The organism is Sorangium sp. So ce375, assembly GCF_051473855.1.
Classification (GTDB): Bacteria; Myxococcota_A; Polyangia; order Polyangiales; family Polyangiaceae; genus Sorangium.
This window is the reverse complement of record NZ_CP150335.1, coordinates 807403-1038088: the sequence shown is the minus strand read 5'-3', so window position 1 is coordinate 1038088 and position 230686 is coordinate 807403. Positions and strand designations below refer to the sequence as shown.

The following is a 230686-nucleotide window of genomic DNA, read 5'->3' as shown; positions in this document are numbered from 1 at the left end:
GCGGCGACAGCGACGCGGTGGAGAGCGGTCTCTACGATCTCGCGTTCTTCGGCGCTCCCGAGGGCGTCCTGTACGCGCCTCCAGGCTCCCGGTACGTCGACCGCGCGACCGGCGCCTCGTACCGCAAAGCCCACGGCTGGAAGAAGAGCAACTGGATCGCCTCGCTGACCCACCAGCAGCGCACGGAGGACGCGACGACGACGCTGGTCAACCTCTACATCGTGCCCGACAATTCGGTCGTGCACGCCAGCATCGTGGCGGTGGCGCGCTGCAATAACGGCGAAAGCGCCGTATACCGCCGCGCCCTGGGCGCGAAGAGGCATAACCCCAACGAGGCGGCGGCCGTCGGCACGGTGCAGACGATCGGCTCGGACGGCGAGGACGACGCCGACTGGAGCTTCAACGTCGTCGTGGCCTACAACACCATCAGGGCCGTGATCGTCGGCGAGGCCGGAAAGACCATCGACTGGCTCATTCGCACCGAGGTCGACGTCTACACGCCGTAACGTGCGCCGACCGCGTTCCCGCTGAGGCTTGCGAGCAGCCCCGGGTCCAGCCTGGCCGGTCCGGGTCCAGGGGCGGACGGCCCCTGGCCGGGTCTGGAGCGACGCCCCAGCGATGCGCTCACCCCGCGGGCCGTGCCTCCGGCACCGGCACGCGGCCTATCGCGTAAGGCAGGATTCGTGCGATGTTGCGCGCGTCGTCGATCCCGCGGTGGTGTGTCCCGTGGAGTGGGAGTCCGAGCCGCTCGAGCGCGCTCGCCATGCCGTAGCGCTGGGTCACCCCGAGCGTCGCGGAGAAGCGCTTCTTGATGTTCATGTGCCCCTGCAGCGGCAGGGGCACGCCCCAGCGGGCCGCGTCGATCTCGAACTGCTTGCGGTCGTAATCGCCCCACGAGCAGAAGAGCGCCTCCCGCTGGCCGACGAAGCGCCCGAGCGCCGCGATGGCTTCGGGGAACGCGGGCGCGGCGTCGACGTCTGCTTGCGTGATCGTGGTGAGCCTCGTGCAGAACTCCGTGAGCTTCGGCCGGATGACCGGGCGCACGAAGGTGGCGAGCTCGCTCACGGGCTCGAGCGTCGCGCCGTCCACGAGGACCGCGCCGATCTCGATGATCTCCATGATGCGCTCGGCGATGCGGCCCCCCTCGTCGCACGTCGCCTCCAGATCGATCACCAGGAAAAATGCGGGATCCTTTTTCATGTCCGTCCTCCTTTCTGCTGAACCTTGATACGATCCGCGCGACGAACATGCCCGGACACGAAACCGGACAGGCCGCTCCCGCAGGCTTTTCCTGGGAGGATTACGTCGCCTGGCTCGTCGCGCAGCACGGCTCCTTGACGGCGGTCGCCGAGCGGCTCTCCTCGCTGCGTGGCTACGAGGACGACCTCTACTCGATCGAGCGCGCCCTGCGCCGGCTGCGGACGCGTGGCCAGCGGGACGGCGGGACCTGGGGGGCGCGCGCGCTCGCGGCCTTCGGCTTGCCGGACGCGCTCACCGAGCGCGCCCGCTGGATGGGCGCCTATCACTCGCGGTTCACCGACCTGCCCCTGCCCCTCGCCCAGGACCTCTTGCGCCTCTGGGATCGACCGCCGGTGAGCGAGGATCCGACCTCCCACGTCTTCCTCGCCCTCGCCCACGCCACCTGCGCGCTGCGCGGCGACGACCGCGAGGCCGGAAAGACGCACCTCGCCCGCATCCGGCCGCTGCTCGGAAAGGCCCCGCCCGAGGCCCGGGTGGAGGCTCTGCTCACGGAGGCCTTCCTGGCGAGCCGTGATGACGTCGCGCGCGTGGCCGGCCTGCTCGACGAGATCGAGCCGCTCTTCGAGCTGCCGATGCCCGCCCACGACCGAGCCTGCCTGTTCGCCCGCTGGATCGATCAACGCGCCTTCGAGCGGAACCGCTCCTGGGGCGGCAAGCAGCCGGATCCCGCGGCCGCGGAGGCGCTTTACCGGCGCATCCCGGAGGACGGTCCGGCCTTCGCGCGGTCGCGGCGGGCGAACGGGCTGGCGTACGCGCGATGGAAGCAGGGTTTCCCGGAGGAAGGCGCGGCGCTCGCGCGCGAGGCGTGCCGGCACGCCGGGGACGGCGGGCACATGCGGATGCGCGCGATGGCGCTGAACATGCTGGCGCGAATCGTGGGCGGCGAGGCGGGCGCGGAGGCGAGGCGGCGGGCGATGGCGATCGCGAACGAGCTCGAGGACGAGGTGCTCAGGCTGCGGTTCGAGCGGCGAGCGGGAAACAAGGGCTGAGGCGGATCAAGCCGCCTGCTCGACGTTCTCCTTTCCTTCTCGGCCACCGGCCGCACCCCGGCGAGGGCAGCGTCGGAATCGTGCGAGATGGTGCGCGACGCCCGGACGGCACGATCGTGCTCTCTGAAGAGCCTTTACGCAGGGCGCGACTTCGCCGATCCTGGTGGGATGAAATTACGTCTTGTCTCAGCTTTGGCTTTTGCTGTCGCGCTTCATGCATCCGGGTGTTCGGACGCCGGCACAGATCCTGGCGATTCCGGCGCCGGTGCCGGCACCGGTAGCGGGGGCGCGGGCGGGGGTGACGACAACGGTCTCGGTGAGATCGCCGGCGTCGGCGGTGGGACCGGGATCTCGACCGCGGTGAGCGTGATCATCACGGCCGACAATGCGTACGGCTTCGGCTATGGAACCGGCGACGGGCTTTTGAACTATTTCGGGGGCATCGAGAACACCCTCGCCGGGAAGATCTTCTCCTGCCCCATCGGCAACGGGCCCGAGTCGTACACCGTGCCTGCGGCGTCCGCGAACGCCGGGAACTATCTTTACATCGTCACGTACGCCGACAAGTCCACGACACAGGGCGTGATCGGCCAGTTCTTCCGCGAGGGGGCGGATCCCGTCTTCACGGGCAACGGCGCGTGGGAGGTCTGCGCGACGGGCGAGGACTACGACCTCGGCTCGAACGGGCCGACGCTGGAGACCATCAACCAGTATATCGAGCGCTGCAACAGCGGTGATCTCGACCCGCAGACGACCAGCGCCGGCTGGGTGACCACCGAGCCGTCCGCGCACGGCCATGTCGCGTTCGGAGAACGGAACGACACCGAACGCTCTGTCCCGGAGGTCGGCAATGAGTTCTCCGTCGTCTGCGACATCGACGAGGAGGCTCGATGGATGTGGTACGAGTGGGACCCGGACCGCAGCGGCGGCAGCCCCTTCCTGTGGCCCGGCAATAGCAGCGGCAACGTCACAAAGGACTTCCTGATCTTCCGCCTGGGCGCCGAGTTCATCCCCGAGGTCCCGCGCTAGGCGCTGGGCCGCTGGACCTACGAGGACCTCCGACATCGGGGCGTCCTCGACAGGCCATCATCAACGGGACCGTCGCTGGCGCGCGCGTGAAGGGGTGATGGGGGACGACGGCGCGCGAAGGAGCTCGACGAAGCGCGCGAGCGGAAAGCGCTCGGCCGCGTCGCGCCTGTAGACGGCCGCCCACTGCTCCGGGAGGCCGTCGCGGGTGAGGCGGCGCGCGGCGACCTCGCCGCGCGCGATGTTCGGCGCGACGGCCCAGCGGGAGACGAGCCCGACGCCGAGGCCGGCCTTGACCAGCTCCACGAGCGCGTCGGTGAGCGGCACGCGCGCGGCGAGCGGCATCGGCGCGCGCTCGCTGGCGATGAGCTCGCGAAGGCGCTCGACGTCGCTCCGCGGGGCGTCGTGGGTGAGGAGCTTCTCGTGACCGAGCTCGATCGCGGTGACGTACGGACGCGCGGCGAGCGGGTGCGACGGTGAGACGATGACCGTCCACTCGTCGTCGAAGAGCGGCTCGACGACGAGCGCGCGATCGCGCACCGGCGAGCTCACGATGGCGAGCTCGATCTCGCCCCGGAGGAGCGCGGCGACAGGCTCGCGCCGCGCCTCGAGCACGATGCGCACGTCGATATGCGGATGGTCCTTCGCGAGCGCCGAGAGGACCGGCGGGAGCCAGTGGTACGTGGTGAAGCACTCGACGGTGACGCGGAAGACCTCGTGCCTGCGCGATCCGGCGTACTGCAGGTCCCGCTCGATACGCGCCAGATCGACGAGCACCGTGCGCGCGGCGTCGAGCAGCCGCGCGCCGGCCGGGGTGAGCTTGAGCTGGCGCCGGACGCGCGTGAACAGGGCGACCCCGAGGCGGCCTTCGAGCTCGGCGAGCTGATGGCTCACCGCGGACTGCGTCAGGTGAAGACGCGCCGCGGCTCGCGTGGGCCCGCCCTCCTCGGCGATGGCGCGGACGAGGCGGAGGTGACGGATCTCGAGCATCTGGGACATGAGCCGCTCTCATGAATCCATGCGAAACATGAGTTTCTCACATGCGCAGGCGACGAGCATAGTGGATTCATGAACACGACGACCTTCCGCCCCCAGCAAGATCAGCCCTTCGAGACCGTCGCGCCCGGCGTCCAGTTCAGCTTCCTGCGCCGCCACGACGGCGGCAACGGGCTGACGGTGCTCGTTCGCATGGAGAAGGGGGCGCACGCGCGGCGCCACGACCACCCCGGCGGCGAAGAGACGTACCTGGTCTCTGGGAGGCTTCGGATCGGCGAGCGGGTGCTCTCGCCAGGCGACTACCTCTGGACCGCGCCGGGCGAGTGCCACGACGGATACGCCGAGGAGGAGAGCGTCTTCTTCGTCGTCCTCCCGGGCGGCCTCGACGTCCTCGACGCGCGGTGAGCTCGCGCGCGTCAGCACCTCGAGACGGTCACGCCGGATACGCGGGGAGCACGAGGTCGCTGGCAGCGCTCGTGACCATCTTCTCGAACCAGCGGGAGAGCGGACGTGAGGTGAGCGCCCGGTACATCGCGTTGCGCAGCGCGAGCTGCACGCGGGTCGGCGGTGCGTAGAACGAGCCGACGTGTCTCGCCCCCTGCTGGCAGCGCCGGGCATATCGACGGATCCGCGCTTCGTAGCGCTGGAACGCGGCGCGATGGTCACCCTTCGCGACGGCGAGCTCACCCGCGAGCACGTACGCGCAGACCACGGCGAGGCCGGTCCCCTGGCCGCCGATGGTGCCGCCGTAGCCGGCATCGCCCAGGAGCACGACGCGACCGCGCGAATAACAATCCAAGTCGATCCGCCCCACGGCGTCGAAATACAGACTCGGACTCTGCCTCATCGCCTCGACCAGACGCGGCACCTCCCACCCCATCCCCGCAAAACGCTCGGCGAGGATCGCCTTGTGTTGCGCCACGTCGCGCGGATCGTGATCGAGCGGCTTGGAGGCGAACATCAAAAGCGCCGTTGCCTCCTCGGGGCGGCGGGCGCTCGCGATGCTGGCGGCCCGCCCCGGCTCGCTGAAGATGAGGCCCTGGTGATCGAGGCCGAGGTGGTTCGGCGCGGCGAACGTCGCCACGTAATAGCCGTGGAAGCGCAAGAACCTCGACTCGTCGCCGAACGCGAGCGCGCGCACGCGGGAGTGCAGCCCGTCGGCGCCCACGATCAGGTCGAAGCTCCGCGGCCGGCCGCGTTCGAACGTGACGTCGACGCCGCCGGGCGTCTCGGTGAGCGAGGTGATGCTGTCGTCGAACACGAACTCTGCCGCGTCCTTCGCGGCCTCGTGGAGGATGCGGCTGAGATCGCCGCGCTCGATCTCCACGTCGCCGCTCGCGAACGCCGCGGGGAGCGTGACGAGGCGCCGGCCGGCCTCGTCCACCATCGCGAGATCCCGCATGTGGGTCTGATGCTGTCGAATCGCGTCGAGCACCCCCATCTCGCCGAGGACGCGCAGGTGCGTCGGCCCGCGGAAGTCCACGGCGTTGCCTCCGGCCCGCAAGGAGGGGGCGCGCTCGACCACGGTGGGGGTGAACCCGCGACGCGAGAGCCAGTAGGCGAGCGCGGGGCCTGCGATGCCTGCGCCGGAGACGAGAACGGTGCCGTTCGACATGGGGACCTCGGGGGAAAGGTTGCGTACGACGTACGCAGACGATTGCGTACGACGTACGCACGAGCATGGCGACGACGGCGGCGTCCGGCACCCCACGAACGGCGCCTAAGCCGAAGATTCTAGGCTAGAACAGCTTTGGTCGCGCGCTGTGTCCCGGCAGCACCGCGCGTCCTCTCAACCGGCCGTCTGTGCTAGTACAGTGACCATGCCTCCGGTGAAGCGCGGCGCCTCGACGAACCCTCGCAAGTCGGGCGACGGACCGCCCTACGTGCAGATCGTGAACGACCTGCGCGCGCGCATCGCGTCCGGGCGCCTCCGTGCCGGCGATCGCGTCCCTTCGACGCGCCAGATCGTTCGCTCCTTCGGCGTCGCGCTCGCCACCGCCACAAAGGCGCTGTCGACCCTGCGCCACGAGGGGCTCATCCGATCGGTCCCGCGCTCGGGCCACGTGGTGGCCGAGGGCGATCTCGCGGCGCGTGAGCCGTCCGAGCGAGGCGGCGCCCTGACGCGCGAGCGGATCGTGCAGGTCGCCGTCCGGCTCGCCGACGAGGAGGGGCTCGACGGCCTCTCCATGCGCGGCGTCGCCGCGAAGCTCGGCGTGCCGACGATGTCGCTCTACCGGTACGTGGAGGGGAAAGACGCGCTCGTGCTCCTCATGATCGACGCGGTGTTCGGCGAGCACCCGCTGCCGAGGTCGCCTCCTCGCGATCTGCGCGAGGCCCTGATCCGCGCGGCCCGCGCGCAGTGGGCGCTGTACCGGCGGCACGGATGGCTCGCGCACGTGATGCCGCTCACGCGGCCGGTCGCGCTGCGCAACGTGATCGCACACGCCGAGTGGATCCTGCGTGCCATGGAAGCCCCCGGGCTCGACGCGGTGACCCGGCTGGAAGCGCACATGACGCTCTACAGCTACGTTCGCGGCATCGCCGTGAACCTCGAGTCGGAGCGCGAGGCCGAGGCCACCACGGGGATGACCGAAGCGCAGTGGACCGAATCGCAGGGGGCCGCGTTCCTGGCGATCGCGACGTCGGGGCCGTATCCGAGCTTCGCCAGGCTGCTGAACGAGCTCTCGGGCGGGTACGATTTCAACCTCGATCGCGTGTTCGAGTTCGGCCTCCAGCCGATGATCGACGGCCTCGTGAAGACGTTGCGACCGCGCGAGTGAACGGGCCCGCCGCGCAAAGCCGAGCTCACGCGCGCGTCAGCACCTCGAGGATGTGCCCGTCGAGATCGCGGAAGTAGAAGCCGCGGCCGCCCCTCCGGTGGTTGATCCGGCCCACCTCCTTTGCGTGCGGATCGGCGCTGAAGGGGATGCCGGCGCTCTGGATGCGCTCGAAGATCCGGTCGAACTCCGCGTCGTCCACGAAGAACGCGTAGTGGTGCGGCTCGAACGTCTCCCGATCGGCGAAGTCGAGCGTGAGCGCGTCGTTGATGCGCACGGGGGAGAACGGCCCGAACGGCGCGTCCACCGTGAGTCCGAACATGCGCGCGAAGAACCGCGCGGCAGCCTCCTTGTCGTGCGCGGGGACGATGGTGTGGTTGAGCTCGATCGACATCGGTGGTCCCTCCCCTTTTGCCATTCGATCCGGAGCGCGGATCGTCAAGCGGCGCGCGCGTCCTCTTCCATGGTCGCCTCGGAGGTCGGCTTCGCCTACCTGCCAAAAGCCGAGGGCGAGCGCATTGCGGAGCTCGTCGCGGCCGGGAGGAGATCGCGATCTTCGAGGACTTCTTCCCCAAAGGGCGCCAGACCGTCGGCGAGAACTGAGCAGAGCTGAGCAAGCGAGGCTGCACGCCTCAGCGATCCAATCATCATGGTCACGCCCGACAGCCCGCGCGCGATCTCGACGAAGGCTCGTCCCTCCGGTCACGACCCGACGCCTCGCGCGTTGGGGCGAATGGACAGGAGGTACCGATGGACGAGCCCTGTGGACGAGATCTGGCGAACAACGCGGTGGTTCCCGAGCGGCTGGCGGAGCTGTTCCTGCACGTGGCCGACAACCTGGAGGCCCACGCGCGCTGGGTGGGCAGCGCGACGCCCGAGGCCCGCCTCGAACACGACGCGATGCGCCGGGTGGCCGCCGGCTACCGCGGGATCGGCGAGGCGGCGGGCCGCGCAGCGGAGATGATGCGGGCTGCAGGCGATTTGCCCGCCGCCCCCCACGACCTCGCGCGCTTCGACCGCGGCGCCTTCGAGGCGTGGATGCGCCGCAAGATCGAGCTTCAGCGCGGTTTTGCGGCGCTGCTGCTCGAGCACGCCGAAGCCTCGGAGCGCGTCCTGCGCTCCATGGCGGCCGACGATCGCGGGTGACGGCCGGGCGCACCAGCGCACCGTTCGGGGCCGCGTCCGCGCGCAACGGCGGTGGTGCTCGCGCGCGCCCGGGCGGTCGGGGCGTTCGGGCTCGCGCGCTCGGCGCGGCGGCGGGCGAGGGCTTCCTCTCACTTCGCCCGCCGCTTCACGGCATATCCGTACGGGACCGGCCAGGTCGGCTCCGCCTCGAGCTCCTGCTGGACCTTGATCGCCCAGTAGGGCTCGCGCAGCAGCTCCCGGCCGACGAACACCAGGTCGGCGTCGCCGCCCGTGATGATCTCGGAGGCCTGCCGGGGCTCGGTGATCAGCCCGACCGCGCCGGTGCGGATCCTCGCCTCCTCCCGGATCCTCTGCGCGAAGCCGACCTGATATCCCTTGCCCACCGGGATACGGGCTCTCGGGACCAGGCCTCCGGAGGAGGCGTCGATAAGGTCGACCCCGAGGTCGCGGAGGCGGCGCGCGAGCTCCACCGAAGCATCGATGTCCCAGCCGCCCTCGGCCCAGTCGGTCGCGGAGATGCGGACGAAGAGCGGGAGATCCGCCGGCATGCGCCGGCGCACGCGATCGGCGACGCGCAGGACGAGGCGCATCCGGTTCTCGAGGCTGCCGCCGTAGGCGTCCGTCCTGTGATTGCTGAGGGGCGAGAGGAACTCGTGCAAGAGGTAGCCGTGCGCCGCGTGGATCTCGAGCACGCGGAAGCCCGCGCCGAGCGCCCGGCGCGCCGCCGCCTCGAACGCGTCGATAACGGCGTCGATGCCCGCCTCGTCGAGCGCCCGCGGGGCCGGATCCCCCTCGGCGAACGGCAGGGCGCTCGGGGCCACCACCGCCCAGCCGCCCTGCTCTGGCGTCTTGAGCCGCGCGCCGCCCCGCCAGGGCACATCGCAGCTCGCCTTCCGGCCGGCGTGCGCGAGCTGGATGCCGGCGATCGCGCCCTGGGCCTCGACGAAGCGCGCGATGCGGGCGAGCGGCTCGGCGTGCGCGTCGCTCCAGATGCCGAGATCGGCCGGCGTGATGCGGCCGTCCGGCGTCACCGAGGTGGCCTCGACCATCGCGAGCGCCACGCCGCCGACCGCGCGGCTGCCGAGGTGGACCAGGTGCCAGTCGTTGGCGAGCCCTCCGCGAGCCCAGTACTGGCACATCGGGGACATCACGAGGCGGCTCCGGAAGCGGACGCCGCGGATCGTGAGCGGGCTCAGGAGGTCAATCTCGGGGACGTCGCGGTCGTGCTCGGCGTCCGCCAGGCAGCCGTGGAGCAGGCCGCCGACGTCCTCGGTGACGGCGTTCGTCGCATGGGTGATGTGCATTCCGGTCCTCCGGTGGAGGGCCCGAGAGGGGCCGTGGGGGTCGCCCGCGCCCGCGTTGCAACGATGCTGCCACGAGGGTGCTGCGCGCCACGCCCGAGATCGGCGGCTGCTATTTCCTTCCGCCGATTCGAATCCTGACAGTCTCGGTAGGTGAAGCCGCCCCGCTCGAGTGGCGGAGTGGCGGAGTGGGCGAGAAAAGCAACACGGGCCGAGAGCTCTCGCTCCCAGCCCGCTCGTTTCTAGTGCCGTTTCGTAGGCGCGATTGGGGTTGAACCAACGACCCCTACCGTGTCAAGGTAGTGCTCTGCCACTGAGCTACGCGCCTCCACGCCGTTGCCAGCGAGGAAGGCTGTTTGTACGGGAACCGGCGCCGCGTCAAGTACCTGTCGCGCTGGCCTCGAATCCCGCGGCTCCCGCGGCGTTCGTCCCGCCTTCGTCGCTGGCGCCACCCCGGATCGACCGCCTCACGGCGCCCTCATGGACGGCCCGGGAGCGCACGATGCGGGCGTGCGGGCCCAGGGCTGGGTCCGTGATGAAGTGCCACAGCACCCAGGTCCACGAGCGGTGCGAGACCAGCGTGTCGTAGTGGCGCTTGGCGATGCGGTGCAGCGCGGGCAGGCGCCAGCCGGGCACGTTCATGAAGTCGTGGTGCTCGACGTGGTAACCCACGTTGAAGGTCACGTGGTTGAGCGGCCCGTAGTAGCTGTAGGTCTCCTGCCCGGGCGCGTACACGTAGTGCTCGTGCACGAAGTGGCCGGCCACCGGGTGCAGGCTGTGGCCGATCAGGGTCGACAGCAGCAAGTAGGCGAAGCCGGGCGCGCCGAGCAGGCGCCACGAGAGCCACGCGGCGGGCAGCTGGATGGCCAGGTTGATCCACTCGTCGCGGCTCGGCAGCTTGGCGAAGCGCGCGGCGCGGCCCAGGTAGGCCACGACGTAGAAGAACAGCCACAGGAGCTTGCGCACGCGGCCGGCGCCGATCAGCCGCACCTCGATCGAACGCGGCAGATCTGTGTCCTCGCCGGCCACACCGAGCAGCGCGTGGTGCGCGAGGTGGTAGCGGCGGAAGCTCATCGCCGCCGGCAGCACCATCGGCAGGTTGGCGATCAGCGCCAGCAGCTTGTTCGAGCGCGCGCGGCGCGCGGCCAGATCGTGCGCCGCCTCGTGGATGGCCATCGCGCACCAGTGCGAGAGCACAGCGCCGAACGTCGCCGCCGCCAGCGTGACCACCCACCAGCGCGCGGCGAACGCGCCGAGCGACCAGGCGACGGCGAACTGCGCGAGCACCACCGCCAGCGTGACCGCGATGGTGCGCCGGTCGTAGCCGAACAGCGCGCGAATCTCGGGGTGCTCGCGCACGATACGGCGCCGGCGCTCGCGGTGCGGCTCGGCGCGCGTGACCCATTCGAAGGAACGCATGCGCCTCGATCTAGGCAGCGCGACCGGCGCCGCCCATTCGCATTCCCGGCGCCGCGCCCGCGCGCGCCGGCGGCCGTCAGTCGGGCCGCAAATAGCCGTACAAAAGCCGGGTGAGCTCGGCCTGCGCGGCCGGCGCGCGCAGCATGTCGCCCTCGCGGAAGGCCGCCATGCCCAAGGTGTTTCGCATTGCGTGGAACAGGAAGAAGCCGCCGAGCCGCGGATCCACCGCGCGGGTCTTGGGCCGGATGCGCACCAGGAGCTCGGCCAGCGCGGCCTCGGCCTCGCGATCGGCGTCGGCGATCAGATCGAAGTCGCCCACCCGCACGAACCACTTCATGAGCGCCTTCATCACGCGCGCGTGGGCCAGCTCGAGCTCGATCAGCCGGCCGGCCAGCCGGTGCAACGCCGCCTCCAGCGGGAGCGGCTCGACCTCGTCGAGCACCCGGCGGATCTCGGCGAACCGTTTTTGCACGAAGCGGCGCAAGAGCGCCGCGACCAGCGCCTCGCGGTTGGGGAAGTACTGATACAGCGAGCCCACGCTGACGCCGGCGCGCTCGGCGATGTGCGTGGTCGATACACGGTGCTGCTTCGCCTCCTCTTCGCGCTCGATCAGCTGGCCGGCGGCCTCGAGGATGGCGTCGACCGTGCTGCGCGAGCGCTCCTGGCGCGGATCCTTGCGCGGCTTCTGCGGCGACGTGGGCACGCCGCCCATCCTCGCACGGCCGCCGCCGGCCGATCACGCCGCGTTCGCCGCAGGAGCCGGCCAGGGACAGACGAAGGCGTGACATGACGTCCCTGGCGCGTCACCTCCTGTCCCTCGCGGCGATCTCCGTGTCCCTGACGCGTCGCCCCTGGTCCCTATCTGCGGCTTCCGTGTCCCTGGTGGCACCGCCGTCGTCGACCTCGGCCTCGCCCCATTGTCCCTGACGGTTCAGGCCGGGTCCCTGCCGCTCATTTCCGTGTCCCTGGCGACGACCGTGCGGTGCCGGCACGTTTCGCTGCAGGCGCCAACAGCCAGCCCCTGGGGAGCTCGCTCAGTCGGAGGTGGTCTTCCGCCGCTGGAACTGCGCGAACAGCGAGGCGCGGACCTCGTCGTGCAGCGGCTCGCCCGGGAGCCCCTGGAGCGCGTCGATCGTCAGCTCCATCTGCCGCAGGTAGGTGCGGCACCTGTCGCACCACGCGAGGTGCCGCGCACAGCCCTCCTCTTGCTCGGAGGACAGCTTCCCCTCGCTCCTGTCGGTGATCATCTCGGTCAGCTGACAGCACGTGACGATCATGCGCGCTCACCCCCTCGTCAGGTATCGCTCGAGCGCGGCCCTGAGCTTCGATCGGCCACGGTGCAAGAGCACCCTCTGGTTCGCCTCGCTGATACCCAGGATCTCGCAGACCTCGTCGGAGGGACACCCCTCCACGTCGCGCAAGAGGACCACCGTGCGCTGTCCAGGCACCAGCGCCTCGATCTCCCGCTGGAGCAAGGCGCCTATCTCCTTGCGCAGCAAGAGCACCTCCGGGCTCTGCTCCGTCCACGGAACAGGCGGAGACGCCCAGTCGCCCGTGTTGTCGAATCGGGCCGGATCGACCGCCGGCTCGCCGCCGAGATCCGCGTCCTCCAGACAGGAGAGCGGGACCGTGCGCTTCTCTCGGGTGCCCCACGTCCTGGCGCGGTTCGTCAGGATCCTGAACACCCATGTCTTCAGCGAGGAGCGCCCCTCGAAGCGCACGAGCCCGTCGAAGACCGCCGCCCAGGTCTCCTGCACGACCTCCTGCGCGCCCGCGGGGCCGGCGAGGGCGCGGGCGAGCCGGAGCATCGGTGTGTGGAGCTGGGTCACGAGCTGCTCGAAGGCCTGCTCGTCCCCCGCGAGCAGCCGGCGGACGAGCGCGATGTCGTCCGCCGGCGCCGCGCCTGGAGGTGAAGCCGCGCCACCCGGCGCATCCGGCGCGAGGAGCGGGCCTACCTCGGCCGATGCGCGCTGCGCCGGGGCGGCCTGTCTGCCGCCTTCACCGGCCGAGGGTTCGTGAGACACGCGGAGCACGGTATCACGCCGCCGAGCCCCGCATCAATCGACGCTGCGCCGGGGCGGCTCGCCCCGCGGAAGACGACGGTCGCCGCCCCCGTCACAGCGACGTCAGCGCGTCCACGAGCTCCTTCGGCTTGGTCAGGAAGGGGGCGTGTCCCGCGTCGAGCGAGAGGACCTTCTCGCAGGGCAAGGCCGTGTACTGCTGCTCCTGCTCGGCAGGGCTGATGGCGAGATCCTTGAGCGCCTCGATGTAGACCCGGGGGACCCTCCCCCACCGCTCCTCCGTGACATGGATGGGCTCGTCGAACGGCTTCGCGGGCTCCTCGCGCAGGTGGCTCTCGAGCCGCGCGACGTCCTCCGGAGAGCAATCCTGGCAGAAGGCGTTCGCGGCCCACCCCTCCTTGAAGCTCAGCGTCGTGCCGTCGCTCGACGGCTCCGCGTACGCCTTGATCGCGGCCCCTTCGTCGTCGGCCCACTCCTGGCTCAGCGACTGGCCGTCCTTGAGCAGGAACGCGGTCAGATAGACGAGCTTCTTGACCTTGTCGGGCCGCTGCTCGGCGGCCTGGCTCACCACGGTGCCGCCCATGCTGTGGCCGACGAGGATCACGGGGCGTGAGGCGCTGTCGATGGCTGCCACCACAGCGTCGGTGTAGACTTGCAGGCTGGCGTCCGCGAGGGGCGTCTGGTCGTCGCCATGAGCGGGGAGATCGAGGGCGATCACCTCGTTGCCGCCGGCCTCGAGGAGCGGCACCACCTTGTCCCATGCCCATGCGCCCACGAAGGCGCCGTGGACGAGGACATACGTGTTCTTGTCCGGGCCCTGGGAGCCGCCGCCCCCCGCGCCGTCCTCCGTGTCGCTGCCGCCGCAGCCGGGCAGCGCGGACGACATGAGCGCAGCGGCCGAGATCAGGGTGCCAAACCGCAGGACCTTGCGAAGCAGACCGTTCATGGATCTCTCCTCATCGTCGCAGGCTCTCCTCGAGCGCGACGTCATCGGTGTTTCGACGTGCGATGGATGCGCGCCCCTGCGCCCGGGCGTGTCCCCGGCGCCGCGACGGCTATCCCGCTACCTGCACAGTCTCGGAGGGGGCCCGAACGTTACAGCCTGTTCGACGAATCTTCAGGACGGGGCCGTGGTCACCTCCCCCGGCGGGACGGCGCCGGGCGCGGCGGCCGTCGGGCGCGCCCGGTGGCCCTGGTGGCCATGGGCGTTCTGGGCTAGACCCGTCGCCGTGCCCTGGCCACCGGTCGAGATCCAAGGAGGAGAGCGCCGTGCCTAGCGGAGACGATCTCGTCGCGCGCGACCGCCGCTGCGTGATGCACCCTTATGCCGCGCCCATCTCGAGCGCGCCGCTCTTCGCGGTCGAGCGCGCCGAGGGCGTTCGTCTCACCCTGACCGACGGCCGCGAGCTCATCGACGGCATGTCCTCCTGGTGGGCCGCCATCCACGGCTATGCGCACCCGGCGCTGACGGCGGCGATCAGCGCCCAGCTCGGGCGGATGAGCCACGTGATGTTCGGGGGCCTCACCCACGCGCCCGCGGTCGAGCTGTGCGAGGCGCTGGTGGCGCTCACGCCCGAGCCGCTGACGCGCGTCTTCCTCGCCGACTCCGGCTCCGTGTCGGTCGAGGTGGCCATCAAGCTCGCGCTCCAGTTCTTCATCGCGCGGGGACAGCCGGAGAAGCGCCGCCTGGTCAGCGTGCTCGGCGGCTATCACGGCGACACGTTCGGCGCGATGGCGGTCACCGATCCGGTGAACGGCATGCACCACCTCTTTCGCGGCGCGCTCGCGCAGCACCTGTTCGCCGCGGCGCCTGGTCCGGCGTTCGGCGCGCCGTGGTCGCCGCACGCGCTCGACAGCATGGCCGCGCTGCTCGAGCGGCACGCGCACGAGGTGGCGGCCGTCATCCTGGAGCCCGTCGTGCAGGGCGCCGGTGGGATGCGCTTTTACCACCCGCACTACCTGCGCGAGCTGCGCGCCCTCTGCGACCGGCACGACGTGCTGCTCATCCTCGACGAGATCGCGACCGGCTTCGGCCGCAGCGGGGAGATGTTCGGCTGCGAGCACGCGGGCGTCGCGCCGGACATCCTGTGCCTGGGCAAGGCCCTCACCGGCGGCACCATGACGCTGGCCGCGGCGCTCTTCACCGAGCGTGTGGCCGAGACCATCTCCGGGGGTGAGCCGCGCGTGTTCATGCACGGCCCCACGTTCATGGGCAATCCGCTCGCCTGCAGCGCCGCGCTGGCCAGCGTCCGGCTCCTGCTCGGCTCGCCCTGGCGCGCGCGCGTCTCGGCCATCGAGGCGCAGCTCCGCCGCGAGCTGGCCCCCTGCCGCGCGCTCGACGCGGTGGCCGACGTGCGCGTGCTCGGCGCCATCGGCGTGGTCGAGCTCAAGCAGCCCGTCGACATGGCGCGCGTGCAGCCGGCGTTCGTGGAGCGCGGTGTCTGGTTACGGCCTTTCGGGAAGCTGGTCTATACCATGCCGCCTTACATCATCGAGCCAGCAGACCTGTCGCGTATCAGCAAAGCGATCGTGGGCGTGCTGTCGGGGCTCTGAGCCGCTGGACGCGCGCCTTGGGTGAAGGGCGCCCTTCCATCGAACCCGGACGCGCGACAGGATACGCCGCCGTGCTAGCGTGCGCGCGAACGCCATCGCTCCTGCGCACACGGGGCACCCACGACCATGGGAGATACGAACATGACAAAGGGCGCGTGTCTTTGCGGGACGGTCCGCTTCGAGATCGACGGTCCGTTCCAGACCATGCTGAACTGTCACTGCTCGATGTGCCGCAAGTTCCACGGCACAGCGTTCGCAACGGCGGTTGTCGCGCCGCTGCCCGGCTTTCGCTGGCTCGCCGGCGAGGACGCCATCCGCTCGTCTTGCGCGAGCGACCGTCGCTCCTTCTGCGGCACCTGCGGCTCGGCCACGCCGATGCTCCGCCCCGAGAGGCAGCTCGCCGTGCTCCATGCCGGCAACCTGGAGGGAGATCTCGGGATCGAGCCGCAGTTCCACCAGTTCGTCGGCTCCAAGGCGCCCTGGTACACGATCACCGATTCCCTGCCGCAGTTCGAGGAGTGGCGGCCCGAGATGCAGGCTCCGGTCGTCTCGCGCCCCGCGGTCCAGCCCAGAGAGGGCGTCACCCAGGGGAGCTGCCTGTGCGGCAGCGTGGCCTTCGAGCTCGACGGCACGCCCCTCCGCATGGTGAGCTGCCACTGCAAGCGCTGTCGCCTCGGGCGCAGCGCCGCGCACGCGACAAACGTCTTCGTCGCCCTGGACAGCTTCCGCTGGATCCACGGTGACGCGCAGATCGCGAGCTACAAGGTGCCCGACGCGCGGTTCTTCACCGTCGCCTTCTGCACGCGCTGCGGCGGCGCGGCGCCGCGCCAGTCACCCGAGCGCGGCTTCGCCGTGGTGCCCGCGGGCACGCTCGACACCGATCCCGGCATCCGCCCCGCGGCCCACATCTTCGTCGACTCCAAGGCGAGCTGGTTCCCGATCACGGACGACCTGCCGCGGTTCGCCGAGTACCCGCCCCAGGCCTGACGAACGCGTCACGCGATCGGCCAGCCCCATCAGGCGAGCGGGCGCCGTCCGGCCCGGAGCGCGTCTCGCTGAGCGAGCAGCCAGGCGCGAGCCTCGCTTTCCGTGTCAAAGAAGTGCTGCGGGTAGGGGTGTCCCGTGAGCATCTGCACGCCCTTCCCAAGGAGCATCACGATCGCGCGCAGGGAAAAGCTGGCTCCGATGAGCGCGACCGCATCGACGCGCGACCTCCGCACCTCTTCCGTTATCACCTTGCGCGCCGGAGCCGGTATCGGGCCCATGTGACGCATGTCGGCGAGCACCAGGGCGTCGCGGCCGCTCTCCGCCACGCGCCGGACCGCGCCGAGGATGGCCCGCGCTCCGTCTTCCGTGAGCTCGCCCTGGACCTTCACCCACAGGATGCCGTCGGGCTCCTCGCGAACATCGAAGCTCACGTCCTTGCGGCCTGGATCGCTCATGCTCGGGATGTTAGCGCCGCTGCTGGAAAGAATTAAGCGCTTCACACCGACGAGGGCTGAGCGGGCGGCGGCAGCCGCGGAGCTCGGCGCACGGCTCATTCGCCAGCGGCCGCTCGGGCTCGCGTGGCCTCGCGGCCATCCGGGCCCGGCTGGATGTCCGAGGCGAGCCCCACCGCCGCGAGCGCGCGGATGAACAGGAACGCGAGGTCGTGCTGCCCCGGCGCGATCCCCTGGCGGGCGGCGCGCGGGAAGGCGTGGTGGTTGTTGTGCCACCCCTCGCCGAACGTCACGACCGCCACCCAGCCCACGTTGCGGCTCTCGTCTCGGGTATCGAACGCGCGGCTGCCGAAGCGGGGCGCGTGGCAGGCCGAGTTCACCAGGTAGGTCGCGTGCATCCAACACACGAGCGGCAGGAAGAACACGAAGGGCACCGCCGCCCAGCCCAGGGCGAGCCCCGCGAGCAGCACCGTCGCCGCCTGCGGCGCGAACCGCCATCGGAGCAGCCACCGATAGTAGGGATCGCCCACCAGATCGCGGCAGTATTTCTCCGGATCGCGGGGATCGGTCGAGCCATCGTCGATGATCCACCCGATATGGGCGTACCAGAGGCCGCGGCGCGGCGAGTGGACGTCGCCCTCGCGATCTGTGTGCGCGTGGTGGCGCCGGTGGGTCGCCGCCCACGCGATGGGGCTGCCCTGGCCGCTGATCATCGCCACCGACACCAGCGCGTACTCGACCCATTTCGGGCAGCGGAACGAGCGGTGAGAGAGCAGCCTGTGCAGGCCGACGACGGTGGAGAGCTGGAGCGACGCGTACAGCGCTGCGGCGAGGGCGATAAGGCTCGCCCGGATCGGCAGGAACAGCCCGAGGGCAGCCAGGGCGTGCACCAGGGCGAAGTAGGCGATCGCGACGAAGCGCGCGCGGCCCTTCATGGCAAAGCTCCCCCTCGCCTCACGCGACCGCGCTGGAGCGGCCGGACCGCCGGGGCCCGATCCGCGCGAGGCCGCGCGGATCCGCGCGGCAGGACGACGCGTCGATGCGCTGCGGCTCGAGGCCGAGCTCCTGCATCTTCGCCGCGTCCCATGCCTCGATCGGATCGCGCCCGGCGATGTAGCTGCGCGAGCGGTTGGCGAGCGGCGCGCGCAGGCTCATCACCTCGGGCGCCGACATCACGACACACGCCTTGTAACGGGGCAGATCGCTCGTCATCAGCCGGCTCCACACGTGGCGGCCCACGTTGCGGAGGCTCCCCAGCGCGCGGCTCAGGCGCTGGAAATGGTCGATCACCTCCGAGGGGTGCATCCGGGCCGGACGGTGGCAGAGGGTATACCCGTCGAGGTCGCGGCTGATCACCCCGGGCAGGAGCCGGCCCTCGGCCGCCACCTGGGCGAAGAAGGGCGTCTCCGGGTACGGGCAGACGATCCCCAGGAAGGTCGGGCAGTGATCGCCGAGGTCATGGAGATACTCGGGCACCCGCGCGAGGTATTCGTTGGTGTCCCCGTCCGCGCCCACGAGGAGGCCGAAGGAGAGGACGATCCCGCTCGCGAAGGCCCGCTGGACGACCTCCCGGACCTCGCTCAGCTTGTTCTGACCCTTGTTCATCGAGCTGATCGACTCGGGGTTCAGCGACTCCAGCCCGGTATAGACGTAGCGGCACCCTGCCCGGCCCATGAGGCGGACCAGCTCCGCGTCGCGCAGCACGTTGAACGTGAGCGCGCAGCCCCAGATCTTCTTGAGGGGCATCAGCGCCTCGCAGAGCTCCCTCAGGTAGCGGGGCGAGCCTCCCAGGTTGTTGTCGAGGAAGCTGAATCCATCGTTGGTCAACCCCGGGATGCGCTCGTTGAAGATCATCCGGTCGCGGATGTCCCGGATCACGTGATCGATGGGCCGATAGCGATATTGCTCGTGCCCGGTCAGCACGCAGAAGTTGCAGGAGAAGGGGCAGCCGCGCGACGCCTCGATGCCCGGCAGGCGGAGGAGGTTGGTCCGGTAATCGATCAGATCGTAGCGGTAGGTGGGGATCTGCGCCGGGGGCACCGGCGGGAGCGCGTAGACGGGCTTGAGCTCGCCCCGCTGGAAGTCCGCGATGAGGGCCGGGAGGTTGGCCTCCGGGTCGTCCGCGACCACAGCGTCGAAGTGCTGCAGCGCGTCCTCGCGGAAATGGCTCGCGTGCCGGCCGCCGGCGACGGTGGTCATGCCTTGCCGCCGGAACAGGGTGGAGAGGACCTTTGTGTGCTCGTAATAGGCGTGCAGGTACGAGAAGAACACCAGGTCCCAGTGGCGGTCGAGCGGGATGTCCGCTTCCTTCTCGTTGTAGAGCTCGATCTCGGCGTCGGGCGGACACAGGGCGGCGAGGAGCTCGGGGACAGCCGATTGCATGATCGAGCGCTCCTTGCGGAGCAGGCGGCTCGGGTGCGTATAGGTCGAGATGATCGCGATGCGCATCGAGGGCACTCCGCGTTCAGTTCAGGACGTGTCACCCTCTCGAGTCAAGGCGGCCGGAACAAGGGAGTGAGCAGGAGCACCACGAATGCGCCATGCGCTGGGCAGGGATCAGTCCAGGGAGTACTCCACGCGACACGAGAACACAGGAGGAACGTTGGCCGGGTCAGCGGGATAGCTTCCACGGTGTCCACGATGACACTCAGGTGGCGAGCTACAAGCATGGAACGCTGCACCTCGGCTATAGATGCGTTCTTCCTTCCCCGCGCACCCGTGGACGAGCAAGCACGATTCGGCGGACGCTGCGCTCGTTTCTGGCGGCTCGCGCCGGGCGACGCAGTTGCGTGGTTGAAGATCATCGGGTCGCGGATGTCCCGGATCTCATGTTCGATCAGACGAGAGCGAACCTGTTCGTGCCGTATCAGCACGCAGAAGCTGCAGGAGAAGGGGCAGCCACGCAAACCTCGATCCCGGGCAGGCGGACGGGATGAGTCCGGTAATCGACCAGGCCGGAGCGGCAGGTGGGGACCTGCACCGGCGCAACCGGCGGGAGCGCGTAGACGGGCCGGAGCGCGCCCCGCGGAGGGTGGATCGGGTCGCCGGCGCCCCCTCCGCCCCAACGGCGGCCGGGTCCCGGGCCCCGCCCCAATTTCGGAGCGATCGCCGAACGATCGCCATCACGCCCCCCCAACCAGGGTGGGTTGCGTCCCGCCTGCTTCGTCGGGTCGCGGCGACGAATCGCACGATCTACGTAATATATATTACAATATATGACGAGTTCATCCATGAATCGGAGCATTTGCTCGCGCAGCATCCCGGGGTCCGGGTGTCGGCCGGATTGGCCAGGCGTGACTCCATGGAAACGTGACATTCACAATGCACGAACTCGCATAATGTGAAAGTGGCCGCGGCTGTTTGCTTCGGCCATTTCTTCCCATCATATTCGAACGCCAACAGGTGTCATCGTGCGAAACCTATCCTTGTTCCCGCGGGTCCTCTCGCGCGCGGGGTATTCTCTTCTTCGGCATCACCACATTCGATGGACGGCGACCATGGCGCTCGCGACCGCCTGCGGCTGCGGCGGCTCGGCAGAGCCTGGCGAGCTCGGGACCGCCGAGCTCGGGACCGCCGAGCTGGCCGCCTCCCTCCCGAGCGGACGCGTGGTCATCAGCCAGGTGTACGGCGGTGGGGGCAATTCTGGGGCCGTGTACACGCACGACTTCGTCGAGCTGTTCAATCGGTCGAACAGCCCGGTGTCGCTCGCGGGGTGGTCCATCCAGTATGCGAGCGCCACGGGCACGGGCGCCCTCGGGGCCACGACGACGCAGCTCACGGAGCTGCCCGCGATCACCCTCCAGCCCGGACAGTACTTCCTCGTGCAGGAGGCGGGGGGCTCGGGGAGCGGCGCGCCGCTCCCCGCCGCCGACCTCGTCGATGCGACGCCCATCAACATGAGCGGCTCGGCCGGCAAGGTCGCCCTGGTCCGGCAGGCCACGGGCCTCGGCTGCAACGGCGGCACGGCGCCCTGCTCGGCGGCCCAGGAGGCGCTGATCGAGGATCTGGTCGGTTTCGGCGGGGCGAGCTACTTCGAGGGCGCCGCGCCGGCGCCGGCGACCGCCAACGCGACGGCGTCGCTCCGGCAGGGCGCTGGCTGCCAGGACACGGGCAGCAACGAGGACGACCTCTCGACCGGGACGCCCACGCCCCGCACCACATCGACCGCGGCGCTCGCCTGCGGCGGCGACACCCCGCCGGCGGTGACCGCGACGGCGCCCAGCGACGGCGCGACCGGCGTCGACCCGGCCGCGAGCCTGAGCGTGACGTTCAGCGAGGCGGTGGTCGTCGCGGATGCCTTCGAGCTCTCCTGCGCGGGCAGCGCGCGCTCGATCGCGGTCAGCGGCGGCCCCCTCGCCTTCGCGCTCACGCCGGCCGAGCCGCTGCCCTACGACGCCGCGTGCGTCCTCGTGGTCCGGGCGAACGGCGTGCAGGAGCAGGCCCCTGGGAGCAACGGGACGATCGACCCCTTGCCCACCGACGTGTCGGTCTCGTTCACCACGGGGCACGCGGCGCTGGCGGTCGCGATCCACGACATCCAGGGGCGCGCGCACCTCTCGCCGCGTTCGGGCGAGGTCGTGAAGACGACGGGCCTCGTGGCGACCCTGCGCAGCAACGGCTTCACCGTGGAGTCGCCGGCGCCGGACGGCGATCCGGCCACCTCCGAAGGGCTCCTCGTCTTCACGGGAGCCGCGCCGTCGGTGAGGGTCGGCGACCTGGTCGAGCTCACCGGGGAGATCACGGAGTACCGCGCCGGCTGCGCGGACCCGTGCACGCCCTCCCGCGGCAGCGCGTACCACAACCTGACCGTCACCGAGGTTGCCCGCCCGCAGATCACCGTCCTCTCGAGCGGCCATGCGCTGCCGCCCCCGGTCTCGATCGGCTTCGCGCCCGGCTCGCGCCGTCCTCCGACGCAGACGATCGAGGACGACGCCAGCGGAAGCGTCGAGGCCGCGAACAGCTTCGACCCCGAGGCCGACGGCATCGACTTCTGGGAGAGCCTCGAGGGCATGCGGGTGAGCGTGAACGCCCCGGCCGTCGTAGGCCCCACCCGCGAGTTCCCGAGCTCCGGAACCGCGGAGATCGCGCTGGTCCCGGGCGACCGCGGCGCAACCACGGACGACGCGGCCGGCCTGCGCAGCGCACGCGGGGCGGTCGTTATCAGCCCGGGCGATTTCAACCCGGAACGGATCCTGCTCCAGGTTCCCCTGCGCGCATCGGCGCCCGCGCTGGACGTGGGCGCGACGTTCGCCGGGCCCATCGTGGGCACGGTCGACTACAACTTCGCCAACTACAAGCTCCTGCCGGTCGACGAGGCGCTCCCCGCGGCGACCTCGACGCTCGCGCGCGAGGTCGCGTCGCTCGGAACGCGAAGCGCCGAGGACCTCGACGTGGCCGCGTTCAACGTCGAGAACCTCGATCCGGGCGATCCGCAGGAGAAGTTCGATCGCCTCGCCCGGATCCTCGTCGACAACCTCGGTGGCCCCGACCTCGTCGCGCTCGAAGAGGTCCAGGACAACAGCGGGCCGACCAACAATGGAGTGGTGGACGCCTCAACCACGTTCGCGCGGCTGATCGCAGCGATCGCGGCCGTTCCGGGCGGACCTGCCTACCAGTTCCGCAGCATCGATCCGACCGACGGCACGGATGGCGGGGAGCCCGGCGGCAACATCCGCGTGGGATTCCTGTTCCGGACCGACCGCGGGCTCGAGTTCGTCGATCGCCCTGGCGCCGGCGCCCTGACGCCGAACGAGGTTGTCGGCGGCGGCGCGGGCGGCGTGTCCCTGCGCTACAGCCCCGGCCGCGTCGACCCGGGCAACCCGGCCTTCGCCAACAGCCGCAAGCCGCTGTCATGCGAGCTCCGCTGGAACGGCCAGCCGCTGTTCGTGGTGGCCAACCACTGGAACTCCAAGGGCGGTGACGAGCCGCTCTACGGGCGCTTCCAGCCCCCGACCCTGACGAGCGAGACCCAGCGGCGGCAGCAGGCCACGGTGGTCGCCGGCTTCGTGCGGCAGATCCTCGACAGCGATCCGTCCGCGAATGTGGTCGTGCTGGGCGACTTGAACGACTTCCAGTTCTCGGCGCCGGTCGGGATTCTGAAGGAAGCCGGGCTGATCCCGCTCATCGAGACGCTCCCGCCGGAGGAGCGCTATACGTACGTGTTCGACGGCAATGGTCAGGCGCTCGACCACGTGCTGGTCAGCGCCAACCTGGTTGGGCCGAAGCTCGTGGGCTTCGACGTCGTCCATGTCAACGCGGAGTTCGCCGATCAGGCAAGCGATCATGACCCCGGCGTCGCGCGGTTCCGCATTGCGTCCGCCCCGGACGTGGACGGCGACGGCGTCCCCGACGCGAGCGACAACTGCCCGGTCGAGCCCAACGCCTCCCAGGTTGACTCGGACGGCGACGGCCTCGGCAACGCCTGCGACCTCGAGTGCGTCAGCGTGCGGCGCGGCGCGTTCGGCGGCGTGCAGGACTCCTTCGTCGAGGGTCCCACGACGGGCTGGGCGTACGGCGCGTATCCCTACCTCATCACCACCGCGAACGCAGTCCAGCCGGCCACGGCGGTCCTGGCCTACGATCTGTCGTTCATCCCGCCGGGCTCCAGCGTGACCTCTGCGACGATATCGCTGTCCTATGCCTGGAAGCCCGAAGGCAGCGTCGTGACCGTGCACCGCGTGGACGGCGCCTGGGAGGAGTCCACCCTCCATGGGGGCGGGTTCAGCGGATACAGCCCGGCCGTCGAGGCGTCCCTTACCACGCTGGCGCAAACCGATGCGTTCGTAACCGCCGACATGACGTCCGTCGTGCAGGGCTGGGTCAATGGCGCGCAGCCGAACCACGGTGTCGCGCTGGTCGACGCGAGCAACAGGACCGACTTCCGCGCGAGCGAGTATCCCGACGTCACGCGCAGGCCGAAGCTCGACGTCTGCTATCACGCTGCCGAGTAGCCAACCGCCTCGACAGCGCATGCCCGCCCGGCCCCTCTCGGTGACATCGCTCAGCCGCCACGCCGCCCGTGGCTCCCGCGCCTGCGCCGCAGGAAGTCGACCAGCGACCCCCGACCAGCGACCCGACTCAGGTTGACGCGACCCGCGCCGCGACCCGACCCAGGTTGACGACCCGCGACCCAGGTTGACGACTCGAGGTTGACGACTCGCGCGTGACCTCGCGCTCCGCGATCCGACCCAGGTTGACACCATGCAATCCGACCCAGGCTGACACCATGCATTAGCGCCCCCAACCCAGGTTGAGGCATCGCTATGCAACGGGTTGATTGCGTCGACCTGGGTTGACCCGAGGTGCTCCACTCGGGATGTGAGTCCGGATCCCGGAATCACCCACGCTCATTCATCTGGGCAGCGCTGCACAAACGGACTTCCGCCCGCTTCGCCTTATCAAAATGGCCGCTCCCTGCAACGAAGCATCAAAGCCATCGCTCGCCATTCACCACTTGGCTGAGCAGCGCCTACACCGTGAGCACGACATCGGTCACGCAAACGCCGTGAAACGTACGCATCCACCACGTCCCCGCCGGGAATACGGCGCTGCGTACGCCCGCACGCCATCGTTCGAGCGCTGCGCGGTACGACATGCGAAACGCACGCACAGCGGCCGCTGCGACTCGCCACGCGCCCCCCTGATGACGACCGACCGCGAAGACCGGATTGCGATCATGCAGCGCCTCGAAGCTCGTCGCTCGCTCGTAAGGGGAGATCTTGCTGGCTCGTTCGGCACCCAGGAAGCGGCGCCCTTGTCGCCGCACCTCCGCATGGGCCTGAGCCTCTTGTCGCTCGAGTTCGGCGGCGACCTCCCTTCGAAAGATCTCCCCGCTGTCCTGTTGGATGATGGGCGGCAGCGCGAGCGGGAGCGCGACTTCCTCCGGCCACTGCGGATTCTCCGGGTCGAGATACACCGTGGGCCGAGCCGCACGTAGGACGCCATGGCCGAGCTCGTCCACGTTCACCTTGGCGCCCGGCCAGTCACGCGCATGTCGGACAAGACCAGCAGCCACGGGGTTCGCGAGGACGTAGGCGATCTTTTCCACCACCGCCGCGCGCGTCAGCAGGCGCACAACACTCGTAGCCTCGTGGTCCCATACTGGCCCTTCCCAGGTGCGGAGTACCTTCGTGCCAAGTGCAACGATGCGATGAAAGAACTGCAGAAATCGTGGCAGAACGCCATTCACGTCGGTCACGACGACGTGCAGATGCGTGGACATTGCACAGAGCGCATGGACCTCGATGCCGAAGCGACGGGTCGAGAACGCAAGGGTGTAGACCAAGAGCTGGGTGATAGCCGCATCGGGGCGGAAGAGCAGATGCCGGCGCAGGACGCGACGGGTGATGAGGTAGGTGGCGCCGGCAGCGATCTCACGGGGCTGGCTCATGGCCGGCGGACATCAACAAACTCCGTGCCGGAGGTGAGGGTGAATAGTTTCAAGAACTTGCGTCGCTCCGTGGGTGGCGTGGGTGGCGGCCGCCAGGTGGTCCGCCACGCTGGACGGCTGCTACACACCATTTCGGGCTGGCTGCTACCCGCCTATGGTCGCTGCTGCTAACCCAGCCGCGGTCCGCCCCAACCTGGGTCGTCATCTCGTCGGTCCGCCCCAACCTGGGTCGTCATCTCGTCGCAGCCCCAACCTCGCAGCCCCAACCTGGGTCGGGCGGCCCCCGGTCACTCAACCTGGGTCGGGTCACCCGCCAGCCCCAACCTGGGTCAGACGGCCCCCGGTCACTCAACCTGGGTCGGGTCATCCCCCTGCTGCTAACCCAGCCGCGGTCCGCCCCAACCTGGGTCGTCATCTCGTCGCAGCCCCAACCTGCGCAGCCCCAACCTCGCAGCCCCAACCTGGGTCGGGCGGCCCCCGGTCACTCAACCTGGGTCGGGTCACCCAACCTGGGTCGGGTCACCCGAGGCCGCTCATCATCATGGAGGGCACGAGCGACGGCTGGAACTGCCCGAAGTGCGTCTATACGACGATGAAGTACACCCAGATGATCTATGAAGCGCTCGGCTCCAAGGACTACCTGGGCTTCCCCCACCCGAACCATGGCCACTGCGCGCAGGCGGGGACCTTCGCGGTGGATTACTGGAACAAGCTCGTTGACCGGTTCCTCAAGGGACAGTCCGTGAGCACGGCCGATCTGTTCACCGAGAGCTTCACGTTCGACGCGGCTAGGTGGCAGGACGGTAACATTCCCACGCTGGATTGAAACGGGCCCCGGGCCAGCGCGTCACTTCACGCCAGCGCGCCGCAGCACCTCGGCGCGCTCGGCGTCGGTCGGCTCGCGCTGGCAGTCCTTCCCGGCGCTCTGCAGGACGTCGAGCTGGCGGACGAGATCCGGGGGATCCACGCTCAGGCACCCTTCCTCGAACTCGGAGCACTCGGCGACCGAGAGCGCCGTCCCCGCGACATAGCGGCAATCGGGATCGCCGGGCGGGTATCTCAGGAACGTGGAGGCCTTCGTGAGGAGACATGCCGCGTCCGACGGCGTGTTCGCCTTCTTGCAGCGCGCGGCGGCGATGCGCGCCATTCGCTCCAGCTCGGCCCCTTGATACATGGGGACCCGAGGGCGGGCGGGCTCAGCGCTCGCGGCGCCGGCCGCCCGCGGGCCCGCGGCCGGCTGCGGCGTTCCGGAACACGCGCTCGCGAGGAGCGCGCACACGCCGGCGAGGACAAGCAAGGACCCCCCAGACATCATCCAGCGAGACGTACCACGCCCGGCTCATCGCCCGCAATCCAGCGCGCCTCCTCCGGCGCTCGCCGTCCGGACCTCGCGAGGGGCCGCAATGGCAAGCCGGCGCGCGCGTGCGCTTCAGTACGACAACTGAACTTCGGCGTTCGTTCCAAGCGCGACGATGCGGGGAGAGCGCTGCGGGCGGCGCGGTGATATGCGCTTTGAACGGTCACAGCGGCGTGCAGAGGAGATGAGATCGCACGAAGCGCATGGGGTGTGCTTGCTCGCCCAACCTGGATGGGGACGCAAGTCGCTCCCAACCTGGGTGGGTCGCAGGTCGGGGTCGGGTCGCGGCGCGCCCAACCTGGGTCGGGTCCGCAGGTCGGGGTCGGGTCGCGGCGCGCCCAACCTGGGTCGGGTCCGCAGGTCGGCCCAACCTGGGTCAGCTCGCCTCCACTGGGTGAGCTCGCCCAACCTGGGTCGGGTCCGCAGGTCGGCCCAACCTGGGTCGGGGCACGGCTCTGGTCGGGGCACGGCTCAACCTGGGTCAGCTCGCCCAACCTGGGTCAGCTCACCCAACCTGGGTCACCTCGCCGCCGGTTGCCGCTCTTGCGAGGGTGGCAAGCGAGGAGGCAAGCTCCTCCTCGATGCTCTCCCACAGCGTGATCGACGGCCGCTTCGAGGTGAATGCGCTCGCCGGCGCCGGAGGGATGGGGACGGTCTACCGGGCCCACGACCGGGCGAGCGGCGCGATTGTGGCCCTCAAGCTCCTGCGCGAGGCCGACCCGCATGCGGCGGCGCGCTTCGCCCACGAGGCGCGCGTGCTCTCGGGCCTCGAGCATCCCCACATCGTGCGCTACGTCACCCACGGGACGGCGCCGTCGGGGCAGCCGTACCTCGTGATGGAGTGGCTCGCGGGGGAGACGCTCTCGGAGCGCCTCCTGCGCGGCGCGCTGCGCCTCGAGGAGGCGCTCGCCGTCGTGCACGCGGCCGCCGAAGCGCTCGGGACCGCGCACGCGCGCGGCATCGTCCACCGCGACGTCAAGCCGAGCAACCTGTTCCTCGTGGATGGCTCGATCGAGCGCGTGAAGGTCCTCGATTTCGGGATCGCACGCCTGCATGGGACGGCGACGCGGTTGACGCAGACGGGCACCGTGCTCGGCACGCCCGGGTACATGGCCCCGGAGCAGGCGCGGGGGAGCTACGCGCTGCTCGACGCGCGCGCCGACGTCTTCTCGCTCGGCTGCGTGCTGTTCGAGTGCCTGACCGGGCTCCCGACCTTTTACGGGCAGCACGCGATGGCGCTGCTCGCCAAGCTGCTGATGGAGGAGCCGCCGCGCCTGCGGGAGCTGCGGCCCGAGATGCCCGCCGAGCTGGACGACCTGGTGGCGCGGATGCTGGCCAAGGAGCCGGCGGCGCGGCCGGCCGACGGCGCGGCGGTGGCGCAGCTCCTCGACTGGATCAGGGAGGCGAGGGGCCACGCGGCCTCGGCGGATCGGAGCGTCGCGCCGATCACCGGCGACGAGAAGCGCCTCATCTCGGTCGTGGCGGTCCAGCCGGCCCGCGAGCGCCCGAGCCCCACGCAGGAGACCGTGCCGCTCAACGCGGTGTCCCTCGACGCGCTCGCACAGGTGCGGCTCGTCGCGGCCCCGCTGGGCGCGCGGGTGGAGCAGCTCTGCGATGGAACGGTGGTGGCGACGGTGACCGGCGCGGGCAGCGCGACCGACGTGGCCTCGCTCGCGGCCCGCTGCGCGCTGCGGATCCGCGCGACCCTGCCGGCGAACGCATGGAGCGTCGCGCAGGTGACGGGCCGGGCCGAGGACACGGGGCGTGTGCCGATCGGCGAGGTGCTGGAGCGGGCGGCCTCGCTGCTCGAGGCGCGCACGCCGACCGGCCGCGAGGAGCGCTACGAGGGCGTCCAGATCGACGCGATCACGCTGGCATTGCTCGACGTGCGCTTCGATGTGCTGGAGCAAGGCGGCGCGCTCTGGCTGCTCGCCGAGCGCGAGGTCGGCGAGGAGGCGCGAAAGCTGCTCGGCAGGCCCAGCCCCTACGTGGGCCGCGACCGTGAGCTGCGCGGCCTCCTCCAGATCGTCGAGGGGAGCTTCGAGGATCGGCAGGCCGCGGCGGCGCTGGTGACGGCGGCGGCCGGGATGGGCAAATCGCGCCTGCGCCACGAGCTCTTGGAGCTGCTGAAGCGGCGCTACCCCGCGATGGACCTCGGCGTGGGCCGCGGCGATTCCATCGGCGCGGGCTCGGCGTTCGCCATGCTGGCCGGGGCGCTGCGCAACGCGCTCGGGATCGCCGCGGGCGAGGCCGCCCCGGTGCGCCGCGAGAAGCTCGAGCGCGCCGCGGGCCGCCTCCTCGCAGAGGCCGATCGCCCGCGGGTCGCGGCGTTCCTCGGGGAGCTGATCGGCGCGCCCTTCCCGGACGAGGACGGGCCGCTCCTGCGGGCAGCGCGGCAGGCTCCGGCGGTGATGGCGGAGCACATCGAGCAGGCGTACATCGATCATGCGCGCGCCGTGACGGACGCGCAGCCCATGCTGGTGGTGCTGGAGGATCTGCACTGGGGGGACGCGCCTTCAGTGCGGATCTTCGATCGGGCGCTGCGCGCGCTGAGCGATCGGCCGTACGTGGTCATCGCCTTCGCGCGGCCCGAGGTCCATGACCTCTTCCCCCGGCTCTGGACGGATCGGGGGCGCTCGGAGCTCCAGCTGCGCCCCCTGCCCGCCCGGGCCGCCGAGCTCCTCGTGCGGAGCGCGCTCGGCGAGGCGATCGACGCGCAGACCGTCGCCGCCATCGTGGCGCAGGCCGACGGCAACGCGTTCTACCTCGAGGAGCTGATCCGCGCGGTCGCCGAGGGGCGCGCCGGCGCGCTGCCGGAGACGGTGCTGGGGATGGTGGAGGCGCGGCTCGCGGCGCTGGGGTCAGAGGAGCGGCGGCTGCTCCGGGCCGCGAGCGTCTTCGGCGAGGTGTGCTGGGCGGAGGGCGTGCGCGCCCTCTCGGGCACCCCGGCGCCCGGCGCGCGGGAGAACGATGCCTGGGCCGCGCTCTTCGAGCGCGAGATCCTCGAGCGCCGTCCGGCGCCGCGCTTCGTGGGCCAGGACGAGCTCGCGTTCCGCCACGCGCTCTTGCGGGAGGGCGCCTATGCGATGCTCACCGACCGCGACAGGCGCCTCGGGCACAGGCTCGCTGCGGAATGGCTCCTCCAGGCGGGCGAGCAGGATCCGATGGTGCTGGCCGAGCATTTCGAGCGCGGCGGGGAGACGGCGCGGGCGGCGGAGTTCTACCTGCAGGCGGCCGAGAAGGCGCGGCGCGCGGCCGATGGGCCGGCGGTGCTCGCGCGCGCCCGGCGGGGTATCGCCTGCGAGCCCGCAGGGGAGGTGCTGGCCGAGCTCCATAACCTGCTGTCGGAGCAGCTCTTCCACCTGGACGACCTGGCGCAGTCCTCTACGCACGCGCTCGCGGCGCTGGAGAGCTCGTCGCCCGGCAGCGAGCAGCACGGAACAGCCATGACGTTCGGGCTCTTCGTCGCGACCCATGCGGAGGACCGGCAGGTCGCCCGCGACCTGGTCCAGCGCATGCCCCCCGCAGATCTCCCCCTCGATCCCCGGCAGGTGGCGGTGACCTTCAACCCCTTGGCCTTCTACGCCCTGCTCCGGGAGGGGATGCCCGACCTGGCCTGGCGATACCTGCAGAGGATCGAGCAGGACGTGGCGCCGATCGTGGGGGACGATCACACTGTCGGGGCCTCGGTCAGCCTGATGCGGGCGTGGTGGTGCGCCCACGCCGAGCGAGATGAGTGGGCAGCGCGCCAGCAGTACCGCGCCGCGAAGGATCACGTCGAGGCCCTCGGCGATCGCTTCGGCATGAAGATGATGCGAGTGTATGCGGCCCTGGACGAGCTGATGCTCGGTGCTTTCGAGCTCGCCGGGCAGAGTGTCGACGCGTTGTTCGCGGAGGAGCACGCGCCGGCCTACGTCGAGTTGACGGCGCTCTCGTTCCGGATCATGGGGATGCTGGAGCAGGGGCGGGTCACGGAGGCGCACGAGCAAGCCGAATCGCTGCTCCGGAGGGCCTCGGCCTCCAACGGTTTCGCGCACATGGCGCAGGCGCGCCTGCTCCTCTCGGAATGCCGCCTGAAGCGAGGGGATCTCGCCGGGACCGAGGAAGAGGTGCGCGCCGTCGGGGATGCCGCCAGGCTGGTGCCCTTCCTTCAGTCCGTGCGCCTCTCGCTGCTCGCCGAGATCCGGCTGCGGCAGGGGCGGGCGGCGGAGGCCGTCGAGCTGGCCCGCGAGGCGTTCGCCCTGGAGCGGTCGACCGCGTGTCTCTTCGCGCTCCGGCAGGAGGTGGTCCCCGTGCTGCTGGCCGAGGCGCTCCACGAGAACGGCGAGGTCGAGGCGGCCCGTGAGGCCCTCCGCGAGGCGCGCGCCGAGCTGCTCGCCCGCGCCGACAAGATCGCGGATCCCGCCTTCCGGACGAGCTTCCTGGAAAACATCAACGCCCACGCGCGCACGCTGGCGCTGGCGCGCGCGTGGCTCGAGACGTGAGCAGACGGGCGCGGCGCGACGAGGTAGAACCAGCCGCAGTGAGCAGGGAGGGAACCGTGGCTGCCGCGAAATCCACCCGGAACGATGTGCAGAGCGCCCTGGAGCTCGCGGTGTTCGCCGGGGGCCGCGTGACGCGGCACCCGCTGCCGGCCGAGGGCCGGGTGTCGCTCGGCCGGTCGACGGAGAACGACGTCCAGATCGGCGACAGCTCCGTCTCGCGCCGGCACGCGATCATCCACCTCGGCCCGCCCATCGCGATCGAGGACCTCGGGAGCGCGAACGGGACCCGCCTCCGCCGCGAGCGCAGCGCTGGGCCGACGACCAAGCTCCTCGAGCTCCAGCCCGAGCAGGGCAAGACGATGGAGCTCTCGGTCGGGGACGCGGTGAACCTCGGCTCGACGCTCATCGTGATCCTGCCGCGCGAGGGCGCCGCGGGCGCGGCGCCGGGCCAGGGCCAGCCCATCGTGCTCGACGCGGCCATGGAGCGGCTCTACGCGCTGGCCGAGCGCGTGGCCGGCGCGCCGATCACCGTGCTCTTGCTCGGCGAGACGGGCGCCGGCAAGGAGGTGCTGGCCGAGCACATCCACCGGCGCTCGCCGCGCGCGCAGGGCCCCTTCGTGCGGCTCAACTGCGCGGCGCTCTCCGAGTCGCTCCTCGAGAGCGAGCTGTTCGGCCACGAGCGGGGCGCGTTCACGAGCGCGGTCCACGCGAAGCCGGGCCTGCTGGAGACGGCCGAGAAGGGCACGGTGCTGCTCGACGAGGTGGGCGAGCTGCCGCCCGGCATCCAGGTGAAGCTCCTGCGCGTGCTCGAGGACCGCAAGGTGATGCGCGTCGGGGGGCTGAGCCCGCGGCCCATCGACGTGCGCTTCCTCTCGGCGACGAACCGCGATCTGGCCGCCGAGGTGAAGCGGGGCGCCTTCCGGGAGGATCTGTTCTTCCGGCTGAACGGCATCGCGCTGACGATCCCGCCGCTCCGGGCGCGCACCTCCGAGATCGCGCCGCTCGCGCGCGCGATCGCCGACCGGACTGCGAGCGCGCTCGGGCGCCCGGCGCCTGCGTTCGCCCCCGAGACGCTCGCCGCGCTGGAGGCGCACCGCTGGCCCGGCAACATCCGCGAGCTGCGCAACGTCATCGAGCGCGCGGTCGTGCTCTCCGGCGGGGACACGCTGCTCCCGGAGCACCTCCTGCTCGACGCCGCCGCTGCGCCGCCGCCCCTCGAGGCGCGCCCCGTGACGCCCCCCGTCGAGGCGCGCCCCGCGGCGGCGCCCGCCGAGGCCACGGCGCACGCCGGCGCGGTCCCCTCGGCCGAGGGCGCCGGCGGCTTACGGAGCGAGCTCGACGCCATCGAGCGGCGGCGGATCGTCGATGCGCTGGAGCAGTGCGCTGGGAACCAGACGCAGGCCGCGGCGCTGCTCGGCATGCCCCGCCGCACCTTCGTGGCCCGGCTGAGCGCCTACGGCATCCCGCGGCCGCGCAAGGGCAAGCCCACGCGCTGACGCGGCGGCTGTTCTCGGCCAGAGCGCTCCGACGTCCAGGCCGGTTGGGCGGCGACCACGCGAATTGAGCGAGCTTCGCTCAAGTGGCGCCAAGAGGGCCCGACTGGCCGCGGGTATCCCGCGAGATCGCCTGTGGTTCCGGTGGCACGCGCGCTGCTGTGTGGGCCGACGAGAGCCGGGCTCGATATCCCGGCATCAAGAACGAAAGGATGTTGCCATGAAGAACCTTCTTCTCGCGCTCACCGTCTCCCTCTTCGCGTCGTTTACCCCTGCATGCGTCGCGACATCGGCCGAGGATGCCGAGGTCGAGCCGGATCAGGAGACGACCGAGGAGAGCTCTCAAGAGCTCGTCGTGTGCCCCGGGAGCGGCACGTGCGACAGGGCCTACAGGTATTGTCAGGATCCCCGGAGCACCCCCAGCTGGTGCGAGATCCTGACGCGTTGCCTCGAGTGCGGCTACGACCCCTGATAGAGCGCGAGGCGGCGCGTCCCTAGCGCGCTGCCGGACGGCGCCTCACTTCGAGCCTGCGAGCTTCAGCAACTCTGTCCGCTCGTCGTCCGTCGGCTCGCGATGGCAATCCTTGCCGGCGGTCTGCAAGGCCTCGAGCTGGTGAACGAGATCCTTCGCGTCCACGCTCTGGCAGCCCTCCTCGAAATCGGAGCACTCGGCGACGGACAGCGCGGTCCCCGACACGTAACGGCAATCCGGATCCTCGGGACGGAATTTCAGGAACGGCGTCGCCTCGCTGAGGAGGCACGTCGAGTCCGAGGGCGCATTCGCCTTCTTGCAGCGCGCGGACGCGACGCGGGCCACCCTGCGCAGCTCCTCTGCGGGATAGCGGCGGCTCCGGGGACCGGCAGGGCTCGCCGCGGCGGCGCCGCCAGCCGGGGCCGCCGGCTCAGCGGCGGCCACCGCCGGGGCGCCATCCTTCAGGCTCCCCGGCGTGGAGGGCGAGAGCGGCGAAGAGGAAGCGCATCCACAGGCGAGAAGCGCGGCAACTGTGATGAGATGAGTTCCCCCGACCTTCATGGGCGACACATATCACACCTTGTCTCGCCCCCGCAATGCATACCTCACCTGCCGAGCGCCACTTCGGCACGTCGAGTATTCCAGTACATATAAAATTTTTCGTCGACAACACCCCGTCCAGGGACGAGCGGCGGTCGGCGCTCCGGGGCTGTCGCGAGCGCGCCCGCGCGCGGAGCGCGGCGTCGGGCGGCGCTCGCGCTCGCTCCGCTCGCGCAGGTCTTGCTCAAGTCGAGCGGGGGTGACTCGACCTGCGGCGCCGGCGCGCGAGGGCGCCTTGGATCTGGCCCGGATCCTCGTGTCCTCGCGGTGGCACGACGCCTGCTGAAAGGCCAATCGCCGCGCGCAGAGCCGCTATCTCGGCAGGAGAGCGCGCAGGCGACCCCGAAGGAGCTCTATCATGATGCGTGCATTGTTCGTTTCGCTGTCCGTCTCGTTGCTCGCTGGTTGCGTTGCGTCGCCCGCTGGAGAGTCGGCCGAGGAAGATCTCGTCCCGGAGAACGTGGTCGCGCAATCGGACCAGGCGACGCTGAGCGCGGCGCTGTTCGAATGTCCTCCGGGGAAATGCGACAAGGCCCTCCCCTCCGCGGAGCCCTGGTGGACCATCAAGCGCCGCCCCGTCCTGGACCATCATTATCTGGCGGCCCCCGGCGCCGGCGTCGACGCCGCGGGAGAAGCCGCGGACGGCGACGCGGTCACCTTCTCATCGGCGGAGACGTTTCGTTCGGAGACGCCGTTCTACACCCCGCCGCACGTCGGCGGCGACGCCGACTTCGGCGGGCACGGGCCGCGCGTCGAGCTGGAAGTGGAGCTCCACATCTTCAATGGCAACGAGGTCTGGGCCTCCGTCCAAATCGACGCCCTCGAGACGAAGAACGACTGGACGCACGCGGCGGGGACCGACTGGGTCCACCTCTACACCGCGTCCCGCGACATCGCCGAGATCCTCGGCCCCACGCACTTCGAGCACGAGTACATCGACTCGGACCACGCGCACGACCTCTACTCGTTCCCGCCCGGAAACCTGGTCTCCCTGCTCGACTATGTCGGCGATACGAGGGGCAACGAGGCGGGGTCCAGGACCGGCGTCCGCGTCGTCTTCCATCCGATCACGCTGGGTCTCCTGTGAGCCCCCGGCGCGCACGCAGGCACTTTCATCTCCGGATCTGGGCCGCGAGGACGAGCCGCCCGTCGTCGTAGCGAGCGCACACCTGGTAGTCAGGGTCGGCCCCCGGGCCTCGATCGAGCGCGTTCGCGATCACGCCGAGCAGGTTCGGCCATGTGCCGGCGGCCGCGATCGCATAGGCGGCCCAGCCTGCCTCCTTGAACGCGGTGACGGCCTTCTTCGGGTCGTCGAACCCCTTCCCCGGATCGCCGAACGCCGCGCGGAGCGCGGGCAAGAGCTCCTTGGCCGCCGCATCGCCGGCAGCGCATCGCTCGGCGGCGAACGCCCTCTCGACGCCGGCGCGCGAGGCGTCCGTGAGAGCCCATGACCCGACGAGGCGGCTCCGCTTGCCCTGCACGGTGACCCCGAGGGTGCCGTCGCTCGCGAGCCTGCGCGCCGGCGCCGCGAGCCAGAGGTTCTGCCGGGCCTCGGCGAGCCCCTGGACAGCGATCGCCGGCACCAGCTTCGGGTCGACGGAGCCCTGAGCGAGCGCGCCTGCGATCTGGCCGTAGCCGAACGTCACGCCCAGCTCGCCCAGCCGCTCGGCGTCGAGGCACACCGACACCACGGGGCTCGCGTCGAACCTGGAGCACCGGCCCTCCGGGCCTCCCTGCTCTTCGCCGAACGCGACGAGCTCCTTCAAGACGGCCGGATCGGCGCCGGGCAGGAAGAGCGGCATCACGACGTCGAGCCGGAGGTCCGTGCCGTCCGCGTAGGCCGCGACGGCGGCGAGCCTGCCTTGCGCCACGCCGAGCGGCGCACGGGCGCCGAAGCCGGCGCAGCGCGCGGCGCCCGGGCACGCGTCCAGCGGGGCGCCCGCGAGCACGTCGATCACGGGCGCCAGGGCGCGCCGAGGGTCCGCCCCGCCCGTGAGCGGAACCAGTATCCGCAGCCGCATCGCGTCCGGCGCGTGCGAGCGAACGATCTTCTCGAGCGCCTTGCCCGTGGTCCCCTTGGCCACGGCGTCGACGACCGCGCGCGCGCTCTTCTCGGGCGCGGGCACCAGGGCGCCCAGGATCGGCCTGCGCGGATCGACGCCGGCCTTCGCGAGCATCACGTCCGGTGGATCCTGGCTGCCGAGCGCGCGGTTCGCCTCGCCAAGGACCTCGACGAGCTCGGGCAGGTACTGGACGGCAACGTCGAGATCGCTGTTGCGAAGCGAGAAGTAGATCGCCGCGCCGGGCGGGAGGTCCGCGATCTGCTCGGCCGACGGTGGCAGCGGCTCGGGCGCAGCCGCCCCGGGCGCGGGGTCGCCCGCCGCCGCTTGCCCTGGCGCTGCTGCGGGGGCGCTCGCCGGCACGCTCAACCGCGCCGGCGCCGCGGCGGTGCTCGACGAGCTTGCATCGGTCGAGCCTGGTCGCGCGGCGCAGGCCGCGCTCCCGGCGCCGAACGCGATTCCTGCGCCGAGGAGGACGATGGGGAGGAGCTCTCGGAGGGGCATGACCGGCCTCCATGCCCGCGACGCCGCCGCGCCACAAGCCACGTGTCTCCCGCCCCGCGGGAACGTCCTGGCGTCTTGTCCTTGCGCTCTTGGGTGGGCCCTGGCTGGATGGAGGCGCCGGTGGCGTCGGCCGCAAGGCAGAAGGCTGAGGAGCTCCGCGTGTCGGTCAAAGACCATCTCTCCATCTCCCCCGAGGTCAGGAAAGCGCTCGCTGACGGCCGTCCGGTAGTGGCGCTGGAATCGACAATCATCACGCACGGCATGCCGTATCCGCAAAACCTCGAGATGGTGCAGCGCGTGGAGGCCGTAGTCCGCCGGAACGGGGCCGTGCCGGCGACGATCGCCATCATGGACGGCAAGCTCAAGGTGGGCGTGAAAACCGAAGATCTCGAGCGGCTGGCCAAGGCGGGCGGCGAGGCGGCCAAGGCCTCGCGGCGCGACGTGGCGGCGCTCCTGGTCTCGGGCGCGATGGCCGGAACGACGGTGGCGACAACGATGATGGCGGCGGCCTGGGCGGGTATCCGTGTCTTCGCCACGGGCGGCATCGGCGGCGTGCATCGCGGGGCGGAGACGACCTTCGACATCTCCGCCGACCTCGAGGAGCTGAGTCAGACGCAGGTGGCGGTGGTCTGCGCGGGGGCCAAGTCGATCCTCGACATCCCCAAGACGCTGGAGACGCTCGAGACAAATGGCGTGCCGGTCCTGGGCTACAAGACCGAGGATTTCCCGGCCTTCTGGGCGCGGCAGAGCGGGCAGAAGGTGGACCATCGGATCGAGAGCGCCGAGCACGCGGCCAAGGTCATCGCGCTGCAGTTCGAGCTCGGCCTGGGCGGGGTCCTTGTTGCCAACCCGATCCCCGAGAGCCATGCCTTGGACGCCAGGGCGATCGAGGCGCGGATCGAGGAGGCGATCCAGGGCGCCGAGGCAGCGGGCGTGAGCCGCAAAGACCTGACACCGTTCCTCCTGAAGCGCATCTTCGAGCTCACCGAGGGCAAGAGCCTCATCGCCAACATCGCGCTGGTCGAGAACAATGCGGCGGTGGCGGCGGAGATCGCTGCGGCGCTGAGCAAGCTCGGCGCCGAGCCCAAGGCAAAGCCGAAGGCCAAGGCATGAGCGCGGCCGGCCGCGTGCTCGTGGTGGGCGACGTGATGACGGACGTGATCGTCCGTCCCGAGGGGCCGCTCGTGCGCGGCTCGGATCGGCGCGCCACGATCCAGAGCCGGCCGGGAGGCTCAGCGGCGAACCAGGCGGTGTGGCTCGGCGCGATGGGAGCGAAGGTGTCGTTCGTCGCCCGGGTGGCGGCCGGCGACAAGCCTCGACTCGAAGCCTATTTCAAGGGCTTCCATGTCGATCCCATCCTCGCCGCCGACCCGCAGAGGCCGTCGGGCGTGCTTGTCGTCCTCGTCGACGCCGACGGGGAGCGGAGCTTTCTCACCGACCGTGGGGCGAACCTTGCGCTCGAGCCTTCGGACATACCGGTGCGGCTCCTGGACGAGACGCGGCTGGTGCTCGTCTCGGGTTATTCGCTCTTTGCCGAAGGGCCTCGGCGGGCCGTGTCGTGGCTCGCCGAAGAAGCGCGGCGGCGCGGCATCCCGATCACCATCGACGCCGCGTCGGTGAGCTTCCTGCGGGAGCTGGGGGTCGGGAGTTTCCTTGAGTGGACACGAGGGATGTCGACGCTGCTCGCCAACGCCGACGAGGCGGAGGCGCTCTCGGGCACCGGTGATCTCACCGAGCAGATGATCGCGCTGGGGGCCTATTTCGAGCGGGTGATCATCAAGCGCGGGGCTCGTGGCGCGGCGGTGGGCGGACGGCATGGCCTACGCCTCGACGCGCCGGCGCCTCCGGTGGAGGTGGTGGACACGACCGGGGCCGGCGACGCGTTCGCCGCCGGGTTCATCGCCGCGGAGCTCGAGGGCACGGATGAGGCAGAGTGCCTGCTGCGCGCGATCGAGGCGGGATCGAAGGCGGTGAAGCAGCTGGGCGCGCAGCCGGGGTAGACGACACGCTGGCCTGACGCGCCCCGCGGGCGTGGCGTCGCAAGGCGCGTGCGTCGCTGCGATTCCCCTCGGCCTCGGCGCGGCCTGCTGTCACATCCGCTTCAGCGCATACGCGATGCCGCTCCGCAGCGTCCCCGCCGTGATCAGGCCCCGCAGATCGACGTCCAGCTCGATGAGCGTCTGCGCGATCGCCGGCTGGATGCCCGTGAGCACCACCTGCGCACCGAGCAGCCCGACGGCGCGCGCGGACTGCACGAGCATCTCGGCGACCTGCACGTCCACCGCCTTGACGCCCGTGATATCGATGATCGCGATGCGGGCCGAGTGCCTCTCCACGCCCTCGAGCAGCGTCTCGACGATCCGGCTCGCCCGCGCGCTGTCGAAGAAGCCGATGAGCGGCATCACGAGCACCCCCTGGGCGATCGGCAAGAGCGGTGTCACCAGCTCCCGTATCGTGTCCTGCTGCGCCGCGATCAGCTCGTCCCGCGCCGCCTCCCGCTCGCGCTCCGCCGCCTTGACGCGCGTGATGTCGACGGATATCCCCGCGATCGCGCCTTCCGGAATACCCTTCCCCCAGACCGGGAACTTGATCGAGTAGAACGTCTTCTCGCCTTGGGCGTGAGGGACCGGATCCTCGGCCTCGAACGGGGCGCCGTTCCTGCGCACGAGGTTATCGACGTCATTGTAAATAGACGCAACTTCCGACGGAAAGAAGTCGCCATCGGTCTTTCCGAGCATGCTGCCCGGGGCCGCTCCGGCGAGCTCCTCCACCGAGCGGCTCACCAGGAGAAAGGCTCCTTCCCGGTCCTTCGCATACAAAAGGACGGGCGCGTGATCACAGAACATCGCGAGCAGCGCCTCGCTCCGGTGGAGGTGCTGCTCGCGGCGCTTTCGCTCCGTCACGTCCTCGGCCGACAGGAAGATCTCGCGCGCGGATCCATCCTCGCTTCGCGCGAAGACCTCCGCGCGCACCGCGAAGATGCGCTCGTCTCCCTCCCGGCTTCGCGCCCGGAGCTCGCCCTCGATCACCTCGCCGTCCCGCGCCCCCTTCAGCCGCTCCGCGCTTGCGGCGAGGCCGGCGATGTCCTCCGGATAGATCCGCTCCGAGAGCGCCTCCACGCCTCGTGTCGAGAGCTCTTCGTCCGTACAGCCGAGCGAGCGGGCGAGAGCGGCGTTGTGTGCGATGAGCCGCCGCTCGTCGAGGCCCACGACACACAGGATCGTCGGCGCCGCGTCGAGCATCCTCTGGGCTCGCGCGCTGAGCTCGTCCTGCTGCTCCCTGGCCCTTGTCTCCTTCATCGCGGCAGGCCTCTCTTCATGGCGGCTCCTTCCAGGCCCGGGCGGCGAACGCGCGGGCCAGAGCTAGACCCATGATACCCACTGCGCGCGCGCGGCGAAATCGAAGACGCGGCGTCACCTCCCTGTCGCGGCCGCCTGGCGCGGCCGCTGCAGCCCCCCCGCGCAGACGACGATCGCGGCGCACGTCACGCAACGTGGCCTGCCGCACCGAACAACGCCGGGCTCAGGGGAGCAAGCTGCACTTCGACAAGGGCGTCCGGTAGTCCATCGCCTGGGTATTTCGCTCGAACTCCTCCAGGTTGTTCGGACAGACGACGTACCAGCCAGCGTCGGTGAAGGGGCTCACTTGCCGCTTGGTGGTGGCCAGATCGTACGCGAGCATGACGGTATCGTAGCCCCAGCCGAACAGCTTCTGACCGAGGAGCACGTCCACGTACCCCGCGCGCATGCGATCCATGTACTCCGGCAGCGTATCGAACGCCACCGAGTGAATGGTCTTCTCCTTCGCCCTCGCGGTGAGCTGCGGCGCGTTCTTCTCGAGGTCGGGCTCGCCGAGGAGCTTGCTGTAGGAGAAGAAGAAACCCGTGATCTCCGGGTCCTCCACCAGGGCCTCCTCCGCGGTCTTCGCGCAGAAAGGGTTCGCGTAGTCGCAGCACACGCAAGGGAGGCTCACGGCGTTCGTCATGTTCGGGTACTTCGCCAGCGCCTCGTTGAACCCGGCGAGCCGGTCGATGAAGGTGCCCGCGGGGGTCGGGGTGTAGACTCCGTTACCGTCGTCATCCATCATCGTCTGAAGGGCGACCTTGCCGGTCTTCCCGTTGATTGTCGCGAGCGCATTCATGAGGAAGGCAGCAGCGGCCTTGTTGTCCATGCCGTAGTAGGTGTGGCGCTTGCTGGCCGGAGCGTCGCCGCCGTACGTGACGACCTTGATGCCGGCGTCCACCGCCTTGTTGATGAGGTCGGTCTCGCAGTCCCCGCTGAAGACATCGACGGAGATCGCATCGACCTTCATGTCGATGACCTCTTGCAGCACGTCCATCTGCGGCCGGGCAAGGTAGCAGGCGTCGTCGGGGTCCAGCGGCTTGCCGTCGTCCGTGAGCTCCGGACATTCAGGGTCCAGGATCATCACGTTGACCGGCCGCGCGCTCGTCGTCGACAGCTCGCTCTGCGCCTGTGCGGCGCCCGCGCGCCCCAGATCGTGGAACCGATTGCACTTGTTGTGCGTGATGTAAGCGATGGTCAGCGGCGCTTCCGTCGTGTCTTCGCTCGAGCTGCAGGCGAGCACGCAGGTCGCCAGAAGGATGCCCCCAGAGATGGCGCGATGGTACATGAATCCCCTCCTCTTCTCGATATCGTTCGATCCGTCTCACCGTCCCCTGACGGCTCAGCGCGGCTGAGCGCGCGCCGACCTCCGGGACCACCCTGCGACGGCGCGCGCTCCGCGCGCCTCGCCCTCATTCGCGGCGCAGGCTGCGCGGCTCCTGTCCGCCACCAGCTTGCACGACCGGATACGCATACGCGATGCCGCTCCGCAGCGTCCCCGCCGTGATCAGGCCCCGCAGATCCACGTCGAGCTCGATGAGCGTCTGCGCGATCGCCGGCTGGATGCCCGTGAGCACCACCTGCGCACCGAGCAGCCCGACGGCGCGCGCGGACTGCACGAGCATCTCGGCGACCTGGGTGTCCACCGCCTTGACGCCGGTGATGTCGATGATCGCGATGCGGGCCGAGTGCCGCTGCACACCCTCGAGCAGCGTCTCGATGATCCGGCTCGCCCGCGCGCTGTCGAAGAAGCCGATGAGCGGCATCACGAGCACCCCCTCGGCGATCGGCAACAGCGGCGTCACCAGCTCCCGTATCGTGTCCTGCTGCGCCGCGATCAGCTCGTCCCGCGCCGTCTCCCGCTCGCGCTCCGCCGCCTTGACGCGCGTGATGTCGACGGAGATCCCGGCGACCGCGCCCTCCGGGATGCCCTCGCCGCGGAAGGGGAATTTGATCGTGTACAAGGTCCGATCGCCCTGGGCCTGCGGGACGATCTCCTCGGCCTCGAACGGGGCGCCGTTCTTGCGCACAAGGTTATCGACGTCATTGTAAATAGACGCAACTTCCCACGGACAGAAGTCGCTATCGGTCTTTCCGATGATCGCGCCCGGGGTCGCCCCGACGAGCTCTTCGAATGCTCGGCTCGCCAGGAGGTAGGCGCCGTCACGGTCCTTCGCGTACATGAGGACAGGGCCGCGATCGCAGAGCGCCGCGAGCAGCGCACCTCTCCTGTCGCGGCCCTGCTCGCGGCGCCTTCGCGCTGTGGCGTCCTCGGCGAAGACGACGACCTCGCGTACGGCGCCGTCGTCCCCTCGGGTGAAGACCTGCGCGCGCACGGCGAAGATGCGCTCTTCTTGCCCTCGTTCGACGCTCCGCGCCCGCAGCTCGCCTTCGACGACCCCGCCGTCACGCGCCGCGGCGAGCTCGGCCGCGCGCGCGGCGAGGCCGGCGAGATCGTCGGGGTGAATGGCCGCCGAGAGCGCCTCGACACCCCGCGAGAGGAGCTCTTCTCCCGTGCAGCCGAGCGCCCGGACGAGCGCGGCGTTGTGCCCGGTGAGCCGCGGTCCCGTGAGATCCAGGACACACACGATCGCCGGCAACGCGTCGAGCATCCGCTGGGCTCGCGAGATCGTCGCGCCCTGCGCCGGGCTGGCCTCGGTCTCCTTCATCGCGGGCAACACGGGGACTTCCATCGAGCGCTTTCCGCCCGGTCAGGGCAAGAGGTCGCACGTCATCTGAGGCGTCCGGTAACCGTGAATGCCATCAGAGAGCTCTCGATAGCGCACGATCCCCTCTTCACGATGGCAATGCAGCGGTCTAGCTCAGCTTCATTATTACGACTAAGTGAAACAAAATCGGCTGTCAATGCCTTTTCCGTCCTCGCTCATGACGATGCTGACCGCGCCAGTTCCTGCAGGAGAGCATGCCAATCACCAGTAGGGTACCGTCGGACGTGACTCCACGGTGGACGATTCGGCCCCTCATGTGGCGGACAGGTTGATGCAATCGAGCGTGATGAGAGAGAGCGCACGCTCGGTCGCCCGCGATCACAGCCCGGCGCCGCCCGCGCCGCCCGCGCCGCCCGAGCCCGCGGAGCCGCCGTCGCCCCCTGCGCCGCCTCCGCCATCCGCGCTCGCGCCGGCGCCGCCTCCGGTGTCGGCGCTCACGCCGCCTCCGCCAGCCCCTCCGGTCGAGGTGGTTCCGCTCGCCTGAGAAGAGCTCGCGGCGACGCCGGTGTCGAAGCAGTTCGGGTTGTCGACCTCGACGAAGCAGCCCACCTCGCTGGGGTGGCCGACCTCGACGCAGCCCCCGGCCAGGAGGCCTGTCGTGGCCGACAGGCCGAGGAGGAGCGCGGGAAAACGTGTGCTCTTCACGGTGAAGCTCCGAGGCTCGCGCGCCCGACCGTCGCGGAGGAGGAGGGCTTGGCCGCCGCGGCCGGGCTGCCTGCGGCGCCGTCGTCGTCCAGGTGAAACTCGATCCCGGCGAAGAGCGTAAGGCGGTTCTTGAACGCGAAATCCGCGGAGGGGCCGCTCTCGACGAGGTAGCGCGGCTGCCCCTGGTTGGGCCCGACGACGTAGGGCTCCTTGCCCGAGAACGCGTATTGCCCGCCGAGCGTGTACCCGGCGCCCTTCAGCCCGGGGATCGCGCCCGTCACCACCGCGCGGAGCTCCAGCTGCGGCGGCACCTCGGGACGAGGGGAGATGTTCGATGGATCGCCGCCATAATACGCCTGGTCGGCGATCCGCCGGCCCATGTAAGCGGCCGCCAGGGACACGGTGCCAGTGCCGATCTCGTACGATACGCGGGCATTGCCGTAGACCTGCGGCGCGACCGTGATGGGGACATCGTCGCCGGTGCCGAACTGCGCGTTCCGGGCGATCTGCTGCTGGGACATGCGGCGTCGCGTCGCGGCGAACGTGGAGTTCACGCCGATGCGCAGCTTCCGCTCGAGGAAGCTCGTCTCGAAGCCGAGGTTCGCGCCGTAGTTCTCGATGCCTGGGACGTTGTTGTACCTCGAGACGCTGGGCGCCTTGGCCCTCAGCATCTGGAGCTCGATGACGTCCTGCCAGTCCGAGTAGAAGCCGCCGGCCGTGAAGGAGTACGCGCCGGTCCGGAACGACGAGACCGCCTCCAGGGAAGAGACCTGCTCCGGCTTGAGGCCGTCCGGGTTCGGCAGGAGCCTGCCGCTCACGGTGTAGAGCTCGACGAAGCTGGGCGCGCGGAATGCGCTCGAATAGATGAGCTTGAGCGATACGCGCTCGTCCGGCGTGAGGATCAGCGCGGCGCGCGGCGAGATCGCGTTCGGCACGTACTCGAGCGGGATACGCGAGTCGAGGTCGACCCGGATCCCCGCGTTGAGCGAGAGGGGCTTGAAGAGGCGGAGCGTCTGCTGCACATAGGCTCCGAGCGCCGCCTCGTCCTCGAGACGGTATCCGCCGCCGTGCCAGCGCGTGCGCGCCGGGTCGGAGCCATAGCTCTTCCCCGTGAGCTCGTCGAACGCGACGAACTCGAAGGCCGACGTGCGAAGGCGCCCATCGAGGCCCGCCGTGGTCACGAAGGCGCCGTCGCCTGCCCAGTCGTACCGCGCCTGGAGCTCCAGCCCGACCCAGCGGGAGAGGAACAGCGCGTCCTTCCGACAGGGCCCGGACGGGCCGCGCGGGCACTGCTCTGGATCGAGCACGTCGAGCGGAACGTGCGGCACGAGCGGCTCGTGACCGACCACGTAGCGCGAGCGCTCGATCCGGCTGTACCCGAAGTACCCGCGCGCCACGCCCTCGAGCCGCTCGCTCAGGCGGGCGCGATAGCTCACGCTGGTCAGGAAGAGCGACTCTGTGTTGTCGTTGCGCGCGTCGTCAAAGGACCCGACGCGGTTCTCATAAAGATCCATGAAGGGCGCGGCCCACACCGCGCGCGTCGCCTGCGCGACGGCGCTCAGGTCGCCGGCGTCGAGGCGCACGAAGGCGCCTGCCTTGCGGTGAAACCACTGCTCTTCCACCGTGCCGCCCCAGAAGCCGGGCTCGGCGTGCGAGCCGAGATCCATGACGGACACGCCGTCCAGCCCGACCGGGAGCCGTTGCTTCGGGAAGCTCACCTCGGGCCCATCGAAGCGGCTCATGTCGACCGCCGCCACCAGGCCCGCGGGCTGCCCGAGCAGCGTCAGGCGGCGCCCGAAGCCGAGCGCCACCGCGCCCTCGCCCCCGGCGGCGCTCGTGGTGGGTGCCCGGATGTCCCCGGATTCGTCGAGCGGCGGCGACGCCCCGAGCGTCATAGAGGCGCGGAGGCCCTGGTGATCGGCGGCCTTCTTCGTGACGACGTTGATGACCCCCAGCATGGCCTGCGCGCCGTAGAGCACGGAGCCAGGGCCGAGGACCACCTCGATATGATCGACGATCTCGATCGGGATATCGTGCAGGAACACGGCGCCGCCGCCCTGCTCGTTCACGACCATGCCGTCGAGCACGATCAACACGTGGCTGTTCGAGTCCCGGGTCAGGGCGACCCCGCGCGCGCCGACCTCCGGGACCGACATGCGATCGTGCGCGAAGACGCCGCTCGCGAGGAAGGTGAGCGCGTCGGCGAGGCGCCGTATGCCGAAGATCTTGAGCTGCGCGCCGGTGATCACAGACGACATGGCGGGCGCGTCGCTCTCGCGCTCCGCGGAGCGGGAGGCGCCCGACACGACATTCTCTTCAAGGATCTCGAGGAGCGAGCTCACGTCCTCGGCCCGCGCCTCGCGCGGGGCGGCGGTCGACCACGCGATCGACGCGGCGCAGATCAGTGCGAAACGGGTCGAGCTCACTCAGTAGATCCTTGCCAGTTTGAGGATGGGAGCGGGGAAGTCGATGAGCTGGGCCCGGGCCTGCGCGAGGTTGATGCTCATGCGCGGCTTGCCGTCCGCGACATCGACGCCGAGCACGGCCCCCTGCGAGACATAGGGCTCCACGGCCGCGAAGCTCAGGATACCGGTGTCCGTGAGCGCGCCGCGTATCGCGGCGACGTCCCTGGCGAGCCCCGAGGAGATGTACACGACGTTGATGTCGTGCGTGCGGCACATCGAGGCGAGCTCGGACGCGCTCGAGTAATCGGCGCTCTCCACGCGGATCGGTTTGTCACGCACCTTTCCGATGTCGTTCAGCGCCCTCCTCATCTGGAGCGCGGCGCTCGCCGAGTCCGCGTCGCCCGCGCGCGAGAGCAGCAGGAAAGAGACCTGTCCCTTCACCCGCTCCGCGAAGCCCCTGTCGTACGGCAGGATGCGCGTGACGATCTCCGCTTGCACGGCGAAGGGCGCCGTCGCCGGCTCCGCCATGACATGGAACGGGAAGAGCGCGGCCGCGGCGAAGAGGCCGAGGACGAGGGCGCGCCGCCGGGGCGTCACGTCCTGCGTTCCTTGCCGCGCGACAGGCCGGCGAGCTTGCGTATGCGGAGCGCCGCTTGCACCTGCGGGGTGAGGGCGAGGAGATCGCCTTTCCTGCTGAAGACGCCGTCGAAGCCGAGCTCCGCGTACCGCGAGCCGGCCTCCGCGTCGGTGGTGTAGAGGTAGAAGAGCGGCGGCTTTTCCCCCTCGGGCACCGCGGCCTTGAGCGATTGGAGGACGGCAGCGCCGTCGAGGCCCGGCATGAAGAAGTCGACGATGACGAGATCGCAGCCGCGCAGGTGGCGGGCCGTGCCCACGAGCTGCGTCGTCGTGACCACCTCGTAGCCCGCGCTCGCCAGCTCGACGCGGATTCGCATCAGCACGATCTCGCTGTCGTCGATGATCAGGATGCGTCCGCCTTGAGACATCGAGTCATTCTCCGTTGCTGAGAGGGGCAGCCTGGGTGCGGGGGCGGATCACGAACGCCGTGCCGGTGCGGCGCGACGTGTCCACCTCGATGAGCCAGCCGACCGAGAGGAGGTCGGCGCGGACCGCGGAGAGGCCGACGCCGCGGCCCGCGAGGTCGCTCACGTCGCCCTTCGTGCTCACGCCGGGGGTGAACAGGAGCTCGCGTGTCCGGTTCAGATCGCTCGGGTCGACGCCGGCGCTCGTCGCGAGGGCGCCGAAGTCGATGCCCTGGCCGTCGTCCTCGACGACGAGGGTGGGCAGCGGCCGATCCTCGCTGCAGACGGCGCGGATCACGCCGACCTCGGGCTTGCCCATCCGCGCGCGCGCGTCGGGGCTCTCGATCCCGTGGGCGATCGCGTTCCGCACGAGGTGGAGGAGCACGCCCGGGAGCAAGCGGGCGAGATCCGAAGGGATGGAGGCCTCGCGGCCTTCGATCTCGAGGCGGGCGCGCTTGCCCTCCTTCTCGGCCCAGCGGGGCACGCGCTCGACGAGCGGCGCGAGCACCTCGCCGAACGGCCGGGCCGCGAGGCGGCGGACGATCTCGGCGGCCTCGCCGCCCTGCGCGCCGACGAGCTCGCCGAGCCGGGTGACGTCCGTGCGACGGACCGTGATCTGGTCGAGGATCGCGCTGCCCACGGGCGACGCGTCGACGAACGTCTCCTGCGCGCGCGTGAGCTCGTCCGCGACGCGATCGAGCCGCGACCGCCACGACGCCGAGTGTGCCTCGGCCGAGGGCCTGTCCTCCGAGCGCGCGCGCGCCTGGACCATGGAGAGCTCGTCCTCGAGCGTCATGATCTCGTCCGCGAGGCGCTCCAGGTCGAACGACCTGGCCTCACCCTTCATTGTGTGCAGCTGCTGCAAGAGCTCGTCGATGTCCGAGGGGCAGAGTTGCTCGCCGAGCTTCAGGATCTCGTTGCACCGGGCCACGCGCTCGCGCGAGATCTCGATGAAGCGGACGAAGACCTGGCCGCCGCCGGCGATGAGGCGGCGCATGGCCGCGATCTGGCGCGCGTGCTCCTCGTCCTTTGTCTTGACGCTGTCCGCGAGGCGCCTGAGCTCGGTCTGGTCGGTCGCGAGCAGCATGACGCGCGCGAGCTTCTGACCGGAGACGATGGGGCAGAACTCGAGGCGCAGGAACCTGCGGTCGCCCGGCGCGCGCTCGAACCACACCTCGCGGGGCGCGAGCTCGGCGATCTCCGGGAAGAGGTCGACTTCCGCGTCGAACGCCGCGTCGACCCATTGCCGGAGCGCCTGGCTCTCGACGCAGAGCGGCCCGCCCCGGTAGAGGAGATCCGCGACGTGGTTGCCTGCCGCGGCGCGCTCGCCGAAGATCTGCGTGGCTTCTCTCGAGACCTCGCTGCCGAGCCGGCCGTCGGGGCCGAAAGCCACGATCGCCTCGCGCATGTTATCGAAGAGCTCGCGGAGGCTCTTCGTGGCCATCTCGAGCTTCCCCTCGCGCTCGAGGATGGCCGAGCTCATCGCATTGAACACGTCGGCGAGCCGGCCGAGCTCATCGTGCGTGCGGACGTTCACGCGGACGGTGCGGTCCCCCTGCCCGACGCGCCGCGCGGCATCGACGAGCCGCGAGAGCGGGTGCACGATCTGCCACCTTGCGAAGGCGAGGAGGAGGAAGGCCGTCATCGCGCCGACGATCCCCGCGAACGCGAGGATGTTGCGGCGCGCCGCGGCGAACGCGGCGTTCTCGGGCTCGAGGGAGAAGACGAGGACGAGCGTCCCGAGGCGTCGCCCGTCGTCGCGCACGACCGGGCGGGCGACGAGTATCTCGTTCTCGAGGACCTGGTTCTCGGCGCCGCGCGCGGTGAACGCCGACAGGCCGTCTCCCGGCTTACCGATCTTGGCGATGGGCTCGGCGTCGTTGCCCCACGCGACCGCGGCGATGAGCGCGCGGTTCGACCGGAGCTGGTCGAGGTCGCCCTGCGCCGTGTCCCGATCGCCGAAATCGAGCGGCGCGGTCAAGGCCCCCGAGAGCAGATCCGCCATCATCGACGCGGCGTTCGCCTTCGCCGACACGAGGTCATCACGTGTCTTCTGGATTACCTGATTGGCGACAAGCACGGTGACGCTGGTGAGGACCACCACGGTCGCCGCGGCGAGCTTGACGCCGATGCCGAGGTGAACGCCGGTGCGCCGCCGGTGAGCCGCTGGGGGCTGGGAAACAGGCGGGGAGAGCAGCATCAGGCGGTCGGCGCGGCGGGCCGTATCCGGGTCAGAGTACGGTCGAATCCCTGAGCGTGCGTCATCCGCGCCCCCCTCCACGACATGGGGCATCGCCAGGCGCACCATCGGCAGTACCCGAGGGGCGAGGACAGGCGCACGGCGATGCCCTTTCGACCTCGACGGTACGGAGTTCGTTTCATTTCTGCAACAGGATTTTCGTTGCCCACAGTGGGCCTGAATGTCCGCTTCGCGGGTCGGCGGAGCCATGCGCCGACGAGGCCATGCGTCGACGGCGCCGTGCGTGATGGGACCATGCGTCAACGGGGTCATGCGTCGACGGGGCCCTACGTCAACGGTCCACCGGGTTACCGGGTTACCAGCTACCCCGTGATGGGCCCGGCGGCCTGTCGCGGCCTTTGCCGCTCTGCGCCGTGTGCGTGAGGAGGCGCGGTTGACGGGCGAGCCGCCGGGGCACGACAGCGCTGAAGTCAGTGAGCGAGCCAACTCTTCCTGCGCGCCGGAGGCCGGTGCGCGAGCCGGCATGGAGGCCGGTGCGCGAGACGGCATGGACGAGCTCCCGCGGGCTGCGGCGTGACGGCCGCGCCCTCGGATTCCTGGCACCGCGGCGCACAGGTGCGCGGAGTGCAGCGCGTCGAGCGCCTCCCGGGTGGCGGCGAGCGGGCCGCGGTGACCGATGCGGGCGAGGTAGGCGTCGAGATCGAGCGCGTCAGGGGTGTCCACGGGGGCGCCAGTGGGAACTCACCATGTGACGCGGTAGGTACAGGAGTCGGCGCCGCGCTTCCGGGACGGGCGGGACTCGTCGAGCACGACGTCGACGCGCGGCCTGACCCCGCGCGACGCCGCTCGCCGCGCCGTGCCGAGCAGGATCCCGCGATCGAGCTCCGAGGGATAAGGCGAATCGCAGACCATGATGATCTGGTGCTTCTCCGGATAACAGCGGTAGTGGCCGATCCCCTCCCGCATGACGCCGGTCGCCGGATCGAACATCACCTCTCCGTCAAGCCTGTGATTCATGTGGTATGCCACGTCGACCATCTGGAGGGCCTCCACCATGGTCGGCGGCATGACCGGTTGCACGGCGTGATCCACGATCGCCTTCCCGATGGCGAGCAGCGTATGGTCCCCGCTCGCCCGGGCCACGCCCTTCAGCATGTCGAGGAGCGTCTGGAGAGGGTACCACTCGCCCGCGACCAGCTCAGACACGCCCAGCGTCGAGAGCATCTTCTTCCCGATGTCTCCGTGCGCCCGGAGAGCTGCGGCGACCGACGCGAAAGCGGTCCCGGAGCCCTCGAGCCCGGGATGAGGAGAAACGTATTGAGGCATAACCGATGGTGGTTGAGGCGCTCCTTCCGCCGACGACCGACGATATCGAACATCGCGCGACACCGCAAGATGGCCGGCTCCCGAGAGCGGGAGCCTGGCAGGTTCGCTGGCGAGCCAGGCGATGTACGGGAGCTTGTTGCTTGGCCTCGTCCGGCCGCCAGATCTTCAGGTCGTTCGCTCCTTCGCCCGCCCGCACGCCGGAGAGCAGCGCCTGATGCAGCCTGACGCGCGGCCGCTGTCTCGGAGTGCTCTCGCTGATGCGGACCGGGGCGATGATGAAGACCAAGCTAAAGGCCGACCGCATGTTTGAGAATGCGTGGGAGCGAGACGTTCGATTGACTCGCAGGCTGGAGCAAGCGCGCGTCGGTGAGGAGCCCGAACCCCGATGAAGCCAAAGCGATGAGGCGAAATCGCTCTTCAAGTTCTCGCACCCGTACGAGCTTGCTCGCGAACAGCAACGCCGTCCGGAGCGTATCGAAGGCGCGGCGCGGGGACTGGCCGGGCGGGCGGGTTGAGGCTCACCGCTTCTCCATGAGAACCTTCGCGCATGGCCCCACTCCTGGAGGTTGCGGCGCTCACTGCAGTGCCGGTTGAAGCCTCGTAACACGTGGAGCAGTTGGAACGATCACGAGCCGACGTACACCGTTGCTGACTTGGCGATGGAACCAGGGGATCATCCAGGAAAGTCCTAACGTCGCGCTTGAGGTATCTTGTGGAGCGCATCGACATCAAGGCGGATAAGGAGTATTACCCATTTGCGGCCCCGCAGGCTGTAGAGTGAACGCGGCCCTCGATGCATGGATAAGCTGCTGAAACAGCGTCACTTTTCCAGGGGGAGCGGGATGACGCATTTGGGCGGGTTTCAGCGGGTTTTTAGGAGGCCGAGGCCGGTGCCAACCTGCCGATCGCGGGCGCTAACCCCGCGTTCTCTGGTCGGCTGGACGATTCCGTGACGCTTCCGGCGGTGCCCTCGACGCCCATGCGTGACATGGCGCTGGCAACCGCTCCCCGACCCGCAGCGGCTCCTGAAGCCGCTCCGGCGAGCGACCTGCGCCAGGAGTTCGTCGCCACCCTCACGCAGACCATTGCCGCTGCCCACAGGGCGGGCGACCTTGCGACCGCGCAGATCGCCGCTCGCACCCTGTTGGAGCTCCTCAGCGCCCCGCAGGCGACGCCGCGGGCAGCGCCTGTCGTCGATCTCGCCAGCGCCCGGCGCGCGCGATCTTAAGCGCATTCTGAACGCCATCGCGGCCGCGCTGGCCACTGTCGCCGTCCACCAGGCCGAGAAATACCGCCAGAAGGTGTACCGCCGCCGGGAGGTCGCGGTCTCCGATCCGCGGGCCCACGTCGCCGGCCGGGTGCCATCCCCTCCGGGGAGGTCGAGGCGCGCGCCCTGCTGGAACCGTTCCGGGAGGAACATTAGCGGGAGCGCGAAGTGCTGATTCTCGTCGACAAGGGCGAGCAGGTGAGCGAGGTCGTCCGAAGCCTCGGGCTGCTTCTCAGGACCGCGCTCTCGCGGCGCCGCCGCGGCCGCAGCCGCCTCGTCACGTCGTTCGAGCAGCGCATCACTTGGGGCCCCGCAGCTTTCTCGTCTTTCGTGCGCCAGACTCAGCTACGTCACGCGGAATAGAAACCGTCAGCCCTTCCGCCTCAAGCGATGCGGCCATAGTGCGGATTCTATCACAAAAATCTCGATATCTCCACTCGCTTTTCGGAACAACCTGTTTCATCAGGCACCGCACATCGCCCTCAACCTGTAACATGGACGGCTTGTCGCCTGCGCCGTCGACAATTGCAGGATCACCTACCACCGCAAATACCGCAGCGAGCACACTCTTGTTCACGAGAACAGACGTAGGAATCACGATCGCGCATCGTCGACTCATGTCGTGACCCTCGAGCGGAATGCGCACACTAACATTCCCCGCAGTCCGATTAAGAAATCCAGACATAGTTGCCACCGTGTCTCGATAAGCAATAACGCTTGCAGGCACCACCATCGTCGATTCAGAGACACCAAAGTGCGTTACCAACAGTGCAAATTGGTGACAAACGTCGAGGTTCGCAAGAACCTCAGGGTCGATATCAAAAGGGACCTTCGCGGAACTGAATTTACTAATCTTACCGTCTTCGCGCTCAAACTCTATTCGCAGCCCAACCGTCTTAGACTCGTAGAGCAGGCGCAATATTTTGCTTAATGCAGCAATCTGCTCGATAGATATCTCGCGATACACGTCAAAGCTCGTCTTAAATTGCATCTGCTGCCGATACGCAACTATCGACATATACGGAGAGACGAGACGGAGCTTCCAATGGCTTATCGGGAGAAATGGGAATACCGAGTGTGCCAGGTACACGTTGCAGCTAATCGATGCAACGGACGTTCGATCTGGATCTGAGAATATAACTCGGATCAAACCCTCCGAGGGCCTATCTTGCAATCTTATGGTTCCTTCACCACCACTGAGGCGCTGAATCTCTCGCTGAATACCAAATCTGGATTCAATTTTTCGCAGTGCGGAAATCGGCAAATCTTCGACCAGGCCGACGGCAAAATCTGCCATGAGTTCATGCGCTGCCTCGCGCTGCATCGATGGCATTGTGAACGCTATTCGAATTGGATTCTCATCGAACCCGGATGTGTTCTGATGCTCCGTTTTGTGTTGAATGTATGCAAGTGTGTCGTTGCCGATATGGCTCTGGATGAATGATCTTAGTGCCGCGCCTTCGCGATGGTCGATGCGATCTCTATCAGTCCACGTGAGCGACATTGTTTGCTTGTGAAGCGGCTTGGGATCATTTTCCGTTTCGAGCTGACGCAGGCGCTTAAGTACGCGTTCGATGAGTTTGTCGCCCACGTGTATGATGTATGCCGCTTGCACGACACGATCATCGAACACATAAACAACAAAGAACCATGGCATAGGTTCCTTCGCCGCACGCTCCCAATTGTCGAGTTTGACGGATATCTTCCGCTTACCCGCAGTCGTTGCCTTTACCTGGACCTTACAGCTAAATTCTGGAGGCCTAACGTCGAGCGGTTCGTCGGCCCTTCCCTTCGCGTTGTCCTCGACATAGTAATCCCAGCCCTTGCGGTCACGACCGGGTTTCGTGGCCAGCAGCTCTGCCTTGGTGCACCAGGGCACAAACAGATCCTCCCCAAGGTCTCCAATGAACTCTGTAAGTTCTGCGTTCTTGCGCTGCTTTGTGATCAGGTTTGAGGTTCGCCCCTTCGGAGTTTTGGCCTTCGACGCCATAACCTGATGATACGGTTGTGCTCGCGGGAACGGAAGCCATTCAGAGACACGCATCTGCGGCCTCCGGTACTCCCGCCGGGGAGGGCGCCTGATCGCAGTGCTCCCGGCGAGAGGTTCCTATGTCGCATCACCGTGGGCGCATGTAGGCATCTAGCTCCCACCTGCGAGGCACGCCTGCCGCAAAGCAAGGCATCACGCCTTCCCGATCTCGACCACCCGCCACCAGGACCCGGCCCGCCAGGTTGCGGCGAACAGGCCGGAGCTGTCGTAGGCGAGCTCCAGCACGAGGCCAGGGACGACGGCCAGGTGTTGACGCTCACGCTGGCTGATGGTCGGCCGAGCAGGCCGCTGGATGGCCATCGCGGGCGTGCACGGCAGCGGTCAAGGACGACGAAGGCCATCGCTCGGGCACGCGGTGCAGGGCGGCTCGCAATGGCCATCGTCGTTCGTGGCCGTCGACGCCGGCGAGGCTCCTTCGCCGGCGCCGAGGGGGCGCCCGTCGTGTCGGTCAGCGTCAGCTGCCGTCCGTACCCAGATCGCCGACGATGCGCGCCATCACGTCACGCTCGACGAGTTTCTTCTTCCGTCGCGCCGCCTCGCGCAGCGCGGCGGTGGCCATGCGGTCGATCTCGCGCAGGCTCGAGCCGGCCGCCTCGTGGAGCAGCATCAGTGCGTCCGCGGTGAAGACGTCGCGGTCGGCGCCGGCGCGGCTCATCCGCAGCCGCACGTACTCGCCGGTATCGTCGGGGACCATCGCTCCGATCGACAGACGCCGCTCGATGCGCGAGTACAGCGAGCGGTTTTTGCGCAGCTCAAGCCGGTCCTGGAGGTCGGACAGCCCTACCAGGATCAGCGACAGCAGGGCGCGGCTGTCCCATTCGTAGTTGAGCAGGATGTGGAGATGATCGAGCGTGTCTTGGTGGAGCAGGTGCGCTTCGTCCAGCAGGAAGACCGGGTGGATGCGCTCGCGGCCGAGGGTCTCGATATGCGCGCTGACAGCGTAGAAGACGGCCGCCGCGGTCGCAGCAGGGTTGAGACCGAGGGCATGGCAGAGCTGGCGATAGAAGTCGCGGCGGCCGAGCGTGGCGTTGTGGCAGTAGGTCAGCCGGAAGCCTGCCTGCGGCAGCCGATGACGCACTGCCCGCAGCACACACGTCTTGCCGGCACCGGGCTCGCCGACCAGCAGCACTTGGGCGTGCTCGTGCACGGCCTCGCACACCTCCTCGACGAGCTGCTCCTTGGAGGGCGGCAGCCACAGGTCGCCGTCCTGGATCTCCTTGGAGAAGGGGGCGGCGGAGAGGGTGAAGAAGCGGACGTAGGACTCGCTCACGTCTCACCTCCGCGCTCGCTCGTGTCGGCACCAGTGCCCGTCGAGCGGCCAAGCGTCCGGGCAGGGTTGAAGTCCACCGGGCGTGTCGGCTTGTCCACCGCAGGCCCGCCACACGGCAGCCGCTTGCGCCGCGCGTTGCGCTGCGGGTCGACCGGATGCAGCACCAGGCGCTTGCCCTCGTGCTCGACCCACGGCGGCTCGTCGGGGGCGACGAAGCACCGGGCGACGGAGACGATCTGGCCAGCGAGGTAGCCTTGATCGAGCTGCCAGGCGACGCCGTCGACAGAGATGATGTTGTCGCCCGAGACGCGGCGCCGGGTGCGCTCGGTGAGCGCGACGCGCAGCGCCCTTTCGTCGACGCCGCTCTCGGCGGCGGGGCGCGCCGCATAGACCTTCGCCGGGGTCTGGCCGAGCAGGCCCGCGTGCGGCGCCGGGTGGTAACGCCTGTCGAGGAAGGCGCGGAGCGTCGTGTTGATGTCGACGAGCGACGCCACGGCGCCAAGGTAGGTAAGGCACCCTTCGCGCAGCGTGCGCCAGAAACGCTCCATCTTGCCACGCGCCTCTGGGTCGTACGGCTTTGCATGCAGGAGCGTGATGCCGAGCCGCGCGCAGGCGGTTTTGAGGACGTCGCCGCGGTAGGTGGAGCCGTTGTCGAGATAGAGCGCGTCGGGCTTGCCGTGGCGGCGCAGGGCGTCGACGGTCATGGCGAGCATGTCGACCTCCTTCTCGGTCGTGTGCGCCTCGAGCGCCACGACGTAACGAGAGGCGTCGTCGAGCAGCCCGTGGATGCGGAGCGGCACCGCTTTGCCGCCGACCGTGCAACCCGTCACGTGGCAGACGTCGCCGTGCCAGAGCGCGCCGGGGCGCTCGGCTTGCCAGCGCAGCCGCGTCTTCGGCTCTCCCTCGGCGCGCGCGGCGCGGCGGCGAAGGCCGTGCGCCGCGTACAGTCGCCGTACGGTGGGCTCGGAGACCTGGGTCGCTTCGAGCCTCCCCTCGTCGACCAGCGTCTTGAGGATGAGCGGCACCGAGGCGTGGGGATGCTCGCGCCGAATGTCGAGCAGAAGCGTGCGCAGCTCCTCCGACAGGTCCTGCGCGAAGCCGCGATCGCTGCGTGGCTGTGGGCGCAGGCCGTCGAGGCCAGCGGAGCGATACGCATACAGCCAGCGCTCGAGCGTGGGCACCGAGTAGGTGCGCGTGCTGTGCGCGCCCGGCGGTCGAAACCGCTGCTCGCTCAGCGCACGCAGCGCGGCAGCGAGCTGGCCGTGGGTGAGTACACGGTGCATGAGAGGGCCGATGACCGTGGCGCGATAGATCGCGACGGTCTCGGCGTGGTCGGCGGGGCCGAGGGCCATTCGGACAGATCCTTTCTGCGCCTTGCTGGCGCGCGGTCCTTCTCCGGGATCGGCCGCGTTTTCGGCAGGGATCCTCTCAGGTGGGCTGCAGGATCGGGGCTCCTTGGGGCGAAGGCCATCATGCCGCATGCGCGGCGCCGAAGAAGGCGCGCTGCTCGATCGGCAGCGCTCGAGTCGCCGGGTCCGCGCTTGCCGCGAGCGATGCCGCGACGGCGGCTGCGCTCTTTCGGAGCGAGGCGGCTGGGCCTGGGTCGGGGGCATCCGAAAACAGACGTCGCTGAGCGACGTCGCGCGCCCACCGGCGCAGCGTGGCCCAGCCGGCGACGGCGCTGTCGCCCAGGATCTTCGCCGGGCCCACGCGCCGACGGACCTCGGCCGCCGTCGCGAGCGCCAGCCCCCAGAGCGCGAGGGCGAAGCCGATCGCGGCGGCGCTGTACACGCGAAGGCCGAGCATTCCGCGAGGAACGACGAGCAGCACAGCGCGGCAACTGAGGCAGCGGTAGCGGCGGGCCGTCACCGAGAGCACCTCGGGGCGTTGGTCCGGGCTGGTGGGGCCCCAGACCTGCCGCTCGCGCCTGCCGTGGCCTTGGAGTGTTACCGAGCAGGCTGTTTGATGGCCGGAAGATCCGGCTCTGTGATGGCTATCATCGAGCTGGATCTCCGCTCACCGCGATTGCAGCGAGGCGATGCGTCGGGTGACTGCGGCGGTCGCAGAGCGCCGGCGCTCTCAGTCGATGCGGAGGGGGAGGCGGTCATCGCCGTCGAGGACGGCGTGATAGCGAGCGAGAGCGTCGTCGAGCCGATCGAGGTAGTGGAGCACGACGTCGACGGCGTAGAGGCGAGGGCAAAGCGGATCCGGGTCGCCCGGGTAGCGCGCGGTGAGCGCGTCGCGGGCGAGCGCGAGGGCCGCGACGAGGGCGGCGGCTGCGCTGCCCGCGGCGTCGCCGCGCCGCGTGTCCCCCTCGGCCAAGGGGACGGGGTTCATCCGGCCTCCTCTGCGTCCAGCTGCAGGATGCGGCTCAGGATGTCGCGCTCGACGAGCTTGCGCTTCTTGCGCGCAGCGGCGCGGAGCGCGGCGGTGGTGAGTCGATCGGTGTCGCGCAGGCTGCCAGCGGCCGCCTCGTGCAGCATCGCGATCGCGTCCGAGGTGAAGAGCTCTTTCGTGCAGCCGACTCGGCCGAGACGTACACGCAGATAGTCGGCCGTATCGTCCGGCGTGAGCGGGTCGATGGTCAATCGGTAATGGAGGCGTGAATACAGGGATCGATTGCGGCGCACGCGGAGCCGCTCGCCGAGCTCGGGCAAGCCAAGCAACACGAGCGAAAGCAATGCGCGGCTATCCCAGGCGTAATTAAGGAGTATGTGAAGATGATCGAGTGTGTCCTGATGAAGTAGATGGGCCTCATCGAGGACGAAAACCGGAAATACGCGCTCCTTCGCGAGTTCCTCGACGTGCGTGCTGACCGCGTAGAAGACGTCTCCAGCGGTGCTGCAGCGCGCGAGACCGAGGGCCAGACAGAGCTGGCGATAGAAGTCCCGGCGTCCAAGTGTCACGTTGGCGCAGTAGGTCAAGCGAAACGTCTGCGGCGAAAGGGCATGACGGAGCGCGCGGAGCAGACACGTCTTGCCGACGCCGGGGTCACCGGCGAGCAGCACGCTCTTTCTGGCGTGCACCGCCTCGATGAGCGTCTCGAGGAGCATCTGCTTGGACGGGGGGAGCCAAAGCTCGCCGTCTTCGACCTCCTTGGAAAATGGCTCTGCGGTGAAGCTGAAGTAGCTGCAGAAGTCCATGGTCATCCCTCCTCGTCACCGCGAGGCGTCCGTCCGAGAGCCTTGTCCAGGAGCGTTTTCGGCGGGTCGAAGGGGACGCGCGCCTCGTGAGCGACATCGAGGTTGCAGGCCGGTCGCGGCCGCTGGGCGTTCTTCACCGGATCTACCCGGTGCAGGGCGAAGCGTTTGCCCTCGTGTTCGATCCAGGGCGGCTCGTTCGGCGTGACGAGGCACCTCGACACTGTGACGAGGTGGCCGGCGAGGAAGCCGAGATCGGTCTCCCAGTCCTCCCCATCCATCGAGAGCGTGCTGTCACGCCGCACGCGCCGGCGGGCCTGGGTCGTGAGCGCGTCGCGCAGCTTCCGCTCGTCGAGGTCGTCGGTGACGTGGGGATACTTCTCGTAGACCTGCGCGGGGCACTTGCCGAAGAGCGCCGCGTGCGGTGTGCGGTGGTAGTGCTCGTCGATCCATGCGTAGAGCCGGACGTTGAGGTCGTGGAGCGACCCGAGCGCTCCGATGAAGTCCAGGCACCTCCCGCGCAACGTCCTCCAGAAGCGCTCCATCTTGCCGCGCGCGGGGGCGTCGTACGGGCGGGCGTGGATCAGGGTGGTGCCGAGTCGCTCGCACGCAAGGTGCAAGGTGTGCCCGCGGTAGGTCGAGCCGTTGTCCAGGTAGAGGGCGTCGGGAGCGCCGTGCTTGCGCAGCGCCCGGATGAAGAGCGCCAGCATGTCGACCTCCCGCTCGGCGCTCATCGCCTCGATCGCGAGGATGTACCGGGAGGCGTCGTCGAGCAGCGCGTGGATCCGCACCGGCGCCGGGCTGCCGTTAACGAGGATCGGCGATGCGTGACACACATCGCCGTGCCACAGGGCGCCGGGGTGCTCGGCCTGCCAGCGCAGCCGCACCTTGCCGCCCGTGCGATCGCGCAGCGCGATGCGATCGAGGCTGTGTTCGGCGTACAGCCGTCGCACCGTGGTGGCGGAGATGGCGTCTTTGTCGAGCCGGCCCGCCGCGATCAGGGTGTCGAGGATGAGCGAGACCGAGGCGCTCGGGTGCTCCTCTCGGATATCGAGCAGCATCCGTCGTTGCTCGGGGGTGAGCTCACGCGCCCGGCCTTTGTCCCTACGGGGCTTGGGGCGCAACCCTTCGAGGCCTTCCGCCTTGTACGCGTAATACCAGCGCTCGAGCGTGGGGACGGAGTATGTGCGCGGAGAATGGGCGCGCGGTGGGCGAAACCGCTGCTTGCTCAGGTCGGCGAGCGCTTCGGCGAGCTCTCCGCGGTCGAGCTCGCGGTGCATGAGCGAGCCGATGATCTCGCTGCGATAGAGCGCTACCGCTTCCGATTGGTCCTTCGGCTGGAGGGGGTCTTGCACGTCGTGTCCTTTCCGCGCCGGTGACACCGCACCGGCCGCACAGCCATCCAAGCGCAAGGCGCTCCGCCGACCGAGGATCCAACCGGGTGGGTCCGACATGAGCCCGGCGAGCGGGCCTGTTGCCATCACGCAGCCCGCGCGGCGCCCGCCATGACGGCGGCCTCGGGGACCTCGGCCGCAAAAGGCGCCATCGCGACGAGCGTCATCGCGGCCCGCTCGGCCCGCTGCCGCAGCGATGAAGCGAGGGGACTGGGGCGGACCGCCGCAAAGAGGTGCCCCTGGTCGATGGCGCGTAGCCAGCGCCGCACGGTCACCCAGCTGTCAGCATCGAAGCTGGCGGACCAAGGGCTGACGCGCCGCCGCACATCGATGAGCGCTGCACCGGCGACGCCGACGAGCAGCAGGGCCAGACCGATCGCCGTCGCGGCGAAGTGCCGTCGCGGCGCGACGCCCCGCGGAACGACCGTGATCGCGGCGCTGCAATGGCGGCATCGATAGCGGCGCGCCTCGATCGTGACGAGCCCGCCGCGCTCGCCGGCAGCCAGCGGCCCGCGCACCTGCCGCGACCGCGTTCCGTGACCCCACAGCCCCAACCCGCCCCCCAGCGGGCACCCCGCCGCGCCGCAACGGGGGCAGCGGGCTGGCCGCGCGCGCTCTACGGTGGGCGGGGAACCGAGCCAGCCTTTGACATCGAGGTCCAAATGGACGATCTGTTGAGGGCTCCGCTCTTTCAAGCGATTCGGAGCACGACGGGAGGGGGCACGCGGCCAAACGAGCTCCTCTCGTCGCCTATTTTGTGGCCGGCGCCGCGCCGATGCTCCGCTCCTGCCGCTGACCTACTCCGTTCGTTGCGCCGACGGACGAGGAGTCGTGCTGGTAATTTTCGAGAGGCGAACGGAATGTGCGCTCCCTCTTTTCCTGTGCTCCTGGATTCGACCAACGCGAGCATGCTCAGGAGTAGCTACGCTGAGAATTTTATCGGACTCGGCGCAATGCATGGCCGGGGAGCCCCCTGGCAGCTTGCTGCCCTCGGACACCCCCGTCATCGCACCTGATCCGCCTCGGTGATGGTGTTCTCCGGTGGGTCGAGCACCCTGCCATCAAAGAGCTGGATCGACAGGCGCACCATCGGCATCAACGACGGTGCTCAGTAACACCTTGGAGCCGGATGGCGCCGCCCAGCGGACAGCTCGCAGCGCCGCAGACGGGGCAGCGCGCAGGCCGCGCCTCGACGACCGAGGGCGGCTGCTGCTGCCAGCGCTTGATGTCGATGGCGCTCTGGATAACACTGCGACCGCTTCGATTCCTGGGCACAAGAACCGGAGCACGACGAGGAGGCTGTCCGCCAAGATCAGGTCTCCTCGTCGCCTATTTTGTGGCCGGCACCGCGCCGCTGCTCCGCTCCTGCGATCGGCCTACCCCGTCGTGAGGCGGATGTGGGAGCGACGAGGGGTGGTAATTTTCGAGCGGTAAACGGAAGGGGGCGCCCGCGTGAGAAGGGCTTCTGTGGGCCGACGCAACCGTGCTCAGAGGGAGCCGCGATGAGAATCTTGAGGCGCCGGATGTAATGCATGCATCGCGGCGCTCCGGAATCGTCCCCCCGGGATGCGTACGCGGAGCGAGCACTCTCCTTGATGGCCACCTCTTTGGTCGGACCCCCTCACCATCAAGCAGCATGCTCGGTGCGATGGGCTGCGGCATCAATGAGAGGGCGCGGTAATACCAGGGAGAAGGTCTCGGCCTCCTCGGTGAGGACAGCTTCAGCGATGGCGTCGAGCTCGTCAGGCTCGATCTTGCCCAAGGTGTCGACGGGGCGGGGGCGCCGGTTGGGGGCGGCGGTGCGCTGGCGTTGATCGAGCCGATGCGCTCGCATAGGGGCCGATCAGTGATCGGTTGCCGTCTCCACATTGGGGAGGGGAGGCGCACGCCATCCGTTGGTCCTCGTCCTTGCCAGCGCGGGTGGATGGAGGGACGTCGGTCACCGTTGGGCTGCCTTCGCCATGCTGATAGCTAACTTGATTTGAGTACACACGGGCCCCAGGGCAGCTTGCAGATTGCCGTCGGAATGTTTAGCGAAAGTCGCGGGTGTAACTCCCGCCAGATCGGTCGGAAGATCAAGTTTCTCGTCGCGACAGTATACGATAAACGTTTTCTCTCGTCCCAACGATCCCATAAAAAGACCCAGTTCGAATAGAACGTTGTCGCGCGGGCTATTTCTTGCGGTGTCCCGCTTGTGTACTAGATCGTCAGGGGTAAGAACCAAGACGGCGAACTCGAAATCCACTGCTGCCTTGAGTAAGCTGTCCAGCGTTCCGCTAGAAAGACCGAAAACACCTTGCGACCAAATGGTAGTCTCAGCATGATATTGCAGACCGAGCTGAATGTGCTCTGCGATGGTTATGCCCTCGACAGAAGATCCAACGAATATACGCGGCTTTTGCATTGCTTTTGCCTCTTGTGGGCGTGCTGTGCTTGATGTTTCGATGCTCTTGGTCGGTGGATCGTCCTTCGGCACTGGACCAACGCGCGGAGCATTCCAAATGCTTTCAGGAAGCGCTTGGTCGGGGAAATGTATCGATAACTCACACGATTTGCATTGGGCAACAATGGCGACAAAGTTTGTACTTGGCAATGATCGCGGGCGACGGGCTGGAGTTATGTTGGTTCCACATCGAGGGCACAGGATTGTCTGGGTGTCTCGATAGATAAGACGCGCGGCTTGCGCTTCAGAAAACGTGCAGGCGCGATTGTCGCCGCATGGAATCGCCCGTCCTGCGTTGTCAGCAAGCAGCCAAGCGAGTTCCATCATCGCCCACCCGACGTGCCAAGCGTCAACTGATCGCAGTCGGTACGGTTGGCTCTGCTGGTCGTAGCGGTTGTTTATGATCGCTGCTGACTTCGCGATAATTTCACAGAGAGGATTTCCCTGATCGTTTGCGAAATTCGTCACTGCTTCCGTAGCTGTTCGAAGCTCGGTGGCAAATGCAGGGCACTCGTCCCAGATCTGCTCCGGCAGTTCCTGCCTGCGTGCGTGTGCGGTCAGTGTCGATCCCCACGTGTCTAACCATGTTTGGATACCAATCGCTTTGCGCTCGTCATCGCTCAGCGTGTCGTCGCCTCGATCCCTGATGCGCCATTTTAATATTCTCAAATTGTCGAGCGCAAGCCTTACGCTAACGTGTGTCGGCGAAGCTTCGTTAATAAATGTATTCCATTGCTCCGATATGGCGACGGCGTCGAACTGCTCTAGTGCCTTCTTTCGCCACTCGTCCACGGCCGTTCGGAGTGTGTCTGGTGTCCAAAGGCGCCTGAGCCGGGCTTCCCTGTCCTGCTGTAGCGTCCCACGGCCGAGCGAGATTATACGCTCCACTGCTTTGATCTTCTGGTGTCGGCCGATCGTCGTATCCGAATCGATCATCGCTTTGCCTGTTATTTGTGGATGCACCGAAGCGACAAAGGGGGCAGTGCTCGGCGCCTGCGTTGCGCCGAGGTCACGCAATTAGCATTCGAGTATCTTGGAACAGATGGCGTTTCGGTCGGACGAACAAACGAACGAGGGCCATCCTCGTTGCCGCAATTCCAGCCGCTTCGGATGCGCGACGGTGTGGGCTCGCCACCGGCTAGTGCTAACGTCCGAAGGTGTCTCTCTTGTCCCCGTGCCTGTTCTAGCTATGCTCATAGCTACTCCAACGCTCCGATGCCAGCGGAGATACCGCTCCGTGTCAAGAGGAGGCGCCTCCGGCAAGGCTGCCTCCGGCAGGGCGGCAGGGCAGGCCGGGAGTGCAGGGACCCCACTGACGCCTACATTTGCGCCGTCGCGCTCGCTGACTCGGCTCGCTGGCGGGACCCGGCGTCACAGACTCGGACCCAGGATCCGCCCCGCCCCGGTTCTATGTCGGTCGTGGAACCCTGTGGAACGCCGTGCCCCCGCATTGTCCGCTGCGCCCGCGCCAGTCCGCGGCATTGCTGCGTGAAGCCCTTTCGCGGCTCAAGTCCGTCCAATATGTAACAACGCGTCGCCCCCGATCCGCAACGGATCCCAGCCCCCTCGATCTCGAGCGGCATGATCTAGGAGCGGCTCCCTTGGGTCCCTGCACCCGCATCGCGGCTGGGAGGGTAGCGCGGCGCTTCGCCCCGCCGCTCGGCTCGCCCTCGTGGCGCACCCCGATCGCCCGGTCGGGAGAAGCGTCGGTCGGCTGGACGCCTCGCAACTGTGAACCGTTCACAGTTGCGCGATCGCGGCAACCCCCTGGACCTCGGGTCTCCACCCTGCGACGTATCACAGCTCGCGCGACCTCGAGCACCACGATCTAAGGAAGGTACCGCCATCGGCCGCTGGCCGGCACTACGGTCGGGGGTGGTGCCTCGCCGCTCAGGTCGCCCTCGTGCCTCAGAGCGCGACCGGGAGCAGCATCGACCGGAGGGCGCCCGAGCGTGTGCACCTCGACCGGCGCCGACCCCAGGGCTCTGCACCACAAAGAATAACACCACCCTCGATCTCGAGCCCCATGAGTTAAGGAAGGGGCCACCTTCGGTCCCTGCCCGGCTTCACGGTTGGGGGTAGCTCGGCGCTCCTCCCAGCCGCTCGGCTCGGCCTCGCAGCGCGTACCCCAGCCTACGAGGCTGGCGCTGGGTCGACCGGCAGGGCGCCGGAGCGTAGGGGGCCTTGACTAACGCCGGAGCCTGACCGGCATCAGGCGCTGACGGCTCCCTAGCCGAGAGCACCCGGGTTGCCTTCCGACCTCGGCGTGCGCTTCGGGCGCCCTTCTCATCGTCCCGTCGTTCGTCTTCGGCCGCACGGCCGCGTCGGCTGTTGCCGTCGGCCAGGAGGCCCGTGTTTGGACTCGTCGTGAGGCTCGGGTCCTTGCGTCGGGCGCGCTGCAGGACCGTGCCGCGGCGCTCGTGTGGATCGTGCTGTTCCTTGGAGGTGCCATTGCGAAAGTCTGTGACCCAGGATGACCTGCTGAAAGCATTCGCGACGATCGCCCGCTACTTGGCCGACTCGATGCGAGAGGCGTCGAACGAGAACGCTGCCGGCGACACCAGCCCCGCCTACTACGACGCCCGGACCGCCCCGACGGGGCCGACAACCTTCCGACGCGCCGCCGCCGCGGGGGCCTTCCCGAGCTTCAAGATCGGCCGCAAGCTCATGGCGCGCAGGGCCGACGTGGACGCATGGATCGCGACCGCGTTCGGGCCGTGTGCGGGACCATCGAACAGCTCCCGCAAGTGTCCCTCGTACGCGTCGGCATCGATCAGGCGGACTATGATTTCATGAAATCCATCGTGCTCGTCGAGCGCGGCGGGAAACATGCTCAGTTCCGCATACCACCGGCTCTCCAGCACAGGTGGAAACGGCCGAATGACTACATCAAGCCGGCTTGTTTCGGAGTGCCAGCCCGATCCCGACCGCGGCCGCGCCGATCACGATAGGCAGGGCGCCCAGCGAGGCGCCGACCGTCACGCACCGATTGGCCTCCTCCGTGCCGACGCGCCAGATCATCTCGCGCTGCGTAGCGTCGATCTCGACGCCGGGATAGGAAAGCACCTCTTTCACGCGGGCGAGTCCTATTGCGCGGCCGAGCAGCCCCACCGAGATGGCGCTGAACCCCAGCATCACGGCGACGGCGCCCGGGATCCAGGCAAAGCCGCGCGCCTTCATCGACAGCATCGCCGCCCCGACAAGGCCGCTCCCGATGCCGACCGTCCCGGCCAGGAGGGCGAGCCACGCCGCCCACCCGCACCCCTTGAACGCTTCCAGCACGCCAAGCATGCTGCCTGCTAGCGCAGCGCCGGCGCAGAGGGAAGCGTCAGGTCGCCGCATGGGGCTCCCTGCTCGTGCTCACCGAGCGCAGGCCAAGGCCGGCTCCCTGAGCGTCGCACAACCACGGACGAGCTCAGGCGGCGCAGGTTCAGCTCGGCATCAGCAGGCTGCGCGCCTCGGTGCGCAGCACGATGGCCTGTCCCAGGCTCTGGATGGCCTCGGCCGGCACATCGAGGAACCCTGCCTGGAAGAGGCTGTGCTGGACGCCGAGCACGTCGGCCGCCTCGGAGCTGAGCTTGACCCGCACTCCGGCGAGCTTGAACGAGTCGCTGTCGAGGTAGAGCTGCTCCACCTGGCCGATCACGCGTCCCTCGGCGTCGACCACCGAGTGCCCCCGCACATCCTGCTCGTACGTCAATCGCATGGCGCTCTCTCCGCGCATCGTGGAAGCATCACTCAGGCCATCCGGCCGCCACCGCGTCGTATCCCCCGCGCCCACTGCGGCGAGCGCGCCGTGATCAACCCGGATGCCGCCCCAGGGCGGCGGGCGCCGCCTGCCTAGCCGCGCAGCGCAGCCGTCGCCTGGGGCCGCAGCGCCGGGCGCGGACGTTTCGCCATCTCGGCCTTCCTGGGCACGGACGGCCTGGCGTCGGCTCTCCAGGGCTGGAAGCGCTCGTCTTTCCACATCACGAGGCCGCCCAGCAGGGGCGCCTCGGGGCCCGCCTCGTCGTCAGACCGCAGCCAGACGAGCGGGCGCGCCTCGAAGACGGGCTTTGTGCACGCGATGTCCTCGAACGCCGCGGACCAGGAGCCGGTGTTCCCGAAGAACACCCCGGCTTCCCAGCTCCCCTCCGGGTTGTGGGTGTGCCCGAAGATCACGGCCTTCGCGCCGTGCGCCTTGGCCACGGACCGCGCCGCCTGGTTCACGCCCTTCCAGACCGCATCGAGCGTGGGCTTCGGGACCGCGCACTCGTAGGCGGCGAGGAGCGTCGGCGCGAGCAGCGCCGCCGCCGTGAACCCCTCCGGCATCCAGCACAGGCACGCGAGCGCGGCGAGGATCCCGACCAGCGCGAGCCCGAGGCGATCCAGCCAGAGCTCGCGGGCCACGCGGCCAAGACAGTCCTCGGCAGGCCGCGCGAACAGCCGCGCGTGCTTGACCACCGCGGGGAAAGGCGCGCCCGTCTCGCGGGCGGCTGCGACGAGGCCCGCGCGCCGGAGCGCCCGGCAGCTCGGGTCGCGCCGGCGCACGAGCTCGATCATCGTGCGCAGCGCCCCCACGCCGAACGCGAGCACGAGCGAGCGGCCAGAGAACAGGTAGTACCGCGTCCAGTGGGAGAGATAGCCGAAGCCCGAGAGCATGAACGACGAGTCGACGTGCGGGTTGAAGTACCCCATGCGCGACACGAGCAGGCGGCTCACGAGCGAGCCCATCGTCGGCTGGATCTCCCCCGGATTCCGGCCGAACGGCGCCATCGGGTGGCGATAAGAACAGTACGAGTCGTACTGATTGCCGTGCTCGACGATGACGCCATCGTGCGTGCGGTGGAACCAGGCGCGGAAGGCCACCCGCGCCCCGAGCGTCGCGCGGAGCTCCTCCTCGTTCGAGCTCCCCGGCGGGGCGCCGTCCCGGGCGGCGAGCTCGCGCATGGCCGCGTCGACGACGCTCCGCTGCACCGCCTCGCGCACCTCGGGCAGCGTGAGCTGGATGTCGTGGTTGCCCGCCACGAAGACCACGGTGTGCCCGTCCGCGACGATCCGGCCTACGGCCTCGACGAACACCGGGTGATCGCGAAGGATGGCCTCCATCGCCGGCACGGCGTGCTCGGCGGTGCGCGGCAGGTCGTGGACCACGCTCTCGTTGCCGATCACCCGCGGCGCATCCAGGTCGAAGATGTCGCCGTTCAGGACCAGCGTGAGCTCGTCGCGCTGCGCGCCGTGCCCCGCGGAGCCGCCCGTCCCCTTCCGGACCTCTCCCCGGAGCGCGTCGAGCATCGCCGCAATCTCCCCGTCCGGGGAGTACGGCGCCTGCCGATAGCGCATCCAGAGACCGTCGGTCGGCTCGAGCTCACAAAGATGGATGTCCGAGATAGCCACCGTGTGATGCATCGGCGGGAAAACTGACATGAGCACGTCTCCACGCCAGCCACAGGACCGTCAAGACTTGGTGTCACAGGACGTGGAGAGCGCCCTGCTGCAGTGCGCCCGGAGCGTGATCTGACGCGCAAACACGCTCAGCACACATATTCGCCACGGTGCATTCCCGTGAATGTCGCGCGCCTGCCACGGACGATATCGAAAGCACAGGCGCACGAGCAGCATTGAGATCTCGGCTCCGGAATTCTCACGGAGAGCAGCCGAGCGAGCAGACCCCATCTGGTTGGGGCTCAGTCGAACCGGAACACAGGATGTTGTGTGTCCCCCGTGGCGACGCGCAGGCCTGGCGAGCTCGACGAGCGGACCCAGCGTTGCGGGAGGCCGCGGGCGGGATGCTCCGCCGGGGGGCGTGCGAGCCCTGGCGGCGCCGTCCTCTGGTACGATCCACACTGGCAAGGCGAGGTGGACGCAAACGGTACTGGCTGGACGGACTGCTGAGCTCGTGGGGTGTCCCGGAGGGAGCTCCGCGAGGGCGTGAGGGAGAGGTGACCATGTCGACCCATTTCATCGGCGGCTGCTGGGTGACCGGCACGGGCGAGCCGTTCGCGAGCCGGAACCCCGTGACGCAGGCGATCGTCTTCGAGGGGCGCGCGGCGACCGAGGAGCAGGTCGACGCGGCCGTGACGGCGGCGCGCGGGGCGTTCGGGGCGTGGCGCGATCGCGGCGTGGAGGAGCGGACGGCGCTCGTGAAGCGGTTCGCCGGGCTCCTGGGCGAGCACAAGGCCCGGCTCGCGGACGTGATCGGGCTGGAGACGGGCAAGCCGCGCTGGGAGGCGCTCACCGAGGTCCAGACGATGATCGGCAAGATCGACGTGTCGCTCATGGCCTGGCGCGATCGGACGGGCGAGCGTCAGGCCGAGGCGGGCGACGCGACGGCCGTGGTGCGGCACCGGCCGCACGGCGTGGTCGCGGTGCTGGGACCCTACAACTTCCCGGGCCACCTGCCGAACGGCCACATCGTCCCGGCGCTGATCGCGGGCAACTGCGTTGTGTTCAAGCCCTCGGAGCTCACGCCGAAGGTCGCGGAGGAGACCGCGCGGCTCTGGCAGGAGGCGGGCGTCCCGGCCGGGGTGCTCAACCTGGTTCAGGGGGGGAAGCGCACCGGCGTCGCGCTCGCCGGTCACCCGGGCATCGACGGGCTCTTCTTCACGGGGAGCTCCGGCACGGGCAACGCCCTGCACCGGCAGCTGGCGGGTCGCCCGGAGAAGATCCTCGCCCTGGAGATGGGCGGCAACAACCCGCTCATCGTTCAGGACGTCGCGAACACCGAGGCGGCGATTCACCATATCCTGCAGTCGTCCTTCATCTCGGCGGGCCAGCGGTGTACGTGCGCGCGGCGGCTTCTCGTGCCGGCGACGCCGGAGGGCGACGCGCTCCTGGCGCGCCTCGTCGACGCGGCGTCCCGGCTCAAGGTGGGCAGGTACGACGACGCGGAGCAGCCGTTCATGGGCGCGGTGATCTCGCTCGAGGCCGCGGATCAGCTGCTCGCGGCGCAGGCGCGGCTGCTCTCGCTCGGCGGCGAGGCGCTGCTGGAGATGCGCCGGATCGAGGAGGGAACGGCGCTGCTGTCGCCGGGCGTCCTCGACGTGTCGGCGATCAAGGAGCTCCCGGACGAGGAGGTTTTCGGGCCGATGCTGCAGGTGCAACGCTACGAGAGCTTCGATGAGGCGCTGTCGCTGGCCAATCGCACGCGGTATGGGCTCGCCGCCGGGTTGATCTCGGATCGCAAGGACCTCTACGAGCGGTTCTGGCGGGAGTCCCGGGCGGGTATCGTCAACTGGAACAAGCCGCTGACGGGCGCGTCGAGCGCCGCGCCGTTCGGCGGTATCGGCAGCAGCGGGAACCACCGGCCTAGCGCGTATTACGCGGCGGACTACTGCGCGTATCCGGTCGCGGGGCTGGAGGCGGCAACGGTGGCGCTGCCAGGGCAGCTGGCGCCGGGGATGCGGCTCCACTAGGGGGCAACGGCCGCCGGGGAGAGGGGGGATACGACCGATGGGTCGATAGGGGGGTCAGGGAGCGGAGCTCTGGGAGCCTAGCTCTACCGGGATGGCGGTGAGGCCGCGCATGCCGGGGTTCATGCGCCAGGTCAGCGGCCCAGGGGCCAGCTCGGCGTCCGGGAAACGGCGCAGGAACGTGGAGATGGCAGCCTGAGCCTCCACCCGGGCCAGCGCGGAGCCGGCACAGTAATGCACGCCCAGGCCGAACGAGATGTGACGGATGTCCGTGCGGCGGAAATCGAGCCGATCGGGGTCGGGGAACTGCGCGGGATCGCGGTTCGCCGCGCCGAGCACCAGGAAAGCACGATCGCCCTTCGGGATCCGCACGCCGTCGAGCTCGATGTCGTCGAGCGCAATGCGGCTCATCCACTGCACCGGAGAGTCGTAACGGAGCAGCTCCTCCACCGCCGGGGCGATGAGCGACGGAGAGTCGCGCAGCGCCTCGCGCTCGGATCGGTGAAGGAGAAGCGCGAGCAGACCGTTGCCGATGAGGTTCTTCGTCGTCTCGTGACCGCCGAAGAGCAACATGCAGCACGTCGAGAGCAGCTCCTGCTCGCCGAGGATCATGCCCTGCTCCTCCGCCACCAAGAGCTGGCTGAGCAGGTCGTTGCCAGGGCTCTGCCGGCGGGACGCGATCACGCCCCGGAAATAGTCCTCGAGCTCGGTCACGGCGCTCAGCGCGCCCCCCGCGATCTCCAGCGTGGGGCGGCCCGCGCCAAGGAAGCCGCTGAGCGCGTTGGACCAGCCCTTCAGCCGGTGCCGATCCTCGACGGGCACGCCGAGCACCTCGCCGATCACGAGCAGCGGCAGGAGGTCGCCTAGATCGCGGAGGACATCCATCCGACCCGCCGGGGCGACCGCATCGAGCAGCTCGTTGACAAGCACCTCCACCCGCGAGCGCAGCCCCTCGACGAGCCGCGGCACGAACGCCTTGTTGATGAGCGAGCGGATGCGCGTGTGCTCCGGCGGATCGAGCAGCAAGGCCCACGACGCGAGGTTGCGGCGCAAGGGCTCGAGCCGCTGCCGCACCTCTTCAGGCAGCTTCGTCACGAAGGCGCTGGAGCGCTTCGCCGACAGGCGCGGGTCGCGAAAGCCCGCCGCGACCTGATCGTAGCGCGTGATGAGCCAGCCGTTGTAAGCCGCGCTGAAGTACACGGGCGCCTCCTGGCGCAGCCTCGCGTACACGGGGTACGGGTTCGTGAGGGTCTCCGGCGACTGGAGGCGAAAGGGATCGAGATCAGCGTCCGCCGCTGGATTGGCCGCGGGCGGTGCGTCGGGCTTCGGTGCGTCGGGCGAGTTCATCGAGCCAGGGTACGACGGTCACGCCCGCTTGGGAACCGGCGCGACCCACGCGCACGCAAGCCATCCGTAGGCCGGCGCGCTGTCCGCCGACGGGTTGGGCAAGGTGATGGCCGGGCAGGCGATGGCCGGGCGTGCGAGGAGGCCGGCCTCCCCGCGCGCGGCCCGGCCGCGCAGGCCTAGACCCAGAGCTTGATTCCGCCGAGCAGGCCAGCGACGTTGTCCACCACGGCGACGTTCTCGGGCAGCCGCGAGGCATCGAGCAGGCGCGCGTTGCCGCCGCCGAGGTAGAGCTTGCGGTAATTGAAGATCGGCTCGAGCTGCGCGATCATCTTGCGCACGCGCTTGTTCCAGCGCTTCGGGCCGATGCGCTTGCACTCGGCGTCGAACACGCGATCCTCGTACTTCAGGTCCCTCTTCCCGTAAGGGTGGTGCCCGAGCTCGAGGTTCGGCACGTAGCGGCCATCGATGTACAGGGCGCAGCCGAGCCCCGTGCCGAAGGTGAGCACCATCTCGAGCCCCTTGCCCTCGATGACGGCGAGCCCCTGGATGCCCGCGTCGTTGGCGACGCGAACAGGCTTGCCAAGGCGACGCTCGACGGCCTCGCCGAGCGGGTAGCCCTTCCACTTCTCGTTGTCGAGGTGCGGCGCCGTCTTGGTCACGTTCTCCATCACGACGCCGGGGAAGCCGATCGAAACCCGATCGAACTCCCCTTGCACGCGGGCGAGCTCGTCGATGACATCGAGGATGGGATCGGGCGAGGCCGGCTGGGGCGTCGGCACCCGCAGGCGATCCGACGTCGGATTCCCCTGCTCGTCGAGGACGATGGACTTGATCCCCGTTCCGCCGATATCGATACAAAACGTGCGCATGAATCCCTCTGTCTCCCCCCGCAGCTCTTCCGTCGGGGCCGCCGCGGGTGCACTCAGGCGCCCGCGTTTGCGGCGGACATAATCTAGAGCTCTGGCTGCGCGTCAACTGCCGCCGCAACGGCGCGCGTCCGCTCGGGCCACGGCGCTTCCTGCGGCCACCGCCCTGCGCCCCGCGCCAGCGCCCGCCAGCGCGCTGGCCGCACCCGCCGGCTCCCCGGCCGCTGCACCATCGGCCCCCCAGGGCGGCGCTCTGCTCTACGGAGAGCCGCAAGCGTCGCAGGCGACGTTGGGCGGCAGCGCACCGTTCACGAGCCCGTCGAGCCAGCGCACAAGGCGCGTCCCGCGCGACTCGATGGTGTAAAATTCCGGCCGCCAGAGGATGCAGTGCTCGCTGCCGGCAGCAAGGAACGACCTGAAGTTCGCCGTCGAGGCCTCGATATCGGCGACCGATGCCTTCATGGCATCCGACCACTCCTGGACGCCGCCGCCGCCCATCACGTGGAAGAAGAAGGCCTGGTTCTCATCGTAGACGGTGTTGAACTGCGACAGGCGCATGTCGGGGTAGTGGGCGCCTATCTTCTCGTAGAGCACAGGCAGCCGCACGAGCTCGGCCAGATCGAGGCCGGGTATCCACGTCGGATAAGCGCGCTCGGGCTTCCAGGACGGAAAACTGTCCCTGAAGAAGGTCTCGGTGATGATCCCTGCGCCGCTGTCGGCGAACTGAACGACGGACGCGCCCTTGTAGTGCTCCCGCAGGTGCGCGGACCAGAGGATCGCCCCATATGCGCCCGCGCTGCAGCCCGTCACGAAGATCTTCTCTGGCGCGGGGACGTTCTCGTAGATCCAGGTGAGCACCGCGCGGACGTTGACGGCGCCCTTGTGCTGGATGGTGACGGCCTGGCTCCCCTCTCCATACGTGACCACGTTGTCGCCCCAGTGGACGTCCCCGGTGCAGTAGGGGACATAGACATGGTGCCAGTCCCTGAAGGGGTTGTCCGGGTTCTCATGATCGTAGATGCCGGTCGTCAGGGAGTCCTCTCCGACCGTCTCCTGGAAGAGCGATCCCGCAGCCGAGCAGGTGGCGGCGTTCCAGCACGCGCCGCCGCCGCGGAACTCGACGATGAGGCGATCGACGGTGCCTGGACGGACGAAGTACTTGAAAGGATCGCCGCGAGCGCACGTCGTCTTCCCGCCCGGCACGATGGTGTTCCAGCCGGACGAAAGGCTCAGGATTCCGGCCTGCGGCGCGCTGCTCGGGCCCTCATGCTCGGCGGACGAGCCATCACAGCCGGCGGCGGCGAGCAGGCAGATCAGGAGTTGAGCCTGGAGGAGCGGGAAGAGTTTGAATCGCATCAGGGATGGAGAACTGCGCTCCAGGATTCGTGGGCTCCACCCGTCGGGGGCGGCCGCGGGGCGCGGCTCTCGCGTCATGGCAGAGGGGCGTGCTCTGCCCAGACCTGCGCCGCGGCGTCGCTGACCGCGCGGCGGATCGACCCCTCGTCGAGGCGGGCGCGGTCGCGCGGCGCGAGGGCGGCGCAGATGCCCAGCGCGACGAGGTAGAGGGCGCCGATGAGGCCAATCCAGCGCAGGCCGGACGCGCCCAGGCGTGAGATGATCTCGATGGGCACGATCTGCGCGCGGATCTGGACGGCGCCGATCACGAGCACAGCGCGATCTCCCTCCTGGAGCTCGATGTCGACCGGGCCCGTCAGCAGGCGCGCGAGCCCGTCGGCGCCGTGGAGGCGCGCCCGCGTTCGCCGCGGTACGTGCAGCACGTAGCGGGCGCCGATCACCTCCGCGATGACCGGGGCCGCTCTATCGAGCTCTCCCGACGGCACGCGCACGATGGACGCGGGCGTGTCGCCGATGTGCGCGCGCCCCTCGGCGAGCACGTGGCGGACGCCCAGCACGTCCTTGCCTCGGACGGCGACGAGCTCCAGCGCGCGCCGCGCGGAGGCGCTCGCCGCGGCCGACCGCGACCTCCGGTCGCTGACGGGTTCGGCCATCGATGCCTCATTAGGCCCTTTCGCCATACTCTCCAGCCCCCTTCGTCGGCCATGGGCAGGGCTCGACTCGACATGTCACCTGAAGACCTGCCCCCGGCGGCGCCGCCCCGCGCGCTTCCGCATCACTCCCCTTCCCTGGCTCCTCTGGCATGGAGCGTTCCGTGGCCGAGCGCGCAGGGACGTGGCGGCCCGACGGTCCGTGCCGGCCCGTGAGGTCGACGAAGGAGGCGCCCTGCGCCCGTGCGCCGCGGCTCGACAGGGGCCCCCTGTTCGGCGCGCCTCCGCCGCTCCGGGCGCGGCGCGCGCGACGCGGCGCGCTGTCTCGCCGGCGCGTCACCCTATTTCGTGGCGCCCTCCCCGCGCTGGTGTAGATCGCCGCCCGTGAGGAAGCGCCCCCTCGGCAAGACGACCCTTCAGGTCTCGGAGCTCGCCCTAGGCACCTGGGGACTCTCCGGCGACGGCTACGGTCCGGTGGCCGACGTCGAGGTCGATCGCGTCATCGACCGCGCGCTCGCGGTCGGCATCGATACCTTCGACACCGCCGACGTCTACGGCCGCGGCGAGATGGAGCGCCGCCTCGGCAAGCGGCTCCAGGGCGCCGGCACGACGTTCGTCGTCACAAAGATCGGCACCGTTCGTGACGGCGACCCCCCGACGAAGCAGTTCGACCCGGCCCACCTCCGCACCGCGTTCGAGCGCTCGCAGGAGCGGCTCGCCCGCGAGGTCGTCGACGTCGTCCTGCTCCACAACCCGACCGTGGCCGCGATGCAGGCGAAGGAGCCCCTCGCCTACCTGAAGGAGCTCAAGCAGGCCGGGAAGATCCGCGCCTTCGGCGTGAGCGCCGGCTCCGCGGACGTCGCCCGCTCCGCGCTCCGCGACGAGGTCGACGTCATCGAGCTCGCCTACAACGCCTTCCTCCCCGGCGACCTCCACGAGGTCGCGGGCGACGTCTCCGAGGCCGGCGCGGGCGTCCTCGCCCGATCGGTGCTCGCGCACGGGCTGCTCGCCGGCCAGTGGAGCGTCGATCGCGAGTTCTACCTCGACGATCACCGCTACCAGCGGTGGACCCGCGACGAGCTCAGGACCCGCATCCGCCAGCTCGACGCGCTCAGGCCGCTGGTCACGGGCCCCGTCGTCTCGCTCCGCTCGGCGGCCCTGCGCTTCGTCCTCGCGAACCGCCTCGTCTCGTCCGCCGTGCTCGGCCCCCGCTCGGTCGCCCAGCTCGACCAGCTCGTCCGCGAGGCGGGCATGCCCCCCTACCTCCGCGACACGGCGCTGACGGATCTCGCAGGTCGCCTCAGGCAAGCCGGGATCGAGGTGTGAGCAGGATGGACCGGAACGACAGGGAGCTCGACGAGATCGTCCGCATCGCGCGCGCCGCGGCGGCGATCGTGATGGACGTGTACGCGACGCCGTTCGCGGTCGAGATGAAGGGCCCGGGCGACCCGGTGACCCGCGCCGATCGCGAGGCGAACACGCTCATCTGCAGCGCGCTCGAGGCCGCGTTCCCCGGCGAGGCGATCCTCGCCGAGGAGAGCGTCCCGACCGGCGACGAGCTCGCCGCGCGCCTGCGGAAGGAGCGGGTGTTCTTCGTCGACCCGCTCGACGGTACGCGCGAGTTCGCGGACAGGAACGGCGAGTTCGCCGTGATGATCGGGCTCGCGGTCCGCGGCCGCGCGGCGCTGGGCGTCGTCGTGATGCCCACGACCGGCGACGCGCTGGCCGGCCGCGCCGGCGAGGGCGGCTTCGCCTTCCTCGAGGCGAGCGACGGCAGCCGCCGCCCGCTCCAGGTCTCCGCCGTGAGCTCTCCGGCCGACGCGACGCTCATCGTCTCGCGCTCGCACCGGCCGAAGGAGCTCGAGCCGCTCCTCGCGCGGCTCGGCATCTCCAAGGTCGTCCCCTGCGGCTCCGTCGGCGTGAAGATCGCCCGGATCGCGACGGGCCAGGCCGACCTCTACCTGCACGGCGGCGGCGGCGCCAAGCTCTGGGACAGCTGCGCGCCCGAGGCCGTGCTCCTCGGGGCGGGCGGGAGCTTCACCGATCTCTCGGGCGCGCCCATCGACTACAACGGCCCCGGGCTCAAGCTCGGGCGCGGCATCATCGCCTCGAACGGCGCCCTCCAGGCCGCCGTCGTCGCCGCGGCGAGGTCGGAGCTCGGCTGAGGCGCGATGCGGGGGCAAGCCGAAGTCGTCATCATCGGCGCGGGGATCATGGGCCTCGCGATCGCCTACAACCTCGCGCGGCACCACGGCATCACCGACATCGTCGTCGTCGAGCGGAGCTACCTCTGCGGAGGCGCCAGCGGGCGCAACGGCGGCGGGGTCCGGGCGCAGTTCTCGAGCGAGGGGAACATCCGGCTGATGCAGGAGAGCATCCGCATCTGCCGCGATTTCGCCCGCGAGATGAAGATCAACATCTGGTTCCGGCAGGGCGGCTACCTGTTCCTCGTGCGCAGCGAGGAGGGCCGCCGGACGCTCGAGAAGAGCGTCGCCGTGCAGAACGCGTGCGGCCTCGGGACGCGGATGCTCACCGCCAACGAGGCCCGCGCGATCGTGCCGGAGCTCTCGACAGACGGCGTCGTGGCCGCGAGCTACAACCCCGACGACGGCGTCGTGTTCCCCTGGCCGTTCGTCTGGGGCTACGCCGAGCGCGCGCAGAAGCTCGGCGTCGACATCGCCACCTTCACGAACGTCCTCGGCTTCCGCACGCAGGGCGCGCGGATCGACGCCGTTGTCACCGATCGCGGCGAGATCCGGACGCACCGGGTCGTCAACGCGGCCGGCGCGTGGAGCCCCGAGATCGCGCGCATGCTCGGCGTGGAGCTGCCCAACCACCCGCACCGCCACGAGATCTGCTCGACCGAGCCGCTGAAGCCCTGGCTCGGCCCGCTCGTCGCGGATCTCTCGAACGGCCTCTATTTTTCCCAGTCGATGCGCGGCGAGATCGTGGGCGGCATCTCCAACGAGGACGTCCCCGAGGGCCTCGACATGGGGTCGAGCCACAGGTTCCTCGCGCTGTACGCGCGGGCGCTCGTCTCCACGTGCCCCCTCCTCGGCAGCGTGAAGGTGCTGCGGCAGTGGGCCGGCTGTTACGATCTCACCCCGGACCAGAACCCCATCGTGGGCGGGATCGACGAGGTCGAGCACTTCTACCAGGCCTCCGGGTTCATGGGGCACGGCTTCATGATCGCGCCCGTCATGGGCAAGCTCCTCGCGCAGCACATCGCCGAGGGCACCACCCTCCCCCTGTTCGATCGCTGGAACCTGCGGCGCTTCAAGGAGGGCCGGCTCCTCAGCGAGGCGATGATCATCGGCTGAGCGCCCGCGCCCGCGGCGCGGAGGCTGACCTCGAGCGGCGCGCCCCGCGCTCCCCCGGCGCCTCGCGCTTCGCCTATACTCGCGCCCCTCGCTCATGGGTCACCTCGTCCTCGTCACCGGCTGCTCGAGCGGCATCGGCCTCGCGACCGCGGTCGCGTGCGCGGCCGCGGGCCACCGGGTCATCGCCACGATGCGCCGCCCCGAGAAGGCCGGCGCGCTCCTCGCCGCCGCCGGCGCGCGGGGCGTCTCGCTCGAGATCGAGCAGCTCGACGTCGCCGCGGAGGGCGCGCCCGACCGGGTCCGGGAGATCCTCCAGAAGCACGGCCCTGCCTACGCCCTCGTCAACAACGCCGGCATCGCGGTCGGCGGCGCGTTCGAGGAGCAGGCGGACGGCGACATCCGGGCGCAGTTCGAGACAAACGTCTTCGGGCTCATGGCCGTGACGCGCGCGGTGCTCCCGGCGATGCGCGCCGCGGGGCGAGGCCGCATCGTCAACGTCTCGAGCATCTCCGGGCTCGTCGGCCTCCCCGGCGTGAGCGCCTACGCGGCCACGAAGCACGCCGTCGAGGGCTTCAGCGAGGCGCTGCGCTGGGAGCTCGCCCCGTTCGGCGTCCACGTCTGCCTCGTCGAGCCCGGCACCTTCAAGACCGAAATTTTCTACGAGAACCAGCGGCGCGGCGCCCATGTCTCACCCGACGGCCCTTACAGCGCGATGACCAGGGCGATCGAGCGGCTCGTCCTCGAGGACGCCGCCAAGGCGCGGCCGCCCGCCCCGGTCGCGGCGGCGATCCTCCGCCTCATCGACGACGCCTCGCCGCCGTTCCGGACCCTCGTCGGCCGGGACGCACGGGCGCTCGTCGCGCTGCGCCGTGTCATCCCCGACCGGCTCTTCGCCACGGGGATCCGCCGGCTCGTCTTGGCGCCGCGCTCGCGTTGACACGTTCTCTGGCGGCGAATAGCGTCGGCTTCGCCGTTTCCATGACGGAGCGGCGCCACGTCGTGGCCGAAGGGGGGCCGCGCCCCCTGCCGCGCGCTGTTTTTGTCCACTTTCGTCCCCTCAGGCTAACGAAGGCTAGCCGCTGACCGCCTCCCCCGAAGCGCACCGTGCGACGGCGAGGTCAGGCCGGCAGCATCACCGAGGTCCCGGAGGAAACACCATGTCCCGCTCAGCACGCAGCATCCTGCCGCTCCTTCGCTCGCTCCTCCTGGGGGCCGCCACCGCGTCGTCGATGGCGCTCTCCGCAGGGCTCATCGTCGGGTGCGGCGACGAGAACGACCCCGAGACGCACGTCAAGCGGCTCGACGACCCGGCCACGCTCACCGCCTCCGTCAACAGGCTCGTCCAGTTCTTCGAAGACGCGATGACGCGCGACAACAAGGACCGGAACGGCCCGACCGTGAAGCCGCTCCTCGACAAGATCATCGAGCCGATGACGCAGAAGTGCGTGGCCGGCGATCTCGACGAGCGCACGAACTCGAAGCTCATCAAGTTCATCTCCGACACGAGGGACCCGCGCGGCGAGGCCTGCCTCATCAAGGCGCTCAAGGACTACAAGCCCGAGTCGACCGAGGAGGACGTCCGCTGGGCCGTGCGCGGCCTCGGGGCGATGAAGTCGGAGAAGGCCGCCGAGCCGCTCATGGCCGTCTTCACGAAGCTCCAGCACGGCAAGGCCAAGGGCTCCACGATCTCGCGCGACGTGCACGACGCGATGGTCGACATCAACAGCAAGTCCTGGGAAGACGGGCTCATCACGATGGTCGGGCGCCCGATCAACGACCCGAAGGACCCCGTCACGATGCGGAACGAGCTGTTCTGGCAGATCACCGCCGCGGAGCTGCTCGGGTGGCAGCGCAGCGAGAAGGCGGTCGTGCCGCTGCTCAAGGTGGTGCTGTCGCCGGTCAAGGCGGACGCGGCCACGACCGCCATCCTCGCGCTCACGAAGATCGGCAAGCCCGCGATCCAGCCGGCGATCGCGCTGCTCCAGGGCGACCAGAAGGAGCTCGTCGAGTACTCGAAGGTCGAGAACCTGAAGGGCGCCGGCGGCGACAAGGCGAGCGCGGAGCAGAAGAAGGCCGCGGAGACCGCCCACGTGGCGGCGGCCGCGCTCGTCCTGGCGACGATCGGCCGGCAGGAGTCGACGCAGCCGCTGCTCGCGGCGCTCGAGAAGGCCGAGGACGTGCCGCGCGTCATCATCGCGCGCGAGCTGACAAAGGTGCCGAAGACGCCGGAGACCCTCGCGGCCTTCCAGGCGGCGTACGACAAGACGCCCGCGGGGCTCGAGATGCCGCCGGCCGGCATCAACGGGCGGGTGATGCTCGCGGAGGCGGCGAGCAACTTCTTCGACGCGAGCCTCGTGCCGTGGCTCGTGAAGACCGGCCTCGAGGCGCGCGGCGAGGAGGACGACGTCGCGGCGATCCGCGAGGTCTCCCTGCAGACGGCGCTCAAGCTGATGAAGCCCGACCAGGTCGCCGACGTCGACCGGCTCGCGGGCACCCGCACGAGCGGCGGCGGCACGGTCGGCAAGTCCATGGAGAAGGAGGTCAAGATCGCGAAGGACCTGCTCGGGGCCTGCGGCACCAAGCTCGAGTGTTACGTCGGCAAGCTCGGCGACCCGGCGTCGCAGGCGAACGAGACGCAGTTCCAGGGGATCAAGTCCGCCTACATGACGGGCGTGCTCGGCACCCCCGAGGTCCGGCAGCAGATCATCGACGCCATGCCGAAGATCTCGAACGCGGCCGTCCGCTTCGTCGCGGTCTCGGTCATCGACGCCCTCTCGCCGAAGGGCGACGCCGAGGTCGCGACAAAGCTGCAGAAGATCGTCGATGAGGGCGAGGCCTCGAAGGACGCCCAGAAGATCGCCGGCAACGCGCCGTTCAAGACGGTCATCTACCGCCTCAGCGCCCGCGCACAGTGACCGACGCGGCGCCGCGCGCCCCAGCCCGCGGTCGGCCGCGGGCGGGGGCGCGTGAGGCGCGCGTGAGACGCGCGGCGACACGCCGTCCCTTCCAAATTTTCCCTTGATCGGCGCCTTTCGGGCGCGATGCTTGTGCGACGCTCGCGCAACGCTCGACCAGCGCGCCTGACGCCCGGTTTTTCCTGGCGTCGCCGCCATCTTGACGGTTTACTCCGGCCCCTTCTCAATGGGGTCTTCCTGGCTGAACGAACCATGATCGTGCTCGAGGTAACCCAGGGTCTCGCTGCCGGGCGCACCTTCGAGCTCCAGGGCGAGCTGATCACGCTCGGGCGCTCGTCGGACAACCGCGTCGTCCTCGACGATCGCCACGTCTCCGGGGCGCACGCGCGCATCGTGAGCGGCGCGGACGGGGTGATCCTCGAGGATCTGCGCTCGACGAACGGAACGAGCGTGACGCGGCGGGGCGAGCGGCTGGAGCTCGGCGCGGGGCGCAGCGCGATCGCCCTCCAGACGGGGGACGTCATCGAGCTCGGCTCGGGGGACGCGGTCACCCGGATGGTGGTGAAGATCCCGGAAGAGGCCGACGACGCGCGGGTGGTCTCGATCCGCCGCCTCGACGAGATCGAGCCTGCCGAGGCGAAGATCGAGCGCGATCCGAGCGCGCTGTCGGCGATGTACGCGGCGCAGAAGCGCATCGGCGCCGCGAACGACCTCGACGAGGTGCTCGCCGAGATCGCGGACGCGGTGCTCGCGCTGGTGCCGAGCTCGACGCACGTCACGGTGGTGCTGCGCGACGACGATCAGGAGCCGGGCGCGGCGCCGACGGCGTTCGTGCCGGTGCTGACGCGGGTCCGGTCCGCATCGGGCAGAGGGGGGCCGCCGGCGGGGCCGGTCCCGATCACGCGCAGCGTGTACCGGAAGGTGATCAAGGAGCGGGCGGCCGTGCTCGCCGCCGACGCGCCGATCGAGGTCGGGCAGAGCGAGTCGCTGATGGGCGCCTCGATCCGGAGCACCCTCGCCGTGCCGCTCTGGAAGGGCGAGGAGATCATCGGCGTGCTCCAGGCCGACAACCGGAGCGTGCCCGGGATGCTGAACGCGGGCGACCTGGAGACGCTGCTCGTGCTGGCGGCCAACGCGTCGCTCGCGGTGGCGAACGCCCGGCTCATCAAGCGGCTCGTGCTCGCGGAGGAGCGGCTCCAGAAGGAGAACAGCTTCCTCAAGGGGCGCGAGGAGCGGCGCCGGGGCGGGGGCGGCGGCGCGGTCGACATCATCGGCAACAGCGACGGGATGCGCAAGGTCATCGGCCAGCTCGACAAGGTGGTCGACACGCGCGTCACGGTGCTGATCGAGGGCGAGACGGGCACGGGCAAGGAGGTCATCGCCGCCGCCGTCCACTACCGCTCCCGCCGCCGCGACAAGCTGTTCGTGGCGCAGAACTGCGCTGCGCTGGCCGAGAGCCTCCTGGAGAGCGAGCTCTTCGGCCACAAGAAGGGGTCGTTCACGGGCGCCACCGAGGAGAAGAAGGGCCTGTTCGAGATCGCCGACGGGGGCACGCTCTTCCTCGACGAGATCACCGAGACCCCGCTGTCGCTGCAATCGAAGCTCCTCCGGGCGCTCCAGGAGGGCGAGATCCGCCCCGTCGGCGCGACGAGCCCGAAGCACGTCAACGTGCGCATCGTCGCCGCGACGAACCGGAACCTCGAGGACGAGGTGGCCAAGGGGCGGTTCCGCGAGGACCTCTACTATCGCCTCAAGGTCTTCCCGATCCGCCTGCCTCCGCTGCGAGAGCGGCGCGACGACATCCCGCTGCTCGCGGCGCACTTCCTGGAGCGCTACGCGGACGAGATCGGCAAGCCCTGCGGCGGGTTCAGCCAGCAGGCGATGGAGCTGATGGTCGCGTACGACTGGCCAGGCAACGTCCGCGAGCTCCAGAACGAGGTGCAGCGGCTCGTCATCCAGCTGGAGCCGGGGGCGTTCGCCACGCCGGAGCTGCTCTCGCCGAGGATCCGGCAGGTCGAGGGGCTCATCGCGCGGGCGGGGACGCCGAAGGGGTCGCTCAAGGAGATGATGGACGCGGTCGAGAAGTACTTCCTCCTGGAAGCGCTGCGCGGACACAACAACAACAAGACCAACGCGGCTAAGTCGCTCGGGATCACGCGCGAGGGGCTCCACAAGAAGCTCCGGCAATACGGGATCTGACGCGACGGAGAGGGCTCTCCTGGAAGCGGGGGAGCCCTCGGGAGGGGGTGTCGCGCGCGGGGCCGGCGGGGGGCCCTTCCCACGAACTCGCGCCTTGTGGTGGCTATTGCCGGCTGGACGGGTGGGGTGAACCAGGAGCTGGTCGCTTCGACGCGGGCCGGCGCTCGGGTTCGTGGGGCCCTTCCCCCGCCGGCCCCGCGCGCGACACCCCCTCCCGAGGGCTCTTTCTCATCACGAGGCGGGATCGCGCCGGGCGGAATGTCGATATCTGATCGGTGTCGATGGGGCGTATGTCGACGGCGCCAAGGAAATGTGCGTCGCGCGCAGACTTTGTTAAGAGCTTGGACATTGGGAGGAGCTCGGTGTTACAACCGAGATGCGCTCAGGGGACGGGATGAGCGCAGGGCTCGCGGGTGTGCTTCAGGGCCGACCGACGTGGGGGTCGCGCGGCGTCCGGACGGCGCGGTCTGCCTGGCGAGCTCGCGGGGAAGAGGGGGGAACATGACCGAGCTCGGAGACGAGCGTCTGAGAACGCGAACCGGGGAGCTCTCCTTCGACAGGGAGAGCAGGATCGTGCGCTTCGATATCGACGAGGGCGTGGTCCAGACGCTCGACGACGCGAAGGAGAACATCGCCGCGACAAAGCGGTTCAGCAAGGGCGCGCTGTACCCGCTCCTGTGCGATCTCACGCGGTGCAAGGGCACGGACCAGGACGCGCGCAACTACTACGCGTCGGACGATGCGACGCAGGCGTACAGCGCGATGGCGCTGCTCGGCGGGCGCCCGGTCGCGCGGATGATCGGCAATATCTTTCTCGCCGTCTATGGGAATCGCGCCAAGCCCATTCGGCTCTTCGGAGAGGAGAGAGAGGCAATCCAGTGGCTGACAGGTTTCGCTGACTGATGGACTCTGCCCCATTCGACGACCCACGCGTCGCAGAGCTCTGCGAGCTGGTCCTGCGCCTGCTCCCGACCGAGCGGCGCGGCGCCCTGCCGCCGGCCTTCGGGGCCGATCCGCTCGATCAGGCCCTCTCCGCGCTGAGGCCGCTCGCGGCCCCGCTCGCGGCGGCACGGCCGGACCCGGACGACCTGAACCAGCGACTGGAAGAGCTCATGGAGGTGATCGTCGCGCTCGTCGGGTTCGACTACGCCAAGAAGGCGCCCGTCAGCGACAGGAACGATCTCATCGACGGCATGGCGGCCGGCTTGAACATGCTCGGCGAGGAGCTCGCGAGCTCGACGGTCTCCAAGACCTACGTGACGAGCATCATCGAGTCGATGCTCGATCTCCTCGTGGTGGCCGATCGGGACAGCGGGATCCGGAGCGTCAACCAGGCCGCGTGCGAGCTGTCGGGCTACGCCCGGGAGGAGCTCGTCGGTAAGCCGCTCGACGTCGTGTTCCCCGGCCTCTCGGCCGGCGCGCTGATCGACGCGGGCGGCGCGCGCGACGAGAGGGTCTGTCTGCGGAAGGACGGGCGCACCGTCGCCGTGTCGTTCCTCGCCTCCGTCATGCGGACCGACGGCGGGCAAATCCACGGCGTCGTCTGCGTGGCGCGAGACCTCACGGAGAGCAAGCGGGCCGAGGAGGAGCGCTGGCGGCTCCGCGAGGCGGTCCACCGCCAGGCGATCCTCGTCGAGGAGCTCTCGACGCCGATCATCCCCATCACCGACACGATCATGGTGGTCCCGCTGGTCGGCTCGCTCGACGAGCAGCGGCTGTCGCGGATGACCGAGTCGCTGCTTCAGGCGCTCTCCGCCAGATCGGCCAGCGTGGTCATCCTCGACATCACCGGCGTTCGCACCGTGGATCAGCAAGCCGTGCACGGGCTCATCCGCTCGGTCGGCTCGGCGAGGCTGCTCGGGGCGCGGGTGCTGCTGAGCGGCATCCGCCCCGACGTGGCGCGGGTGCTGGTTGGGCTCGGGGCAGACCTCGACGGGGTCGCGACGTTCGGGTCGCTGCAAAGCGGGATCGTCCACGCGCTGAGGGGCGCCGCGGCGAACGGCCGGCCCGTCCCTGTGCGCTCCGCGTAGCGGAGCCCGGACAGGGCTCGTCCCTCCGCGCCCGGGGTCAGAGGAGCGCGCCGGCGTCGAGGGGGAAAGACCCGCAGGATCGCCAGGAGCGCCGGGGAATGCCTTTCCTGGGCATCCCCGGCCTCCCGGCGATCCTGCGGTGTCCGGCTCTACTGCTTCGGGTTGGCGCGCATTCGCTTCGAGATCTGCTTCCAGCGCCGCTTCTCCTCGAGCCGCGCGCGCACGTCCTGCTGCCGGGCGAGGTAGCGCCGCTCCGCCCCGAGCTTGAGGTAAGCGCCGAGGCGCTCCGGATCGAGCTCGCCGTCCTCGATGGCGCGACGGACCGCGCACCCGGGCTCGCCCTCGTGGGCGCAGTCCCGGAAGCGGCAGGCCGCGGCGCGCGCCTCGACGTCGTCGAAGCCTGCAGGACCTGCCGCCCCGTCCGAGGACCAGAGGCCGAGCTCCCGCACGCCGGGCGTGTCGATGAGGAGGCCGCCGCCCGGGATCAGGAACAGCTCCCGGTGGGCGGTCGTGTGGCGGCCGCGCTCGTCCGCCGCCCGGATGGCGCCCTCGCGCTGGACCTCCGCGCCGAGCAGGCGATTGCTGAGCGCGGACTTCCCCACGCCGGACGAGCCGACGAGGGCGATGGTCTCCCCTGCCCCGATCTCGCCGCGGAGCGCGTCGAGACCGGCGCCGGACAGGGCGCTGACCAGCGCGATCGGCGCGGTGGGCGCGACCTCCCGCGCGGCGTCGATGAACCGCCCCGGATCGGGGCAGACATCCGCCTTGTTGAGCACGAGGACCGGGCGAGCGCCGCCGTCGAGGACAGCATCGATGTACCGCTCCAGGCGGCGCACGTTGAAGTCGGCGTTCAGCGACGTGACGATGAACACCTTGTCGACGTTGGCCGCGAGCACCTGGGCCTCCACCGCCGGCCCCGCGGCCTTGCGGCGCAGGCACGTGCTCCGCGCGAACGTGTGCACGATGTACGAGGGCCCCGCGCCATCGCCGGGCCTGAGCCCCACCCAGTCGCCGACGGTGGGGAGCGCCGCGCGGTCCGCGGCCTCGTGCGCGAGGCGGCCGCTGACGACGGCGAGCCGCGGGCCGTCCGCGGTCTGCACGTGGTGCCTCGCGGCCGAGGCGAGAAGGACGCGCGCGGGCTGCACGGCGTCCTCCAGACAGGCGAGCTGGCTCGCGAAGAAGGGAGTCCATCCGAGCCCGACCAGGTCGGGCCGCGGTTCATTCTGCGAAGACGGATCAATGAGAAAATCGGAGTCAGTTTGCATGACGGACGAGCGCTCCATGGCGTTCGGCCGCGCCCGAGCTCGGTGCGCGGCAATCGACGGACAGGGGCGGGGCGGCGCGCGAGCGCGCCCGCGCCGGGCCATTCCACGCGCGGGGCCGCCGCGGCGCAGAGCTCGTCGATCCGTCAGGACGTCACGCCGAAAGGCGCGCCCGGCCAGGGCAGATCCCTGGAAGGGGCACACGCACAGGCAGCACGCGCGCCCCTCAGGGCACGCGGACGACGTCGCGAAGACGTGGAGGCGAGCTCAGCCGGCCGCGGCGGAAACGACGGCGGCGGCGCAATGGGTGTGCGATGTATTGGCACTCATGACCTGACCTCCGTGTTCGGCTCACGTCATCACGACGCGGGAGCAAGCAGAATCCTCTAGCGGCGCGCCGACGTCAAGCGCTCTCGGGTCGGCCCGGCCGCGTTTGGACGGCGAGCGCGCAAGGCGCGCTTCTGGGTCGCGGCGAGCGCGCGGAGCGCGCATCTTGTTCTGGGTCGCGGCGAGCACACGAAGCGCGTTCTGGGTCGCAGCGAGCGCGCGAGGCGCGCTCTGGGTCGCAGCGAGCGCGCGGAGCGCGCTCTGGGCGATGCCTGCGACGAGGTGGGACGCATGCGGCGGAGCGGGGACGAGCGCGGACCGGACGGAGGCGCGGGGGGCCTGTGGGCGCGCCTCGTTCCAGGTGCCAGGTGCCAGGTTACCGACAGCTGGTCGACAATTTCCGCTCGGCCGATTGTTGTCAATGGTTGCCGATAGTTGGAAGACCGACGAAGCCGGACGAGACCACGCCCTCCGGCCCCGACGGCCGCGGAGGTTGCGAGGAGCGCCTCGCCGCACTAGGGTCCTCCGCTCCATGCCCACACACTTCGAGCTCGTCTCCGAATTCAAGCCGTGCGGTGACCAGCCTCGCGCGCTCCAGGAGATCTGCTCTGCGTACGAGCAGGGCGAGGCCTTCCAGGTCCTCCTCGGCGTCACGGGCAGCGGCAAGACGTTCACCGCCGCCAAGGTGATCGAGAAGCTGCAAAAGCCGACCCTCATCATGGCGCCGAACAAGACGCTGGCGGCCCAGCTCTACGGCGAGATGAGGGAGCTCTTCCCCAACAACGCCGTCCACTATTTCGTCAGCTACTACGACTACTACCAGCCCGAGGCCTACGTCCCGACGAGCGACACGTTCATCGAGAAGGACGCGATCATCAACGACGCGATCGACCGCATGCGCCACGCGGCGACGCACGCGCTGCTCTCGCGGCCGGACGTGATCATCGTCGCCTCGGTCAGCTGCATCTACGGCATCGGCTCGGCCGAGAGCTACCACGGGCTCCTGATCAAGCTCGAGCGCGGCACCGAGATCCGCCGCGACGAGCTCCTGAGGCGGCTCGTCGACATCCAGTACACGCGGAACGACGTCGATTTCCACCGCGGCACGTTCCGCGTCCGCGGCGATGTCGTCGAGATCTTCCCGGCCTACGAGGAGGCGCTCGCGATCCGGGTCGAGTTCTTCGGCGACGAGATCGAGGCCATCAAGGAGGTCGACCCGGTCCGCGGCAAGGTGGTGGGCCAGCTCGATCGCTACGCGGTCTTCCCCGGCTCCCACTACGTCACCGAGCAGCAGCAGCTCAGGCTCGCGATCCAGGCGATCCGCGAGGAGCTGCGCGAGCGCATCGACTACTACGACAGGGCCGTGCGCTTCCTCGAGAAGCAGCGTATCGAGCAGCGCACGATGTACGATCTCGAGATGCTGGAGCAGATGGGGTTCTGCAACGGCATCGAGAACTACTCGCGCCACCTCTCGGGCCGGAAGGCCGGCGAGCCCCCGCCGACACTGATCGACTATTTCCCGAAGGATTTCCTCCTCATCATCGACGAGTCGCACCAGACCGTCCCGCAGGTCGGGGCGATGTTCCGGGGCGACCGGGCGCGGAAGGAGACGCTTGTCGAGTACGGGTTCCGGCTCCCCAGCGCGCTCGACAACCGGCCGCTCAAGTTCGAGGAGTTCGAGCAGCACTACGCTCAGGTCCTCTTCGTGAGCGCGACGCCCGGCGACTACGAGCTGCAGAAGTCGGCCGGCGCGGTCGTCGAGCAGATCATCCGGCCGACCGGGCTCATCGATCCGCAGATCCAAATCCGGCCGGTGTCCGGTCAGGTCGACGACCTGCTCGCGCGCATCCGGGAGCGGGTGAGCCGCGGTGATCGCGTGCTCGTCACGACGCTGACCAAGCGGATGGCCGAGGATCTGACGGAGTACTACACGGAGCTCGGCATCCGGGTCCGCTACCTCCACTCGGACGTCGACACGCTCCAGCGCGTGGAGATCCTCCGCGATCTCCGGCGCGGCGAGTTCGACGTACTGATCGGCATCAACCTGCTTCGCGAGGGGCTCGATCTCCCCGAGGTGTCGCTGGTCGCCATCCTCGACGCCGACAAGGAGGGCTTCCTCCGGAGCCCGCGCTCGCTCATCCAGACGATCGGCCGCGCCGCCCGCAACGTGAACGGCGAGGTCGTGATGTACGCCGATCGCATCACCGACGCGATGAAGCGCGCGATGGACGAGACGAACCGGCGGCGCGCGATCCAGGAGGCGTACAACAAGGAGCACGGCATCACGCCGGCCACGGTGAAGAAGGCGATCCTCGACCTGTCGCCCACATCGGGCACGCGCGACTACTACGCCGTGCCGAAGGGCCCGGCGAAGCCCGCGGCCGAGGCGGGGCGCGCCGCGATGGACCTGGTGGACCAGATCGATGCGCTCCGGCAGGAGATGTTCGCGGCGGCGGAGAACCTCGAGTTCGAGAAGGCCGCGCGGCTGCGCGATCAGCTCCGCCAGCTCAAGGCACAGCAGGGCGACGGGGACGCGGACGCCGCGCGCGAGGCGGCTCAGGAGAAGCCGGCGCGCTCCGGGCGGCCGGCGAGCCGGCGGGGCACGGGCGGCAAGGGCGGCGGGCGACCGGCCGCGGGCGGCAAGGGCGGGCGCGCGGCGGCGGGGCGAGGGGGCGGGCGCTACCGATAGCGACGGAGCCCGCGGGGGAGGGGGCTGCGCGCGCGGGGGGGCGGTGGGCCCTCCCACGAACTCGGGCCTTTTGGGGGGCTATTGCCTGCTAGACGGGTGAGGGAGACCGCGCGGAGGCCGCTGCGCCGCGGGCCGGCCCTCGGGTTCGTGGGGCCCGCCCACCGCCCCCCCGCGCGCGCAGCCCCCTCCCCCGCGGGCTCTTTGTGGGGGGATGGGGGGATGGGAGGGGTGCAGGCGCGGCGAGCGCGCGGCAGGAGGGTCCGGTGGGCGCGTGAAGGGGGGATGGTAGCTCGGCAAACGATCTTGTTTTGGTAAAGCGTCCTCTTTCTTCGCGCAGTGCTCTGTTATCGAGACGTGTCCATGGTTTCATCGAGAGGTGCGTTCTCTTGGGAAGCCTTCTTTGTCGGGGCGCGCGATCGGCGTCGACCCTGCCGCGCGGGCCTGTTAAGGGGGCCCCGGCATGGCCGTATCGTCCGATCCGATCCTCGTCACCGTCACCGGCAGGGACCACCCCGGCATCACCGCGCGGCTCACCGGCATCCTCAGCGACATCGGCGCCACTCTGCTCGACATCGAGCAGGTGGTGATCCACGGAAACCTGAACCTCGCGCTCCTCGCGCTCTTCCCCGAGACACGAAGCGGGCTCAAGGAGCTGCTGTTCGCCGCGAAAGAGCTCGGCGTGACGCTCGACTTCAAGCCGATCGACGGCGGCGCACCGCCGCGCGCGCTCGGCAGCCGGTACGTGGTGACGGCGATCGGCCGCGAGCTCGGCGCGAAGCCGCTGCACGACGTGGCCGCCACGCTGGCAGCCCACGGAGCGAACATCGAGAAGATCGCCCGCCTGTCGGTCGAGCGCCTCTCCTCGGTGGAGATCCAGGTGCTGCTCCAGCGCGAGGAGGAGGCCGACGCCCTCAAGCAGGCCCTCCTCGCGCTCGCGACGCAGAACAGCTTCGACCTCGCGCTGCAGCGCGAGGGGCTCTTCCGCCGGAGCAAGCGGCTCGTCGTGATGGACATGGACTCGACGCTCATCCGCATCGAGGTGATCGACGAGCTCGCACGCGCGAAGGGCGTCGCAGAGCAGGTCGCGAAGATCACCGAGCGCGCGATGCAGGGAGAGATGGATTATGACGAGTCGCTCCGCCAGCGGCTCTCGCTGCTCCGCGGCCTCGACGTCGGCGTGCTGCGGAAGCTCGCTGCAGAGCTCCCCATCACCGAGGGCGCAGAGACGCTCATCCGGGTGCTGAAGCGGCTCGGCTACCGGACGGCGGTGATCTCGGGCGGGTTCTCGATCGCGGCAGAGGCGCTGAAGGCACGGCTCGGGATCGACTACGCGTACTCGAACGCGCTGGAGGTCGTGAACGGACAGCTGACCGGCCGGGTGACTGGGCCCATCGTCAACGCGCAACGCAAGGCAGAGCTGCTCGAGACCATCGCCCAGGCCGAGGGCGTGCTGCTCGATCAGACCATCGCCGTGGGCGACGGCGCCAACGATCTCCTGATGCTGCAGCGGGCCGGCCTCGGCGTCGCGTTCCGCGCGAAGCCCAAGCTGCGAGAGGCCGCAGACACATCCCTCTCCGCAAGCGGCCTCGACGCCATCCTCTTCCTGCTCGGCATCACCGAGCGCGAGCTCCTGGAGGTGGCGTGAACAGCCCGATACGGCCTGTCCATCCAGCAGCGGAGTCCAGCGGAGCGCGCTGCCGCGCCTGACAGGCGCGCGCCGTGCCGCGGCGCGCCCTCGAACGGCGCAGCACCCTGCTTGACAGGCCCGCGCCCACACTCCGCGAACGAGGCGGCCGACAACTCGCCTACATCGATTTCGCTGACCGCCCCCGGCCGCCGTCCGGCGCGCCCCTCGCCCGCCTCGCCTGGTCGGGCGACGGTGTGGGAGGGGCTGCGCCAGGCTCGTCGATCCCTCGCGTCGCCCGGCCCTGCGCGGTGTTCGGCTCCCCCGCGGGCCGCCGTGCTATCCACCGGGGCCATGCAGCGGAGCCGGTTCACACGGCAGGCGCGCTCCGTCGCCTGGAGCGGAGGTGATGCGTGAAGCGTCCGACGATCACGGACATCGCATGGCGTGCGGGAGTGTCCAAAGGAGCGGTGTCGTATGCGCTGAACGGCAGGCCCGGCGTGTCGGAGCCGACGCGCGAGCGGATCCTCGCCATCGCGGCGGAGCTGGGCTGGCAGCCGAGCAACGCGGCGCGGGCGCTCTCCGACGGCCGCGCCGGCGCCGTCGGCCTGGTCATCGATCGGCCCGCGCACACGCTCGGCATCGAGCCGTTCTTCATGCAGCTCATCTCCGGCATCGAGGCGGAGCTGGCCGAGAAGGCCGAGGCCCTGCTGCTCAAGGTGACGGAGGATCGCGTGACGGAGGTGGAGACCTACCGCCGCTGGTGGGCCGAGCGGCGGGTCGACGGGGTGATCCTCGTCGACCTCTGCGACGACGATCCGCGCGTGAAGCTGATCGAGGAGCTGCGGCTCCCGGCGGTGGTGATCGGCGGGCCGGCGGGCAAGGGGCAGCTCCCCGCGGTGTGGAGCGACGACGGGAGCGCCATGCGCGCGGTGGTCGACTACCTGGCCGCGCTCGGTCACCGGTCGATCGCGCGGGTCGCCGGCCCCGCGGAGTTCGTGCACACCGCGGTCCGGACCAAGGCGTTCAACGCGGCCGCGCGCCAGCGGCGCCTGGACCGGGTGCAGACGGTCCACGCCGATTACACGGGCGAGGCGGGAGGCCAGGCCACACGGCGGCTCCTGGCCGAGGCCGCGCCGCCGACGGCCATCGTCTTCGACAACGACGTGATGGCCGTGGCCGCGCTCGCGGTCGCCCAGGAGATGCGCGTCCCCGTGCCCGAGCGCCTCTCGATCGTGGCCTGGGACGACTCGGCGCTTTGCCAGCTCGTGCACCCCGCCCTGACCGCCGTGCGCCGCAACATCGCCGAGCACGGCTCCCGCGCCGCCGCGCTGCTCCTCCGCCTCGTCGCCGGAGAGCCGGTCACCGACGACGAGTGCAGCGCGCCGACGCTCGCGACGCGGGGCAGCACCGCCCCGCCCCCCCGCGCATGAGCCGGCCTCGCCCGAGAGCGGGCGCGCCCTCCGCAGCCTGGACTGAACCGATTAAGTAGCCTACACTGAACCGATTAAGCGACCTGCCCGCCGCTCCTCTTCGAGCGCGCGGCTCGCGCCGCGAGGGCGCCGCTCTGCACGATCAGGACGTGAGGACTATGCACCGCAATTTCGCCAAAGTCGCAGTTCGTCAACAGGCGGTCGCCTGGCTGGGGGCCAATTTCTGGTCGAGGCGCGGCGGCCCGCTCATGTGGCAGAGCTATGATCCGGCCGTGGTCCGCGAGGAGCTCCGGGTGCTCGCCGATCACGGTCTGACCATGACGCGGTCGTTCTTCTACTGGCCTCACTTCATGCCGGAGCCGGACCGCATCGACGAGGGCTGCGTCGCGCGTTATGCCGATTTCCTCGAGGCGCACGTCGAGGCGGGCCTCACGACGATCCCGACGCTCCTCGTCGGCCACATGTCCGGCGAGAACTGGGACCCTCCCTGGCGGCGCGGGCGGGACCTCTACGGCGATGTGTGGATGGTGGCCCGGCAGGCCTGGTTCGCCGAGCAGATGGCGCGGCGCTTCGCGGGGCACCGGGCGGTGACGGGCTGGCTCGTCTCCAACGAGATGCCGATCTACGGCGAGCGCGAGCGCTCGGTCCGCGAGAACGTCACGAGCTGGGCGAGCCTGATCGTGCAGGCGCTGCGGGCCGGCGGGGCGAGCGAGCCGATCTCGATCGGCGACGGCGCGTGGGGCATCGAGGTCACGGGAAACGACAATGGGTTCTCGGTCCGCGACCTCGGCGCGCTCGTCGATTTCCTCGGCCCGCACGTGTACCGGATGGAGAACGACCTGGCGCGTCAGCACTACGGCGCGGCGTTCGTCTGCGAGCTCACGGGCTTTCTCGGCAAGCCCGTCGTGCTGGAGGAGTTCGGCGTGTCATCGGGCTTCGCGTCCGACGAGAACGCCGCGCACTACTACCGACAGGTCCTCCACAACACGCTGCTGGCCGGCGCCACCGGCTGGATCGGCTGGAACAACACCGATTTCGATCTCATCCACCAGGATCCCTACAGGCACCATCCCTTCGAGCTCCACTTCGGGCTGACGACCGTCGACGGCCGACCCAAGCCGCAGCTCAAGGAGATGGCCCGCTTCGCCAAGGTGCTCGCCGACATCGACGTCCTCGGCTGTGAGCGCGACCCGGCCGAAGCGGCGCTGATCGTCCCGTCGTACCTGGAAGGCGCGTTTCCTTTCACGGAGACCGAGGACCGCAGCTACCTGTTCACGATGCTGCGCCAGGCCTACATCGCGGCAAAAGAGGCGGATCTGCCGGTCGGGCTGACGCGGGAGCGGGACGGGATCGCCGAGGACTGCCGGCTCTACCTGCTGCCGTCGGCCAAGCAGCTGACCGCGCCCACCTGGCACCTCCTGGAGCGGCTGGCCTCCTCCGGCGCGGTCGTCTACGCGTCGTACTGCCACGGCACGCACGGGTCGCAGCGCGGGCCCTGGTATGCGCACCTCAACGAGATGTTCGGTGTCGAGCACCAGCTGCGCTACGGGATGGTCGATCCGATCGAGGACGATCGCGTGAAGCTCACCTTCGAACGCCCATTCGGCACGATCGCGGCGGGCACGACGCTCACGTTCCCGGTCTCCGGCACCGAGCACAGCCGCGCTTACCTGCCCGTGCGCGAAAGGGGCGCGGAGGTCGTCGCGGTCGACCAGCACGGCCGGCCGGCGCTGCTCCGGCGCAAGATCGGGAGCGGCAGCGTCGTGCTCTGCACCTATCCGATCGAGCACTTCGCCGCGGCGACCCCGCGGGTCAACCCGGAGCCGACCTATCGGCTCTACGACGCGCTCGCCGAGCTCGCCGGCGTGAACCGGCCGGTGACCGTGGACGACCCGCGCGTCGCCGCGGACACGCTGCGCCACCGGGATGGCCGCCGCTTCGTGTTCCTTGTCAGCCAGGCGGATCAGCCGCTCTCGGTGACGCCCGCCGCGGCCTCGGGACACCTGACCGAGCTGGGCGGCGAGTCCCCGGTCCACGCGGTGGAGCTCGCGCCCTACGACGTGCGGATCCTGGAGCTGCGGGCAGCGACACGGTGAGCGCGAGGCGGCCCGCATGTCCGTACCGCCGCGAGCGGCCGGCGCGAGGCGCGCGATCTGCCCCTCCACGCGCGCTCGCCCACACCGCCGCGGCGTTCGCTGGCCTCAGCCCTGTGCCGCGCTGCCTCCGCCGGCCTCTCCTCCGCGGCGCTCGTCCATCTTCGCCGCCTCTTCCGGCTCCGGCTCGCTCGGCGCCGTAGACCGGAGCAGGAGCAGCCCGGCCAGCGACACGATCACGCCTGCGCCCGTCACGCTCCACGGCAGGAGCTCTCCTTCGACGACGCCCTGCGCCCACGAGGGCTCGAAATAGAGGAGCGACACCGCGAGCCCGTTGTTCAGGGCATGGATCAGCGCCCCGGGCAGCACCGAGCCGGTGCGGTGGCGCGTGTAGCCGAGCGCCAGCCCGAGCGAGAACGTCGGCAAGAGCCGGTACACCGAGCCGTGGGCGAGGCCGAAGAGGAGCGCCGACACGCCGATCGCCACCGCGGGCCCGGCGCGGCGCAGGCCTGCGTAGACGAGGCCGCGGAACAAGAGCTCCTCGCAGACGGCCGGCGTCACGGCGACGAGCAGCAGGACGACCGGGTACGGCTGGCCGCCGAGCAGCACCAGCTCGCCGAGCTCACGGGCAAAAGGCTCTGGCGCGGGGAACCACCGGAGGACGGTGCCGCCGATCGCGGCCCACGCCGAGACCCCGAGGAGCAGCGCCCCGGCGAGGCCCCGGGCCGAAGGCGGCCTGAGGCCGAGCGTGGCGCGCGGCGAGTAGCCGAAGCCGGCGACCAGCGCGAGGGTCGGGACCAGGAAGAAGCCTACCTGCGAGACCGCGAGCTGGACCGCCACGCTGACGCGCGCGAGGAGCAGGCTGCCGTAGAAGAAGAGCACCTGGACGCCCGCGAACGCCACCAGCGAGAAGCCCGCAGAGGGCGCCCCGCCAGCCCTGCGCCCGAGGCCGAGCACGGCGCGCGCCGACTCGTGGCCGCCGAGGAGCACGCTCTCGCGCTCGAAGACGCGCGCGGCGAAGAGGAGCGCGAGGCAGGCGTAGATCGCCGACGAGACGAGCGCCGTGAAGAGGAGATCGGCCGGGGCCTCTCCGACGAACAGCGCCTTGATCAGCACCGCGATGTTGAGGACCGGGGCGTAGGCCGTCCACGGGTTGAGCTCGACCACCGGCAGGGCCGTGATGCCGGCGAGCAGCGAGAGCGGCAGGTACGCCGGCATGAGCGCGTTCTGACCGTCCTTGAAGTCCTTCGCGAACACGGCGAGCGCGAGGAACAGCGCCGAGAACAGGAGCGTGACCGGCGCGAGCAGCACGAACGCCAGCGCGAACGTGCCAGGGCCGACGATCATCGCGTCGGGCAGCAGCCGGCTCACCGTGAGCGACATGCTCACCACGTTGCCGAGCGCCGTGAGCAGCGAGATGACCCACACGGCCAGGAACTTGCCGGAGATGATCTCGATGGGCCGCACGGGCGCGCACAGCAGCGTCTGCATCGTCCCGCGCTCCTTCTCGCCCGCCGTGAGATCGATCGCGGGGAGGAAGCTGCCGAGGAGCGACATCAGGATCAGCAACATCGGCATCATCGAGCCGAGGATCTGGCCGACCTTGCGGCTGTCCGCCGCGACGTCGCGCGGCACGACGTCGAGCGCGCTCGCGAACCCCTCGGGCAGACCGCGCTCCGCCTCTCGATCCGCGACGATGGCCTTGCGGGCGCGCCGCAGCGCGCCCTGGAGGCGCGCCTCTGCCGTGGCCGAGTCGCCGCGGACCGAGTCGAAGTAGATCGCGACGGCGCCCTTCCCGCCGCGCCCGAGCTCGGCCCCGAGCGATGGCCACGGGACGAGCACCGCGTCGACCTTGCGCTCGCTCACGGCGGCGCGCGCCGCGGCGAGCACGGGGTTCTCCGGCTCGATCCACCTCGGCGGCTCGGTCCCGGCCTCGGCCTCCGGGGGCGGCGCCTCGTCCGGCGCGGGCGCCGGCCCCGCTGGCGGCGCGAGCGCCCCGGAGAGGAGCCCCTCACGCACGTCGGGTGGCGCGCCCGCCCACGGATCGAGCTCGATCTTCCCTGCCGCCGAGAGCCTCGTCTGCAGGCCCTCGGCGAGCTCCCCCCACACCGCGATCCTGGACGGACGCGCCTCGCGCGCGGCCGCCTCGAAGCCGACGAGCTTGCTCATCGCGAGCGCGAAGAGCGGGTAGAGGAGGAGCGGGACCAGGACGAGGCGCACGAGCGTGCGCCGATCCCGGAGCGACTCGACGAGCTCCTTGCGGAGGATCGTCCAGACGATGGCGAGCCTCACGACGCCTCGGCCCCTGGCGTCGGCGCGCCGGCGCGCTCGGGCGCGTCGCGCGGGCGGCTCCGCTCCACGTGGTGGAGGAAGGCGTCGGTCAGGTTCGTGGTGCCGGTCCGCCCGAGGAGCTCGGGCAAGGTCCCGGCGTCGACGACGCGCCCCTCGTGCATGAGCGCGATGCGGTCGCAGAGGTACTCGGCCTCGCTCATGATGTGCGTCGAGAAGAGGATGGCCCTGCCCGCGGCGCGCTCCCGCCGGATCGACGCGACGATGAAGCGGCCGCTGAGGATGTCGAGCGCGGTCGTGGGCTCGTCGAGGATGAGCACCTCGGGCTCGTGGAGGAACGCGCGCGCGATGTTGGCGCGCTGCTTCTGCCCCGCGGAGAGCGTGCTGCACGGCCGCGAGGCGAACGCGTCCATCTCCAGCTCGGCGACGAGCGCGTCGATCCGGCGCGAGAGCGCCGCCTCCTTCATGCCGTACAGCCGGCCGAAGTAGCGGAGCACCTCGCGGGGCGTGAGCCGCTGGTAGAGCTGCGTGTCCCCGGAGAGGAAGCCGAGGCGTTGCTTCGCCTCGAGCGGTCTCGCGGCGAGGTTGACGCCGCCGACAAGGATCCGCCCCTGGTCCGGCGACAGGATGCCGGCGAGCATCCGCAACGTCGTCGTCTTGCCCGCGCCGTTCGGCCCGAGCAGCCCGACGACCTCACCGGCGTGCACGGCGAGATCGACCCCATCCACGGCCGTGACGCCGCCGTACCGCTTCACCAGACGCTCGGCGCACAGGGCGGGAAACATGAAGGCGTCTCCTATTCCGGTCCGCGCCACGGCGCAAAGCGCCCGTCGAACAGGACCCCGGCGCACGGCGGCCCCGGCGCGCGGACCTCCTGCTCGTGCCGCCCGGTCGCCTCCGTCCAGCCCCCGTCCAGGCAGCGGGGCGGCGCCGCCCCTCGACGTCCGCTGCGGGCCCCCTAGACTACGCTGATGTCCACGCCGACGAGCACGTCTTCGATGCCCTATCGCGACCGTACGACGTCCGAGCCAGTCCAGTGCCCCTGCGGACACGGTCGTGATCACTACATGGTGAGCGCCGAGGCGGAGTACCGCATCCTCGGGTACATCCAGCTCGCGTTCGGGATCTCGGCTCGACCGACGAAGGTGAAATACAGGTGCCGGCGCTGCGACACGGTGTTCGCGACGACGAAGGATCCCGCGATCCTCGACAAGCATTACTGACGCCGAGGCCTCCGGCGCGATCAGGCCCCTCCCCCCTGCCATGGTCGCCTCGCTCGGCACGCCCTGTGGCATACTCATCGCCGATGCGGCAACGGCTCTTCACGATATCGCTCGTGATCCTCGGCGCGGCGGTCCTCCCGGCCGGCTTCCTGGCAGTCGCCTGCTCGCCGGCGGAGCGCTCGTTCGGCGATGGCAACGGCGGCGGCGGGACCGGCGGCGCTGTCGCGTCGACGACCGGCAGCGGCAGCGCCTCGACGACCGGCAGCGGCGGAGCCGGCGGCGGCAGCGTGAGCGCCGGCGAAGGCGGGGGAGGTGGAACGGGCGCAGCCGGCGGAGCGGACTTGCCACCGCTGCCCCCGGAGGTCGTCGCCACGGGCCTTGACGACCCGTACGCGATCGCGGTCGACGACCAGAGCGTCTTCATCCTCTCCACCTCCACGCTGCTGCGGTGTCCCCTGGCAGGCTGCCCGGATCCGGTGGTCCTCGCCGAGGGGCTCGGGCCTCCGAGCGCCGCCGTCTTCTCTCCGTACCTCGTCGCGGTGGATCCGAATTTCGTGCACTGGCTGAACACCCCGAAGGCGGGAGGGGCGCGCCGCTACTACCGATGCCCGGCGGCCGGCTGCGTCTTCCAATCGCCTGTAGAAGTGTGGGAGTCCATAACGGGCAACCTGAATCAGATCCAGGTGAGCGACGACGGCGTCGCGCGCATCTCGGACAAGTTCGATGTCCTCGAGTGCGACAACGGCCAATGCCAGCGGATCCCCTGCGTGCACGCGGACGGGATCCGTTCGTTCGTCATGGATGGGACGACCGTCTACTGGGCCCACTCCACCGATCCCGGAGGCGTCTATTTCTGCGATCCCGGCAATGCCGACGGCGCGATCCAGCTCCACGCCGAGCACGGCGTCGTCATGGCGATCCACGACGGGATTCATTACGTGATGAACGCGGCCAAAAATACCATTTTCGCGTGCAAGAAGACCGGGTGCGGCGGCAGCCCGACGACCTTCGTCGAGGGCGAGCCGTCGTTGACCAGCATGGCTGTCGGCCCCACAGGCGTGTACTGGACCGCCCTCGGCGCGGACATGGGCGCAGACGGCGTCGTCAAGATGTGTCCGCTGGACGGGTGCGGCGGCGGCCCCCGGGTCATCGCCTCGAACCAGGCGCGGCCGACGAGCATCCGCCTCCGGAACGGCTTCGTCTACTGGTCCAACCGCGGCCTGCCCGGTAGCCCGAATTCGGGTGAGATCGTGCGCGCCGGCCTCTGACGCACGGCCGGGATCGCGGCGCGAGCGCCCGCGATCGCAGCCGCGAGCAGGGCGCTCGATCGGCCGCCGGCCCCGGCAGGCGGCCCGCGGCCCTCGCGCGCCGCCGGCAAGAACCGCTCGCCGCTCGCTGCATTTCAGGACACCCTGCGCGCTCGCCATGCGCCCCTCTCGCAGCTCATTCCTCGCTCTCCCAGCGCACCTGCCGCGCGGAGGCCGGCCGGCCTCCGCAACGGCCCACCTCCGGGGCACGCCATGAAAGGGCGCGTCCTCATCGTCGCCGGGTCCGACTCGGGCGGCGGCGCCGGGATCCAGGCCGATCTCAAGGCGGTCACCGCGCTCGACGCGTACGGCGCGACGGCGATCACCGCGCTCACCGCGCAGAATACCCGCGGCGTCGACGCCGTGTTCCCGGTGCCTCCAGGCTTCATCGGCCGCCAGATGGAGGTCGTGCTCGACGACATCGGCGCGGACGCCATCAAGACCGGGATGCTCCACTCGGCCGAGGTCATCGACGAGGTCGCGCGCGTCTACGAGCACCTCGGCCGCGGCGCCCCCCTCGTGGTGGACCCGGTGATGGTCGCCAAGGGCGGCGCCCGGCTGCTGAAGCCCGACGCGGAGGGCGCCCTGCGCGCCCGGCTCCTTCCGCTCGCCGCGCTGCTCACGCCGAACATCCCCGAGGCCGAGGCGCTGACCGGCGGGGTCATCGACAGCGTGGACGCGATGCGCAGCGCCGCCGCGCAGCTGCTCGCCATGGGGCCGCGCGCCGTGCTGCTGAAGGGAGGCCACCTCCCGGGCTCGACGGTCGTCGACGTCCTCCGGACCGCGCCGGGGTCCGGCGCCTCCGGGGAGCCCGGGGGCGAGCAGCTGTTCGAGGACCCGCGCATCGAGACGCGCGCGACCCACGGCACGGGCTGCACGCTCGCCTCGGCCATCGCCGCTGGCCTGGCGCAGGGCCTCGCCCTCGTCCCCGCGATCGGGCGCGCGCGCCGCTACCTCCGCGAGGCGATGCGCGCCGCGCCGGGGCTAGGCCACGGCCACGGCCCGCTGAACCACGCCCACACGGCGCGGCCGTTCTCCTGAACAGCCCGGCGCGCCGGGCGCGTCTGTGGACGACCGCGGCGGCCGCGCGCCACGGGGCCCGCGCGGCGGCGAGGAGGCTGTGCGCGAGAGCGGCGGGGCGGTCCCGTGCGGCGCCGAACGGGCCGGCCGCGTCGCCTGTGCAACGACTCGTTGCGCCCGGCGCTCGAATGGACGACCCTGCGCGCAGTCCATATCGGCGTCCGGGCGCGTCTGCTTCGGCGCCGTCGCGGAGCTCTTCCTCACCCTTCGTGCGCCCGTGGCCGTGACCAAAGATCCCCTCCCTCCCATCGACGTCGGAACGGTCATCAACGACCGGTACGAGGTCCTGAAGAGCATCGGCAAAGGCGGCATGGGCGAGGTGTTCTTGGCCTTCGATCGCCTCACCCAGCAGCAGGTGGCGCTCAAGGTGGTGCCCGAGGCCTCCGCCATGCCGGGCGACGACGAGGCCCTGCGGCAGGAGGTGATCCTCGCGCAGAAGGCCCGCCACCCGAACGTCTGCCGCGTGCACGACCTCGCGCCGAGCCCGTGGGGGCCCATCCTCGTGATGGAGTACATCCCCGGGCAGACGCTCCACAACCACATCCGCAAGCGCAAGACGTCCGGCGGGTTCAGCGCCGACGAGTTCCGCAAGATCTCGACCGACGTCTGCGCGGGGCTCGCCGCGATCCACCAGCAGGGCCTCGTGCACGGCGATCTGAAGCCCGGCAACGTGATGGTCGCCGACGATCGCGCGGTCATCCTCGACTTCGGCTTCGCGAAGGAGCGAGCCCGCGCCGCCGTGCGCAAGCCGGGCGCGCCTCCGGACGGCGGCACGCCTCACTACATGTCGCCGGAGCGGCTGCGCAGCGGCGGCGCGAGCCCGGAGGACGACGTCTACGCCGCGGCGTTGACGCTCTGGGAGATGTGGACCTGTCGCGTCCCCGAGCCCGGCTACAAGCCGCGGCTCAAGACGATGAAGCAGCAGATCACGTTCGACGTGCCTGCCGCGCTGACCAACGACGAGATCAGGCAGATCTTCCGCGCGCTGAACCCGGATCCGCAGATGCGCCCGCAGGCGCGGCACATGCGGTTCTTCAACCCGACGCAGACGACGACCGCGCCGATCCAGCTGCCGCGAGAGCGCATCGATCCAGGCCCCGCGCCTGGGCGGGCCATCAAGACGCAGTTCACGCCCGGCGCGCAGTCGCTGCTCATCACGTACGCCACGAACGCGCCCGACAGCGTCGCCACCCTGTTCCCGCTGCAGAAGCCGGTGCTCTCCGTCGGCCGCCGCAGCGATCAGGACCTCGTCCTCGCCGAGGCGACCGTCTCCGGATCGCACGCGCTGCTTCGCTGGCAGACGGGCTCGTGGCTGGTCGAGGATCTGAACAGCACGAACGGCACCTACGCCGACTTCCCCTTCGAGCGCAAAGCGCAGGTCTCGCTGCTCCACGGGGCCGAGGTGCAGCTCGGCGAGTGCCGCCTCATGGTGGTCACGTTCGGTCCGGACTCGCCGCACCACGACAAGGCGAAGCGTTACCTCGCCCGGCGCGACGGCCTCACGGGGATGCTCGTGCGCGAGCACCTGATGAAGGCCATCGACGAGGACGGCTTCTTCGCCGAGTGGGCCGAGGTGCCGATGCAGATCGCGCGCTTCGAGCTCCGCGGCCAGAACGGCCTCGTGAGCTTGCGGCCGACGATCCTCGAGATGCTCGCGCTGCGCAAAGCCGCGCTTCAGGTCGTCGATTTGACCCAGACGCTGCTGCTCAGCCTGACGCCGGCCGCGGCCGGGCGCACCGGCCCGCTCACGTTCGTCGTCTCCATCGTGGGTCCCAACCTGGACGAGGCCCAGCACGTGGTCGAGCAGGTCGTCGCGCAGGTGCAGGGCACGCTCCCCGAGACGCTCGAGCTGACCGCAACGCTCGTGAAGTGCGAGCCTGGCCGCCCCGCGCGCACGCTGATCGACTGAGGCAGACCGCCACGCCGTCGCTCACCTGCCGGGCCGCCGCTCGATCGCCGAGCCGTCGCTCGATCGCTGAGCCGTTGCTCGGCCGCCGAGCCATCGCTCGACCGCATGTTCCGTCATGGAGACACAGAGCCCATCACCGAGCCCACCGGGCCGGTGGCACGCGCGTGCAGCGCGCTGCACTCTGCCAGCGCTCCTGACCGAAGGAGAGCGCTCCCCGTGTACTGGAGCGGTGCGCGGCTACTGGATGGCGAGCGGCTACTGGATGGCGAGCGGCTACTGGATGGCGAGCGGCTGCTGCGCGGTGAGCGGTTGCTGGGACGGCCCGCTGCAGGCCTCGCCCGGAGCGGCGACGCCATCGAGCACCACCTCGCCGGCCGACTTCCGAACGTCGATCTCTCCCTGCCAGATGAGCTCTGCGCTGCCCTGGGTGTCGACGACGTCGCGCAGCAGCCGCACGTAGACCTTGCGCGGGGCGACCTCGGGGATCGCCACCGAGAAGTCGAACGCGCAGACGGAATCGCACCTCGGATTCGCCGTGTCGGGCTCGTCCCGCTCGGTGATCTCGTAGATGCTGTCGATCCTGTCCACGTGCATCGCGCGCTGGCCACAACAGTTGAGCAGGAGCCGGCTGTCCGCGATCTTCAGGGCGCCGCTCGACCGGTCGTAGCGCCAGCGCAGGACCTCGGCCCCGCAGTAGCTCTCCTCCCCCTCAGGGGCGAGCCGCCGCTCCGGCTCCACGAACCCGCCGGCTTCGCTCACGAGGCCCACCTGCGCAGGCTCCGCCTCCAGGCACGCGCTCAGAGCAAGCAGCGACCCCAACGTTGCAAGCGCTCCACAGACCCCCAGGTACTTCATGCCCCGATTTCCTTGGCTGTCCCGCGACACTGTTAAAATACGCCCAAAAGGCAAAGAACCAGGGCCTCTAGAAACGCGTTTCACGTGTCCGCTACGTGCGCCTAGGGAGTCAGCTGCGAGTCAACGTGCGTAAGGTGCGCGCATACCCCGCACCCGGGAGCAGCTGCACGCACATTCGAGTGTGATCTACGGGTTTATGGAATAATTGTCCAGGCAAAAGTCGCAGAGTACGCCCGATTCTCTGACCATGACCGTCATGGTCGGTCGACCTGCTCCACCATCCCACCATCCCCTGTTCCACCATTACGCGCAGTGCGCGCATCGCGCGCCGACATACGCAGCGGGACATTCGCGAGCTCTCCCCCTGCCGACCGCGGACTCCAGGTGAGGCGGAGCGATGCGGGGGCGTGTGCTCAGCGCCTCATCGCGCGGCGACCGTCTTGCTTCGCTGGCGCGGGGAGCCCTTCGCCTGGCAGCCGGCTTCCGCGGGGGTTTCGTCGAGGACGATCGCACCGGCAGAGACGCCGAGGTCGAGGGAGCCGCTCCAGATCACGGCCGGGCCGCCCTGCTGATCGACGACGTCGCGCAACAGCTTCACGTAGATCTCGCCCTGCGGGACGTCGCGCACGCCGACGGACAGATCGAAGGCGCACTGCTCGCTGCAGCGACCTCCGGCGCCCTCCGGCGCGTCCTGCTCGGTAACCTCGTAGAGGCTGTCGATCCTCTCGACGTGGATCGCGCGCTTCCCGCAGCAGTCGAGCATCAAACGGGCGTCGGCGAGGCGGAGGGTCGCCGACGGCTCATCGTACTGCCAGCGCAGCACCTCGGCGCTGCAGTAACCCCCGTCCTCTGCCGCCGCGAGCCGGTGCTCCGGGTTCCTGAACCCCCCCTGCTCGCTGATCCTCGCTTCCTGAACCGCCGCCACCGAGCTGCAGCCGCCGGCGCAGAAGGCCCACCCGATCGCGATGGCGGTCCAGATACGGCTCGACACCATGCACTTCTCCATTTCCTCTTGGCTGGCTGGCCAGGGCGTTTCGCCACGATTTCAGTGCAATTTTCCAGCCAACTCTCCCCCTGAGCAGTCCGGAGGCTAACCGCGACCGACGCGGCGGGCCAAGGAAGCGGGAGCCGCGACCACCGTCTCCCTTCGCCTTCGCTCGCAGCGACGGCGCAGGAGGGCGCGCAGGAACTACCCACGTCAGACGTGCCTGGACGTAAAAAGTTGTCGGGGAGAGAACGCTTGGCTCAGCCACGATGCGGGCGGCCCTCGATTGGACACACGCCCGATGTCCAGGTCGCGCCCCTCGGCGCGGCCCGCCCGCGTTAGTTCTTGGCTTCGACGGCCTTGCCGGGCGGAAGAGGATCCCAGCGCAGCGAGTCCCCGAGGAGGTTCGAAATGCGCTTCGGGCGCTGCCCGTCGACGCGCATGACGTAGAGCCCTGGCCCCTCGCCGGAGGTGCGCGTGGAGAAGAACGCCACGAGCCGCCCATCGGGGCTGCAGGCCGGGTACCCGTTCCTGCCCTGATTCTGGGTCAGCCGCGCGAGGCCGCCGCCGGTCTCCCCCGAGACGACGAGATCCGTGTTCTTTCCGACGCCGACGGCGTAGACGGCCTTCACGCCGTCGGGGTGGTTGCAGAACGTGGGCGCCGAGGCGAAGAGCCCCTCCGGAGAGATCGCCTTGCCGCCGACGTAGATGCGCTGTCCGTACCTCCCCTCGCCCGAGAAGGCGAGCTTGCCGGTCGGCGTGAACACCGGGTGGAGCGCCATCTCCACCTCCGAAGCCGGCTTGATGCTCTGGAGATCGGGCCCGGAGAACAGCTTGATCGTCGACCCCACACCGATGCTGAGCGCGACCTGGGAGCGATCCTTCGAGAACGCGATCCCGTAGACCGAGCCCTTCACGGGCAGCGGGAGCGGGCCGGCTGCCAGCGTGAAGACCTTGTACTCGTCGCCCTTCACGCTCGCCGCGTAGTGGAGCTGCTCGTTCTTCCCGAACGCCGGGGCGATGGCGGTCTGGTCGGGCGGCGAGACGGCCTTGGCGTCGTGGCCGTCGGCGTCGATCGTGAAGACGCGCCGCAGCGAGCCCGAGCCCGAGGCGAACGTCATGTGGCTGGCGAAGCCGCCGTTCTGGCCGGTGAGGGCGCCGATCAGCTGGTCGGCCACCCGGTGCGACTCGAAGCGCACGTCGCGCAGGGGCACGATGAACTTCTTGTCGAACACCGGGGCCTGCCCGCGGTTCACAAGGAACGCCTGGCCGACGAGCTCGACCTTGTCGGCGGCGACCTTCTTGCCGCTCACGCTCACGACCGCCTCGACCCCCTTCGCGGACCACGCCTTCACGTCCACCGGGCTGTCGGAGAGGTACAGGCCGTCGGGCGCGGCGCTGTCGGGCAGCACCTCGAACTCGCCGCACAGCTCGAGGTCGCGCCGGACCACGCTGTGGATCGTCACGTCCTCGGGGTCCGAGACGAGCGATGGCAGGACGCCGATCTTCGGGAGCGGGCGCGTTGCGCCGGCCACCACCGTGATGTGGCCGAGCAGCTCGTCCGGGTTGGGCGGCGCCGTGGAGGCCGGCGCCTGCGCAGGAGCAGGGGGAGTAGCGAGCGCGGCGGCGGCGAGCGCCAGGGCGCCGAGGGCGTATCGAGCTAGTCGCATGTGGTCTCTCTACAGACGAACGTGACGCTGACCTGCTTCTGCCCGAGGTTGGGATAGTTCTCGGGCGGCGGCGGCAGCGCCTGCCCCTTCGCCGCCTCGAGCGTCGCCTGCGCGGCCGCGTCGAAGGCGGGATTCCCGCTCGGCGTCAGCGTGTAGCTCACCATCTGCCCGTCGGACAGGACGATGACCGCGCGCGGCTTGTGCTTCGTGAGCTCCTCCGGCGGGAGCCCCGAGCCGTTCACGCGGAACCTGCTCGAGAACCAGCCCGCGATGCGGGCCAGGTACAGATCCACCGCGCGCGCCTTGAGGGGATCGGCCTCGGTCCCCTCCTTCACGCCGTCCTCGTGGCCCTCCTGGTCGACGTTGGCGGCCGGGCCGGCGTCGACCTTCGGATCGAGCTCGGTGTCGACTTGCTTCGCGACCGAGGCGTCGGGCGGCGGCGGCGCGGTGCCCGCGTCCGCGACCTTGACCTCCGGGGGCGGGATGTCCGCCTCGGTCTTGCCCGCGCTCGGCGACACGAACGCCTTCTGCTCGACGCGCGGCTTGGGCGCCTGGCGCACCCACCGGTCGGGCAGCTTCATCTTGTCGCGCTTGCCGCCCAGCTTGAGCAGCGGCGTGTCCATATCGAGCACCGGCACGACCTTCACCGGGACGCTCGGCCCCTTGTCGATCTCGGGCGCCGCCGCGGGCACGGCGAGGTCGGCCAGGCTGACCGCGACGGCGGCGCCCGCCTGCACGGCCATCGCCACCGCGACGGCGAGCGCGATGTCCCGCGGGCGAAAGTCGCTCGCCGGCCGGCGCTGCCCGGGCGGCGTCCTCGGTCCGGGCGCGCGCGCCGCAGCCGTGCTCACGGCGCCGCTCCCCCGGGCCGAGGCGCCGCTCCCCCGGGCCGAGGCGCCGCGCCCCCCGGCTGCGGCGGGGCGCCCTCCGGCTCGATCTCCGGCTGGACGAGGAGGTTCAGCCCCTCGACCCCGGCGGCCCGGGCGGCGGCGACGACCCGCGCCACGGCGCCGTAGCGGGCGTCCTTGTCGGCGCGGATGTAGAGCTCCTTCTCCTTCTGCACGCGCCCGTTCGAGGCGAGCACGCCCTCGATGTCGGCGGTCGCGTCGTCCTCGCCGAAGAGGATCTTCTCTTCCTTCGTGACGGTCACGACGAGCTTCGTGTCCTTGGTCGGCGCCTCCTCGGCGGCGACGTTGGGAAGCTCGACCCGGAGCCCCGTCGTGAGCAGCGGGGCCGTGACCATGAACACCACGAGGAGCACGAGCATCACGTCCACGAGCGGCGTGACGTTGATGTCGCTGAAACCGCCGCCCCGCCGCCTGCGCCCACCACCGACCGACATGCCCATGATCGGCCCCGCCCCTCAGCTCTTCGGCATCACCGGCGTGGGCCGGTCGCTCGTCCGCTGGAGCGCCAGCGGGATGGACTCCTGCATTCCTCGTGCGGAGAGCGACGCGATCTCCACCCAGCCCTCGCTCGCGGCCTCGAGCGCGGCGAGCAGGTCGTCGACGCGCTTGTTGAGCCCGTTGTAGGCGATGACCGCCGGGATCGCGGCGAACAGGCCGATCGCGGTCGCGATGAGCGCCTCGCCGATGGCTGGGGCGACGACCGGCAGCGACGCGCTCTTCTGCTGACCGATGCGGAGGAACGCGTCCATGATCCCGTAGACGGTGCCGAACAGCCCGATGAACGGCGACGCCGCCGCGATCGACGAGAGCGTCGGCATGAGCGCGCTCGCCCGCTGCGTCTCGGTCACGATCGCCCGCTTCGCGATCGAGTCGAGGAGCCGGCTCGTCCCGACGCGGCGGCTGAGCTCCATCACGACGCGGGCGCCGGGCGCGTCCGCGTGCCGCTGCGCCAGCGCGAACAGCTGATCGGGCGAGTGGGCGTGCGCCGACTCCTGCTCGAACCGCGCCTGTAGCGAGGCGAGCCGCGCGAGCTGGAGGACCTTCAGGACGGCGATCACCCAGACGAGGATCGCCGCGAAGATCAGCAGCCAGACCACCAGGAAGACGGGACCGGAGGCGTGCAGGACCAGGGAGACGGGATCGAGCTTGATCTGGACCGTCGCCGGCTCAGGGGCGCTTTGCAGGAAGGCCATTTCGATCTCTTCGGGTCAGGGAGTCGGCTCGTCAGGGTTCCGCGCGCGCGGCCCCGTTCAGTGGAGTTTGCGACCGCGGCCCCCTCTCTCGCGTGGGAGCGCGGCCGTGGCCCTCTTCAATATCGCCCAGCGCCGCGCGCGGCGCTGCGCTCAGTCCGCGAGCAGGATGTCGACCTTCCGGTCGCGCGCCCAGCCCTCTTCGTCCGTGCCGGTCGCCTCGAACTCGCCCTTCGACGAGGTCGCGATGCGGCCCTGCTCGAGGCCCTTCTTGCCGAGGTACTCCGCGACGCTGCCGGCGCGCTTCTGGCCGAGGCCCAGGTTGTACTCCGTCTCGCCCCGGGGATCGGCGTGGCCGATGAGCTTCATCCCCTTGCCCTTGAGCGGACCCGAGACGAAGCAGCGCGCGAGCGCGTCGAGCGCGCCCGCCGCCTCGCCCTCGATGGCCGTCGAGTCGAACGCGAAGCGGGCGGTCGGCAGATCGCCGCAGGCCTTGAGGATCTTGTCGTCGATGCGGATCGACCCGCTCGACGGCTTCTCGGTGTCCTGCTTCGGCGCAGGTGCGGCGGCGGTCTTCGCCACCGGAGGAGGCGCGACGTCGCTGGCGACATTCGCCGGCGGTTGTGGATCGGAGCCGCAGCCGGCCGCGAAGGCCGCCAGAGGCGCCGAGACCACGAGGATCAACGCAGGCAGTTTTGTCATGGGCATGCCGTTACCACGCCGGGAGGCGCGTTGCAGCATTTTGAGCGGCCGCTGGCGAGCCGGCGCGCCGCGATGACGGGCATTCCGTTAAAGTGCCGCGATGCATCGCCCGAACCAGGCGCGGGAATATTTTGGGCACCAACTTTCTGGCCCGCCTCGCGCCTCCCGGGCCCTCCGCTCCGCGCTCCTCTCGCTCGGCGCAGCGGCGGCGGTCGCGCTCGCCGCCCCTCACGCGGCGCGGGCCGAGGCGCCGGTGCAGCGCACGTTCTTCCGGCTGCCGTCGTCGAACGGGTTCGGCGCGGTGCTCCTCGATCTGGGCGCGGCGAGGCTCACCCACTTCCGCGAGCACCTGTTCGCCACCGAGGAGCCGCTCCTCGACGAGCGCGGCGAGGAGGTCTGGCTCGGCAACCAGCCGCAGGCCGTGCCCACGCGCGATCTGCTCTACGACGCGTACTTCGGGCTGCGCTCCGACGGGCACCAGCGGTGGCTGACCGAGGTCCCCGTCGACCTCGACGCGAGCGGCTACGCCGGCTGGACCGACGGTCAGCGCGGCGGAACCGGCGTCGTCACGATGGTGCAGCGGGTCGGCAACCTCGAGTGTACGCAGTTCTTCTTCGCGCCGCAGGGCCTCCCGCAGGCGGGGTTCGTGATGGCGATGCGGGTCGAGAACCTGGGCGAGAGGCCGGCGGAGGGCGTCTCGGCGTTCTCGCTGCACAACTTCCACCTCGGCTTCGGTCGCCCGGGCGTGATGGTCGACATCGGCGAGTCGGGCGAGACCGTCGCCTACGACGCGAGCCCGGGCCGGCGCGACTTCCTCGAGCGCGCCTTCGCCGGCGTGGTGGTCGCGCGCGCGCTCGAGCCCCCCGCGCACCACGGCGCCTCCAGCGCGGGCAGCCCGCCGGACCGCGACGTCTACCGGATCGTCGCGGACGACAGCGGCGCCGATCTGCCGGACCTCGACGGGGCCGCGCCCACCTCGGACGGCTCCGTGAGCGCGTTCCAGTGGGACCTCGGCAGCGTCGGCCCCGGCGAAGCGCGGTGGGTCGGCGTGGCGTTCGCGCACCACGGCGACCCCTCGGGCGCGGCGGACCCGCTCGTGCGGAGCGCCCTCGACGCGTACCTCGGCGCACAGGGCGCGGCGGAGGTGGTCGCGGACGAGATCGCCGCGTACCGCGCGTTCCAGGGCTCGATCCGGGTGCCGCCCTCCGCCTCGCCCGAGGAGGCGGTCTTGCTCCGGCAGTCGGCCGTGACGCTCCGGATGGCGCAGTCCCGCGAGAGCCACGCCTTCCTGCGCGAGCACCTGACGCGGGACCTCGAGCCGCGCGCCACGCGCTTCGGCACGACGCTCGGCGGCGCGCCGGCCACGCTGCCGGCCACCGTCGCCCACCGGGGCCACGGCGCCGTCCTCGCGAGCCTCCCGCCGGGCGAGTGGACGGTCGCCTGGATCCGCGACGGCGCCTACGCCACCGTCGCGATGGCCGCCCTCGGCATGCAGGCGGAGGCGCGCGACGCGCTTCGCTACTACCTCGACGCGGAGGCGGGGCGCTTCCAGGGCTGGAGCGAGCTCGCCTCGTACGACATGCCGCCGTACCAGATCAGCCTGGTGCGCTACTACGGCTTCGGGGTCGAGGAGACCGACTTCAACGACTTCGGCCCGAACCTGGAGTTCGACGGGTTCGGCCTGTTCCTCTGGGCGCTGCGCCAGTACGAGCAGCTCACCGGGGACACGGGCTTCGTGGATGAGCGCTGGGCCACCGCGTCGACGAAGGTCGCGGACGCCCTCGTCGCGCTCATCGATCCGGACACTGGGCTCGTCCGGAAGGACTCGTCGATCTGGGAGACCCACTGGAAGGGGCGCGAGCGCTCCTTCGCGTACACGAGCATCACCGCCGCGCGCGGCCTGTGCGACGCGGCGGCCATCGCGGAGCGGCGGGGCGAGGCGGACCGGGCCGCGGCGTACCGCGGCGCAGCGGAGCGGCTGCGCGCCGCGATCGCCGCGCGGCTCACGGACGCCTCGGGCGCGCTCGCCGCGAGCCTGGAGGAGCTCGCGTCGGGCGCGGGCTACTGGGACGCGGCGGTGATCGAGGGGATCGCGATGGGCCTGTTCGATCCGCGGGGGCGCATCGCCGCCGCCACGCTCGCCGGGCTCGACGAGCACCTGCGCGCCCCCGCCGGCGCCGGGTGGTCCCGGAACGACGATCGCACCGATCACGCCGGCGCGGACGACCTGAGCCCCTGGGGCAGCGAGTACGACAGCGCCGAGTGGGTCGTGACCGACCTGCGCGGCGCTGTCGCCGTGCGGCTCATGGGGGACGCCGCGCGCTCGGACCGGCTGCTCCGGTGGGTGCTCGATCAGTCGGCCGCGAACTACCTCGCGATCGCGGAGACCTACGACGAGATCCGCGGCACCTACAAGTTCAACGCGCCCATGGTGGGGTTCGGCGCGGGCGTTTACGCGCTCGCGCTCGCGGCGCGCGACGGGATCGCCGCTGAGCCGGCGTGCGGCGCGTACTTCGATGAGAGCGCCGCGAGCGGCGGCGGCGCAGGGGGCAGCCCCTCGAGCGGAGACGCCGGTGGGGCGGGCGCCGCCGGCGGCAGCAGCGACGGCGGCAACGACAGCGGCGGCAATGGCAACGGCGGCGGCGGCGGCGACAGCGGCAGCCGCGTCCGCGAGGACGCTGGTTGCGGCTGCCGTCTCGCGAGCAGCGGGCAGATCGCCGCGCCCTCCGCGCTCGCGGCGGCCGTGGCCGCGGCCGGCCTCGCGCGACGGCGACGTCGGAGGGCGCGACGCTGACGCTCGCCGAGCGACCGCCCTCGGCGCAGGCTATTCATCGCTGGTGTCGGTCTGGCGCTGCGTCGCCGCAGGGGCGGGGGCCGGGGTGTCGGCGACGGCGGCGGCCATCGCGTCGGTGAGCGACACCGGCGGCTGGGACGGAGCCGCCTCCTCGGACGCAGGCGGAGGCTGACGCTCAGGCCGAGCTCGGGCCCCCGACGCGGTGGACGCGCGCACGCCCGCTGCGGCGCGCGACGGCTGCGCCGCGCCGGGCTCCGCGGCGCTGGCCTCGTCGTCGCTGGCCACCGCGCGCGACGGCTGCGCCGCGCCGGGCTCCGCGGCGCTGGCCTCGTCCTCGCCGACCGCGACGCGCGCGTCGGCCCCGCGCAGCGCCGCCCTCCGGGGGCCGGGCGCCTCGACCGGCGCGCTCACACCGCGCGCGACCTCTCCCGCCCGGGAGACACCGCGCTGCGCGATGGGCCGCACATCGTCCTCCGGCGCGCGCGCCATCCGACCGGCGACCAGCGTGAGCCCGACAGCGAGCGCCAGGGCGCCGGCCACAGACGCCGCCGCGAGCGCGCGCACACGGGCTCGTTGTCCCGCCCGCGAGGGCGCCGCGACCGGCACGAGCGCATCGTAGACCCGCAGCACATCGCTCACGCTCGGCGCTTCGACCGCGACCGGCGTCGTTCCCGCAACCTCGGCCGACGCGGTCGACGCGGCCGTCGCCGCGGACCTGCTCGCCTGCTGCGTCGCGAGGTCCGCCGCCGGAGCGGCCGGACCGCTCTCCGGCGCTACCGAGCTCGCCGCCGACGCGCCCGGCGCCGTCGTCGCGGCGGGGAGCGTCGTGATGAACGACTTCAGCGCGAGCGACCGGAGATCCATCATCGTCGGGTCATCGTCGTGCCGCAGCACCGAGGGCGCGCTCGAGCGCCGCAGCGGCGGAGGAGGCCGGCTCGATCGCTGCCCGACGCCCCCCGTCGGCGGCGCGGCCGTACCCCTCCCGTGCGCGCGGAGCATCGCGCCGCCGCAGACGCTGCACTCGAGCGCAGCCCCTCCGCGCGCGTCGCTCGACACCGTGGTGACGATTCCGCAGACTTCGCAGGTAACGTCCATGAGCCCCCCGCAGGCCTCGCAACACGACAGCGGCGAGCGCCCGCCACGCCAGATTGTGATTCAAATTACATCCTGAGTATGGCGCGCTTGGGGCAGCCATGCATGCGCTCTCCGCTCGGCATTTCCGAGGATCGAGCGCATGACGGCGTTGCACTGCCATCCTGGACGGTCGACGCATGGCGAGAGCCGTCCTGGACCGAAGGTTTCTCGGGTGGGCGCTTGGATGCCGGCCTTCGAGCTGCTGTGGTAAGAGCCGCGCTTCGATGTGGTCGGGAGCGGACCACCGGTCCGCTCGACGGGGTCGCGGCTCCCTGCCGGGGGTCACGCTGACATGGGTCTGGGGGCCGCGACCGGTCTCCGAAGCGCCCAGAGGAGTTCGAGAATGGGTCTCAGCGAAACGCTGCTCGATGCGAACAAGAAATCCAAGGTCGTCGCCGACTGTTGCACGCTCGTCGACGAAGAGGTGGCTTCGAAGAGCGGACTCTCCGGGCTGGCGGTCAAGGCCGGCTACGCGGCCGTGAAGGGCATCAAGCCCGGCTTCATCCAGCAGGTGGTCGAGAAGCTCTTGCCCGAGTTCGCCCGGAAGCTCGATCCCATCTGGACCGAGGCCTCGAGCAGCGGGAACGCGAGCTCCTTCTTCACGTCGAACCGCTCGCGGGTCGCCGACGCGCTCCTCAGCATCACCGACGAGAAGGCGAAGTCGTCGTCGAGCGGCGTGGTGCGCGGCACCTACGAAAAGATGCGCGGCTCTGCGAAGAAGAACGTCGAGGACGCCGTCCCGCGCCTCGCCCAGCTGATCCAGAAGCACGTAGCCTGAGCGGCTCGGCGCAGCGGGCCCGCTCCGCGCTGGCCTGCTGCGCGCCGCAGCGAGGCGCCCCCGCGGCCGCGTGCGCGGCGGAGGGCGCCCTGCGATCAGCCCTCAGCCAGGCTCGCCGAAGCTGCGCGCGAAGAGGTCGCGGATCGCGTCTCGGCCGGCGTCGTTGAGGTCCTGCGTGCCGATGCCGGCGAAGTTCTCGCTGGCGATGCTCGGCTGCCGCGCCATCTCCCAGGCCGAGCCGCTCCAGCGGAACCAGCCGCGCTTCTCCTGATCGTAGACGAACAGCTGCTTCTTCCAGAGGCGCGCGAGCTCCGCGCCCCAGCCGGTGCCGCCGCGCACGGTGCCGTCCTCCTGGAGCGTCCCCACGACGAAGACCTGGCTGGCCGCGTTGATCTGGTGCCAGATCGTCTGGAGGATGTTGCGCACGAGCGGGATCTCGCTCAGCACGCGGCCGAGGCGCCGCGACACGTAGACGAGGCTGAAGTCGCCCTTGCGCAGCTCGTCGTCCCCCAGCACGACCACGCCGCGCTGGCGCTCGAGGAGCCGGTGGCCCTCGAAGCTGTAGTTCAGCTCCTGCACCCCGTACCGCTCGGCGCACGCGCCGAACTCGGCCTCGGCCCCCTTGGCGCCGCCCGAGTGCAGGCGGAAGCACCGCGGATCCTTCGGCCGCTCCGACGGGGGGCGCACGTCCTCGTCGATGACGCGCATCGAGTGGGGATCGAGGCGCAGGTGGAGATCGGCGAGATCCTTGTTGCCGTGGTCCTTGAGCAGCCGCAGGCGAACCACGTCGCGCTCCGGCTGCAGGTAGACGACCACGCTGAGGTGGCGCGCGACCCTCTCGAGCGCGGCCGGCAGCTTGCCCGGAGCGCCCGCCTCGTCGACCTGGGCCGCGACCCAGACCTCGGCGGAGCGCTCCTTCGCGAGGCGCCCGAGCGCCTCCATCGCCTGCTCCGACGCGACCGCCACGTCGAAGCCGTCGACGATGATCACGTCGGGCTCGAAGTGGGCGACGCCGCGCGCGAACGTCACCGTCTCGAGCATCTTCTCGACCCACAGGCGCGCCGCCTCTTCCGGCGCGTCGGCCGACGCCTTCACGTGGCCGAGGTGCGAGTAGATCTGCCGGTGCCGCTCGACCTCGAGCCGGACGGCCTCCGGCTCCTCGAGCCGCATCGACTGCGCGAGATCGTGGAAGATCTCGTCGTAGTACGCGCGGACGTGATCGACCGCATTCTCGTGCGAGATGTGGAGGACCCTGCGATCCCTGAGCAGATCGTCGAGCGCGATCTGCACGAGCAACGCCGTCTTGCCCACGCCGGGTCGGGAGACGATGACGCCGACGTTGCCGCGACCCAGCCCGCCGTGCATCGACCCCTCGAAGACCCGCATGGGGCTCCGCTCGTTCACCTCTTTGCGGTACATGCCGACCCCCTCACTTGGCCTTCTTCGCCTGCTCTTCCCGGTACTTCTTGATGAGCTCCTCACCGAGCGCTGCCGGAAGAGGAGCATAGCGCGAGAACTCCATCGTGAACTCGGCTTTGCCCTGGGTGGCCGAGCGGAGGACCGTCGAGAATCCGAACATATCGGAGAGCGGCACCTCCGCCTCGACGCGGCAGAAGCCGTCTGCCTCGGTCGAACCGACGATGATGCCGCGCCGCTGCATCAGGATGCCGACGATGCCGCCCTGGTACTCGCTCGGCCCCTCGCAGGCGACCTTCATCAGCGGCTCCAGGATCTGCGGGCCGGCCTTGGGGTACGTCTCGCGCCAGGCGCCGCGCGCGGCCTCCTGGAAGGCGATGTCGGACGAGTCGACCGCGTGGGCCGCGCCGTCGTTCAGCGTGACCGACACGCCCGTGACGGGCGCGCCGATGAGCTGCCCCTTGGCGAGCATCGACACGAAGCCCTTCTCGACCGCCGGGATGAACTCGCGCGGGATCGCGCCGCCGACGACCTGGTCGTCGAACCGGAACGGCGCCTCCGTCCACGGCTCGATGAAGCCGCCGACCTTGCCGTACTGGCCGGAGCCGCCGGTCTGCTTCTTGTGCGTGTAGTTGTAGTCGACGCGGCGCGTGATCGTCTCGCGGTAGGCCACGCGCGGCGGGCTCGTGACCACCTCGGCCGCGTACTCGCGCTTCATGCGCTCGATGTAGACGTCCAGGTGGAGCTCACCCATGCCCTGGATGATCGTCTCGCCGCTCTCCGGATCCGCCCCGACGCGGAACGTCGGGTCCTCCTTGGTGAAGCGGCGCAGGGCCTTCGACATGTTCGCCTGGGCCTTGTTGTCCTTGGGCGTCACGGTGAGCGAGATGACGGGGTCGGGCACGTGCATCGACGTCATCGCGACGCTCAGGGTCCCGTCCGTGAAGGTGTCCCCGGAGTTGCAGTCGATGCCGAACATGGCGACGATGTCGCCCGCGCCCGCGGAGTCGATGTCCTCCATCTCGTCCGAGTGCATGCGGACGAGCCGGCCGACCTTGTGGCGCTTGCCCGTGCGGGTGTTCGTGATCTCGCCCCCGCGCGCCAGGTTGCCCTGGTAGACCCGGAGGTACGTGAGCTGCCCGAAGCGGCCGTCCTCGAGCTTGAACGCGAGCATCACGAGCGGCTTCTCCGAGTCGCTCGAGAGGACGACCTCGGCCTCGTCCTTGTCGAGGTCGACGGCCTTGTTCGTGATGTCGGCGGGCGTCGGGAGGTAGCGGGTCACGGCGTCGAGCAGGACCTGCACGGCCTTGTTCTTGTAGGCCGACCCCATCATCACCGGGACGATCTGGAGCTTCACGGTCGCCTCGCGGATCGTCCTGTGGAGGAGCTCCTCGCTGACGCGCTCCTCGAGGATCGCCTCGGTGAGCTCGTCCGAGTACATCGAGAGCGCGTCGAGCATCTCCTCGCGCGCCGTCTTCACCTCGTCGGCCATCCCGGCCGGGACGTCGCCGACGAGGATCTTCTCGCCGTTCGCCCCCTCGAACCGGTAGGACTTCATCGCGACGAGGTCGACGACCCCCTCGAACTTGTCCTCGAGCCCGATCGGCAGCTGCAGGAGCACCGGGTTCAGGTTGAGCTTCTCGCGCAGCTGCGCGCGGACCCGCAGCGGGTTCGCGCCGGCGCGGTCGCACTTGTTCACGAACGCGATGCGCGGGACGCCGTAGCGGCGCATCTGGCGGTCGACCGTGAGCGACTGGCTCTGCACGCCGGCGACGGCGCAGAGGACCAGGATCGCCCCGTCGAGCACGCGCATCGCGCGCTCGACCTCGATCGTGAAGTCCACGTGGCCGGGCGTGTCGATCACGTTGATCTGGTGCCCGTTCCAGAAGCAGTGCGTCGCGGCGGACTGGATGGTGATCCCGCGCTCGCGCTCGAGATCCATCGAGTCCATCTTCGCGCCGACGCCGTCCTTGCCCTTGACGTCGTGGATGGCGTGGATCCGCTTGGTGTAGAAGAGGATGCGCTCGGTCAGCGTTGTCTTGCCCGAATCGATGTGGGCGCTGATCCCGATGTTGCGCAGCTTGGACAGTTCGCTGATCACAGAAGGCTCCCCGCCGCGCACCCGTGAGGGCGTGCCCGTTGGAGGGCGTGCGGCACGCATCGAACCTCAGCCGGGCGGCGCACTCTTGCGATCGCCCAGTCAGAAATTCGGCGCGGCTCTTAATTCGGCCCCATGGCCAGCGCCAGGGGGAAAATGATTTCGCGTGAACATTTCACGCTACTTGGCTTGAATCCTGGAAAGCCCGACCGTCTCGTCCCACTCGGATCCGTAGCCGTCGTAGTGGATGCGGTAGCGCTCTTGCCCCACGATGCTGGTGACGACCGCCGGGTACATCTGCCCGTGCCACTCGACGCGGACCCTGTCGCCGATCTTGTAGACGTTTGTCTGCGATGCCTGCAGCCCCTTGCTCCGGACCTTCGGCGGCGGCGGCGGATGGACGACGTTGCCCTCGACGAGGCCTCGGATCCGTTCACGAGGTACAACTTCATCCCAGATGTCGTCGTACCCCTGGTAGTGGATCTTGAACTTCGTCGGACCCAGGACCTCGATGACCTTGGCCGGGTAGACGTTCCCTTCCCATGTCACGAGGACCTGGTCGCCGATGGCGTATTGGCGCTTGCAGCCCCCCAGAACCAGGGCCAGGGCCAGGAGGAGGGCCGCAGCGTGAGCGCGCGCTGCGGGCATACTTCCCGCCCGCCTTACCGTCCTCTCCGGCGCCCCGCAAGAGCCTTCGCGCCGGGACGCGCGCGTCGGGTGGCGGACGGCGCACGGCGCACGGCGCCGGGCCTCGCCGGACCGTTCTGCCGCTCACCCTGCCCTGCCTCGCCCCGCGCCCCAGGGCGCTGCACTGGGGAGCGAACCCGTGTAGAGAACGCCCATGGTCCGAGATGTTCGCCCTGGTACGGGCATCCTTTCCCGCCCGTGCCCGTGCGGCTCGGGGCGCTCGTACCGCGAGTGCTGCGCCCCCTGCCATCTGGGCGATCGCGAGGCGGCGGACGCCGTGGCGCTGATGCGCTCGCGGTACGCCGCGTTCGCGGTCGGAGACACCGCGTACCTCTGGCGGACGCTGCACACGGGCCACATCGACCGCGGGCGCGACAAGGACGAGGTGCTCCGCGAGATGAAGCTGACGATCCACCACCACCGGTACCGGGGCCTGCAGATCCTCGACAGCCAGCAGAGCGGCGACTCCGCGTCGGTGCTGTTCCTCGCCAAGATCTTCGAGGCAGGCGCGGACCGCTCGTTCATCGAGCTGTCCGATTTCCTCCACGACGGCGAGGGCTGGCGCTACCTCCACGGCGTCGCCGTCCCACGCGCCCGCATCGACGTCCCGCCCGACGAGCTGACGATCGCGCTGTTCTCGTCGCGCGCCAGCTGACCGGGCCCTCGCCGGCCGACCGACGCGCCTCAGCCGGCCGACGGGCCCGAGGCGCGGGCCTCGTGCCACCCCATCGCCTCGACGACGGCGCGGTTCTTTTCCATCCACACCGCGATGCGCTCGCGCGTCGTGCGGTAGGCGTACTCCAGGATGGCGCGCCGCGCGCGCAGGTTGGCGGGGTTGTGGAGGAACAGCAGCGCGTCGTTCGGCGCGGGCTCGAGCACGAGGACCTGCATCTTCCCCTCGGCGAGCGTGCGCCCCACCGCCTGGTGGAGCCGCGCGTGCGCGCCGATCCGCATCGCCTGGTTGAAGATCCAGAGCATGCCCTTGTCGCGCACGCTCTCGCGCACGCCGTGCCCGGTCGGGACGGGGCGGTGCGCGGTGGAGACCGGCACGAGCGGGCTCACGACGATCGTGAGCTCCACGCCGGCGGCCTCCGCGAGATCGAAGTGCGCCACGTGGCCCAGCCCGCCGTCGAGGTAGTGGCGCTGCTCGACGCGCACCGGCGAGAAGAACAGCGGCAGCGCCAGCGACGCCGCGCAGGCGAGCGACACGGGGACGTGGTCGAACCCCTCGGCGCCGAAGATGACGCGCTCGCCCGAGTCGAGGTCGTGCGCCGGGATGCGCAGCGTCCGCGGCATCGCGCGGAACGAGTTCGGGATGCCGCGCCGGAGGAAGAACTCGGCGAGGAACCGCTCGTAACGATCGAGCTGGAAGAGCCCCGCGGGGAGCGAGTCGTTGAAGCGATCGAGCTGCTCGAACAGGTACTGCTGCGCCGGCGCGTTCGGGGTCGCGTCGCCCCGGGTCGTGAGCCGGACGACCGCGTGGCGGAGCGCGACGAGGCTGGTGCTGAGCGCGCGCCGCCACTCGCCGACGTCGAGGTGGAGGAGGTGGCTGCGCTCGAGCGGGAAGAAGTTGTCGACCGGATCGAGCAGGGCGCGGTAGAGCCGCTCGATCGGGATGCCGCCCGCCAGGGCCGCGGCGACCGCGGCGCCGCTGCCGTGCCCGAGGTAGAGCGAGAAGCTCTGGTTGTCGATCCCCTCGACCCCGTCCTCGAGCGCCGCGAGCGCGCCGATCTGGTAGAGCGCGCCCGTCAGGCCGCCCCCCGGCAAGCAGAGGCTGACGCGCGCGCGCCTCGCCGCGGCGCGCGGGGCAGCGCGGCCCTCGCGGCTGGCTTCCACGGTCTCGGAGGAGCGGCCCTCGCCGTCCCCCGCTGCGATCTGCGCGGATCGGCTCTCGCCGCCGCCTTGGCTCCCGAAAGCCGGCATCATGAGAGGTCCTTTTCCCTCGCGCGGGCCGCCCCCTCGGCGCGATGGCCGAGGACGCAGGCGAGCGCGGTCAACACGAGCGCACAGGCGGAGCTCGCCGCCACGAGCCATACGGGGCTCGCCGCGGCCTCGGGCAGCGCGGCGCCGGCGGCGGAGGGCGCGCCGTCGACGGCCCCCGCGCGCGCCGCGGCGAGGAGCGTGAAGCACTGGATGGCGTTGTAGGTGCCGTGGAGGAGGATGGACGGCAGGAGCGAGCCGCTCGCGACGCGGAGGACGCCCAGGGCCACGCCGAAGATCCCGATCGGCAGGAACTTCTGCCACCCGACGTGCGCCGCCGCGAAGAGCGCGGCCGTGGTCGCGATCACGAGCGGGGCGCGGTGCGTCCAGCGCAGCGGGCGGGCGAGCGCTCCCCGGAAGAAGATCTCCTCCAGCGCGGGGCCGAGCACGATGAAGATGAGGCCGAGCGCGGCCCGCTCGATCGCGCTCGCGTCGATGAAGACCCGGACGAGCTCGGCGTCGTCGATCCCCGACGGCCAGCGCGTCTCGATCGCCGTGTAGAGCGCGGCGATGGGCCCCTCGAGCGCGAAGCCGAGCGCGACCGCGAGCGGGTAGAACGCCGGGTGCGTCCCGCGCACGCCAAGGAACTGCCGGATCGACGCGCGCGGCGCGTGCACCTGGAGCACGCCGAAGAGCCCGAGCAGGTACGCCACGGCCTGGCACGCGAAGCTGCCGATGATGTCGAGCTTCGCCGCCGCCCGGAAGGAGCCGACCGCGCCATCGGGCGCCGGCTCCATCCGGAAGGAGGCGATCAGGCCGAGCAGGAACAGGAACAGCGCGGTGATGCCCACGGTCCAGCCGACGGCCCCGGGGATCGACATCGGTCGCTCCTCGCCGCCTCGCGGGACGAGCGGACCGGGCCCTCGGCCGCTCGGCGGAGGGTCGGAGGTGCTGTGCAGATCGCTCATCGACCTCGCAGATAAGGCAGGACACCCCGCTTCACGACCGTGTCCGTGCCGAGGCGCTCGTTCGTCTCCGGGTAGTCGATCGTCGTGTGCAGCCCCCGGCTCTCATGCCGGGCGGAGGCGCAGCCGACGATGAGCTCGGCCACGGTGGCGATGTTGCGGAGCTCGAGCAGATCACGGGTGACCAGGTGCTTCCAGTAGTACTCGCGGATCTCCTCCTGGAGCAGGGAGATGCGCCGGGCGGCGCGCCGGAGGCGGGCGTCCGACCGGACGATGCCCACGTAGTTCCACATGGTGCGGCGCAGCTCGTCCCAGTTGTGGGCGACGACGACCTCCTCGTCGCTCGCGACCGCGTTGCCGACCTGCCACTCGGGCACCTCGGGGAACGGGCTCTGCCGGAGCTCGGCGATCTGGGTGGAGAGGCGCGCGGCCGCGCGGTGGCCGAAGACGAGCCCCTCGAGCAGCGAGTTCGAGGCGAGCCGGTTCGCGCCGTGGAGCCCGGTGCACGTGCACTCGCCGATCGCCCAGAGCCCGGGGATCGTCGTCCTGCCGTAGAGGTCGGTCGTGATGCCGCCGCACATGTAGTGGGCGGCCGGCACGACGGGGATCGGCTGCGCGGTGATGTCGATGCCGTAGCGGAGGCACTGCGCGTGGATGGTCGGGAAGTGCTCGCGGATGAAGCTCGCGGGCCGGTGGGTGATGTCGAGCAGCACGTAGTCCGAGCCGGTCCGCTTCATCTCGAAGTCGATGGCCCGCGCCACGATGTCGCGCGGCGCGAGGTCCTTGCGCGGATCGTGGCTGGCCATGAAGGCCTTCCCGTCCGGCAGCCGGAGGATGGCGCCCTCGCCGCGCAGCGCCTCGCTGACGAGGAAGCTCTTCGCTTCGGGGTGGAACAGGCACGTCGGGTGGAACTGGTAGAACTCCATGTTCGCGATCTCGGCGCCTGCCCGGTAGGCCATGGCGACGCCGTCGCCCGTCGCGACGTCGGGGTTCGTCGTGTAGAGGTAGACCTTGCCCGCGCCGCCGGTCGCGAGCACGGTCGCGCGCGCGAGGTAGGTCTCGACGACGTGCGGCTTCGAGGCTGGCCGGTGCCGGGGCGCAGGCCGCTCCGAGTCGCGCGGCCGCGGCCCGCCCTGGTTCAGCGCGGCGTCGGTCTCGTCGAGCACGTAGGCGCCGGCGCAGACGTCGGGCCCGCCGAAGCGGGAGAGCGGGATGAGGTCGATCGCCGTGTGGTGCTCGGCGAAGCGGATGTTCGGGTTCTGCCGCGCCTGCTCGAGGAGCGCGCGCTCGATCTCGAGGCCGGTGGCGTCGGCGGCGTGCACGATCCGCCGCGCGGAGTGCCCGCCCTCGCGCCCGAGGCGCACCTTGCCGTTCTCGTGATCGAACTGGGCGCCGCGCGCGATGAGCTCGCGCACCCGCTCGGGCCCCTCCCGCGCGCAGATCTCGACGACGACCTCGTGACAGAGCCCCGCCCCCGCCTCGAGCGTGTCGGCGATGTGCGCCTCGGGGGAGTCGTCCGGGGCGAAAACCGCGGCGATGCCGCCTTGTGCGTACTTCGTGTTGGACTCGTCACGCGCGCGCTTCGTGACGACGATCACCTCGCCGTGCTCGGCCGCCTCGAGCGCGAAGGTCAGCCCAGCTACACCGCTACCGATGACGAGGAAATCGGTCGTTATCGCCACGGCCCGGAGGGTAGCAGGAGCGGGGCGCACGAAGGTAGGCCGTGGTGCGCTTCCTGCGTTCCGCGGCGCTGCGGCCAGGCCAGGCGTTCGGGCGCCCACCGGGGGCCGGCCCGAGCGGAGCGCCGGCGTGAGCCCGCGCGAGGCGTGGGCGCACGCTCGGGCTCGTCGCGCTCCTCATGGGATGGACGCGCGCGTCAGCGCTCCGACGCGCGGCAGGGCGCCCGTCGCGCGCTCGGGCTCGCCATGCTCATGAGCGCAGTCCATCACCATCAGCAAGCGCGCCGCGAGGCGCAGCTCACGGGGCGCAGCGAGGATGCCCGGTGATGCGGTATTCGGGCACGGCGACACGGCAGATTCCCACAGAGCATGGGAGGAGGTCGCCCGGCTCCGTGTTCTCCATCTGCGCCTTCATTTCAACCGCTGACGAGTCAACCGCTGACGCGCAGCCGAGCAGCAGCACACTCGATCCAGCCCCCCTCGTGAGGGGGGCTCTCGTTCAAGGGTCCTCGCCCTTGCGGTGCGCCGAGGGCAAGAGCATCAGCTTGGGGCGACGCCTGCTTCGCCCTTTAGGACCACCTGCCGGGCGTGGGTTCTTCGCCCACAAGAGGCTCTGCGATGCCGGCAGCCTGAGCCCCGACGGCGGCGCAAGCTCCTCTTCCGCCGCTTCGCGAGCCGCTCGCTCTGCGATGCAGTGTACGCAATACTTCTCGGGGTCCCAGTCGATGTCCTCGAGACCCAGCCTCCGTACCCACATTCGCTCCCACTCCCCCATCTTGCTCAGGCTGGGGCGCTCACCAGAGGGAGGAGGGTCGTCTCCGCGGGACCTTCGGCGCTTCGGCATGGGGCTCCTTGATTTCTGGCGGCGCCCATTGTGCCGGCAATAAAAGAGCTCGCCAAGGGCTTTCTTCGAACAATCTTTTCCCTTTCCGCGCCGTTTGGCTCCTTGTCGCTCCTTGTCACTGGCTTACGTTCAGCCCTCCGAAATTGCCACGAAATCATACCGTGGTCTCACTTTTCGCGGTGCTCGCCGTGCCCCGCGGTCCAGCGGGCTCTGCTCGCCGACGCGACGCGGTGCCGGTTCCAGCACCTTGACCCGACGGCCTGCCGCAGCCGCCAGGTACGCCGCTGCCTTGGCTCGCCCCTCCGGCGCTTCTGCGCTGCTCTTCCTTACGAATTCAACCCACAGACACCGCCACACGAGCCAGGACGCACATTGCCTGCTCGGGCTCGCCGTTCTCATGAGCGCAGTCCATCAGCAGGCTCGCCGCCAGGCGCAGCTCACGGTGCGCTGCGAGGATGCCGGCGATGCGCTGCTCGGACACCGAGCCCCGGAGGCCCCCCGAGCACGCGAGGAAGATGTCGCCCGGCTCCGTGTTCTCGACCTGGGCCGTCATCGCCACCGCCGCGTCGCAGCCGAGCGCGCGAGTGGCCGCGCTGGCGTGTTGTATTAGCGTCGCTGGGACATCCGGCGGGATGGATCCGTCGAGCGCCCCGCCGTCGAGCGCCGCCGAATCATGCGTTCGCGCCTCCAGCTTCCCCGCGCGGAACCTGTAGATGTGCAGATCGCCGGCGTAGGCGATATACGCCGCCCCTGGCGCGAGCAGCACACCGGCGAAGCTCACCTGCACGCCGCTCGATCCCGGCTCCGGACGTTCGTCCGCGGAGCGGCCTGTTCGACGCGGACTCATCATGAGCCGCACCTCGTCACGGGACTGCGGCGCAATCATCTCACCGGCACAAAGGTCGTCCACACTGTCTTCCTCGATGACGGCGTGTACCAGCTCGATCGCCGTACGGGAGACGACCTCTCCGCCGAGCCCGCCCATGACCAGAAAGAGCCCCACGCAAGGCACCTCGCCAGAGCGCTCCTCATTGCTCGCACGACGCCTCGACACAGGGGCATCCGCCCCAGCCTCGATGGCGAGCGTTGGACGCACCATCTTCCACCTCGCACGCTCGTCGCAAGGACGAGCCGAGTCAGCGCGCACCACGCTCGCGGTGCGCCGGTCTCCTGTTCTGTCGCCCCGCGCGCGACGCTGCCGTGAACCGCCGCCGTGCGCCGTCGCGCGTGATCAGGCCGTCAACGGCTGCTCGCCCGAGCTTGGAGCCCGTGAGGGCGCCTTTCGCTCAAGCGCTCAAAAATCCTCACGCACGAGACGCGCCAGTCGCACCATCTTCAGCAGCAGCCGCCTGCAGCGGTCCCTGCTCCGCCTGCTGCGCCTACCCGCCCTCGGCGGAATCTTCTCCCACCCAGGGCTCAGCCGCAGCGTCGATCGGTTCCCCGACCGTGATGCAAGCTCCTCCATCACCGCTTCCCAGGCGGCTCGCTTCGCGATGCAGTGCTCGCAGTGCAGCTCGGGGTCCCACTCGACATCCTCGAGCCCCAGCCTCCGTACCCACATCCGCTCCCACTCCCCCATCCCGCTCGGGCTGGGGCGTCTTGCGGAGAGAGGCACATCGTTTCCACTGGAATTCCGGGGCATTGGCAGAGCGCTCCTTGGAGCGAGCGGCGCCCATTCTGCCGGCCACGAAAGAGCTCGCCAAGCGCATTCGTCCAGAAATCGATGCTTTTTCGCCAAGTTACGGGCAGCCAGGCCGGCTCGTCACAAAATCGTACGGTCGCCCTCACTTTCTCCACCGCTCGCCGGTGGCAGCAGACCGGCGGGCGCGGCTTGCCGCGGTACATGTGGCCTGCGGCATATTTCTCGCCGTCTCGATGGCGCTCGATGGCGCGTCGCGCGATCGTCGGTGCCGCCTCCGCCACGCTTCTCGGCGGCAGGCGGCACGCGGCACCACCGACGAGATCGCCCGCTACCTCGTCGCCCACTTACGGAAATTCCTGCTCCGCCACCGCCGTGCCTTCGGCGCCCGCGTTCTCCGCCACGCCGTTGCTTCCGCCGGGGCCCCCTGCGCCGGGCGTGCCAAGTTGCAGCGTCGTTCGCCCTTCTTGCTTCACCGCCTCGCCTCGGTACGCGATCGCCAGCAACGGCCCGCCGAGACCTCCGCCGCCGGGACCGCCGTTGCCACCCTGGCCTCCCTGCCCACCAGCGCGCGCAGCGTTCGAGCCGCCGCCCCCGTGCGACCAGCACCGCCGAGACCGCCCGATCCGCCCGTCTCGCCCTCCATCTTCGCACCCATTGCCTGCGCCTCGCTCTTCACCGGCACCATCGCCAGCCCCACGTCCGCCGTCTCTCCCTTGGCGCTCTTCACCGTCTTGGTGCTCTTCGCCGTCTGGCTCATCGGCGCGTACCCCTCCAGCCTCACCTCTACCCGGTGCTCGCCTGGACCCACGAACACCTCCCCTTCCAGCTGCGCTCGCCCCAGGGCCTTGCCGCCCACAAGCACCGCCGCCCTCGCCGCGCTGAGCGTCACCCGCAGCACCCCCACCTGCGCTCGCGACTCCCCAAGCCGCTGCTACGCCATCGGCTTCAACTTCGCCACCGTTTTGACCAGCGGCCAGTTCCTCAGCGCGAACGACGGATACTCCGCTGCTTCTCGGTACTTCTTCAGCTGGTACTTCGTTCGGGCCAGAGCTGCGGCCCTGCCCCCCGGCTACGGCTGACAACTCGCGCACGAAGCAAAAACGACCTGCTGCTGGGCTGCCTTCAGCGACCGTCGGATAACATCCGCTCTCGCGGCCCGACGCAGAAGGTTTCAGCAGATCAACGGTCCGTCCGCCCGCGCCTTGGACAATCCACTCGAAGGTGGCGAGGTTGTAAGCGCCGAGCAGCCCACCGTGCCGCGTCTCCGCGACAAAACAGTCCCTACCACCCCAATACGGGGCACGTCCACTCATATCTTTGTCTCTCCTTCAGCTCAGCGGCTCACAAGCCGCGACTCTCGTGATGCAACCGCATTCCCTTGAGCCATTCGAAATTCTCACGCAACGGCACATTCTTTCTCACTGCCCACAGCTCTCGTTTCCACCGAAGTTCCGGCACGCTCCGCTCGCCCCCAGTTCGCCAGTGTTCCCGTCGGCCTCGCGTTGCCGCCGTCGCCTGCGATACCGGCGGAGCATCCGCTGGCCGTCGCGCGGGTCACCCGAGGACGCACCTCTCCCCGTCGATCGCGTTCCATGCGATCGCCAGCACCGTCTTCCGACGCCCTTCGCGCCGGCGACCGACGCCGTCGACGACGCCGCCCGCTACCTCATCGATGGCTTACGGAGACGCCTGCGCCGCCGCTGCAGTGCCTTCCGCGCCCGCGTTACCCGACACGTTGTTGCCTTCGCCGGCTCACCCCAGCGCCCGGCGTTCAGGGCTGTAACGTCGTCGGCCCTTCCTGCTTCACCGCCTCGCCCCCGTAGGCGGCCGCGAACGACGGCCCACCGAGGTCTCCTCCACCTTCAATTGCATTCCGTTGAGCTCTACGAAATTACCACGTAGCAACACCTTTTTCTCACTGCCCGCAGCTCTCGTTTCCACCAAAGTTCCAGCACGCTCCGCTCGCTCCGCGCGTACCCGCGTTCCCACCCGGCCCCGCGCTGCCGCCGTCCCCAGCTGCGCCTTCGGTAAAACCCTTCAGCGCTACCGCTGCGCTCGGCCCCCTCGCGAACGCGATGCCCACCGCATGGCCGCCTCGACCGCCTCCCCCGGGGCCACCCGCTCCGCCTCGCCCGCCTTTACCGCCATCACAACCGGCAATTGAGGGCGACGTGCCCGATGCATTTCCTCCGATGGCACCGAGGCCGCCATTCGCCCCGCTCTGACCGGCCACTCCATCTCCTCCCTTCCCTGCCTGGCCCACCACAACGGTCACTTCCGTCAGCACCAGCTTCGTCCCGAGGCTGACGATCCCGAGACTCGATCCGCCGGCTTTCCCGCCATCGCCTCCTTTACCGCCGCAACCGCCGGCTCCGCCTCCGCCGCCGCTGGCGCCGGGACCATTCACCGGGTTCGCGACGGGCCCGCAGAACAGCCCTGCTTTCGCGCCTCCGCCGCCACCTCCTCCTTGACCTCGCTTCCCAGATGTGCCGCTACCACCGTCGCCGCCAACGATTCCGGCCAGCGTCAGCGTCGTGCCGGTGCCGGCAGCGCCGGGAGCGCCGGTGATTCCAGGCGCACCGGGCTCTCCCTGTCGGCAATTGCCACCGGTCTGCCCTGCTCCACCAAGCCCATACTCGTCCGGGTTCGGCTCGGGCAATGGCGCCCCATCCGCACCCCTCTGCCCGTTGCCCTGGTCGGCACCCGTGATCCCGCCGAGCCCACCGGCTCCGCCGCGCGTCTCGCCGTCCTGGCACATCGTCACGCCGGGCTCGCCGCCGAAGACGACCTGGCACGCATTCGACACGACCTCCGATGCGCTCGCCCCCGCCTGCGGCACCTGCGTCGGCGTCTGGCCGTTTGCACCGTCCATCGCGTCGCCCGCCGTCACGTCCACCTGCGCAAGCTCCGCCTCGACGTCCGCCACCTCCACGCCGATCGACGACCCGCCCGGCTCCGTCGCACTCGCCGCGCGAACCGCGAAGCTCCTCACCTTCACCCCGCTCGCGGCCTCTGACACCGTGAGCGCGATCTGGTTTGCAGGCGCCTCGATCGCGCTCCGCGCCTCTTCGCTCCACGTCCAGTCCGCCTGGCAGTCGAAGCCCCCTATCACCTCCACCCCGGCCTCGATCGTCACGCTCTCCGCGAACGGCTCGATCGCGCACGCCAGCACCCGCTTGCCGTTCGCGTTCGCTACGGCCTCGCCGAGCGACACGTACGGCTTCGCCTTCGTCCCATCTCCCCCCGCCTCCGCCGTCGCGCTCGCGAACACCGCACACTCGTCCGTCACAGTGCTCGCGTCCTGTGTCGGGTCCGCCTCGCACGCAGGGTTCGAGACACCGCCGCCTGTTCCATCCCACAGCCCGCGGTGATGGTCGCACGACAGGGTAACCTCGCAATCCTCGGCGACGTTGCTCCACAGCGTGTCGCAACCGACGGCGCAAACGACCAACCCCAAGAAACATGGCTGCCAGCGAACTCGATCACTCTTCATCGTCCCCTCATTTCGGCTCTTCACCATACCCCCCGCACCGCAATCCCCCCGTAACCGATGGACGCTTCGGGTAGAGCACGCACCTTGCTTGACGCCTTGGTCCCCGAACGCGGCCACAGCGCATAGGTCGCGGCTGCGACGGCCAGCACGCCCGATGCTGTATACGCGACGGTCGCTGCACGCCCGAATGTGTCGACGCGGAAGGCCGTCGTCCGAAGCTCGGAGCACGCCTGTTGGTATCTGGCCGGCGCATCCTGGCAGCCACCGCCGGCGTTGAGGATTCCATTGGCCTGCGCGCGCCCATCCGCGCTCGCGCTGTTCGACGCCACCGTCATCCCGATCCCCAAGCCGAGCCACACCGCACTCGCCGCCCCCAGCGTGATCACCGGCACCCAGTTCCTCTTATCCGGCAGCCGTCGCGGCTCCACCACCACCGCCGGTGGCCCCGCCACGAGCCCGACGATCCCCGCACCCGTCGCGCTCCCGCCCCCCGCCGTCGTCACTCCCGCCGTCGTCGACGCCTCGCTCTTCGCCAGCGTCGCGTCGGCCATTTTTCCCATGACCACCCGCCCCCGCGGCTCGCACCACGCAGTTCGCCCGGGGGTGCTGACAACGAACGCAATGAGCACGAGGATGCCCACCCCCGGCCCGTGCTCGGCTCTACGGGCCTGCGCGCGGTCCGCCCCTCCCATGTCCCGCGCTCCGCGCGGGACGGGAGAGGTCTCGCCTGCGACGGCAGTCCGGGATCCAGCGCGGCGGTGCGTCCATCCCCCCGCGGCCGCGCCTCGAAGCTCTCCCACAGCGCAAAAGCGATCTGCTGCCGGGCTTCCTTCAATGACCGTCGGATAACATCCGCTCTCGCGGCCCGACGCAGAAGAAGTCAGCAGATCAACGGTCCCTCCGCCCGCGCCTTGAGCAGTCCACTCGAAGGTGGTGAAGTTGTCAGCGCCGGGAAGCCCACCGTGCCGCGTCTCCGCGACAAAAGAGTCCCTATCACCCCGGCGCGGGGTGCGTCCAACCATTTCTTGTCTCCTCCTTCAGCTCAGCTGCTCGCGGCGCACAGCGCTCGTCCGTCGCTCGCCCGCCTTGCGCTCAGCTCTCAAGAATTCTCAATCATCTCCACCACGCTGCTCACGTCACTGCCGCAGCTCGCATTGCCCGTGAAGCCCCAACATTCTCCGCTCACGCCCACCTCGCCGGCGTTTCTACTCGGCGCCGTGCCTCCGCCCTTGCCCGCTGTGGCCCCCATGAAGTTCGCCTGGGGCCTTCTTTTGAAATCGAAGCTTTTTCACCGAATTACGCGCAGTCATGCGGGATTGTCACCGAATCATACGGTCGTCCTCACTTTCTCCGCCGCTCGCCGGTAGCAGCGATCCCCGAGGATCTGCTCACCGCCGCGCACGTCATCCGTGGGCACACCTCACCCCTTCGATGGCGCTTCGCGCGATCGTCAGCACCTCCTTCCTCCACGCTTCGCGGCGGCAGGCGGCGCCACCGGCGACGCCGCCCGCTACCTCATCGCTTGCTTACGGAAACTCCTGCTCCGCCGCCGCCGCGCCTTCCTCGCCCGCGTTCTCCGACACATTGTTGCTTCCACCCGGCCCCCCAGCTCCCGCCGTGCCGGGCATCAGCATCGTCTGCCCTTCCTGCTTGATCGCCTCGCCGCGGTACGCGATCGCCAGCGACGGCCCGCCGAGGCCTCCTCCTCCTGGACCACCGTTGCCTCCCTGGCCGCCCTTCCCCCCGTCGCACGCAGCCTTCGACCCGCCCACGCCCACGCCGCCAACTCCGCCGAGACCGCCAAGCCCGCCCGGCTGCAGGTCGCCGCCAGCGCCTCCCTTGCCTCCATTGCCCGCCTTCAGCACGCAGTCCATCAGCGTCACCTTCCCCTCCACGCTCGCCAGCGCGATGCTCGCTCCGCCGGCGCCGCCGCCTTGCCCGGGCAGCCCACCACAGCCACCAGGTCCGCCGCTGCCGCCACTCGCTCCGGCTCCGGGCATGGCGCCTGGGCAGATCGCTGCGCCGCCCTTCGCACCGCCGCCTCCGCCGCCGCCTTGCCCGGGATTGCCCGGTCCGCCGTCTCCGCCGCTCACGCCCGCGTAGCCCGACGAGCTCAGCGTGCCGAGACCACTCGCAGCCTCCCCGACATCACCCGGCGTACCGTCGGCGCCGCCATCGCCCGTTCCGTTCGGTTCAGGACCACCACAACTCCAAGCCCCTGCCGGTGGTTCTCCGACACCTGCCGCCCCAAATGGCCCACTCTGACCTATCTGGCCGGCATCGCCGTTGTTTACCCTGCCAGCGCCGCCCCCTCCGCCGATCGACAACGCTCCGCCACACGCATTTTCGATCTGGGCTCCTCCCGGTAGCATGCCATCGGGTGCTCCTGAGGTGTCCAGATCAGTGCATGCATCGGTCCCCGCGTTCCCAGGCGCCGCCTGCGCCGGCACCTCGCTCGGCGCATCCTCTCCCTCCGCACCATCCGCTCCCTTGCCCGCGATGAGCTCGCACCGCGCCAGGTCAACCGTCGCTCGATCCACCAGCACCGCGATCGATGACGTACCCGGTGCCTCCGCATCCGCTGCGTGCACCGACACGTCCTCGATCCTCACGGCGGCATCGCCCCGCAGCACCTTCAGCGCGATCCCTTCCTCGCCCGGCGCCACGCTCGTCTTCTTCTCCTCGCCGGCCCAGATCCACCCCTTCGCGCAGTCGAGCCCGCCGAAGATCGCCATGCCCGCGGGCACCTCAGCCGCCTCTTTGAACTCCTCCGCGCACGCATACACCGCGCTTCCCTGCTTCGTCGCTCGCGAGATCGCCACGCTCAGCGTCTTCACAGGGTCCGCCTTCGTCCCGGCGCCATTGTCGTCACCGCCCGTCGCCACGAACACGCCGCACGTATCGCTCACGGCGGACGTCAACTCGCTCGGAATGCACCCTTCGGGCGTGCCACCGGCATCACCGCCCGGGAAGTGACCGCACGTGAGCAGGAACTCGCAGTCGTTGTCGAGCCCGATCGATAGATAGTCGCAGCCGCTCGCGATCACCGATGCGGCGCTCCAGCACATCAACCACGTCAGCCGCCTGTTCTTCATTGTGCTCACCATCGCCCCGCTCACCACGCTCCCACGACGACGACACCGCCCCCGCCAACGTTCGTCACCGGCAACACGCGCACCCCGTGCGCCGCCGGTGCGGCGCGTCGAGGCCAGAGCGCATACGTGACCGCGGCGACCGCCAGCGCCCCCGACGCCGCGTAGCCGATCACGGACACCGTGCCGAATCGCGCCGCGCGCTCCGCCTCGCTCTCCACGTCGCGGCACGTGTCGTTCAAATCGCTCGGCGGATCGATGCACCCTCTGTTCGCCTGCCGGATCTGCTCTCGATATCCCTCCGCATCGCTCCGCGCATTTCTCGACAGCACCGTCGACGTGATGCCCACCGCCAACCCCACCGCGCTCGCCGCGCCCAGCGCGATCACCGGCACCCAGTTCTTCTTCGGCGGCGGCTCCACCGGTGCCGCAGGCGGCTGCCCCATCACCGGCCCTCCCGCCCCCGCCCCCACCGCGCTCCCGCCCCCCTCCGTCGTCCCCGCCGCCGTCGCCCCCTCGCTCTTCGCCGCCGCCAGCGCCAGCGTCACCGCCGCCGTCGCTCCCTTCGCCACCGTCACTGTCTGGCTCGCCGGCGCATACCCCACCTGCCTCGCCTCCACCTGGTGCTCGCCCGGCTCCACGAACACCTCCCCTTCCAGCGGCGCTCGCCCCACTGGCTTGCCGTCCACAAGCACTTCCGCTCCTGCGACACCCACCGTCACCGCCACCGCACCCACCTGCGCTCGCGACTCCGCGAATCGCTGCTCCGCCGTCGGCTTCAGCTTCGCCACCGTCTTCACAAGCGGCCAGTTCCTCAGCGCGAACGAAAGGTGCTGCGCTGCTTCTCGGTGCTTCTTCAGCTGGTACTTCGTGTTTCCGAGGTTGTACGCCACGTCGAACGTCGGGTTCAGCTCCCACGCCGACTCGAGCTCCTTCTCCGCCTCCACGTACTTCTTGTCCGAGTAGAGGCGCAGCCCTTGTCGAAAGAACGCATCGGCGCGCGTCACCGCGTCGCCAGCGCTCGCGTTGGCGCCGGCGCTGGCGGGCGCTTCCTGCGGCGCGGCAGGCTGCGCGCTGGCGACATCGGCAGCGGCCATCACGGTCGCGGCAGTGAACAACACGGCAAGGCTTCGGCAGTTCATCATCATGGCTCCACGCGGGTTCACTCCATCACGTCATCGGCAAGCTGTTTCTCGGGGGTGGGCGCAGGCGCCGCCGGCGTCGGCGGTCGGTGCGGCGCAGGGCGCACCGGCCGCGCGGGCGCCTCCGGCGCCGGCACCTGCGGCGCTGTGGCCTCCGGCGGGGGCGCGGGCGGCTCGCTCGGCGGCGCGGTGTCGTCGAGGCTCGGCTCGACCGCCTCCGGCGGTGCCGGCGCTGCCGTTGGCAAGAGCTCCGAGACCGCTGGCGGCGCCGTCGCGCTCTGCACTGGCGCCCCGCTCGGCGGCAGCGCGGGCTCCTGCTCTTTCGGCGGCGCAGATCTCTTCAAGATCATCGACAGCACGAACGGGCTGCTCACCGCGATGATCGCCAGCAGCACCATCAGCCACGTCGGCATCCACTGCCGCCGCTGCCCGGTCGCCGGCGTCACGACCGGCTCCTTCGACACGGCGACCGGCGGCGGCGTCACCGGCAGCAACGACGACGGCAGCAGGGACTTGTCGATCGGCGGCAGCCCTCGGTCCGCCCACTGGCTCGGCGCCGGCGCCCCCGGCTGCTGCGCCGGCACGCCCTGCTGCACCGGCGCGCGCTGCGGCGCCGCCGCGCCCCCGAACACCGGCACACGCTGCGTCACCAGCGCTCCCTGCTGCATCGGCGCGCCGTGCACCGGCACGCGCTGCGGAGCCGCCGCGCCCTGATGCGGCAGCGCCGCCGCCCCGTGCGGATGCACCTGCTGATGCGCCGCCGCCCCGTGCGGATGCACCTGCTGATGCGCCCCCGCCCCGTGCGGCACTGCCTGCTGCGGCGCCGTCGCCGGAAACGGCGGCGGCCCCCCTTGCACCTGCATCGGTGGCGGCCTCCCTTGCGCCGGAAACGGCGGCGGCACCGCTTGCACCGGCAGCGGCGGCGGCACCGCTGGTTGCCCCTTGGCCAGCGCAGGCACGACCGGGAACTGGAACAGCGGCTGTCCCGTCGGCTTCTGCTGCTGCATCTCGGACAGCGCGCGGTCCAGCTCCGGGTTGTTCTGCGCCTGCCGCAGCTTCCGCTCCGCCACTTCCGGATCCGCCTCGCGCCGGATGCTCTCGAGGTCCGGCAGGTACTGCCGGATGTCGTCGCTGTCCTTGTTGCTGCCCATCGAAGACCTCTCTCCTCAGCGACCACACACTAGAACGGCCTGCACCCCGCCGTGGCGCATGGCCCAGCTGCCTTCGCAGGCGCCGCCTTCTTCCGCTCCTCGATCACCCTCAGAAACGACGGCTTCTGACGCTTCGGCATCGGGTAGAAGTCCTCGTCGTCCTCCGTCTCCGCCGGCGCTGCCTTCACAGGCGCTGCCTTCGCAGGCTCTGCCTTCGCAGGCTCTGCCTTCGCCGCCGCTTGCTCCTTGGGAGCAGGCGCCTCGGCCTCCGCTGCCGCCCCCGTCTTCTCCACGGCTCCGGCCTTCACCGCCGCCTCGGCCATGCTCGCCGCCGCCTCCGGCGCTGCTGCCGCCTCCGGCGCTGCTGCCGCCTCCGGCGCTGCTACCGCCTCCGGCGCTGCCGCCACCTCCGGCGCGGGCGCCGCCGCGCTCGCCTCGGGCAGCGGCGCCGCTGCCGCCGCGCTCTCGACCGGCGCTGCTGCCGCGCTCGCCGTCGCGCTCTCGGCCGGCGCCGCTGCCGCGCTCGCCGTCGCGCTCTCGGCCGGCGCCACCGATGCCGCCGGCTCTCCTGTCACCGGCTCCGGCGCCGTGTTGCGCGTCGAGCGCAGCCCCAGCACCGCACCCACGCCTCCCAGCGTCAGCGCCAGCGCCACCAGCGGCGCCAGCACGTACGCCCTCGGCGCTCGCCGCGGCTGCGTCAACAGCGCCGCCACCGGCGTCATCGACGTCTCTTTCCGCAACGACTCCGCCGGCCCCGCGCTCGGTGCCGTCACCGAGCTCGGCGCCGCTGGCCTCACCGCGATCGGTGGCGCCGTTCCCGGACGCGACGCCTCCGTCGCCAGGAGCTGCGGCGTCACGTACGGCAGCTCCACCTCCTGCGGCTGCGGCGCCGCTCGTCGTGCCTCCCTCAATGGCACGGCGTGCTGCGTCTCCATCACCGGCGACGGCGGCGGCCCACCATACCCCTGCGCCCCCGCGTGCAACGCCGGCCCGCCGTGTGACGGTGGCATCGGCGGCGGTCCCGCATACGCCTGAGGCATCGGCGCCGGCCCACCGTGCGACTGCGGCATCGGCGCCGGCACCGCATACGCCTGCGCCCCGCCACGCGCCTGCGGCATCGGCGCCGGCCCACCGTGCGACTGCGGCATCGACGCCGGCCCACCGTGCGACTGCGGCATCGGCGCCGGCACCGCATACGCCTGCGCCCCGCCCTGCGCCTGCGGCATCGGCGCCGGCCCACCGTGCGACTGCGGCATCGGCGCCGGCACCGCATACGCCTGCGCCCCGCCCTGCGCCTGCGGCATCGACGCCGGCCCACCGTACGACTGCGGCATCGGCGCCGGCACCGCATACGCCTGCGCCCCGCCCTGCGCCTGCGGCATCGGCGCCGGCCCACCGTGCGACTGCGGCATCGGCGGCGGTCCCGCATACGCCTGCGCCCTCACCTCCGCTGGCGGCATCGGCGCCGGCCCACCATACGACTGCGGCATCGACGCCGGCCCACCGTGCGACTGCGGCATCGGCGCCGGCCCCGCATAACTCCCCGCCCTCACCTCCGCCGGCGGCTGCGGCATCGCCGCCGCCCCCGCTCGCTGCGCCATCCTCTCCGCCCACGCCCCGGACAGCTTCGCCGTCGACTCCAGCGCCTTCAGCGCCGGCAGCGGCTCCGTATGACCCACCCCCCGCCCTCGCGGCACACGCGACGACGGCGCGAACGGCAGCGCGCTCGCCGGCGCCACGAACTGCTCCAGCGGCGCCGTCTCCCCGTGCACCACCCGCCGCCCTCTCTTCTTCTCCTCCTCCGCCGCTGCGCTCCCTCGCTCCATCCCGCCCTCCGCAACGCTCTTCCCGTGCGCCTCCTCCGTCTCCGCCTCGCCCTCCACCGGCGCGCTGTCCTCCAGCGCCACCCCCGCGAACGCCGCCTGCCGCTCCGCCTCCATCCGCTCCCGCGCCAGCCGCTGCGCCAGCACGTGCCCCGCCGGCACCGTCTCTCTCAAGAGCCCCCGCAGGTCCCGCGCCACGTCGTCGAACCTCGGATACCGCTCCTCCCGGTCGATCGCGATGCACCGCGCCACCACGGGCCACACGAACTCGGGGCAATCCGGCACGATCTCGTGCACCGGCTCCGGCGCCGCCACGAGGTGCCCTGTCAGCGTCTCCTCCGCCGTCGCCGGCTCGCTGTCGTCCAGGAACAGGTGCTTCCCCGTCAGCACCTCGTAGAAGATCGCCCCGAACGCGTAGATGTCCGTGCGCCCATCCGGCCTCGCCCGATCCACGCGCTCCGCCTTCCTCGAGCTCGTGTACAGCATCTTCACCTGCTCCGGCGAGATGTACCTCACCGTCCCCACGTCCGGCAGATCATCGGTGTTCATCCCGCCGTCCGCGAACTTCGCTATCCCGAAGTCGAGCAGCCACACGTGCCCTTTCGCGTCCGCCTTCGTCCCCACCATGATGTTCTCGGGCTTCAGGTCCCGGTGCCATATCCCCTTCGAGTGCACGAACGTCATCGCGTCCGCCACCTGCAGCATCACGTGCATCGCGCTCAGGAAATCGAGACGGTACGCCTTGTTGAGCAGCTTCCTCAGCGTCCTGCCCTCGAGGTAATCCATCACGATGTACGCCACGTGATCCGGCGACACACCCGCCTTCTTCATCCTCACGATGTTCGGGTGCTTCAGCTTCGGATAGAACTTGCACTCCTGCCGGAACCGCCTCGCGAAGTCCTCTCTCTTCAGATGCCGTGGCAGCATGCACTTGATCGCCACGACATCTTCCGAGTAGTCCTCCACTGCCTTGTACACCTCTCCCATCCCACCCGCGTCAATCACCTCCGTGATCCGGTAGTCCAGGAACACGTCCCCGGCCTTCAGCGCCTCCCGCGCCATCACCACACCCCCATCCCGCGCAACACCAGCGCCGCGATCGCCGAGAACACCACCGTGCTCGCAAGCGTCAGCGCCGCGAACAGCCGCGCGTCCACCGGCGCCGCCCCCGCCTCGACCGCCACGCCCGCCACCCCCGCGCCGGCCCTCGCCCCGCTCGTGCCCTCCGGCATCGCCTCGAACCACGCCCTGCTCTGCGGCCCCCACCCCGCCTCCAGCATCCGCGCCGCTCTCCCGCTCCCGTCCTCCTCCGCGAGCTCCGCGGCGATCCGCCCCAGCTCCTCCCCGAACGCCTCGGCGCTCTGGAACCGCTCCTCCGGCCGCTTCGCCAGCGCCTTCAGCACCGCTCGGTCCAGCGCTGGCGGGATCCGCTGCCCCGCCACCCGCGACGGCGGCGCCGGCGCTTCCAGCACGTGCGCGCGCAGCACCCCCAGCGCGTCCTCGACATGGGCGAACGGACCGTGCCCCACAACAAGCGTATACATCAGCAGCCCCACCGCATACACATCCGCCCGCGCGTCCACAGGCTGGCACCGCGCCTGCTCCGGCGAGGCCGTCCGCGGCGTCCCCACCAGCAATCCGGCGTCGGTCGGATACGCCGGCCCGTCCACCGCAGACGGCGCCCCCGGCGCCGCGCCGGCCAGGGCGCCGTCGAGCACCTTCGCGACGCCGAAGTCGAGCACCTTCGCGACCCGGGCGCCGCCCGGCGCCGCCGCCCCCGGCGCGCACAGGAACACGTTGTCGAGCTTCACGTCGCGGTGCACGAGCCCCACCCGGTGCGCCGCCGCGAGCCCCGCCAGCACCTGCCGCACCAGATCGATCGCCTCGGCCACCGGGAGCGGACCGCGCCGCTGGAGCTCCTCCCCGAGCGTCCGCCCTTCGAGCCGCTCCATCACGAAGTACGGGCGCCCCGACGACGTCTGCCCCAGATCGAGGACCGACACCACGTGCGGCGACGACACCGCCGCCAGCGCCCGCGCCTCTACCTGCAGCCGGTCCGCGAACCGCGGATCGTGCGCCAGCGCGCGGCGGACCAGCTTCACCACGACCCGCTTCCGGAGCGCTCGGTGCTCCGCCTCGACGACCTCCCCCATGCCCCCACGCCCGAGCACCCGGACCGCCCGGTAAGGGGTCCCTTCCAGCACATCCCTGGGATCGCCCGAGCGCCCTGAGCCGTCTGAGGTGCCGCATTCCACCAGCGAGGTCTCCTGAGATGGAAATCACGACCAGGGCGCCGGTTCAGACAAAGAAAATGCACGGGCGATGTCGATTCCTGAAAAACGACGTCGATTCGAGCCGTTACCAGCCATCGTGGCCACGGTCGCGGCCTCGTCCGCGGCCCACCCCGGCGCTCCGGCGCACCGTCGGACCCTCCACCCGCCCCCGGTACCCCGCCCCGGCCCCCCGCCCCGGCACCCTCGCCCCGGCCCCTCGCCCCGGCCCCTCGCCCCGGCACCCCCGCCCCGGCACCCCGCCGCGCCCGGCGACAGCGCGCCTCCGGGGGCGGGGCGCGACAAAACGATCCCGGCGCGTCGCTTTCCTTGTCTGAAACGATCACCCGGCAGTGATTTAGGAGAAGAAAGGGGCGCCGCACGCACGCGGGCCCCCTGCGCGAGGTCCCCATGACGCACGACGCTTCCGACCAGCACGACGACCTGGAGCCGCCCGGCGACGCCGATCCCATCGTGGAGGCCTGTCTCGCCGACGCGCTCGGCCCGTACCTCGGGGTGCTCTCCCCCGAGGAGCTCGAGGATTACCGCAGGTTCCTCACGGTCTTCATCACGACCCACCCGACGGCGGCGCCGCTCCACGCTCGCTTGCGGGCGAAGGGCTACGTCCCGGCCGGGAGCGGCGCGATGGCCCGCGAGGGCGGGGGCGCGAGCGAGGAGGCGGCGGCGCCCGACGACGGGACCTCCGGCGGGCGGCATTGATCAGGGACCGGCGTCCTCCTCCACCTCACCCCCCGCGGGAGCGCATCATGGCGGCGCTCCCGCTCGCTCGCCGCGTCGCTAGGGCGACCGCGCGGATCTACGGCGTGCGGACGCGCCAGGGGATCGAGGACTGCGAGCAGACGGCCTACCAGGCCCTCCTGGAAGCCGGGCTCGGGTTCGATGAAACGCGCGGCGTCCCCCTCGGCATCTACGCCTGGAAGCGGGTCGCCGGCGCCGTGATGCGGCAGCTGACCCGCGACGCGCCGATCCGGCGCGCCGGCGCCGCCGCCGCGCTCGACGCGGCCGAGTCGCTGCGCGACACAAGCGATCCGTTCAGCGACGACGACGACGACGCGTCGGGCCAGCTCATGGCCCATTGCCGGACGCTCGTCTTCACGCGCTTCGTGGCGGACACGGGCGAGCAGCTCAGGGCGCGCCCCGAGGACGCGCTCGCGCGCACACGCGCCTTCGAGGCGCTCGCCGGGGCGCTCCGCGGCCTCGACGAGCGGGAGGCGCGCCTCATCGAGCTGCGGTACTGGCAGGAGCTCTCGTGGGCCCAGGTCGCCGCGGCGCTCGGCGTCCACGAGAAGTACGCGACCCGCATGGATGAACAGCTGCGGAAACGCCTTCGGGGCGATCTGCAGGCGAGCCACGTCGAGGAGCCGCCGCCGAGCGAGGGGACCTGAAGGGCCCTCAGCGCCGGACCACCCGAGCTTCCGGAGCAAAAGGCAATTACAGGCGATAACACCGTCCTCCCCCTCGAGCCCCTCTCGAGCCGCGGATCATCTGCAATTGAGCCGGAATCGAGCCGCGGCGCCCCTCCCGGGCGCGCCGCGGACCGACTCGAAACCTCGCCCAGCGCAAAAGAGTCTTTACTATTCCCATCCTGCCTGAGAGCTTGACGAATGGTGCATTCCCCGGCGCGTCGCCGGAGGACAACCAAGGAGGCACCATGGCCCTCAAAGACCTCTCTCCTCGTCAAATGGTCCAGATCACCGGCGCCTGGCTCGACCCGGAGCGCGAAAGGCCGCGCCTCGTGTCGCTGAAGCGGTGTGCCCCGCTCATCGACGATATCGAGGCGGTGCACGAAGGCGTCTTGAAGTCGCACCGGCGGCAGAAGAAAGCGGGCGACGAGCTCTCCGAGATCCAGCAGAAGCTGGTCGCGACCGATCAGACCCATGATCGCAAGGCCCGCGGCGCCCATGCGGTGCTCACCGGCTTCGCCGATCTGGCCGACGATCCCGAGGACGCGGCGATCTACCTCGAGATCCGCGATCAGCTCTTCGCGGATGGGCTCAAGTTCATCGGGGCGAGCTACAGCGACGAGGCGGGCGAGGTGAAGCTCGCGCGCGACCGGCTGACGCCGGAGTCCAAGGCGGCGCTCAGGGCGCTGCCGACGCCGGGGGGCAACCTGCTCAAGGCGGTGCAGGCGTGGTTTGCCGCGGGCGACGAGCTCGGCAAGCTCGACGCGCAGCGTATCCACCTTTCGGCGGAGGACCGGCCGGGCGCGGTCGAATCGCCCGGCGGGCAGCTCCGGGCGCGCAATCGCTGGATCAAGGTGGTGCGCAGCGTCCTTCAGATGCTGGAGCTCGAGGAGGCCGATGAGGAGACGGCGCGCCGGCTGCTCGCGCCGCTCCAGCGGGAGACGGCCAAGGCCGAGCGCCGGCGCGCGGGTGGCAAGGAGGAGACCGACGAGGAAGGCGGCGCCCCGCCCGACGCAGGCGAGAAAGCGATCGACGAGGGAGCCCCGGCGACCGGCGTGGATTGACGGGGCCGCCCCTCCGACGGGCCCTCCTGGCTGACTCGATCCGTCTCAACCCCCCTCCGGCGGGCCCTTCTGGCTGACTCGATCCGTCTCAACCCCCCTCCGGCGGGCCCTTCTGGCTGACTCGATCCGTCTCACCCCCCCTCCGGCGGGCCCTTCTGGCTGACTCGATCCGTCTCAACCCCCCTCCGACGGGCCCTCCTGGCTGACTCGATCCATCTCGACCCCCCTCCGACGGGCCCCTTTCAACGGATCGCATCCATCTCGACCCCCTCCGACGGGCCCCTCTCAACGGATCGCATCCGTCACCCCCCCTCCGACGGGCCCCTTTCAACGGATCGCATCCATCTCGACCCCCTCCGACGGGCCCCTTTCAACGGATCGCATCCGTCACGCCCCCCTCTCCACGGATCTCATCCGCGGCGCCCTGCTTCCGCCACCCCCTCACAATGGCCCACCTCCCTCGCTCCCCGCGCCGCGAGGCCCCTCACAATGGGCCCTCCCCCTTCAAATCGGCCGTCGCGCCTGCTTGACGCACCACGTCGACGCTGCCATGACCGGCTCCCTCCGTCTCGGGCGTGCTGTTTCAGCCGCGCGCACCGGGTCCACGCATGGGTCCGCCTGCACGGCTGTCGCATGCATGGCGCGTCCTCGCCGAGGCGGACTACGCTCTGCGTTACCACACAGCAACAGGAGCCACCGAGCCGTGAAGATCCTCGTTCCGCTCAAGCGCGTCGCCGATCCGGATAACGCGAACAAGGTGAAGATCCCCGCTTCCGGGGACAAAATCGAGACGACCGGGCTCGAGTGGAAACCGAACCCGTTCGATGAGTACGCGCTCGAAGCGGCGCTGCGCCTCACCGAGGACGGCAAGGCGCCGAAGACGCGGGCGGGCGAGGTCGTCGTCGTCACCTTCGGACCGAAGGAGACCGAGCAGACCCTCCGCGCCGCGCTCGCCACCGGCGCCGACCGCGCCATCCGGGTCGACGTCACCGACGACAAGCTCGACGGCGACCTCGTGGCCCGCGCCCTCAAGACGCTCGTCGATCGCGAGAAGCCCGACGTCGTGGTGATGGGAAAGCAGGCCGTCGACGGCGACTCCAACCAGGTCGGCCAGATCCTCGCCGAGCTGCTCGACTGGCCGCTCGCGACGTTCGCCGCGACCATCAAGGAAGAGAAGGGCGCGCTCCTCGTCGGCCGCGAGGTCGACGGCGGCGTCTCCACCCTCCGCGTGCGCCTGCCGGCCGTCGTCACCGTCGACCTGCGCATCGTGGCGCCGACGAGCGTCTACTCCCAGAAGACCGCGCCCGCGTTCAAGTACAACGACGGCGTCCGCTTCGCGGCGCTCCCCGCGATCATGGCCGCCAAGAAGAAGCCCCTCGCCGAGGTGAAGCTCGCCGACCTCGCCGCGGACCAGGCGCTCAAGGTCCAGTACAGCGCGTTCCAGCCGCCCCCCGCGCGCAAGGCGGGCATCAAGGTGAAGGACGTCAGCGAGCTCGTCTCGCGCCTCAAGAACGAGGCGAAGGTCATCTGACGGGGCAGAGCACGACGGGACAGACGGGACGCGACAGAGGTCGATGACATCGAGGGTGCCGCGGACGCGGACCCCCGACCCGCACGGACGGGTCGACGAGGTGCAGGAGGGATCATGGCTGACGTTCTCGTGGTGGCCGAGGCCGCCGATGGAAAGCTGAAGAAGACGACCCACTCCGCGGTCACGTTCGCGAGGCAGGCGGCGGCGGCGCTCGGCGGGACGTACTCGATCCTCGTGATCGGCGACGCCCTCGGCGACGCGGCCGCCGAGGCAGCGACGCTCGGCGCGGCCAAGGTGCTCGTCGCCCAGGCGAGCTCGCTCAAGGACTACGTCGCCGAGCGCTACGTGCCGACCGTCGCGGCGGCCGCCAAGGGCGCCGCCGTCGTCGTGGGCACCGCGAGCGCCTACGGCAAGGACCTGCTCCCGCGCGTCGCGGCGCGGCTCTCGGCAGGGTTCGCGAGCGACATCTCCGAGCTCATCGCCGAGGGGAGCAAGCTCAAGTACAAGCGCCCCATGTACGCCGGCAACGCGTACGGCGTCTGCACCGTCTCGACCCCCGTCCAGGTCGTGAGCGTCCGCCAGAGCGCGTTCGCCGCCGCCGAGCCCACCGGGTCGAAGTCGCCGATCGAGCAGGTCGCGGTCGTCCCGCCGAGCGCGGCGGCCGAGCGCGTGGAGTTCGTCTCCTTCGACCAGGTGAAGAGCGAGCGCCCCGAGCTCACCGAGGCCAAGGTCGTCGTCTCCGGCGGCCGCGCCCTGAAGGAGCGCTTCAACGAGGTCCTCGACCCGCTCGCCGACGTCCTCGGCGCCGCCGTCGGCGCCAGCCGCGCCGCGTGCGACGCAGGCTACGCCGCGAGCGACCTCCAGGTCGGCCAGACGGGCAAGGTCGTCGCGCCCTCGCTCTACATCGCCGTCGGCATCTCGGGCGCCATCCAGCACCTCGCAGGGATGAAGGGCTCGAAGGTCATCGTCGCCATCAACAAGGACGCCGACGCGCCCATCTTCCAGGTCGCCGACTACGGCCTGGTCGCCGATCTCTTCGCGACCGTGCCCGAGCTCGCGAAGCAGATCCAGGCCGCCCGCAGCTGACCTTCACACGCGCCACGCAATCGACGCAATCGACGCAATCGACGCAATCGACGCGACGGCCGCAGCCCGCGCGGCCGACGCGACCAGCGACCGGCCCAATCGACGCGACGGCCGCAGCCCACGCGGCCGACGCGACCAGCGACCGGCCCAATCGACGCAGCCGACCCCGCCGGGGTACACCCCGTCCGCCCTCCAGCGACGCGGCCGTACCCCGGCTCACCGGATGAGTCCGTCCACCGAGAAGTTCACGCTCACCGACGCGATTTCCTTGTCAGGTCGCGCACGTAGCATCTTGTTCGCGTCCTGCGGCCGTGGGATCCCTTGAACCCTATGCCCGAACGCCCGGACATGCCGATCGTCGCGGCGCTCGCTCAGGCGCGGGCATTGCTGTACGACGCGGCCAGGACCACGGAGCAGCGACGGCTCATCGGCCCGACGGTCATGGAGATCGATCGCGCGATCGTGAGCTTCGATCCGACCGCGAGCGCCTCCTTCGAGCTCACGCCGCTCGCCGAGTCGGTGCCGCCCGTCGACACGGAGGTCGAGGCGCTGCGCCGCGAGGTCGAGCGGCTGCGCGTGATCACGCAGCACGAGCGCGGGCTGCTCGACGCGCTCCTCAGCGAGAGCCCGCACGGCATCATCGTCTCCGACAGCCAGGGCAAGCTGATCCTCCAGAACCGCGCCTCCGAGCGGATCTGGGCGGGCAGCTCCACCGCCGAGAACGTCGAGGGCTGGGGGCGCTACCGCGCCTTCCACCCCGACGGGCGGCCGTTCGATGGCGGCGACTGGTCGATGGCGCGGTGCCTGTCGAGCGGGGAGACCGTGCCCGCGGAGGAGATCCACTTCCAGCGCTTCGACGGGACGCACGGGATGCTGCTCGGCAGCTGCGCGCCGCTCTTCTCGCCGGACGGCGAGATGCTCGGCGCGGTGTCCATCTTCGCCGACATCACCCAGTTCAAGCAGCTGGAGGCGGACCTAAGGGTCAGCAAGACAAAGTTCTCGACCACGCTGAAGAGCATCGGCGACGCGGTGATCTCGACCGACGGCTCCGGGCGGATCGACTTCATGAACGCCGTGGCCGAGACGCTGACCGGCTGGACGCTCGACGAGGCGAGGGACCGCCGGCTGTCCGATGTCTTCCGCGTCATCTCCGAGCAGACGCGCGACGATCTCGACAACCCCGTCACCGAGGTGCTGCGCCACGGCGGCATGATCGGGCTCGACGACACAACGCTGCTCCTGCGCAAGGACGGCTCGGAGCTCGCGATCGACTCGAACGGCGCGCCGATCCGGAGCGAGGGGGGCGAGCTCGTCGGGCTCGTGCTCGTCTTCCGCGACGTGACCGAGAAGCGGCTCGCCGACAAGCGGCGCTACTTCATCGGCGAGGCGAGCCGGCAGCTCGCGCTGTCGGGCCTCGAGTACGACACCACGCTGGCCAACGTCGCCCGCCTCGCGGTGCCGCACATCGCCGACGCCACCGTGGTGGACATCGTCGAGCCGGACGGCTCGCTGAGCCGGCTCGCCGCCGTGCACGCGAGCGACGCGAAGCAGGCGCTCGGGCGGGAGCTCCCGATCCGCTACCCGAGGGATCCCGAGGTGCCGCGCGCGGTGCACACGGTGCTCCGGTGCGGCGAGTCGCTCCTGCTCCCCGACGTCGACGGCATGGCGTGGCAGCGCGCCTCGTCGCGGGAGCCCGGCAACGAGTGCTGGTCCGGCGGGCACGACCCGGCGTACCTGGCGCTGGTCCGGGAGCTCGGCATCCGCTCGGCGATGATCGTGCCGCTGCGCGCCCGGGGGCGGACGCGCGGCGCGATCACGCTGCTCTCGACCGAGTCGAGCCGGCGCTACGGCGTCGACGATCTCGCGCTCGCCGAGGAGCTCTGCAACTTCGCCGCGCTCGCGCTCGACAACGCCCAGCTCTACCGCGAGTCGCAGCAGGTCAACCGCGCCAAGGACGAGTTCCTCGCGACGCTCTCGCACGAGCTCAGGACCCCGCTCACCGCGATCCTCGGCTGGGCGCGCATGCTGCGGCAGGGCTCGCTGAAGCCGGACACGCACGTCCGCGCGCTGGAGGCGATCGAGCGCAACGGCACGCTCCAGGCGCAGCTCGTGGAGGATCTGCTCGACGCCTCCCGCATCATCACCGGCAAGCTGCGGCTCGACGTGATGCTCGTCGACCTGCCGCCGATCATCAACGCCGCCATCGACGCGGTCCGCCACGGCGCGGACGCGAAGAGCATCGAGCTGCTCGTGCAGCTCGACCCGAACGCGGGGCCGATCTCGGGCGACCAGACCCGGCTGCAGCAGGTGGTGTGGAACCTGCTGTCGAACGCGATCAAGTTCACCCCGCGCGGCGGCAAGGTCTCGATCCAGCTCGGCAGGGCCGAGGGCTTGGCCCGGATCCAGGTGAGCGACACGGGCCAGGGCATCGTCCCGGAGTTCCTGCCCTACGTGTTCGACCGCTTTCGCCAGGCCGACAGCACGAGCACGCGGCCGCACAGCGGGCTCGGGCTCGGCCTTGCGATCGCCCGCCACCTGATCGAGCTCCACGGCGGCACCGTGAAGGCGGAGAGCGCCGGGGACGGCAAGGGCGCGACGTTCACGGTGGACATCCCGCTCGCGCCCCGGGGCGCGCTCACGGCGCTCCGGAAGGCCGAGGGGCTGGTCCCCCTGTCCAACGAGCCGGAGCCGACGCTCCAGGGCGTCCGCGTGCTGATGGTCGACGACGAGCCGGACGCGCGGGAGCTCGTGACCACGGTGCTGGAGCGCAAGGGGGCGAGCATCACGGCGGTCGCGACGGTCGACGAGGCGCTCCTGGCGATCGAGCGAGAGAAGCCCGACGTGATCCTGAGCGATCTCGGGATGCCCGGGGAGGACGGCTACAGCCTGATCCGGCGCCTGCGCGCGCAGAGCCCCGAGCAAGGGGGGCGCATCCCTGCGGCCGCGCTGACGGCGTACGCGAGCGCCCAGGACCGGACACGCGCGCTGCTGGCGGGGTTCCAGTCGCACGTGCCCAAGCCGATCGAGGCGTCGGAGCTGGCGGCCGTGATCGCCAACCTGGCGGGACGGACGGGGTAGAGGCGCGCGGGACGGGCTGCCCTCCTCGGGCCTTCCGCCGTCCACAAGGGTTTGGGCTCGGACAACAGCCCGTGCCCACCCCGCGCGGCGAGCTGCCCCCCTCGGGCCTTCCGCCGTCCAAAGGGGGTGTTGGCGGGCAGCTGGGGGCAGCTGGGCTTCAGGCAATGACGCCGGGCGACTGCGGCAACGTAGGGGACGTTCGCGCTGAAGCTGCGGCGTAGATTAGGAACGCGGGGAGAGCTGCTCGGGGCGGACAGGGCCGCCCTGGAGCGATTCCACCGGATGGAGTGACGAAGAAGTGAGTCGGGGCGAGAGGATTTGAACCTCCGACTCCTCGGTCCCGAACCGAGTGCGCTACCAGGCTGCGCTACGCCCCGTTCGCTGCCGCAAAGGCAACGCCCGCTGAACAGCGGGCGCGCAACATCGCCAAAGGTGAGCCGCTTGTCAAGACGAAATGACCAGGGGCGCACCGCCGCACCATGGGCTCGCGCGACGCCCAGAGAGACGCCTGAGCGCCACATGGCAGCAAGGTGACAAAAAACGGCAGAAATTCGGTCACTTCGGGGCCCTGCGGCGCCCCGGACGTTTCACGAAGCCAAGAATCATCGGAGCGCAAGAAAAAAGTCCCGTCCTACCTTGCTCAGGCCGTGTTAAAGTGTCACTGGAATCCCGATGTTGCCGAAAGGAAGCAGAGAGCGAGGCTTCTGGTGCGCCGATGAGGGCCTCGCCCGCTGCCCGCGCAACGTTGAGCAGGGGACCGCACAGGCGGCCCCTTCCAGAACGGACCAGGGCGACCGTCCGGCTCCGGCGGTCGTGACGTGAGAGGAGGAACAGGTGGCAATTGAGCTTCCCGCTGTACGCATTCTGATCGTCGACGACGACCGCGCGATCTGCGACTACATGCAGACGCTGCTCGAGCGCGACGGGTACCAGGTCAAGACGCTGGGCGACCCCACGACCGTGGAGGAAGAGGTGCGCACGGGCGGCTACCACCTCATCATCCTCGACCTGATGATGCCGAAGCTCGACGGCATCGAGGTGCTCAAGCGCATCCGCAAGGTCGACAACGACATCGCCGTCGTCATCTTCACCGGCTTCCCCAACCTCGAGAGCGCCGTCGCGTCTATGAAGCTCGACGCGGTCGACTACATCAAGAAGCCGTTCAACGTGGACGAGTTCCGCGAGGTGCTCGCCCGCGTGATGCGCAAGAAGGGCCTCGCGCGCACGCCCGAGGAGCAGCTCCACCGCGTCATCGGCGACACGATCAGGAACCTCCGCAAGGACAAGGACCTCACGCTGAAGCAGATGGCGCGCCGCACGGGGCTCAGCGTGTCGCTGCTATCGCAGATCGAGCGCGCAGAGTCGTCGGCCTCCATCTCGTCGCTCTACAAGATCGCGGTCGCGCTCGAGTCGCGCATCCAGGACCTCTTCGGCCACTACTGATCCGCTCGCCGAGCGGCGACACGAAGGCCCGCCGCGCGCGTGTGGACGCACGCACGCGACCGGGCCAGCGCCCGCTCAGCGACGCGCGCGCGTGTGGACGCACGCACGCGACCGGGCCAGCGCCGCGCGCTCGTGTGGACGCACCGACGCGACCGGGCGAGCGCCGGCTCAGCGACGCGCGCCGCGCTCGATCGCCGCCTCGAGCTCGTCGAGCGCGAGGCCCGCGATCGCCTCGACCCGCGCGCCGGTCGTGTCGAAGACGATCACGTACGGGAGCTTCGAGACCTGCTTCAGGTACCGCCGGGCGAGCGGGCTGTCCCAGTCGACGATGTCGAGCTTGCGGTACGCGACGTCCTTGCGGGCCTCGAGCACCGTGACCATGTGCGCGTCCAGCTTGCGGCACGGCATGCACCAGGCCGCCACGAAGTCGATGACCGTGACCTTGCCCGGGACGATCTGCCCGCCGAGGTCGGGGATGTCCGCGCCGCCCTCCTCGATCGTCCGGGCGTCCGCGCCCTCGGGGAACGTGGCCCAGCCACGGTACTGGCCCTTGCCGGCGCCGAGCACCGCCTCGAACCCCTCGTCGGCGGCCAGCCGCTTCACCGTCCCGGCGACGTCGAACGAGCTCGACGCGGTGACGGAGATCTCGGCGCGGCGCCTGTCGAAGGACGCCGAATAGACGCCGGGGCGCTCGCGGAGATCCGCGATGAGCTCGGCGCCGCACGCCTCGCAGTCGATCTTCCGCAGCGAGACGACCGTCGTGTGCGCGCCCTCCGGCACGGGCTGCACGCCGCCGCAGGCGAGAAGCCCGCTGCCACAGGCGAGGAGCCAGCCGCCGCAGGCGACAAGGCGGAGGGCCGATGAGAGGGCGATCGCGCTTCGCACCGCGTCCTTCGAGGTACCTTGCCCTCCTTCGCGGCGCAGCGCAACGTCGTGTAGGCTGGGCCGCGATGAGCTCCGTCGTGACCCGTACCCTGCCGGCCGATCACGTCACGCCGGTCCGCGCGTACGCCGCGCTCCGCGCCCAGTCGCCGGGCCGGTCGTCGTTCATCCTGGAGTCCGCCCTCCCTGGCGAGCGCTGGGGCCGCTACGCGATCCTCGGCTACAGGGCGCGCGCCGAGAGCCTCCTCCCGAGCGGGTTCGACCCGTTCGCGACGCTCGCAGACGAGCTCGCGCAAGCGGCGGCGGCGGACACGTGGAATGCGCCGAATGCGCCGAGCGCACGGGACACAGCGCGCGACCTGGCGGCCCGCGTCTGTCAGGCATGGGTCGGCTTCGTCGCCTACGACGCCGTGCACCAGCTCGTGGGCGTCGAGCCGTGGGCCGACGAGGCGTACCTCGGGCGGGTCATGAAGGACGCGACCGTTGTCGTGTTCGACAGCGTGACGCAGACAATGACCATCGCCGGCCCGTCGCAAGGCGCCGTGAGCCGATGCGCCTGGGAGCTGTCCCACGGTCCGGAGCAGCGGAGCCTGCCCGCGCTCGATCCCGAGGCCGTGCCAGAGCACCTCGAGACGCCCGTCGCCGACGAGGACTTCGCCGCGAAGGTGGCCGCCGCGCACAAGCGCGTCGCGGCCGGCGAGGCGACGCAGATCGTGCTCGCCCGCAAGTTCCGGGCGCCGCTGCGTGGGGCGGATCCGTTCGACGTGTACCGGGCGCTGCGGGTGCTCGCACCGTCGACCCACCTCTACTTCCTCGACTTCGCGGAGTCGCCGTTCGCGCCGGGGCTCACCATCGCGGGCGCGTCGGGCGAGACGCTCGTCCGCGTCGAGCGCGCTCCCTCGGCAGAGCGGCGCGCCGGCGACGCGTCGCCCATCGAGGTGCTGCGCGCCGGCGACGCGTCGCCCATCGAGGTGCTGCGCGCCGGCGACGCGTCGCCCATCGAGGTGCTGCGCGCCGCCTTCGCGAGCGGCAGCGCGGTCGGCGCGCCGACGGCGCGCGCGAGCGGCGTCAGCCGTGAGCTCGAGGCCGGCCCGCGCCGGATCTACGGCGGGGCGATCGGGTACTTCGGGCCGGACGGCGCGGAGATGGCGCACACGCTCGGCGCGATCTGGGTCGAGTCGGGGTACTTCGAGACGATGACCGGCGCGCGGATCGGGAACGGGAGCGAGCCCGGCGCGGAGACCGAACGGACGCGCGTCGACGCGCGCGCGGCGCTGTCGGCGATCCGCGCGGCGCAAGAGGCGCGCAAGGCGAGCGACGCGGCCGAGGAGAAGAAGGCCGCCGCCGAGAAGGCCGCCGCCGAGAGGGCCGCATCGGCCGACACGGCACAGGACGCGTAGGACGGAACGCGCAGGGCGCAGCGCTCAGTCGTGCGTGAAGCTCTGTCGCGCTCGCCCGGCCGTGGGAGCGCTCGACGCGGCGGCACCCGGCCGAGCGGGGCGCGACGATGCGGTGATCGGGGGCACGGCCGCGTCTGCGCGGGCGCCGCGCTGAGGAGGCGCGGGAGACGCCGGCCGCGCCGGAGGCGAGGCGGCAGCCTCGATCGCGGCGGCGCGCGCGGCCTGGATCCTGAGAGCGGCGAGCGCCGCCGAGCGCACGGACGCCCTGGCGCCGGTCGCGGCCATCGCGGGCCTGGGGCGCTCGGGCCGCGCGATCGTCACGAACGTCGCCACGCCGAGCAGCGCGACGAGGCCGGCCGGGAGGAGCCAGCCGGCGCGGGCGGGCGACGCGAGCCCGCGCAGCACACTGGCGCTCTCCGCGCCGATCAGCGTGTCCGGCGGCGTCGTCCGGCTCGCGGTCGGCGGCTCGGAGCCAGCCTCCGCGGCAGCGCGAGGCGCTTCCGCGTTCGCCGGCGCGAACGCCACGACCGGCGGCTGCGCCGAGGTGATCCCGAGGGCGCGCGCCGACGCGGGCGGACGCTGGAGGCCGGAAGAGGGCGGCGGCGCGTGCTCCGCGATGCGGGCGAACGACGCCACCATCTCCTCCACCGACCGGAAGCGCCGCGCCCGGTCGCGCGCGAACGCCTTCTCGAAGAAGCCGTCCAGGACAGCGGGCAGCCTCGGCGCGAGCCGCGTCGCGGCGGGCACCGGCGCGAGGAGGATCTTCGAGGCGACGACGCTGGCGATGTCGCCGGGGAACGGGAGGTGACCCGTCACCACACGGAACAGGATGGCGGCGAGCGACCAGAGATCTGTCTGCACGTCGAGGGTCCGCTCCGACCGGATCTGCTCCGGGCTGAGGTAGTGGAGCGAGCTCGCGCTCACCTCGGCCGCGATCTCGCCGAGGAGCCGCGGCGCGACCGCCCTCGGGAGGCCGAAGTCGAGCACCTTCACGACCTCCTCGTCACCCTCGAGCGCGAGAAAGAGGCTCTCCGGCCGGAGGCCCTGGTGGAGCAGGCCCGCCGCATGGGCGATCTGCAGGGCGTCTCCGGCCTGCGCCGCGATGCGCGCGGCCTCCTCCAGCGAGAGCCGGCCGCGCCGGACCAGGCGCGCCGCGAGATCCTCGCCGGAGAGCAGGTCCATCGCCAGGTAGACCACGCCGTCCTCGGTGCCGTGATCGCCCACGCGCACCAGGTGCCTCGACGAGAGCTCGGCGGCGGCGCGGACCCAGCGGTCGAGCCACAGGATCTCCCCGGTGGCGCCAGCGTCGGGGTCGAAGAGCTTCAGGGCGACGCGCACGCCCAGCTGCAGCTCGCGCGCGACCCAGACCGAGCCTCGGTCGCGCGCGACCCGCGCGAATGGACGCGCGAGCTGCCTCTCCAGCAGATATTTTCCCCCAACGATGGTGCCCGGTGAGATGTCCATTGAGTACCTGAGCCTCCTCCCCCACCGTAAAGTTGCACATACACCACGCAACGCAATTTGGCGTTGTGCGCCGCCGCATAGTTTGCTTGCGCTATCGCCTCGATCGTGATTGCGGCGGGAGCGTTCGCACCACACGCCACGCGCGGGAAGTGGCGAAACGAGCCGCGGGGCGCCAGGAGCCCGTCCCGGTGGGGGCGGACCGAGGCCGGCAGCCCAGCCGGGTGCAGCGAAAGGCGCGGCGAGGTGCCTTACCTGGACGGGCCTAGTCGGGCGAAAAACGGAGCGGCACCACGAAGCGCAGGTCGCCGCCCTCCGGCGCCGGGAACGTGAGCGCTCGCGCGCGCCGGAGCACGCAGCGGGTGAGCCGTTCGTCCGGGAAGCGCGACTCGGCCTCGAAGGCCTCGTCGACGGCGCCGCTGTCGGTCACGTGAAAACGGATCGCGAGGCGGCCCCAGAGCGCCGGGGCGCCCGAGAGGGCCTCTTCGTAGCAGCTCCGCCACGCCGGCAAGGCCTCGGCCAGAGCGGCGGAGATCACGTCCGGCCGGAGCTCGCCCGGGCCAGGAGCGAGGACGGACGGCGGAGGCTCGACCGGCTCGTCGCCCGGATAGACCTGCAGCGTGGCAACGACCGTCGAGCCGGCCTTGGCGCCGGGCAGCGGGAGCGACCGCGCGCGCGCGGCGAGGCACGAGACGACGTCCGGCGCGGAGAGCGTCGACGACGTCACGCGTGCGCCCGTGACCTTGCCGGCGCGGCTCACGGTGAGCCGCACGGTCGTCTTGCCGTGCAGCGTCGGGTCCCTGTACGCGCGCAGGCGGTAGCACGAGTAGACGTGGATCCAGAGGTGCCGCCGGGCGATGCGCTGCACCTCGCTCGCCTTGAGCGGACCCTTCACCTGGTCGATGTCCACGATGATCCTCGGCAGCGGGTGCCCCTCGGCCGGCGGCGGCGGCGCAGGAGGATCCCCCCTGCCGCCGGCGTTCCAGCGATCCCGCTCCGCCGCCTCGGCCTGGCCGCGAGGCACGAGGTGGCCGCCGAGCTTGTAGGGCGGATCGATGGCGATCGAGGGGCCCGGCGAGGCGCCCGGCGCGGCGGCCGCGGCGGCCGCGGGGGAGGAGGCGCCCGGCGTTTCAGGCGAGGCCACCGGAGGTACGGCCGGGGCGGGCGGCTCGGCGGAGGAGGCGGCAGCAGGCGGCAGCGCGTCCACCCGCCGGGGCGGAGCGGCGGCCGTGGCGGAGAGGGCGGCGGCGCGGGGGGCCGGACGCGGAGACGCCGGCGAGGCGCACGCGGCCAGCACGACGGCCACCGCAAGGAGGGGCCGGGGATCGGTGGCGAGAGGCCGCTTCATGGCAAGGAATGCGGGAAAGAGAGCAACCGCAAGGGCGCAAGGGGCGCAAGGGACCAGAGACGAGAGAGTTTTTTTCTTCCCCTTGCGCCCCTCGCGCCCTTGCGGTTGCTCTTCCCTACTGTTGATTTCCTCGGGACTCCAACGTGATCGGCGCTCCAGCGCCGCGCTCACCCTGGACGACGCGCGCCGTGCGCGCGTGTACCGCGCCGCGCCGGGAGGCGGCGCTCAGAACCGGAGATCGCCGCGCGGCGCCTCGACCTTGCCGTCGAGCGCCTCGATCGCCTTCGCGACCTCGGGGTCGTCGACGGTGGGGACGTGCACCACGAACTTCACGTAGAGATCCCCAGGCTCCTTCGCCTTGCGGGCGATGCCCTTGCCGCGCAGCCGCATCACCTGGCCGGTCTGGGTGCGCGCCGGGATCTTGAGCGTCACCTCGCCGTCGGGCGTGGGGATGCGGATCTTCTCGCCCCGGTAGGCCTCGCCTAGGGTGACGGGCACGTCGAGGTGGAGGTCGTCGCCCTCGCGCTTGAAGAACGGGTGCGGCGTGACGTGGATGTTGAGCAGCAGATCGCCGGGCTCGCCGCCGCCCATGCCCGGACCGCCCTGGCCGCGGATGCGCAGGCGGCTGCCCTCGGCGGCCCCGGGCGGGACACGCACCGTGACCGGCTCCGGATCGCCCTCACGCTGGAGCTGGAGCGTCGTGCCCCGCACCGCCGACACGAAATCGATGGTGAGGTTCTGCTCGATGTCGCCGCCGCGGTTGCGCGCCGGCTGCGGGCGACGGCCCGCGCCGGCGCCGCCGCGGCCACGGCCGAAGAGATCGCCGAGGATGTCGCTGAGGTCGCCGCCGCCTTGGGCGTTGCCGAAGATCTCCTGGACGTCGAAGCCGCCAGGGCCGCGACCTCCGCCGCCGGCCCGCGCGTTCGCGTAGCGGCGGTAGGCGCGGGCGCGCTCGGGATCGAAGTTCTGCGAGAGGCTCTCCTCGCCGAACTCGTCGTAGAGCGCGCGCTTCGTCTTGTCGCTCAGCACCTCGTGCGCCTGGTTGATCTCCTTGAACTTCTGCTCGTTGGCCTTCCCCGGGCTCTTGTCCGGGTGGTACTTCATCGCGAGCTTGCGGAAAGCCTTCTTGATGCTGTCTTCGTCCGCGTCGCGAGAGACGCCGAGCACGGAGTAGAGATCACGAGCCATGGTCGTCCGCCATCGTCCTGGTCTGCGGGAGGTGCGCGGCACGCGGACCGCTGCGGGCCTCCATCGGGCCGAAACCTAGATCTGCCGTCGGTCCTCGTCCACTGGTGGCCACCGCGAGCAGGAGCGGCAGCGGCAGGGCGCGCAGGCGCCTCAGGCGCTCACCCGGAAGGTCGTACCGGTGGGAGAGTCGGCAACCTCGATGCCGTCGCTCTCGAGCTCCTTCCGGAGGGCGTCGCCCCGCGCGAAGTCCCTCGCGGCGCGCGCCGCGGCGCGCTCGGCGAGCTTCGCCTCGATCGCCTGCCGGGTCGTGCCGAGGAGCCCGAGGCGCTGCTCCTGCGTGCGGGCCTGATACACCGGAGACGGGGTCTGCAGCAGGCCGAGGACGTCGAGCGAGGACCGCAGGGCCGCGTGGAGGCGGTGCGCGAGCGCGGGCGCGGCGCGGGCGACGTCCTGGTCCTTCCCCCGCCGCTGCGCGATGTCGGCGAGCTCGTTGGCGGCCTTGGCGACCTCGGCGATGATCGAGAGCGCGACGGGGGTGTTGAGGTCGTCGTCGAGCGCGGCGGCGGCGCGGCCCGGGGCGCCGTCCGCGAGCGCGGCGAGCGCCGCGAACCCCTTCGGGAGCCGCGCCGGTAGCTCGGGCGCGGCGCCCTCGCCGGGCGAGCCGGCGAGCGCGGACAGCGCGGAGAGTCGATCGAGCGTCGCGTACAGGTAGTCGACGCGGCGCTCGGCCTCGACCACGCCGGGAAAGACGACGCGGCCGTCGTCGCGCTTGTGGGTGTCGAACTCGAGCGGGCCCCGGTAGTGGACCGTGAGCAGGAAGTAGCGGAGCGCCTCCGGGTCGTTGCGCGCGTAGACGTCGCGGAGCTTGACGAAGTTGCCGAGCGACTTCGCCATCTTCTCCTTGTCGACGTTGACGAAGCCGTTGTGGATCCAGAGCGAGGCGAGCGGCGCGTCGTCCGGATGGGCGGCCTCGCTCTGGGCGATCTCGTTCTCGTGATGGGGAAAGACGAGGTCCATGCCGCCGCAGTGGACGTCGAAGCCGGCCCCGAGGTAGCGGCACGCCATGGCGGAGCACTCGATGTGCCACCCGGGGCGCCCCTTGCCCCACAGGCTGTCCCACCCCCACCCGCCGGGGGCGACGCCCTTCCAGAGCGCGAAGTCGAGCGGATCGCGCTTGTCCTCGCACGGGCCGACGCGCGCTCCGACCCGCAGCTCGTCGAGGTTGCGCTTCGAGAGCTTGCCGTACGAGGGGAAGCTGCGGACGGCGTAATACACGTCGCGAACGCCGCCGGACCGCTCGACGACATAGGCCGCGCCTCGCTCGATCAGCCGCTCGATGAAGGCGGTGACCTCCGGGATGTGCTCCGAGACCTTCGGCTCGACGTCGGGCGTCAGGCAGCCGAGGGCGGCGACGTCCTCCTGGTACAGGCGAGCCATCCGCGCCGACAGGTCCATGGGCGCCTCGCCCGATTCGGCCGCCCGCTGCAGGATCTTGTCGTCGACGTCCGTGACGTTTCGGACGTAGACCACGCGGAGGCCGCGGGCCCTCAGGTGGCGGACGAGGATATCCGGGGCGAGCGCGGCGCGGCCGTGCCCCACGTGCGCGACGTCGTAGGTCGTCGGGCCGCAGCAGTACATGCGGACCTCGCCGGGCCGCCGCGGGACGAGCGGGGCGAGCTTCTGGGTCAGCGTGTCGTGGAGGCGCAGGGCAGACATCGGCCCGGGGTCTATCAAGGCGAGCGGATGCTGTCACGGGCCCGCGTGCTTAAGGTGTTCGGGATGCTGCCCGTCCGTGACCAACTGCCCACCCGCACGCTGCCGGTCGTCAACTACCTGCTGATCGCGCTCAACATCCTCGGTTTCTTCTGGATGCGAATGCAGATCGCGGCCGGGTTCCCGCCCGACCGGCTGCTCTGGGCGTGGGGCCTCGTCCCTGCGCAGTTCCTGGAAGCGCCGCGCGACGCCTGGTGGACGGTCTTCAGCAGCATGTTCCTGCACGACCCGACGGGGTGGGCCCACCTCGGGGGGAACATGCTGTTCCTCTGGATCTTCGGCGACAACGTCGAGGATGCGCTGGGCAGCCTCCGCTACGCGGCGTTCTATGTGCTGTCGGGGATCGCCGCCGCGGCCGCGCAGATCGTCATCGATCCCGGCTCGACGATCCCGATGGTGGGCGCCTCGGGCGCGATCTCGGGGGTGCTGGCCGCGTACGCGTCGCTCTACCCGCGCTCGCCGATCACGGTGCTGAACCCGGTCTTCCTCCTGTGGTTCATCTTCGGCCTGTTCCTGGAGCTCCCGGCGTGGCTTGTCATCCTCGCGTACTTCGTTGTGAACCTGCTGAACGGGCTCGGCTCCCTCGGCGCGAGCGGCGGCGGCGTGGCGTTCTTCGCGCACCTCGGGGGGTTCGTCGCCGGGCTCTTCCTCGTTCGCTTCTTCATGGCCGGGCGGTCCCGGCGCGAGCACGAGCGCTGGCAGCACTTTCGCCCGTCCCCTCGGCGCCCCGCTGCCCGCCGGGCCATGCCGTGGGATGCGCCGCGGCGGCGAGACCCCTGGGACCGGTAAGGCGAGACCCGGAGCGATCTACCGACAACCCCGTACGCGGCGTGCGGTGCGCGCTGAAAAAGCCCGTGGGATCCGAAGGATTTCGCCGGAACGGCAGGGCTGCTCGTGGTTCGCCCAGGATGCAAAAGCGTGATAGCGTCGGCCCGCAGCGATGCGACGACCCCTTCGAAGGCGCCCCACCGCCGCGGGTTCTGCGGCCAGGGCACCGGATCCCCGAGCCAGGCTCCTCGCCGTCGCGATCGCGCTCGCCGGCTGCGGAGGGTCGTCGTTCGACGGGACGGTCTACCGCAGCGCGGACGTGGCGTTCCGCGTGCCCCCGGCGCCGGCGGGCTGGAAGCAGATCGGGGTGTCGGACGCCGCGGTGGCGTACCGCGATGAAGCGAACGGGGCGACCATCGCCCTGAACGGGCGCTGCCGGAACGAGGAGGACATCCCGCTCGTCTCGCTGACAAACCACCTCTTCCTGCACTTCACCGAGCGCGAGGTGCTGAAGCAGGAGGTCGTGCCGTTCGACGGCCGCGAGGCGATGCACACCGTCATGTCGGCGAAGCTCGACGGGGTGCCGAAGGTCTTCGACATCTGGGTGCTCAAGAAGAACGGCTGCGTGTACGACATGCTCCTCATCGCAGATCCCGCCCGCTACGCCGCCGGCGAGCCGGCGTTCACACGGATGGTCCGCGGCTTCTCGACCCTGCCGACCGATGGCGACTGATCGCAAAGGGCTCCTGGCGGCGCCGCCGCCCGCCTCGAACGGCTCGGCCGCGGCCGGCGGGGGCTCGACGAGCGTGCCCCCGCCGAGCCTGCAGCCGAACAGCGTGCCCCCTCCGCCGCTCCCCCCGCTCGTCGCCCGGCTCAACGAGAACGCGGTCGGGTTCGTCGAGCACCTGGGGCAGTTCGGGCGGATGACCTGGGGGGCGCTCAAGGCGATCTTCGAGCGGCCGCTCGAGATCCGCTCGACGCTCTATCAGATGGAGGCGCTCGGCGTGCGCTCCGCCGCCATCGCGTCGGTGACGGCGCTCTTCGTCGGGATGGTCATGGCGGTACAGTTCGCCATCGGCCTGCAGAAGTTCGGCGGCATGGAGTACACGGGCCGCATCATCGGGCTGTCCTTCTCGCGCGAGCTGGCGCCGACGCTGACGGCGGTCATCGTCGGCGGCCGCATCGGCGCCGGCATCGCGGCCGAGGTCGGGTCGATGGCCGTCACCGAGCAGATCGACGCGATCCGCGCCCTCGGCGCCAGCCCGGTGAAGAAGCTCGTCCTGCCGCGGCTGCTCGCGAGCGTCGTGGTGATGCCCGTGCTCGGCGCGTTCGCGCTCGTGCTGGGCTTCGGCGGGGCGATGCTTGTGTGCGCGACCGAGTTCGGCATCCCCGCCGGCTTCTTCCTGAGGACGGCGCTCGGCTCCGTCACGTTCATGGATTACTTCAGCGGGATGTACAAGACGCCCTTCTTCGGGGCGATCATCGCGCTCGTCGGGTGCCACTTCGGGCTGATCACGCGGGGCGGGACGGAGGGCGTCGGCCACGCGACCACGCGCACCGTGGTGGTGACGTCGATCACCATCCTGATCGCCGACTTTTTCCTGACCAAGATGTCCATCCTGCTCTTCCCGACCCGGTGAGCACGGCCGGTCCGGGAGGCGTCCAGATGCCGCCGCCGACGTCGCAGCGAACGCTGGCCGGGTTCCTGCGAACGTTGAGCGCGAGCGCGAGCGCGACCGCGACCGCGACCGCGCTCCTGCCGGCGCTGCTCTCCGGGGTGCTGTCCGGGGTGACCGCGTGCCAGGGGGACGCCGCGCGGGAGGGCGCGGGGGCGGAGGCGAGCGACGGCGGCGCCGCGCTCCCGGAGGGCACGCCCGCGCCGCGGCGGCCGACGCGGCACTACCACCTCCGCCGGACGGACGACGGCTGCGAGGTCTTCTGGATCGACGGGGATCTCGTCTCCGCATCCCAGGGGGTCGTGTGCCCGCCCGACCTCGAGGTGGGCGAGCGCCTCCGCCTGACCGGCAAGACGTGCTTCCGCGAGTCGGCGCAGACCCCCGCGCGCGCCGTGCCGGTCGTGTGCCCGCTGTCGCTCACCAAGCTGGAGACGGCGGACAGGGCGCCGCCCGACGCGGGAGCGCCGCCGGACGGCGGCAGCGGCAAGTAAGGGAACGCGGCGGGTAGGCGGCGCGTACCGCGTAAGCGTAAATCGAGGGCGCAAGGGCGCACCCGACCACGTCCCTGGAGCATCGGAATCCAGGGGGGTGGAGGCATGCGGCACGCGGATACCGTCGTGATCGGATCGGGCGCCGGCGGGCTCACCGCGGCGCTCGCGCTGGCCCGCGCGGGACAGAGGGTGATCGTCGTCGAGCAGCACTACCTCCCCGGCGGGTGGACCCACAGCTTCTCGCTGAACGGGTACCTGTTCAGCCCGGGGGTCCACTACATCGGCGGGCTCGGCCCGGGGGGCGCCGTGCGGCGGCTCTACGAGGGGCTCGGGCTCTCGCGGGATCTCGAGTTCTGCGAGCTCAACCCGGACGGGCTCGATCACCTGATCATCGGCGACGAGCGGCTCGACGTGCCCAAGGGCCTCGATCGGCTCATCGCCCGGCTCACGGCGCGGTTCCCGCACGAGGCCGAAGGGATCGCGCGGTACTTCCGCGTCCTGTGCGGGCTCAACGACGATCTCGGGCGCCTCGAGACGATGCTCGGGTTCCCGAGGGTGCTGCTCGCGCCGTTCAAGGTGCCGAACCTCGTGCGCTGGGGCCTCCGCACCCAGGAAGATCTGCTGGACGCGACGATCCGCGATCCGCTGCTGCGCGCGTTCCTGTCCGCGCAGGGGGGCGATCACGGCCTGTCGCCGTCGCGCGTGGCGCTGCCGATCCACGCGGGGATCGTCTGCCATTACCTCGACGGCGGGTACTACCCGCGCGGCGGGGCCAAGCGCATCCCGCTCGCGATGATCAGGGCCCTGCGCCGGCTCGGCGGGCAGGTGCGGACGCGCGCGCGGGTGAAGCGCATCCTCGTCGAGCAGGGGAGAGCGGCCGGGGTCGAGCTGGAAGGGGGCGAGGTGCTGCGCGCGGCGAGCGTCGTCTCGAACGCGGACCCGGCGATCACCTACGGCGAGCTGCTGCCGCCCGAGCTGACCGCCCGCGAGCGCCGCAAGGTCCGGCGGATGGAGTACTCCGTCAGCCTGCTCAGCGTGTTCTGCGCGGTGGACATGGACCTCCGGTCGATGGGCTACGATTCAGGCAACTACTGGTGGTACCGCGACAGAGACGTGGGGGGCCTCTACGAGCGGATGGAGCACCAGCTGCCGCGCGGGGCGGTGGACGGGCTGTTCCTGACCATCACGACGCTGAAGGACCCGGGCCACCCGACGCGGGGCGATCACCACACGATCGAGATGTTCACGTTCGTGCCCCACGACCCCTTCACGCGCTGGGAGAAGACCCGCACGGGCGAGCGGGGGGCGGAGTACGAGGCGTTCAAGGAGTCGATCGGAGATCAGATGATCGCGGCGGCGGAGAACGTCATCCCGGGCATCTCGCGCGGGCTCGTGTTCCGCTCGGTGGCGACGCCGCTGACCAACGACTTCTACTGCGCGTCCTACCGGGGCGCCGCCTACGGCACCGCCAAGACGACCTGGCAGCTCGGCCCGCTGTCGTTCTCCATCGGGACGCGGATCCCGGGGCTGTACCAGTGCGGCGCGAGCACGCTGAGCCATGGGGTGGCAGGCGCCGCGATGTCGGGCCTCATGGCCGCGCAGCGCATCACGGGCGCGGCGCGCGCGGAGGATCTGCTCGGACCGGCCGACGGCTCGCTGCGGATCTACCCCGCCGATCGGCCGGAGGAGTGGCTGCCCGAGCGGAGGAAGGCGAGCGCCGCGGCGCCGGCGGACGCGGGGGACGAGCTCCACGAGCAGGCGTGAGCGCCGCGCCCTCGCGCCTTCGGGCGGCCGCATCGAGAGAGGTGATGAGCCGGCGCGCCGCGCGCTCGCGGGGCTATCCGGCGGGCGTCCTCGACCGGAACGTGATCTGAACGAGGGGCATCACATCGGGATCGTCCTGCGTCTCGCGCTCGAACTGGAGCACGTCGTAATAGCCGCACCGCGGCCTGCCCGGGTAGTCGCGGCAGACCTCGGGCCGGGCCTCGTAGATGGTGCAGCCGCGGGTCGTGAGATCGAGGAAGCGACAGACCCGGCCGAGCACCGGATCGGACTGCCGCCGGAGGATGCGCTCGTCGTTGTAGCGCTTCGTGAAGCGCGCCTCGGCGGCCTCGAGCGTGAGGCCGAAATGGCGGGCGAGCCGCCGCAAATCGCGCGGCGTCACCTCGACCCGCTCGTAGATGGAGCAGCAGTAGGCCGGGCACTTCGAGCAGTCGTAAGAGACGCGGGGCTTGGCCTTGAGGGTCGTCGTCATGGATCGTGATGGACGTGCAGCCGATGCCGGAGCCGGAGAGAGAGGCCGAGCGCTCGCTGGCAGGCAGCGGAGCATACGCGGCCGAGCAAGCCTCCGCGACGGCGAAGTGCTCGCCACGAAGCGCGATCAACATAGCGCCGTGGTGCAATCATGCGATGGGAGCGCGATGGGAGCGCGATGGGAGCGCGATGGGAGCGCGATGGTGACACGATGCGAGTGCGACGCGAGCACGATGAGGACGGGGTGACGGCGTGCGGGTGCCCCGATGAGGCGCGCGACGACGAGCGCCGCCCGCGCCCGCCCGGCGTCACTCGTTGAACCCGAGCTGCTCCCGCGCTTCGGTCAGGCCGTCGCTCACGGCGAAGACGATGAGATCGCGCGCCTCGGCGTTGCGCCCGATCCAGGTGACGCGGTCCTTGCCCGAGGCCGGCGGCGCGTTCGTGTTGCCGCCGGACCAGGCGATGGCCGTGAGGACGACGTTGATGTCGCCCACGGCGAGGAACGCGGCCCGGTTCCCCCAGCCGTTGATCGCGGTGTTCAACGTCGAGGCGCGGTTGCCGATGGAGCCGATGACGTCCGCGGCGAGCACGCTGAGCTTCGGATCCACGCCGCCCGTCATCACCCGTTCGATGCGGCCCTGGTACTCGCGCAGGCGCGCGGCGTCCGCGCCCTGCGGTGACCACGTCGGGGCGAGCGCCTTCAGGTACGCCGCGAGCAGCGGCCAGAGATCGATCGGCGCCGTCCGAGAGAACGCCGAGGCGTTCGTCTGGAGGATCTTGACCGCGCGGTGGATAAGGGCGAGCCGCACATCCTCGCGCGGCGAGGTGACGAGGGCCTGACCGAGGACGATCTTGGGGGGGCTCGTGGACGCGGGCACGCAGACGGCGCCGAGCGCGCCCGTCATGTAGACCTGCAGGTTGGGGAGGCCGTACGCCGCGCCGATGCCGCGGGCCAGGTCGGTGATGTCGGCGTGCTGGGGCGGCAACGGCGTCGCGCGGATCGAGTCGAGATCGAACGGCACCGCGTTGTCGAGCATCGGTCCCGTCTTGAGCAGGAGCTCCCGGAACGTCGGGGTCATGAGCTCCGGCGCCAGGTGAGCGTCGAGGCGGGCCGCGCCGGCGGCGTTGCCCGCGCCGCCCATCGCGGCGTCGCGGCCCTCGAGCGCCGCGACCGTCGCGCGCGCGATGCTCGAGGCGCTGGCGCGGCCGCGGAGCTCCGCGACCGTCGCGACCGTCGAGAAGAGGTAGGGCTCGAAGCGGCCGGTGTTGAGCGCGCGGCGCGCGTCGGCGAGGGCGCGATCGAGCAGGGTGGTCGCCGCGGAGGCCTGCTCGGTGCGCTGGTAGTAGCGGGCCAGCGCGCCGAGGGCGAAGTCGTCCTTGGGCCACGTCTTGCGGGCCGTGAGCAGCGTGGCCTCGGCCTTCTTCGCGTCCCCCATCGACTCGTAGATCTCGGCGAGCTCCGCGGTGCGGCGGCACTTCTGCTCGGGCGCCTCCGCGGCGTTGATGAGGAGGTTCTGCTGCTCCAGCGCGCGGGCGCCGTCGCCGGCGCGCTTGTAGAGCGAGACGAGGCGCTCGCGCGCGCTCACGTCGCCCGGCGAGCGCTTCAGGATCTCCTGGTAGGCGAGCTCGGCGCGCTCCGCGTTCGGGAGGTGCTCGTCGTAGAGCTCGCCGAGGCGGAGGTAGATCTCGACCTGCTTCGCGGGCTCCGGCACGAGGCGCGCGAGGCGGATCCACGCCTGCTCGGCGCCGGCCCAGTCGCCCTCGCCGGCGCAGACGTCGGCGAACGCGGACAGGGCCTCGACGTGATCGGGGTTCGCGTCGAGCGCGGCGGCGAGCGCCCGCTTCGCGGCCGCCGCGTCGCCGACGTCGGCGAGCGCCCGGCCGCGGAGGACCTCCATCTCGACCCGCTCCGCCGGATCCGTCACCGCCTCGAGGCGGCGCTCGAGGAGCGCGGCGAGCTCGGCGCGCGCCCCCTCGGCGATGTAGATCGCCCTGAGCCGCGAGAAGACGTCGGCGTACGACGGGTCGACCGTGGCGACCGCCTCGAGGACGTCGCGCGCCCGCGCGACGTTCTGGACCTTGTCCTGCCAGAGCACGGCCGCGGCGTAGAGCGAGTGCGCGCGCCCCTCGGGGCCGACGCTGGCGCCCGCCGCGGACTCGAGCGCCGCGGCGGCGGCCGCCGGGTCGCCGCCGCGATCGAGCGCGTCGGCGAGATCGAGGTGCGCGACGAGGTAGTGCGGGACGAGCGTGATCGCGTGCCGGAAGAAGGCGACGGCGTCCTCGATCGAGCCGGCGAGCAGGGCGTCCCTGGCGGCGCGCACCGAGAGGGCCGCGGCCTCGGACGGGCGATCGGTGCGCTCGATGAGCTGGCGATCCGCCTCGATCGCGAGGGCGTGATCCGCCTTCGCGCGGGCGTGGGCGGACATCTGGCGCAGGGCCCAGATGCCCCGGGGCTCGTTCCTGTACGCGATCTGGACCGGCTCGAGCGCCTCCTCCCAGGGGAGCACGCGCAGGCGCAGCCGCGCGGACAAGAGCGCGTGGGCGATCGCCTCCGGGCCGTCGAGGACGCGCGCGATCTCGAGGGCGATGGGCTCGAGCTCCTCGTCGCGCCCCTCGCCGATGAGGTGGGAGGCGACCCGGCGGAGCGTCGGCAGGTGGTGCGGCGTCTCCTCCAGGATGGAGCGGCGCCACAGCAGCGCGCTGCCGGCGTCCTTGCGCCCTTGCTCGTCGAGCTCCGCGAGGCGCTCGTAGATGTCGAGGCGCTCCGCCGCGTCCGCCGCCTCGCGGGCGCGCGGGATCAGGGCGTCGACGAGCTCGCCCGTGCCGTGGCCCGCGACGGCCGCGCGGTAGAGGGCGATCGGCGCGAGCCCCGTGTCCCCCGCGGCGATCGCCTGGCGGGCGCACGCGGCGGCCTGCGCGAGATCGCCTGTGCGCTCGTGGTCGAGGGCGGCCTCGAGCGCGAGGCGCGCGGCCTCGATGCCCGTCGCGGCCCGGTCGTCGCCGGCGCGGGCGGCGTCGCCCTCGCCGCCTGCGTGGCCAGGCTCGAGGGAGCGCAGGAGCTCGGCGGCCCGCTCGGCGCGCCAGGCGGCGCGGTCGCCGGGGGGCTCCGGCGCGAGCCGCTCGAAGAGCTCGCGCAGGCCGATGTCCTGCGGGCGCGAGCGGTGCGCCGTCTCGAGGAGCGACGCCGCGGCCGCGGGGTCGGCCTCGGCGACGAGGAGCGCCTCGCGGACGAGGTCGTGGGCGCGCTCCAGCGGATCGGCCGCGCCCTCGCGGCGGGTCCTGAGCCACTCGAGGAGCCCGTCGCGATCCACGCGGGCGCGCGCGCTCCGCTCGCCGAGGTGGAGCGCGACGGGGAGCTTCGGATCGATCTGCGCGGCGCGCGAGAGCAGGCGCTCGCCCTCCTCGTTGTCGCCGCCGTCGAGCAGGCGGATCGCGGCCTCGGTGACGAGCACCGCGGCCCGCGGCCCCTCTTCGAGCGTGAGCGCGTGCTCCGCGAGGATGCGCGCGGCGCCGACGCCGCTCTCCTGCGCGGCGCGGGCGCGCGCGGCGCCCTCGTGCTGCGGGTCGGCGGCGCGGGCGCGATCGAGATCGCTCATCGCCGCCCGCTGATCGCCCGCGATCTCCGCGAGGACGGCGGCGGCGAGCGCGCTGTCGCGCTCGGACGCGACCTCGCGCAGCGACGCCACGGCCCTGGCCACGCGGGCGCCGCGATCGCCGTCGAGATCGAGCTCGAGCGCGAGGGCCCGGAAGAGCGGGCTCTCGGGCGCGGTGTCGCCGTAGGTGACGACCGCGCGGGAGAAGGCGTCGCTCGCGTCGACGCCGCCCTCGGCGGGCACGGCCTCGCGCGAGAGCGCGCGGCCGAGGGCCGCGGCGGCGCGGGCGCGCGGGCCGCCGAGGGGGCGCACGCCCCTCGACGCGGGCGCGCCGTCCGCGGCGAGCGCCGATCCGTCTGCGTCGCCCAGGGCGGCGCTCGCCGCGGCGCAGAGCGGCGCGAACTCGGGATCGTCGGCGAGGGCGTCGAGCCACGGCTCGATCTCGCCCGCGGAGCCGCCGGCGAGCGCCGAGAGGACGATGCGATCGGCCGGCGAGAAGGCGCCGCCTTCGTCGCCGTCGTCGAGCGTCGCGTCGCGCACGGCGGCGACGTCGCCGAGCTCGATGGCCTGCGCCGCGAGCGCGCGGCGCGCCTGGCCGCCGTGCGAGCCGGAGGCGACGCTGCGGAGCGCGCCGAGCGCGGACGGGCGGGTCTCCTTGCGCGCGGCGCTCAGCGCGGCGGTGAGCCACGCGACGGCGGGCGCGAGCGAGGTGCCGCGCAGGGGGTCGAGGCTCGCGAGGCCCTCGGCGAGGTCGCCGGCGCGGAGCAGGGCGCGGGCGCGGAGCAGCGCCTCGTACGCCGTGGCGGGGGCGGCGCGGCCGCGGGCCGGCCGCGCCGCGCCGCGGTGCGCGGCGACCTGAGCGCTCGCCGCGGCGAGCGGCGCGAGCTCGGGCGCGTCGGGGAGGCGGAACTTCGCGATCACGGCGGAGGCCGCCGCGTCCGAGTCCGGCGCGGCGAGCGCCTCGCAGAAGCGCTGGACGTGCGCGCGCGGATCGGCGGGGTGCGTCCGGGCCGCGAGCTCGAGGCGTCTGTGGGCGCCCTCGGGATCCGCGAGCGAGATGCGGGCGAGCTCGGCGCCGAGCACGAGGTTGTGGCACCGCGCGGCCGGCGTGCCGAGGACGCGGGTCTCGCTCTCCAGCGCCTCGAGCGCGGCGGGCAGATCCCCCTCGCGCATCAGGAGGCCGCGGAGCTGGCGGTGCGCGAAGATCAGGCTCGGGGCGAGGTCGCGCGCCTCGGCGGCGATGGCGCGCGCGGTGGCGTCCTCCCCGGCCATCACGTAGAGCTCGGCGACGGGGAGCAGCGCGCGCGCCCGGGCCGCGGGGTCCTCGATGAGCTCCGCCTCGGCGCGGAGCCACGCGGCGCGCGCCGCCCACACGTCGCGCTGCTGCGACTGGACGAGGATCGCGCTCGCGTCCTGCTCGCCGTCGAACACCGAGGCGGGCGGCGGGATCGACGGCAGCGGCGGGAGGCTCTCGGGCGCGCGGGCAGGCGACGACGACGGGCCGGCGGGGGGCGGCGACGCGGACGACACGCGCGACGACGACGGGCGCGGCGGCGACGACGACGGCACGCGCGACGACGAAGGCCGGACGTGGGACGCCGCGATCGGGCGCGGCGGCGACGCGGACGACACGCGCGACGACGACGGGCGCGGCGGCGACGACGACGGCGCGTGCGGCGACGACGCGCGCGGCGGAGCGAAGGCGACGCCGCTCTCGGGCCTCCGGGTGGCGACGCGCGTCTGCGCGAGATCGTCCTCGAGCTCTTCATCGGTCGGCTCGGTCGACCCGCTGATCAGGCTGGACTCGTCCACGAGCTCGCCGGGATCGCTCTCGATGGAAGGCTGATCCCAGCGGCTGGTGACAACGGACGACTCGCCCGCGTACGGACGGGTCGTGGGCCCGGGCTCGTCGAGGGCGTTCGTCTCCTCGTCGTCGATGCCCTGCGTCTCCTCGTCGTCGAAGGCGGGCGCCTCCGCGAGCCGGACGCTGGTGGCGCCGCTGGGCGGCGCGAACTCGAACGGGGAGTCGCCGCCGTCGGGGATGGGCGTCGCGCGGTCGCCCGGCTCGGCGGTGTCCTCCTCGTAGAGGTCCTCCCGGCGCGCGGGCGGCGGCAGCGGGGGCGGCGCGGCGGGCGGCTGCGGGCGCGGCGCCGTGAACCTCGCGGACGGGGCGGGAGGCGGGATCTTCGGCGTCCGATCGCTGGGCGTGAGCTCGGCGCCGAGCGACGCCTTCACGTCGCCCTGCCTGCCCGATCGGGGCGGGGCCGCGGGGCGGGGCAGCGACGGGGGGCGCGGCGGCGGGATGGGCGCCGCGGGCCGGCGCGTCCCGTGCAACGCCGGCGCCGAGGTCACGACCCCGTCGTCGGGGTCCTCGGCGCGCTGGTCCTCGAACAGCATGTCGAGCAGCGCGTCGCTCTCCCCGGCGCTCTGCGCGGGCCTCGCGGGCACGGGCACAGGCTCGCGGGAGAACAGCTGCTTCAGGCCGCCTTCGCCGGCGCGCTCCCCCTCCTCGGCGCCGCGGATCGACTGGATGAGCTCCTCGGGGATCTTCGCGAGGAGCGTGGCCTCTTCGACGTCGCCCTCCGAGACCGCCGCGCCGTACATCGCCGGCGGCGGGACCGTGATCTTCTCCTGCGACGGGGTGCCCTCGTCGCCGCCGCCAGAGGAGCTCTTGGAATTCGGATTCTTGCTCACCGGACCCCCATGCCGAGCTTCTTCCGGAGCTCGAGGTAGCTCTGCGAGAGGACGAACGCGACGAGCTGGCGCGCCCGCTCGCTCTCGGCGACGGCACCGCCGAGCTGCTCGCGCGGGGTGTTGAGGATGTCCGAGAGGACCAGCGAGACGTCTCCGGCGGCGATGACCGCCATGCGATCGATGCTCCTGCGCGCCGCCTGCGCCCAGCGGAGCGGGTCCTGCTGGCTCGAGATGATGCGCTGGCAGACGTCGGCGATGGCCTTGCGTGTCGCGCGCGACATCTCCTTGTGGATGGCGCGCGAGACCTCGCCGAACACGGCGTAGGGCGGCTGCGGGACGGCGAAGCCCGCCTCGATGCACGACGCAGCGACGAGCGAGGCGACGGCGCTGTCGTCCCGCGTCCTGAGCGACGAGATGCCCCGGCGCAACGCGAACGCCTCGCGCGCGATCGCCGAGCGCGAGGCGGCGTCGAGCGGCGTCGTGATCTCCGGGCCGAGCACGAGCGCCGGCAGCTGGCCGTAGACGCCGGTCGCGCCGCGGGGGCTCGGGCCGCCGACGTAGAGCTCGAAGTCCGTCTCGAAGCTGAGCGCGCCCATCCACTCGGCGACGGCCACGCGCAGCGGGTGGCCGCCGCGCGAGTCGATGCGATCCTTCTTGCCGACGCCGAGCGACACGAGCGAGGGGCCGAGCGCCATGCAGATGGTCTCGGCCATCTTCGCGAACAGCTCGCCGACGGGGCCGGTGTCGAGCGGATCGGCGATGTCGGCCATGGCCTTGGCGTCGAGGGCGATCTGCGGCCGCGCCGGGACGCGGGTGTCGATCTTCCTGAGCTCCGCGGAGATGCCGTCGTCGGTGCGGCCGAGCGCGACGAGCGCGCCGAGCGTGGCCTGCCTGAGCGCCGCGTCCTGCCCCGCCCCGGCGATCTTCGCGAGGAGCGCGACCCGGTCCGCGTCGATCGGATCGGACGCGAGCGCCTGGATCAGCGTCGCCTTGGCGCGGCCGAGCACGCGGGTGCGGAAGGCGGGGTCGTAGTCCGTCGTGAGGACGAGATCGATCGCCTCGCCGTCGTCCGGCGCCTCGTCGAGGAGCTTGGCCACGGCCTTCTCGGCGCGGCGCGGCGTGCGGAGCTGATCCCGGTAGATGGCCATCGCGAGGCGCGCCGCCTCGATCCGCCCCCCGGGGGTGTCGCGCTCGACCATGAGCTCCTCGAGCAGGCGCGTCGCCTCGTCCCAGGAGCCGACCCGGGCGGCGACCCGGACGAGGCGCTCGCGGACGACGGGCGTCGACAGCCCGGCCCGGTGCAGGCCGACAAGCACCTCGAGCGCGCTGTCGTGCTCGCCGAGCTTCTCGTAGGCGTCGACCGCCGTGATCCCCGACATGAGGCGCTGCTCGCCCGGCGCCTTCGCGACGCGCGAGAGCTCGGCGTAGAAGGCGGCCGCCTGGCCGAGATCGCCCTGCGCCTTCGAGATGTCGGCCGACAGCGCCAGCGCGCCGATGTGGTCCGGCTCGAGCAGCGTCACGTTCTCGAGCGCGGCGAGCGCCTCGTCGAGCTTGCCCTTCTTGCGGAGCACGCGCGCGCGCTCCCAGAACAGCTTGCAGAGCTCGAGGTCGTTGTCCGCCACGCCGAGCCGCTTCTCGATGATGTCGAGCAGCCGCTCGTCCTCGTTGCGCGCGCGGACCCGGCGGAACAGCCGGTCGAAGGCGACGCCGCGCCGCGGGTCGCGCGAGAACGCGCGATCGAAGGCGATCTCCGCGTCCTCGTGGGCCTCGGTGTGCTCGAGGAGCAGGAGCCCCGCGCTCTCCCAGAACCCAGCGCCGCGGGCGTCGTCCTTGCAGAGCGCCCCGAGCTGCGCCGAGGCGAGCGCCGCCGACACGGGGTCGCGCAACGCCTCGGACGTCGCGCGGACGCCCTCCCAGGCGGCGACGTCGTCGGGCCGACGCTCGACGATCGTGCGGAACGCGGCGAGCGCGCGCTCGTGATCCCCGGCGGCGAAGTCCGACCAGCCCGCGAGGCCGAGCGCGGTGAGCTGCGCTTCCTCGCCGAGCGCGTCGCCGAGGCCGTGCAGCGCCGCCGCGCGGCGCCGCGGATCGCAGCCGGGCAGCGCGAGCTCGAGGTTGGCGAGCTGCGCGGGCGCGTGCTCGCCCGTCAAGAACGGCCGCGGCAGGTTGGGCTGGTCGAGCGCGCCGACGATCGCGGCCGAGGCCTCCATCGCGGCGCGGGCCTCGCCCTCCATGTGCCGCGCGAGCGCGCTCCGCGCGGCGACCTCCGCCTCGCGGTCCTCGGCGCCGAGCGCGGCGCCGAGCCACTCGAGCTCGGCGTGCGGGCTCGGATCGGCCGCGGCCCAGGCGGCGGCGCGCGACGCGGTGCGCGCGCGGTCCTGGTCGAGGGTGCGCGCGAGGCGGAAGCGCTCGGCGTGCGCGATCGTCGCGGCGCCGTCGCCCCGCTCCTCGATGTAGTCGAGCGCGCGCTCGACGGCGCTCCGCTGATCGAGGGCCGGCTGCCAGAGGAGCCGCCCGAGGGCGGCGGCCAGGGCGAGGTCGTCGCTCGCCTGCGACTCCAGCGCTTCGAGCGTCGCGAGCGCCTCGTCGGCGTCGCCGCCCTCGGCCGCGCCGACCTCGAGCCCGAACCGCGACAGCGCGAGCGCCGCCGGGTCCTCGCCCGCCTCGCCCGCGATCTCGAGGGCGCGGCGCCGGCTCTCCAGATCGCTCGCCTCGTGGCCGCGGAGCGCCCAGGTGAGCACCGTCGCGCCCGCCCGCGGCGCCTTGCCGCGCGCGGCCTCGAGCTCCTCGACGGCGCGCCCGCGCTCGCCGGCGCGCCAGAGCAGGATGGCCGCCTCGATGTGCAGCGCCGCGGAGAGCTCCGCGTCGTCGATCGCCGCGGCGCAGGTCGAGAGCGTCGCGGCCGCGGCGGTGGGGCTCCCGGCGCGCCGATGGAGCTCGGCCAGGAACACCGCGATGACCTCGTCGTCCGCCGATCGCTCGAAGAGCGCGCGGAGCCGGCTGCGGGCGCGGTCCAGATCGCCGCCGCGCGCGCTGCGCAGGGCCGCGACGAGCCACAGCCCGCGCGCGGTCTCGTCGCCCTCGACCTCGGCGAGCGCCTCGATCACCGTCGGCGAGCGCCTCGGGCCGGGGGCGCCGGGCTCGTCGCCGCGCTCGCGCCGGCTGCGGACGAGATCGACCGCGAAGGCGCCGAGCGCCCGCCCGAGCCACGCGTTCGGCGTGGCGCCGTCGTCCGCGCCGGAGGCGGCGAGCTCGGCGAAGGCGCCCTCGGCGCCGTCCGCGTCCCCCCGGAGGAGGCGGCTCCGGCCGATCTCGAACCACAGGCTCGCCTTCTCGGCCGGGTCGACGCCGGTCGAGAGCAGCCGCTTCGTCGACTCCTCGTACCAGGCCGCGTCGCCGCGGAGCGCCGCGAACGACCGACCGAAGCGCGCGAGCACGCCCGGGTCGACGCCGGCCATGCCGGCCTGCGACAGCGCCGCCTTCGCCGCGCCGACGTCGTCCGTCCGCACCGCCCAGACGTAGGCGGCGAGGAGCAACGCGCGCCCCCTCGCCTCGTCGCTGCTGTACGACGCCGCCGTCGCCTCGAGCGAGGCCGCGAAGGCGGACGGGTCCTGACCGTCCCCGAGGAGATCGATCTCCAGCGCGCGCGCCGGGATGCACTGCGGATCGGCCGTGAGCGCGCTCCGGAGCGCCGCGAGCGCGGCCTCGCGATCGCTCGCGAGCGCCGCCGCCTCGGCGACGCGGAGCCACAGGGCCGCGGCGCCGGGCCCGCTCGCGCCGCGCGCGATCTCCTGCTTGGCAAGGCTGGCGGCGGCCTCGGCCTCGCCGGCGGCCTCGAGCGCGGCGATGCGCGCCCGGCCGAGCAGCGCCGACTGGGGGAGCCGCTCCGCGGCCCGCTCGAGGAGCGACGCGAAGCCGCCCGTCCCGGCCCGCTGCGTCAGCTCGGCGGCGCGGAGCCACGCGTCGGCCGCGTACTCCGGCTTGCGCATGTACCGCGGCACGCCGTTTGTGTCGCCGCTCGCCTCGTCGTCGAGCGCGTCGGCGATGAGCTCGGCCTGCCCCTCGAGGGCGCGCGCGAGCGCGCCGAGGTCCTCCTCGCGCCGGGCGATGGCCTCGAGCGCGAGCTGCGACCTGAAGCGCGCTCGCCCCTCCAGCGCGGCGGCCGCGTCGAGCAGCTCGTAGGCGCGCTCCACGTTCTCGGTCGCCGCCGCGAGGTCGGCGAGCTCGATGAAGAGCAGCCCCTTCCACGTCGCGTCGGTCGCGAGCTCCGCGCGGGCCTCGAGCGCGCGCATCCGGCCGGCGAGGTCCCCCTCCTTGGCCGCGATGAGCTCGAGCTCGAGCCACGGCGTCGCGTCCTCCGGGTTGCTGAGCGCCGCCTCTTCGAGCGCCTCCTTCGCCGCCGCGAGGTTCTGCTCGTGGTCCTGGAGGTACGCCGCGCGCTCCCAGAACGAGCGCGCCCGCTCCTCGGGCGTGGCCGCCGCGCGCGTGAGCGCGTCGAGCAGCTTGCCGAGGTTCTTGATGGACTTGCGCCGCGTCAGGATGCGGACCAGCGCCTCGAGCGGCTCGCGGAACTGGGGGTCGGCGTTGAACGCGGCGAGGTAGTCGCGCGCCGCCGTGGGCTCCTCCCCCAGCGCCTCCTCGAGCGCGCCGAGCTCGTGCAGCAAGAGCGCCTGGAGCTGCCGCTCCGGTTGCTCGCCTTGCTCCGCGCGAAGCCGCGCGATCAAGGCCGTCATGCTCTCGGCCTGCCCCTCGGGTGCCTGGACCGTCATCTCGCTCGCGACGCCTCCGCAGGGGATCTCATCTGTGCGCAACGCATGACGATGGCGGAGAGTAGCGAACCGAACCTGACGGAGTAAAGCGCGCCGGGCAGGGAGCGGGCTCGAACAGCGCCGAGCAGCGACCAATCCGCGCGGGTCGGTCGAGCGGCTGACAGGAACGCGCGCGCCCCGCGCCCGGCGCGGTGATCCGCGGAGCACGTCGGCAGACCGCGTGCGACATCGGAAAACGAGGAACAGCGGGCGCGCCCGCGCGCAGCGCGACGCGCTGGAGCGGGCGGAGGCCGCTCGCCCGCGAGGAGGAGGCTGAGTCCGGGTCGAGGAGGAGGAAGTGCGCGTCGAGCAGGGTGCCGCGAGCTGCAGGGGCGGATCGGCGCTCGTCGCGGCGCCGTCGCCGTTCGATGGGCCGGCCGAGCGAGCCGCCGGGGCGCGCCGAGACCGGCTGCCGGGCTAGGCCTTGGCCAGCACGGCGTCGAGCTTCTCGTTGACCCTCGACTCGACCATGCCCTTCATCGCCTTCAGCAGGAACGGGAGATCGATCTCGACGTTGACCGAGGACGCCTCGACGCGCACGAGGCCCTTCGTCCCCTTCGCGGCGCCGCCCGGGGCCTCGAACCGGATGACGTCGCCATCCCATCGCCACTGGATGCCGAGCTTGTCCTCCATGCCCCGCGCAAGCTCCTCCGCGCGCTTCCTGGCCTCGTCCTTGGTGAGCGCGTGCTGCCGACGGATGTCGATCGTCGCCATTCGGGTTCTCCACTCGTTCGCGTCCACGGCGACGCGCCGCGCGCGGTACGATCTACTTACTCGATCCGACGCGCGATCCAAAAGCCGCGCGGCGTATCGACCGGGCCGCTCACGCCCCCCTTGGGGAGGCTGAACAGCTCGTACTCCGGCGCGGGCTCGAGCACGCCGCGCGGGATGTAGCCAAGGTCGTCGGTCGATCCCTTGTCGCCCTTGTCGATGGCGGCCTTGAAGTCCGTCTTGGCCACCTCGGCGAGCTCCCGGGCGAGCGCCAGCGCGGCGTCCTTGGATCGCGCGGTCGGCGCCGCGCCCTGCGCGCCTCGGTACTGGATCAGCACGACGCCGAAGCGCACCTTCTTCGGCGCCTCGACCGGCAGCGCCGGCGCCGCCTCTCCCGAGAGGAGCGTGACGCCCGCGTCGGATCGCGCCGCTGGCTCGGGGCCGCTCTCCTGGACGGTGCCCTCTGCGCCAGCGTCGGTCCCCGCGTCGCCATCGCCCGCCGCGGTCGGCGCGAGCGAGGCGTCGGCGTCGGCGTCGGCGCCTGCGTCGGCGGGCGCGCTGGCCGCGCCGCGCCCCTTCGAGCCGCCGTTCGTGATGACGAACGCCAGCGCGCCCGCGAAGAAGAGCGTGTAGATGACCGCCGTCGAGCGCTGCATGGGCGGCAGCGCGTTAGCACAAGTGGACGACGCTTGGCGAGGCCGCGATGGCGGCGCGCCCCGCCTTCCCGACGCCGCCGCCGCTCCAGCCGCCGCCCCGCGTCCCTCCGCCCCCGGCCGCCTCCGCTCCGGGACCAAGCACGCGATGTGCCCGAGGAAGTCGCCGATTTGAGGGCGCCCGGTAGAAGAGGCGATCCAAGGACCACAACCCCTGCTAGTAAGGAGAGCGGATGTCGGGGCATCCCGGCCTTTCGGAGGCCGAACGAGCGTGGAGACGCCTGTACAGGCGCTCGCGGCGCCGGCATCGGGTCGGGAAGCATGATCAAGGTCGAGTGCGACGGGTGCAAATCGCCGTACCAGGTCGACGAGAAGCGCGTTCCCCCTGCGGGGCTCAGGATGCGCTGTCCGAAGTGCGGTACGAGCCTGCTGGTGACCAAGGGGGGCGCGGACGCAGCACCTGCGCCGACGCCCGCGCCCACACCCCCACCGCGGGCCGGCGCGGGAGGCTTTCAGCTCTCGGAGCGGAGCGCCCCTGCGGCGCCCGAGGACGCCGATCTGCCCATGGCCGCGCCGGAGGACGTCGCCTTCCCGGCGGTCGTGCCTCCCCGACGGCCGGGGCCCGCGCCAGCGCCGGTACCGACGCCGCCGCGCCGCGCGGCGCCCGCCGCGCCCGCGGCGCCACCTGAGCCGCCGGGTCCGGAGGTCTTCGGAGAGATCGGCCTGCCGGACGTCCCGGATCGCCCCGCGCCGTCCGATCGGCGAAACGCCAAGACCGTGCCGCAGCGGCGCGGCTTCGGCGAGATCGATCTCATGGTCGAGCTCCCGAGCCCGACAGACGCCGAGGTGCAAGGGCTCAACCCCGACGATCTGCCGGTCGTCTACGGGAATGCGCCGGGGGCGCCCCTGGCGCGATCGCGCGCGGAGTCCCGCACCGCCCCGGCGACGCCGACCGCGTTCGCCGGGGCCGACCTGCCGGCGCGGGTCGAGCCGCTTCCTCCGAGCAGCCGGCGCACCCTCGGGTTCGGCGAGCGAGCCTCCACGCCCGGCGCCCCCGCGGGGCCTGGCGCGCGGGACGCGGGGCTCGGCGCGCGAAACGCCGGGGCCACCACGCAGCCGCTCGGCCGCGAGCGCGCGGGCGGGCACGCCGCGCCCCCGCGCGTGGCCCCGGAGTACGATTTCGGAGATCTGGACGACGACGCGCCGCCGGCTCCTCCGGCGCGTCCCAGCGGCTCCGGCGGCGGCTCGATGTCGTTCGGCTTCGGCGAGCTCGAGCTGCCTCTCGAGGGCGACGGCGATGGCGAGCTGCCCTCGATGTCCTCGGGCGACCTGCCCATCGTCGCCGGCGATCTGCCGAGCTCGGCCCCCGGCGTCCTCGGCATGCCCGCTCGGTTCCCGGAGACAGGCCTGCCCACGCCGGCGTCCGCGCCGCTCCCCTCGCCGGCTCGCGCCGGGCTCCCGGCCGCTGCGTCCGCGGGCTTCCCTGCCCCGGCCCCGGCGGGTTTCCCCACGAAGGCCACCGGCCCCTCCCTTCCCACGAAGGCCGCCGGCTCCGCCCTCCCCACGAAGACCGCCGGCTCCGCTCTCCCCACAAAGACCGCCGGCTCCGCCCTCCCCACGAAGGCCACCGGCGCCGGCTCACCTGCTGGACCGGGCACCATCGTCGGGGCCGAGCTCTTCGACGAGGCGCCGCCGGACTACGACGACTCGCGCGTGGGCGCCGCATTTCAGGCGCCCGGGCCGCGCCCCCTCCCGCCGCAGGCAGCGCCCGAGCCGCCCGGCAGCGGCCCCATGCCGCCCGTCGACTTCGGCGCCGTCCCCCCCGCCGACTTCCCCCCCGCCGACTTCGGCGCCGTGCCCCCCGCCGACTTCCGCACCGCGCCCACCACCAGCTTCGGCGCGTCGCCCACCACCGGCTTCGGCGCAGCGCCGCCCGCCGACTTCGGCGACGAGATCGCGCTCGGCGAGGGCGTTACGCAGCTCGCCACCGGCGCCGCCCCGACCGCGTACGATCCGTCCGACCGCTCCGGGAACTTCACGCAGACGGCGGCGGACGACGACGATCGGGGCATCGAGCTCAGCGTCCCGCACCCGAGCGTCGGGGACGAGGTCGACCTGACCGGCGCCGGCACCGAGATCGGCGACCTGAGCGCCGGTCCCGAGGCGCAGGTCGACAAGTCCGCGCCTGCCACGGAGGCGCCGCCGCAAAAGTCGAAGATCAAGCGCTACGTCGTCGCGGCGCTCGCGGTCGCCGCCGTCAGCGGCGGCGCGCTCGCGCTCGTTCCGGACGTCGGCGCCTTCGGCGTGAACCTCATCAGCGACCGGCTCAACGCCTTCGCGTACGATGCGGCGCTCGCCGACCTCCGCCAGCGGACCCAGACGGCCCTCGCCAAGGACACGGCGTCGGCCGCCAACGGCGCGCTGGACGACGCGAAGGCCGCGCGGGGCAATGCGCCGCGCCACCGGGCCACGATGGCCTACGCCGGGTACATCGCCTTCGCGCGGAGCCTTCGCTTCGGGCACCGGACCATCGACGACGCCTTCGGCAAGGAGATGATCGCGCTGGCGAGCTCCCATCCGGGCGACCTGCTCGCGCTCGCCGTCGCGGCGCAGGACGCGGCCAGCGGCGAGCTCGCGCGCGCGCGGCAGGCCGCGCAGGCGCTCGCGGCCCAGCTCAAGGACGACATCGATCTCGCCGTCCTCGCCGCCGAGATCGAGCTCGCCGCCAAGGACGCTCCCAAGGCGATCGCGGCGTGGCAGCACGCGAACGGCCTCCAGAAGAGCGCGCGGACGCTCTTCGGCCTGGCCCGCGCGCAGCTCCTCGCCGGGGACACGGCGGGCGCCGAGGCGAGCGCCCGCGCCGCGCTCGAGGCCTCGCCGAACCACGTCGGGGCTCGCACGCTGGTCGCGTCGCTGCTCTGGCAGGAGCCGGGCCGCGAGCAGGAGGCGCTCGATCTGCTCGGCAAGGTCACCGGAGACGGCCCGATCCGGGCCGCCGCGAGCGACCCCGAGATCGTCGACGCGTACACGCTGCTCGGCACCATCCACCTCGCGAAGTCGCGCATGAGCGCGGCGGAGCAGGCCTTCGCCGGCGCGGTGAAGCTCGACCCGCAGGCGGTCCGCGCCCTGATCGGCAACGGCGAGGTCCTCTACCGGTCCGGCCGCTACTCCGAGGCGCAGGCGCGCTTCGAGGCCGCCGCCCGCGCCGACGCCCAGAACCTCGCCGCGCAGCTCGGCAAGGCGAAGACCTGGCTGGCGCAGGAGCGCATGAAGGAGGCGAAGGACCTCCTGAAGGAGCTGCAGAAGACCCGCGCCGCGGACCCGCAGGTCGCCTACTGGCTCGGGCGCACCGAGCTCGCGCTCGGCAACAAGAAGGAAGCGGAGCAGGCGTACCTCGACGCCGTGAAGTCGACAGAGAACCTCCCGGAGGTCGTCGACGCCTACGTGGCGCTGGCGTCGCTCCTGTCCAGCGTGGGCCGCAACGAGGCGGCGGCGGAGAAGCTGTCGGAGGCGACGGCGAAGTTCCCCGACCTGCCGGCGCTGCACAAGGCCAAGGCGGAGGTCGCGCTCCAGACAGGGCGGTACGACGAAGCGCGGCAGGAGCTCGAGCTCGCGCTCGCGAAGGAGGACGACCTCGGCAGCCAGTTCAAGCTGGGCGTGGCGTACCGTCGCCTGCGCCGGTTCGACGACGCCGCGCGGGTCTTCGACAAGGTCACCGCGGCCGACAAGGACTACCCGGGCCTCGCGCTCGAGCGAGGGCTCCTGTTCGAGGAGACCGGCCAGAGCGAGCGCGCGCTGGAGATGTACGCCGACGCGCTCCGCAAGGCGCCGAACGACATCGATCTGAAGCTGCGCGTCGGCTCGACGCAGGTCATGGCGGGGCACGCGAGCCAGGCCGAGCCCATCCTGCGCGACGTGCTCAAGGATCGCGCGAACTCCGCCGAGGCGAACCACTTCCTCGGCCGCGCGCTCCTCGTGCGCGGCACGAACACGGCCGAGGCGCTGCGCTTCCTGGAGCGCGCCGCGGAGATCGACCCGAACCGCGCCGAGTACCACCTCTACGTCGGCTGGGGCGCCAACGAGACGGGCCAGACCGCGCGCGCGGAGATGGCGCTGAGGCGCGCGCTGGAGCTCGACGCGGAGCTCGGCGACGCGTACTGGCAGCGCGGCGTGCTGCTGCAGAAGCAGGGAGCGAGCCGCGACGCGCTGGCGGATCTGAAGATCGCGCTCGAGAAGCGGCCGTCCCGCTACGAGGCCTACGCCACGATGGCGCTCTGCTACCAGGATCAGGGCAACTGGGCGGCCGCGGAGGACGCCTGGCGCAGGGCGATCGCGGCCAACGACAAGGTCCCGGAGTGGCACTACCGCCTCGGCAAGATCTACGCGTCGCGCGGCAACCGGGCCGGGGCCGCGAGCGAGATGGAGCAGGCGGTCACCCTGGGCGAGGCGCCGGAGCGCTCGACCCCGCCGTGGCTGTTCGACGCGCACTTCCTCCTCGCCGAGGCGCTCCGCGCGACGAACAACCGCGAGAGGGCCGTCCGCCACTACCAGCGCTTCCTGGAGACGGCGCCGCTCGACAACGCCTACCGGCGCGACGCGGAGCAGGCGCTGGAGAGCCTGGGAGCCGGGAAGGGGCACTGAGGGGAGCGAGCGGCCTGTGCTCGGCTATCCTGGCGGATGACCCCCTCCGTCAGATGACGCTCGATATCGAGTGACCGCGTTTACCGCCCCTCTATTGGCACTGGTCCAATTTGACTTCAGCCTGCCCGGCTCGCCCCCGGGAGCTCCGCGGCCGTCTGCACCCATACCATCGTGTCGCGCGGCTCGCCCGCGGGCGTCAGGGCGTTCGCCTCGAGCGTCGTCACGTGCCGATACCCGAGCCGCCGCGGCACCGCGGCGCTCGCGGTGTTCCGCGGATCGCAGCGGATCTCGACGCGGCTCAACCCGAGCTCCTCCAGCGCGACCCGGGTCAAGCGCGCCACCGCCTCGGTCACGTAACCGCGGCGCGTCGCCGTCTCCCGGAGCCAGTAGCCGATCTCTATCGCGTCCGGGCCGATCCGCGGGTGTAGCCCCGTGCCCCCGAGCACGTCGCGCTCGTCGGCCGTGAAGATGCCATAATGAAAGTCGCGTCCTGCGGTGAAGTCGTCCCGGAACTTCTCCAGCAGCGAGACGGTCGCCTCCATGGAGGAAGGCTCGTTCACGGCCCATGGCATCCAGGACCGCAGGTGCGCAAGGCTGGAGTCGATCGCCTCCCTGATCAGCGGGGCATCCTCGGGCCGCCACGCTCGCAGCGTCAGCCGAGCGGTCGCGATACGCTCCGGCGGGCGCTCACCTGCCACCGCTCCGCTCCATGCCTGTCCCCATCATGAACCTCGCGGCGATCGCGCCGCCGTCTCCACCACACCGGCTCACGCGACGATCACGTCCCGAACCATGGAGTGCTCCAGCGTCGACGCGAACATCTGTCATGCCGCGGAGCATACAACAGGGCATCCCTCATACATACGGCACACCCGCCCCGCAACGACCTTCCTACATCATCCACCGGTTCGCCCACACCCCGCCGACAACATCGACTCCCCGCGGAGGGGCTTGACATTTCCGCTATAGCAGACCATCATCCGCCATACAAGAGTAAGGCGGAAGACATCAGCGCGTCCTCTCGGTACACCGGGAGGAGATCCATTCTCCACGCCCGCGCGTGCGCGCGTGGACGATGGATGACCGCTCGAGCAGAGGTGCCATTGGCTGAGGTGGCGCGAGCTGCGGAACATGACACGAGGAGGAAGGATGAAGATCTGAGCACGCCTCATTCCGAGGGACGCGGCGTCTCCCGGAGTTTCGACGAGGGGTCGACCCCCGAGCAGCAGAGGCCCCTCCCACGCCGGATTCAGTGCTGCCCCAGCAGCACACCACGAGCAATCCCTGCTCCCGTCGCAGCAAGCGCACGGCCAGCGCGAGCGATTGCGATCCGTTCCTGCGACGGCGCTCTGGCACGCTCCCTGCTCTCCACCCCACCGACTGCCCGTGAGTTGAGCACGCCCTCTGCCTGACGGCAGGAGAGCTCTTCGCGTGGCGCACGCCATCAATCAAGGAGAACAGGATGACGAAGCTTCGACTCTACAGCGCGAAGGCGTGCCCCTTCGCCCACCGCACCCGGCTCGTCGTACAGGAGAAGGCGGTCGACTTCGAGCTGATCGAGGTCGACCTGCAGAACAAGCCGAAGGCGTTCGTCGACGCCTCGCTCTACGGCAAGGTCCCGGCGATCGAGCACGAGGGCCACCGCATCTGGGAGTCGGCGATCATCAACGAGTACCTCGAGGAGGTCTTCCCCGAGCCCCGGCTCCTGCCCAGGGAGCCGAGCAGGCGCGCCCTGGCGAGGATCTGGATCGATTACGCGAACACGCGCCTCGTGCCGGCGTTCGCCCAGCTGCTCAGGGCCGAGACACGGGAGCAGGAGGCGGAGGGGCGCAAGGCGCTCGGCGACGTGCTCGCGTTCATCGAGCGGGAGGCGCTGGCGAAGTCGTCGGGCCAAGGGCCCTACTGGCTCGGCGCCGACGTCAGCCTCGTCGATCTCTCGTTCTATCCATGGTTCGAGCGGCTGCCGGCGGTCGGCCGCCTCCGCGGCTTCTCCGTCCCCGCGGAGCTCACGCGGCTCCGGGCGTGGATCGAGGCCGTCCAGGCGCGCCCCGCGGTCCGCGCCCACCAGAATCCGGTCGAGTTCTACGCGGAGCGCTTCGCGAAGTTCGTGAAACCGGCGGCGACGACGGCGGCCTGAGCGGCGCCGAAAGACAAGGGACATCATGTTGAGACTTTGGGGTCACAAGAATTCTTCGAACGTGCAGAAGGTCCTCTGGGCGCTCGACGAGCTGAGGCTCGATTTCGAGCGCGTCGACGCCGGCGGGCCGTTCGGTCGCGTCAAGGACGCCGACTATCTCACCCTCAACCCGAACGGGCTCGTGCCGACGATCGAGGACGGTCCGCTGGTGCTCTGGGAGTCGCACGCGATCGTGCGTTACCTGTTCACGCGCTACGGCTCGCCGCCGCTCCAGCCGAGCGATCTCGCCGACAGGGCGCGCGCCGACGCCTGGACCGACTGGCAGTTCGGGACGCTGTGGCCCCCGGTCCGGACGCTCCTTGTGCAGCTCGTGCGAACGCCCGAAGAGCGCCGCGATCAAGGCGCCATCGACGCCGCGCGCAAGTCTGCGCTCTCCGCGCTGGAGATCCTCGACAAGCAGCTGTCACGGCACCCGTGGGCCGCGGGAGAGTACTTCACGTTCGCCGATATCCCGCTCGGGGTCGCGGCGCAGCGGTGGTACAACCTGCCGACGAAGCGGCCCGCGCTGGAGCACGTCGACGCGTGGTACGGCCGAATCAAGCGCCGGCCGGGCTTCGAGCGCTGGGTGGACCTCCCCCTGCTGTGAGGCGCGCGCCCGCTGCCCTGCCTCAGGCCTTCCCGGGCGGCGGCTGCGCGTAGCGCTCCTCTTCAGCGTAGTACTCCGGAAAGCCCACGATCTCCTGGAGCGCCGCGAAGCTCATCCGCGGGTCGGGGTGCCGGCCCGCGCGCAGGGCCGCGAGCGCCTCGCGCATGGCGGCGGCGGCGACCGAGAGCAGGGTGAGCGGATAGGCCGCGATCTTGTAGCCGATCGCCTCGAGCTCGGCCGGCGGCAGCACCGGCGTCCTGCCGTGATCCACCATGTTGGCCATGGTCGGCGCGCGCACCTCGCGGCAGAACGTGCGCATCTCCTCCACGCTCTCGGGCGCCTCCAGGAACACGATGTCTGCCCCGAGGTCGGCGAACGCCCTGGCCCGGGCGAGCGCCTCGTCGAAGCCGTGCGTCTGGCGGGCGTCGGTGCGGGCCATGATGAGCACGCCGGCGCCCTCGTCGCGCGCGTCCACGGCGGCGCGGACGCGGGAGAACGCCTCGTCGCGGGGCACGACCTGCTTGCCGCGCGTGTGGCCGCAGCGCTTGGGAGCGACCTGGTCCTCGATCATGACGCACGCGAGCCCGGCCTGCGCATAGCCGCGCACCGTGCGCTTCACGTTCATCGCATTGCCGTAGCCCGTGTCGCCGTCGCCGAGCACCGGAATCGACACCGCGCCGCAGATCGCCCGCGCCTGATCGACCATCTCACCATACGAGATGAGCCCCGTGTCAGGCGCGCCGAGGCGCGCGGCGGAGACGGCGAAGCCGCTCATGAACGAGAGCGAGAAGCCCGCCTGCTCGATCAGCCGCGCCGACAGCGCGTCGAAGCAGCAAGGCATGACGAGGAGACCGGGCGAGGCGAGCAGATCGCGGAGCTTCTGAGCGGGGGACACGGCGGGGACGATACCCCGAACGGCCGCCCGCGAGGCAAGCGCGAAGGCCCGAGGCGCGCCGCGCGCCGGGAGCGCCGAAGGGGCCCGGCGCAAGCGCGGTGACGGGCGCGCGCGCCGGGGTTTCTGTTGCAGGCCCCCGCCGCCCGGGGGCAGGATGCGCCCGCGGCGGTTCCGCACAGGAGAGGAGCATGAGCACGGTTTCGTTGAAGGAGATCGCGATCGACGGCCGCCCCGCGAGCGTCCACGTGGGCGGACAGGGCGCGCCGCTGCTGCTTGTGCACGGCGCCTGGGGCGGGGCGTCGATGCACTGGGCGCCTGTCTGGGGGCGATTCGCTGAGCGCTTCCAGGTGATCGCGCCCGATCTGCCCGGCATCGGGCGCACGGACACCCCGGGGCTCGGATCCCTGAGCGCCTATGCGCGCTGGCTCGAGCGGCTCCTGGACGAGCTGGGAGTCTCCAGCGCGTGGTGCGTCGGCAACTCCTTCGGCGTATCGGTCGTATCGTGCTTCGCGACCCTGTTCGCGGCCCGCTGCCGAGGGCTCGTGTTCGTCAACGGCGTTCCCATCCCCGCGCTGCCGCGCTTCGTCGGCTGGCTCGGAGCGCGGCCGCTGCCCCGCCGGATCCTGCGCGCGTTGATGCGGAAGCAGACATATAACCCGAGGGTCCTGGGGCGCGCCTACGCCGATCCCGGCCGCGCCCCAGCTGCCCTGCGGGACGCCCTGGAGAGCGCCAATCCACCTCAGCTGGAGGCGGTGCTCGACGCCGCCATCCATGGAGGTCTCAGGGACCCGCTCAGCCTGAATCCCCTCCTCGTCTGGGGCGAGGCGGACCAGCTCGTCGGCAACAGCGCGGACGACGCGAAGAAGCTTCACGCTTCGCTGCCGGGATCGCAGCTCACCTTCATCCCGGCGACAGGGCACATGCCGCAGGTGGAGAACCCCGAGGCGTTCGTCGACGCGGTGTCGCGGTTCATCGAGGCGCGCGCGGCCGCCGCCCGTCCACGCGGCCTCGGCGGCCAGGCCGGCCCGAGCGCGTGAGCGTCGGTGGGGCGCCCGTCGAGGGACGTCGCGCTCACGGCATCGTGGTGACCCGAGCGCGCTTTCCGAGCTGGACCGAGCCGTAGAGGAGATAGAGCCCGGCGAGCCCGACGAGCACATAGATGATGCGGCTGAGCGCGCTGAGCCGTCCGAAGATGCCGGCGACGACGTCGAACTCGAACAGCCCAACGAACCCCCAGTTGACGGCGCCGATCACGACGAGCGTGATCGCCGCCCACATGAGCCCTGAAATCCCCTGTTTGACCTGTTCCATGCCCCCATCGGAAGCATGCGCCGGGCCGCGCGGTGCGTGCACCGTGCGCCCGCCGCGTGACCGCGCGTCGCGCTGACGCCGCCGGCTCGCCGCGCTCGCACCGAGGCCGTCGGCTCCCGCTCCCCCTCGATGAGGTGGCTCAACGGTCCTGGCGCAGGCGCAGGGCGGCGGCCGCCGCTGCACACGAGGTCTCGCGGGCCGTCACGTCGCCCGTGCGCCTAGTCAGGCCGCGGTGATCACGGCGCGCCGGCCGGCGTGATGTCGAGCAGGGAGGGCAGGATCTCTCCCGCGCCGCCGGTGAACACGACGTCGCAGAGGCCGGTGACCGCGCTGGGCTCGATGTTGACCTCGGCGATGAGGGCGCCGTGGCGCTTCGCCATCGGGACGAAGCCGGCGGCGGGATACACCACCGCCGACGTGCCGACGACCAGCAGGAGATCGCAGCCGTCGACGCCGGCGGCGGCCGCGGCGAGATCGCTCTCTTGAAGCGCCTCGCCGAACCAGACCACGTGCGGGCGAAGCACGCCGCCGCAGCTGCAGCGGGGCAGATCCGCCGTCGTGAAGCGGCGCGCGGGGGCCTCTGGATCGGGGGAGCCGCTGCCCGCGAAGGCGGGCGTGATCGGCACGTCGCGGTTCTCGGTCACGCTCCCGCACGAGAGACAGCGCACCTGCCAGAGCGAGCCGTGGAGCCGGACGGGGCTCCGGGAGCCGGCCTGCTCGTGCAGGCCGTCGATGTTCTGGGTGATCAGGGTGAAGGCCCCGCCGGCCTCCCGCCATCGCGCCTCCAGCAGCGCCAGCGCGCGATGGCCCGGGTTCGGGGCGCAGCCGAGGGCGCGCTCGCGGCGGTGATTGTAGAACTCCCACACGAGGCCCGGGTCGCGCTGCCAGGCCTCGGGCGAGGCGAGGCTCGTCGCCTCGTAACGCCGCCACAGCCCGCCAGCGCCGCGGAACGTGGGGATGCCCGACTCCGCCGAGACGCCGGCGCCCGTCAGGACGGCGATCTTCCTGGCGCGGCGCAGGGCGGACTGGAAGCGCTCACGGCTCGTTTCGCTCATCACGGACCTCCTAAGGAGAGCTCGAAAGGGCGGCGGGATGGCGGGAGGACGGCCGTCGCCGCCGGTCTCCCCGCGCCCCTGCTCGATGTAGCGCGCGGCGCAGGGCGGCGCCTGCTGCCTCGTCCCCTCGCGCCTCGCGTACCTCGTGCGCCCCGCCAACGTCGCGCGCCTCGCATCCTCCCTGCTTCAGGGCACTTGGGCTGCGGCGCCGGCTCCCCTCGATTTCGGGTGTAAGCCGGCCGAGACGACCGCGTTTCCCTGGCACTCGGACGCGCCGGGGCCCCGCCACCGCGGGCCCCAGCCGCGAGAGCTCCTTCGTCGGCGCGCCGGAGAACCGGCGACACGCGGCGTTCGCGCAGCGAAAGCGGCGAGGGAGCCGTCTCGCCCCTGAGAGACGCACTGTGGGGCAGCCGCGCGTGCGGCCCTCACAAGGACCAGTGTGTGGCGTTCGGCCATGGCCGACCCACGAGAACGTACAGCAGGGATCCGCCCTCGCGATCCCCTTCAAGGAGGACACCTCATGCGCACTCGGCCCCTCAGTCTCGTCGCCCCCGCCCTCGTCACCGCGCTGCTCATCGGCTGCGGTGGCTCCACGCCTGCCCCCACGGCCGCGACAGGAGCGGCAGCGCCGGCGGAGGCCGCCGACGGGCGGTCGATGCAGCCGGAGTTCGACGCGCCGCAAGACGAGGGCCGCGCGTCCACCGCCGCGCACAAGGAAGCCGAGGCGGCCGACGCGATCGATCCCGGCGCCGCGCCTGCGGAGGCAGCGCCGCCGCAGGCCCCGTCCGTGGCGGCCGCCCCTGTGGCGCCCTCGCCCAGGCCGGCGCAGGCCCGGAGGACCACGGCGGGCGGTGCGCCCTCGCCCAAGAAGGCGGCCGTCCAGGCACAGACCGCCGTGGCGCGCCCTGCGCCCCCGCCCGCAACCGTCGCCGTCACAACGCCCGAGCCCCAGGGCAGCGAGTCGTACCGGGACTACGGCGTCAACCGGGTCGAGGACCCCGCGAAGGATCGGCTCTCGACGTTCGCGATCGACGTGGACACGGCCTCTTATGCCATCTCGCGCCGCAAGATCCTGGACGGCGCGCTGCCCCCGTATCAGGCCGTGCGCGCCGAGGAGTTCCTCAACTACTTCGACTACGGCTATGCGTCGCCCGCGACAGGCCCGTTCGCCGTGCACCTCGCGGCCGCGCCCTCGCCGTTCACGGCGGGCCACCACCTCGTCCGCGTGGCGGTCCAGGGCAAGCGCGTGCCGGTCAAGGAACGGACCCCGGTGCACCTCGTGTACCTCGTCGACACGAGCGGTTCGATGCAGTCGCCGGACAAGATCGAGCTCGCGAAGAAGAGCCTGAAGATGCTGACCGACACCCTCAAGCCGGGGGACACCGTCGCGCTCTGCACCTATGCGGGCAGCGTGCGCGAGGTGCTCGCGCCGACCGGTATCGAGAGCAAAGGGAAGATCCTCGCGGCCATCGACGACCTCACCGCGGGCGGCTCCACCGCCATGGCGAGCGGCATCGATCTCGCCTACAGCCTGGCCGAGCGGACGCTCGTGAAGGGGCACGTCAACCGCGTCATCGTGCTCTCCGACGGAGACGCGAACGTCGGCCCGACCTCCCACGACGAGATCCTGAAGACCATCAAGCGCGCGAAGGACAAGGGGGTCACGCTGTCCACCGTCGGCTTCGGCCAGGGCAACTACAAGGATCTCATGATGGAGCAGCTCGCCAACCAGGGCGACGGCAACTACGCCTATATCGACAGCGAGGCGCAGGCGCGGCGCGTCTTCTCCGAGCAGGTCGGCGGGCTGCTCCAGGTCATCGCCCGCGACGTGAAGATCCAGGTCGAGTTCGACCCGAGCTTCGTCAAGAGCTACCGGCTCATCGGCTACGAGAACCGCGACGTGGCCGACCGGGACTTCCGGAACGACAAGGTGGACGCCGGCGAGATCGGCGCCGGGCACAGCGTGACGGCCATCTACGACGTCGAGCTCAAGGCCCCCGCGCTGAAGGGCGAGGGCGCGACGCCGGTCGTCGTGCGCCTCCGCCACAAGGCGCCGCTCGGCTCGAACACCGCCGAGGAGACCCTGGTCAAGATGGCCCCCGGCGCCATCGCCCCCGCCTTCGACGCGGCGCCGGCCGACTTCCGCTTCGCGTCCGCGGTGGCAGGGTTCGCCGAGGTGCTGCGCCACAGCCCGCACGCGCGCTCGTGGAGGCTCGCCGACATCGAGAAGATCGCGAGGGCCGCCGCGTCCAGCAAGGGCGATCAGCAGGAGTTCATCGGCATCGTCCGCCGCGCCGGCGCGCTCGCCGGCGGCAAGACCGACGCCGTGGCCGTGACCGCCGCCAACTGATCGATCGCGCGCGGCGCGTGGAAGGATCGCCCGGAACACACCCGACGAGCCCCGTTGGCCAGCCGCCTCCGGGGCTCGCCGTGATCCCTCCGCCGCCTCGGCGCCGTGGGCTCGCGATCGGCGGCCCCCGGGCCGGCGCCGCCTCCTTCGTGGTATGCGGCAGCCATGGGATTGCTCGCGATCTGCGGATCGATCACCGCCGATCTCATCGGCTACGGCCCGCGGCTGCCGCGCCCCGGCGAGTCGGTGCTGGGCCGCGGCTTCCTCGTCGCGCCGGGCGGCAAGGGCGCGAACCAGGCGGTCGCGGCGGCGCGCTCGGGCGCGCGCGTGCGGCTCGCAGGCGCGCGCGGCGACGACGCCCACGGCGAGCTCTGCGCGGCCGCGCTCGCCGCCGACGGAGTGGACATCTCCGCCGTGGAGATCCACCGCGGCGCGACGACGGGCGTGGCCTTGATCTGCGTCGATGGGGCCGGAGAGAACCAGATCCTCGCGATCCCCGGCGCCAACGCGCTCGTGACGCCGCCCTCGCCGTGCGGGGCCTCGGTCTGGCTCTGTCAGGGCGAGATCCCGGCCGCGGCGATCGACGGCGTGCTGGCGGCGGCGCGGGCCGACGGCGCGCTGTCGATCTGCAATCCGTCGCCCGTCAACGCCATCGATCCCGAGCTCGTCGGCCGGTTCGACCTCGTTATCGTCAACGAGCTCGAGCACGAGGCGCTGCGCGGTCACCTGCCGGAGCGCGTGGTGCTCACGCGCGGCGCGCGCGGCGCGGTGCTGCTGCCGTCGGGCGAGGAGCTCCCCGCCCTGCCGGCCCGCGCTGTCGACACGACGGGCGCCGGGGACGCCCTCACGGGCGTGCTCGCCGGCGGGCTCGCCTCCGGGATGGCGATCGAGGCCACACTCCGGTTCGCGATCGCGGCGGCGGGCATCTCGGTCGAGCGCGAGGGGTGTCAGACCTCGTATCCGACGCGCGCCGAGGTGGAGCGCCGCCTCCAGCGCTCCACGGTTCCGTGACGGCCTCTCCAGCGTCACAGGGCACCTCGCCCATCACGCGCCCTCGCGGTGAGCGCCGCGCCTCCGGGACATGACGCTGCACCTCGCCTGCAAGGGCGGCTATCCTGGCGGCATGACGAACCTTCGCGGGCCTGCGATAGCAGCGCTCGTCAGCCTCTCGGCCTGCAACGTCCAGGAGCGCAACTTCGCGGGCGCGGGCGGGTCGGGCGGCGATGATGGCGCCGGGACGACCGAACATTCCAGCGCGAGCGCCGGCCCGAGCGCGACGACCGGCTGCACGCAGGTCGAGGATTGCTTCAACGGCGGCGACGACGACTGCGACGACGCCGTCGACTGCGCGGACTCGGACTGCGCGGAGGGCGCGGTCTGCCTGACGGCACCCACGAACTTCGAGCTTGGCGTCGTCGTGGACGCGACCGAGCCGTGCCCTGACGGGTTCACCGCGAAGGAGACGCTCCTCTTCCGCGGCCTCTCCGGCAGCGGCTGCGAGGGCTGCGGCTGCACGCCGAACCCCACCGACTGCGCGGCGGATCTCTACCTCTACGCCGACGAGTCGCAGTGCGAGGCCGACGAGGGCGGGACGCGCGGCACGCTCGCGAAGCGGGTCGGGTTCACGTGCGACGCGAAGCCGATCAACAACGGGTTCGTCGACTGGGGCGGCGTGCGCGCGGGCCTCTTCGACGTGATCCAGAGCTGCACCGCGACCGGCACGGCGATCCCCGCGCCGGCGACGTGGACCGAGTCCAGGAAGTTCTGCCACGCGAGCGCCGGCGTGGGCTGCGGCGCCGGCGAGGCCTGCGTCCCGAGGCAGGCCTCGCCGGCGACGCAATGCGCGCTCGTGTCCGGCAGCGCCACCTGCAGCGGCTATGCGCGGCGCGAGAGCGACTGGTTCCGGGGGTACAACGACACCCGGACGTGCTCGTCGTGCTCGTGCACCGCGAGCGGCGGCGACTGCAACTACGTGCGCGTCGAGCTCGGCAACGACTACAGCTGCTTCGATCACGCCCAGATCTCGCAGGGCGGGCGGTACTGCGGGTACGCCTACTCGCCCCCGGCTCACCTCGTCGGCACGCCGACCAGCTCCACCTGCACCGCGCGCACGAACCTCAGCGGCTCGCTGGATCCCACGGGGCAGTCGACGCTCTGCTGCGTCGAGTAGCGGATGCTCGTGCCGCGCGCTCGCAGGCAGCTCCTCGCCGCGCTCTCGGCCGCCGCCGCGGCCGGCGCGCTCGCGGTGGCCGGCTGCGCCGAGCCCGCCGCGGTCCGCGCCGCGCCGGCCTCGCCGCGCAGCGCGGCGTCGGCCGGCGCCGGCGACGCGTCCTCGCCCGCGGGCCCCCCGGCGGAGGGCGCGGGCCCGGCGGCGCCGGCGGCGGGCCCCGAGCGCCGGGCCAGCCTCCAGTACCACCTCAACGATCGCGCGTTCCCCTCGCCGCTCATCGACGCCGTCGTGGCGGGCCAGCCGGCCGTGCTGCTCGTCGACACCGGCGCCTCCCACCACGTCCTCGCCCGCTGGCTCGCCGACGAGCTCGCGCTGCCCCTCTCGACCGCAGGCGACGTCGCCGTCGACCACGCGGGCAGGCCCCTCGCGGTGTCCCGCCTCGAGGACGCGAGCCTCGCGCTCTCCGGGTGGGGCCGGGTCGAGGTCTCCACGTTGCTCGTCGTCCGCATGCCCGACGTCCTGCAGCGCATCGGCATCGGCGGCATCGTCGCGCCTCAGGAGCTGGCGGGGCCGGGCCGCGCCGTCGTGCTCGACCTGCGCGAGGGCCGGATGACCGAAGCTCCGCGCGACGAGGCCGCACGCGCGCTCCGGGCGCGGTTCGGCGAGGCCGCCATCGTGGAGCTCGCCCGCTGCGGCGGCCCGAACCAGGGCAGCGAGCTCACCGCCAGGGCGAGCGTCGAGGGGATCGACGTCACGCTGAAGATCGACTCGGGGGCGTCGCAGAGCTCGCTCTTCGCCGTCTCCCCCGCGGGGAAGCGGCTGTCGCGCCGGGCGACCGGCGACAGGAGCGCCTACGCTGCCTCAGGCAGGCACACCGTTCCCGTCCTTTCGGGCGCTCGCCTCCGGATGGCGGGGTTCGACGCCGCCGCGGATATCGATCTTCTGCCCGGCGAGCAGCGGGCGACCTGTCCGTCGGACGGATTTGCCGGCATGGATGTGCTCCGCACCTGTGTGCTGGTGCTCGCCGAGGACGGCGGCGTCGCGGCCTGCGCTCCGCGGTGACCCGGTGAAGGACCGCGCGACGCGCGTTCGGCGCGAGCGCGGCGCGTGATCGACGAGGCGCGCTGCGCGCGACCGCGGCGCGCGGTCGACGAGGCGCCCCGCGGCGACCGCGGCGCGATCGGCGCCGAGCCAGCGGGCGGACCGCCATGCCTCAGCGGAGGCACGATGCGTCGTGGTAGAAGGGGCGCACGCGTGGACGCCTCTGTCGCGGCGGCGGGGGAGGGATCCGTCTCCGCGAGGCCGGGGCGTCCGCGGCGGTCGGGAGGCATCATGACGACAGGTTTCGAGTTCTTGACCCAGGACGACGAGCGGCTGCTGCTGGAGAAGTCGAGCTGCGTCACCTACCGACCGGGCGAGCAGATCCTCGAGGAGGGCTCGCGCAGGCAAGGCATCTTCATCGTGCGCAGCGGCCTGGTCGGGGTCGAGGTCGCCCACCTCGGGCGCGGCGTGGCCCTCCGCCAGCTCGGCCCCGGCGCCATCTTCGGCGAGATGTCGTTCCTCGAGAGCGCCGCCGCGAGCGCGTCCGTCGTCGCCCGGGAGGAGTGCACGCTCGACGTCATCGAGGGCCCCTATGTCCACTCGCTCCTCGCCTCGGTCCCCGGCCTCGCGGCGCGCTTCTACCAGTCGCTCGCGATCATGCTCGCGCAGCGCCTCCGCGAGAACACCGCGATGCTCCCGCCGCTCCTCGTCGAGGACGTGCCCCAGGTCAACCGCTTTCACGCGGCGAGGACGGGCCAGGCGGGCACCAACAACATCCCTCCGAAGCTCATCGACACGGTCGAACAGTTCAAGTTCGAGATGATGATCGCCGACAGGATGGTCAAGGAGGCCAAGCAGCCCGAGGCGGAGATCCAGGAGAAGGTGAGCGCCGCCTGCCAGACCATCGTGTCCACGCTGCGCGAGCACATCGAGCGCGAGCGCCACCTCGAGAAGGGCATCGGCGCCTATGTCTTCCGCGAGACCTTCTCGCTCTTCATGCTGAGCCGCACCGTCGACCGCTGCTACACGAAGCCGCGCGGCTACGCGGGCGACTTCTACACCATCGAGATGATGTACAACGACGAGCCCGCGGGCGACGGCCGCCTCGGCCGCTTCATCGACCAGTGGGGGCTCAACATCGACGCCTGCCGCGCCGTCAAGAACAGGAGGGGCGTGCTGAGCCGCGCGCTCCGGGAGGCCTGCAGCGCGCACGCGTCCGGCCCGGTCCACGTGACCAGCCTCGCGAGCGGCCCGGCCCGGGAGCTGTTCGACCTCTTCGCCGAGGGGGGCGAGCCGCCCGACATCAAGGCGACGTGCATCGATATCGACAACCAGGCCCTCGCCTACGCCGCTGGCATCGCCGATCAGCTCGGCGTCATGGACCGCTTCAGCTTCGCGCAGGACAACGTGGTGCGGCTGGCCCACGGCCGCGGCAGGACGGTGCTCAAGCCCCAGCACATGATCTACAGCATCGGGCTCACGGACTATCTCCGCGACGACCTGGTCGTGAGCCTCCTCAACTGCATGCACGACAAGCTCCTCCCCGGCGGCATCGCGGTCGTGGGCAATTTCGGGGTGAACAACCCGAGCAAGGCGTTCATGGACCATGTCCTCGAGTGGGAGCTGATCCACCGCAGCTCCGACGATCTCAGGACGCTGTTCGCCCGGTCGAAGTTCGGGAGCACCCCCGTGGAGGTGGTCGCGGAAGAGGCGCAGGTCAACCTGTTCGCGTTCTGCACCAAGTGGTGACGCGCCCCGCTTCAGAGCGGCGGTCACCCGCACAGGAGACGGGCCCAGATCGGCGTTTTCGGCGCGGAAGCGCACTCAAGTGCGCTGAGCACCGAAAACGTCGAGATGGGCCCGTATCCGACGCGGGTGACCGCCGCTCTAGCGGAGCCAGCGCACCTCGTACTCGCACGTGGGGTGTCCCTCGAAACGGCACTTCGTGTGGAGGCTCTGCCCGCCTCGCGCGCCCGAGAGCCGGAGCGCGTTCTCTTGCCACGCCGGCACCGCGTCCCTGCAGGTCTGGCGCCCCGGGTCGGACTGCGGGTCGACCCCTAGGTAGAGTATCAGCCGAAAGAACCGCTCTCCCTCGGCGAGGGGGGCGAGCCGGCCGCCATTGAAATACATGCCCCACATCACGCCGGCCTGCCGCATGACGAGCGCGGGCGTGCCGAGCTTGAGCAGCACCTTGTGCGCGAGCGTCAGATCCTGCTCGGCCACGTAGGCCGCGAGATCACGGATCACACCCGACCTGTTGGGCCACCGCGAGATTTCGTCCGCGATCGCGTTCCAGACCGAGATGGGATACCAGCCGTGCGCCGCGAGATCGGGCGCCGTGAAGACCGCCCGCGCGGCGGCGGGCAGCTTGGCGTCGAGGGCCGACATGGCCTGGCTCCCCCACCGCGTCTGCAGGTAGGTCCTCGTGTGCATGAGCGCCGACCCCCGGATCTTCATCGCCAAAGCCGCCCGTCCAGGATAGATGCACCCGGGCGACGGGGGCCAGCGCGGCGCGCTGCGGGCCGGACACCCGCGCCGGCGCGCACACGTCGAAGGCCGCGCGCGCCGGCGCCGCGAGCGCGCTTTCCGGGACACACGACCGCGCTCACTGCAGGCGCTCGGCGGTCGGAGCCGGCGGCGGCGCGTCGCCGGAGCTCTTCGCCCATCGGGCCTGCGCGGACGCGTCGAGCAGGCCGCGCACCGCCTTCGCGAGCTGCGTCGGCGTGTACGGCTTGGAGACGTAGTGGACGACCCCGTCGAGCAGATCGCCCTGGAGGAGGGCGTCCTCCGTGTAGCCCGAGGTGTAGAGGACGGGCAGCGGGGCGCGCGCCCGGGCGAGCGCGGCCGCGAGCGCGGGGCCGCGCGCGTCCGGGAGGACCACGTCGCTCACGAGCAGGTGGATGGGTCCGGGATAGGTGGCCGCGAGCGCGATCGCCTCCTTGCCGCTCCGCGCCCCGAGGACCGAGTAGCCGAAGGAGCGCAGCGCGGCGACGCAGAGCTCGCGCACCTGCGCCTCGTCCTCCACGACGAGCACCGTCTCCCCGCCCCCGACGGCGGCGGCGGTCGCCCTCGCAGGCTGCTCGCAGGGCACGCCGCGCACGCGCGGGAAGCAGATCGTGAAGCGCGTGCCCTGGCCGAGGGCGCTCGCGAACCAGATGTGGCCGCCGTGCTGCTTCACGATGCCGTGGCACGTCGCGAGCCCGAGCCCCGACCCCTTGCCCGGCTCCTTGGTCGTGAAGAACGGCTCGAACACGTACTTCTGGACGGCGTCGTCGATGCCCTGCCCGGTGTCCGTGACCGTGAGCTCCACGTAGTCTCCGGGCTCGATCTCTGGCATCCGCCCCCCGTCGTCGCCCGCGCCGAGCGTCCTGTTCGCCGTCTCGATCGTCAGGCGGCCCCCGCCGGGCATCGCGTCGCGCGCGTTCACCGCCAGGTTCATCAGCACCTGCTCGAACTGCCCCCGATCGATGTGGATGGGCCAGATCTGGCTCCCCGCCAGCACGACGAGCTCCACGTCCTCGCCGACGAGCGGGCGGAGGAGCGGCTCCACCCCGAAGATCAGCGCGTTCGGGTCGACGACGCTCGGCTGGATGAGCTGCTTGCGCGCGAAGGCGAGCAGCTGCCGCGTGAGCGCCGCGGCCCGCTCCGCGGCGGTGCCGATCTGCGTGAGGTGCTCGACCACCGCCGACGCGGGCGGCACCTTGCGCGACGCGAGCTCCCTGTGCCCGAAGATCGCGGTGAGCATGTTGTTGAAGTCGTGCGCGACCCCCCCGGCCAGGCGCCCGATCGCCTCGAGCTTCTGGCTGTGCAGGAGCTGCTCCTCGAGGCGCCGGCGCTCGGTGATGTCGAGGCTCGTGCCGACCAGCCCGGTGACGGCGCCTGCGTCGTCCGTGACCAGCTGCGCCGCCATCTGCACGTGCCGCAGCTCCCCGCTCGACGGGCGCACCACGCGGCACTCGACGGGGCTCGCGATGCCGAGCGGCGAAGCGCTCTCCGCGCCGCCGAAGACCCGGTGGCGGTCCTCGGGGTGGATGAGGCCCGCGAAGAGCTCGAACGTGGGGCGCACCGAGAGATCGACGCCGAGGATGTGGTAGAGCTCCTCGGACCAGCGGATCGTCCGCGACGCGATGTCGTAGGACCAGCTGCCCACGTGGGCGATGCGCTGCGCCTCCTTCAGCATGCGCTCGCTGCGGCGGAGCTCCTGCTCGGCGCGGCGGCGCTCGGTGAGGTCGACGATCGCTCCGAAGTAGCGGGACGGCGGCCCCGCCCCCTCGACGAGGGGCAGGCTGCTCAGCAGGCACTCCCGCACCGTTCCGTCCCGGTGGCGCACGCGGAACGCGATCGCGCCCGCCCCCTCGCCGGTCTCGTTCGCAAGGCGCAGTCTGGCTTGCAGCCGCTCCCTGTCGTCGGGGTGGACGGCATCGAGGAAGGTCTCCGTCGAGGGCGGGTCCGTCGCGGGGTCGCGGCCCAGGATCCGGAAGAGCTGGCGCGACCAGACGATGCTGTTCTGGCCGAGCTCCCAGAGCCAGTTGCCCATCTGCGCCGCCTGCTCGCCCTCGTCGAGCTGGAGCTGCGCCTCCTCCCCGACGAGGGCGGCGCCCCCCGCGCTGCCCGGGTCTCTGCCGGGCGCGTCCGTGCCTCGGGCGCCGGCGATCCGGCCTGACGCGCGCGCGTGGGACAGCTCCCGCTCCAGCTCGGCGACGCGCGCGCGGAGTGCGTCCAGCTCACGGCTCCCAGCGGTGCTCATGGCCGTCCCGTTCCTCGCTGGGGCAGAGCGGTGCTCATGGCCGCCCATTGTATGCCGCGGGCGGCCCGCCGTGGACTCCTCATTCTGCGGCCCCCGCCGCGGGCATACCTAGCCCCGCCGGCGCAGGAGCAGTGTACGCGTGATCTCCACGACCTTTTCCTTCACCCTGCCCTCGGCCTTGCCGAGCTCGGGCGTGAACAGGTCGGCGCCCTGATCGAGCAGGGCGCGCGGCGGCGTGTTCTTCACGCCGACGATCCGGAAGGTGACGCTCCCCGCGCCGCGTTCGGCTTCTTCCCTGGCGATCACCTTCGACGCGGCGAAGAGCGTGTCGCCCGCGAGCACGCCGCTCGGGTGGGCCCCGTCATCGAGGCCGAGGTCCCAGACGCCGCACCCGGCCGTGTCCCGGCTCGAGAGCGAGAGCACCCAGGACAGCACGAGCCCCCCGTGGACGACCCGCGTCTTCGCGAAGGAGCTCGACCTGCAGTACTGCTCGTCGAGGTGAAGCGGGTGGGAGTTGCGCAGGAGGGTCGCGAGCTGCATGTGCTCGCTCTCCCCGATGGTCCTGCCGACCTCGTGGGTCAGCACGTCGCCCACCTCGAAGTCGTCCCACGCGCAGGCGAAGCCGCCGTGGCGCGCCGGCGGCGGCAGCGGACCGTCGAGCTCCTCCGGGAGGCGCGCCGGCGGCGCGTCCGGCTGAACGACCGCGTGCGGCGCGTCCGCGGGGCGCTCCGCGACGCGGCCGGGGGGCACGAGCGCTTTGCGCTCAAACGAGCAGACGAGCAGCCCGTCCTGGTTCACCACCTGGGTCCTGACGTGCACGACGCCCTTGTCCCCCGTCGAGACCGCCTTCTTGCCGATGACGAGCGAGCTCGCGCGCAGCGTGTCCCCCGGATAACAGGCGGCCGGGAACCGGACGTCGGTGTACGCGAGGTGGGCGATGGCCTGCTCGCTCACGTCGTGGACGCTGAAGGAGATCCCGAGGTTGAGGAGCAGCAGCGGGCTCACCGGCCTGTCCCTGAGCCCCACCGACCGGGCCGCGACGCGGCTGGCGTAGGTCGGGATCGCGTCCTGGAACGAGGCCGCGAAGAGCGCGAGCATCCCCTCGTCCACGGTGACGTCCCAGGGATGGGCATACACCGCGCCGACCGTGAAATCGTCGAGCTTGCGGCCGTAGCGGGGAGAGCGGACGCGGACCATGGGTCCGCGCGATCATGGCACAGGCGCGCTCGGCTGACGACGACGCGCGCGCCGCGCCTGCGCACGCGCGCTCGCTCGGCCGCCGTCGCCCCCGGCCGCCCGCCCGCGGCCGCGGTGGCTCACGCATCCCGCTCCACGCTCGCGCGCGCCGCCGCGGAGCGCCTCAGGGCAGCGGCCCTTCGAGCAGGGCGCGCGCGATGCCCTGCGCGAGCACCTCGTGCGTGCCCAGCTGGAAGAAGAGGCTGCGGGCGTCGAGCAGGAGCCTCGCCGGAGTCGAGCTCTCCGCGTAACCGCTCGCCCCGTGGATCTGCATGCAGGCGTCGGCGGCGTCCCAGGCCACGCGGCTGGAGAAGAGCTTCGCCATCGCCGACGTGAGCTCGCACGGCTGCCCTGAGTCCGCCACCTGCGCCGCGGCGCGCGTGAGCTGCCGCGCGGCGGCGACGCGCGCGATGAGCCCCCCGAGCCGGTGCGCCACGCGCGGGAAGGAGATGAGCTGCGACCCGAACTGCACGCGCGTCTTCGCCCGCTCGAGCGCGAGCTCCAGGGCGGCGTGCGCCACGCCCACGCCGCACGCCGCCGCGTAGATGCGGCCGGTCACGAGCGCCCGCTGGATCTGGGCGATCCCCTCGCCCTCGCGCTCGCCGAGCAGCGCCTCGCGGCCGATCTGGAGCTCCTCGATCCGGAGCTCGTAGTGCCCCATGCCGCGCTGGCCGAGCGCCCGCATCTCGGTCCCGGCGAGCCCTGCGTCCGGGAAATCGGCGCCTGGCGCGCCGCGCCGCTTCGCGATGGCGAAGAGGCTCGGCCCGAGGGGCAGCTGCCCGTGTCCGCCTGGCGTCGTGGTCCTCGCGAGGGTGAGCACCAGGTCGGCGCGGGACGCGCCGGTGACCCACGCCTTCTTGCCCGTGAGGAGATAGCTGCCGTCGGCCTGGCGCTCGGCGCGCGTGACGACGCGCGCGAGGTCCGACCCGTACGCCGCCTCCGCGAACGCGAGGGCGCAGCGCGCCTCGCCGTTCGCGATGCGCGGCAGCCAGGTCCGGCGCTGCAGGTCGGTGCCGGATCGGGCGAGGAGGTCCGCCGCGATGGAGGCCGTCGTGGTGAGCACGCCGAAGCCGAGCGAGCCGCGCGCGAGCTCCTCGATGGCGGTCGCCATGGCGGCCACGCCGAGGCCGTCGCCCCCGTGCTCGGGCGCGGTGGCGAGCCGAAACACCCCGAACTGCCCCATGCGGCGGACGATCGACTCGGGGATGAGCCCGTTGCGGCGGTGGATCTCGGGGGCGAGCGGCTCGACGAGGCGCTCGACGAAGTCGCGCATGTTGTGCCGGATCCAGCCGAGGCGCTCGTCCTCTGCGCCGCCGCCGGCGGGGATGCCCTGCTCGGCGGCGGCGCGCGCGAGCGAGGCGACGGCCACGCTGGAGCCCGCGTCGCGCGCCCACGCCGCGACCGCCGGGTGGCCGATCGCCTTGGCGACCTCGTCTTCGCGGAGCTCGAGCTCGCCGAGCGGCGCGATCTCTCCGCCGCCGAGGTCGACGCCGCCGCGCAGCGACAGGAGCAGCGCCCCTGCGTGCGCCTCGGCGACGGCCCTGGCCTCCCCGCCCGCCTCGCAGGCCCAGCTGGCGAGCGAGCGGCAAGCCTCGATGTCCGTGTAGAGCTGGGCGAGCGCGTGGGCGGCGACCTGGTGTCGATCGAGCAGCATCCGCGACACGTGCAGCGGCACGGCGGCGGCGCCCGCCCGGACGAAGCTCGCGCTCCTCGGCGAGGCCCGGAGGGCCGTGCCCGCCGAGCTCCCCACGTCCACCACCCGGTCCCGGAGGCGCCCGCGCGCGACGCGCGCGAGCTGCTCGGCGGAGGTGATCGCCTCGCGCATCCCCCCCGGACTGTCGGCCTCAAGCTTTCGAGAAACGATCGTGGCGTGCTGCTCCCGAATCGCCCTCATCGACCAATCCCCCCGATCGAGGACTACGGCCCACGCCTCGCTTCACCGGACGCAGGACACAGCACCTCTACACCGCTCCACAGCCGCGCTCCCCGCGCGGCAGACGCGGAAAGGCCCGCCGAGGATGCCACCCAAAACCGCGTTCGTCGAGCCTGGGCGCAGCCCTGCTATCGCAAAACGACAGCACATTCAGGCCCTCCCCGAATGTGCTTCCGCCGGTTCACTTCTGCTCGCGTCTGTTCACGTCGATTCACGTCGATTCACGTCGGCTGGCGTCGATTCACATCGGCTCGCGTCGGTTCGCGTCGATTCACATCGGCTCGCGTCGGTTCACGTCGGTTCACGCTTGTTTTATGTCTGCTTCACGTGTGCTCGATGCGTTCCGTCCCGCGACGCGCGAACAAGCCAGCTCCTCTCCACATCATCAGCCTGGGACGTCCGGAGTCGCCCTCGACGGCCGCCCTCTCGGACATACCGCCGGCACGGGCCGCTACACGGAGCTCACGGTCGGGAGCGCCGCCGCCGGCCCCCTGCAGACCCGGAGGAGCCTGTCCCCGAGCTCGACGGCCCACGATCGCACGTCGTCGGCCCGCGGGCACTGCGGCACCGACTCGACCGCGTCCTGGATGAGCCGCTGCAGCAGCCGGGTCGTGCCGGAGAGCCCGAGCTCCAGCGCCGTGTTCGGGCGCCCGAGCGCCCCGTCGCGCCCCGCCGGCTTGCCCATGTCCTCCGGCTGCCCGACGAGATCGAGCACGTCGTCCGCGACCTGGTACGCCTCGCCGATCCGCTGCCCGAGATCGCCCCAGGCGGCCCCGTCCTGGCCCGCGGAGAGCGCTCCGAGCGTTGCCGCCGCCTCGAAGAGCGCGCCCGTCTTCGCGCGCCGGTACGCCGAGATCGGGACCTTCGCCTCCGACTCCCACGCCTGCCCGGCGATGATCCCCTGCGGCATCCCGACGCCGGCCCCGAGCACCTCGAAGAACCGGACCGCCCTGCGCGCGTCGATCACGCCGCTCGCCACCGCGCTGAAGGCGCCGCGCGCGAGCGCCTCGAAGGCGAGCACGATCAGCTGATCGCCGGCGAGCACCGCGATGGGCTCCCCGAAGGCGCGGTGGACCGAGGGCCGGCCGCGCCGGATCGGCGCGTCGTCGAAGCAGGGGAGGTCGTCGTGGACCAGCGACGCGCAGTGGATGAGCTCCACCGCCGCCGCCGCGGCGTCGGCGGCCTCCGGCGCGGGATCGCCGTAGGCCGAAGCGACGGCCAGACAGAGCCGCGGCCGGATGCGAGCGCCTCCAGGGAAGACGGCGTGGTGCGTCGCCGCCAGGAGCCCAGGCGGAGACGCAGGCGAGGAGAGCGGCTCGATGGCGGCGAGGAGGACGCGCTCGATCCGGCGATCGAAATCCATGGCGGGCGAGTCTTGGCGACGCTCAGAGGCTTGTCAACAGTTTGAACATTAGTTAAACAAAGTATAGACAAACCACGTCCGACGCGTACACTCCGGCCATGGCGGACAGCAGAGGACGCGTCGTGGTGATCGGCGGGGGCATCGGCGGTCTGACCTCGGCCGCGCTCCTTGCTGCGAACGGGCTCGACGTGGTGCTACTCGAGCGGGCGCCGCGCGTCGGCGGAAAGATACGCGAGGTGGTCCTCGGGGACCGCCGCGTCGACGTCGGCCCGACCGTGCTGACGATGCGGTGGGTCTTCGACGAGATCTTCGCGTCGCTCGGGCTCCGCTTCGGGGACCACGTGCCGCTCCGCCGGGCCGAGACGCTCGCGCGCCACGCCTGGCCGGACGGCTCGACGCTCGATCTCTTCGCGGACGAGGGGCGCACCGCGGACGCGATCGGCGCGCTCGCGGGGGCGCGGGAGGCGGACGGGTACCGCCGGTTCTGCCGGTACGCGCGCGAGATCTACGAGGTGGTGGAGGCGCCGTTCCTGCGGGCGGAGCGGCCGACGTTCAAGACGATGCTGAGCACCGCGAGCAGCCTGGGCCTGGGCGGGATGAGGAAGATCGACGGGCACCGCACCCTCCACCGCGCGCTCGGCGACTTCTTCGCGGACGCGCGCCTCGTGCAGCTGTTCGGGCGCTACGCCACCTATTGCGGCTCGTCGCCGTACCTCGCGCCGGCGACGCTGAGCGTCATCGCGCACGTGGAGCGCGAGGGCCTCTGGCTCCCCGAGGGCGGGATGGGCCGCGTCGCCGAGGCGCTCGCAGCGGCCGCGGCCCGCGCCGGGGCGACCCTGCGCTGCAGCGCGCACGTCGCCGCCATCGAGGAGGGCCGCGGCCGCGCGACGGGCGTCGTGCTGGAGGGCGGCGAGCGCATCGAGGCCGACGTCATCGTGCTGAACGCCGACCCGGCGGCGCTGGGGATCGGCCTGTTCGGCCAGCGGGCCGCCCGCAAGGCGCCGGGGAGCGAGCCGAGGTCGCTCTCGGCGGTCACCTGGGCGCTCGTGGCCGAGGCGAGCGGCTTCCCCCTCCTCCGGCACAACGTCTTCTTCTCCGGGGACTACGAGGCCGAGTTCCGCGCCCTGTTCGACCGCTCCGAGCTCCCGCGCGACGCCACGATCTACGTCTGCGCCGAGGACCGCGGGGACGCGCCGTCGCCGGAGCCCGGCGGGGCCGCGGCCGGGGCGCGGCCGGGCGCGGGAGAACGGCTGTTCTTCATCGTCAATGCCCCGGCGACCGGTGATAAACACACCCCCTCATCCACGGAGATCCACGAATGGGAGCAGCGCGTGTTCCAGCAACTGCAGCGGTTCGGCCTCTCGCTGAGGAGCACGGGCCCCTCCCCGGTGGCGACGACGCCAGCGGACTTCGAGCGGCTGTTCCCAGCGACGGGGGGCGCGCTGTACGGGCCGGTGTCCCACGGGTGGAACTCGACCTTCGCGCGCCCGGCCTCGCGCTCGAAGCTCCCGGGCCTGTACTTCGCCGGCGGGAGCGCGCACCCGGGAGCGGGCGTGCCGATGGCGGCGCTGAGCGGTCGGCTCGCGGCGCGGAGCGTGATGGAGGACCTCGCTTCGACCTCGAGATCCCGAGCGGCGGCTACGCCTGGTGGTACCTGGACGCGGTGAGCGACGACGGCCGCAGCGCCATCACGATCATCGCGATGCTCGGGAGCGTCTTCTCGCCGTACTACGCAAAGGCCCGCGCTCGAAGCGCCGCGGACCCGCTCATGCATTGCGCCATGAACGTCGCGCTGTACGGCCCGCGCGCCGACCGCTGGGCGCTGACCGAGCGGCCACGGGGCGCCGTCTCCAGGTCGCCGCGATCGCTCGCCATCGGCCCGAGCCGGATGGAGTGGTCCGGGGGCGAGCTCCGCGTCTCCTTCGACGAGATCACGGCGCCCCTGCCCTCCCGGCTCTCCGGGACGGTGCGCCTCCGCCCGTCCACACCCGGGCCCGCGGCGGGCGGCGCGCACGACGGCGTCGCCCTGGACGGGCGGGGGTTCCACCGCTGGACGCCCATCGCGCCTATCGCGCGGGCCGAGGTCGAGCTCACGCACCCCTCGCTGCGCTTCTCCGGCAGCGCCTACCTCGACACGAACGCCGGCGACGAGCCGCTCGACCGCGCTTTCGAGCGCTGGACCTGGTCGCGCGCGCTCGGCTCGGACGGGATCGCGCTCACCTACGACGTCCGGCGCCGCGACGGCACGCGCATGCTCCTCTCGACCGCGTTCGACGCGGCGGGCGGCGCGCGCGAGCTCCCGCCGCTCGCGCCGCGGCCGCTCGGCGACACGCGCTGGGGCATGGCGCGGGAGATCGCCGCCGACCCGGGCTCCGCGCCGCGGCTCCTCCGCACCTTCGAGGACACGCCGTTCTACGCGCGGTCCCTCGCGGCCGCGACGTTCGGCGGCAGGCCGGCGACGGTCGTCCACGAGGCCCTCTCGCTCGACCGCTTCGCCAGCCCCTGGGTGCAGCTCCTCCTGCCGTTCCGCATGCGGAGGGCGCGATGACGCCCGCGATCTGGATCGCCACGGCGCTCGCGGCCTTCGCGACCATGGAGGTGTGGGCCGCGTTCCTCCACGGCAGGGTCTGGCACCACGCGCTCTGGAGCATCCACCGCTCCCACCACACGAAGCGGCGCGGCGCCTTCGAGCAGAACGACGCGCTCGCGTTCCTCCACGCCCCGATCGCCGCCGGGCTCATCATCTACGGCTGCGACGGCGCGCCGGGGCCGCTGCGCGAGGCCGCGTTCGGCTTCGGCCTCGGCATGACCGCCTTCGGCCTCGCCTACCTCCTCGTGCACGACGGCCTCGTCCACGGGCGGCTCCCGGTCTCGGGCCTCGCGCGCATCCCTTACCTCGCGCGCGTCCGCAACGCGCACCGCGTCCACCACGGCACCGGGGGCCCGCCGTACGGCCTGTTCCTCGGGCCCCTCGTCCTCGCGCGGCGCGCCGCTGGGGGCGCCCGCGCCCAGCGCGCGCGATAGAGCGGCGCTCAGCCGCCCCTGTTACACGCGTCGCCGAGCGGCGGTCACCCGCACAGGAGACGGGCTCAGATCGGCGTTTTCGGCGCGGAAGCGCACTCCGGTGCGCTGAGCACCGAAAACGTCGAGATGGGCCCGTATCCGAAGCGGGTGACCGCCGCTCTAGCTTCAGCGGGCGCGGTAGAGCTCCCTCGCGAGCCCCGCCCCCCAGCGGCCGATGGCCCGCAGCGGCAGCGCGCTCACGACCTCGCGGTACACCTCGGGCCGCCGCGCCGCCGTCTCTCGCAAGAACCTCACGAAATCGGCCGGCTGCATCTCGTCGCGCAAGAGCGCCGCGTACGCGTCGTTGCCCATCGCGTGGAGCACGGCGAACGCCGTGTTGAGGAGCGCGTTCATCTCCCCTGCCCTCGCCCCGCCGGCGGGCTTCGCCATGAGGGCCGCGAGCGCGCCGGTCCCCGCGTGCACCGGCGCGTCACGCTCCGCGGCCGGCGCGCCCGGCTCCCGGACCGCCCGCGCCAGATCGGCGGCCGTCGTCGCGAGCCCGCGCACGCTCGCGCCGAAGCCGCAGAACGTCAGCGGCGAGTGCCGCGCCGCCGCGTCGCCCACGAGCCGCACCCGGCGCCCCGGCGCGCGCGGCGCGGCCGACAGCCGCGACCATCCGGGGATGAGCCCGAACGTCGGGCGGACGAGCCGCGCGTCGCCCTCCTTGTAGCGCGAGAGCAGCCGGAAGAACCGCGCGTAGAGCGACAGGAGCGCGCCCGGACCGACGTCCCCGGAGCGCGCGTAATAGAAGAGGTAGACGGTCGTCTCGCCCGGCCGCCCCGGGAACGCCTCCCAGAGGTGCTGCCTGCCCTCCTCGACGTCCTCCGTGGTGACGAGGATCTCGCCGACGTCCGCCCGGATCTGCCGCTCCCCGTCGCCCTCCGAGAGCCCCGTGAGCACGCCGCCGACGGTCGGGCAGAGGAGGTCCGCGGTCGCGTAGGGGCTCGCCGCGCCGCGCGCGTCGACGAGGAGCCGCGCGGACAGCGCGCGCGGCGCGGCGCCCGGATGCGCCTCGGCCACGGCGAGCGCGACCGCATCCGGCCCCTCCGCGTGCCCGAGGAGCGCGTGCCCGTCGAGCAGCGTCACCCCCAGCGCCTCGGCCCGGTCCCGCGCCGCGGCGAGCAGCCCCCCCGCGTCGATGGCGTGGTCGAGCACGCCGCGCACCGGGTACGTCCCGCCGCCGTGCCAGCGGCAGAGCCCCTCGACGTAGCGGGCGATGATGAGCCGCTCGATCTCGTCCCGCGTGAAGATCCCCGACGCCGACAGCGCGGCCACCTCGGCCGCCCCGGCGTTCCATTCCCGGTGCGCGGCGCCGATCCGCGCCCGGTCGAGCACGGCGACGCGCAGCCCGGCCGACGCGAGCGGCGGCGCGAGCAGCAGCGACAGCCCGCCGCCCGCGATGACCACATCGTAATCGGCGGTCGCGCCGCGATCCGGCGGCCGCGGCGAGGGGCTCGGCCGAGGCGCCTGCGCGGCCCGCGCCGCGTCGAGGTGCTCGAGGCGCGCGAGCAGCGCCTCGCCGCCCGCCTCGCGCACGCGCCCCCGCGCCGCGTCGATCTCCCGCGCCGCGGCGCTCATCGCGCCGCCTCCATGGCGCGACTAGCGCCGTCCAGGAGGCTCATCGCGCCGCCTCCAGGAGGAAGCGGACCTCGTCGAGCGGCGGCGCCGCGCCGTGCTCGCGCGCCTCCTCGGGCGTGACGGACCCGCGAAGGAGCGCCCGCAGCACGAGCCACGCCTTGCGGCCGGGCGACACCACGGCGCGCGCCGACACCGAGTCGAAGCCGTGGCGCGCGATGACCCGCCCGATGTCGGCGTAGATCAGCCGCGCCGCCTGGATCGCGGGGCGGCAGTCGCGCGGCAGCATCGGGATGCCGGCGCCCGCGCGGCGGTAGAGCACCTCCGCCTCGGCGAGCAGCCGCGCCACGAGCCTCCCCAGCCGATCGTCGAACACCGGCCGCGCGAGCCACCCGTCCGGCGCGATCCCGGCCTCGCGCATCCACGCGAGCGGCAGGTAGATCCTCCCGCGCCGCGCGTCCTCTCCGACGTCGCGCGCGATGTTCGTGAGCTGCATGGCCACGCCCAGGTCGCACGCGCGCGCGAGCGCGTCGGGCCCCCGCGCCCCCATGAGCGTCGACATCGTCGCGCCCACGGTGCCGGCGACGCGCGCCGCGTAGGCGTTCAGGTCCGAGAGCGTCTCGTAGCGGCGCCCCTCCGCGTCCCAGGCGAACCCCTCGAGCAGCGCCTCGATGAACGCGCGCGGCAGCGCGTGCTCCGCCATGACGTGGGCGAGCGCGCGATCGACCGGGCTGTCGTCCGGCGCGCCCATCGCGGCGCGCGCGAGCCGCTCCCGCAGCGCCGCGACCGCGGCCGCGGCCGCGGAGGGCGGCGCGTGCTCCCCGAGCTCGTCGACCGCGTCGTCGGCGACCCTGCAGAACGCGTAGAACGCCGCCGCCGGCTCCCTCACCCGCGCGGGCAGGAGGAGCGCCGCCGCGGCGAAGCTCTTCGACCCCTTGCGCAGGAGGCTCCTGCATGCGGCGAAGTCCGCCGCCGACGCCTCAGGCGAGCTTCGATGCATCCGGCACCACCCGATCCAGCACGCGGGCCGACGAGAGCACGCCGGGCAGACCGGCGCCCGGGTGCGTCCCTGCCCCGACGAGGTAGAGGCGCTCGACGTCTTCGCTCGCGTTGTGCGGCCGGAAGAAGGCGCTCTGCGTGAGCACCGGCTCCGGCCCGAACGCCGCGCCCCGGAACGACAGCAGCCGGTCCTGGAAGTCCTGCGGCGTGAGGAGCCGCGAGCTCGCGAGCGCGCCCTCGAGCCCCGGCAGGATCGTCGCCTCGAGCAGCTTCGAGATGGACCGCCGGTACCGTTCCTGGGCCGTGGGCCAGTGGGTGCCGCTGAGCAGGTTCGGCACCGGCGACAGCACGTAGAACGCGTCGCAGCCCGGCGGGGCGAGGGCCGGATCGGTCGCGGTCGGCCGGTGCAGGTAGAGGCTGAAGTCGTCGGCGAGCACGTGCTTCTCGAAGATGTCCTCGAGCAGCGGCCTGTACCGCGGGCCGAGGAGGATCGTGTGGTGAGCGACGTCCGGGTACTGCCGGCGCGTGCCGAAGTACCACACGAAGAGGCTCATCGAGTAGCGCTGCCGCTCGATGCGCCGGTCGGTCCAGCGCTTCCGCGCCTCGGGGGGCACGAGGTGCCGGTAGGTCCACGCGGAGTCCGCGTTCGAGACGACGACGTCGGCGGCGATCCGCTCCCCCGACGCGAGCTCCACGCCCCGGGCGCGGCCGCCCTCCACGGAGATGCGCCGCACCTCGGCGCCGCACCGCACGGACCCGCCCAGGCCCTCGATGAGGGACACGAGCCCCTTCACCAGGGCGCCCGTGCCGCCGATCGGGAAGTGGACGCCCCAGTTGCGCTCGAGGAACGCGATCAGGCTGTAGATCGAGGTGGTCGAGAACGGGTTTCCGCCCACGAGCAGCGGGTGGAAGCTCAGCACCTGGCGCAGGCGATCGTCCTTCACGTGCTTCGAGACGAGGCCGTACACCGTGCGGTAGCTCTCGAGCCGCACCATGTCCGGCACGATGCGCGCCATGTCCGCCCACGACCCGAACGGCACGTGGGCGAGCTCCTCGAACCCGACGCGGAAGATCGCCTCGCTCCGCTGGACGAAGCGCTCGTACCCCTCGACGTCCCCGGGCGAGAGGCGCGCCACCTCGGCGCGCATCGCGGCCGCGTCGCCCGTGTAGTCGAACGTCGCGCCGTCGTGGAAGCGGATCCGGTAGAACGGCGTCACGGGCCGCATGTCGATGTCGTCGGACATCCTGCGGCCGCAGAGCTGCCAGAGCTCTTCCAGGAGGAACGGCGCCGTGATGACGGTCGGCCCCGCGTCGAAGGTGAACCCGTCCTGGCGGTGGACGTACGCGCGCCCGCCCGGCGCATCGAGCTTCTCGACGACCGTGACGTCGTAGCCCCGCACCCCGAGCCGCACGGCCGCCGCGAGGCCCCCAAAGCCGCTGCCGATCACGACGGCGCGGGCGCTCGGGCGGGCGCCGCGCGGGGGACGCGGGAGAGCGGCCACCTCGCCGCCCGGCGAGGGATCAGGCCTCGCCGGATGCGCCGGATCCTGCGCCGAAGAAGCGCTGGTGTTTTGCATGACGCCTAGTATAATGTTTGTCCTAGCCTTTGACAAAGGCGAAAGACATCGGCAAGTGGGGGGCGTTCTGGGCCTCGTTGCCCGCCGTTCCGGTGCACCCCGTGCGCTGGGTCGGCGCGGACGGCCGCGGCTCGGCGGGTCCTAGCAAGGTTTATCCAGTTGAGCCGCTACAGAATCCATGTCGTCTCGCAGATGTCTGGCGTGTCCGCGGCGACGCTGCGCGCGTGGGAGCGCCGTTACGGCGTGCCCTCGCCTGCGCGCACGGCGTCGGCGTACCGCCTGTACAGCGACGACGATGTCGCGGTGATCAAGAAGATGCGCGACCACGTGAACGGCGGGATGGCCGCGGCCGAGGCGGCGCGCATGGTGCTCGAGACGGCGGGGCCGCGCGCGCCGGTGGGCACGAACGGCGGCGACGCGTTCGCGGGGGCGAGCGAGCGCATCGTCGACGCCGCGGTCCGGTTCGATCCTGACGGCCTCGAGGCCGAGGTGAACCGGGCCCTCTCGCTCGGCCCGGCGGTGACGATCTTCGAGCGCGCGCTCGGCCCGGCGCTCGAGCGCATCGGCGATCTCTGGCACGCGGGGCAGATCACGGTCGCGCAGGAGCACCTCGCCTCGCAGGTCCTCGGCGCGACGCTGCTGCACCTCTTGCGGCTCGCGCAGCCTGGCGAGGGCGGGCGGCGTGTCCTGCTCGCGGCCTTCGCCGACGAGGATCACGTGTTCGGGCTGTTCGGCATCGGCCTGCGCTTCTGCTCGTGGGGCTTCCGCTCCGTCGTGCTCGGCCCGAGGACGCCGCCCGCCGCGATCGCGCGGGCGGTCGAGGCGCTCGCGCCGGATCTCGTCGCGCTGACGGTCGCGATCCCACCGCTCCCGCCGTCGGCGCGCGAGCTCATCGACGCCTACGCGGACGCGTGCCGGGGCACGCCGTGGATCGTGGGCGGCGCGGGCTCCGGGGCGCTCCGGCCCTTCATCGAGGCGCGCGGCGGCCTCGTGGCGGCCGCGGAGGTGGCGGAGGTCCGCACGCAGGTCGAGTCCGCGCTGCTCTCGCGGCGGCGCCGCAAGGACGGGAGCTGAGCGCGCGCCCCGCGCCGGCCGGGGCGTTCGCCGCGGTCAGCCGTCGACTTCCTTGCGGAGCAGATCGAGGACCCTGCTCTGCGATTCCGTCTTGAGGGCGCCTTCGGCCGCGAAGAGCACCTGGCCGTTCTTGCCGACGACGACGACGTTGCTGACGCCGCGGCGGAGCTTGTAGGCCGCGCGGAACGAGCCGTCCCAGTCGCAGTAGATGGCCCCGCCGATCTTCCTCGACTCCTCCCGGATGGCGTCCTTCACGAACCCTTTCGCCGGCCAGAAGTCGTAGGAGCTGACGTCGGCGATGGCGGCGACGGCGATGCCTCGCCGGTAGCGGTCGCCTTTCGTGAGCTTCGCCAGCGCGTCCTTGAGCGCCTGGTTCTGGGTCTTCGAGTCCTTGTCCTCGTACACGATGAGGATCGGCTTGCCCTGCAGCGCCTTGAGCTGGAGCTCGCGGCCGTCGGCGTCCTCGACGCGCGCGTTCGGCGCCCGGTCGCCCTCCGAGGGCAGCGCCAGGGCGGCGCCCGAGATCAGCGCCAGGGCCAGCGCCACGGCGGAGGCGACCGAACGGAGGCCGGCGGCGCGGACGCCGCGGCAACGGGAAGCGGGCGAGCGGGGCTGCATGTCCAGGGTTTCTAGCGCTTTCCGGGGTGTGCTCCTAGGGCTGTTCGGCGCGGCCCGCTCTGCCGAGCGCCGCCGTAGCTCGCTCTGCCGCGTGATACCGCCGGGAGGCGTCATCGACGTCCTCCCGGGCGCCCAGGAGGCCGGGCTCGCCCGCCTTTCCCGCCCTTCTGAAGAGGCTGGCCGCCTTCGCCCGTTCCCGCCGGTCTGCCTCGGAGGGAGCCGGTCTGCCTCGGAGGGAAGGACGCTGGCCGTGCTCTTGACACCCCCCGTGCCGTGCAAAGATTGGGCGGTGCGAAGAGACCGGCTCTCGGAGCCAAGGTCCCGTAACGCTACAACAAATCGGCCGTCGCGAGCAGGGTGACGGCGCCGCGGGCGGAGCCCCCGGCGCGCGCCGCGCGCGGGGGTCATGGAGGATTGACCATGCTGAACCGTTACACCGAGTTCGATCGCGCGTTTGCCATGATGGACGAGCTTCGCCGGCGCCTGGATTGGGTGTTCGAGGAGGCCGACGCGCCCCGCGCGTCGCTCCGCGGCGATTTCGACCAGACGCCCCGGCACGCAAGTGGTCCGCGCATCCACCTGTTCGACACGGGGAGCGCCCTTGTCGTCAAGGCCGATGTCCCGGGTCTGACGGAGAAGGATGTCCAGATCTCGCTGAATCAGGACGTCCTGACGTTGAGCGGAGAGCGCAAGTCGGACGCGCCGCAGGGCTACCTCGTCCACCGCAAGGAGCGGGGCACGGCGCGCTTCAGCCGGAGCTTCACGCTGCCGAGCAAGGTCGATCCGGAGAAGACGACCGCGGTCCTGAAGAACGGCGTGCTGACGCTCACGCTGAACAAGGCCGCCGAGGCGCAGCCGCGTCAGATCGCGGTCACGGCTCGCTGAGAGAGCGGAGAGCTGAGGAACGGACAAAGAGGAGAGCGACGATCCTGCGATGAGCGGATCTGGAGCGTACTGAGTATCAAGGAAGGAGCGATGAACATGAGCACCGATCGCAGCTTGACCCACCGTGCCGAGAGCAACCCCGAGAAGATCCAGCAGCGCCCTGCGGTGGCGCCGGCGGTCGACATCTACGAGAGCGCCGAGGAGCTCCTGGTCGTGGCGGATCTCCCGGGCGTGACGCAGGATCGGCTGGCGGTCCGCGTGGAGAAGGGGGAGCTCACGTTCGAGGGCCGGCGCACGGACGCCGCCGAGCGGGAGCAGGGCGCGGAGGGCTTGCCGGATTTCCGCCGCAGCTTCGTGGTCCCGCAGGGCATCGACGGGGAGAAGATCTCCGCGGATCTCCGGGCGGGCGTCCTGCGGATCCACCTGCCGAAGAGCGCGTCGCTCAAGCCGCGTCAGATCCCGATCAGCGTGAGCTGATGCGGTGTGGGATGTGTCGAGGCGCCGTGTCGCCGATCACCGACGGCCTCTCCGGGGCGGCGTCGGGGCGGCGCGCGGTGCCTTTCGCGCGCTCCGCGGCGCCCTCGGCCGAAGAGCCCTGTCGGCGAGGTTTTCGGCCACCGTTCCCGCAGCGGCGTTTAACGCATCCGCACGCATCCGCCGCTGGCAATGGCCATGTATACCGGCTCAAGGGTCCGGCGAAGGCGGTGCCCTACCTTCGACCGCCAGCGTCCACTCCGCATCCTCGCCGCACGCGGTACCCTCCACGTGACGCACCTCGATGATGAACCAGAGGTGATCGTCCGGGCCAGTGCGATCATTCCATGTCGTCGTGAACGATTCAGGGGTCCCCTGTCCTCTGACGCCGGACGCGAAGCAATCCGGCGCGTTCACCTCGATCTCCCCCTGATAGACGATCAGATCGAAATTCATCCCCGGCGGGGAGGTGAGCGTCGCTTTGAAGCGCTCAGAGCCCGGCCAGTTCACCTCATCCATGACACGGACCTTGAACCACTTCGACGTGGTTCCTGTCGCTGTCTCAACCACCCAATCGGCGCCGTCATCGCCCGGGAGCGTTCCGAGGTCCTGTGCCCCAGTGCACGTGTTCGGCGCGTCATAATCGCACTCGTCCCCCGCTCCCGCACCGCCCCCCTCGCCCCCGCCGCCTTCATTGCTGTCGCCCTCGCCCTCAGCGCCGCCGACTCCGGTGGAGCCGACGCTCACGCTCGAGCTAGAGCTCGCCGACGGGTCCTCGCCTCCGGCGCCGCCATCACCGCTGTGCTCGCCTCCGCCGGCCAGCTCCTCGTAGTAGCCGGGCAGCAGCTCGTCGGTGCCGTTGGCGCACGCAGCGAGGGTGAGAAGGACCGCAGGAACGACGAGCAGCCGGCCGGGCGTGTGCATTGCACGCATTCTATCTGCTCTTGCGAGAGCGGTCCAAGGAAGCCACGAGGCAACGTGAGATACCGTGGCGTCGTTCATCACCGCCGGAAACGGCGACAACCGTTCAAGTTGTTTTCATTACCACGGACCTGAATTTCCGCGAAAATCAACGAGAGATCATCTCGGAATTACCGGCGGGAACGTCCTCGTTACACGCATCGGGAACTCGATACTTCGCGCGCCGCCGTGGGACGAGAATGAGACCTCGCCTCCAGGCCCGTCCCGGAGCCGTTCACGCCAGCGCGACCCGGACGGGGCCGGGGGCACCGCGCCGCCCCCCGCCGCCGCGCCCCCTCCCCGCGCCGGGAGCGCGCGCCGTCCCGGCTGGCACCGGCGCGCTTCCGCGCCGTCCCGCATTTGGATAGTCTCGGCGTCGCTGAAGCCTGCCCTCGACGCCTTGCTCTCGCTGCGCGCGAAGACGCTGCTGGCGATCGCCGCCACGCTGCTCGGGCTCAGCTTTGCCCTCTACGGCGTCTCCTCGAGGGCGCTCCTCGCCAACTCGATGGCCGCAGAAGCGCAGGACACCCGGCGCACCGTGCACGTGGCGCTCAACCTCTTCCGCCAGGCCAGCAGCGACTTCAACGCGCGTTGGACCGACTGGAGCCAGTGGGACGACGCCTACGCGTTCGTACAGGACGGCAATGAAGAGTTCGTTCGCTCGAACCTCGTCGCCCAGCTCTTCGACATCACCCGGATCGATCTCGCCGTCTTCGCTAGCGCGGACGGAAACCCCGTGTACAGCACGGGCTACGATCATGCCACGAAGCGCTGGGCTCCCCTGCCGCGCGGCATCGCGGAGCGGCTCCGCATCGGCGATCTCCTCTTCGGGCGGGACGCCCCCGGCAACGCCGTCCGAGGCGGCATCATCCTCTTGCCGGACGGGCCGATGCTCCTCTGCTCCCAGCCGAGCGTCGGCAGCTCGGGCCGCGGGCCTGTCGCCGGCACCGTCACGTTCGGCCGCTTCCTGACCGACGCCGAGATCAAGCGCCTCACCGAGCCCGCCGGTCTCTCGCTCGCCGTGCGCCGCCTCGACGACCCCCAGCTGCCCGCCGACTTCCGTGAGGCGCGCGACGCCCTGTCCGACCGCGACCCGATCCTCGTCCACCCGCTCGGCGACGACAGGATCGCCGGATACACCGTCCTCGACGACATCGACGGCCGCCCTGCGCTCCTCGTGCGCGTGGACAACGACCGAGCCATCCTCAGGATGGGCCACGACACGCTGCGTTATCTCGTGTTCGTGACCGTGGTCGTGGGCCTCGTCTTCGGCGGCGTCACGCTGCTGCTCCTGGAGAAGCTGGTCCTGTACCGGCTCGCCCGCCTGAGCCGGGAGGTCACGGAGATCGGCGGGGTCGGCGACCTCTCGGCGCGGGTCGCGATGCCGGGCACCGACGAGCTGTCGCGCCTCACCGGCTCGATCAACGGCATGCTCTCGGCCATGGAGGCGAACGCCCGGCGGCAGAGCCAGCAGAAGGCGGCGCTCGAGCAGGCGAAGGCGGCGGCCGAGCGAGCTCACGAGCGCTCGGATCGGCTCCTCCTCAACATCCTGCCGAGGACCATCGCCGATCAGCTGAAGGAGCACGAGCAGCTCATCGCCGAGCACTTCGAGGAGGTGACCATCCTCTTCGCGGACATCGCCGGCTTCACCCCGCTCGCCGCGCGGCTCCACCCGGCGGAGCTCGTCGGCCTGCTCAACCGGATGTTCTCCTCGTTCGATCAGCTCGCCGAGCAGCACGGCCTGGAGAAGATCAAGACGATAGGAGATGCCTATATGGTCGTCGGCGGGCTGCCGGCGCAGCGCCCCGATCACGCGAGGGCCATCGCGCGGATGGCGCTCGCCATGGCGCACACCGTGAGCAAGTTCGTCGCCGACGACGGCGAGCCGTTCCAGCTCCGGATCGGCATCAACACCGGTCCTGTCATCGCCGGCGTGATCGGGAAGAAGAAGTTCAGCTACGACCTCTGGGGCGACGCGGTGAACGTGGCGAGCCGCATGGAGTCGAGCGGAGAGCCCGGCCGAATCCAGGTGAGCGAGGCGAGCTACCGCCTGCTCGCGCGAGATTTCCTCCTCGAGGAGCGGGGCTTCGTGGCGATCAAGGGCAAGGGCGCGATGAAGACCTATTGGCTCATCGGCGAGAGCACACCGCGGTAGCGCGGCGCGCCGGCGCGACCCGCGCTCGTTCGCGCTCGTTGCCGCGCGATTGACGAGGCCTTCGGGGCGATTGACGAGGTCTTCCGGGCGATTGACAAGGCCAGGCGGGCGTGCAATGGCTGCCCGCCCGATGTCAGACCAGGAGCGACGCGCCCTCATGGACAAGCAGGCCTCGAACGAGACGACGCTTCCCGTCACCGTCCGCGAACCGGGCCCCGGAGAGGACCGCGACGAGCTCGTGCGCCTCCTCTTCGGCGACGCCGCCGGGTCGGCCAGGCGGCCCGAGGAGTACGAGGCGCGCTATCCCCGGCGCGCGCTGCCCAAGGGCGCGATGGTCACCCGCTACGCGCCGAGCCCGACCGGGTTCATGCACATTGGCGGCATCTTCGTGTCGCTCATCAACAAGCGGCTCTCCGTCCAGAGCGAGGGCGTCTTCTACCTCCGCCTAGAGGACACCGACGTGAAGCGCGCCATCCCCGGCGCGCTCGACACAATCGTCGACTCCCTCGCGCGCTTCGATCTCTCGCCTCAGGAGGGCGTGCTCCGCGCGCCGGCGAGCGACGGAGGCGGATCGTCGGGAGGCGAGTTCGTGCAGCAGGGCGACTACGGCCCCTATATCCAGACGGAGCGCGTCGAGATCTACAGGGATTACGCGATCGACCTCATCCGCCGCGGCTTCGCCTACCCCTGCTTCTGCACGGTCGAGGAGCTCGACGCCATCCGGCAGGAGCAGATGGCCCTCACCGTGAAGCCCGGAGTCCACGGCCGGTGGGCGAAATGGCGTGACGCGCCGCTCGCCCGGGTGAAGGAGGCGCTCGCGGGCGGCACCCCGTTCGTGCTCCGGCTGCGCGCCCCGGACGACGTCTCCGGACGCGTCGAGTGGAAGGACGGCGTGAAGGGCGTCATCTCGATGCCCGTCAACGATCTCGACACCATCCTCCTCAAGTCGGACGGCATCCCGACCTACCACTTCGCCCACGCGATCGACGATCACCTGATGCGCACGACGCACGTGATCCGAGGCGACGAGTGGATCTCGTCGATGCCGCTCCACCTGCAGCTCTTCCGCACGCTCGGCTTCAGGCCGGTCGAGTACGCGCACGTCCCGCCCATCCAGAAGCTCGATCGCGTGGAGGAGGTCGACCCGGAGACGGGCGAGACGAAGGTCTCGGACGCGCGGCGCAAGCTGAGCAAGCGCAAGGACGCCGAGGCGAACATCGCATATTACCGGGAGATCGGCGTCCCGGAGACGGGCACCATCGAGTACCTGCTCAACATCGCCAACTCCGCCTTCGAGGACTGGCGCAAGGCGAACCCCGACAAGCCCTATTCCGCCTTCCCCCTCAAGCTCAACAAGCTCGCCCCCGGCGGCGCGCTGAGCGACATGGTGAAGCTGAAGAGCGTGAGCCAGGCGGTCGTGAGCCGGATGAGCGCCGAGGAGGTCTATACCCAGGGCCTCGACTGGGCCAGGGAGCACGACAAGGAGCTCGCCGCGCTGATGGAGCGAGATCCGGAGTACACGAAGCGCGCGCTCGGCATCGAGCGCGGCGGCAAGAAGTCGAACAAGCGCATCACCACCTGGCCCGACCTGCGCGCCCAGCTCTTCTTCTTCTACGACGAGCTCTACGGCGGCGTCGACGCCTTCGATTTCCCCGAGAACGTCCCGGAGGGCGATCGCCAGCCGCTGCTCCGGCAGATGCTCGACACCTTCGATCCGGCCGACTCGAAGGACGCGTGGTTCGAGAAGATCCGGCAGATCGCGGTGGCCTCGGGTTATGCGGGCGAGGTGAAGCAGTACAAGGCCTCTCCGGAATCGTGGAAGGGCCATGTCGGAGACGTCTCGATGCTGCTCCGGGTGGCCGTCTGCGGGACCCGGAACAGCCCTGATCTGACCGAGGTCATGGCGGTGCTGGGCGAGCCGCGCGTGCGGGCGCGCATCGCGCGCTTCCTCTGAGGCGCGGCGTGGCGAGCCCGCGGGCCGCGCGAAGGCGGCGCGCCCCCTCGCGGCGCCGTGGAGCGGGGCGGCTGGAGGAGCGATGAGCGCGGTCTGCCGGTTCGCCCCGTCCACGACCGGGCCCGCCCACCTCGGCACGCTCGCCGCGGCGCTGCTCGCCTGGCTGGACGCGCGATCGCGGGGCGCGCGGCTGGTGCTCCGGCTGGAGGACCTCGATCCCGACCGCTGCCGGCCTGCGTTCGCGCGCGCGATCGAGGAGGATCTCGCGTGGCTCGGGCTCGATTTCGACGAGCGCGTCGAGCAGCACACCCGGAGGGCGCACCACGAGGCGGCGATGGACCGGCTCGAGGCGGTGGGCGCGCTGTACCCCTGCTCCACGACGCGCGAGGAGGTCCGCGCGATCGGCCGGCGCGCGCCCGACGGCGGCTTCGCCTACGACAACCGCGCGCGCGGCCGCGCGCTGCCGCCCGGCGGGTGGCGCGCGAGCGTGGAGCCGATCCGGGCGCGGCTGCCGGACGGCGTGTTCCGGCCCGTGGACGAGGGCGGGCTCGACCTGTCGCAGGAGCCCGCGGTCGCGATGGGCGACCCCGTGGTACGCCGGCGCGACGGCGCCTTCTCCTACCAGCTCGCGGTGGTGGTCGACGACGGCGCCGCGGGCGTCACGCGCGTCGTCCGGGGGCGCGACATCGCGCCGAGCACCGCGACGCAGGCGGCGCTCCAGGCGCTGCTCGGGCTGCCCGCGCCGGTCTACCGGCACCACCTGCTCCTCCTGGAGGAGCGCGGCGGCAAGCTGGCGAAGACGCACGGCGCGGCGCGCGGGGCGGCGCTCGCCAGCAGCGCGCCCGCGCTCACCGGTACGCTCGCCTGCTGCGTCGGCCTGCGGGATCGCCCCGATCCCTGCACGCCGGCGGAGCTGCTCCGGGAGTTCGACTGGTCACGCGTCACGACAGCGGACCGCGTCGTGAGCCTCCGCGACGGGTCGCTGAAGCTCACGACGAGCGGCCGCTGAGCGGCGCGCCGATCGGGAGGTCGCTCAGACTGACGGCGAGCGGCCGCCGAGCGGCGCGCGGATCAGGGATCGCTCAGACTGACGAGGAACGGCCGCCGAGCGGCGCGCGGATCAGGGGTCGCTCAGGCTGACGAGGAACGGCCGCCGAGCGGCGCGCGGATCAGGCAGGCAGCGGCGAGACGGCGCGACCCAGCAGCGGAAACCACGTGAGGATCGCGTTCGGCCGCGGGAGATCGTCGTCGTCGTCGTCGTCGCGCTTACCGTCACGGCCGCGTCGGGAGCGGCCGCCAAACAGCGTCCAGGCGCGCCATGCCTGCTCGGCGAGGTCGCGTGCCCGTCCCGGCGAGGTGTCGTGTCCGAGGAGCATCATGTGTGGCTGCCGCTTACCACAGGTCCAGGTCGGAGCGCCAGCATTCCGCGCTTGAGCCACGCGACCGTGACCGTCCCGATGATTGGCCGTGTTGGCCGCACTTCGTCTCCACTTCACAGAGCGCGCTGCGCGGCGACCCGGATCCCGAGCGCTTCGGAGGGTACCGCAGCAGCGCATCCTGGCGACCCCCGCTGGAATGCGCCATGAACGTCCCCCGGACTCGTTCATGGTCGCCGACGCCGCCGCCCTGAAGCCCTCGTCGCCCTTCGCCGCCTTCACGTCGCGCGATTTTCGCGTCTACGCGGCGGCTCGCCTCCTGGCCACGGTGGCGTACCAGATGCAATCGATCGCCGTGGGGTATCAGATCTACGACCTCACGCGCGATCCGCTCGCGCTCGGCTATGTGGGGCTCGCCCAGTTCCTCCCTGTCGCGGGGCTGTCCCTCGCCTCCGGGCACGCGGCGGATCGCTTCGATCGGCGGGGGATCCTCGTCGTTTGCTACCTCACGTCGGCGCTCGCGGCGCTCGGGCTCTTCTTCCTCGCGCGCTCGCCGAGCCCCAGCCTGCCGGCCATCTACGCGGTCCTCGTGCTCCTCGGCACGGTGCGCGCCTTCCAGGGGCCGGCGGGCTCGGCGCTCCTGCCCACGCTCGTGCCGACGGCTCACTTTCAGAACGCGGTGACGTGGCAATCGACGCTCTGGCAGGTCGGGGCCATCGGCGGACCGAGCCTGGGCGGGCTGCTCTACGCGCTCTGGAAGGCGCCCGCGCCCGTGTACCTGAGCGCGAGCCTCGCGCTCGCCGCGGCGTGCGCCGGTCCCCTGGCGGTGCGGACGCGCACCGGCCGCCTCGAGAAGAAGCCGCCGTCGCTCGCCACGGCGCTCGCCGGGCTGCGCTACGTCTACCGGAAGAAGGTCCTCCTCGCGTCGATCTCGCTCGACTTCGTGGCCGTCTTCCTGGGCGGCGCGGTCGCGCTGCTTCCCGTCTACGCGACCGACGTGCTCGACGTCGGCCCGCAGGGGTTCGGCCTCCTGCGCGCCGCGCCCGCCGTGGGGGCCGGGCTCATGGCCGTGGTCCTCGCCTTCCGGCCCATCGCGCGGCGCGCCGGGCCGAGGATGCTCCTCTGCGTCGGGCTGTTCGGCGTCGCCGCGGTCGTGTTCGGCCTGTCGCGGAGCTTCGCCCTCTCGCTCGTCGCGCTCACCGTGATGGGCGCCGCCGACATGGTGAGCGTCGTCGTGCGGATGACCCTGGAGCAGCTCGCCACGCCGCCCGAGATGCGCGGCCGCGTCAGCGCGGTCAACATGGTGTTCGTCGGCGCCTCGAACGAGCTCGGAGAGCTCGAGTCAGGCACCCTCGCGAGGCTCATCGGGACGGTCCCTACCGTGGTGTTCGGGGGCCTTGGGACGATCGCTGTCGTGCTGCTCTGGGCATGGCTGTTCCCGGAGCTGCGCGCTGTCGACCGCCTCGAGGACACGCGGGCGACCTCCGAAGAAGACGCCGCCGAGAAGGCATGACGCGCGCAGCACATCATCGTTCCCGGCCCGGTGAGGGCCAGTCGCGCACCTGAACGTCCCCTCGAATTTTTCGGGAGAATTCACAGGGAAGCGGGGAGGCGGGGAGAAGGGAAATGAAATCCCATCATCCTCCCCGCCTCCCGCCTCCCTGTTCAAATTTCTGCTGAATCCCGACCCAATGAGGATTTGTCAGAGCGCGCTCTCGAGAACCGGAGGCGACCGATCCCATTCGTGAGCCCCGCGGCGAGCTCACGATACGACTCGACGCGAATTCGCCTGCAATCTCGCAAGGCCGAGCGCAACCGACGTAACCGACGTAACCGACGTAACCGACGTAACCGACGGAACTGACGTAACTGAACGCAACCGGCGCAACTGAACGCAATTACATGCGAAATCCACTGCGCACCACCTACGACGCACCGCTTCCTAAATCATTGGCGATTTGACGAGGGCGTTATAATGCACGCTGGGCGGCACGCGCTCATACAACGCACGACGACTATCCCAGCCAGGCTGTCCGAATTGCTTGACACCGAGGTAGCCCAGGACCTTACATGTCTTATGGATACGATTATCGCGTGGGCTGTCGGTATCATGATGACATGGGCCCCGCCTGGGAAGAGCTTCATCAAGGACGCGATCGAGACGCCCGAGGACGGCCGCGCGCGCTACCACGAGATCGCGCGCGCGGCGGCGAAGGTTGCCTATGATCCCGCATTGAAGCCGCTCTTCGGCGGCCCGCGCGGTCGAGCCGAGACGATGGCGCTGCTCTTATCGATCGCCTATTTCGAGAGCGGCTACCGTCGCGACGTCGACCTCGGGATCGGGAAGCTCGCGCGCGGCTCGGGGCTCGACTCCTGCCTGCTCCAGATCCGCGTCGGCGCCGGCAAGACCCGGGAGGGGTGGTCGCACGCGGACCTCGTCGGTGATCGCGAGAAATGCTTTCGCTCCGGGCTCGCGCTGATCAGGGGATCCTTCGGGGCGTGCCGCAAGCAGGACCCGCGCGACCGGCTCAGCGCATACACGCGCGGCAGGTGCATCGACGACGACAAGCATTCGAGGGCGCGCATTGGACGCGCGCTGAACGTGCCGCGCGCGCCGATGACGGACGCGGCGGTGCTCGCCGCAATGCCCGGACGCGACCCCGTCCCCATCCCCGTCCCCGTCCCCCTCCCCGTCGCGCCGCCGAGCGCGCCCCCCGCGGCCGGCAACGACAGCTAGAGCAGGGCTCGCCCGCACAGGAGACGGGCGAGCCCGCTCGCTGTTCCGTGTGCCAAAGCAGGGTGGGTCTCGGACCGCTTCGCGGCTCTGGCGGCAGCAGGTGGCCAGCGTGGCGGCTGTGCTCCATAGGGTCGGCGCGAACGCCGGAGGGATCGGGAGGGGATGCCAATGAAGCTGACCTATTTTGCGGCGCGCGGGCGCGTCGAGGTTGCCCGGCTGATGCTGGAGCTGGTCGGGGCGCCTTACGACATCGAGGTCGTTCCGCTGGAGAGCTGGATGCAACCAGAGACCCAGGGGCGCTTCCTTCAATGTACGCCGTTCGGGCAGCTGCCTGTGCTGCAAGACGGCGAGCTCACCCTCAGTCAATCGCAGGCGATCAACCGCTATCTAGCGCGCAAGCTGAAGCTCTACGGCGACACGAGCGAGGAGAGCGCGCGCATCGACGAGGTGGCCGAGACCGCACACGAGGTGTTCATGGACATCGCTACGCTCTTCTGGAACCCGCGCTTCCATGAGGTCCGCGCCGATCACCGCGCCGCCACCGGCGAGAGACTCGAGCGCCTGGAGGCGTATTTCATGCGCACGCGCGCCGACGCCGAGCACTGGGTCCTCCCCGGCCGCTATGCCCTGGCCGACGCCGCAATGGCGTTCGTCCTGGAGTCCGTCATGCCCTTGCACACCGGCCTCCTGAACGAGTTCCCGGAGCTCCACCGCGCGACGACCGGGTTCTTCGCGGCAGATGGCGTGCGCGAGTACGTGCGCGGCGATCGGCGGCCCCGCACCTGGACCGTCCCTATCGCCGCCTTCGGCGGAAGGCCGGAAGAGACCCATCAGTGTACCGACTGACGCCGGAGCAAGTGTGGCCACGGGGCCTGCCCGGCGCGCAGGTCAGCCCGGCAGGCCCGAGGACAGAGGGGCGCCCAGCTCAGCCCCGGATCAGATTCGTCGCCGCCTCGGCGGTGAGATAGCTCTTGCTCTTCATCCCCAGGCGGATGGACGACAGGCTCACTTCGGTCTCGCCCTGAAGCGCGGCGATCGTCAGCGCGTTATGACAGTAGATGTTGATGAGCTTCGGGCTGCCGCCGCTCCTCGCGTGCAGCAGCTGCTGCGACGCGACGTCCAGCTGGATCCCCCGCCTGCTCCCGCCGACCGAACGCATCCTGAAATCGATGTATTCGATCATCTCCTGCTGCGTCATCCCGGGCAAGAGCAGCGACTGAGCGCCGGAGTAGAGCTCGCGCGGTACGCCGTTCGACGCGAGGGTCGCCGGCAGATCGGGGGCGCCCACCAGGATCATCGAGAGCTTGCCCGCCGGGGCGCAGCGCAGGATGTCATGGAGCTCCATCAGGAGATCGTGATCCTCCGGATCGACGCCGTCGATGACCAGGACCGCGATCGCGTCCGAACCGGCGCGGAGGAGCGCTTGCCCGAGGAACGCGTCGACGAGGAACTGCTGGCTCAGCGTCGGCGAGATGGCCGACGCCCCCACCTGCCTGCAGAGCGAAACGAGAGGCCGCGTCCCGAAGAGCAGCTGCGGCTCGAGCGAGAAGACGTGGATCCGCGGGACCTTGTTCTTGATCATCTCGCAGACGAAGGTCCGGCCGCTCCCCGGCTCGCCCACGAGGATCGCCGGGCGCTGCCCGGCGACGATCTGCGACGCCAGCGTCCTCAGGATCCAGGCATAAGGGCCCGCGTCCCAGAAGAAGGTCGGCTGCCGGATGTCGCTGAATGGATATCCTGTCAGCCCGAAGTGATCGCGGTAGCTGTACTGGCCGGTGAAGTGCCCGACGGCGGTCGAGCTGTTCACAAGGATCGTGCCCGTCGGCGTCGTGAGCGGGCCCCTCGGCGGCGCCGGGAGCTGGCTTATCCGCGTGTCGGCGAGCTCCGCGGGGGAGCCGAGCATCGCGCTCTTCGGCTCCGGGAGCTCTCGCGGCCGGACGCTGCTGCGCCGGAGCATCAGCATGTCCTCGAGGAACGCCACGATGTGCCCGGCCGACGGCCGCTCCTGGGGCCTCTTCGCCATGCAGCGGCGCAAGAGCTCCGCGAGGAGCGGATCGATGTCCGGCATCGACAGCTTCGGATCCGGGACGGGCGCGTGGCAGTGCGCCTGGAAGCAGCCGGCGAGATCCCGCGCCGAGAACGGCGTCCTGCCGACCAGCAGATGGTAGAAGGTGCAGCCGAGGCTGTAGATGTCCGACGGAGGCGCGATGTCCTGCCCGGTCCATTGCTCCGGGCTCATGTAGAACGGCGTGCCCTCCAGCGTGCGGGCGGAGCTGCCCCCGAGCGGGCCGCTCTCCGGGTGGGACGCCAGGCCGAAGTCGGCGATCTTGAGCGTCCCCGACGCGTTGAGGAGGAGGTTCGCGGGCTTGATGTCGCGGTGGGAGATGCCGAACGACGCCGCGAGCTCGAGCGCCGCCGCGGCCTCCCGCATCTTCTCGATCCCGAACTGCTCCGGCAAGCGGCCGCCGTGCTGCTTGGCCGCCTGCGCCATCGTCAGACCGTGGACGTACTCCATGGCGATGTAGCGGACGTCCTCGTCCTCGCCGACCTGGAAGATCTGCACCACGTTCGGGTGGAGGAGGCGCGCCGCCGCGCGCGCCTCGCGCAGGAAGCGGTCGCGCCGATCGGGATCGGTGTCCGCGCTCCCCTTCGCGATGAGCTTCACCGCGACGTCGCGCTGGAGCACGCTGTCCTTGGCCAGGTACACGGCGCCCATCGCGCCGATGCCGAGCAGCTGGATCAGCTGAAATGGTCCCAGCCACTGTCCTGCCAGGTGGGTCAGCGTACTCGCAGGCTCCGCGATCATCGGACTCTCATTCCCATCTTGCCATCAAACCCCTGCGCTCGCAGGGCGAATGCGCCGGCTCAGGTCACTACCCGCTCACGACCCGCACGCGGAGCTCACACGGGCCCCACGCCGGGCCCCGCCTCGCTCCGCGCCCGACCCCGCCCCAGGATGTGTCCCATCGTGAACGCGGAGAGGACGAGGACCGTGACGATGATCGGCACGGCGTAGGTCGCGAGGGACGCGATGTTGGGCACCGCCTTGTCCGCCGCGGCGGCCGCGGCCTTGTCGCCCCCGCCCACCGTCATCAGGATGGCCGTGGCCATCGAGGAGGCGATCGAGAGCAGGGCGATCGCGAGCCCCGCGGCGAGGCCGCTCGGGCCCGTCGGTTCCAGCACGACAGGCGCCGGCGCGGGCGCCATCGCGGACGAAGCGACCGGGACCGTCACGAGCGGACCGTCCAGTTTGACATGGACGTTGACGACCATGTCCTGGCCCCCCCAGGGGATGACGAGCCCCTGCGGGCTCGCGGTCGCGGCGGCCGGGGGCGCGGCGGATGCCGGGCGCGCCCCCGGCCGGTGCTCGTCGTGGTTGATACCGCTGTTCATCAGAGCCTCGTGGGCGGGGTTGGTCTGGTAATGAAGCGTGTCGGCGTCCTCGTCGAGGGGGCCAGGGCGCCTCTTCGCCGGCATCACCTCCGTGACGCTCGACGGCGCCGGCGCGCGCTGCTCGGACATGGGCGGCCGCTGCGGGCGCTCGCGCGCGGGCGCGGGGTCGGCCTTGCGAGCGCCCCCGGCCGCGACGTGATCGGCGGCCGCCTTCTTCATGACGTCCGCGATCACGCCGTAGACCTCGGTCCACGCCGACTCGACGTCGCGGTTGAAGCCGTCGCCGAGCCCCTCGCGCAGCGTCCAGAGCAGCGCCTCGCCCACCACGTCGTAATGGCGATCGACGACCATGTAGCCGTGGTGCCGGACGCCGAGCGCCTGGAGCACCGGCACGAGCTTGCCCAGGTTGTTCAGCCCATCGACGGCCACGGCGAGCGTCTGCATGAGCTTCTTCTTCTGCTCGGCCATGTCGTTCTTGAACAGCGGCCGCACCGACGGCTCGAGCTCGAAGAGGCGCTCGTAGAAGAGCGCCGCCGCGGCGTCCGAGATGGGCATCACCTTCGCCCACGATCGCTGCACGAGCTCGATGGTCCGCAGGCTGATCGGCGCGCCGGCGGGCGCCGCCCCGGGCGCGGCCGCGGGCGGCGGCGGCGGGTCGCCCTGCCAGGGCGGCACGACCCCGACGAGCGTCCGCGAGGCCTTTGTCGACGAGGGCGGCGGCACCGACTTCGGCATCTGCACCGCGTGCTCCACGGGCGCCGAGCGCTGCGCCGGCTGCGGGGAGCCGAGCCGAGGTGCATCCCGCCCGCCCGGCGCCGGCGAGGGGTGCGCCTGCGCGCCGCCCACGGCCGCGTGCGCCGCGGCGGCCTTCTTCATGACGTCCGCGACCACGCCGTAGACCTCTTTCCACGCGGACTCGACGTCGGCCGAGAAGGCGTCGCCGAGCCCCTCGCGCAGCGTCCAGAGCAGCGCCTCGCCCACCAGGTCGTAATGGCGATCGACGACCATATAACCCTGGTGCCGCACGCCGAGCCCCTGGAGCACCGGCACGAGCTTGCCCAGGTTGTTCAGCCCATCGACGGCCACGGAGAGCGTCTGCATGAGCTTTTTCTTCTGCTCGCCGATATCGTTCTTGAACAGCGGCCGCACCGAGGGATCGAGCGTGAACAGCCGCTCATAGAACAGCGCCGCCGCGGCGTCCGAGATGGGCATCACCTTCGCCCAGGACCCCTGCACGAGCTCGATGGTGCGCTGGCTCAGGAGCTCCGGCGGCTGCGCGCTGCGCGCCTTGTTGAGGAACTCGGGCGCGCCGTAGGCCCCCGGACCTCGCTGGGTGGCGGGCCCGGCGGCGGGCATCGACCGCCCCGCGGGCGCCGGCGCGCTGACGCTGCGTTGCGGCTTGGCAGCATCCCCCGGCGTCGCGGCGCCGCGCGTGTTGGTCGAGGGTGCGAAGGGATCGTTCGGTTTGGCCATCGTGGTTGTCCGCTGGAGGTTACCGGGAATGCGCCGGTGAGTTGCGCGCCGCGGCGCGCGTGTTCAGAGCACAGGAGCCGCCTCTACCGCCATCCTACATCACGGAGCCGGCGCCTGCCTACGGCGCGGCGAGAGGGTCGCGCCGTAGGCAGGGCGCCCGTGGAAGCGCGCGCACGACGCCAGCGGAGCGCAACGAAGCGCAACGAAGCGCAACGAAGCGCGACAGACGCGCGCAAATCTCGCCGCGCTGCTCACGGCGCGGCGCGCGTTACGGCGCGGCGCGCGGCTGCGCCGTGAGCGGGCTCGGGCCGGGGAGGTGGCGCTGCTGAGCCGCACCTGCGCGGGCAGCGTGGCGCTGCGCGCTTCCCGAGCGACGCCGCGCCGGCAGGAGCTACTTATACAACCTCTCGCTCGCGCAGCGGGCGCGATCGCGGGACGGCATGTAGCGGACGGTCCCTCCGCGAAGGGTCCGACCGGACCGGATCTCGCGCGCGGTCGACCGCGGCCCCCATCTGCCGGAGGGTGCCGCGAGTAAGGAGCGGCCTTGACACCGCCACACGGCGAATCACCAGCTGATGGAGTCAGCTCTCCTCAGCACAAGCCCATCTCCCGCGCTCCACGCGCCCGCCACTGACGGACAGGGCACCGGCGCGGCAGCGCGCCGGCGCCGCGGAGAGCGATTGAGCTCGCAGCATCGACGCTCGGTGTTCCAGGAGCGGTATGTCGCTCGTCGTTCTTGAGCTCGAGCGTTGAGCTCGAGCCGCTCCGTGTCGGCCGCGCTCTGACGGAATGGCCGGGAGCCAGGGCGCACGACGCCGCCGGGACGACCTGGACCTCTCCCGAGAGACAGGCCCCAGGCGAGCAGGCAACGCGCGCGACGAGCGCCGCTTGCCTGAAAGAACCCGACGGCGCGAGCGCTCAGACCGCCTCTCCGGCACCAACCTTGGTGCCCACCAGATGGGCCCTGAAAACGAAAAACGCGAGGTGGCCTTTTCGGCCAATCCTCGCGTCCTCTTGCTGCCTTTGCTGCTTTTGCTGCTTGGGTCGTGGTTGCGCGGGCGGGATTTGAACCCACGACCTTCGGGTTATGAGCCCGACGAGCTACCAGGCTGCTCCACCGCGCGAGAGGGAATCTACTCACAGCCTCGCTGCGGTCAAGGATTCTCTCAGGGCCCGGTGTCGATTGTGTCCATCCGCGTCTTCTGGGGCCTTGTGAAGCCTGCCGAGGCCTGCCGAGAGCGGGCAGACCTCGGCTGAGGCCGAGCGGTCCCTCCCCGTCCCTGCCCTCAGCCCAGCCAGTCCGGCAGGAGCGGCGACGGCGCCGCCGTCGAGATCACCCAGAGCTGGTGCGCCGCGCGCGTCGCCCCGATGTGGAGCAGGTGCCGCGACTCGTCGTCCGCCGGGTAGGTCGAGGCGTTCACGTCGATCAGCACCACGTAGTCGTACTCCAGGCCCTTCACCTGCCGGACCTCCGTCACCTCGACGCCGGGGCGGAACGCGAACTCGTAGGCGCGCACGCGCCGGAGGTTCGGGATCTCCGCCATCCTGAGGGCGTCGTAGTAGACGTCCGCCTGCTCGGGGTGGCGCGCCAGGATCGCCAGCGTCGCGCGGGGCTCGCGCGCGAACAGCGGGCGGATCGCGTCGGCCAGGAACGCGACGGCCGCGCCGGCGCTCGGGAAATGGTGGTGCTCGACCGGCGCCCCGCTGCGGGGGGCGAGGGGCGGCGTCGGATCCGCCAGCGGGCCCAGCACCGCGCGGGCGAACGCGAGCACCTCGCGCGTCGAGCGGTACGCGATGCGCAGCGGCTCGACGTCGACCCGCGACAGGCCGAGGTCGTCGAGCGTCGCCCGCCAGTCGCGGAAGCCGGAGTCCATGAACAGCCGCTGCGCCGTGTCGCCCGCCAGCGTCACGCTGCGCGGCTCGGCCACCACGCCGAGCAGCACCGCGAGGTCGATCGGCGCGAGATCCTGCGCCTCGTCCACGAAGAGGTGCTCGTAGACGAGCACGTTCTTCCCCTTGCGGAGCTCGCCCCGGAGCAGCTGGTACGCCCGGAGGAGGAGCGCGTCGTCCTCGGGGTCGAGCACCGCGCGGTCGTCGCTCGAGACCTCGCGCCCGTCCCCGCCCCGGTCGTCGTCATCGTCCGCGGGCTCGTCGGCCATCGCCGCCTTGCGCTCGGCGCGATCGCCGGGGTCGAGATCGAGCACGGCGGGGCACCGATCCGCGCACCAGCGCCAGGCGCGCTTCACCTGCTCGGGGCCGAACTCGGGGTCGCCCGCCGCCTCGAAGGCGGCCGTCACCCGGTCGAGATCGGTGAGCACGTCGGCCCAGAACGCGAGCGTGCCGCGCGAGTCGCGCCGCGCCCGGGCGTCGTCCTTGAGCTCCGCCGCGCGCTGCTCGAGGAGGTGGAGCATCGCCGGGTGGGTCTTGTAGCGGGTCACGACCGAGGGCGTGTTCTCCTCGACCGGCGCCTCGAGCCACGGGAACGCGCGCTTGCGGGCCGCGCGCGCCCACTCGGAGAACGTCTCGACCGCGATGCCGCCCAGGCCGAGCGCGGGGAGCGCCTCGCTGATGTACGCGCGGAGCGCGGGGCTGCCGACGATGACGAGCATCTTGTCGGCGGTGAAGCGGCGGCCTCCGTTGTAGGAGAGGAAGGCGAGCCGGTGGACGCCGATCGTCGTCTTGCCGCTGCCCGCGCCGCCCTGGATGACCACGATGCCGGCGTCCGGCTTCGAGATGAGCTCGAACTGCCGCGGGTCGAGGAGCGCCGCGATCTCCGGGAGGTGCCGGTCCTCGCGGGCGTGGAACGCCGCCCCGGTCCCGAGCCCGCCGCGCGCGCCGCCCGCCGCCGCGCGCGCGATGTCGCGCATGTCCTCGGGGCGCACCGCGCTGCCCTGGCCGCCGGAGAGCTCGGTCGCCCGCGTCGCGATCTCCCGGAAGCCGCCCGAGGGCCCGCGCACGAGCGTCCCCTGCGGCGCCGAGATGCGGTAGAGCTCGCCTTCGTCGATGGTCACGGTGCGCCGCACGAGCACAGTGCCCTCGACCTCGCGCTCGCCGAAGGTCTCCTCGTACTCCGCGCCCTCCTCGTAGCGGTAGTAGATCTGGCTCACCGGGGCGTGGCGCCAGTCGACGATCCGCACGCCCGCGCTCGCGTCGACGAGCGTCGTGCGCCCGATGAGGACGTCGCGCTCGGGACGGCCCTTCTCCCGCAGGCGCAGGTGGCCGAAGTAGGGCGACTTCGGATCGACGGGCTCGACGACGTTCTCGTTCCGCCGCGCGGCGATCCCTTGCAGGCGCTCCATCTGCTGCACGAGCGCCGGCACGTCCTCCAGCCGCGCCGCCGCGATCTGATCGCGCAGCGAGAGGAGCTGCTCCTCGTAGTTCTCGACGGGCGGCGGGCGCGACGGCTTTGTCGCGCTCGCCGCGAGGTGCGCGGTGACGCGGGCGAGCAGGGCCTCCTCCTCGCGCACGATCGCCGCGCCGCCCTCGCTCAGCCCGGCGCCGGGCGCGCCGTCGGTCGACATGGGCGACGTGGGCGGCGTGGGCGGCGCGGGCCGGGCGGACGTCATGACGGTGGCCGAGGACGGCGCGGTGGACTGCTCTGCGGTGTGGGTGGGGCTCGTAGAACGATTCGCGGTCACAGGGATGCCGGTGCGATGGAGGATGAGGTGACAGGCTGAGCTGGAGCGTCAGCACGCCAGACATCCGTCGCGGCCCGTTGACGCAGGAGGGTCGGACCTATTGACCGATCCGGCTCAGCTCCGCAACCGCCGCGTGGGCCCCCCCACGCGATCAGGTTTTCGGCGCGTTTTGGCGCGTCTCGCCGCGTCTCGCCGCGCCTCCGCGGCCGGCGCGCGCCCTCGATGCGTAACGCGCCCCGCGCTGGAGGGTCGATCCACCGTGGGCGGTGGCGTTCTGGATTGAGGTCCCGTGGGCGGACGCCGTACAAGGCAGCGATGCAAAACTGCGCGACCCGGTCCGACCGGCTCCTCGAGCTGATCCTCTTCTCGCTGCGCGATCGCGGGGCCCTCTGCGCGCTGGTCCTCGCCGCCTACCGCGCCGAGCTGACCAGCTTGCTCGACCGCGTCTCCTCGGGTTCGCTCGGGGACGACGACGACCTGGAGGTCACGCCGCACGCCCGGGGGGATCGCGCGGGCGCGGCCCCGGGGCGCGCGCGCGCCGCGGGACGCCGCGCAGAGGCCCGGATCAGCGAGGAGGACGCGTTCCTCATCTACGATCTCGCCGGGTGCATCGCCGAGGCGGCGGCCGCGGCCCGCCTCCCGGTCATCCGCCGCGACGCGCTCTCCCTCCGCGAGAAGGCGGCCGAGGTGCACGCCGGTGGCGAGCGGGCTGAGCGGGACATGTTCGCGGCCGGGCTCAGGGTGATCGACCGGATCCTCGACGCGGCCCGCGCGCAGCCCTCGCCGCGGAGCGAGCCCGCGAGCAAGGACCTGAACTGAGCGAAACCGAGCGGAGCTGCGCGAGACCGAGCGCGGCCCGCGGGCGGCGCGACGCGCACCCGGCCGCTCCCGCGATCTCCGTCCACAACCCAACGGAAAGGAAGGCGGCGCGACGCGCGTGCACCCGCCGGAGGGCGGGACCGGGAGCGTGCGGCGCGAGCCCTGGCCGGGCGCGGGCGTGCGTGCACGCCGGGCGCTCCATCGATGGCCTGCTCCCTGCACGGGGTGCCGCCGCGGGGCGCTCCGCCTCGGTCCCTGGGACGGGCTCGCGTCCCGGCGGGTCGCGCTCGCGCCGAAGGACAGCATGAACACCCCTTGCGCCGGCACCCTCTCCGCGCCGCGAACGCTGCGAAGCCCGCTGTGGCGCGCGGCATCGAGCGCGCCGATGCGCGTCTCCTTCGCCGGGGGAGGCAGCGACCTGCCGGGCGTCGCCCGACAGGACGGCGGGCGCGTCGTGGGGGCGGCGATCGATCTGCGCGTGCGCGCGATCGTGGAGCCGTTCGATCGAGGCTGGGTTCGGCTCGAGCTCGCCGCGCGCGGCGAGGGGCGGACGAAGCCGCCGCCGGCCGAGGGCGCGGGCGCCGAAGGGGGGCGCGTCCTCCTGCGGCGCCGCGCGGATCCTCCGCGCGACGATCTCGCCTTCCGCCTGCTCGAGGCGACGCTCTCCGCGACGGGCGTGGGCGACGGCGTCGCCTTGCGGGTCGAGAGCGAGACGTCGCCCGGGGCCGGCCTGGGCGGCAGCGCGTCGGTGGCGGTGGCGGCGCTGTTCGCGCTGCGCGCCTCGGTCGGAGAGGCCGTCACGCCGGAGGATCTGGCGCGCGAGGCGGTCGCGATCGAGCGCGAGCGCCTGTGCAACGCGTGCGGCGCGCAGGATCAGGTGTTCGCGGCGTTCGGGGGGCTGCTCGATCTCACCTTCGACGCCGGCGGCTGCTCCGGGGTGCGGCCGCTCGCGATCGGGTGCCCGGATCTTCTACCCGCGCTCTCGGCGGGGCTGCTGCTCGTGGACACCGAGGTGCGGCGGGTGTCGGGCGACGTGCTGGATCGGATGGACGCGGGCTCGGCGTGCGACGCGAAGGCCGAGCTCGTGGCGGCGGCCGGCGAGGTCGCGCGCGGCTTCGAGATCGGCTCGCTCTCGCTGGTGCTCTCGGGCATGCGCCGGGGCGCGGCCGCGAAGGTGCGCCTCTCCAGGGCGGCGAGCGCGATCGCGCTCTCGCTGGAGCGGCGGCTCGACGGCCTCGGGGTCGAGGTCCTCCGGATGTGCGGCGCCGGCGGCGGCGGGCACATCCTCCTGTGGGCGCCCGCCGAGCGCCACGCGCGCATCCTCGAGGCGCTCGGCCCGCGCCTCGTGCGCCGGCCCGCGCTCGGCGCCCCCGGCGTGCGGCTCGACGCGGGCTGACCGCCGCTGCGGGGCGCTAGGCGCTCGTCCTGAGGCGGGCTTTCCGCGCGCCGCGCTCGAGCGCGAGCGCAATGAGGCGCTCGACGAGCGCGCGAGGGGGGATGCCGCTCGCCTCCCAGAGCTTCGGGTACATCGAGATGGCCGTGAAGCCGGGGAGGGTGTTGATCTCGTTCACGTAGAGCGCGCGATCGGGGGAGAGGAAGAGGTCGACGCGGGCCAGCCCCGACGCCTCGAGCGCGCGGAACGTGCGGAGCGCGACCACCTGCACGGCGTTCGCCTCGGCCGGGGAGAGGTCGGCCGGGATCCGGATCGTGGCGCCGTCGGCGTCGATGTACTTCGCGGCGTACGAATAGAAGCCGTCGGCGTGCCCGACCACGATCTCGCCGGGCACGGAGGCGATGGGGTCGTCGTCGCCGAGCACGGCGCACTCGATCTCGCGCACGCCCTCGATGCCGCGCTCGCAGACGATCTTCAGGTCGAACTCGAAGGCGTGCGCGACGGCCGCCTCGAGCTCGGAGCGCGCGGTGACGCGCCGGACCCCGACGGACGACCCGAGGTTCGCGGGCTTCACGAAGATCGGCCCGAAGCCGGCGCTGCCGGCGGGGGAGAGGGCGGCGATCTGCTCCAGGCACCCGGCGCGATCGCGGTCCCACGCCGCCCGGCGGAGCGTGACGTGCGGCACGATGGGGATCTCCGCCTCGTGGAGCAGGCGCTTCATCACGTCCTTGTCCATCCCCACGGCGGAGCCGAGCACGCCGGAGCCGACGTACGGGACGCCGGCGAGCTCGAGCAGGCCCTGGACGCAGCCGTCCTCGCCCGTGGGCCCGTGCAGGACGGGGAAGACGACGTCGACCGGGGAGCGCTCGCCGCCCGGCACGGTCAGCGTCGCCTCGCCGGCGGGCCCCGGGTGGGCGTCGAGGGCGATCTCCGGCATCGCCTCGTTGAGCTTGGCGAGGCGGGGGTCGCGCGCGGCGCTGAGGAGCAGCGCCTCTTCCTGGAGCCGCCAGCGGCCGGATTTGTCGATGCCGACGAGCACCGGCTCGAAGCGATCGCGGTCGAGCGCCTCGACGACGAAGCGGGCGGACAGGAGGGAGATCTCGTGCTCGGCCGACCGGCCGCCGAACAGGACGGCGACGCGCACCTTGGCGGGGTTCCGCATGGGCGGCACCCTAGCCGCGATCGCGCGCGGGGGCGAAGAAGCCGGCTAGCCGAAGAGGACGGCTACCGGGAGAGGGCGGCTGCTGGGAAAGGCTGCTCGGGAGAGGCTACTCGGAGAGGACGCGGAACGACTTGCGGACCGTCGCCATCGCCACGCGCGCGATGTGGCCGTCAGCGAGCTCGACGTCGACGGCGGTGAGCTGTCCCTGACGCTCGATCAGCCTGGCCACGCTCACCCTGGAGCCCCGGGCGAGCTCGGCGCGCGCGACCTTGACGTCCGCGAGCGCCTCCAGCTGAACGCCGACGGCGATGCCGTTCGCCACCTTGGCCGGAGCCTCCTCGCTCGCGCCTGCCGCTCCGGCGGGGACGATCACGGAGAGCGCCGCGACGACGGCGGCGATGAGGCCGCCCGCCATGCCCCTTCGACTGCAGGTGAGCATCGCGCCCGATTCTACGCGGAAGGAGAGCGATGTCACCTGCGTTGTCACCGGATCCGGCGGTCCGTCCGGGAAGCCCTCCGCAACGACATCGAGCGCGCCTGTCGGCACAGAACGCAGGGGTGCATCGTCCCCCTGGGGCTACCCGCGGCCGGAAGCGGGCATCCCCGACGGGGCGCTCCGCGCGCGCTGGCCGCGGCCGCCTCCGCGTGCTCCGGACGCGACATCGAGCTCGGCAAAAAAGGGTCCCAATCTGTGGACCTCGCTCGTGTCCGATAAAGGCGAGGAGGCATGATGAAGCCGCGATCGCTTATTTCAGTCACAGCCACGCTGCTGTTTCTCGGCGTCTCGATCCCCGAGGCCGCTGCGCAGGACAAGACACCGAGCAAGGTAGAGAATTATAGTTACACGTTCACCGACGATCTCTTGGATGCCTCGAACAGCTCCGCGACCGGCGCCATGCTCCAGGTGAGGCAGCCCGGGCGTCGCGACAGGCTGCTCCGGCCGAGGCTCCATTTCATCCCGGAGATGCTCAAGTCGGTCGAAACGATGTGATGGGGCGCGCCGCCTTCTCGACGGAGGAGGAGCCGTCGAGGAAAGGATCGCGCATCGATCGACCCCGCCCACGGGATGGAACGGGCACCGCGCCGAAGCTAGAGCACCGAACGGGTTGAAACTTACCTGAATCCAATGGGTTGTAAGCCCCAGCCGATCTTCCAGGAAGCAAAACGAATGCGGGAAAGAGAGCAACCGCAAGGGCGCAAGGGGCGCAAGGGACCAGAGACGAGATATTTTCTTGCCTTCCCCTTGCGCCCCTCGCGCCCTTGCGGTTGCTCTTCCCTTCTGTTGATTTCCTCGGAACTCCAACGTGATCGGTGCGCTAGGCTCCGGTCGATTTCCGGCGCCGCTCGCGCACCTTGCCGAGCTGGAGCACGATCTCGTGCATCCTGCGTTGCTCACTCTCCATCATCTGCTCGAGCTCGCGCTGAAACCATACGCCGACCGAGCTCTCGATCGGGCGCGGGAGCCCCAGATCGCCCGGCTCCTCATCCATCCACAGGAGCTGCAGCCCGGAGGCCTCCAGCTGGTTGCGCGCGTACTGCATCGCGAGCTGGATCGCCTGCACACCGTCGATCCCGTACACGCACTTGCTGCATCCGTCGTCCAGGCCCTCGAAGACGACGGCACACGCCCAGTCCACCCCAGGAGGGCTCACCTCGAACGGCCGTCCAATCTTCAAGATGATCTCGCGCCCAGGCTGACCTTCCACGCTGTAGCGACGCTCCGCGATCGGCGAATCCTTCTCATCCATGCGACGAAGCTAGTACGAGAACTCGACCGTGCAATAGACGAGCCAGCCAAGGGAGCTGGCATGCACATTCTCCCAGCACTGGCGGCGCCTGTTCCGTAGCTGCGCTCGGCAGAACTCCTCCCTGGCTTCGTACGAATGGCCGCGGAGGCGATGCTCCCGACCGCAACGTCTCCGAGATGCACGGAGCGCGCGAGATTAGCGCAGCCATGGACGTCAGATCCCCTGGCGACAGCGATCGCCGTAGGCACGGACCGCGATGGACCGGGGCGATGACGGACGGGAGGATCGCATTCTTTGCACCAGGAGCGAGGCATCCGCCTGCACGCGAGGGCTCGGCGGGGGAGCGACGCGGAGCCGTGGGCGTCTGAGCCGACGATGCGGTGCTCGAGCGGCACCCACACCCACGAGGATTGAGCTCAGAAGCGCTTACGCTGCGTCCCGGTGTCCGTCGAGCGACAGTGAACCCGGGCGCCACATGGCTGGTAGACGAGCCCCCTGCTCATCGTCGCTCAGGAGATGCGTAGGGCGAGAGAGAATCCGGCCCTGCGCACACAGGGGCAACTCCCATGAACACCGCGGCCTCGACGTGCCCGGCCGTCGTCCCCGCGCAGACGGGGATGAACCGGACGGGTGCGGTGAGTCCAAGGACCGCGCCAGCGCACTCGCTCCGGTTTCGGAT

At 71.3% G+C, this 230686-nt stretch carries 175 protein-coding genes and 3 tRNA genes (1 of these 178 cut by a window edge); 73 read left to right on the top strand and 105 right to left on the bottom strand.

The window, feature by feature from the left end:
- Nucleotides 1–506, top strand: partial view of a right-handed parallel beta-helix repeat-containing protein gene (locus tag WME90_RS04060; protein WP_437279739.1) — the 3' end only. 1501 nt of this gene lie to the left of the window's left edge; 506 of the gene's 2007 nt are visible here — the last part of the coding sequence; its start codon lies beyond the left edge, outside the window; its stop codon occupies nucleotides 504–506.
- Nucleotides 507–624: 118 nt separating this feature from the next.
- Here WME90_RS04060 and WME90_RS04055 read toward each other — a convergent pair whose 3' ends face one another.
- A complete protein-coding gene (locus tag WME90_RS04055) occupies nucleotides 625–1200 on the bottom strand; it encodes an exonuclease domain-containing protein (RefSeq protein WP_437279738.1) in 576 nt (191 codons plus the stop codon).
- Nucleotides 1201–1247: 47 nt separating this feature from the next.
- Here WME90_RS04055 and WME90_RS04050 point away from each other — a divergent pair, with 47 nt between their 5' ends.
- Together WME90_RS04050 and WME90_RS04045 are read left to right on the top strand one after the other, a co-directional pair.
- Nucleotides 1248–2249, top strand: a complete 1002-nt coding sequence (locus WME90_RS04050; RefSeq protein ID WP_437279737.1) for a hypothetical protein — start codon at nucleotides 1248–1250, stop codon at nucleotides 2247–2249.
- A gap of 360 nt (nucleotides 2250–2609) precedes the next feature.
- Nucleotides 2610–3278 carry a hypothetical protein gene (locus WME90_RS04045; RefSeq protein ID WP_437279736.1) on the top strand — a complete coding sequence of 223 codons (669 nt, stop codon included), beginning with the start codon at nucleotides 2610–2612 and terminating at the stop codon, nucleotides 3276–3278.
- Nucleotides 3279–3338: 60 nt separating this feature from the next.
- Here the strand turns inward: WME90_RS04045 and WME90_RS04040 are convergent, their stop codons facing one another.
- Entirely contained in the window at nucleotides 3339–4274 is a 936-nt protein-coding gene (locus tag WME90_RS04040; protein ID WP_437279735.1) for a LysR family transcriptional regulator, read from the bottom strand.
- 69 nt (nucleotides 4275–4343) lie between these two features.
- Between WME90_RS04040 and WME90_RS04035 the strand changes: the two genes are divergently transcribed.
- Nucleotides 4344–4676: a cupin domain-containing protein gene (locus WME90_RS04035; RefSeq protein WP_437279734.1), complete on the top strand. Its 333-nt coding sequence runs from the start codon at nucleotides 4344–4346 to the stop codon at nucleotides 4674–4676.
- A 28-nt stretch (nucleotides 4677–4704) separates the two neighbouring features.
- Here the strand turns inward: WME90_RS04035 and WME90_RS04030 are convergent, their stop codons facing one another.
- Complete coding sequence (locus WME90_RS04030; RefSeq protein WP_437279733.1) at nucleotides 4705–5886, bottom strand: FAD-dependent monooxygenase; 1182 nt, start codon at nucleotides 5884–5886, stop codon at nucleotides 4705–4707.
- A gap of 205 nt (nucleotides 5887–6091) precedes the next feature.
- On the opposite strand from WME90_RS04030, the gene WME90_RS04025 reads away from it, so the two are divergent.
- Entirely contained in the window at nucleotides 6092–7051 is a 960-nt protein-coding gene (locus tag WME90_RS04025; protein ID WP_437279732.1) for a TetR/AcrR family transcriptional regulator C-terminal domain-containing protein, read from the top strand.
- Nucleotides 7052–7076: 25 nt separating this feature from the next.
- On the opposite strand, the gene WME90_RS04020 is transcribed toward WME90_RS04025, so the two are convergent.
- Nucleotides 7077–7442 (bottom strand): VOC family protein, encoded by a 366-nt coding sequence (locus WME90_RS04020; RefSeq protein WP_437279731.1) that lies wholly within the window; start codon nucleotides 7440–7442, stop codon nucleotides 7077–7079.
- 356 nt (nucleotides 7443–7798) lie between these two features.
- On the opposite strand from WME90_RS04020, the gene WME90_RS04015 reads away from it, so the two are divergent.
- Nucleotides 7799–8194 (top strand): hypothetical protein, encoded by a 396-nt coding sequence (locus WME90_RS04015; RefSeq protein ID WP_437279730.1) that lies wholly within the window; start codon nucleotides 7799–7801, stop codon nucleotides 8192–8194.
- Nucleotides 8195–8322: 128 nt separating this feature from the next.
- Here WME90_RS04015 and WME90_RS04010 read toward each other — a convergent pair whose 3' ends face one another.
- The 7 genes from WME90_RS04010 to WME90_RS03980 form a co-directional block, all read right to left on the bottom strand.
- A complete protein-coding gene (locus WME90_RS04010) occupies nucleotides 8323–9498 on the bottom strand; it encodes an NADH:flavin oxidoreductase/NADH oxidase (RefSeq protein ID WP_437279729.1) in 1176 nt (391 codons plus the stop codon).
- Between the two features lie 253 nt (nucleotides 9499–9751).
- Nucleotides 9752–9823, bottom strand: a tRNA-Val gene (locus tag WME90_RS04005).
- A 50-nt stretch (nucleotides 9824–9873) separates the two neighbouring features.
- Entirely contained in the window at nucleotides 9874–10914 is a 1041-nt protein-coding gene (locus WME90_RS04000; RefSeq protein ID WP_437279728.1) for a fatty acid desaturase, read from the bottom strand.
- 76 nt (nucleotides 10915–10990) lie between these two features.
- A complete protein-coding gene (locus WME90_RS03995) occupies nucleotides 10991–11617 on the bottom strand; it encodes a TetR/AcrR family transcriptional regulator (protein WP_437279727.1) in 627 nt (208 codons plus the stop codon).
- A gap of 331 nt (nucleotides 11618–11948) precedes the next feature.
- On the bottom strand, nucleotides 11949–12191 hold the full coding sequence (locus WME90_RS03990; protein WP_437279726.1) for an anti-sigma factor family protein: 243 nt from the start codon (nucleotides 12189–12191) through the stop codon (nucleotides 11949–11951).
- Between the two features lie 6 nt (nucleotides 12192–12197).
- Nucleotides 12198–12947 (bottom strand): RNA polymerase sigma factor, encoded by a 750-nt coding sequence (locus WME90_RS03985; RefSeq protein ID WP_437279725.1) that lies wholly within the window; start codon nucleotides 12945–12947, stop codon nucleotides 12198–12200.
- Nucleotides 12948–13029: 82 nt separating this feature from the next.
- Nucleotides 13030–13881 carry an alpha/beta fold hydrolase gene (locus tag WME90_RS03980; RefSeq protein WP_437279724.1) on the bottom strand — a complete coding sequence of 284 codons (852 nt, stop codon included), beginning with the start codon at nucleotides 13879–13881 and terminating at the stop codon, nucleotides 13030–13032.
- 323 nt (nucleotides 13882–14204) lie between these two features.
- Between WME90_RS03980 and bioA the strand changes: the two genes are divergently transcribed.
- Together bioA and WME90_RS03970 are read left to right on the top strand one after the other, a co-directional pair.
- Nucleotides 14205–15488: an adenosylmethionine--8-amino-7-oxononanoate transaminase gene (gene bioA, locus WME90_RS03975; RefSeq protein WP_437279723.1), complete on the top strand. Its 1284-nt coding sequence runs from the start codon at nucleotides 14205–14207 to the stop codon at nucleotides 15486–15488.
- A gap of 141 nt (nucleotides 15489–15629) precedes the next feature.
- Complete coding sequence (locus WME90_RS03970; protein WP_437279722.1) at nucleotides 15630–16475, top strand: GFA family protein; 846 nt, start codon at nucleotides 15630–15632, stop codon at nucleotides 16473–16475.
- A 29-nt stretch (nucleotides 16476–16504) separates the two neighbouring features.
- On the opposite strand, the gene WME90_RS03965 is transcribed toward WME90_RS03970, so the two are convergent.
- The 3 genes from WME90_RS03965 to WME90_RS03955 all read right to left on the bottom strand — a co-directional run bounded on the left by WME90_RS03965 (nucleotide 16505) and on the right by WME90_RS03955 (nucleotide 19375).
- Nucleotides 16505–16930: an STAS/SEC14 domain-containing protein gene (locus tag WME90_RS03965; protein ID WP_437279721.1), complete on the bottom strand. Its 426-nt coding sequence runs from the start codon at nucleotides 16928–16930 to the stop codon at nucleotides 16505–16507.
- A gap of 95 nt (nucleotides 16931–17025) precedes the next feature.
- Nucleotides 17026–17862, bottom strand: a complete 837-nt coding sequence (locus WME90_RS03960) for an acyl-CoA desaturase (protein ID WP_437279720.1) — start codon at nucleotides 17860–17862, stop codon at nucleotides 17026–17028.
- Between the two features lie 19 nt (nucleotides 17863–17881).
- Nucleotides 17882–19375: a B12-binding domain-containing radical SAM protein gene (locus WME90_RS03955; RefSeq protein ID WP_437279719.1), complete on the bottom strand. Its 1494-nt coding sequence runs from the start codon at nucleotides 19373–19375 to the stop codon at nucleotides 17882–17884.
- Nucleotides 19376–20424: 1049 nt separating this feature from the next.
- Between WME90_RS03955 and WME90_RS03950 the strand changes: the two genes are divergently transcribed.
- Nucleotides 20425–23877, top strand: a complete 3453-nt coding sequence (locus tag WME90_RS03950; RefSeq protein WP_437279718.1) for a DNRLRE domain-containing protein — start codon at nucleotides 20425–20427, stop codon at nucleotides 23875–23877.
- Nucleotides 23878–24395: 518 nt separating this feature from the next.
- Here WME90_RS03950 and WME90_RS03945 read toward each other — a convergent pair.
- Nucleotides 24396–25316, bottom strand: coding sequence for a transposase (locus WME90_RS03945; RefSeq protein WP_437279717.1), 921 nt, complete (start codon nucleotides 25314–25316; stop codon nucleotides 24396–24398).
- Nucleotides 25317–25923: 607 nt separating this feature from the next.
- On the opposite strand from WME90_RS03945, the gene WME90_RS03940 reads away from it, so the two are divergent.
- Complete coding sequence (locus WME90_RS03940; RefSeq protein WP_437279716.1) at nucleotides 25924–26142, top strand: hypothetical protein; 219 nt, start codon at nucleotides 25924–25926, stop codon at nucleotides 26140–26142.
- Nucleotides 26143–26163: 21 nt separating this feature from the next.
- Here the strand turns inward: WME90_RS03940 and WME90_RS03935 are convergent, their stop codons facing one another.
- A complete protein-coding gene (locus WME90_RS03935; protein ID WP_437279715.1) occupies nucleotides 26164–26631 on the bottom strand; it encodes a hypothetical protein in 468 nt (155 codons plus the stop codon).
- A gap of 623 nt (nucleotides 26632–27254) precedes the next feature.
- Between WME90_RS03935 and WME90_RS03930 the strand changes: the two genes are divergently transcribed.
- The 3 genes from WME90_RS03930 (at nucleotide 27255) to WME90_RS03920 (ending at nucleotide 33122) form a co-directional block, all read left to right on the top strand.
- Nucleotides 27255–31157, top strand: coding sequence for a protein kinase domain-containing protein (locus WME90_RS03930; protein ID WP_437279714.1), 3903 nt, complete (start codon nucleotides 27255–27257; stop codon nucleotides 31155–31157).
- Between the two features lie 56 nt (nucleotides 31158–31213).
- Nucleotides 31214–32653, top strand: coding sequence for a sigma 54-interacting transcriptional regulator (locus WME90_RS03925; RefSeq protein ID WP_437279713.1), 1440 nt, complete (start codon nucleotides 31214–31216; stop codon nucleotides 32651–32653).
- A gap of 217 nt (nucleotides 32654–32870) precedes the next feature.
- On the top strand, nucleotides 32871–33122 hold the full coding sequence (locus WME90_RS03920; protein ID WP_437279712.1) for a hypothetical protein: 252 nt from the start codon (nucleotides 32871–32873) through the stop codon (nucleotides 33120–33122).
- Between the two features lie 45 nt (nucleotides 33123–33167).
- Here WME90_RS03920 and WME90_RS03915 read toward each other — a convergent pair whose 3' ends face one another.
- The gene (locus WME90_RS03915; RefSeq protein WP_437279711.1) at nucleotides 33168–33566 is read right to left on the bottom strand and encodes a hypothetical protein; all 399 of its coding nucleotides are present in this window, start codon (nucleotides 33564–33566) and stop codon (nucleotides 33168–33170) included.
- 514 nt (nucleotides 33567–34080) lie between these two features.
- Between WME90_RS03915 and WME90_RS03910 the strand changes: the two genes are divergently transcribed.
- The gene (locus WME90_RS03910; RefSeq protein ID WP_437279710.1) at nucleotides 34081–34809 is read left to right on the top strand and encodes a hypothetical protein; all 729 of its coding nucleotides are present in this window, start codon (nucleotides 34081–34083) and stop codon (nucleotides 34807–34809) included.
- A gap of 25 nt (nucleotides 34810–34834) precedes the next feature.
- Here the strand turns inward: WME90_RS03910 and WME90_RS03905 are convergent, their stop codons facing one another.
- The gene (locus WME90_RS03905) at nucleotides 34835–36286 is read right to left on the bottom strand and encodes a hypothetical protein (protein WP_437279709.1); all 1452 of its coding nucleotides are present in this window, start codon (nucleotides 36284–36286) and stop codon (nucleotides 34835–34837) included.
- Between the two features lie 159 nt (nucleotides 36287–36445).
- Between WME90_RS03905 and WME90_RS03900 the strand changes: the two genes are divergently transcribed.
- Nucleotides 36446–37399, top strand: a complete 954-nt coding sequence (locus tag WME90_RS03900) for a pseudouridine-5'-phosphate glycosidase (RefSeq protein ID WP_437279708.1) — start codon at nucleotides 36446–36448, stop codon at nucleotides 37397–37399.
- On the top strand, nucleotides 37396–38286 hold the full coding sequence (locus WME90_RS03895; protein WP_437279707.1) for a carbohydrate kinase family protein: 891 nt from the start codon (nucleotides 37396–37398) through the stop codon (nucleotides 38284–38286). Before WME90_RS03900 ends, WME90_RS03895 begins: the two co-directional genes overlap by 4 nt.
- Nucleotides 38287–38376: 90 nt before the next feature.
- Here the strand turns inward: WME90_RS03895 and WME90_RS03890 are convergent, their stop codons facing one another.
- From WME90_RS03890 to WME90_RS03775, 24 genes are all read right to left on the bottom strand, one after another.
- On the bottom strand, nucleotides 38377–39585 hold the full coding sequence (locus WME90_RS03890; RefSeq protein WP_437279706.1) for a PAS domain-containing protein: 1209 nt from the start codon (nucleotides 39583–39585) through the stop codon (nucleotides 38377–38379).
- 223 nt (nucleotides 39586–39808) lie between these two features.
- The gene (locus WME90_RS03885; RefSeq protein WP_437279705.1) at nucleotides 39809–40915 is read right to left on the bottom strand and encodes a substrate-binding domain-containing protein; all 1107 of its coding nucleotides are present in this window, start codon (nucleotides 40913–40915) and stop codon (nucleotides 39809–39811) included.
- 124 nt (nucleotides 40916–41039) lie between these two features.
- The gene (locus WME90_RS03880; protein WP_437279704.1) at nucleotides 41040–42320 is read right to left on the bottom strand and encodes a PAS domain-containing protein; all 1281 of its coding nucleotides are present in this window, start codon (nucleotides 42318–42320) and stop codon (nucleotides 41040–41042) included.
- A gap of 354 nt (nucleotides 42321–42674) precedes the next feature.
- On the bottom strand, nucleotides 42675–43001 hold the full coding sequence (locus WME90_RS03875) for a hypothetical protein (protein ID WP_437279703.1): 327 nt from the start codon (nucleotides 42999–43001) through the stop codon (nucleotides 42675–42677).
- Nucleotides 42998–45427, bottom strand: coding sequence for a TonB-dependent receptor plug domain-containing protein (locus WME90_RS03870; protein WP_437279702.1), 2430 nt, complete (start codon nucleotides 45425–45427; stop codon nucleotides 42998–43000). Before WME90_RS03870 ends, WME90_RS03875 begins: the two co-directional genes overlap by 4 nt.
- Complete coding sequence (locus tag WME90_RS03865) at nucleotides 45428–46003, bottom strand: YfiR family protein (protein WP_437279701.1); 576 nt, start codon at nucleotides 46001–46003, stop codon at nucleotides 45428–45430.
- Nucleotides 46000–46410, bottom strand: coding sequence for a response regulator (locus tag WME90_RS03860; RefSeq protein ID WP_437279700.1), 411 nt, complete (start codon nucleotides 46408–46410; stop codon nucleotides 46000–46002). The genes WME90_RS03865 and WME90_RS03860 overlap by 4 nt, the downstream gene beginning before the upstream one ends.
- Before the next feature lie 4 nt (nucleotides 46411–46414).
- Complete coding sequence (locus WME90_RS03855) at nucleotides 46415–48646, bottom strand: HAMP domain-containing protein (RefSeq protein WP_437279699.1); 2232 nt, start codon at nucleotides 48644–48646, stop codon at nucleotides 46415–46417.
- A gap of 741 nt (nucleotides 48647–49387) precedes the next feature.
- Nucleotides 49388–49852 carry a hypothetical protein gene (locus tag WME90_RS03850; protein WP_437279698.1) on the bottom strand — a complete coding sequence of 155 codons (465 nt, stop codon included), beginning with the start codon at nucleotides 49850–49852 and terminating at the stop codon, nucleotides 49388–49390.
- A 1685-nt stretch (nucleotides 49853–51537) separates the two neighbouring features.
- Nucleotides 51538–53229: a hypothetical protein gene (locus WME90_RS03845; RefSeq protein ID WP_437279697.1), complete on the bottom strand. Its 1692-nt coding sequence runs from the start codon at nucleotides 53227–53229 to the stop codon at nucleotides 51538–51540.
- A 192-nt stretch (nucleotides 53230–53421) separates the two neighbouring features.
- Nucleotides 53422–53589 (bottom strand): hypothetical protein, encoded by a 168-nt coding sequence (locus WME90_RS03840; protein WP_437279696.1) that lies wholly within the window; start codon nucleotides 53587–53589, stop codon nucleotides 53422–53424.
- Nucleotides 53590–53743: 154 nt separating this feature from the next.
- Nucleotides 53744–54559 (bottom strand): ExeA family protein, encoded by an 816-nt coding sequence (locus WME90_RS03835; RefSeq protein ID WP_437279695.1) that lies wholly within the window; start codon nucleotides 54557–54559, stop codon nucleotides 53744–53746.
- Nucleotides 54556–55911: a DDE-type integrase/transposase/recombinase gene (locus tag WME90_RS03830; protein ID WP_437279694.1), complete on the bottom strand. Its 1356-nt coding sequence runs from the start codon at nucleotides 55909–55911 to the stop codon at nucleotides 54556–54558. Before WME90_RS03830 ends, WME90_RS03835 begins: the two co-directional genes overlap by 4 nt.
- A 118-nt stretch (nucleotides 55912–56029) precedes the next feature.
- On the bottom strand, nucleotides 56030–56365 hold the full coding sequence (locus WME90_RS03825; RefSeq protein WP_437279693.1) for a hypothetical protein: 336 nt from the start codon (nucleotides 56363–56365) through the stop codon (nucleotides 56030–56032).
- A 273-nt stretch (nucleotides 56366–56638) separates the two neighbouring features.
- Entirely contained in the window at nucleotides 56639–56896 is a 258-nt protein-coding gene (locus WME90_RS03820) for a hypothetical protein (RefSeq protein WP_437277927.1), read from the bottom strand.
- Entirely contained in the window at nucleotides 56893–57708 is an 816-nt protein-coding gene (locus tag WME90_RS03815) for an ExeA family protein (protein ID WP_437277926.1), read from the bottom strand. Before WME90_RS03815 ends, WME90_RS03820 begins: the two co-directional genes overlap by 4 nt.
- On the bottom strand, nucleotides 57705–59054 hold the full coding sequence (locus WME90_RS03810) for a helix-turn-helix domain-containing protein (RefSeq protein WP_437277925.1): 1350 nt from the start codon (nucleotides 59052–59054) through the stop codon (nucleotides 57705–57707). The genes WME90_RS03815 and WME90_RS03810 overlap by 4 nt, the downstream gene beginning before the upstream one ends.
- 125 nt (nucleotides 59055–59179) lie before the next feature.
- Nucleotides 59180–59611, bottom strand: a complete 432-nt coding sequence (locus WME90_RS03805) for a hypothetical protein (RefSeq protein ID WP_437277924.1) — start codon at nucleotides 59609–59611, stop codon at nucleotides 59180–59182.
- Between the two features lie 1109 nt (nucleotides 59612–60720).
- Nucleotides 60721–60927 carry a hypothetical protein gene (locus tag WME90_RS03800; RefSeq protein ID WP_437279692.1) on the bottom strand — a complete coding sequence of 69 codons (207 nt, stop codon included), beginning with the start codon at nucleotides 60925–60927 and terminating at the stop codon, nucleotides 60721–60723.
- A gap of 105 nt (nucleotides 60928–61032) precedes the next feature.
- Nucleotides 61033–62472, bottom strand: a complete 1440-nt coding sequence (locus WME90_RS03795) for a TIR domain-containing protein (RefSeq protein WP_437279691.1) — start codon at nucleotides 62470–62472, stop codon at nucleotides 61033–61035.
- A 1637-nt stretch (nucleotides 62473–64109) separates the two neighbouring features.
- Entirely contained in the window at nucleotides 64110–64367 is a 258-nt protein-coding gene (locus WME90_RS03790; protein ID WP_437279690.1) for a hypothetical protein, read from the bottom strand.
- A gap of 58 nt (nucleotides 64368–64425) precedes the next feature.
- Nucleotides 64426–64827 carry a hypothetical protein gene (locus tag WME90_RS03785; RefSeq protein ID WP_437279689.1) on the bottom strand — a complete coding sequence of 134 codons (402 nt, stop codon included), beginning with the start codon at nucleotides 64825–64827 and terminating at the stop codon, nucleotides 64426–64428.
- Nucleotides 64828–64966: 139 nt separating this feature from the next.
- Nucleotides 64967–65242 carry a PRC-barrel domain-containing protein gene (locus tag WME90_RS03780; protein ID WP_437279688.1) on the bottom strand — a complete coding sequence of 92 codons (276 nt, stop codon included), beginning with the start codon at nucleotides 65240–65242 and terminating at the stop codon, nucleotides 64967–64969.
- 134 nt (nucleotides 65243–65376) lie between these two features.
- On the bottom strand, nucleotides 65377–66912 hold the full coding sequence (locus WME90_RS03775) for a hypothetical protein (RefSeq protein WP_437279687.1): 1536 nt from the start codon (nucleotides 66910–66912) through the stop codon (nucleotides 65377–65379).
- Between the two features lie 551 nt (nucleotides 66913–67463).
- On the opposite strand from WME90_RS03775, the gene astD reads away from it, so the two are divergent.
- Nucleotides 67464–68930 (top strand): succinylglutamate-semialdehyde dehydrogenase, encoded by a 1467-nt coding sequence (gene astD / locus WME90_RS03770; protein WP_437279686.1) that lies wholly within the window; start codon nucleotides 67464–67466, stop codon nucleotides 68928–68930.
- Between the two features lie 54 nt (nucleotides 68931–68984).
- Here the strand turns inward: astD and WME90_RS03765 are convergent, their stop codons facing one another.
- From WME90_RS03765 to WME90_RS03750, 4 genes are all read right to left on the bottom strand, one after another.
- Complete coding sequence (locus tag WME90_RS03765; protein ID WP_437279685.1) at nucleotides 68985–70274, bottom strand: cytochrome P450; 1290 nt, start codon at nucleotides 70272–70274, stop codon at nucleotides 68985–68987.
- Nucleotides 70275–70450: 176 nt separating this feature from the next.
- Nucleotides 70451–71143 (bottom strand): ROK family protein, encoded by a 693-nt coding sequence (locus WME90_RS03760; RefSeq protein ID WP_437279684.1) that lies wholly within the window; start codon nucleotides 71141–71143, stop codon nucleotides 70451–70453.
- 255 nt (nucleotides 71144–71398) lie between these two features.
- On the bottom strand, nucleotides 71399–72496 hold the full coding sequence (locus WME90_RS03755) for a pectin acetylesterase-family hydrolase (protein ID WP_437279683.1): 1098 nt from the start codon (nucleotides 72494–72496) through the stop codon (nucleotides 71399–71401).
- 74 nt (nucleotides 72497–72570) lie between these two features.
- Nucleotides 72571–73149, bottom strand: coding sequence for a hypothetical protein (locus tag WME90_RS03750; RefSeq protein ID WP_437279682.1), 579 nt, complete (start codon nucleotides 73147–73149; stop codon nucleotides 72571–72573).
- Nucleotides 73150–73530: 381 nt separating this feature from the next.
- On the opposite strand from WME90_RS03750, the gene WME90_RS03745 reads away from it, so the two are divergent.
- The 8 genes from WME90_RS03745 (at nucleotide 73531) to WME90_RS03710 (ending at nucleotide 83610) form a co-directional block, all read left to right on the top strand.
- Complete coding sequence (locus tag WME90_RS03745; RefSeq protein WP_437279681.1) at nucleotides 73531–74472, top strand: aldo/keto reductase; 942 nt, start codon at nucleotides 73531–73533, stop codon at nucleotides 74470–74472.
- Nucleotides 74473–74477: 5 nt separating this feature from the next.
- Nucleotides 74478–75311, top strand: coding sequence for a 3'(2'),5'-bisphosphate nucleotidase CysQ family protein (locus WME90_RS03740; protein ID WP_437279680.1), 834 nt, complete (start codon nucleotides 74478–74480; stop codon nucleotides 75309–75311).
- Between the two features lie 6 nt (nucleotides 75312–75317).
- The gene (locus WME90_RS03735) at nucleotides 75318–76466 is read left to right on the top strand and encodes an NAD(P)/FAD-dependent oxidoreductase (RefSeq protein WP_437279679.1); all 1149 of its coding nucleotides are present in this window, start codon (nucleotides 75318–75320) and stop codon (nucleotides 76464–76466) included.
- A 94-nt stretch (nucleotides 76467–76560) separates the two neighbouring features.
- A complete protein-coding gene (locus WME90_RS03730) occupies nucleotides 76561–77403 on the top strand; it encodes an SDR family oxidoreductase (protein ID WP_437279678.1) in 843 nt (280 codons plus the stop codon).
- 220 nt (nucleotides 77404–77623) lie between these two features.
- Entirely contained in the window at nucleotides 77624–79381 is a 1758-nt protein-coding gene (locus WME90_RS03725) for a hypothetical protein (protein WP_437279677.1), read from the top strand.
- Between the two features lie 252 nt (nucleotides 79382–79633).
- Nucleotides 79634–81580 (top strand): sigma 54-interacting transcriptional regulator, encoded by a 1947-nt coding sequence (locus tag WME90_RS03720; RefSeq protein ID WP_437279676.1) that lies wholly within the window; start codon nucleotides 79634–79636, stop codon nucleotides 81578–81580.
- A gap of 501 nt (nucleotides 81581–82081) precedes the next feature.
- Nucleotides 82082–82483: a DUF7793 family protein gene (locus tag WME90_RS03715; RefSeq protein ID WP_437279675.1), complete on the top strand. Its 402-nt coding sequence runs from the start codon at nucleotides 82082–82084 to the stop codon at nucleotides 82481–82483.
- Nucleotides 82483–83610 carry a PAS domain S-box protein gene (locus tag WME90_RS03710; protein WP_437279674.1) on the top strand — a complete coding sequence of 376 codons (1128 nt, stop codon included), beginning with the start codon at nucleotides 82483–82485 and terminating at the stop codon, nucleotides 83608–83610. Before WME90_RS03715 ends, WME90_RS03710 begins: the two co-directional genes overlap by 1 nt.
- A gap of 149 nt (nucleotides 83611–83759) precedes the next feature.
- Here WME90_RS03710 and rsgA read toward each other — a convergent pair whose 3' ends face one another.
- Complete coding sequence (gene rsgA / locus WME90_RS03705) at nucleotides 83760–84875, bottom strand: ribosome small subunit-dependent GTPase A (RefSeq protein WP_437279673.1); 1116 nt, start codon at nucleotides 84873–84875, stop codon at nucleotides 83760–83762.
- Nucleotides 84876–85731: 856 nt separating this feature from the next.
- Here rsgA and uvrB point away from each other — a divergent pair.
- The 4 genes from uvrB (at nucleotide 85732) to WME90_RS03685 (ending at nucleotide 93041) form a co-directional block, all read left to right on the top strand.
- Nucleotides 85732–87888, top strand: coding sequence for an excinuclease ABC subunit UvrB (gene uvrB, locus WME90_RS03700; protein ID WP_437279672.1), 2157 nt, complete (start codon nucleotides 85732–85734; stop codon nucleotides 87886–87888).
- Nucleotides 87889–88348: 460 nt separating this feature from the next.
- Nucleotides 88349–89533 (top strand): phosphoserine phosphatase SerB, encoded by a 1185-nt coding sequence (serB, locus tag WME90_RS03695; RefSeq protein ID WP_437279671.1) that lies wholly within the window; start codon nucleotides 88349–88351, stop codon nucleotides 89531–89533.
- 392 nt (nucleotides 89534–89925) lie between these two features.
- Nucleotides 89926–90945: a LacI family DNA-binding transcriptional regulator gene (locus tag WME90_RS03690; RefSeq protein ID WP_437279670.1), complete on the top strand. Its 1020-nt coding sequence runs from the start codon at nucleotides 89926–89928 to the stop codon at nucleotides 90943–90945.
- A 158-nt stretch (nucleotides 90946–91103) separates the two neighbouring features.
- Complete coding sequence (locus WME90_RS03685) at nucleotides 91104–93041, top strand: glycoside hydrolase 5 family protein (RefSeq protein ID WP_437283555.1); 1938 nt, start codon at nucleotides 91104–91106, stop codon at nucleotides 93039–93041.
- A 105-nt stretch (nucleotides 93042–93146) separates the two neighbouring features.
- Here the strand turns inward: WME90_RS03685 and WME90_RS03680 are convergent, their stop codons facing one another.
- Together WME90_RS03680 and WME90_RS03675 are read right to left on the bottom strand one after the other, a co-directional pair.
- On the bottom strand, nucleotides 93147–95330 hold the full coding sequence (locus WME90_RS03680) for an ABC transporter permease subunit/CPBP intramembrane protease (RefSeq protein ID WP_437279669.1): 2184 nt from the start codon (nucleotides 95328–95330) through the stop codon (nucleotides 93147–93149).
- Nucleotides 95327–96112: an ABC transporter ATP-binding protein gene (locus tag WME90_RS03675; protein WP_437279668.1), complete on the bottom strand. Its 786-nt coding sequence runs from the start codon at nucleotides 96110–96112 to the stop codon at nucleotides 95327–95329. The genes WME90_RS03680 and WME90_RS03675 overlap by 4 nt, the downstream gene beginning before the upstream one ends.
- A gap of 213 nt (nucleotides 96113–96325) precedes the next feature.
- Here WME90_RS03675 and WME90_RS03670 point away from each other — a divergent pair, with 213 nt between their 5' ends.
- The 4 genes from WME90_RS03670 (at nucleotide 96326) to WME90_RS03655 (ending at nucleotide 100846) form a co-directional block, all read left to right on the top strand.
- Entirely contained in the window at nucleotides 96326–96550 is a 225-nt protein-coding gene (locus WME90_RS03670; RefSeq protein ID WP_437279667.1) for a hypothetical protein, read from the top strand.
- Between the two features lie 83 nt (nucleotides 96551–96633).
- A complete protein-coding gene (locus WME90_RS03665) occupies nucleotides 96634–97818 on the top strand; it encodes a hypothetical protein (protein ID WP_437279666.1) in 1185 nt (394 codons plus the stop codon).
- A gap of 252 nt (nucleotides 97819–98070) precedes the next feature.
- Complete coding sequence (thiD, locus tag WME90_RS03660) at nucleotides 98071–98898, top strand: bifunctional hydroxymethylpyrimidine kinase/phosphomethylpyrimidine kinase (RefSeq protein ID WP_437279665.1); 828 nt, start codon at nucleotides 98071–98073, stop codon at nucleotides 98896–98898.
- Nucleotides 98899–99160: 262 nt separating this feature from the next.
- Nucleotides 99161–100846, top strand: coding sequence for a protein kinase domain-containing protein (locus WME90_RS03655; protein ID WP_437279664.1), 1686 nt, complete (start codon nucleotides 99161–99163; stop codon nucleotides 100844–100846).
- 273 nt (nucleotides 100847–101119) lie between these two features.
- Here the strand turns inward: WME90_RS03655 and WME90_RS03650 are convergent, their stop codons facing one another.
- The 7 genes from WME90_RS03650 to WME90_RS03620 all read right to left on the bottom strand — a co-directional run bounded on the left by WME90_RS03650 (nucleotide 101120) and on the right by WME90_RS03620 (nucleotide 107162).
- The gene (locus WME90_RS03650) at nucleotides 101120–101701 is read right to left on the bottom strand and encodes a hypothetical protein (protein ID WP_437279663.1); all 582 of its coding nucleotides are present in this window, start codon (nucleotides 101699–101701) and stop codon (nucleotides 101120–101122) included.
- Nucleotides 101702–102122: 421 nt separating this feature from the next.
- A complete protein-coding gene (locus tag WME90_RS03645) occupies nucleotides 102123–102695 on the bottom strand; it encodes a hypothetical protein (RefSeq protein ID WP_437279662.1) in 573 nt (190 codons plus the stop codon).
- Nucleotides 102696–103024: 329 nt separating this feature from the next.
- A complete protein-coding gene (locus WME90_RS03640; protein ID WP_437279661.1) occupies nucleotides 103025–104356 on the bottom strand; it encodes a tolB protein in 1332 nt (443 codons plus the stop codon).
- Nucleotides 104347–105207, bottom strand: coding sequence for a TonB C-terminal domain-containing protein (locus WME90_RS03635; protein WP_437279660.1), 861 nt, complete (start codon nucleotides 105205–105207; stop codon nucleotides 104347–104349). The genes WME90_RS03640 and WME90_RS03635 overlap by 10 nt, the downstream gene beginning before the upstream one ends.
- Nucleotides 105204–105698, bottom strand: a complete 495-nt coding sequence (locus WME90_RS03630; RefSeq protein ID WP_437279659.1) for a biopolymer transporter ExbD — start codon at nucleotides 105696–105698, stop codon at nucleotides 105204–105206. Before WME90_RS03630 ends, WME90_RS03635 begins: the two co-directional genes overlap by 4 nt.
- A gap of 21 nt (nucleotides 105699–105719) precedes the next feature.
- Nucleotides 105720–106457 carry a MotA/TolQ/ExbB proton channel family protein gene (locus tag WME90_RS03625; protein ID WP_437279658.1) on the bottom strand — a complete coding sequence of 246 codons (738 nt, stop codon included), beginning with the start codon at nucleotides 106455–106457 and terminating at the stop codon, nucleotides 105720–105722.
- 150 nt (nucleotides 106458–106607) lie between these two features.
- The gene (locus WME90_RS03620; protein WP_437279657.1) at nucleotides 106608–107162 is read right to left on the bottom strand and encodes an OmpA family protein; all 555 of its coding nucleotides are present in this window, start codon (nucleotides 107160–107162) and stop codon (nucleotides 106608–106610) included.
- Nucleotides 107163–107256: 94 nt separating this feature from the next.
- On the opposite strand from WME90_RS03620, the gene WME90_RS03615 reads away from it, so the two are divergent.
- Nucleotides 107257–109950, top strand: coding sequence for a glycoside hydrolase family 15 protein (locus tag WME90_RS03615; protein WP_437279656.1), 2694 nt, complete (start codon nucleotides 107257–107259; stop codon nucleotides 109948–109950).
- Nucleotides 109951–109980: 30 nt separating this feature from the next.
- Here the strand turns inward: WME90_RS03615 and WME90_RS03610 are convergent, their stop codons facing one another.
- The gene (locus tag WME90_RS03610; RefSeq protein WP_437279655.1) at nucleotides 109981–111045 is read right to left on the bottom strand and encodes a hypothetical protein; all 1065 of its coding nucleotides are present in this window, start codon (nucleotides 111043–111045) and stop codon (nucleotides 109981–109983) included.
- 382 nt (nucleotides 111046–111427) lie between these two features.
- On the opposite strand from WME90_RS03610, the gene WME90_RS03605 reads away from it, so the two are divergent.
- Nucleotides 111428–111862: a DUF6918 family protein gene (locus WME90_RS03605; RefSeq protein ID WP_437279654.1), complete on the top strand. Its 435-nt coding sequence runs from the start codon at nucleotides 111428–111430 to the stop codon at nucleotides 111860–111862.
- A 102-nt stretch (nucleotides 111863–111964) separates the two neighbouring features.
- Here the strand turns inward: WME90_RS03605 and WME90_RS03600 are convergent, their stop codons facing one another.
- The 3 genes from WME90_RS03600 to WME90_RS03590 all read right to left on the bottom strand — a co-directional run bounded on the left by WME90_RS03600 (nucleotide 111965) and on the right by WME90_RS03590 (nucleotide 116024).
- Entirely contained in the window at nucleotides 111965–113281 is a 1317-nt protein-coding gene (locus WME90_RS03600; protein ID WP_437279653.1) for a hypothetical protein, read from the bottom strand.
- A 10-nt stretch (nucleotides 113282–113291) separates the two neighbouring features.
- Nucleotides 113292–115379 (bottom strand): elongation factor G, encoded by a 2088-nt coding sequence (gene fusA / locus WME90_RS03595; RefSeq protein WP_437279652.1) that lies wholly within the window; start codon nucleotides 115377–115379, stop codon nucleotides 113292–113294.
- Nucleotides 115380–115556: 177 nt separating this feature from the next.
- Nucleotides 115557–116024 carry a Tudor-knot domain-containing protein gene (locus tag WME90_RS03590; RefSeq protein WP_437279651.1) on the bottom strand — a complete coding sequence of 156 codons (468 nt, stop codon included), beginning with the start codon at nucleotides 116022–116024 and terminating at the stop codon, nucleotides 115557–115559.
- A gap of 193 nt (nucleotides 116025–116217) precedes the next feature.
- Here WME90_RS03590 and WME90_RS03585 point away from each other — a divergent pair, with 193 nt between their 5' ends.
- Nucleotides 116218–116718 (top strand): YchJ family protein, encoded by a 501-nt coding sequence (locus WME90_RS03585; RefSeq protein ID WP_437279650.1) that lies wholly within the window; start codon nucleotides 116218–116220, stop codon nucleotides 116716–116718.
- 29 nt (nucleotides 116719–116747) lie between these two features.
- Here WME90_RS03585 and WME90_RS03580 read toward each other — a convergent pair whose 3' ends face one another.
- The 12 genes from WME90_RS03580 to WME90_RS03525 form a co-directional block, all read right to left on the bottom strand.
- Complete coding sequence (locus WME90_RS03580; RefSeq protein ID WP_437279649.1) at nucleotides 116748–117989, bottom strand: patatin-like phospholipase family protein; 1242 nt, start codon at nucleotides 117987–117989, stop codon at nucleotides 116748–116750.
- Nucleotides 117986–118864, bottom strand: coding sequence for a CPBP family intramembrane glutamic endopeptidase (locus tag WME90_RS03575; RefSeq protein WP_437279648.1), 879 nt, complete (start codon nucleotides 118862–118864; stop codon nucleotides 117986–117988). The genes WME90_RS03580 and WME90_RS03575 overlap by 4 nt, the downstream gene beginning before the upstream one ends.
- Before the next feature lie 83 nt (nucleotides 118865–118947).
- The gene (locus WME90_RS03570; RefSeq protein ID WP_437279647.1) at nucleotides 118948–120630 is read right to left on the bottom strand and encodes an L-aspartate oxidase; all 1683 of its coding nucleotides are present in this window, start codon (nucleotides 120628–120630) and stop codon (nucleotides 118948–118950) included.
- Between the two features lie 1175 nt (nucleotides 120631–121805).
- Nucleotides 121806–122474, bottom strand: coding sequence for a PP2C family protein-serine/threonine phosphatase (locus tag WME90_RS03565; RefSeq protein WP_437279646.1), 669 nt, complete (start codon nucleotides 122472–122474; stop codon nucleotides 121806–121808).
- Nucleotides 122475–123582: 1108 nt separating this feature from the next.
- Nucleotides 123583–124002 (bottom strand): hypothetical protein, encoded by a 420-nt coding sequence (locus WME90_RS03560; protein WP_437279645.1) that lies wholly within the window; start codon nucleotides 124000–124002, stop codon nucleotides 123583–123585.
- A gap of 1026 nt (nucleotides 124003–125028) precedes the next feature.
- The gene (locus WME90_RS03555; protein ID WP_437279644.1) at nucleotides 125029–126402 is read right to left on the bottom strand and encodes a hypothetical protein; all 1374 of its coding nucleotides are present in this window, start codon (nucleotides 126400–126402) and stop codon (nucleotides 125029–125031) included.
- Between the two features lie 224 nt (nucleotides 126403–126626).
- Nucleotides 126627–127247: a hypothetical protein gene (locus WME90_RS03550; RefSeq protein ID WP_437279643.1), complete on the bottom strand. Its 621-nt coding sequence runs from the start codon at nucleotides 127245–127247 to the stop codon at nucleotides 126627–126629.
- Nucleotides 127248–128132: 885 nt separating this feature from the next.
- Complete coding sequence (locus tag WME90_RS03545) at nucleotides 128133–129701, bottom strand: PGRS family protein (protein WP_437279642.1); 1569 nt, start codon at nucleotides 129699–129701, stop codon at nucleotides 128133–128135.
- Nucleotides 129702–129721: 20 nt separating this feature from the next.
- Entirely contained in the window at nucleotides 129722–130819 is a 1098-nt protein-coding gene (locus tag WME90_RS03540) for a PEGA domain-containing protein (RefSeq protein ID WP_437279641.1), read from the bottom strand.
- 41 nt (nucleotides 130820–130860) lie between these two features.
- Nucleotides 130861–131991, bottom strand: coding sequence for a hypothetical protein (locus WME90_RS03535; protein ID WP_437279640.1), 1131 nt, complete (start codon nucleotides 131989–131991; stop codon nucleotides 130861–130863).
- Between the two features lie 29 nt (nucleotides 131992–132020).
- A complete protein-coding gene (locus tag WME90_RS03530; RefSeq protein ID WP_437283554.1) occupies nucleotides 132021–134876 on the bottom strand; it encodes a protein kinase domain-containing protein in 2856 nt (951 codons plus the stop codon).
- On the bottom strand, nucleotides 134876–136018 hold the full coding sequence (locus WME90_RS03525) for a serine/threonine-protein kinase (protein WP_437279639.1): 1143 nt from the start codon (nucleotides 136016–136018) through the stop codon (nucleotides 134876–134878). Before WME90_RS03525 ends, WME90_RS03530 begins: the two co-directional genes overlap by 1 nt.
- A gap of 477 nt (nucleotides 136019–136495) precedes the next feature.
- On the opposite strand from WME90_RS03525, the gene WME90_RS03520 reads away from it, so the two are divergent.
- The 6 genes from WME90_RS03520 to WME90_RS03495 all read left to right on the top strand — a co-directional run bounded on the left by WME90_RS03520 (nucleotide 136496) and on the right by WME90_RS03495 (nucleotide 144267).
- Complete coding sequence (locus tag WME90_RS03520; RefSeq protein ID WP_437279638.1) at nucleotides 136496–136804, top strand: hypothetical protein; 309 nt, start codon at nucleotides 136496–136498, stop codon at nucleotides 136802–136804.
- A gap of 47 nt (nucleotides 136805–136851) precedes the next feature.
- Nucleotides 136852–137490, top strand: a complete 639-nt coding sequence (locus tag WME90_RS03515) for a sigma-70 family RNA polymerase sigma factor (RefSeq protein ID WP_437279637.1) — start codon at nucleotides 136852–136854, stop codon at nucleotides 137488–137490.
- A gap of 266 nt (nucleotides 137491–137756) precedes the next feature.
- Complete coding sequence (locus WME90_RS03510; RefSeq protein ID WP_437279636.1) at nucleotides 137757–138572, top strand: hypothetical protein; 816 nt, start codon at nucleotides 137757–137759, stop codon at nucleotides 138570–138572.
- 703 nt (nucleotides 138573–139275) lie between these two features.
- Entirely contained in the window at nucleotides 139276–140103 is an 828-nt protein-coding gene (locus tag WME90_RS03505) for an electron transfer flavoprotein subunit beta/FixA family protein (RefSeq protein WP_437279635.1), read from the top strand.
- Nucleotides 140104–140217: 114 nt separating this feature from the next.
- Nucleotides 140218–141189: an electron transfer flavoprotein subunit alpha/FixB family protein gene (locus WME90_RS03500; RefSeq protein WP_437279634.1), complete on the top strand. Its 972-nt coding sequence runs from the start codon at nucleotides 140218–140220 to the stop codon at nucleotides 141187–141189.
- Nucleotides 141190–141519: 330 nt separating this feature from the next.
- Nucleotides 141520–144267, top strand: coding sequence for an ATP-binding protein (locus WME90_RS03495; RefSeq protein ID WP_437279633.1), 2748 nt, complete (start codon nucleotides 141520–141522; stop codon nucleotides 144265–144267).
- Between the two features lie 303 nt (nucleotides 144268–144570).
- Here the strand turns inward: WME90_RS03495 and WME90_RS03490 are convergent.
- A tRNA-Pro gene (locus tag WME90_RS03490) sits at nucleotides 144571–144644 on the bottom strand.
- A gap of 457 nt (nucleotides 144645–145101) precedes the next feature.
- Here WME90_RS03490 and WME90_RS03485 point away from each other — a divergent pair.
- Complete coding sequence (locus tag WME90_RS03485; protein WP_012233257.1) at nucleotides 145102–145710, top strand: response regulator; 609 nt, start codon at nucleotides 145102–145104, stop codon at nucleotides 145708–145710.
- 168 nt (nucleotides 145711–145878) lie between these two features.
- Here WME90_RS03485 and WME90_RS03480 read toward each other — a convergent pair whose 3' ends face one another.
- Nucleotides 145879–146595 (bottom strand): TlpA family protein disulfide reductase, encoded by a 717-nt coding sequence (locus WME90_RS03480; RefSeq protein ID WP_437279632.1) that lies wholly within the window; start codon nucleotides 146593–146595, stop codon nucleotides 145879–145881.
- Between the two features lie 65 nt (nucleotides 146596–146660).
- On the opposite strand from WME90_RS03480, the gene WME90_RS03475 reads away from it, so the two are divergent.
- Nucleotides 146661–147992 (top strand): chorismate-binding protein, encoded by a 1332-nt coding sequence (locus WME90_RS03475; RefSeq protein ID WP_437279631.1) that lies wholly within the window; start codon nucleotides 146661–146663, stop codon nucleotides 147990–147992.
- A gap of 24 nt (nucleotides 147993–148016) precedes the next feature.
- Here the strand turns inward: WME90_RS03475 and WME90_RS03470 are convergent, their stop codons facing one another.
- The 4 genes from WME90_RS03470 to cysS form a co-directional block, all read right to left on the bottom strand.
- Entirely contained in the window at nucleotides 148017–149456 is a 1440-nt protein-coding gene (locus tag WME90_RS03470) for a protein kinase domain-containing protein (protein WP_437279630.1), read from the bottom strand.
- Nucleotides 149457–149718: 262 nt separating this feature from the next.
- Nucleotides 149719–150801 (bottom strand): AgmX/PglI C-terminal domain-containing protein, encoded by a 1083-nt coding sequence (locus tag WME90_RS03465; protein WP_437279629.1) that lies wholly within the window; start codon nucleotides 150799–150801, stop codon nucleotides 149719–149721.
- A 225-nt stretch (nucleotides 150802–151026) separates the two neighbouring features.
- Nucleotides 151027–151989: a DnaJ C-terminal domain-containing protein gene (locus WME90_RS03460; protein WP_437279628.1), complete on the bottom strand. Its 963-nt coding sequence runs from the start codon at nucleotides 151987–151989 to the stop codon at nucleotides 151027–151029.
- Between the two features lie 150 nt (nucleotides 151990–152139).
- Nucleotides 152140–153705, bottom strand: a complete 1566-nt coding sequence (gene cysS / locus WME90_RS03455) for a cysteine--tRNA ligase (RefSeq protein ID WP_437279627.1) — start codon at nucleotides 153703–153705, stop codon at nucleotides 152140–152142.
- Nucleotides 153706–153768: 63 nt separating this feature from the next.
- Between cysS and WME90_RS03450 the strand changes: the two genes are divergently transcribed.
- From WME90_RS03450 to WME90_RS03430, 5 genes are all read left to right on the top strand, one after another.
- Nucleotides 153769–154551: a rhomboid family intramembrane serine protease gene (locus WME90_RS03450; RefSeq protein ID WP_437279626.1), complete on the top strand. Its 783-nt coding sequence runs from the start codon at nucleotides 153769–153771 to the stop codon at nucleotides 154549–154551.
- A gap of 151 nt (nucleotides 154552–154702) precedes the next feature.
- On the top strand, nucleotides 154703–155263 hold the full coding sequence (locus tag WME90_RS03445; protein ID WP_437279625.1) for a hypothetical protein: 561 nt from the start codon (nucleotides 154703–154705) through the stop codon (nucleotides 155261–155263).
- A complete protein-coding gene (locus WME90_RS03440; RefSeq protein ID WP_437279624.1) occupies nucleotides 155253–156170 on the top strand; it encodes an MlaE family ABC transporter permease in 918 nt (305 codons plus the stop codon). Before WME90_RS03445 ends, WME90_RS03440 begins: the two co-directional genes overlap by 11 nt.
- A gap of 26 nt (nucleotides 156171–156196) precedes the next feature.
- The gene (locus tag WME90_RS03435) at nucleotides 156197–156697 is read left to right on the top strand and encodes a hypothetical protein (protein WP_437279623.1); all 501 of its coding nucleotides are present in this window, start codon (nucleotides 156197–156199) and stop codon (nucleotides 156695–156697) included.
- 105 nt (nucleotides 156698–156802) lie between these two features.
- Entirely contained in the window at nucleotides 156803–158461 is a 1659-nt protein-coding gene (locus tag WME90_RS03430; protein WP_437279622.1) for a phytoene desaturase family protein, read from the top strand.
- Between the two features lie 73 nt (nucleotides 158462–158534).
- Here the strand turns inward: WME90_RS03430 and WME90_RS03425 are convergent, their stop codons facing one another.
- The 5 genes from WME90_RS03425 to WME90_RS03405 all read right to left on the bottom strand — a co-directional run bounded on the left by WME90_RS03425 (nucleotide 158535) and on the right by WME90_RS03405 (nucleotide 171412).
- Nucleotides 158535–158951, bottom strand: a complete 417-nt coding sequence (locus WME90_RS03425) for a YkgJ family cysteine cluster protein (RefSeq protein ID WP_437279621.1) — start codon at nucleotides 158949–158951, stop codon at nucleotides 158535–158537.
- A 307-nt stretch (nucleotides 158952–159258) separates the two neighbouring features.
- Nucleotides 159259–165237 (bottom strand): hypothetical protein, encoded by a 5979-nt coding sequence (locus WME90_RS03420; protein WP_437279620.1) that lies wholly within the window; start codon nucleotides 165235–165237, stop codon nucleotides 159259–159261.
- On the bottom strand, nucleotides 165234–170006 hold the full coding sequence (locus tag WME90_RS03415) for a hypothetical protein (protein ID WP_437279619.1): 4773 nt from the start codon (nucleotides 170004–170006) through the stop codon (nucleotides 165234–165236). The genes WME90_RS03420 and WME90_RS03415 overlap by 4 nt, the downstream gene beginning before the upstream one ends.
- Before the next feature lie 456 nt (nucleotides 170007–170462).
- Complete coding sequence (locus WME90_RS03410) at nucleotides 170463–170759, bottom strand: polyhydroxyalkanoic acid system family protein (protein ID WP_437279618.1); 297 nt, start codon at nucleotides 170757–170759, stop codon at nucleotides 170463–170465.
- Between the two features lie 56 nt (nucleotides 170760–170815).
- Entirely contained in the window at nucleotides 170816–171412 is a 597-nt protein-coding gene (locus WME90_RS03405) for a peptidyl-prolyl cis-trans isomerase (protein WP_437279617.1), read from the bottom strand.
- Nucleotides 171413–171730: 318 nt separating this feature from the next.
- Here WME90_RS03405 and WME90_RS03400 point away from each other — a divergent pair, with 318 nt between their 5' ends.
- Complete coding sequence (locus WME90_RS03400; RefSeq protein ID WP_437279616.1) at nucleotides 171731–176050, top strand: tetratricopeptide repeat protein; 4320 nt, start codon at nucleotides 171731–171733, stop codon at nucleotides 176048–176050.
- Nucleotides 176051–176166: 116 nt separating this feature from the next.
- On the opposite strand, the gene WME90_RS03395 is transcribed toward WME90_RS03400, so the two are convergent.
- Entirely contained in the window at nucleotides 176167–176748 is a 582-nt protein-coding gene (locus tag WME90_RS03395; protein ID WP_437279615.1) for a GNAT family N-acetyltransferase, read from the bottom strand.
- A gap of 764 nt (nucleotides 176749–177512) precedes the next feature.
- Here WME90_RS03395 and WME90_RS03390 point away from each other — a divergent pair.
- On the top strand, nucleotides 177513–178187 hold the full coding sequence (locus tag WME90_RS03390; RefSeq protein WP_437279614.1) for a glutathione S-transferase family protein: 675 nt from the start codon (nucleotides 177513–177515) through the stop codon (nucleotides 178185–178187).
- Between the two features lie 25 nt (nucleotides 178188–178212).
- Nucleotides 178213–178833 (top strand): glutathione S-transferase family protein, encoded by a 621-nt coding sequence (locus WME90_RS03385; protein ID WP_437279613.1) that lies wholly within the window; start codon nucleotides 178213–178215, stop codon nucleotides 178831–178833.
- Between the two features lie 22 nt (nucleotides 178834–178855).
- Here WME90_RS03385 and WME90_RS03380 read toward each other — a convergent pair whose 3' ends face one another.
- Nucleotides 178856–179728: an isocitrate lyase/PEP mutase family protein gene (locus WME90_RS03380; protein ID WP_437279612.1), complete on the bottom strand. Its 873-nt coding sequence runs from the start codon at nucleotides 179726–179728 to the stop codon at nucleotides 178856–178858.
- A 188-nt stretch (nucleotides 179729–179916) separates the two neighbouring features.
- On the opposite strand from WME90_RS03380, the gene WME90_RS03375 reads away from it, so the two are divergent.
- Nucleotides 179917–180765: an alpha/beta fold hydrolase gene (locus tag WME90_RS03375; RefSeq protein ID WP_437279611.1), complete on the top strand. Its 849-nt coding sequence runs from the start codon at nucleotides 179917–179919 to the stop codon at nucleotides 180763–180765.
- 34 nt (nucleotides 180766–180799) lie between these two features.
- Here the strand turns inward: WME90_RS03375 and WME90_RS03370 are convergent, their stop codons facing one another.
- Together WME90_RS03370 and WME90_RS03365 are read right to left on the bottom strand one after the other, a co-directional pair.
- A complete protein-coding gene (locus WME90_RS03370) occupies nucleotides 180800–181039 on the bottom strand; it encodes a DUF378 domain-containing protein (RefSeq protein ID WP_437279610.1) in 240 nt (79 codons plus the stop codon).
- 236 nt (nucleotides 181040–181275) lie between these two features.
- Nucleotides 181276–182094 (bottom strand): SIR2 family NAD-dependent protein deacylase, encoded by an 819-nt coding sequence (locus WME90_RS03365; protein WP_437279609.1) that lies wholly within the window; start codon nucleotides 182092–182094, stop codon nucleotides 181276–181278.
- Nucleotides 182095–182614: 520 nt separating this feature from the next.
- Here WME90_RS03365 and WME90_RS03360 point away from each other — a divergent pair.
- From WME90_RS03360 to WME90_RS03340, 5 genes are all read left to right on the top strand, one after another.
- Nucleotides 182615–184444: a vWA domain-containing protein gene (locus WME90_RS03360; RefSeq protein WP_437279608.1), complete on the top strand. Its 1830-nt coding sequence runs from the start codon at nucleotides 182615–182617 to the stop codon at nucleotides 184442–184444.
- Between the two features lie 165 nt (nucleotides 184445–184609).
- Entirely contained in the window at nucleotides 184610–185455 is an 846-nt protein-coding gene (locus WME90_RS03355; protein ID WP_437279607.1) for a ribokinase, read from the top strand.
- Between the two features lie 70 nt (nucleotides 185456–185525).
- Nucleotides 185526–186614: a hypothetical protein gene (locus WME90_RS03350; protein ID WP_437279606.1), complete on the top strand. Its 1089-nt coding sequence runs from the start codon at nucleotides 185526–185528 to the stop codon at nucleotides 186612–186614.
- A 3-nt stretch (nucleotides 186615–186617) separates the two neighbouring features.
- The gene (locus WME90_RS03345) at nucleotides 186618–187676 is read left to right on the top strand and encodes a retropepsin-like aspartic protease (RefSeq protein WP_437279605.1); all 1059 of its coding nucleotides are present in this window, start codon (nucleotides 186618–186620) and stop codon (nucleotides 187674–187676) included.
- Between the two features lie 270 nt (nucleotides 187677–187946).
- Nucleotides 187947–189404 carry a cyclic nucleotide-binding domain-containing protein gene (locus WME90_RS03340; RefSeq protein WP_437279604.1) on the top strand — a complete coding sequence of 486 codons (1458 nt, stop codon included), beginning with the start codon at nucleotides 187947–187949 and terminating at the stop codon, nucleotides 189402–189404.
- A gap of 138 nt (nucleotides 189405–189542) precedes the next feature.
- On the opposite strand, the gene WME90_RS03335 is transcribed toward WME90_RS03340, so the two are convergent.
- From WME90_RS03335 to WME90_RS03315, 5 genes are all read right to left on the bottom strand, one after another.
- Nucleotides 189543–190112 (bottom strand): hypothetical protein, encoded by a 570-nt coding sequence (locus WME90_RS03335; RefSeq protein WP_437279603.1) that lies wholly within the window; start codon nucleotides 190110–190112, stop codon nucleotides 189543–189545.
- Nucleotides 190113–190260: 148 nt separating this feature from the next.
- Entirely contained in the window at nucleotides 190261–192402 is a 2142-nt protein-coding gene (locus WME90_RS03330; protein ID WP_437279602.1) for an ATP-binding protein, read from the bottom strand.
- 108 nt (nucleotides 192403–192510) lie between these two features.
- On the bottom strand, nucleotides 192511–193599 hold the full coding sequence (locus tag WME90_RS03325; RefSeq protein WP_437279601.1) for a MaoC family dehydratase: 1089 nt from the start codon (nucleotides 193597–193599) through the stop codon (nucleotides 192511–192513).
- Between the two features lie 163 nt (nucleotides 193600–193762).
- Nucleotides 193763–195532 carry an acyl-CoA dehydrogenase family protein gene (locus tag WME90_RS03320; protein ID WP_437279600.1) on the bottom strand — a complete coding sequence of 590 codons (1770 nt, stop codon included), beginning with the start codon at nucleotides 195530–195532 and terminating at the stop codon, nucleotides 193763–193765.
- A 490-nt stretch (nucleotides 195533–196022) separates the two neighbouring features.
- Complete coding sequence (locus WME90_RS03315; protein ID WP_437279599.1) at nucleotides 196023–196934, bottom strand: polyprenyl synthetase family protein; 912 nt, start codon at nucleotides 196932–196934, stop codon at nucleotides 196023–196025.
- A gap of 98 nt (nucleotides 196935–197032) precedes the next feature.
- Here WME90_RS03315 and crtD point away from each other — a divergent pair, with 98 nt between their 5' ends.
- Genes crtD through WME90_RS03300 form a run of 3 tightly spaced genes read left to right on the top strand, consistent with a single transcriptional unit; the run spans nucleotide 197033 to nucleotide 199958 of the window.
- Complete coding sequence (gene crtD / locus WME90_RS03310; RefSeq protein ID WP_437279598.1) at nucleotides 197033–198601, top strand: 1-hydroxycarotenoid 3,4-desaturase CrtD; 1569 nt, start codon at nucleotides 197033–197035, stop codon at nucleotides 198599–198601.
- Entirely contained in the window at nucleotides 198598–199482 is an 885-nt protein-coding gene (locus tag WME90_RS03305) for a carotenoid 1,2-hydratase (RefSeq protein WP_437279597.1), read from the top strand. The genes crtD and WME90_RS03305 overlap by 4 nt, the downstream gene beginning before the upstream one ends.
- Entirely contained in the window at nucleotides 199479–199958 is a 480-nt protein-coding gene (locus tag WME90_RS03300) for a beta-carotene hydroxylase (RefSeq protein ID WP_437279596.1), read from the top strand. The genes WME90_RS03305 and WME90_RS03300 overlap by 4 nt, the downstream gene beginning before the upstream one ends.
- Before the next feature lie 165 nt (nucleotides 199959–200123).
- On the opposite strand, the gene WME90_RS03295 is transcribed toward WME90_RS03300, so the two are convergent.
- The 3 genes from WME90_RS03295 to WME90_RS03285 are packed head-to-tail and all read right to left on the bottom strand — an operon-like array spanning nucleotide 200124 to nucleotide 204148.
- On the bottom strand, nucleotides 200124–201575 hold the full coding sequence (locus WME90_RS03295; RefSeq protein WP_437279595.1) for a lycopene cyclase: 1452 nt from the start codon (nucleotides 201573–201575) through the stop codon (nucleotides 200124–200126).
- Between the two features lie 40 nt (nucleotides 201576–201615).
- The gene (locus tag WME90_RS03290) at nucleotides 201616–202572 is read right to left on the bottom strand and encodes a phytoene/squalene synthase family protein (RefSeq protein ID WP_437279594.1); all 957 of its coding nucleotides are present in this window, start codon (nucleotides 202570–202572) and stop codon (nucleotides 201616–201618) included.
- On the bottom strand, nucleotides 202553–204148 hold the full coding sequence (locus tag WME90_RS03285; protein WP_437279593.1) for a phytoene desaturase: 1596 nt from the start codon (nucleotides 204146–204148) through the stop codon (nucleotides 202553–202555). Before WME90_RS03285 ends, WME90_RS03290 begins: the two co-directional genes overlap by 20 nt.
- 159 nt (nucleotides 204149–204307) lie before the next feature.
- Here WME90_RS03285 and WME90_RS03280 point away from each other — a divergent pair, with 159 nt between their 5' ends.
- Nucleotides 204308–205222, top strand: coding sequence for a MerR family transcriptional regulator (locus tag WME90_RS03280; RefSeq protein WP_437279592.1), 915 nt, complete (start codon nucleotides 204308–204310; stop codon nucleotides 205220–205222).
- A gap of 36 nt (nucleotides 205223–205258) precedes the next feature.
- Here the strand turns inward: WME90_RS03280 and WME90_RS03275 are convergent, their stop codons facing one another.
- A complete protein-coding gene (locus tag WME90_RS03275; protein ID WP_437279591.1) occupies nucleotides 205259–205840 on the bottom strand; it encodes a YtfJ family protein in 582 nt (193 codons plus the stop codon).
- A 420-nt stretch (nucleotides 205841–206260) separates the two neighbouring features.
- Between WME90_RS03275 and WME90_RS03270 the strand changes: the two genes are divergently transcribed.
- Both WME90_RS03270 and WME90_RS03265 read left to right on the top strand, forming a co-directional pair.
- Nucleotides 206261–206725, top strand: a complete 465-nt coding sequence (locus tag WME90_RS03270) for an Hsp20/alpha crystallin family protein (RefSeq protein WP_437279590.1) — start codon at nucleotides 206261–206263, stop codon at nucleotides 206723–206725.
- Nucleotides 206726–206821: 96 nt separating this feature from the next.
- Nucleotides 206822–207202 (top strand): Hsp20/alpha crystallin family protein, encoded by a 381-nt coding sequence (locus tag WME90_RS03265; RefSeq protein ID WP_437279589.1) that lies wholly within the window; start codon nucleotides 206822–206824, stop codon nucleotides 207200–207202.
- Between the two features lie 207 nt (nucleotides 207203–207409).
- Here WME90_RS03265 and WME90_RS03260 read toward each other — a convergent pair whose 3' ends face one another.
- Nucleotides 207410–208123 (bottom strand): hypothetical protein, encoded by a 714-nt coding sequence (locus tag WME90_RS03260; protein ID WP_437279588.1) that lies wholly within the window; start codon nucleotides 208121–208123, stop codon nucleotides 207410–207412.
- A gap of 436 nt (nucleotides 208124–208559) precedes the next feature.
- Between WME90_RS03260 and WME90_RS03255 the strand changes: the two genes are divergently transcribed.
- From WME90_RS03255 to WME90_RS03245, 3 genes are all read left to right on the top strand, one after another.
- Nucleotides 208560–210314, top strand: a complete 1755-nt coding sequence (locus tag WME90_RS03255; protein WP_437279587.1) for an adenylate/guanylate cyclase domain-containing protein — start codon at nucleotides 208560–208562, stop codon at nucleotides 210312–210314.
- 157 nt (nucleotides 210315–210471) lie between these two features.
- Nucleotides 210472–212268, top strand: coding sequence for a glutamate--tRNA ligase (locus WME90_RS03250; RefSeq protein WP_437279586.1), 1797 nt, complete (start codon nucleotides 210472–210474; stop codon nucleotides 212266–212268).
- Nucleotides 212269–212350: 82 nt separating this feature from the next.
- Nucleotides 212351–213277: a glutamate--tRNA ligase family protein gene (locus WME90_RS03245; RefSeq protein ID WP_437279585.1), complete on the top strand. Its 927-nt coding sequence runs from the start codon at nucleotides 212351–212353 to the stop codon at nucleotides 213275–213277.
- 160 nt (nucleotides 213278–213437) lie between these two features.
- On the opposite strand, the gene WME90_RS03240 is transcribed toward WME90_RS03245, so the two are convergent.
- Nucleotides 213438–213647, bottom strand: a complete 210-nt coding sequence (locus WME90_RS03240; RefSeq protein ID WP_437279584.1) for a hypothetical protein — start codon at nucleotides 213645–213647, stop codon at nucleotides 213438–213440.
- Nucleotides 213648–213843: 196 nt separating this feature from the next.
- Between WME90_RS03240 and WME90_RS03235 the strand changes: the two genes are divergently transcribed.
- The 3 genes from WME90_RS03235 to WME90_RS03225 all read left to right on the top strand — a co-directional run bounded on the left by WME90_RS03235 (nucleotide 213844) and on the right by WME90_RS03225 (nucleotide 217227).
- Entirely contained in the window at nucleotides 213844–215157 is a 1314-nt protein-coding gene (locus WME90_RS03235) for an MFS transporter (RefSeq protein WP_437279583.1), read from the top strand.
- Nucleotides 215158–215754: 597 nt separating this feature from the next.
- On the top strand, nucleotides 215755–216381 hold the full coding sequence (locus WME90_RS03230) for a hypothetical protein (RefSeq protein ID WP_437279582.1): 627 nt from the start codon (nucleotides 215755–215757) through the stop codon (nucleotides 216379–216381).
- A 168-nt stretch (nucleotides 216382–216549) separates the two neighbouring features.
- Nucleotides 216550–217227 carry a glutathione S-transferase family protein gene (locus WME90_RS03225; protein WP_437279581.1) on the top strand — a complete coding sequence of 226 codons (678 nt, stop codon included), beginning with the start codon at nucleotides 216550–216552 and terminating at the stop codon, nucleotides 217225–217227.
- A gap of 79 nt (nucleotides 217228–217306) precedes the next feature.
- Here WME90_RS03225 and WME90_RS03220 read toward each other — a convergent pair whose 3' ends face one another.
- From WME90_RS03220 to WME90_RS03205, 4 genes are all read right to left on the bottom strand, one after another.
- Nucleotides 217307–219187 (bottom strand): protein kinase domain-containing protein, encoded by a 1881-nt coding sequence (locus tag WME90_RS03220; protein WP_437279580.1) that lies wholly within the window; start codon nucleotides 219185–219187, stop codon nucleotides 217307–217309.
- Nucleotides 219188–219282: 95 nt separating this feature from the next.
- Nucleotides 219283–221247: a globin family protein gene (locus WME90_RS03215; RefSeq protein ID WP_437279579.1), complete on the bottom strand. Its 1965-nt coding sequence runs from the start codon at nucleotides 221245–221247 to the stop codon at nucleotides 219283–219285.
- A gap of 1047 nt (nucleotides 221248–222294) precedes the next feature.
- Nucleotides 222295–222371 (bottom strand) — tRNA-Met (locus tag WME90_RS03210).
- Nucleotides 222372–222533: 162 nt separating this feature from the next.
- Entirely contained in the window at nucleotides 222534–224813 is a 2280-nt protein-coding gene (locus WME90_RS03205) for an ATP-binding domain-containing protein (RefSeq protein ID WP_437279578.1), read from the bottom strand.
- Nucleotides 224814–225200: 387 nt separating this feature from the next.
- Here WME90_RS03205 and WME90_RS03200 point away from each other — a divergent pair, with 387 nt between their 5' ends.
- A complete protein-coding gene (locus WME90_RS03200) occupies nucleotides 225201–225704 on the top strand; it encodes a hypothetical protein (RefSeq protein ID WP_437279577.1) in 504 nt (167 codons plus the stop codon).
- Nucleotides 225705–226089: 385 nt separating this feature from the next.
- Nucleotides 226090–227100, top strand: a complete 1011-nt coding sequence (locus WME90_RS03195) for a GHMP family kinase ATP-binding protein (protein WP_437279576.1) — start codon at nucleotides 226090–226092, stop codon at nucleotides 227098–227100.
- Nucleotides 227101–227116: 16 nt separating this feature from the next.
- On the opposite strand, the gene WME90_RS03190 is transcribed toward WME90_RS03195, so the two are convergent.
- Nucleotides 227117–228259, bottom strand: a complete 1143-nt coding sequence (locus tag WME90_RS03190; RefSeq protein WP_437279575.1) for a D-alanine--D-alanine ligase family protein — start codon at nucleotides 228257–228259, stop codon at nucleotides 227117–227119.
- Between the two features lie 106 nt (nucleotides 228260–228365).
- Nucleotides 228366–228698, bottom strand: a complete 333-nt coding sequence (locus WME90_RS03185) for a hypothetical protein (protein ID WP_437279574.1) — start codon at nucleotides 228696–228698, stop codon at nucleotides 228366–228368.
- A 288-nt stretch (nucleotides 228699–228986) separates the two neighbouring features.
- On the opposite strand from WME90_RS03185, the gene WME90_RS03180 reads away from it, so the two are divergent.
- Nucleotides 228987–229250 carry a hypothetical protein gene (locus WME90_RS03180; protein WP_437279573.1) on the top strand — a complete coding sequence of 88 codons (264 nt, stop codon included), beginning with the start codon at nucleotides 228987–228989 and terminating at the stop codon, nucleotides 229248–229250.
- A 325-nt stretch (nucleotides 229251–229575) separates the two neighbouring features.
- Here the strand turns inward: WME90_RS03180 and WME90_RS03175 are convergent, their stop codons facing one another.
- A complete protein-coding gene (locus WME90_RS03175; protein ID WP_437279572.1) occupies nucleotides 229576–230007 on the bottom strand; it encodes a DUF6968 family protein in 432 nt (143 codons plus the stop codon).
- Nucleotides 230008–230686 lie beyond the last annotated feature (679 nt).

Bases quoted from the DNA above. Each gene is read 5' to 3' on its own strand.
- WME90_RS04055 (WP_437279738.1), bottom strand. From the start codon at position 1,200: ATGAAAAAGGATCCCGCATTTTTCCTGGTGATCGATCTGGAGGCGACG.
- WME90_RS04050 (WP_437279737.1), top strand. From the start codon at position 1,248: ATGCCCGGACACGAAACCGGACAGGCCGCTCCCGCAGGCTTTTCCTGG.
- WME90_RS04040 (WP_437279735.1), bottom strand. From the start codon at position 4,274: ATGTCCCAGATGCTCGAGATCCGTCACCTCCGCCTCGTCCGCGCCATC.
- WME90_RS04035 (WP_437279734.1), top strand. From the start codon at position 4,344: ATGAACACGACGACCTTCCGCCCCCAGCAAGATCAGCCCTTCGAGACC.
- WME90_RS04030 (WP_437279733.1), bottom strand. From the start codon at position 5,886: ATGTCGAACGGCACCGTTCTCGTCTCCGGCGCAGGCATCGCAGGCCCC.
- WME90_RS04025 (WP_437279732.1), top strand. From the start codon at position 6,092: ATGCCTCCGGTGAAGCGCGGCGCCTCGACGAACCCTCGCAAGTCGGGC.
- WME90_RS04020 (WP_437279731.1), bottom strand. From the start codon at position 7,442: ATGTCGATCGAGCTCAACCACACCATCGTCCCCGCGCACGACAAGGAG.
- WME90_RS04015 (WP_437279730.1), top strand. From the start codon at position 7,799: ATGGACGAGCCCTGTGGACGAGATCTGGCGAACAACGCGGTGGTTCCC.
- WME90_RS04010 (WP_437279729.1), bottom strand. From the start codon at position 9,498: ATGCACATCACCCATGCGACGAACGCCGTCACCGAGGACGTCGGCGGC.
- WME90_RS04000 (WP_437279728.1), bottom strand. From the start codon at position 10,914: ATGCGTTCCTTCGAATGGGTCACGCGCGCCGAGCCGCACCGCGAGCGC.
- WME90_RS03990 (WP_437279726.1), bottom strand. From the start codon at position 12,191: ATGATCGTCACGTGCTGTCAGCTGACCGAGATGATCACCGACAGGAGC.
- WME90_RS03980 (WP_437279724.1), bottom strand. From the start codon at position 13,881: ATGAACGGTCTGCTTCGCAAGGTCCTGCGGTTTGGCACCCTGATCTCG.
- WME90_RS03970 (WP_437279722.1), top strand. From the start codon at position 15,630: ATGACAAAGGGCGCGTGTCTTTGCGGGACGGTCCGCTTCGAGATCGAC.
- WME90_RS03965 (WP_437279721.1), bottom strand. From the start codon at position 16,930: ATGAGCGATCCAGGCCGCAAGGACGTGAGCTTCGATGTTCGCGAGGAG.
- WME90_RS03960 (WP_437279720.1), bottom strand. From the start codon at position 17,862: ATGAAGGGCCGCGCGCGCTTCGTCGCGATCGCCTACTTCGCCCTGGTG.
- WME90_RS03955 (WP_437279719.1), bottom strand. From the start codon at position 19,375: ATGCGCATCGCGATCATCTCGACCTATACGCACCCGAGCCGCCTGCTC.
- WME90_RS03950 (WP_437279718.1), top strand. From the start codon at position 20,425: ATGGCGCTCGCGACCGCCTGCGGCTGCGGCGGCTCGGCAGAGCCTGGC.
- WME90_RS03945 (WP_437279717.1), bottom strand. From the start codon at position 25,316: ATGAGCCAGCCCCGTGAGATCGCTGCCGGCGCCACCTACCTCATCACC.
- WME90_RS03940 (WP_437279716.1), top strand. From the start codon at position 25,924: ATGATCTATGAAGCGCTCGGCTCCAAGGACTACCTGGGCTTCCCCCAC.
- WME90_RS03935 (WP_437279715.1), bottom strand. From the start codon at position 26,631: ATGATGTCTGGGGGGTCCTTGCTTGTCCTCGCCGGCGTGTGCGCGCTC.
- WME90_RS03930 (WP_437279714.1), top strand. From the start codon at position 27,255: ATGCTCTCCCACAGCGTGATCGACGGCCGCTTCGAGGTGAATGCGCTC.
- WME90_RS03920 (WP_437279712.1), top strand. From the start codon at position 32,871: ATGAAGAACCTTCTTCTCGCGCTCACCGTCTCCCTCTTCGCGTCGTTT.
- WME90_RS03910 (WP_437279710.1), top strand. From the start codon at position 34,081: ATGATGCGTGCATTGTTCGTTTCGCTGTCCGTCTCGTTGCTCGCTGGT.
- WME90_RS03905 (WP_437279709.1), bottom strand. From the start codon at position 36,286: ATGCCCCTCCGAGAGCTCCTCCCCATCGTCCTCCTCGGCGCAGGAATC.
- WME90_RS03895 (WP_437279707.1), top strand. From the start codon at position 37,396: ATGAGCGCGGCCGGCCGCGTGCTCGTGGTGGGCGACGTGATGACGGAC.
- WME90_RS03890 (WP_437279706.1), bottom strand. From the start codon at position 39,585: ATGAAGGAGACAAGGGCCAGGGAGCAGCAGGACGAGCTCAGCGCGCGA.
- WME90_RS03885 (WP_437279705.1), bottom strand. From the start codon at position 40,915: ATGTACCATCGCGCCATCTCTGGGGGCATCCTTCTGGCGACCTGCGTG.
- WME90_RS03880 (WP_437279704.1), bottom strand. From the start codon at position 42,320: ATGGAAGTCCCCGTGTTGCCCGCGATGAAGGAGACCGAGGCCAGCCCG.
- WME90_RS03860 (WP_437279700.1), bottom strand. From the start codon at position 46,410: ATGTCTCAAGGCGGACGCATCCTGATCATCGACGACAGCGAGATCGTG.
- WME90_RS03855 (WP_437279699.1), bottom strand. From the start codon at position 48,646: ATGCTGCTCTCCCCGCCTGTTTCCCAGCCCCCAGCGGCTCACCGGCGG.
- WME90_RS03845 (WP_437279697.1), bottom strand. From the start codon at position 53,229: ATGGCGTCGAAGGCCAAAACTCCGAAGGGGCGAACCTCAAACCTGATC.
- WME90_RS03840 (WP_437279696.1), bottom strand. From the start codon at position 53,589: ATGGCCATCCAGCGGCCTGCTCGGCCGACCATCAGCCAGCGTGAGCGT.
- WME90_RS03830 (WP_437279694.1), bottom strand. From the start codon at position 55,911: ATGGCCCTCGGCCCCGCCGACCACGCCGAGACCGTCGCGATCTATCGC.
- WME90_RS03825 (WP_437279693.1), bottom strand. From the start codon at position 56,365: ATGCTCGGCCTTCGCGTGTACAGCGCCGCCGCGATCGGCTTCGCCCTC.
- WME90_RS03820 (WP_437277927.1), bottom strand. From the start codon at position 56,896: ATGAACCCCGTCCCCTTGGCCGAGGGGGACACGCGGCGCGGCGACGCC.
- WME90_RS03815 (WP_437277926.1), bottom strand. From the start codon at position 57,708: ATGACCATGGACTTCTGCAGCTACTTCAGCTTCACCGCAGAGCCATTT.
- WME90_RS03800 (WP_437279692.1), bottom strand. From the start codon at position 60,927: ATGCGAGCGCATCGGCTCGATCAACGCCAGCGCACCGCCGCCCCCAAC.
- WME90_RS03795 (WP_437279691.1), bottom strand. From the start codon at position 62,472: ATGATCGATTCGGATACGACGATCGGCCGACACCAGAAGATCAAAGCA.
- WME90_RS03790 (WP_437279690.1), bottom strand. From the start codon at position 64,367: ATGTTTCCCGCCGCGCTCGACGAGCACGATGGATTTCATGAAATCATA.
- WME90_RS03785 (WP_437279689.1), bottom strand. From the start codon at position 64,827: ATGCTTGGCGTGCTGGAAGCGTTCAAGGGGTGCGGGTGGGCGGCGTGG.
- WME90_RS03780 (WP_437279688.1), bottom strand. From the start codon at position 65,242: ATGCGATTGACGTACGAGCAGGATGTGCGGGGGCACTCGGTGGTCGAC.
- astD (WP_437279686.1), top strand. From the start codon at position 67,464: ATGTCGACCCATTTCATCGGCGGCTGCTGGGTGACCGGCACGGGCGAG.
- WME90_RS03765 (WP_437279685.1), bottom strand. From the start codon at position 70,274: ATGAACTCGCCCGACGCACCGAAGCCCGACGCACCGCCCGCGGCCAAT.
- WME90_RS03760 (WP_437279684.1), bottom strand. From the start codon at position 71,143: ATGCGCACGTTTTGTATCGATATCGGCGGAACGGGGATCAAGTCCATC.
- WME90_RS03755 (WP_437279683.1), bottom strand. From the start codon at position 72,496: ATGCGATTCAAACTCTTCCCGCTCCTCCAGGCTCAACTCCTGATCTGC.
- WME90_RS03750 (WP_437279682.1), bottom strand. From the start codon at position 73,149: ATGGCCGAACCCGTCAGCGACCGGAGGTCGCGGTCGGCCGCGGCGAGC.
- WME90_RS03740 (WP_437279680.1), top strand. From the start codon at position 74,478: ATGGACCGGAACGACAGGGAGCTCGACGAGATCGTCCGCATCGCGCGC.
- WME90_RS03735 (WP_437279679.1), top strand. From the start codon at position 75,318: ATGCGGGGGCAAGCCGAAGTCGTCATCATCGGCGCGGGGATCATGGGC.
- WME90_RS03730 (WP_437279678.1), top strand. From the start codon at position 76,561: ATGGGTCACCTCGTCCTCGTCACCGGCTGCTCGAGCGGCATCGGCCTC.
- WME90_RS03725 (WP_437279677.1), top strand. From the start codon at position 77,624: ATGTCCCGCTCAGCACGCAGCATCCTGCCGCTCCTTCGCTCGCTCCTC.
- WME90_RS03720 (WP_437279676.1), top strand. From the start codon at position 79,634: ATGATCGTGCTCGAGGTAACCCAGGGTCTCGCTGCCGGGCGCACCTTC.
- WME90_RS03715 (WP_437279675.1), top strand. From the start codon at position 82,082: ATGACCGAGCTCGGAGACGAGCGTCTGAGAACGCGAACCGGGGAGCTC.
- WME90_RS03710 (WP_437279674.1), top strand. From the start codon at position 82,483: ATGGACTCTGCCCCATTCGACGACCCACGCGTCGCAGAGCTCTGCGAG.
- rsgA (WP_437279673.1), bottom strand. From the start codon at position 84,875: ATGCAAACTGACTCCGATTTTCTCATTGATCCGTCTTCGCAGAATGAA.
- uvrB (WP_437279672.1), top strand. From the start codon at position 85,732: ATGCCCACACACTTCGAGCTCGTCTCCGAATTCAAGCCGTGCGGTGAC.
- serB (WP_437279671.1), top strand. From the start codon at position 88,349: ATGGCCGTATCGTCCGATCCGATCCTCGTCACCGTCACCGGCAGGGAC.
- WME90_RS03685 (WP_437283555.1), top strand. From the start codon at position 91,104: ATGCACCGCAATTTCGCCAAAGTCGCAGTTCGTCAACAGGCGGTCGCC.
- WME90_RS03675 (WP_437279668.1), bottom strand. From the start codon at position 96,112: ATGTTTCCCGCCCTGTGCGCCGAGCGTCTGGTGAAGCGGTACGGCGGC.
- WME90_RS03670 (WP_437279667.1), top strand. From the start codon at position 96,326: ATGCCCTATCGCGACCGTACGACGTCCGAGCCAGTCCAGTGCCCCTGC.
- WME90_RS03665 (WP_437279666.1), top strand. From the start codon at position 96,634: ATGCGGCAACGGCTCTTCACGATATCGCTCGTGATCCTCGGCGCGGCG.
- thiD (WP_437279665.1), top strand. From the start codon at position 98,071: ATGAAAGGGCGCGTCCTCATCGTCGCCGGGTCCGACTCGGGCGGCGGC.
- WME90_RS03650 (WP_437279663.1), bottom strand. From the start codon at position 101,701: ATGAAGTACCTGGGGGTCTGTGGAGCGCTTGCAACGTTGGGGTCGCTG.
- WME90_RS03645 (WP_437279662.1), bottom strand. From the start codon at position 102,695: ATGGTGTCGAGCCGTATCTGGACCGCCATCGCGATCGGGTGGGCCTTC.
- WME90_RS03640 (WP_437279661.1), bottom strand. From the start codon at position 104,356: ATGCGACTAGCTCGATACGCCCTCGGCGCCCTGGCGCTCGCCGCCGCC.
- WME90_RS03630 (WP_437279659.1), bottom strand. From the start codon at position 105,698: ATGTCGGTCGGTGGTGGGCGCAGGCGGCGGGGCGGCGGTTTCAGCGAC.
- WME90_RS03625 (WP_437279658.1), bottom strand. From the start codon at position 106,457: ATGGCCTTCCTGCAAAGCGCCCCTGAGCCGGCGACGGTCCAGATCAAG.
- WME90_RS03620 (WP_437279657.1), bottom strand. From the start codon at position 107,162: ATGCCCATGACAAAACTGCCTGCGTTGATCCTCGTGGTCTCGGCGCCT.
- WME90_RS03615 (WP_437279656.1), top strand. From the start codon at position 107,257: ATGCATCGCCCGAACCAGGCGCGGGAATATTTTGGGCACCAACTTTCT.
- WME90_RS03610 (WP_437279655.1), bottom strand. From the start codon at position 111,045: ATGGACGTTACCTGCGAAGTCTGCGGAATCGTCACCACGGTGTCGAGC.
- WME90_RS03605 (WP_437279654.1), top strand. From the start codon at position 111,428: ATGGGTCTCAGCGAAACGCTGCTCGATGCGAACAAGAAATCCAAGGTC.
- WME90_RS03600 (WP_437279653.1), bottom strand. From the start codon at position 113,281: ATGTACCGCAAAGAGGTGAACGAGCGGAGCCCCATGCGGGTCTTCGAG.
- WME90_RS03590 (WP_437279651.1), bottom strand. From the start codon at position 116,024: ATGCCCGCAGCGCGCGCTCACGCTGCGGCCCTCCTCCTGGCCCTGGCC.
- WME90_RS03585 (WP_437279650.1), top strand. From the start codon at position 116,218: ATGGTCCGAGATGTTCGCCCTGGTACGGGCATCCTTTCCCGCCCGTGC.
- WME90_RS03580 (WP_437279649.1), bottom strand. From the start codon at position 117,989: ATGATGCCGGCTTTCGGGAGCCAAGGCGGCGGCGAGAGCCGATCCGCG.
- WME90_RS03575 (WP_437279648.1), bottom strand. From the start codon at position 118,864: ATGTCGATCCCCGGGGCCGTCGGCTGGACCGTGGGCATCACCGCGCTG.
- WME90_RS03545 (WP_437279642.1), bottom strand. From the start codon at position 129,701: ATGAAGAACAGGCGGCTGACGTGGTTGATGTGCTGGAGCGCCGCATCG.
- WME90_RS03535 (WP_437279640.1), bottom strand. From the start codon at position 131,991: ATGGGCAGCAACAAGGACAGCGACGACATCCGGCAGTACCTGCCGGAC.
- WME90_RS03530 (WP_437283554.1), bottom strand. From the start codon at position 134,876: ATGGCGCGGGAGGCGCTGAAGGCCGGGGACGTGTTCCTGGACTACCGG.
- WME90_RS03520 (WP_437279638.1), top strand. From the start codon at position 136,496: ATGACGCACGACGCTTCCGACCAGCACGACGACCTGGAGCCGCCCGGC.
- WME90_RS03515 (WP_437279637.1), top strand. From the start codon at position 136,852: ATGGCGGCGCTCCCGCTCGCTCGCCGCGTCGCTAGGGCGACCGCGCGG.
- WME90_RS03510 (WP_437279636.1), top strand. From the start codon at position 137,757: ATGGCCCTCAAAGACCTCTCTCCTCGTCAAATGGTCCAGATCACCGGC.
- WME90_RS03500 (WP_437279634.1), top strand. From the start codon at position 140,218: ATGGCTGACGTTCTCGTGGTGGCCGAGGCCGCCGATGGAAAGCTGAAG.
- WME90_RS03495 (WP_437279633.1), top strand. From the start codon at position 141,520: ATGCCCGAACGCCCGGACATGCCGATCGTCGCGGCGCTCGCTCAGGCG.
- WME90_RS03475 (WP_437279631.1), top strand. From the start codon at position 146,661: ATGAGCTCCGTCGTGACCCGTACCCTGCCGGCCGATCACGTCACGCCG.
- WME90_RS03470 (WP_437279630.1), bottom strand. From the start codon at position 149,456: ATGGACATCTCACCGGGCACCATCGTTGGGGGAAAATATCTGCTGGAG.
- WME90_RS03465 (WP_437279629.1), bottom strand. From the start codon at position 150,801: ATGAAGCGGCCTCTCGCCACCGATCCCCGGCCCCTCCTTGCGGTGGCC.
- WME90_RS03460 (WP_437279628.1), bottom strand. From the start codon at position 151,989: ATGGCTCGTGATCTCTACTCCGTGCTCGGCGTCTCTCGCGACGCGGAC.
- cysS (WP_437279627.1), bottom strand. From the start codon at position 153,705: ATGTCTGCCCTGCGCCTCCACGACACGCTGACCCAGAAGCTCGCCCCG.
- WME90_RS03450 (WP_437279626.1), top strand. From the start codon at position 153,769: ATGCTGCCCGTCCGTGACCAACTGCCCACCCGCACGCTGCCGGTCGTC.
- WME90_RS03445 (WP_437279625.1), top strand. From the start codon at position 154,703: ATGCGACGACCCCTTCGAAGGCGCCCCACCGCCGCGGGTTCTGCGGCC.
- WME90_RS03440 (WP_437279624.1), top strand. From the start codon at position 155,253: ATGGCGACTGATCGCAAAGGGCTCCTGGCGGCGCCGCCGCCCGCCTCG.
- WME90_RS03435 (WP_437279623.1), top strand. From the start codon at position 156,197: ATGCCGCCGCCGACGTCGCAGCGAACGCTGGCCGGGTTCCTGCGAACG.
- WME90_RS03430 (WP_437279622.1), top strand. From the start codon at position 156,803: ATGCGGCACGCGGATACCGTCGTGATCGGATCGGGCGCCGGCGGGCTC.
- WME90_RS03425 (WP_437279621.1), bottom strand. From the start codon at position 158,951: ATGACGACGACCCTCAAGGCCAAGCCCCGCGTCTCTTACGACTGCTCG.
- WME90_RS03415 (WP_437279619.1), bottom strand. From the start codon at position 170,006: ATGACGGTCCAGGCACCCGAGGGGCAGGCCGAGAGCATGACGGCCTTG.
- WME90_RS03410 (WP_437279618.1), bottom strand. From the start codon at position 170,759: ATGGCGACGATCGACATCCGTCGGCAGCACGCGCTCACCAAGGACGAG.
- WME90_RS03405 (WP_437279617.1), bottom strand. From the start codon at position 171,412: ATGCAGCGCTCGACGGCGGTCATCTACACGCTCTTCTTCGCGGGCGCG.
- WME90_RS03400 (WP_437279616.1), top strand. From the start codon at position 171,731: ATGATCAAGGTCGAGTGCGACGGGTGCAAATCGCCGTACCAGGTCGAC.
- WME90_RS03390 (WP_437279614.1), top strand. From the start codon at position 177,513: ATGACGAAGCTTCGACTCTACAGCGCGAAGGCGTGCCCCTTCGCCCAC.
- WME90_RS03385 (WP_437279613.1), top strand. From the start codon at position 178,213: ATGTTGAGACTTTGGGGTCACAAGAATTCTTCGAACGTGCAGAAGGTC.
- WME90_RS03375 (WP_437279611.1), top strand. From the start codon at position 179,917: ATGAGCACGGTTTCGTTGAAGGAGATCGCGATCGACGGCCGCCCCGCG.
- WME90_RS03370 (WP_437279610.1), bottom strand. From the start codon at position 181,039: ATGGAACAGGTCAAACAGGGGATTTCAGGGCTCATGTGGGCGGCGATC.
- WME90_RS03365 (WP_437279609.1), bottom strand. From the start codon at position 182,094: ATGAGCGAAACGAGCCGTGAGCGCTTCCAGTCCGCCCTGCGCCGCGCC.
- WME90_RS03360 (WP_437279608.1), top strand. From the start codon at position 182,615: ATGCGCACTCGGCCCCTCAGTCTCGTCGCCCCCGCCCTCGTCACCGCG.
- WME90_RS03355 (WP_437279607.1), top strand. From the start codon at position 184,610: ATGGGATTGCTCGCGATCTGCGGATCGATCACCGCCGATCTCATCGGC.
- WME90_RS03350 (WP_437279606.1), top strand. From the start codon at position 185,526: ATGACGCTGCACCTCGCCTGCAAGGGCGGCTATCCTGGCGGCATGACG.
- WME90_RS03345 (WP_437279605.1), top strand. From the start codon at position 186,618: ATGCTCGTGCCGCGCGCTCGCAGGCAGCTCCTCGCCGCGCTCTCGGCC.
- WME90_RS03340 (WP_437279604.1), top strand. From the start codon at position 187,947: ATGACGACAGGTTTCGAGTTCTTGACCCAGGACGACGAGCGGCTGCTG.
- WME90_RS03335 (WP_437279603.1), bottom strand. From the start codon at position 190,112: ATGAAGATCCGGGGGTCGGCGCTCATGCACACGAGGACCTACCTGCAG.
- WME90_RS03330 (WP_437279602.1), bottom strand. From the start codon at position 192,402: ATGAGCACCGCTGGGAGCCGTGAGCTGGACGCACTCCGCGCGCGCGTC.
- WME90_RS03325 (WP_437279601.1), bottom strand. From the start codon at position 193,599: ATGGTCCGCGTCCGCTCTCCCCGCTACGGCCGCAAGCTCGACGATTTC.
- WME90_RS03320 (WP_437279600.1), bottom strand. From the start codon at position 195,532: ATGAGGGCGATTCGGGAGCAGCACGCCACGATCGTTTCTCGAAAGCTT.
- WME90_RS03315 (WP_437279599.1), bottom strand. From the start codon at position 196,934: ATGGATTTCGATCGCCGGATCGAGCGCGTCCTCCTCGCCGCCATCGAG.
- crtD (WP_437279598.1), top strand. From the start codon at position 197,033: ATGGCGGACAGCAGAGGACGCGTCGTGGTGATCGGCGGGGGCATCGGC.
- WME90_RS03300 (WP_437279596.1), top strand. From the start codon at position 199,479: ATGACGCCCGCGATCTGGATCGCCACGGCGCTCGCGGCCTTCGCGACC.
- WME90_RS03295 (WP_437279595.1), bottom strand. From the start codon at position 201,575: ATGAGCGCCGCGGCGCGGGAGATCGACGCGGCGCGGGGGCGCGTGCGC.
- WME90_RS03290 (WP_437279594.1), bottom strand. From the start codon at position 202,572: ATGCATCGAAGCTCGCCTGAGGCGTCGGCGGCGGACTTCGCCGCATGC.
- WME90_RS03285 (WP_437279593.1), bottom strand. From the start codon at position 204,148: ATGCAAAACACCAGCGCTTCTTCGGCGCAGGATCCGGCGCATCCGGCG.
- WME90_RS03275 (WP_437279591.1), bottom strand. From the start codon at position 205,840: ATGCAGCCCCGCTCGCCCGCTTCCCGTTGCCGCGGCGTCCGCGCCGCC.
- WME90_RS03270 (WP_437279590.1), top strand. From the start codon at position 206,261: ATGCTGAACCGTTACACCGAGTTCGATCGCGCGTTTGCCATGATGGAC.
- WME90_RS03265 (WP_437279589.1), top strand. From the start codon at position 206,822: ATGAGCACCGATCGCAGCTTGACCCACCGTGCCGAGAGCAACCCCGAG.
- WME90_RS03260 (WP_437279588.1), bottom strand. From the start codon at position 208,123: ATGCACACGCCCGGCCGGCTGCTCGTCGTTCCTGCGGTCCTTCTCACC.
- WME90_RS03250 (WP_437279586.1), top strand. From the start codon at position 210,472: ATGGACAAGCAGGCCTCGAACGAGACGACGCTTCCCGTCACCGTCCGC.
- WME90_RS03245 (WP_437279585.1), top strand. From the start codon at position 212,351: ATGAGCGCGGTCTGCCGGTTCGCCCCGTCCACGACCGGGCCCGCCCAC.
- WME90_RS03240 (WP_437279584.1), bottom strand. From the start codon at position 213,647: ATGATGCTCCTCGGACACGACACCTCGCCGGGACGGGCACGCGACCTC.
- WME90_RS03235 (WP_437279583.1), top strand. From the start codon at position 213,844: ATGCGCCATGAACGTCCCCCGGACTCGTTCATGGTCGCCGACGCCGCC.
- WME90_RS03230 (WP_437279582.1), top strand. From the start codon at position 215,755: ATGATGACATGGGCCCCGCCTGGGAAGAGCTTCATCAAGGACGCGATC.
- WME90_RS03225 (WP_437279581.1), top strand. From the start codon at position 216,550: ATGAAGCTGACCTATTTTGCGGCGCGCGGGCGCGTCGAGGTTGCCCGG.
- WME90_RS03220 (WP_437279580.1), bottom strand. From the start codon at position 219,187: ATGATCGCGGAGCCTGCGAGTACGCTGACCCACCTGGCAGGACAGTGG.
- WME90_RS03215 (WP_437279579.1), bottom strand. From the start codon at position 221,247: ATGGCCAAACCGAACGATCCCTTCGCACCCTCGACCAACACGCGCGGC.
- WME90_RS03205 (WP_437279578.1), bottom strand. From the start codon at position 224,813: ATGACGTCCGCCCGGCCCGCGCCGCCCACGCCGCCCACGTCGCCCATG.
- WME90_RS03200 (WP_437279577.1), top strand. From the start codon at position 225,201: ATGCAAAACTGCGCGACCCGGTCCGACCGGCTCCTCGAGCTGATCCTC.
- WME90_RS03195 (WP_437279576.1), top strand. From the start codon at position 226,090: ATGCGCGTCTCCTTCGCCGGGGGAGGCAGCGACCTGCCGGGCGTCGCC.
- WME90_RS03190 (WP_437279575.1), bottom strand. From the start codon at position 228,259: ATGCGGAACCCCGCCAAGGTGCGCGTCGCCGTCCTGTTCGGCGGCCGG.
- WME90_RS03185 (WP_437279574.1), bottom strand. From the start codon at position 228,698: ATGCTCACCTGCAGTCGAAGGGGCATGGCGGGCGGCCTCATCGCCGCC.
- WME90_RS03180 (WP_437279573.1), top strand. From the start codon at position 228,987: ATGATGAAGCCGCGATCGCTTATTTCAGTCACAGCCACGCTGCTGTTT.
- WME90_RS03175 (WP_437279572.1), bottom strand. From the start codon at position 230,007: ATGGATGAGAAGGATTCGCCGATCGCGGAGCGTCGCTACAGCGTGGAA.